The sequence below is a fragment of the Limosilactobacillus reuteri genome (assembly GCF_034259105.1).
GTDB lineage: Bacteria > Bacillota > Bacilli > Lactobacillales > Lactobacillaceae > Limosilactobacillus > Limosilactobacillus reuteri_G.
Genome location: NZ_CP139478.1, coordinates 327,501 through 558,186, shown reverse-complemented (window position 1 = coordinate 558,186; position 230,686 = coordinate 327,501). Strand labels below are relative to the sequence as shown.

At 38.7% G+C, this 230,686-nt stretch carries 216 protein-coding genes, 9 tRNA genes, 2 rRNA genes, 2 other RNA genes, 7 pseudogenes and 3 other annotated features (2 of these 239 only partly in view); of the genes and pseudogenes, 54 read left to right on the top strand and 182 right to left on the bottom strand.

Annotated features, from left to right (window positions below):
- Positions 1 to 566 carry the 5' portion of a peptide chain release factor 1 gene (gene prfA / locus SH603_RS03620; protein ID WP_321534226.1) on the bottom strand. Its footprint begins 517 nt before the window's first position, so only the first 566 of its 1,083 coding nucleotides appear in the window; the start codon lies at positions 564 to 566; its stop codon lies off the left edge, out of view.
- A 21-nt stretch (positions 567 to 587) separates the two neighbouring features.
- Positions 588 to 1,163, bottom strand: coding sequence for a thymidine kinase (locus SH603_RS03615; protein WP_003667548.1), 576 nt, complete (start codon positions 1,161 to 1,163; stop codon positions 588 to 590).
- Positions 1,164 to 1,392: 229 nt separating this feature from the next.
- On the opposite strand from SH603_RS03615, the gene SH603_RS03610 reads away from it, so the two are divergent.
- Positions 1,393 to 2,730 carry a Mur ligase family protein gene (locus SH603_RS03610; RefSeq protein ID WP_019253951.1) on the top strand — a complete coding sequence of 446 codons (1,338 nt, stop codon included), beginning with the start codon at positions 1,393 to 1,395 and terminating at the stop codon, positions 2,728 to 2,730.
- On the top strand, positions 2,730 to 3,437 hold the full coding sequence (locus SH603_RS03605) for a type 1 glutamine amidotransferase (RefSeq protein ID WP_169471641.1): 708 nt from the start codon (positions 2,730 to 2,732) through the stop codon (positions 3,435 to 3,437). Before SH603_RS03610 ends, SH603_RS03605 begins: the two co-directional genes overlap by 1 nt.
- Before the next feature lie 382 nt (positions 3,438 to 3,819).
- Here SH603_RS03605 and SH603_RS03600 read toward each other — a convergent pair whose 3' ends face one another.
- The 5 genes from SH603_RS03600 to SH603_RS03580 form a co-directional block, all read right to left on the bottom strand.
- Positions 3,820 to 5,226 carry an amino acid permease gene (locus SH603_RS03600; protein ID WP_169477909.1) on the bottom strand — a complete coding sequence of 469 codons (1,407 nt, stop codon included), beginning with the start codon at positions 5,224 to 5,226 and terminating at the stop codon, positions 3,820 to 3,822.
- A gap of 48 nt (positions 5,227 to 5,274) precedes the next feature.
- Entirely contained in the window at positions 5,275 to 6,696 is a 1,422-nt protein-coding gene (locus tag SH603_RS03595; protein WP_153701147.1) for a basic amino acid/polyamine antiporter, read from the bottom strand.
- 20 nt (positions 6,697 to 6,716) lie between these two features.
- Positions 6,717 to 7,178: an arginine repressor gene (locus SH603_RS03590; protein ID WP_169472696.1), complete on the bottom strand. Its 462-nt coding sequence runs from the start codon at positions 7,176 to 7,178 to the stop codon at positions 6,717 to 6,719.
- Between the two features lie 110 nt (positions 7,179 to 7,288).
- Positions 7,289 to 8,521 carry an arginine deiminase gene (gene arcA, locus SH603_RS03585; protein ID WP_321534102.1) on the bottom strand — a complete coding sequence of 411 codons (1,233 nt, stop codon included), beginning with the start codon at positions 8,519 to 8,521 and terminating at the stop codon, positions 7,289 to 7,291.
- A 206-nt stretch (positions 8,522 to 8,727) separates the two neighbouring features.
- A complete protein-coding gene (locus SH603_RS03580; RefSeq protein WP_321534101.1) occupies positions 8,728 to 9,741 on the bottom strand; it encodes a serine hydrolase domain-containing protein in 1,014 nt (337 codons plus the stop codon).
- 193 nt (positions 9,742 to 9,934) lie between these two features.
- On the opposite strand from SH603_RS03580, the gene SH603_RS03575 reads away from it, so the two are divergent.
- Positions 9,935 to 10,534 (top strand): hypothetical protein, encoded by a 600-nt coding sequence (locus tag SH603_RS03575; protein WP_169472698.1) that lies wholly within the window; start codon positions 9,935 to 9,937, stop codon positions 10,532 to 10,534.
- Between the two features lie 168 nt (positions 10,535 to 10,702).
- Positions 10,703 to 11,671, top strand: a complete 969-nt coding sequence (locus SH603_RS03570; protein ID WP_003668074.1) for an IS30 family transposase — start codon at positions 10,703 to 10,705, stop codon at positions 11,669 to 11,671.
- Between the two features lie 20 nt (positions 11,672 to 11,691).
- On the opposite strand, the gene SH603_RS03565 is transcribed toward SH603_RS03570, so the two are convergent.
- The 5 genes from SH603_RS03565 to SH603_RS03545 all read right to left on the bottom strand — a co-directional run bounded on the left by SH603_RS03565 (position 11,692) and on the right by SH603_RS03545 (position 18,661).
- Positions 11,692 to 13,071: a mucin-binding protein gene (locus SH603_RS03565; RefSeq protein WP_321534225.1), complete on the bottom strand. Its 1,380-nt coding sequence runs from the start codon at positions 13,069 to 13,071 to the stop codon at positions 11,692 to 11,694.
- Positions 13,072 to 13,281: 210 nt separating this feature from the next.
- Positions 13,282 to 14,808: a hypothetical protein gene (locus tag SH603_RS03560; RefSeq protein ID WP_321534100.1), complete on the bottom strand. Its 1,527-nt coding sequence runs from the start codon at positions 14,806 to 14,808 to the stop codon at positions 13,282 to 13,284.
- 272 nt (positions 14,809 to 15,080) lie between these two features.
- A complete protein-coding gene (locus SH603_RS03555) occupies positions 15,081 to 15,941 on the bottom strand; it encodes a hypothetical protein (RefSeq protein ID WP_321534099.1) in 861 nt (286 codons plus the stop codon).
- Between the two features lie 220 nt (positions 15,942 to 16,161).
- Complete coding sequence (locus SH603_RS03550; protein WP_321534098.1) at positions 16,162 to 17,250, bottom strand: tyrosine-type recombinase/integrase; 1,089 nt, start codon at positions 17,248 to 17,250, stop codon at positions 16,162 to 16,164.
- Between the two features lie 805 nt (positions 17,251 to 18,055).
- Positions 18,056 to 18,661 (bottom strand): helix-turn-helix transcriptional regulator, encoded by a 606-nt coding sequence (locus tag SH603_RS03545; protein ID WP_321534097.1) that lies wholly within the window; start codon positions 18,659 to 18,661, stop codon positions 18,056 to 18,058.
- A gap of 149 nt (positions 18,662 to 18,810) precedes the next feature.
- Here SH603_RS03545 and SH603_RS03540 point away from each other — a divergent pair, with 149 nt between their 5' ends.
- The 12 genes from SH603_RS03540 to SH603_RS03485 all read left to right on the top strand — a co-directional run bounded on the left by SH603_RS03540 (position 18,811) and on the right by SH603_RS03485 (position 24,594).
- The gene (locus SH603_RS03540) at positions 18,811 to 19,050 is read left to right on the top strand and encodes a helix-turn-helix transcriptional regulator (protein WP_321534096.1); all 240 of its coding nucleotides are present in this window, start codon (positions 18,811 to 18,813) and stop codon (positions 19,048 to 19,050) included.
- Between the two features lie 133 nt (positions 19,051 to 19,183).
- Positions 19,184 to 19,438, top strand: a complete 255-nt coding sequence (locus SH603_RS03535; protein WP_321534224.1) for an antA/AntB antirepressor family protein — start codon at positions 19,184 to 19,186, stop codon at positions 19,436 to 19,438.
- A gap of 71 nt (positions 19,439 to 19,509) precedes the next feature.
- Positions 19,510 to 20,130: a Rha family transcriptional regulator gene (locus SH603_RS03530; RefSeq protein ID WP_321534095.1), complete on the top strand. Its 621-nt coding sequence runs from the start codon at positions 19,510 to 19,512 to the stop codon at positions 20,128 to 20,130.
- Positions 20,131 to 20,147: 17 nt separating this feature from the next.
- Positions 20,148 to 20,423 carry a helix-turn-helix domain-containing protein gene (locus tag SH603_RS03525; protein WP_321534094.1) on the top strand — a complete coding sequence of 92 codons (276 nt, stop codon included), beginning with the start codon at positions 20,148 to 20,150 and terminating at the stop codon, positions 20,421 to 20,423.
- Between the two features lie 44 nt (positions 20,424 to 20,467).
- Positions 20,468 to 20,605, top strand: coding sequence for a hypothetical protein (locus tag SH603_RS03520; protein ID WP_321534093.1), 138 nt, complete (start codon positions 20,468 to 20,470; stop codon positions 20,603 to 20,605).
- 13 nt (positions 20,606 to 20,618) lie between these two features.
- Positions 20,619 to 20,930, top strand: a complete 312-nt coding sequence (locus SH603_RS03515; RefSeq protein WP_321534092.1) for a hypothetical protein — start codon at positions 20,619 to 20,621, stop codon at positions 20,928 to 20,930.
- 167 nt (positions 20,931 to 21,097) lie between these two features.
- Positions 21,098 to 21,307, top strand: coding sequence for a hypothetical protein (locus SH603_RS03510; protein ID WP_321534091.1), 210 nt, complete (start codon positions 21,098 to 21,100; stop codon positions 21,305 to 21,307).
- The gene (locus tag SH603_RS03505) at positions 21,298 to 21,768 is read left to right on the top strand and encodes a hypothetical protein (RefSeq protein ID WP_321534090.1); all 471 of its coding nucleotides are present in this window, start codon (positions 21,298 to 21,300) and stop codon (positions 21,766 to 21,768) included. Before SH603_RS03510 ends, SH603_RS03505 begins: the two co-directional genes overlap by 10 nt.
- Positions 21,768 to 22,760 (top strand): hypothetical protein, encoded by a 993-nt coding sequence (locus SH603_RS03500; protein WP_321534089.1) that lies wholly within the window; start codon positions 21,768 to 21,770, stop codon positions 22,758 to 22,760. Before SH603_RS03505 ends, SH603_RS03500 begins: the two co-directional genes overlap by 1 nt.
- Positions 22,761 to 22,780: 20 nt before the next feature.
- The gene (locus SH603_RS03495; RefSeq protein ID WP_321534088.1) at positions 22,781 to 23,164 is read left to right on the top strand and encodes a hypothetical protein; all 384 of its coding nucleotides are present in this window, start codon (positions 22,781 to 22,783) and stop codon (positions 23,162 to 23,164) included.
- Positions 23,165 to 23,202: 38 nt separating this feature from the next.
- Positions 23,203 to 23,604, top strand: a complete 402-nt coding sequence (locus tag SH603_RS03490; RefSeq protein WP_321534087.1) for a hypothetical protein — start codon at positions 23,203 to 23,205, stop codon at positions 23,602 to 23,604.
- A 624-nt stretch (positions 23,605 to 24,228) separates the two neighbouring features.
- The gene (locus SH603_RS03485) at positions 24,229 to 24,594 is read left to right on the top strand and encodes a hypothetical protein (protein ID WP_321534086.1); all 366 of its coding nucleotides are present in this window, start codon (positions 24,229 to 24,231) and stop codon (positions 24,592 to 24,594) included.
- 539 nt (positions 24,595 to 25,133) lie between these two features.
- Here the strand turns inward: SH603_RS03485 and SH603_RS03480 are convergent.
- Positions 25,134 to 27,957, bottom strand: a pseudogene (locus tag SH603_RS03480) (class I SAM-dependent DNA methyltransferase).
- A 483-nt stretch (positions 27,958 to 28,440) separates the two neighbouring features.
- On the opposite strand from SH603_RS03480, the gene SH603_RS03470 reads away from it, so the two are divergent.
- Positions 28,441 to 28,620, top strand: a complete 180-nt coding sequence (locus SH603_RS03470; RefSeq protein WP_086142238.1) for a hypothetical protein — start codon at positions 28,441 to 28,443, stop codon at positions 28,618 to 28,620.
- 803 nt (positions 28,621 to 29,423) lie between these two features.
- Here SH603_RS03470 and SH603_RS03465 read toward each other — a convergent pair.
- From SH603_RS03465 to SH603_RS03430, 8 genes are all read right to left on the bottom strand, one after another.
- Positions 29,424 to 29,496 (bottom strand) — tRNA-Glu (locus SH603_RS03465).
- Positions 29,497 to 29,558: 62 nt separating this feature from the next.
- Complete coding sequence (locus SH603_RS03460) at positions 29,559 to 29,951, bottom strand: cation:proton antiporter (protein ID WP_225436738.1); 393 nt, start codon at positions 29,949 to 29,951, stop codon at positions 29,559 to 29,561.
- Positions 29,952 to 30,036: 85 nt separating this feature from the next.
- Positions 30,037 to 30,366, bottom strand: coding sequence for a hypothetical protein (locus SH603_RS03455; protein ID WP_321534084.1), 330 nt, complete (start codon positions 30,364 to 30,366; stop codon positions 30,037 to 30,039).
- 91 nt (positions 30,367 to 30,457) lie between these two features.
- Positions 30,458 to 30,530 (bottom strand) — tRNA-Gln (locus SH603_RS03450).
- Positions 30,531 to 30,594: 64 nt separating this feature from the next.
- Positions 30,595 to 31,071, bottom strand: coding sequence for a DUF7679 family protein (locus tag SH603_RS03445; protein WP_169471638.1), 477 nt, complete (start codon positions 31,069 to 31,071; stop codon positions 30,595 to 30,597).
- A gap of 118 nt (positions 31,072 to 31,189) precedes the next feature.
- The gene (locus SH603_RS03440; RefSeq protein WP_169472702.1) at positions 31,190 to 33,127 is read right to left on the bottom strand and encodes a copper-translocating P-type ATPase; all 1,938 of its coding nucleotides are present in this window, start codon (positions 33,125 to 33,127) and stop codon (positions 31,190 to 31,192) included.
- On the bottom strand, positions 33,127 to 33,414 hold the full coding sequence (locus tag SH603_RS03435) for a cupredoxin domain-containing protein (protein ID WP_169472703.1): 288 nt from the start codon (positions 33,412 to 33,414) through the stop codon (positions 33,127 to 33,129). Before SH603_RS03435 ends, SH603_RS03440 begins: the two co-directional genes overlap by 1 nt.
- Positions 33,414 to 33,791, bottom strand: a complete 378-nt coding sequence (locus tag SH603_RS03430; RefSeq protein WP_113896707.1) for a cupredoxin domain-containing protein — start codon at positions 33,789 to 33,791, stop codon at positions 33,414 to 33,416. Before SH603_RS03430 ends, SH603_RS03435 begins: the two co-directional genes overlap by 1 nt.
- A gap of 266 nt (positions 33,792 to 34,057) precedes the next feature.
- Here SH603_RS03430 and SH603_RS03425 point away from each other — a divergent pair, with 266 nt between their 5' ends.
- Together SH603_RS03425 and SH603_RS03420 are read left to right on the top strand one after the other, a co-directional pair.
- Positions 34,058 to 34,639, top strand: coding sequence for a matrixin family metalloprotease (locus tag SH603_RS03425; RefSeq protein ID WP_169472705.1), 582 nt, complete (start codon positions 34,058 to 34,060; stop codon positions 34,637 to 34,639).
- 83 nt (positions 34,640 to 34,722) lie between these two features.
- On the top strand, positions 34,723 to 35,625 hold the full coding sequence (locus SH603_RS03420) for a DMT family transporter (RefSeq protein ID WP_169471634.1): 903 nt from the start codon (positions 34,723 to 34,725) through the stop codon (positions 35,623 to 35,625).
- A gap of 56 nt (positions 35,626 to 35,681) precedes the next feature.
- On the opposite strand, the gene arcC is transcribed toward SH603_RS03420, so the two are convergent.
- On the bottom strand, positions 35,682 to 36,614 hold the full coding sequence (gene arcC / locus SH603_RS03415) for a carbamate kinase (protein WP_169472706.1): 933 nt from the start codon (positions 36,612 to 36,614) through the stop codon (positions 35,682 to 35,684).
- Between the two features lie 16 nt (positions 36,615 to 36,630).
- Positions 36,631 to 37,638, bottom strand: coding sequence for an ornithine carbamoyltransferase (argF, locus tag SH603_RS03410; RefSeq protein WP_003670402.1), 1,008 nt, complete (start codon positions 37,636 to 37,638; stop codon positions 36,631 to 36,633).
- 253 nt (positions 37,639 to 37,891) lie between these two features.
- Between argF and SH603_RS03405 the strand changes: the two genes are divergently transcribed.
- Together SH603_RS03405 and SH603_RS03400 are read left to right on the top strand one after the other, a co-directional pair.
- Positions 37,892 to 38,731: a DNA-binding domain-containing protein gene (locus tag SH603_RS03405; protein ID WP_169471632.1), complete on the top strand. Its 840-nt coding sequence runs from the start codon at positions 37,892 to 37,894 to the stop codon at positions 38,729 to 38,731.
- A gap of 283 nt (positions 38,732 to 39,014) precedes the next feature.
- Complete coding sequence (locus SH603_RS03400) at positions 39,015 to 39,263, top strand: hypothetical protein (RefSeq protein ID WP_169472707.1); 249 nt, start codon at positions 39,015 to 39,017, stop codon at positions 39,261 to 39,263.
- On the opposite strand, the gene SH603_RS03395 is transcribed toward SH603_RS03400, so the two are convergent.
- The 4 genes from SH603_RS03395 to SH603_RS03380 form a co-directional block, all read right to left on the bottom strand.
- Entirely contained in the window at positions 39,260 to 40,225 is a 966-nt protein-coding gene (locus tag SH603_RS03395) for an IS30 family transposase (RefSeq protein WP_321534083.1), read from the bottom strand. The two genes, SH603_RS03400 and SH603_RS03395, sit on opposite strands and share 4 nt — an antisense overlap.
- Positions 40,226 to 40,594: 369 nt before the next feature.
- Positions 40,595 to 40,801: a hypothetical protein gene (locus SH603_RS03390; RefSeq protein ID WP_035151787.1), complete on the bottom strand. Its 207-nt coding sequence runs from the start codon at positions 40,799 to 40,801 to the stop codon at positions 40,595 to 40,597.
- 45 nt (positions 40,802 to 40,846) lie between these two features.
- The gene (locus SH603_RS03385; protein WP_321533738.1) at positions 40,847 to 41,977 is read right to left on the bottom strand and encodes an IS30 family transposase; all 1,131 of its coding nucleotides are present in this window, start codon (positions 41,975 to 41,977) and stop codon (positions 40,847 to 40,849) included.
- A 191-nt stretch (positions 41,978 to 42,168) separates the two neighbouring features.
- On the bottom strand, positions 42,169 to 43,527 hold the full coding sequence (locus SH603_RS03380; RefSeq protein ID WP_169473752.1) for a glucose-6-phosphate isomerase: 1,359 nt from the start codon (positions 43,525 to 43,527) through the stop codon (positions 42,169 to 42,171).
- Positions 43,528 to 43,707: 180 nt separating this feature from the next.
- Here SH603_RS03380 and SH603_RS03375 point away from each other — a divergent pair, with 180 nt between their 5' ends.
- Positions 43,708 to 44,322, top strand: a complete 615-nt coding sequence (locus SH603_RS03375; protein ID WP_169473754.1) for a sugar O-acetyltransferase — start codon at positions 43,708 to 43,710, stop codon at positions 44,320 to 44,322.
- Between the two features lie 73 nt (positions 44,323 to 44,395).
- Here the strand turns inward: SH603_RS03375 and SH603_RS03370 are convergent, their stop codons facing one another.
- The 19 genes from SH603_RS03370 to murB form a co-directional block, all read right to left on the bottom strand.
- Positions 44,396 to 45,256: a GRP family sugar transporter gene (locus SH603_RS03370; protein ID WP_065532681.1), complete on the bottom strand. Its 861-nt coding sequence runs from the start codon at positions 45,254 to 45,256 to the stop codon at positions 44,396 to 44,398.
- A gap of 169 nt (positions 45,257 to 45,425) precedes the next feature.
- Positions 45,426 to 46,913 carry a sensor histidine kinase gene (locus SH603_RS03365; protein ID WP_153702197.1) on the bottom strand — a complete coding sequence of 496 codons (1,488 nt, stop codon included), beginning with the start codon at positions 46,911 to 46,913 and terminating at the stop codon, positions 45,426 to 45,428.
- Positions 46,913 to 47,632, bottom strand: coding sequence for a response regulator transcription factor (locus tag SH603_RS03360; RefSeq protein WP_169472995.1), 720 nt, complete (start codon positions 47,630 to 47,632; stop codon positions 46,913 to 46,915). Before SH603_RS03360 ends, SH603_RS03365 begins: the two co-directional genes overlap by 1 nt.
- A gap of 144 nt (positions 47,633 to 47,776) precedes the next feature.
- Positions 47,777 to 48,150, bottom strand: a transfer-messenger RNA (tmRNA) gene (gene ssrA / locus SH603_RS03355).
- 74 nt (positions 48,151 to 48,224) lie between these two features.
- Positions 48,225 to 49,556, bottom strand: coding sequence for an ISL3 family transposase (locus SH603_RS03350; protein ID WP_321534082.1), 1,332 nt, complete (start codon positions 49,554 to 49,556; stop codon positions 48,225 to 48,227).
- A gap of 188 nt (positions 49,557 to 49,744) precedes the next feature.
- Complete coding sequence (locus SH603_RS03345) at positions 49,745 to 50,353, bottom strand: LysM peptidoglycan-binding domain-containing protein (RefSeq protein ID WP_153702195.1); 609 nt, start codon at positions 50,351 to 50,353, stop codon at positions 49,745 to 49,747.
- A 322-nt stretch (positions 50,354 to 50,675) separates the two neighbouring features.
- Positions 50,676 to 51,482 (bottom strand): Cof-type HAD-IIB family hydrolase, encoded by an 807-nt coding sequence (locus SH603_RS03340; protein WP_169473664.1) that lies wholly within the window; start codon positions 51,480 to 51,482, stop codon positions 50,676 to 50,678.
- Between the two features lie 4 nt (positions 51,483 to 51,486).
- Complete coding sequence (locus tag SH603_RS03335; RefSeq protein WP_321534081.1) at positions 51,487 to 51,942, bottom strand: MarR family winged helix-turn-helix transcriptional regulator; 456 nt, start codon at positions 51,940 to 51,942, stop codon at positions 51,487 to 51,489.
- Positions 51,943 to 51,952: 10 nt separating this feature from the next.
- Positions 51,953 to 53,818 carry an acyltransferase family protein gene (locus tag SH603_RS03330; protein WP_169477392.1) on the bottom strand — a complete coding sequence of 622 codons (1,866 nt, stop codon included), beginning with the start codon at positions 53,816 to 53,818 and terminating at the stop codon, positions 51,953 to 51,955.
- A 61-nt stretch (positions 53,819 to 53,879) separates the two neighbouring features.
- On the bottom strand, positions 53,880 to 54,191 hold the full coding sequence (locus tag SH603_RS03325) for a hypothetical protein (RefSeq protein WP_019253915.1): 312 nt from the start codon (positions 54,189 to 54,191) through the stop codon (positions 53,880 to 53,882).
- 260 nt (positions 54,192 to 54,451) lie between these two features.
- Positions 54,452 to 56,272 carry a glutamine--fructose-6-phosphate transaminase (isomerizing) gene (glmS, locus tag SH603_RS03320; protein ID WP_321534080.1) on the bottom strand — a complete coding sequence of 607 codons (1,821 nt, stop codon included), beginning with the start codon at positions 56,270 to 56,272 and terminating at the stop codon, positions 54,452 to 54,454.
- 209 nt (positions 56,273 to 56,481) lie between these two features.
- A complete protein-coding gene (gene glmM, locus SH603_RS03315) occupies positions 56,482 to 57,837 on the bottom strand; it encodes a phosphoglucosamine mutase (RefSeq protein WP_321534079.1) in 1,356 nt (451 codons plus the stop codon).
- Between the two features lie 27 nt (positions 57,838 to 57,864).
- Positions 57,865 to 58,761 (bottom strand): YbbR-like domain-containing protein, encoded by an 897-nt coding sequence (locus tag SH603_RS03310; RefSeq protein ID WP_169473628.1) that lies wholly within the window; start codon positions 58,759 to 58,761, stop codon positions 57,865 to 57,867.
- Positions 58,745 to 59,596 (bottom strand): diadenylate cyclase CdaA, encoded by an 852-nt coding sequence (gene cdaA, locus SH603_RS03305; RefSeq protein WP_003666462.1) that lies wholly within the window; start codon positions 59,594 to 59,596, stop codon positions 58,745 to 58,747. The genes SH603_RS03310 and cdaA overlap by 17 nt, the downstream gene beginning before the upstream one ends.
- Positions 59,597 to 59,875: 279 nt before the next feature.
- A complete protein-coding gene (gene fucP, locus SH603_RS03300) occupies positions 59,876 to 61,231 on the bottom strand; it encodes an L-fucose:H+ symporter permease (protein ID WP_169471098.1) in 1,356 nt (451 codons plus the stop codon).
- 19 nt (positions 61,232 to 61,250) lie between these two features.
- A complete protein-coding gene (gene rbsD, locus SH603_RS03295; protein WP_003666460.1) occupies positions 61,251 to 61,646 on the bottom strand; it encodes a D-ribose pyranase in 396 nt (131 codons plus the stop codon).
- An 11-nt stretch (positions 61,647 to 61,657) separates the two neighbouring features.
- Positions 61,658 to 62,581, bottom strand: a complete 924-nt coding sequence (gene rbsK / locus SH603_RS03290; RefSeq protein WP_321534078.1) for a ribokinase — start codon at positions 62,579 to 62,581, stop codon at positions 61,658 to 61,660.
- Positions 62,582 to 62,783: 202 nt separating this feature from the next.
- Positions 62,784 to 63,752 carry an IS30 family transposase gene (locus SH603_RS03285; protein WP_003668074.1) on the bottom strand — a complete coding sequence of 323 codons (969 nt, stop codon included), beginning with the start codon at positions 63,750 to 63,752 and terminating at the stop codon, positions 62,784 to 62,786.
- A 239-nt stretch (positions 63,753 to 63,991) separates the two neighbouring features.
- Positions 63,992 to 64,888, bottom strand: a complete 897-nt coding sequence (murB, locus tag SH603_RS03280; protein ID WP_153702189.1) for a UDP-N-acetylmuramate dehydrogenase — start codon at positions 64,886 to 64,888, stop codon at positions 63,992 to 63,994.
- Positions 64,889 to 65,012: 124 nt separating this feature from the next.
- On the opposite strand from murB, the gene SH603_RS03275 reads away from it, so the two are divergent.
- Together SH603_RS03275 and SH603_RS03270 are read left to right on the top strand one after the other, a co-directional pair.
- Positions 65,013 to 65,552 (top strand): 3'-5' exonuclease, encoded by a 540-nt coding sequence (locus tag SH603_RS03275; RefSeq protein WP_078009114.1) that lies wholly within the window; start codon positions 65,013 to 65,015, stop codon positions 65,550 to 65,552.
- A gap of 11 nt (positions 65,553 to 65,563) precedes the next feature.
- Positions 65,564 to 65,986, top strand: coding sequence for a PAS domain-containing protein (locus SH603_RS03270; RefSeq protein WP_065532669.1), 423 nt, complete (start codon positions 65,564 to 65,566; stop codon positions 65,984 to 65,986).
- A gap of 96 nt (positions 65,987 to 66,082) precedes the next feature.
- Here the strand turns inward: SH603_RS03270 and ltrA (SH603_RS03265) are convergent.
- The 5 genes and pseudogenes from ltrA (SH603_RS03265) to SH603_RS03245 form a co-directional block, all read right to left on the bottom strand.
- Positions 66,083 to 67,464, bottom strand: a pseudogene (ltrA, locus tag SH603_RS03265) (group II intron reverse transcriptase/maturase).
- 463 nt (positions 67,465 to 67,927) lie between these two features.
- On the bottom strand, positions 67,928 to 68,437 hold the full coding sequence (locus tag SH603_RS03260) for a GNAT family N-acetyltransferase (RefSeq protein ID WP_169473830.1): 510 nt from the start codon (positions 68,435 to 68,437) through the stop codon (positions 67,928 to 67,930).
- Complete coding sequence (gene tsaE, locus SH603_RS03255; protein WP_153702186.1) at positions 68,437 to 68,895, bottom strand: tRNA (adenosine(37)-N6)-threonylcarbamoyltransferase complex ATPase subunit type 1 TsaE; 459 nt, start codon at positions 68,893 to 68,895, stop codon at positions 68,437 to 68,439. The genes SH603_RS03260 and tsaE overlap by 1 nt, the downstream gene beginning before the upstream one ends.
- A 119-nt stretch (positions 68,896 to 69,014) precedes the next feature.
- Complete coding sequence (gene pta, locus SH603_RS03250) at positions 69,015 to 69,989, bottom strand: phosphate acetyltransferase (protein WP_169473502.1); 975 nt, start codon at positions 69,987 to 69,989, stop codon at positions 69,015 to 69,017.
- Between the two features lie 60 nt (positions 69,990 to 70,049).
- The gene (locus SH603_RS03245; RefSeq protein ID WP_321534077.1) at positions 70,050 to 70,739 is read right to left on the bottom strand and encodes a uracil-DNA glycosylase; all 690 of its coding nucleotides are present in this window, start codon (positions 70,737 to 70,739) and stop codon (positions 70,050 to 70,052) included.
- Between the two features lie 150 nt (positions 70,740 to 70,889).
- Here SH603_RS03245 and SH603_RS03240 point away from each other — a divergent pair, with 150 nt between their 5' ends.
- Positions 70,890 to 71,474 (top strand): LURP-one-related/scramblase family protein, encoded by a 585-nt coding sequence (locus SH603_RS03240; protein WP_169471426.1) that lies wholly within the window; start codon positions 70,890 to 70,892, stop codon positions 71,472 to 71,474.
- A 56-nt stretch (positions 71,475 to 71,530) separates the two neighbouring features.
- Here the strand turns inward: SH603_RS03240 and smpB are convergent, their stop codons facing one another.
- The 10 genes from smpB to gap all read right to left on the bottom strand — a co-directional run bounded on the left by smpB (position 71,531) and on the right by gap (position 83,701).
- Positions 71,531 to 72,004, bottom strand: a complete 474-nt coding sequence (gene smpB / locus SH603_RS03235) for an SsrA-binding protein SmpB (RefSeq protein ID WP_169471427.1) — start codon at positions 72,002 to 72,004, stop codon at positions 71,531 to 71,533.
- Between the two features lie 17 nt (positions 72,005 to 72,021).
- Positions 72,022 to 74,415 (bottom strand): ribonuclease R, encoded by a 2,394-nt coding sequence (gene rnr, locus SH603_RS03230; RefSeq protein ID WP_321534076.1) that lies wholly within the window; start codon positions 74,413 to 74,415, stop codon positions 72,022 to 72,024.
- Positions 74,402 to 75,178 (bottom strand): alpha/beta hydrolase, encoded by a 777-nt coding sequence (locus tag SH603_RS03225; RefSeq protein ID WP_169471429.1) that lies wholly within the window; start codon positions 75,176 to 75,178, stop codon positions 74,402 to 74,404. Before SH603_RS03225 ends, rnr begins: the two co-directional genes overlap by 14 nt.
- 78 nt (positions 75,179 to 75,256) lie before the next feature.
- Positions 75,257 to 75,496, bottom strand: a complete 240-nt coding sequence (gene secG / locus SH603_RS03220) for a preprotein translocase subunit SecG (protein WP_003667480.1) — start codon at positions 75,494 to 75,496, stop codon at positions 75,257 to 75,259.
- 66 nt (positions 75,497 to 75,562) lie between these two features.
- Positions 75,563 to 77,113, bottom strand: a complete 1,551-nt coding sequence (locus tag SH603_RS03215; protein ID WP_153702184.1) for a ClC family H(+)/Cl(-) exchange transporter — start codon at positions 77,111 to 77,113, stop codon at positions 75,563 to 75,565.
- A 117-nt stretch (positions 77,114 to 77,230) separates the two neighbouring features.
- Positions 77,231 to 78,613: an amino acid permease gene (locus SH603_RS03210; RefSeq protein ID WP_169472686.1), complete on the bottom strand. Its 1,383-nt coding sequence runs from the start codon at positions 78,611 to 78,613 to the stop codon at positions 77,231 to 77,233.
- Positions 78,614 to 79,112: 499 nt separating this feature from the next.
- On the bottom strand, positions 79,113 to 80,435 hold the full coding sequence (gene eno / locus SH603_RS03205; RefSeq protein ID WP_003666443.1) for a phosphopyruvate hydratase: 1,323 nt from the start codon (positions 80,433 to 80,435) through the stop codon (positions 79,113 to 79,115).
- 90 nt (positions 80,436 to 80,525) lie between these two features.
- Positions 80,526 to 81,275, bottom strand: coding sequence for a triose-phosphate isomerase (gene tpiA, locus SH603_RS03200; RefSeq protein WP_003667474.1), 750 nt, complete (start codon positions 81,273 to 81,275; stop codon positions 80,526 to 80,528).
- Between the two features lie 123 nt (positions 81,276 to 81,398).
- Positions 81,399 to 82,604: a phosphoglycerate kinase gene (locus tag SH603_RS03195; protein WP_321534075.1), complete on the bottom strand. Its 1,206-nt coding sequence runs from the start codon at positions 82,602 to 82,604 to the stop codon at positions 81,399 to 81,401.
- A gap of 89 nt (positions 82,605 to 82,693) precedes the next feature.
- Positions 82,694 to 83,701, bottom strand: coding sequence for a type I glyceraldehyde-3-phosphate dehydrogenase (gene gap, locus SH603_RS03190; RefSeq protein ID WP_003666436.1), 1,008 nt, complete (start codon positions 83,699 to 83,701; stop codon positions 82,694 to 82,696).
- Positions 83,702 to 83,969: 268 nt separating this feature from the next.
- Between gap and SH603_RS03185 the strand changes: the two genes are divergently transcribed.
- Positions 83,970 to 84,041: transfer RNA gene (locus SH603_RS03185), tRNA-Arg, on the top strand.
- Between the two features lie 161 nt (positions 84,042 to 84,202).
- Here the strand turns inward: SH603_RS03185 and clpP are convergent.
- The 7 genes from clpP to SH603_RS03150 all read right to left on the bottom strand — a co-directional run bounded on the left by clpP (position 84,203) and on the right by SH603_RS03150 (position 91,502).
- Complete coding sequence (gene clpP, locus SH603_RS03180) at positions 84,203 to 84,796, bottom strand: ATP-dependent Clp endopeptidase proteolytic subunit ClpP (protein ID WP_003666435.1); 594 nt, start codon at positions 84,794 to 84,796, stop codon at positions 84,203 to 84,205.
- Positions 84,797 to 84,990: 194 nt separating this feature from the next.
- Positions 84,991 to 86,346: an MFS transporter gene (locus SH603_RS03175; protein ID WP_169472683.1), complete on the bottom strand. Its 1,356-nt coding sequence runs from the start codon at positions 86,344 to 86,346 to the stop codon at positions 84,991 to 84,993.
- Positions 86,347 to 86,540: 194 nt separating this feature from the next.
- Positions 86,541 to 86,672 (bottom strand): hypothetical protein, encoded by a 132-nt coding sequence (locus SH603_RS03170; protein ID WP_003666430.1) that lies wholly within the window; start codon positions 86,670 to 86,672, stop codon positions 86,541 to 86,543.
- A 556-nt stretch (positions 86,673 to 87,228) separates the two neighbouring features.
- Positions 87,229 to 88,170: a DNA-binding protein WhiA gene (whiA, locus tag SH603_RS03165; RefSeq protein WP_003676247.1), complete on the bottom strand. Its 942-nt coding sequence runs from the start codon at positions 88,168 to 88,170 to the stop codon at positions 87,229 to 87,231.
- A gap of 18 nt (positions 88,171 to 88,188) precedes the next feature.
- A complete protein-coding gene (locus SH603_RS03160) occupies positions 88,189 to 89,175 on the bottom strand; it encodes a gluconeogenesis factor YvcK family protein (RefSeq protein WP_169472682.1) in 987 nt (328 codons plus the stop codon).
- A gap of 15 nt (positions 89,176 to 89,190) precedes the next feature.
- Positions 89,191 to 90,063, bottom strand: coding sequence for an RNase adapter RapZ (gene rapZ / locus SH603_RS03155; protein ID WP_321534074.1), 873 nt, complete (start codon positions 90,061 to 90,063; stop codon positions 89,191 to 89,193).
- Between the two features lie 107 nt (positions 90,064 to 90,170).
- Positions 90,171 to 91,502 (bottom strand): APC family permease, encoded by a 1,332-nt coding sequence (locus SH603_RS03150; RefSeq protein ID WP_169472681.1) that lies wholly within the window; start codon positions 91,500 to 91,502, stop codon positions 90,171 to 90,173.
- Between the two features lie 327 nt (positions 91,503 to 91,829).
- Between SH603_RS03150 and SH603_RS03145 the strand changes: the two genes are divergently transcribed.
- Entirely contained in the window at positions 91,830 to 92,795 is a 966-nt protein-coding gene (locus SH603_RS03145; protein ID WP_321534073.1) for an IS30 family transposase, read from the top strand.
- Positions 92,796 to 92,845: 50 nt separating this feature from the next.
- Here SH603_RS03145 and uvrA read toward each other — a convergent pair whose 3' ends face one another.
- The 9 genes from uvrA to trxB form a co-directional block, all read right to left on the bottom strand.
- A complete protein-coding gene (uvrA, locus tag SH603_RS03140) occupies positions 92,846 to 95,710 on the bottom strand; it encodes an excinuclease ABC subunit UvrA (RefSeq protein WP_169471699.1) in 2,865 nt (954 codons plus the stop codon).
- 15 nt (positions 95,711 to 95,725) lie between these two features.
- Positions 95,726 to 97,741: an excinuclease ABC subunit UvrB gene (uvrB, locus tag SH603_RS03135; protein WP_321534072.1), complete on the bottom strand. Its 2,016-nt coding sequence runs from the start codon at positions 97,739 to 97,741 to the stop codon at positions 95,726 to 95,728.
- A gap of 221 nt (positions 97,742 to 97,962) precedes the next feature.
- Positions 97,963 to 98,235 carry a hypothetical protein gene (locus tag SH603_RS03130; RefSeq protein ID WP_003666419.1) on the bottom strand — a complete coding sequence of 91 codons (273 nt, stop codon included), beginning with the start codon at positions 98,233 to 98,235 and terminating at the stop codon, positions 97,963 to 97,965.
- A gap of 107 nt (positions 98,236 to 98,342) precedes the next feature.
- Positions 98,343 to 98,981 (bottom strand): YfbR-like 5'-deoxynucleotidase, encoded by a 639-nt coding sequence (locus SH603_RS03125; RefSeq protein ID WP_003666416.1) that lies wholly within the window; start codon positions 98,979 to 98,981, stop codon positions 98,343 to 98,345.
- A gap of 164 nt (positions 98,982 to 99,145) precedes the next feature.
- Positions 99,146 to 100,870: a phospho-sugar mutase gene (locus SH603_RS03120; RefSeq protein WP_169472678.1), complete on the bottom strand. Its 1,725-nt coding sequence runs from the start codon at positions 100,868 to 100,870 to the stop codon at positions 99,146 to 99,148.
- A gap of 89 nt (positions 100,871 to 100,959) precedes the next feature.
- Positions 100,960 to 101,466 (bottom strand): acyl-CoA thioesterase, encoded by a 507-nt coding sequence (locus SH603_RS03115; protein WP_169472677.1) that lies wholly within the window; start codon positions 101,464 to 101,466, stop codon positions 100,960 to 100,962.
- 45 nt (positions 101,467 to 101,511) lie between these two features.
- Positions 101,512 to 102,396, bottom strand: coding sequence for an amino acid ABC transporter substrate-binding protein (locus tag SH603_RS03110; RefSeq protein ID WP_321534071.1), 885 nt, complete (start codon positions 102,394 to 102,396; stop codon positions 101,512 to 101,514).
- Between the two features lie 46 nt (positions 102,397 to 102,442).
- Positions 102,443 to 102,683: a binding site (T-box leader), on the bottom strand.
- Positions 102,655 to 103,824, bottom strand: a complete 1,170-nt coding sequence (locus SH603_RS03105) for an ArgE/DapE family deacylase (protein WP_321534070.1) — start codon at positions 103,822 to 103,824, stop codon at positions 102,655 to 102,657. (Overlaps the previous feature by 29 nt.)
- Before the next feature lie 95 nt (positions 103,825 to 103,919).
- On the bottom strand, positions 103,920 to 104,852 hold the full coding sequence (trxB, locus tag SH603_RS03100; protein WP_153702174.1) for a thioredoxin-disulfide reductase: 933 nt from the start codon (positions 104,850 to 104,852) through the stop codon (positions 103,920 to 103,922).
- Positions 104,853 to 105,111: 259 nt separating this feature from the next.
- Here trxB and SH603_RS03095 point away from each other — a divergent pair, with 259 nt between their 5' ends.
- From SH603_RS03095 to SH603_RS03085, 3 genes are read left to right on the top strand one after another with little or no spacing between them, the layout of a single operon-like run.
- On the top strand, positions 105,112 to 105,915 hold the full coding sequence (locus tag SH603_RS03095; protein ID WP_321534069.1) for a (Fe-S)-binding protein: 804 nt from the start codon (positions 105,112 to 105,114) through the stop codon (positions 105,913 to 105,915).
- A complete protein-coding gene (locus SH603_RS03090; RefSeq protein WP_321534068.1) occupies positions 105,916 to 107,403 on the top strand; it encodes a LutB/LldF family L-lactate oxidation iron-sulfur protein in 1,488 nt (495 codons plus the stop codon).
- Entirely contained in the window at positions 107,396 to 108,130 is a 735-nt protein-coding gene (locus SH603_RS03085) for a LutC/YkgG family protein (protein ID WP_169472673.1), read from the top strand. Before SH603_RS03090 ends, SH603_RS03085 begins: the two co-directional genes overlap by 8 nt.
- Positions 108,131 to 108,199: 69 nt before the next feature.
- Here SH603_RS03085 and galU read toward each other — a convergent pair whose 3' ends face one another.
- The 11 genes from galU to SH603_RS03030 form a co-directional block, all read right to left on the bottom strand.
- Positions 108,200 to 109,114, bottom strand: coding sequence for a UTP--glucose-1-phosphate uridylyltransferase GalU (gene galU, locus SH603_RS03080; protein WP_003666398.1), 915 nt, complete (start codon positions 109,112 to 109,114; stop codon positions 108,200 to 108,202).
- A gap of 64 nt (positions 109,115 to 109,178) precedes the next feature.
- Complete coding sequence (locus SH603_RS03075) at positions 109,179 to 110,195, bottom strand: NAD(P)H-dependent glycerol-3-phosphate dehydrogenase (RefSeq protein ID WP_321534067.1); 1,017 nt, start codon at positions 110,193 to 110,195, stop codon at positions 109,179 to 109,181.
- A 25-nt stretch (positions 110,196 to 110,220) separates the two neighbouring features.
- Positions 110,221 to 111,048 carry a prolipoprotein diacylglyceryl transferase gene (gene lgt / locus SH603_RS03070; protein ID WP_169472672.1) on the bottom strand — a complete coding sequence of 276 codons (828 nt, stop codon included), beginning with the start codon at positions 111,046 to 111,048 and terminating at the stop codon, positions 110,221 to 110,223.
- Positions 111,049 to 112,011: an HPr(Ser) kinase/phosphatase gene (gene hprK / locus SH603_RS03065; protein ID WP_113896742.1), complete on the bottom strand. Its 963-nt coding sequence runs from the start codon at positions 112,009 to 112,011 to the stop codon at positions 111,049 to 111,051.
- Positions 112,012 to 112,025: 14 nt separating this feature from the next.
- Complete coding sequence (locus tag SH603_RS03060; RefSeq protein ID WP_003670462.1) at positions 112,026 to 112,382, bottom strand: phage holin family protein; 357 nt, start codon at positions 112,380 to 112,382, stop codon at positions 112,026 to 112,028.
- Positions 112,382 to 112,717, bottom strand: a complete 336-nt coding sequence (locus tag SH603_RS03055; protein WP_169470978.1) for a PspC domain-containing protein — start codon at positions 112,715 to 112,717, stop codon at positions 112,382 to 112,384. Before SH603_RS03055 ends, SH603_RS03060 begins: the two co-directional genes overlap by 1 nt.
- A gap of 29 nt (positions 112,718 to 112,746) precedes the next feature.
- Positions 112,747 to 113,863, bottom strand: a protein-coding gene (prfB, locus tag SH603_RS03050) for a peptide chain release factor 2 (RefSeq protein ID WP_406565495.1) whose coding sequence is annotated in 2 segments (ribosomal slippage) — positions 112,747 to 113,790 and positions 113,792 to 113,863 — 1,116 coding nt in all. Because the reading frame shifts where the segments join, the coding sequence is not laid out codon by codon here.
- An 81-nt stretch (positions 113,864 to 113,944) separates the two neighbouring features.
- Entirely contained in the window at positions 113,945 to 116,308 is a 2,364-nt protein-coding gene (gene secA, locus SH603_RS03045) for a preprotein translocase subunit SecA (protein WP_003666386.1), read from the bottom strand.
- A 211-nt stretch (positions 116,309 to 116,519) separates the two neighbouring features.
- The gene (gene hpf / locus SH603_RS03040; RefSeq protein WP_169472670.1) at positions 116,520 to 117,068 is read right to left on the bottom strand and encodes a ribosome hibernation-promoting factor, HPF/YfiA family; all 549 of its coding nucleotides are present in this window, start codon (positions 117,066 to 117,068) and stop codon (positions 116,520 to 116,522) included.
- A 131-nt stretch (positions 117,069 to 117,199) separates the two neighbouring features.
- On the bottom strand, positions 117,200 to 117,610 hold the full coding sequence (locus SH603_RS03035; protein WP_225437484.1) for a ComF family protein: 411 nt from the start codon (positions 117,608 to 117,610) through the stop codon (positions 117,200 to 117,202).
- A 247-nt stretch (positions 117,611 to 117,857) separates the two neighbouring features.
- Entirely contained in the window at positions 117,858 to 119,192 is a 1,335-nt protein-coding gene (locus SH603_RS03030) for a DEAD/DEAH box helicase (protein WP_169478347.1), read from the bottom strand.
- A 61-nt stretch (positions 119,193 to 119,253) separates the two neighbouring features.
- Between SH603_RS03030 and SH603_RS03025 the strand changes: the two genes are divergently transcribed.
- Complete coding sequence (locus SH603_RS03025; protein WP_153702167.1) at positions 119,254 to 119,886, top strand: YigZ family protein; 633 nt, start codon at positions 119,254 to 119,256, stop codon at positions 119,884 to 119,886.
- 129 nt (positions 119,887 to 120,015) lie between these two features.
- Positions 120,016 to 120,984, top strand: coding sequence for an IS30 family transposase (locus tag SH603_RS03020; protein WP_003668074.1), 969 nt, complete (start codon positions 120,016 to 120,018; stop codon positions 120,982 to 120,984).
- Positions 120,985 to 121,007: 23 nt separating this feature from the next.
- On the opposite strand, the pseudogene SH603_RS03015 reads toward SH603_RS03020, so the two are convergent.
- The 11 genes and pseudogenes from SH603_RS03015 to SH603_RS02965 form a co-directional block, all read right to left on the bottom strand.
- Positions 121,008 to 122,393 (bottom strand): annotated as a pseudogene (locus tag SH603_RS03015) (DHA2 family efflux MFS transporter permease subunit).
- Positions 122,393 to 122,803: a MarR family winged helix-turn-helix transcriptional regulator gene (locus SH603_RS03010; RefSeq protein WP_321534066.1), complete on the bottom strand. Its 411-nt coding sequence runs from the start codon at positions 122,801 to 122,803 to the stop codon at positions 122,393 to 122,395. The pseudogene SH603_RS03015 and the gene SH603_RS03010 overlap by 1 nt, the downstream one beginning before the upstream one ends.
- A gap of 118 nt (positions 122,804 to 122,921) precedes the next feature.
- Positions 122,922 to 123,182, bottom strand: coding sequence for a hypothetical protein (locus SH603_RS03005; RefSeq protein ID WP_113896750.1), 261 nt, complete (start codon positions 123,180 to 123,182; stop codon positions 122,922 to 122,924).
- Positions 123,183 to 123,208: 26 nt separating this feature from the next.
- Positions 123,209 to 125,047: an APC family permease gene (locus SH603_RS03000; protein ID WP_169473616.1), complete on the bottom strand. Its 1,839-nt coding sequence runs from the start codon at positions 125,045 to 125,047 to the stop codon at positions 123,209 to 123,211.
- Positions 125,048 to 125,131: 84 nt separating this feature from the next.
- The gene (locus SH603_RS02995) at positions 125,132 to 126,742 is read right to left on the bottom strand and encodes an APC family permease (RefSeq protein WP_169473618.1); all 1,611 of its coding nucleotides are present in this window, start codon (positions 126,740 to 126,742) and stop codon (positions 125,132 to 125,134) included.
- Positions 126,743 to 126,823: 81 nt separating this feature from the next.
- Positions 126,824 to 127,171 (bottom strand): YbaK/EbsC family protein, encoded by a 348-nt coding sequence (locus SH603_RS02990; RefSeq protein ID WP_318639603.1) that lies wholly within the window; start codon positions 127,169 to 127,171, stop codon positions 126,824 to 126,826.
- Positions 127,172 to 127,182: 11 nt separating this feature from the next.
- Entirely contained in the window at positions 127,183 to 128,148 is a 966-nt protein-coding gene (locus SH603_RS02985) for an IS30 family transposase (RefSeq protein WP_321534065.1), read from the bottom strand.
- A 57-nt stretch (positions 128,149 to 128,205) separates the two neighbouring features.
- Positions 128,206 to 128,388 carry a hypothetical protein gene (locus SH603_RS02980; RefSeq protein ID WP_419182121.1) on the bottom strand — a complete coding sequence of 61 codons (183 nt, stop codon included), beginning with the start codon at positions 128,386 to 128,388 and terminating at the stop codon, positions 128,206 to 128,208.
- A 93-nt stretch (positions 128,389 to 128,481) separates the two neighbouring features.
- The gene (gene groL, locus SH603_RS02975) at positions 128,482 to 130,110 is read right to left on the bottom strand and encodes a chaperonin GroEL (protein WP_169472723.1); all 1,629 of its coding nucleotides are present in this window, start codon (positions 130,108 to 130,110) and stop codon (positions 128,482 to 128,484) included.
- A 91-nt stretch (positions 130,111 to 130,201) separates the two neighbouring features.
- Positions 130,202 to 130,486, bottom strand: a complete 285-nt coding sequence (gene groES / locus SH603_RS02970) for a co-chaperone GroES (protein ID WP_169471523.1) — start codon at positions 130,484 to 130,486, stop codon at positions 130,202 to 130,204.
- A gap of 233 nt (positions 130,487 to 130,719) precedes the next feature.
- Positions 130,720 to 131,364 (bottom strand): redox-sensing transcriptional repressor Rex, encoded by a 645-nt coding sequence (locus tag SH603_RS02965; protein ID WP_003666366.1) that lies wholly within the window; start codon positions 131,362 to 131,364, stop codon positions 130,720 to 130,722.
- Positions 131,365 to 131,604: 240 nt separating this feature from the next.
- Here SH603_RS02965 and SH603_RS02960 point away from each other — a divergent pair, with 240 nt between their 5' ends.
- Positions 131,605 to 133,542: an ABC-F family ATP-binding cassette domain-containing protein gene (locus tag SH603_RS02960; RefSeq protein WP_169472722.1), complete on the top strand. Its 1,938-nt coding sequence runs from the start codon at positions 131,605 to 131,607 to the stop codon at positions 133,540 to 133,542.
- A 30-nt stretch (positions 133,543 to 133,572) separates the two neighbouring features.
- On the opposite strand, the gene SH603_RS02955 is transcribed toward SH603_RS02960, so the two are convergent.
- Genes SH603_RS02955 through SH603_RS02945 form a run of 3 tightly spaced genes read right to left on the bottom strand, consistent with a single transcriptional unit; the run spans position 133,573 to position 136,529 of the window.
- Complete coding sequence (locus SH603_RS02955; RefSeq protein WP_169471338.1) at positions 133,573 to 134,538, bottom strand: ketopantoate reductase family protein; 966 nt, start codon at positions 134,536 to 134,538, stop codon at positions 133,573 to 133,575.
- A gap of 13 nt (positions 134,539 to 134,551) precedes the next feature.
- Positions 134,552 to 135,730, bottom strand: coding sequence for a pyridoxal phosphate-dependent aminotransferase (locus SH603_RS02950; protein ID WP_321534064.1), 1,179 nt, complete (start codon positions 135,728 to 135,730; stop codon positions 134,552 to 134,554).
- 13 nt (positions 135,731 to 135,743) lie between these two features.
- Complete coding sequence (locus SH603_RS02945; protein WP_321534063.1) at positions 135,744 to 136,529, bottom strand: carbon-nitrogen family hydrolase; 786 nt, start codon at positions 136,527 to 136,529, stop codon at positions 135,744 to 135,746.
- A gap of 38 nt (positions 136,530 to 136,567) precedes the next feature.
- Positions 136,568 to 136,811, bottom strand: a binding site (T-box leader).
- Between the two features lie 309 nt (positions 136,812 to 137,120).
- Here SH603_RS02945 and proB point away from each other — a divergent pair.
- The 3 genes and pseudogenes from proB (at position 137,121) to proC (ending at position 139,956) form a co-directional block, all read left to right on the top strand.
- Positions 137,121 to 137,909, top strand: a pseudogene (proB, locus tag SH603_RS02940) (glutamate 5-kinase).
- An 11-nt stretch (positions 137,910 to 137,920) separates the two neighbouring features.
- A pseudogene (locus SH603_RS02935) lies at positions 137,921 to 139,165 on the top strand (glutamate-5-semialdehyde dehydrogenase).
- Between the two features lie 17 nt (positions 139,166 to 139,182).
- On the top strand, positions 139,183 to 139,956 hold the full coding sequence (proC, locus tag SH603_RS02930) for a pyrroline-5-carboxylate reductase (protein ID WP_321534062.1): 774 nt from the start codon (positions 139,183 to 139,185) through the stop codon (positions 139,954 to 139,956).
- Positions 139,957 to 140,069: 113 nt separating this feature from the next.
- On the opposite strand, the gene tsaD is transcribed toward proC, so the two are convergent.
- From tsaD to SH603_RS02830, 20 genes are all read right to left on the bottom strand, one after another.
- Positions 140,070 to 141,101 carry a tRNA (adenosine(37)-N6)-threonylcarbamoyltransferase complex transferase subunit TsaD gene (gene tsaD / locus SH603_RS02925; RefSeq protein WP_321534061.1) on the bottom strand — a complete coding sequence of 344 codons (1,032 nt, stop codon included), beginning with the start codon at positions 141,099 to 141,101 and terminating at the stop codon, positions 140,070 to 140,072.
- 18 nt (positions 141,102 to 141,119) lie between these two features.
- Positions 141,120 to 141,674: a ribosomal protein S18-alanine N-acetyltransferase gene (rimI, locus tag SH603_RS02920; protein ID WP_321534060.1), complete on the bottom strand. Its 555-nt coding sequence runs from the start codon at positions 141,672 to 141,674 to the stop codon at positions 141,120 to 141,122.
- Positions 141,658 to 142,383, bottom strand: coding sequence for a tRNA (adenosine(37)-N6)-threonylcarbamoyltransferase complex dimerization subunit type 1 TsaB (tsaB, locus tag SH603_RS02915; protein ID WP_321534059.1), 726 nt, complete (start codon positions 142,381 to 142,383; stop codon positions 141,658 to 141,660). The genes rimI and tsaB overlap by 17 nt, the downstream gene beginning before the upstream one ends.
- Before the next feature lie 145 nt (positions 142,384 to 142,528).
- On the bottom strand, positions 142,529 to 143,524 hold the full coding sequence (galE, locus tag SH603_RS02910; RefSeq protein ID WP_003670504.1) for a UDP-glucose 4-epimerase GalE: 996 nt from the start codon (positions 143,522 to 143,524) through the stop codon (positions 142,529 to 142,531).
- Between the two features lie 110 nt (positions 143,525 to 143,634).
- Positions 143,635 to 144,606 (bottom strand): Ppx/GppA family phosphatase, encoded by a 972-nt coding sequence (locus tag SH603_RS02905; protein WP_169472715.1) that lies wholly within the window; start codon positions 144,604 to 144,606, stop codon positions 143,635 to 143,637.
- A gap of 3 nt (positions 144,607 to 144,609) precedes the next feature.
- A complete protein-coding gene (locus tag SH603_RS02900) occupies positions 144,610 to 146,853 on the bottom strand; it encodes an RNA degradosome polyphosphate kinase (protein WP_321534058.1) in 2,244 nt (747 codons plus the stop codon).
- A gap of 1 nt (position 146,854) precedes the next feature.
- A complete protein-coding gene (locus SH603_RS02895) occupies positions 146,855 to 148,369 on the bottom strand; it encodes an exopolyphosphatase (protein ID WP_169472713.1) in 1,515 nt (504 codons plus the stop codon).
- 165 nt (positions 148,370 to 148,534) lie between these two features.
- Positions 148,535 to 149,296, bottom strand: a complete 762-nt coding sequence (locus SH603_RS02890; RefSeq protein WP_169471628.1) for an acyl-[acyl-carrier-protein] thioesterase — start codon at positions 149,294 to 149,296, stop codon at positions 148,535 to 148,537.
- A 9-nt stretch (positions 149,297 to 149,305) separates the two neighbouring features.
- A complete protein-coding gene (rsmI, locus tag SH603_RS02885; protein WP_169471627.1) occupies positions 149,306 to 150,172 on the bottom strand; it encodes a 16S rRNA (cytidine(1402)-2'-O)-methyltransferase in 867 nt (288 codons plus the stop codon).
- Positions 150,173 to 150,180: 8 nt separating this feature from the next.
- Positions 150,181 to 150,531, bottom strand: coding sequence for a DNA replication initiation control protein YabA (locus SH603_RS02880; protein WP_003676322.1), 351 nt, complete (start codon positions 150,529 to 150,531; stop codon positions 150,181 to 150,183).
- Between the two features lie 10 nt (positions 150,532 to 150,541).
- A complete protein-coding gene (gene holB / locus SH603_RS02875; protein WP_321534057.1) occupies positions 150,542 to 151,555 on the bottom strand; it encodes a DNA polymerase III subunit delta' in 1,014 nt (337 codons plus the stop codon).
- Between the two features lie 14 nt (positions 151,556 to 151,569).
- On the bottom strand, positions 151,570 to 151,893 hold the full coding sequence (locus SH603_RS02870) for a cyclic-di-AMP receptor (RefSeq protein WP_003666336.1): 324 nt from the start codon (positions 151,891 to 151,893) through the stop codon (positions 151,570 to 151,572).
- Positions 151,894 to 151,912: 19 nt separating this feature from the next.
- A complete protein-coding gene (gene tmk / locus SH603_RS02865; protein ID WP_169471625.1) occupies positions 151,913 to 152,554 on the bottom strand; it encodes a dTMP kinase in 642 nt (213 codons plus the stop codon).
- Positions 152,555 to 152,563: 9 nt separating this feature from the next.
- On the bottom strand, positions 152,564 to 152,812 hold the full coding sequence (locus SH603_RS02860) for a YaaL family protein (protein ID WP_003667379.1): 249 nt from the start codon (positions 152,810 to 152,812) through the stop codon (positions 152,564 to 152,566).
- A 4-nt stretch (positions 152,813 to 152,816) separates the two neighbouring features.
- The gene (gene recR, locus SH603_RS02855) at positions 152,817 to 153,419 is read right to left on the bottom strand and encodes a recombination mediator RecR (protein ID WP_003666331.1); all 603 of its coding nucleotides are present in this window, start codon (positions 153,417 to 153,419) and stop codon (positions 152,817 to 152,819) included.
- Positions 153,420 to 153,422: 3 nt separating this feature from the next.
- A complete protein-coding gene (locus SH603_RS02850) occupies positions 153,423 to 153,731 on the bottom strand; it encodes a YbaB/EbfC family nucleoid-associated protein (RefSeq protein WP_225436741.1) in 309 nt (102 codons plus the stop codon).
- A 20-nt stretch (positions 153,732 to 153,751) separates the two neighbouring features.
- Complete coding sequence (gene dnaX / locus SH603_RS02845; RefSeq protein ID WP_169472712.1) at positions 153,752 to 155,608, bottom strand: DNA polymerase III subunit gamma/tau; 1,857 nt, start codon at positions 155,606 to 155,608, stop codon at positions 153,752 to 153,754.
- 138 nt (positions 155,609 to 155,746) lie between these two features.
- Positions 155,747 to 155,844, bottom strand: an RNA gene (gene ffs / locus SH603_RS02840) — signal recognition particle sRNA small type.
- A gap of 35 nt (positions 155,845 to 155,879) precedes the next feature.
- Positions 155,880 to 156,392 (bottom strand): tRNA adenosine(34) deaminase TadA, encoded by a 513-nt coding sequence (tadA, locus tag SH603_RS02835; protein ID WP_153702364.1) that lies wholly within the window; start codon positions 156,390 to 156,392, stop codon positions 155,880 to 155,882.
- A 110-nt stretch (positions 156,393 to 156,502) separates the two neighbouring features.
- On the bottom strand, positions 156,503 to 157,633 hold the full coding sequence (locus tag SH603_RS02830; RefSeq protein ID WP_013923736.1) for an IS30 family transposase: 1,131 nt from the start codon (positions 157,631 to 157,633) through the stop codon (positions 156,503 to 156,505).
- Positions 157,634 to 157,941: 308 nt separating this feature from the next.
- On the opposite strand from SH603_RS02830, the gene nrdH reads away from it, so the two are divergent.
- The 4 genes from nrdH to SH603_RS02810 all read left to right on the top strand — a co-directional run bounded on the left by nrdH (position 157,942) and on the right by SH603_RS02810 (position 162,678).
- Positions 157,942 to 158,163: a glutaredoxin-like protein NrdH gene (gene nrdH / locus SH603_RS02825; protein ID WP_003666324.1), complete on the top strand. Its 222-nt coding sequence runs from the start codon at positions 157,942 to 157,944 to the stop codon at positions 158,161 to 158,163.
- Between the two features lie 99 nt (positions 158,164 to 158,262).
- Positions 158,263 to 160,434 (top strand): class 1b ribonucleoside-diphosphate reductase subunit alpha, encoded by a 2,172-nt coding sequence (gene nrdE / locus SH603_RS02820; RefSeq protein ID WP_169471621.1) that lies wholly within the window; start codon positions 158,263 to 158,265, stop codon positions 160,432 to 160,434.
- A gap of 115 nt (positions 160,435 to 160,549) precedes the next feature.
- Positions 160,550 to 161,569 (top strand): class 1b ribonucleoside-diphosphate reductase subunit beta, encoded by a 1,020-nt coding sequence (nrdF, locus tag SH603_RS02815; protein ID WP_003670529.1) that lies wholly within the window; start codon positions 160,550 to 160,552, stop codon positions 161,567 to 161,569.
- Between the two features lie 140 nt (positions 161,570 to 161,709).
- Positions 161,710 to 162,678, top strand: coding sequence for an IS30 family transposase (locus SH603_RS02810; RefSeq protein ID WP_321534056.1), 969 nt, complete (start codon positions 161,710 to 161,712; stop codon positions 162,676 to 162,678).
- Positions 162,679 to 162,799: 121 nt separating this feature from the next.
- On the opposite strand, the gene SH603_RS02805 is transcribed toward SH603_RS02810, so the two are convergent.
- The gene (locus SH603_RS02805; protein WP_321533655.1) at positions 162,800 to 164,086 is read right to left on the bottom strand and encodes an ISL3 family transposase; all 1,287 of its coding nucleotides are present in this window, start codon (positions 164,084 to 164,086) and stop codon (positions 162,800 to 162,802) included.
- 453 nt (positions 164,087 to 164,539) lie between these two features.
- Here SH603_RS02805 and adhE point away from each other — a divergent pair, with 453 nt between their 5' ends.
- Positions 164,540 to 167,176 carry a bifunctional acetaldehyde-CoA/alcohol dehydrogenase gene (adhE, locus tag SH603_RS02800; protein WP_169472710.1) on the top strand — a complete coding sequence of 879 codons (2,637 nt, stop codon included), beginning with the start codon at positions 164,540 to 164,542 and terminating at the stop codon, positions 167,174 to 167,176.
- Positions 167,177 to 167,274: 98 nt separating this feature from the next.
- Here adhE and SH603_RS02795 read toward each other — a convergent pair whose 3' ends face one another.
- From SH603_RS02795 to SH603_RS02785, 3 genes are read right to left on the bottom strand one after another with little or no spacing between them, the layout of a single operon-like run.
- A complete protein-coding gene (locus SH603_RS02795; RefSeq protein ID WP_169471370.1) occupies positions 167,275 to 168,030 on the bottom strand; it encodes a DUF4097 family beta strand repeat-containing protein in 756 nt (251 codons plus the stop codon).
- Positions 168,031 to 168,642, bottom strand: coding sequence for a DUF1700 domain-containing protein (locus SH603_RS02790; protein ID WP_321534055.1), 612 nt, complete (start codon positions 168,640 to 168,642; stop codon positions 168,031 to 168,033). It lies immediately after the preceding gene.
- On the bottom strand, positions 168,635 to 168,967 hold the full coding sequence (locus tag SH603_RS02785) for a PadR family transcriptional regulator (protein ID WP_003670537.1): 333 nt from the start codon (positions 168,965 to 168,967) through the stop codon (positions 168,635 to 168,637). Before SH603_RS02785 ends, SH603_RS02790 begins: the two co-directional genes overlap by 8 nt.
- Before the next feature lie 189 nt (positions 168,968 to 169,156).
- Here SH603_RS02785 and mscL point away from each other — a divergent pair, with 189 nt between their 5' ends.
- The 4 genes from mscL to SH603_RS02765 all read left to right on the top strand — a co-directional run bounded on the left by mscL (position 169,157) and on the right by SH603_RS02765 (position 170,992).
- Positions 169,157 to 169,528, top strand: coding sequence for a large-conductance mechanosensitive channel protein MscL (gene mscL / locus SH603_RS02780; protein ID WP_169471287.1), 372 nt, complete (start codon positions 169,157 to 169,159; stop codon positions 169,526 to 169,528).
- 133 nt (positions 169,529 to 169,661) lie between these two features.
- A complete protein-coding gene (locus SH603_RS02775) occupies positions 169,662 to 169,892 on the top strand; it encodes a hypothetical protein (RefSeq protein ID WP_113896775.1) in 231 nt (76 codons plus the stop codon).
- A gap of 128 nt (positions 169,893 to 170,020) precedes the next feature.
- Positions 170,021 to 170,305: a hypothetical protein gene (locus tag SH603_RS02770; protein WP_035154984.1), complete on the top strand. Its 285-nt coding sequence runs from the start codon at positions 170,021 to 170,023 to the stop codon at positions 170,303 to 170,305.
- Positions 170,306 to 170,539: 234 nt separating this feature from the next.
- Complete coding sequence (locus tag SH603_RS02765) at positions 170,540 to 170,992, top strand: transposase family protein (protein WP_321534054.1); 453 nt, start codon at positions 170,540 to 170,542, stop codon at positions 170,990 to 170,992.
- Here the strand turns inward: SH603_RS02765 and istB are convergent.
- The 4 genes from istB to SH603_RS02745 form a co-directional block, all read right to left on the bottom strand.
- Positions 170,989 to 171,615, bottom strand: coding sequence for an IS21-like element helper ATPase IstB (gene istB, locus SH603_RS02760; RefSeq protein WP_321534222.1), 627 nt, complete (start codon positions 171,613 to 171,615; stop codon positions 170,989 to 170,991). The genes SH603_RS02765 and istB overlap by 4 nt on opposite strands.
- Before the next feature lie 51 nt (positions 171,616 to 171,666).
- Positions 171,667 to 172,797, bottom strand: a complete 1,131-nt coding sequence (locus tag SH603_RS02755) for an IS30 family transposase (protein ID WP_013923736.1) — start codon at positions 172,795 to 172,797, stop codon at positions 171,667 to 171,669.
- Between the two features lie 134 nt (positions 172,798 to 172,931).
- Positions 172,932 to 173,855 (bottom strand): IS30 family transposase, encoded by a 924-nt coding sequence (locus SH603_RS02750; RefSeq protein ID WP_321533978.1) that lies wholly within the window; start codon positions 173,853 to 173,855, stop codon positions 172,932 to 172,934.
- A gap of 226 nt (positions 173,856 to 174,081) precedes the next feature.
- Positions 174,082 to 174,315, bottom strand: a complete 234-nt coding sequence (locus tag SH603_RS02745; protein ID WP_191994653.1) for a hypothetical protein — start codon at positions 174,313 to 174,315, stop codon at positions 174,082 to 174,084.
- 318 nt (positions 174,316 to 174,633) lie between these two features.
- Here SH603_RS02745 and SH603_RS02740 point away from each other — a divergent pair, with 318 nt between their 5' ends.
- Entirely contained in the window at positions 174,634 to 175,233 is a 600-nt protein-coding gene (locus tag SH603_RS02740; protein WP_010011392.1) for a helix-turn-helix domain-containing protein, read from the top strand.
- On the top strand, positions 175,170 to 176,078 hold the full coding sequence (locus SH603_RS02735; RefSeq protein ID WP_321534221.1) for an IS3 family transposase: 909 nt from the start codon (positions 175,170 to 175,172) through the stop codon (positions 176,076 to 176,078). The genes SH603_RS02740 and SH603_RS02735 overlap by 64 nt, the downstream gene beginning before the upstream one ends.
- Positions 176,079 to 176,088: 10 nt before the next feature.
- On the opposite strand, the gene istA is transcribed toward SH603_RS02735, so the two are convergent.
- Together istA and SH603_RS02725 are read right to left on the bottom strand one after the other, a co-directional pair.
- Positions 176,089 to 177,072, bottom strand: a complete 984-nt coding sequence (istA, locus tag SH603_RS02730) for an IS21 family transposase (protein ID WP_321534220.1) — start codon at positions 177,070 to 177,072, stop codon at positions 176,089 to 176,091.
- A 23-nt stretch (positions 177,073 to 177,095) separates the two neighbouring features.
- A complete protein-coding gene (locus tag SH603_RS02725) occupies positions 177,096 to 178,064 on the bottom strand; it encodes an IS30 family transposase (protein WP_321533967.1) in 969 nt (322 codons plus the stop codon).
- 312 nt (positions 178,065 to 178,376) lie between these two features.
- Here SH603_RS02725 and SH603_RS02720 point away from each other — a divergent pair.
- A pseudogene (locus SH603_RS02720) lies at positions 178,377 to 179,312 on the top strand (ISL3 family transposase); the annotation flags it as partial.
- 68 nt (positions 179,313 to 179,380) lie between these two features.
- On the opposite strand, the gene ltrA (SH603_RS02715) reads toward SH603_RS02720, so the two are convergent.
- From ltrA (SH603_RS02715) to SH603_RS02630, 18 genes and pseudogenes are all read right to left on the bottom strand, one after another.
- Positions 179,381 to 180,763, bottom strand: a complete 1,383-nt coding sequence (gene ltrA, locus SH603_RS02715) for a group II intron reverse transcriptase/maturase (RefSeq protein WP_321533904.1) — start codon at positions 180,761 to 180,763, stop codon at positions 179,381 to 179,383.
- A 609-nt stretch (positions 180,764 to 181,372) separates the two neighbouring features.
- On the bottom strand, positions 181,373 to 181,738 hold the full coding sequence (rplL, locus tag SH603_RS02710) for a 50S ribosomal protein L7/L12 (protein WP_003666310.1): 366 nt from the start codon (positions 181,736 to 181,738) through the stop codon (positions 181,373 to 181,375).
- A gap of 62 nt (positions 181,739 to 181,800) precedes the next feature.
- Positions 181,801 to 182,301, bottom strand: coding sequence for a 50S ribosomal protein L10 (gene rplJ, locus SH603_RS02705; protein ID WP_003666309.1), 501 nt, complete (start codon positions 182,299 to 182,301; stop codon positions 181,801 to 181,803).
- Between the two features lie 32 nt (positions 182,302 to 182,333).
- Positions 182,334 to 182,452, bottom strand: a sequence feature (ribosomal protein L10 leader region).
- Positions 182,453 to 182,498: 46 nt separating this feature from the next.
- On the bottom strand, positions 182,499 to 183,620 hold the full coding sequence (wecB, locus tag SH603_RS02700; protein WP_169472766.1) for a non-hydrolyzing UDP-N-acetylglucosamine 2-epimerase: 1,122 nt from the start codon (positions 183,618 to 183,620) through the stop codon (positions 182,499 to 182,501).
- A 16-nt stretch (positions 183,621 to 183,636) separates the two neighbouring features.
- Positions 183,637 to 184,938, bottom strand: a complete 1,302-nt coding sequence (locus SH603_RS02695; RefSeq protein WP_321534053.1) for a glycosyltransferase — start codon at positions 184,936 to 184,938, stop codon at positions 183,637 to 183,639.
- A 6-nt stretch (positions 184,939 to 184,944) separates the two neighbouring features.
- Entirely contained in the window at positions 184,945 to 185,079 is a 135-nt protein-coding gene (locus SH603_RS02690) for a hypothetical protein (protein ID WP_321534052.1), read from the bottom strand.
- Positions 185,080 to 185,410: 331 nt separating this feature from the next.
- Positions 185,411 to 186,604, bottom strand: a complete 1,194-nt coding sequence (locus SH603_RS02685; protein ID WP_003667350.1) for a PLP-dependent aminotransferase family protein — start codon at positions 186,602 to 186,604, stop codon at positions 185,411 to 185,413.
- A 177-nt stretch (positions 186,605 to 186,781) separates the two neighbouring features.
- Positions 186,782 to 187,474, bottom strand: a complete 693-nt coding sequence (gene rplA, locus SH603_RS02680; protein WP_169472764.1) for a 50S ribosomal protein L1 — start codon at positions 187,472 to 187,474, stop codon at positions 186,782 to 186,784.
- Between the two features lie 91 nt (positions 187,475 to 187,565).
- The gene (rplK, locus tag SH603_RS02675) at positions 187,566 to 187,991 is read right to left on the bottom strand and encodes a 50S ribosomal protein L11 (RefSeq protein ID WP_003666299.1); all 426 of its coding nucleotides are present in this window, start codon (positions 187,989 to 187,991) and stop codon (positions 187,566 to 187,568) included.
- A gap of 139 nt (positions 187,992 to 188,130) precedes the next feature.
- Positions 188,131 to 188,673 carry a transcription termination/antitermination protein NusG gene (nusG, locus tag SH603_RS02670; protein WP_003666296.1) on the bottom strand — a complete coding sequence of 181 codons (543 nt, stop codon included), beginning with the start codon at positions 188,671 to 188,673 and terminating at the stop codon, positions 188,131 to 188,133.
- 117 nt (positions 188,674 to 188,790) lie between these two features.
- A complete protein-coding gene (gene secE / locus SH603_RS02665) occupies positions 188,791 to 188,967 on the bottom strand; it encodes a preprotein translocase subunit SecE (RefSeq protein ID WP_003666294.1) in 177 nt (58 codons plus the stop codon).
- Positions 188,968 to 188,978: 11 nt separating this feature from the next.
- A pseudogene (gene rpmG / locus SH603_RS02660) lies at positions 188,979 to 189,122 on the bottom strand (50S ribosomal protein L33); the annotation flags it as partial.
- A 72-nt stretch (positions 189,123 to 189,194) separates the two neighbouring features.
- The gene (rlmB, locus tag SH603_RS02655; protein ID WP_169472763.1) at positions 189,195 to 189,944 is read right to left on the bottom strand and encodes a 23S rRNA (guanosine(2251)-2'-O)-methyltransferase RlmB; all 750 of its coding nucleotides are present in this window, start codon (positions 189,942 to 189,944) and stop codon (positions 189,195 to 189,197) included.
- The gene (locus tag SH603_RS02650; RefSeq protein WP_020842889.1) at positions 189,934 to 190,347 is read right to left on the bottom strand and encodes a Mini-ribonuclease 3; all 414 of its coding nucleotides are present in this window, start codon (positions 190,345 to 190,347) and stop codon (positions 189,934 to 189,936) included. The genes rlmB and SH603_RS02650 overlap by 11 nt, the downstream gene beginning before the upstream one ends.
- 11 nt (positions 190,348 to 190,358) lie before the next feature.
- Positions 190,359 to 191,771 carry a cysteine--tRNA ligase gene (gene cysS, locus SH603_RS02645; protein WP_169472762.1) on the bottom strand — a complete coding sequence of 471 codons (1,413 nt, stop codon included), beginning with the start codon at positions 191,769 to 191,771 and terminating at the stop codon, positions 190,359 to 190,361.
- A gap of 362 nt (positions 191,772 to 192,133) precedes the next feature.
- Positions 192,134 to 193,285: a PIN/TRAM domain-containing protein gene (locus tag SH603_RS02640; protein ID WP_153702415.1), complete on the bottom strand. Its 1,152-nt coding sequence runs from the start codon at positions 193,283 to 193,285 to the stop codon at positions 192,134 to 192,136.
- Positions 193,286 to 193,303: 18 nt separating this feature from the next.
- Positions 193,304 to 194,677 carry a DNA repair protein RadA gene (radA, locus tag SH603_RS02635; RefSeq protein ID WP_169472761.1) on the bottom strand — a complete coding sequence of 458 codons (1,374 nt, stop codon included), beginning with the start codon at positions 194,675 to 194,677 and terminating at the stop codon, positions 193,304 to 193,306.
- A 25-nt stretch (positions 194,678 to 194,702) separates the two neighbouring features.
- A complete protein-coding gene (locus SH603_RS02630) occupies positions 194,703 to 195,239 on the bottom strand; it encodes a dUTP diphosphatase (protein WP_169471807.1) in 537 nt (178 codons plus the stop codon).
- 138 nt (positions 195,240 to 195,377) lie between these two features.
- Between SH603_RS02630 and SH603_RS02625 the strand changes: the two genes are divergently transcribed.
- From SH603_RS02625 to SH603_RS02615, 3 genes are read left to right on the top strand one after another with little or no spacing between them, the layout of a single operon-like run.
- The gene (locus SH603_RS02625; RefSeq protein WP_003666282.1) at positions 195,378 to 195,674 is read left to right on the top strand and encodes a GNAT family N-acetyltransferase; all 297 of its coding nucleotides are present in this window, start codon (positions 195,378 to 195,380) and stop codon (positions 195,672 to 195,674) included.
- Positions 195,675 to 195,685: 11 nt separating this feature from the next.
- A complete protein-coding gene (rpiA, locus tag SH603_RS02620; protein WP_003666281.1) occupies positions 195,686 to 196,369 on the top strand; it encodes a ribose-5-phosphate isomerase RpiA in 684 nt (227 codons plus the stop codon).
- A gap of 28 nt (positions 196,370 to 196,397) precedes the next feature.
- Complete coding sequence (locus tag SH603_RS02615; protein ID WP_169472760.1) at positions 196,398 to 197,738, top strand: aminopeptidase C; 1,341 nt, start codon at positions 196,398 to 196,400, stop codon at positions 197,736 to 197,738.
- A gap of 107 nt (positions 197,739 to 197,845) precedes the next feature.
- On the opposite strand, the gene SH603_RS02610 is transcribed toward SH603_RS02615, so the two are convergent.
- The 6 genes from SH603_RS02610 to SH603_RS02585 form a co-directional block, all read right to left on the bottom strand.
- Positions 197,846 to 198,637 carry a transporter substrate-binding domain-containing protein gene (locus tag SH603_RS02610; protein ID WP_169471805.1) on the bottom strand — a complete coding sequence of 264 codons (792 nt, stop codon included), beginning with the start codon at positions 198,635 to 198,637 and terminating at the stop codon, positions 197,846 to 197,848.
- A gap of 15 nt (positions 198,638 to 198,652) precedes the next feature.
- Positions 198,653 to 199,402 carry an amino acid ABC transporter ATP-binding protein gene (locus tag SH603_RS02605; protein WP_153702420.1) on the bottom strand — a complete coding sequence of 250 codons (750 nt, stop codon included), beginning with the start codon at positions 199,400 to 199,402 and terminating at the stop codon, positions 198,653 to 198,655.
- Positions 199,403 to 199,407: 5 nt separating this feature from the next.
- Complete coding sequence (locus SH603_RS02600; protein WP_003667322.1) at positions 199,408 to 200,109, bottom strand: amino acid ABC transporter permease; 702 nt, start codon at positions 200,107 to 200,109, stop codon at positions 199,408 to 199,410.
- Positions 200,110 to 200,135: 26 nt separating this feature from the next.
- Positions 200,136 to 201,278, bottom strand: a complete 1,143-nt coding sequence (locus tag SH603_RS02595; RefSeq protein WP_169477380.1) for a trans-sulfuration enzyme family protein — start codon at positions 201,276 to 201,278, stop codon at positions 200,136 to 200,138.
- 277 nt (positions 201,279 to 201,555) lie between these two features.
- A complete protein-coding gene (locus tag SH603_RS02590) occupies positions 201,556 to 202,422 on the bottom strand; it encodes an alpha/beta hydrolase (RefSeq protein ID WP_134988548.1) in 867 nt (288 codons plus the stop codon).
- Positions 202,397 to 203,146: a 2,3-bisphosphoglycerate-dependent phosphoglycerate mutase gene (locus SH603_RS02585; protein ID WP_003667318.1), complete on the bottom strand. Its 750-nt coding sequence runs from the start codon at positions 203,144 to 203,146 to the stop codon at positions 202,397 to 202,399. The genes SH603_RS02590 and SH603_RS02585 overlap by 26 nt, the downstream gene beginning before the upstream one ends.
- 130 nt (positions 203,147 to 203,276) lie before the next feature.
- Between SH603_RS02585 and SH603_RS02580 the strand changes: the two genes are divergently transcribed.
- Positions 203,277 to 205,046 (top strand): 6-pyruvoyl-tetrahydropterin synthase-related protein, encoded by a 1,770-nt coding sequence (locus SH603_RS02580; protein WP_169471802.1) that lies wholly within the window; start codon positions 203,277 to 203,279, stop codon positions 205,044 to 205,046.
- Positions 205,047 to 205,128: 82 nt separating this feature from the next.
- Here the strand turns inward: SH603_RS02580 and SH603_RS02575 are convergent, their stop codons facing one another.
- The 20 genes from SH603_RS02575 to SH603_RS02480 all read right to left on the bottom strand — a co-directional run bounded on the left by SH603_RS02575 (position 205,129) and on the right by SH603_RS02480 (position 225,513).
- Positions 205,129 to 206,088, bottom strand: a complete 960-nt coding sequence (locus SH603_RS02575) for a beta-galactosidase small subunit (protein WP_169471801.1) — start codon at positions 206,086 to 206,088, stop codon at positions 205,129 to 205,131.
- Entirely contained in the window at positions 206,072 to 207,958 is a 1,887-nt protein-coding gene (locus tag SH603_RS02570) for a glycoside hydrolase family 2 TIM barrel-domain containing protein (protein WP_321534050.1), read from the bottom strand. The genes SH603_RS02575 and SH603_RS02570 overlap by 17 nt, the downstream gene beginning before the upstream one ends.
- Before the next feature lie 158 nt (positions 207,959 to 208,116).
- Positions 208,117 to 208,202, bottom strand: a tRNA-Leu gene (locus SH603_RS02565).
- A 57-nt stretch (positions 208,203 to 208,259) separates the two neighbouring features.
- Positions 208,260 to 208,712, bottom strand: a complete 453-nt coding sequence (locus tag SH603_RS02560; RefSeq protein ID WP_169471799.1) for a SprT family protein — start codon at positions 208,710 to 208,712, stop codon at positions 208,260 to 208,262.
- Complete coding sequence (locus SH603_RS02555) at positions 208,705 to 210,882, bottom strand: Tex family protein (protein WP_321534049.1); 2,178 nt, start codon at positions 210,880 to 210,882, stop codon at positions 208,705 to 208,707. The genes SH603_RS02560 and SH603_RS02555 overlap by 8 nt, the downstream gene beginning before the upstream one ends.
- Positions 210,883 to 210,947: 65 nt before the next feature.
- A complete protein-coding gene (nadE, locus tag SH603_RS02550; RefSeq protein ID WP_169471797.1) occupies positions 210,948 to 211,775 on the bottom strand; it encodes an ammonia-dependent NAD(+) synthetase in 828 nt (275 codons plus the stop codon).
- Between the two features lie 12 nt (positions 211,776 to 211,787).
- Entirely contained in the window at positions 211,788 to 213,254 is a 1,467-nt protein-coding gene (locus SH603_RS02545; RefSeq protein WP_321534048.1) for a nicotinate phosphoribosyltransferase, read from the bottom strand.
- A 61-nt stretch (positions 213,255 to 213,315) separates the two neighbouring features.
- Positions 213,316 to 214,017, bottom strand: coding sequence for a GntR family transcriptional regulator (locus SH603_RS02540; RefSeq protein ID WP_321534047.1), 702 nt, complete (start codon positions 214,015 to 214,017; stop codon positions 213,316 to 213,318).
- 130 nt (positions 214,018 to 214,147) lie between these two features.
- A complete protein-coding gene (locus SH603_RS02535; RefSeq protein ID WP_321533637.1) occupies positions 214,148 to 215,479 on the bottom strand; it encodes an ISL3 family transposase in 1,332 nt (443 codons plus the stop codon).
- A 194-nt stretch (positions 215,480 to 215,673) separates the two neighbouring features.
- Complete coding sequence (locus tag SH603_RS02530) at positions 215,674 to 216,393, bottom strand: aspartate/glutamate racemase family protein (protein ID WP_003670574.1); 720 nt, start codon at positions 216,391 to 216,393, stop codon at positions 215,674 to 215,676.
- 32 nt (positions 216,394 to 216,425) lie between these two features.
- On the bottom strand, positions 216,426 to 218,075 hold the full coding sequence (locus SH603_RS02525) for a TrkA C-terminal domain-containing protein (protein ID WP_078009713.1): 1,650 nt from the start codon (positions 218,073 to 218,075) through the stop codon (positions 216,426 to 216,428).
- A 90-nt stretch (positions 218,076 to 218,165) separates the two neighbouring features.
- Positions 218,166 to 219,566, bottom strand: coding sequence for an MFS transporter (locus tag SH603_RS02520; protein ID WP_169473414.1), 1,401 nt, complete (start codon positions 219,564 to 219,566; stop codon positions 218,166 to 218,168).
- 102 nt (positions 219,567 to 219,668) lie between these two features.
- Positions 219,669 to 220,580, bottom strand: a complete 912-nt coding sequence (locus SH603_RS02515; protein ID WP_169471270.1) for an IS3 family transposase — start codon at positions 220,578 to 220,580, stop codon at positions 219,669 to 219,671.
- On the bottom strand, positions 220,517 to 221,230 hold the full coding sequence (locus tag SH603_RS02510) for a helix-turn-helix domain-containing protein (protein ID WP_169472742.1): 714 nt from the start codon (positions 221,228 to 221,230) through the stop codon (positions 220,517 to 220,519). Before SH603_RS02510 ends, SH603_RS02515 begins: the two co-directional genes overlap by 64 nt.
- Positions 221,231 to 221,359: 129 nt before the next feature.
- Positions 221,360 to 222,004 carry a hypothetical protein gene (locus SH603_RS02505; protein ID WP_169471477.1) on the bottom strand — a complete coding sequence of 215 codons (645 nt, stop codon included), beginning with the start codon at positions 222,002 to 222,004 and terminating at the stop codon, positions 221,360 to 221,362.
- A 93-nt stretch (positions 222,005 to 222,097) separates the two neighbouring features.
- Positions 222,098 to 222,169: transfer RNA gene (locus SH603_RS02500), tRNA-Gln, on the bottom strand.
- Between the two features lie 10 nt (positions 222,170 to 222,179).
- Positions 222,180 to 222,262, bottom strand: a tRNA-Tyr gene (locus SH603_RS02495).
- A gap of 100 nt (positions 222,263 to 222,362) precedes the next feature.
- Entirely contained in the window at positions 222,363 to 223,193 is an 831-nt protein-coding gene (locus SH603_RS02490) for a metallophosphoesterase (RefSeq protein ID WP_321534046.1), read from the bottom strand.
- Between the two features lie 56 nt (positions 223,194 to 223,249).
- Positions 223,250 to 224,749: a peptide MFS transporter gene (locus SH603_RS02485; protein WP_321534045.1), complete on the bottom strand. Its 1,500-nt coding sequence runs from the start codon at positions 224,747 to 224,749 to the stop codon at positions 223,250 to 223,252.
- 212 nt (positions 224,750 to 224,961) lie between these two features.
- Complete coding sequence (locus SH603_RS02480) at positions 224,962 to 225,513, bottom strand: lipocalin/fatty acid-binding family protein (RefSeq protein WP_321534044.1); 552 nt, start codon at positions 225,511 to 225,513, stop codon at positions 224,962 to 224,964.
- A gap of 323 nt (positions 225,514 to 225,836) precedes the next feature.
- On the opposite strand from SH603_RS02480, the gene SH603_RS02475 reads away from it, so the two are divergent.
- A complete protein-coding gene (locus SH603_RS02475) occupies positions 225,837 to 226,802 on the top strand; it encodes an IS30 family transposase (protein WP_321534043.1) in 966 nt (321 codons plus the stop codon).
- Positions 226,803 to 226,980: 178 nt separating this feature from the next.
- Here the strand turns inward: SH603_RS02475 and ltrA (SH603_RS02470) are convergent, their stop codons facing one another.
- Positions 226,981 to 228,363: a group II intron reverse transcriptase/maturase gene (ltrA, locus tag SH603_RS02470; RefSeq protein WP_321533904.1), complete on the bottom strand. Its 1,383-nt coding sequence runs from the start codon at positions 228,361 to 228,363 to the stop codon at positions 226,981 to 226,983.
- Positions 228,364 to 228,847: 484 nt separating this feature from the next.
- Positions 228,848 to 228,920, bottom strand: a tRNA-Asn gene (locus SH603_RS02465).
- A gap of 229 nt (positions 228,921 to 229,149) precedes the next feature.
- On the opposite strand from SH603_RS02465, the gene SH603_RS02460 reads away from it, so the two are divergent.
- Positions 229,150 to 229,482, top strand: coding sequence for a helix-turn-helix domain-containing protein (locus SH603_RS02460; protein WP_169471263.1), 333 nt, complete (start codon positions 229,150 to 229,152; stop codon positions 229,480 to 229,482).
- Positions 229,483 to 229,814: 332 nt separating this feature from the next.
- Here the strand turns inward: SH603_RS02460 and SH603_RS02455 are convergent.
- The 4 genes from SH603_RS02455 to SH603_RS02440 all read right to left on the bottom strand — a co-directional run.
- Positions 229,815 to 229,887, bottom strand: a tRNA-Thr gene (locus SH603_RS02455).
- Positions 229,888 to 229,933: 46 nt separating this feature from the next.
- Positions 229,934 to 230,006, bottom strand: a tRNA-Asn gene (locus SH603_RS02450).
- A gap of 5 nt (positions 230,007 to 230,011) precedes the next feature.
- Positions 230,012 to 230,128, bottom strand: a 5S ribosomal RNA gene (gene rrf / locus SH603_RS02445).
- A gap of 79 nt (positions 230,129 to 230,207) precedes the next feature.
- Positions 230,208 to 230,686, bottom strand: a 23S ribosomal RNA gene (locus SH603_RS02440); it runs 2,444 nt beyond the window's last position.

Genomic DNA, 230,686 nt, shown 5'->3' with positions numbered 1-230,686 from the left:
ACCCGTTGAACACGATGCGCACCGTTTTCAAATTTAAGCTTGGAATAAACTTTATCCCCAGTAATCATTAAGGCAATTTCCTTAAAGCCACCGACTTCAGTTTCATTTCGATCCACAACTTCTACTTTCCAGCCTTGCTTTTCAGCATAGCGAAGGTACATATTATAAAGGTCAGCAGCAAAGAGGCTTGCTTCGTCTCCTCCAGCAGCTCCACGGATTTCCATGATAATATTTTTATCATCATTAGGGTCTTTCGGAATTAGTAGGACTTCAAGCTCTTTTTCTAACTGTGCTTGTTCTTCTCGTGCTTCTGCTAGCTCTTTCTTAGTCAAGGCAGTTAAGTCATCATCATTCGTTTCACGTAATAGTTCTTCATCATCACTAATCGTTTGGGTGACTTTTTTATATTGATTATATTTTTCAACCGTTTCACGTAAGCTTCCTTCTTCTTTTGAAAGCTTCATAAAACGTTGCGAGTCGGCAATCACTTCTGGATCACTGATCAATTCATTTAGTTCATCATAACGATCAGCAACCGCTTGAAGCTTATCGAAAATTTCTTCCATTTCCATTCTTGGTTATTCCTCCTATTGTTTTAATTGGGGATGAAAATAGTGCTTCCGGCATACTGGGTAATATGATTCATTTCCCCCTATCTGGACTTGTTCTCCCTCATATACTGGCTTACCATTATGAATCCGTAAATTCATCGTAGCTTTGTGAGGACAGAACCAACAAATTGTTTTCATCTCTTCAATTTTGTCAGCATAAATCAGTAAATATTTTGAACCCTCAAATAATTCATTTCGAAAGTCATTCTTTAGTCCAAAAGCCATTACCGGAATATTTAGCTCATCAACAATTTTGATTAATTGTAAGACATGCTCTTTCTTTAAAAACTGTGCTTCATCGATCAATACACAATATATCTTACGGTCCATCTTATTAACGTAATCGTAAATATTGGTGTCATCCATAATTGGTTTTACCTTACGCTCTAAGCCAATTCGACTAGCAATGATCCCTCGACCAGAACGGTCATCAACGCCGCTCGTCATTAAGACAACCGGCTTCCCTTGTTCTTCATAGTTATGAGCAACCTTCAAAATATCGATTGACTTACCAGAATTCATCGCGCCATATTTAAAGAATAGTTGTGCCACTACAATTGCCCCTTTTTGTTTGCATAGTACTCTTCATTATATCCAAAAATTTGTGTCATTTAAATACTTCCACATTAGGAAAGAGTTTTTTACATTGAATAACTTTAATCTTATAATAATTTCAGTTTAATAACTTTCTTTTTGTTATCGTAAAGTTTAGAATTAAACGGTAATTTTAATCATCACTATTGTATCACTTACAATTGACACGAAAGGAATACATATATTCATGACAGTTCGAAGTTCATTTGCTGAATTTGCCGGGCGGTCAAGCTATTGGTTCCTCCATACTTTTATGAACGGAGGAAGTTCCCTTCCAGGAAAATTAACCTTAAAGCTTGATCCAAATATTCTCCAAGCCTTTAGCAAAAAGTACGACCTTGTTATTGTAACAGGGACCAATGGAAAAACATTAACCACCGCATTAAGCGTACGAGTTTTACGAGAAAAGTATGACCAGGTTCTTACTAATCCGACTGGTTCCAACATGGAGCAAGGAATCGTAACCACCTTTATTACGGCTCCCCGTCCAAAGAAAAAAGGGCTGGCCGTCCTCGAAGTCGATGAAGCAAATGTAGTTAAAGTATGTAAATACATCACCCCAATTGCCTTTGTCTTCACCAACATTTTCCGTGATCAAATGGATCGTTATGGTGAAATTTACACCACTTATAACAAGATCTTAAAGGGGGTTAAATTAGCACCAAAAGCAACCATCATTGCTAATGGGGATGAGCAACTCTTTAACAGCAGGGACTTGCCTAATCCAATCATCTATTATGGCTTCAACCACGAAGAAAAAGAACCCTTTAACGCCCCAGCTAATACTGATGGTCTCCTCTGTCCTAAATGTCAACACATTCTAAAGTATCGAATGCGGACTTATGCAGGTTTAGGAAACTACTTCTGTCCAAATTGTGGTTTCCATCGACCAGAATTAACGTACGCTGTTACCAAAATTGATAAGCTTACTCCAACGCATTCAACTTTTGAAATTGATGGGCAAAAATACACCATCGGAATTGGTGGTTTATATAACATCTATAATGCTCTTGCTGCTTACTCTCTTGGCCGTTTTCTCGGAGTGAGCCAAGCACAAATTAAAGATGCTTTTGAATCAGATGAACGAGTATTTGGTCGCCAAGAAGTTATTAATATCGACGGAAAACAGGTTACTTTGATCTTAGTTAAAAATCCAGTTGGCCTTAATCAGGTTTTAGATATGATTGAGACGGATGACAAGCCATTTAGTTTTGCTTTCTTGCTAAACGCTAACTACGCTGATGGAATTGACACTAGCTGGATCTGGGACGGTGACTTTGAAAAACTTACCCAACATCAAATTCCGCAATACATGACGGGGGGAGAACGCTATAAAGATATTACCACCAGATTAACAATGGCTGGAGTAAAAGATATGTGGCATGAACCAGACCTTACCCAGGTAATTGATAAGATCAAGGAAATGCCGACTGAACATGTCTATATTCTAGCAACCTATACAGCCGTTCTACAATTGCGGAAACAACTAGCAGAAAAAGGCTATATTAAAGGAGGAATGGACTAATGGCAAAATATCACTTACACCTCGCCCACCTCTACGGCGATTTATTAAATACTTACAGTGATGTCGGTAATATTATTGCCCTTCAATACTACGCTAAGCAGATGGATGCCGATATTGATGTCAAAGTCATTAGTATCGACAACGACTTTAATCCGCAAGATTTTGACTTAGCTCTTTTTGGAGGTGGTCAAGATTACGAACAACTTGTCGTTTCCAAAGATCTTCCAAACAAAAAAGCGGGGATTGACAAGTTTATTAATGACGGAAAGCCGCTGCTTGCTATTTGTGGAGGTTATCAACTTCTCGGCCACTATTATATCGGTGCTGATGGCGAAAAGATTCCGGGACTAGGTATCCTTGATCACTATACTTTAAGTCAAGATAATCATCGGTTCATTGGAGATATTACCATCAAAAATGAAGAAAGCAATCAAGAGTACCATGGTTTTGAAAATCACAACGGTCGCACATTCTTAGGGAAAGATGAGCGTCCGCTTGGTAAAGTAATTTCTGGTAATGGAAATAACGGTGAAGATCATACCGAGGGAGCAATCTATAAAAATACTTATTGCTCTTATTTCCACGGTCCCATTCTTACAAGAAATGGTGAGATTGCTAAAAAGATTCTTTTAGCAGCTCTTGAGCATAAATACCCCGATGCCGACTTAAACAGTCAAAAAGCCCTAAAAATTAAACCCACATTTTAATTAAGGTGACAAACAGTGAATCAAACCATAACATTTGTATTTACCATTATTTTTTTACTGGAAAGTTTTTGGGAAGTCCGTCTTTTCTCCCAACTACAAGCACTAGCCATCCAAAATCCAACTAGAATCCCACCACGCTTTGCCAAAGTTATCCGTCTGGAGCGTCGTTGGAACTGGATATCTTGGATCCTAATCATCTTACTATTTCTTACTTCATCGAATTTCACGATTTTATGGGTAAGCCTAATCACATTGATTGAAACCTATGTCGTCTGGCGAATGGATAACATGAAAAGTAAGATGACTAGCGAAGATTAGAATACAAAAAGGGATGAGATTGAAGGAAAATAAAAATTCCTTCTAACCTCATCCCTTTTATATTTTAAAAATTAATCTTTCCAGTAATAATCAGCATAAGCGCAATCACAGCTGCTAAGGCGATAATTGTTGCCAACCACTTTTCTTTCTTGCTCATCTTATTAGGAGCCCCGGCAAATAACGGTATTCCTAGGGCAAAAATAATCGCACTTGCAAATACATATTCAAGTCCCGAAGCAACTAACATATAGACGGAATAAATGGAAGCTAACGTGGCAATAATCTTAAAGCCAAGGCTCATTTTTTCGCTAATTGCTAACTTCAACCCATATAACGCAGAAAGCAAATAAGCAACTAGTGTCATTGTCGCAGCCAAAGTATAGGCAATTGTGTAGGCCATTTGAAGTTGCGGAAGCAGTAAAACGAGTAAACATACTTGCATAATAATTGTATATACAATTAATGCAAAACCAGGAACACCATGGCGGTTAACAAGTTTAAATGCTCGCGGCATATCCCGATCATAGCTGGTTACGTATGCAATTTCTGGTCCAATCATAAACCAACTCAATAATGCCCCTAATAGAGAAATCAGTAAGCCAATTTTAATAATAAGGCTTCCCACTATTCCTAATGCTGTATGACTAAGCGCTGCTGCCAGTGGAACTGAAGTCTGGCTAAGTTCTTTAGCAGGTAGAATCCCCATTGGAATAATAGAGATTGAAATATAGAGGACCAATACAATTACAAAGCTAATAATCGTTGCTAATCCCACATCACGTGGCTGTTTTGCCCGACGTGACATTGAAACAGCTGCTTCAATCCCAACAAAGCACCACACAATAGTACTCATCGCACCACTAATCTGGTCCTTAAATGGGACATGCGTTTGATTAACGGCAAGAATGCTTGTCCAATCAGGAACATTAAAAATATGCGGCTGGAATGCAAAGACACCAACAATAACAACTAATAAAAGCGGTAAGATCTTAATAATCGTAATGACGGCATTAAGGATACTTGCCTCACGAACACCAAACCATGTAATCGCAGTGTATCCCCACAGAATAATCGAACCTCCGATAAAACACATTAACGGCGAAAGTTGATGCGTCCCGAGCATACTATTTAAGGTCTTAAAGAAAAGCGAGATAAAGGCAATGTTGCCAAAGACTGCTCCCATCCAATATCCCCAAAAGGAATTAAAACCAATATAGTTGCCAAAGCCTTCCTTTGCATAAGTATAAATTCCACCGTTCATCTCCGGCTTAATAACAGAAAGCTTATAAAAGACTAATACTAACATCAAAATTCCGAAGCCACCAATTAGCCAGGCAATTAATGCGGCCATTGGATTTGCTTTCAAAATTAAATCGGTCGGACTATTAAAAATCCCACCACCAATAATCGTTCCTACAATTAAGGTGATTAAGAGGAAGAGATTTAATTTCTTTTCCTTCACCTTAATCACCTCACTTATAAATATTCTTAAAACGTGGAATAATTATACATTATTTACCTAGCCAATAGCAATAGTTCCATTAGCAACAAGCCAAATTGCAACGATACTTAAGATTAAGATCAACGCCATTGTCCACTTTTCAGCAGTTGTAACTTTACGATCATTTTCTTTACATGCTAAGTAGTAAATGTAAAATCCAGGAATAAAACTAATTGAAACTAGTAATACTTCTTGCCATCCAGCAAGGAACATACATGCGAACATGAATGCAGCAGAGAGCAAACCAATTGTAAATTGTCCCCATTCTTGGTGTGCAGAACTGTATTTCATTTGGTAAAGTCCAACAAATAAGTATGAGAATAAAATTGCTGCACTACATAAGGAATATGCGAATTCATAGGCTTTATCAGTGAAAAGTAATGAGAACAAGAAGATTGTTTGCAATACCGCTGTTATCATCAAGGAAGCAGTTGGTGCTTTTTTAGCATTAACCTTTCCCCAGATTTTTGGCATTGCCTTATCATCAGCAACTAACATTGTTGTTTCAGCTGGAAGCATTGTCCAAGAAAGCCAGGAAACAATTGTTGAAATAATCAAACCAACATTAATCAAAATTGAACCCCAACTACCAACTGTTGCTTGAAGAACATGACCGATAGCTGGTTGACCCATTCCAGCTAATTCTGCCCGAGTTAATGCACCATAAGGCAAAATTGAAATTAATACATAGATAACCACTAAGAGGCCAAAACTAATAAGAGAAGCTTCACGAGCGGCTGTAAGCGACTTAGCCCGACTTGCCATAACAGAAGCACCTTCAACACCGATAAATACCCAAATTAATGTCATTAGGGTACCTTTCATTTGTTCCCAGACAGAACCAGTTGCGGTACCGCGAGAAGCATTATTAGCAACTCGTCCCCAGAAATCTGCTGTAAACATTCCGGCCTTGAAGCAAACAACCATCATAATAATAAAGATAACTAATGGTAAGACCTTGCAGATTGTTCCAATCATGTTAACAAAAGAAGCACTTTCAACACCATTGTTAACTAAGATTGTCAATAGCCAACAGAAGATGATGGCAATAATAATCGATGGTAAATTTTGACCACCTTTAAATGTTGGAAAGAACGTTCCGATTGAGCTCATCAACATGGTGGCAAAAGCAATGTTTCCAAGCCATGCGGATAACCAGTAAGACCATCCAGAAATAAATTCACCTAATGGCCCGAAACCGGCACCAGCATATGAGAAAATCCCTGAAGTAAGATCTGGTCGCTTTTCAGATAAATTGTTTAGCGAGAGAACCAGCATTAAAAAGCCAATTCCAACAAAGATCCAGGCCAATAGTGCAGGACCTGGCGCTGCCGCCGCCGCTACATCACTAGTAATACCAAATATTCCAGTACCGATACATGAACTTACAATTAAAGCGATCAATTCGCCTCTACCGATACCTTTCTTTTGTTCATCCATAAATATCCCTCCTATGCAGTTTATGAATGCATGTGTTGAATGATTAAATCATAAACCATTTTAGCATCATCATTATCTTTACTAATGATAATCAAGGTGTCGTTTCCAGCAAGTGTACCCACAACTTCCGGAATATCAAGTTCATCAAACATTCCAGCCAAAATCGTCGCATAACTAGAATTTAGTGCAGTTTTGATCACGTTCATAAATTGAACAGTTTCAATTGTCCGCACATTATCATGAATTCCTTGATATAATCGTTCAAAATTATATTCGGGTGTCACATGAAGTTGAACATAATGGGTATGACCATCGCCATCATTTGCTTTAACGATATTCAACGCATGAATATCTCTTGAAATTGTTGCTTGTGTCGTCTCAAAACCCGCCTCAGTTAACAACTTAAGCAATTCTTCTTGCGTTTCAATTTTACGATCATTAACCACTTGTTCAATATATTTTCTTCTTGCCTTTCGATCCATTCGTGTTCCCTTCTTATCATGTTGATTACACTAAAATGATACAAGAAAAAGCAGCAAAATTATACCCTTTCTAGATTACTCAGATAAATTTGCTGCTTTTACTATCTTATTTATTTCTTGAGATCTTCACGAACAATTGGACATGACATGCACCGTGGACCACCACGACCCCGTGATAGTTCGCTTGAACGGACCTCGTGAACGAGAATACCATGTTTACGCAGCAAATCGTTTGAGACATAGTTCCGATCGTAAGTTACAACTACACCAGGGGCAATTGCTAGCGTGTTAGAACCGTCATTCCACTGTTCACGTGGAGCAATAATTGGATCGCCACCACCAGTAGGAATCAAATCAATTTCCGGCTTATCAAGTGCCTTCTTCAAAATTTCTTTAAAATTTGTTTCATGAGTAATTGAAATTTCACCATTGTTACCTGGGTGCATAATGTATGCATCAACATGTCCACCATCACGTAAAATTGCTGGATGAACTGTAAATTGATCATAGTTAATCATTGTAAATACAGTATCAAGGTGCATCATTGCGTGATTGTGAGGAATATGAATTGCAATTACTGTATCATAATCGGACTTTTCGAAGAGACTTTCAGCTAATTCTGTAATAGCCTTAGCAGATGTTCGTTGAGAAATACCAATTGCTAATACATGATCACTGAGAACTAATTCGTCTCCACCTTCAATCCGGCCTTCAGGGTAACGGTTCCGCCATACCTCAACACCTTTGTCAGCAAAACGCTTATTATGCTTAATGATGTACTCAGTAAAGAGAGATTCACGTTGACGAGCCTTAAATGTCATATGGTTAATGGTAATTCCATCCCCGATACATGCTTGTTGGTCACGAGTAAAGTATGCATTTGGCATTGGATCCATATAGAATGGGTAATCCTTGTCTTCTGCTAATTCTGCAAGAGAAGCATACTTAGTTTTAATCTCATCTTTACGTACACCGGCAATAATCTTATTAACCATGTCCTTAGTACTGAAACTAAGCAAGAATTCCTTTAAGCCGTCATGGATTGCTCCAGCAGCATAACCAGATTCAGCAATGATCTTTTCAAGGAATTCATCTTTGATATTATCATCTGCTAGTGCGTCTGTTAATAAATCTTCAAGATACAATACCTCAGCGCCGTTATCGCGTAATGTTTGGGCGAAAAGGTCATGTTCTTCTTGAGCGATCGGTAAGTATGGAATGTCATCTACGAGCATCCGGTGAAGAATTTCAGGATAAACATTTTCAATTTCCTTACCTGGTCGATGCAACATAACTGTCTTAAGCTTTCCAATTTCTGATGTAACGTGAATTGGACTTTGCATACAATATCACTCCTTTTTGAAGTATCACTTGACTACAACTACATCATATTAGTTTATGTAAACGTTGTCAAAAGCCATCAAATCAATATTTAGTGAATTATATAAAAAGAAGTTATTAATATAAATTATCAACAGTTTTTATACATTTTTCACCCATAAAGCGCATATTCTGTGAAAGCGGTTATTCAATTAATTGCATATAAATTTCACAAAGTTTTTTCTTTTAAATATATTGCCAAAAGTTGGTCACGAGCATCTAAAAATTCTTGATTTTTGGCACTTGGATGAACACGATTGGTTAATACAATAAAACCTTGGTCATTTTGCCGGTCTAACACCATCCAGGTTCCTGTAAATCCAGTGTGGCTAATCATAAGGTGGCCATCTTTAGCATGAAATAATTTCCAGCCCAGCGAACGACTATGTGGACCAGAAATTCGTGTTTGGTCTGTAAAAAGAAGCTTAGTTGTTTCAGAAGTAAGAAGGCCATTTAAATTATTTTCAATAAGCGCATGACTAAAAATCTCTAAATCTTTTAATGATGCAAAGAGACCAGCACATCCACAATTTTCTCCCAAAATATACCCTTTAGGATCGTGAGTTTCTCCTCTAATTAAGCCCCGTTTTTCTTGTACTTCTGTTGGGACACAGTTAGCTGGTTGAGGCCTAAATGTCGCAGTTGGCATTTTTAATGGTTTAAGAACCTGTTCTGCAATAACCTTTTGAACTGGTTGATTATAAATTCGTTCGATAATCCATCCTAAATATAAATAGTTTACATCCGCATATTTGATTTGACGATTCAAACTATCCTCCACATTCATTTTCGTCAAAAAAGCCTTCTTTAGCTCAACGGCATCCAACTCATTACGATGTGGAATATAACCAGCAATCCCCGAAGTATGGGTAAGAAGATTGCGAATAGTTGGTCGGTCATCATTAAATTTTGGCAAAAACTTCTTTATCGGATCATCTAAAGCCAATGCTCCTTTTTGAATAAGCATGGCAATAACTGGAACTGTTCCTATTACTTTTGTTAATGAAGCAACATCATAGAGCATGCCGGGTTTTAATCTTTCAGTTTCAGGGTACACTTGAGCCATCCCTGTTACTTCCTTAATTGTATGTTGACGGTCAAAAATCAAATAGCTAACTCCTGGAACAACTCCTTCTTTAACCATTTGGTGTAATTTAGTAATTGTTAAATCGTATTTATTCATCGTTTTAATTCACTTCCTCAATAGAGTTTATTTTAACGTAAATCAGACAAAGGAAAAATATCCAAAAATTTATTAAACAAAATCAATCAATTGTGACAAATAAGTCAAAAATGTTACAAAACAATTTCAAAAGGCGGTATAATATAGGTGTAATGATTTTATAAAAATAAGAGAGATTGAGGGGGTCATTAAAATGATGAAGATGACAAATAAAGTTTTAGCAAGTTCATTAGTAATTTTAGCAGCCCTTGGACTAGCTGGGTGTACCAATAGCGCAGCAGCTCCAACAAAGACATCTACTTCTGCGACAAAAGTAAGTCAACAAACAAGCAAAAAGGCGGCCTCCTCCACTAGTAGCAAAAAGGCAAAGGAGCAACCCTCTACATCTACACCTACTAGCGTACAGTCCACTTCTTCAATAAATACAAGCTCAACAAGTGCAAGTTCAAAGGCCACAATAACTAACAGTTCAGCAAAATCAACTAATCAAACGGTAAAAGCTCCTAGTTCATCAGTAACTAGTAATCCTAGCAGCCAATCAGCAACTACTACTTCCTCATCACAAAATGATCAACAAGTCCTAACGAGTTTTGTCAAGACAAGTGGCATTCAACAAGATGGCAATCATTATTACATGACTAAGAATAATCAAAACAATAATTATCAAATTGAAGTTCGCAATAACCAAGGCGGCGATCCAAATGTAGCTCATCTTACTGGTACCTATCAATATGACCCCGCTACAAACCAAATCCATGAAATGAACCCAATCACCGGCAATTATGACAATTAATTTTTTAACTTAAAAAGGAGTACAGAAGGAATTTACCATCAGCGGTTTATTCCTTCTGTACTCCTTTATTAATTTCATTTCGTCGTTTGTAAAATTAAGTTAGAAAAAGTAAAAAGCCATTTGTGATAGACTTTTGAATATCCCTAATCAAAAGAAAGGCAATCACAAATGACCTATAAACATCTTACCACACGTGAATTAACTCTCATAGCTGATTTTTGGTATCAAGGTACTAAAGCTTATCGGGCTGCTAAATTACTTCAGCGTAGTCAAGAAACCATCTATCGTGTTTATCGTTTCCTCAACGACGGTAAAACCATCGACCAATATCTTCAGACTTATCAGCGACATAAGCGTCGTTGTGGTCGGAAGCAGACCCAACTGCCAACTATCGAAGTTAACTATATCCATGCGCAAATCAAGGCAGGTTGGACTCCTGATACTATTATTGGTCGTCATGAACACCCAATTAGCTGCAGTATGCGCACCCTTTATCGCATGTTTGCCCGCAATCAGTATGGCTTTTCCGTTAAACAGCTACCGATGAAAGGAAAACGCCATCCCAATGGCTATGTGGAACATCGTGGTAAAGCTGGCCAATTAGGACGCAGTATCTATCAACGATATCGTGATTTTCCGCATTACCAACATGAATTTGGGCACTTTGAAGCTGATACAGTTCAAGGTAAAGCTCACCGCGGAGCGGTAATGACGCTAGTAGAGCGACAATCCAAAGTAATGATTGTCCTTAATATTCATCATAAAACAGACGAAGCAGTGAATTGTCAGCTTGATCAATGGCTCGCTAAACTGCCACGTCACTTTGTTAAATCAATTACTTTTGATAACGGGAAAGAATTTGCTGGATGGCGAGAAATAGCCAATAAGTATGATCTTCACACCTATTTTGCGGAAGTCGGTGCTCCCAATCAACGAGGGTTAAACGAAAATAATAACGGCCTCTTGCGTCGTGATGGTCTTAGTAAAAAGCTAGATTTTCGCGATTTACCAGACGAACTAGTCACTCAGCTAATGCATCGTCGCAACAATATCCCACGAAAATCTCTTAATTATCGTACACCATTAGAAGTATTCTTGAGTCATGTCACAGAAGAACAACTTTCACCTTTTTTCTAATTTAAATTGACATTTCAGGTTTATTTAAAATAGCCTTTAAATGCAGCAAAGATTCCCTTTTTATTTTCAGTTTTATCATCATCGTTATCGTTCGACTTAATTTGTTCGATTGTTGATTCTGCCCCACTATTGCCATGAGGGGTTACTGCTACTAATTTCTTTAAGGTAATAGTATAGGTCTGTTCCCCGGCCGTAAAATGATGATCAGCAGAGAAACTATTTTCATCAAGCACATATCCCTCATCTTCAAATGACTTAATTTGAGGAGTTGGATCGTAGTTAAATTCTTCACCGGTTACCCCAGTAAGTTCCTCAGATGTTAATTCTGCACCAGCTTGGTCAATAAATTTAACCAGAATTTTAGCTGGTTGTGGAGTGTAACTGATCTTTTCATTTCGATCGCTCGCATTTTCATCAACCTGTTCAGCTGGAATAGTAGGTGCATCATACCCCGCGATTGGTGCTGGAATATATTCAGGAATCATTGCTTTGCTCCACTCTTGCCAAATGTCACTACCAAGCACTTCATCATGAACGTCAAAATGAGTAGCAATTGCTTCCTGAGTTACAACTTGTTGTGTTTTATCAGGCATTGTAATCTGAATAGTTCGTGTTACGTGATGTTCCTTCTTTAGGGGAGTAGTTTGGTGAGTGAGGTAAACATAATATTGTTGTTCTGGACTACCAGCAAAGTACTTACCCTTTAATGCCCCTTTGTCAGCCTTAAACAATTCATACCCGTCATCTTCAAAATTCCATAATTCATTACTATATGTTTGTCCTTCTGTAACATTTAATCTTTGGGTCCGATTATCAATAATCCGCCCAGAAGAAGGCTTGACAATTGGTAATCGATTATCAGGGACATCAACATAAAAGACGGTAATTTGTTGTGTCTGTAAATCTTGCTTACTAATAATAACTTTATATTCTTTTTCTTGATCACTGTCTTCAGCCATTAAGCGAGCATTTTGCGGCAATTCATTATCAACAATCACGTATCCTTCATCAGCAAGACGGTCTGTTTCAACTGTTGGCTTATGACTAATCAAGTCGCCAGCAAGTCCAGAAACTATTTGTTCATCAATTACATCCCCAGTTTCATCAACATATTTAATCTTGACACTAACTTGCTTTGGATGGTAGATAACATTAATATTGCTATCTTTTGACGTTAATGAAATTGGTTCAGCGTCAACGTTCTTACCCGTGTATCCAGGAACATGGGGCGCGGTAACTGCGGGAAGAGTAGCTTTACTCCAATCACTCCATGTTTTTTCATTAGTCGTTTTATCAGTAATTCCAAAACGCTGAATTTTTCCAGCTTGCTTAATGATCTGCTTGGATCCATCTGGCATATTAAAAGTAATTGTCCGTGTTACTTGATGATCTTCATCGATTTTTTCAATTTTATGAATAAGGTAAACATAATAATCTTTAGTTGGTTGTCCACCGACATAGGTCCCTAATTTAGCACCTTGGTCATATTCATAAATCTCAAAGCCATTTTCTTCACCCCAGAGTTCATTATGATAATCTTCATCACCTTGACCGGTAAAAGTTTGGGTTTGATTTTCGAGAATCTTTCCGTCACTTGGTTGTAAATCATCTTAAGTTTTATCGGGGATATTAACCAAGTCAACATAGTAAACATTAATTGTCTGTTTATTTTCAACCATCTTTACCTTTGTCGGTGCAGTGATTAACATATCATTGTCCTCACTCCCATTAAGGAAATAACCAATAATGACATTATAATCACCAGGGGTTGCATCGACTAATTCAGAATCATCCACAATAAATGTTTGCTCAGGACTAACCAGAAGTTCCTCATTCGTTGAGGAGAGGCCACAAACTTTTTCAATCCCGCCAAATGAATTCCAATCATCTTTTGCCTCTGCCTTAAGCGTAAATGATTTAGTAATAAGAAGTTGATGAATGACAACATAAGGAATGAAGTCAAAACTTTCAAAATCAAGATAAGTAGGTTGAACCATAAAGGCAGAGGCCTCCATTAACTTTCTCCCTGTCTTATCTACATCGACTGAAAATCCTTTTTCTTGAATCGCACTTTGAATAGCGGCCAGCTTAAAGAAGTATTGACCGCCTTGCCACATTACATTATCTTCATCAATCTCAAATGAAACTTCATCGTTAAAGTTACTGATTGCATATGGTACTTCACCCAAAGTTGGCATCATTGCTTGAACATCTTCTGGAAATACCGCATCACCGTCTTCAGTTTTGCTGAGTGCCATGAATGGGATATTTTGATAGACATCATGAGCGAAAACAGGCGTGCTTAAGCGGAAGTTTAATTGTGACGTTGTGTGCTTATTAACTGTTAAATCGTAAAAGGCATATTCATTTAAATTAAATTGCTCTTGAGTATTAATATTTTCTAAATTTGTAATCTTAAAAGGAAATTCAACACGGTAAGAACTGTTTGGCAATAAAGAACCAAATACCATAACCGCTGTTACTTTTTCCCAACTAAAATCATCACGCTGCTTAAGAGTATCAATCGTCGAATACTCTCCTTCGTGTCCTTGGTAACTATAGGTAATATCAAATCCAGGAATTACATTCCCCTTTTCGTCCTTATATTCAAGACCGTCAAATTCATTAATCCGGGCCCCATCAAGTACAATTTGTGCCGTTCCTTGCTTCCCTTCAAAGGTAGGCAGCGTATAGACAACTTCAACTGATTTGGTAGTTTCTGTATTATTTTTCAAATGACCATATCCACTAAAATCAGTAGCTGCGCGATAATTAACTAATGATGCCGTTTCACTCATTGAATTACGACTTACAAGCGAACGATCTTTATCCTGACTATCACTATTAGTTGCCTGTAAGTAAGTCCCATGCATTAAGCCACCTAAATCATCAATTAGTTGATATTCACCTAATGCTGGATTATTTTTTATTACCGGTTCTTGGTCGCTCAATTTTTGTTGTTGAGCCACAAAATTTGGCGCTGCTTTAAGCATTTTTTCCAATAATGGCGTTCTACTGAGTGAAGCAACGCTTGAAGCAGATTTCCCTCCTAATTTTACTTGTCCGCCAACAGTTTCAATCGGGGCAAGCTCAACACCAAGTACCTCATTTTTTTTGATCTCATCTGTATCAAGCATCTTTTTTCTCCCCCCCTTAAAGACTTTTATAATTCGATAACTATTATTCAGTATTGAGTATAATATACTTCATTCTTATTACAATACTGATAAATTATTTAGGACTATATTTTTAATATTTTTCGCTTTTCATCCTTGATATATCAACAATTTCTGCCGTTAATGATAATAAAAAAAGAACAAAAGAATAATTTTTCATATGAAAAATTATCTTTTGTTCTTTTAAAAATAGTTCATTCTTTTATCATTAGATATTTGATTATAAATAGAAATTAATATTGCGGACTATCGCCATCGTTTTCTTGACTATAGGCAGGAGTACTTGGTTCTTGTGCAGGAGCAGTCGGCGTACTATTATTAGAAGTCCTATTTCCACCGCCATTGCCACTATATCGTGGACGAGAAGTATTGTAGTTTCTTGAGCTTCCTCCATTATTCGATGAAGCTGCTGTCGTGCTGCTTGAACTTTCGCTGTTACTTTGCACCGTTGAAGTAGTCGAGCTTGAAGACGAGGAAACTGTACTACTACTTGCTGAGGAAGCGACTGAAGAAGAACTAGAACTTACTGAACTGCTACTTGATGAACTTTCTTGGGTATTATCATTGTCCTTAACTTTTAACTGCTTGGTTACCTTTTGATCACCGCGTTCTGCAATAATATCATAAGTGCCAGCTACATCAAATGTATAAGTATGGTTAACTAATGATTCGCCCTTACTTGCTTTAAACGTCTTAACAATCTCTTTACTCTTATGTCCCCGGATTGTCAAAGTAGTTTGTGGAGAAACCTTAAACTTAACTTTTGCTTCTCCATTATTATTTAAAGTAACTTTCCGATCAAACTGAACTGAGACCTTTCCCAAATTATCACTGTCGGAAGTAGCATATTCAACATTTTCGGTCTTATCAGTTTGAGCTGGCTTTGCTTCTTGGCGATGTGAATGAATGCTACCAAAAACTATTCCCCCAACACAAATTACCAAGACAGCGACCAATGTCCAGTTAAAAAAGACACGGCCCCCACTTACGAAATTATTACCGTTGCGGTTTTTCCGTAACTGAGAAAAATATTGAGCAGCTAAAATAATAATCGCAATAACTGCTAATACTATCATTAAATTCATTACTCGCATAATTAACTCACCAAATCCATCCTATTCTTTTTCTATTTACACAAATCCATCATAGCATCAATTAAACCTTTTCTTAACGCTTTTACTAAATTTGTAATATAAATAAAAAAGTCTGTTACTAAATGAGTAACAGACTCAATCATATTCACCCGCACGAGGATACTAACCCCTTGATGTATCAGCGTCTGCACTCTGTTTTTCCGCCATTTTTCCGCAACTCTTATAATTCCGCCAATTTATCAATGATTAAGGTGTCATTTTTAGCCTTGTACTCATCAATCAAATAAGAATAAGTATTTAAGGTTACGGTAATATTTGAATGTCCTAGCCGTTTACTAATAGCGTATATATCAACGCCTTTACTCAGCAAAAAGGCTACATGAACGTGGCGTAACGAATGAAAGTGAAAACCTTGCTTATTGATGTTACTATCATTCATAATAGAGTGTAAACACTTATTCAATGCGTTACTTGTAGGGATTGTTCCTAATACGTTTTGAAAGACCATAATACTATTATTAGCTTTTAAGTCTTCTAATCTTTTGAGCAATTGTCGATTTACCTTCACAACTCGCTTGCTTGATTCTGTTTTAGTGGATTTAAAAGCTTTTTCTTTTTCATCCCACGACTTAGAAATGCTAATTGTCGAATGTAGAAAGTCAATATCATTCCACGTAAGCGCCTGTATTTCACTCTTACGCATTCCAGTATAAATTGCCGTGAGTATCATGTAACGGCTTGTATTATACCTTTCTAGCTTAGATATTACATTCTTTTTTAGCGTTTGAAGCTCACTAGTTGTTAGGTAATCAACTTTTCTCTCCAAAGTTTTATTATATGTGATATTAACATTATGCGTAAAGTCCTTATTGATAATATCATCATCAATTGCATAGCCAACGCATGACCTAATAGCACCATTTAACTTACTAACTGATTTATAAGCGTGATTGCTACCGTACCAATTAATAAACTCTTGATAGTCTGAGCGCTTAATTTCTCGTAGTTTCGTATCAGCGAAATACTCGTTAATAAACTTTTTCATTATGCGGTATTGGTTTTGAGCGCTTGCACTTTGAGCTTTGCTACTCTTATATAGGTCAAACCACCGCTTAAAGTAATCAAATAAGGTTACATCTCTTAAATCTAAGTTAGCCTTGTTTAATTCACGTTCTAACTCATCCCCTGCTTGTAATGCTTCACGTTTCAGCTTGAAAAAGCCTGCTGATTTTTGGTGACGTTTTCCGTCCTTGTCCTTAAACTCTGCTATTCCGTAATAGCCCTTTTTTGCTTTCTTTGCATAACTCATAAAATTACCTCATTTCGCACAGCTTGCCAGCATGGAATATTGGAGGTATGTATTTGAGTTTTCGTGGCGCAATTTTGCACTGTCAAAAGGGGGGATGAACTGAGCCGACTTTTCGGCTGAGTGATATCCACTCCGCAATTTTGCTGAGCGTAATTTTGCGCTGAGTAAAGATGTGCGCAATTATGCGCAGATGTACTTACCCCAAAATTGAGGTGAGTAAGATGTGTCCAATTTTGGACGGATGCAATCAGCCGAGTTTTCGACCAATCGAACATAGGCTCAATTCTTAGCAGATGTCCCCAAAACTGGGGAAATATAGCAGTGGCGCTATTAGTGTGTATATTGGTTTTGCAGGATAGAACCTTACAAAACCTAACATTAAATCGCTATATATTAGCTTCAACAACTATTAGAGATGTTATGAATTGCGTTTAATTTTTAACGCTTTTAACATCCCCAGTAACGGGGCGAACTCGGTCAATTTGATTGACCAACTTTGAAGTGGGATTAACTCACTTTGAAACACCATCCCCCCTACCCGTTAGCCTAAAATAACTCGGATTTTCAAACAAGTGCATTGTTCTATGTGATGCGCTCATTTTGGTTCTCACGGGGGCGGGGGATGTTTCTAAATCAATCTAGTGGATACATAAACTATATTCAGCTATCTAATCAGCTAAGGAAGCACGTTACACAGTATTTCTATAACAATATTTGAGATGGTATCGAATATAGTAATAATAAAGTTTCTCATAGTGTCTATCCTAGTAGCTTTTAATGTCAATTGCACTTGGATGTAGGAACACTAATCTTCATCTAATTTATTACCCTGTTCATCCGCTTTAAAAGCGTTGATAAAATCTAGTAATGTTTGTTGAAGTTGCTGTTCATTTATGCCACCCGTAATAAAAAGGACAAGGCAAACTAAAAAAGTATTAAGTTCCTCAACGCTGTTTTGATAAGTTGGCTTGTCTTTTATGGACGCATAGGCGCTTACTAACATTTTTAAATCCGCACTAGATAACACAACGGGCAAATCATTTTTGACAAAATTTTGATCAGCTTCTTTTTTATTTTCGATACTTTCAATGGTTAATTCGCCGATTTTTAAGTTTTTTCCTGATTTAATATTCATCCCTTTTTCAAGGGCGTTTTTTAGTTGAACTGCATTTTTAAATTCGTAAGTATTTTTGTTATTGCTGACACCCTGTATATAAGAAACAGGCACATCAAAGAAATCAGCTAATTTTATCCATGTTTCTAATTTAGGCTCACGTATTCCTTTCTCGTAGTGAGCTATCGCTCTATCAGAAAGCCCTACTGCTTCCCCAACCTCTTTTTGAGTTTTATGTTGTTCTAATCTCAACTGCTTAATACGATTTTGATTAGACAAAACCTCTTTATTGCCCACTTAATCACCTCCCTAGTTTTCAACAATTATAATACTACTTTACACTTGACACTACAATATGTACGGTGTATTTTAATTATAAGCGAACAAATTGGACGCTTTTATTTTTGACTATCAACCGTACATTTTGGAGAGAAAGGATGAAATAAATGTATTTATCAGAAAAACAAGTAACAGCTATCAAACGCAAACGTGGAGAACTTAATTTATCCACCGTAGCGCTTGGACGTGAACTCGGTTTAAGTCGATGGACGCTAGACAACATCTTCAAGCGTAACCATCGTAAGGTAACGCCAGCAACTTATAAGAAGTTGAGCGATTGGCTCATTGACGAGTACGCAACGCAAGACTTGAAAGATAGCCAAGCAGTAGCAACACAAGACAAATAGAGGTGACAAGCAATGACAGAAATTACTAAGCAAATGGCAACAGCACCACGTGAAGAACGAGAAACGATTATTTCTTACGACCGTCAGACAGAGACGGTTCAGTGCATGGGTTAATCAGAATTTCAAAGATTTTATTGAAGGTGAAGACTTTACGAGTGTACCCGGAGGTACGACCGTTCCAAACGGTGGTAATGGCGCACTTCGCCAAGTTGATGACTACGCCGTCACACTAGATATGGCCAAACAGCTTTGCATGATGAGCCATACAGAACTAGGCAAGAAAGTACGCCTTACGGAAAAACAAAAAGAAAGGCGGAAACAAGTATTACAGAATGCCCTTATTTCTCACAGAGCTAGTTCACGATCGAAGAAAACAGGCATCAACTAATTAATTCGATAAATTATCCACATCAATAAAAGAACTCTCAAAAACACAGTACAAGTAAGGGGATGGATTGAATGAACAATTTAGTTTTCATGCACGGTCTAAATGAAGAACCATATACCACAGATAAAATCATTGCTGAATGTAGTAATAATAATCTTCATTCTGTAAAAGTGATTATCTATAACCACAAAGAGGACTTAGAAGACTTTGGAGTTTTGTCATTTGAAATGACTAAACCTCTTAAAGGCTCAAAAGGGGGACGACCACAAAAGACCTACCACCTAAACGAACAACAAGCAACGCTCTTAATTACCTACCTAGATAACACACCAGAGGTTAATCAATTCAAGAAAAACCTTGTTCATGAGTTTTACCGTATGAGAAAAGAGCTTAATCAACGACAGATTAACCGAGCTATTGAAAAGCCACAGCGTAAATCATTAACGGATGCAATAAAAGAATGGCCACAAGCTCCTGATTACATTTATATCAATATGACCCGTCTTTTATTGAAGCGTGCTACCGGTCTAACAGCACAGCAAATTAAGAAACAAAGACACGTCAAAGTTGCGTTAGATGGTCTAACGCTCAAAGAACAAGAACGATATAAGCAACTAGAGAATATCGCTATTGGCCTTGTTGGCCTCAATAAGACATGGGACGAAGTAAAAGGCGTTTTGCTATTGGCTTAATGATTGGAGTTAATTACATGGAAAGTTTACAAGTGCAGTTGCCAAATGATTTACAAGAAGCAACCAAAGCAATGATTGGGGAGGCACTCAGTGAAGCTATTAAAGATGTGCAAAACAAAAACAGCTTCCCGCCTTATCTAAACAAGGGAGAAGCTAGCGCCTATTGTGGCGTATCACGGGGTGTCTTTAATTCATGGATTAAGAAGTACGACATCCCCGCTATCCAGATCGATGGCGTAAGTCGTTTCAGACGAGAAGCCTTAGACGAGTTTTTAATCCAGCACGAAAAATAAATAATATCAGCTTGCCAGCGTGGATATTGGAGGAATTAAACATCATGAAGTTATTATCAACGATTGATAAACACATATTAAGCTACTGGGACACAGCACCAAGCGAACGGCTATGGGCTTACCTTGCTACCTTGCCCGTTGTACTTGTAGCAATGAATTTAATCGCTCAGTTAATCAAGTAAAGGAATGAAGCTAATGGAACAACTAGACCAAGAGGAAAAGAAGATTTTACAGCTATTACCTAAAGGGATTGCGCAACCTAAACCGCTTAAAGAATTAGTTAAGCTGTCGGGGTTAAAAGAACGTGAAGTGCGTGGAATTATCTATCGCTTAATCGTGCTTCACCATGTACCAATTGGAGCGCAGTACAACCGCCCAAACGGCTATTACATCATTACCAATAATGATGAGCGCCAACAAGCCTTAGCACCGCTTACCTCACAAATAACGATGATGAGCAAAAGAGCAGAAATAATCAGCAATGCAGAATTAGAAAGTGAAGAATAATGTTTCGACAAAATAAAAAAGCCGTCAACGCTGGATAATTACCACACCAAACAGCGCTAACAGGCTTCACAGTAAGCACAACGGGAATAACCCCCGTTGCTTGCTTATTCTAACATAACAACACATGAAAGCGGGGAAACATCCCCAACAAATGGAGGAATAAGACAATGAATAACGATAATTATAAATTTATTTTGGCGGATGACCACAAGGGAAATAAGGCGCTCGTAGTAATTAAAGGCAATTTTACTAGTGAGTTAGTTAATCAAGCAAAAGTGGTAGACGACAGCCGTTTTATTAAGACCGCTCAACAGCTTCAAAAGATTATTGACTCATCAAGCATTATTGAAAAGGACAGTGATACAGAATGCAACTAGTTACTCTTACCGCACCAGACGGACACCGTGAACGTTGGGACATGAAAACTACTTACCTCGCCCTGCTATCGTGGTATTCATATCTTAAAGACACCGAGAACAGCAAAGAACCAACGGAACTCGCCACCCGTATTAGTAAGTTCGTTGGGGATGATATTAAGCAAGTTCACACCTTTTTAGTTTACTTAGATGGCTTCAATGGTGACTTATATTCTAAGTTGTCCTTGCTAACGAACAACGATGATAAAAACACCACTCGCCTTTATTTCATTATGAAGTCAATTAACAATCATGACTATTTATCACACAACAAAAAGAAAGAGCGGGAACGTGAAAAGATTATTGATCGTATCGAACAAGTAACGAGCAACGATGAAAATACACTTAAACGGCTCATTAGATTAACAAAGTTATTTGTTGATGGTCAATTAAGCTATAAGGATATGGAGGTATGTAAGTAATGGCAGAAAGAAGAATGATTAGTAGAAAAATAGCTGAGGATGATCGCTTTGTAGATATGCACCCAGTAAGTAAATTATTGTATTTCTATCTAGTCCTAAACGCTGATGATGATGGCTTTGTCGGTAGCGTCAAAATGATTAACTTTCTAACTAATGCAGACCAGAGCAACTATGACGAGTTGCTCAAAAATAACTTGATACTAGAACCAACTAAAAATGGTGTCTATGTTATTACTGATTGGTACGCCCAAAATAAAATTGAACCCAAAATCTATAAAGCGACTGAGTATCTTTCTGTTAGAGCTTTGCTTTTTATTAAAACAAATTTTGCTTACACCACTAACCCAGATGAAAAAGACATCATTTCCCCTGTTGATTATTGGGTAAAACAAGGACGAGATAAAAAGACCCCTCCAGAAATCCAAGCACAGCAATACTTAGAGCAGTTCCAAGAAACTTCTAAGAAAGTTCCAAGAAGTGTCGAGGAAACTTCCAAGAAAGTTCTTGCACAGAATAGATTAGATAAGAATAGAGTAGATAAGAGTAGACTAGAACAGAATAGACCAGACCAGACAAAAAAAGAAAAGATAAATATAGATAAAGACAACAGCACTTCTACTTCCTCTATATATAATAATGCTACTACAGAGAATAAAGGCAACAGTGGAGAAAAAGGTGGAGTAGATAATAGAGTTAATAATCAATTAGATACTAACAACAACCAAGATAACATTAACAGTCTATTCAACTACTTAAACGGTATATCACCTACTGACATCCCCAAAGACAATAAAAGGCTCGCTGATGTTTTTGATATGTTAATCCATAACGGCTATGAAATTGAGGACATCCAATTAGGAGTTGATAACATTATGAACGTTGCTAATCAAATGCCACAATATCAAGATAAACAATCATTAGCCAAGCTATTAATACAGCACCTACCCGAATACACCAAGCAAACATTGGAACAATCTTCTAGTAATGATTAAGACACAGAGATGATGCATTCATGAACCTAACAGAATTTGAGAGAAACCTTTCTAACTTTAGCGCTGGATATGAAACCTATACTAAATTGATGAGTGATATTAAACGATTAGACAACATAATCCAAGCCAACGAAAAGCAATTAAACAATAGCTTAATCAAGATACCATTTACCCACTTGTATTTTGTTGATGGTCTAGGTATTTTCAAACATCAAACGCCTACCCTAATCAAGCAAAACAGGCAATTAATAATTAAATACAATCGAAAGCTAATAAAAGCCAAGAAACTTTCTAGTTCGCTTCATAAGCAATTAAAGACCATTAGAAGCGATTATCTAAGAAGCAATAGTGAGGAAAGCGAAGTAAAAGATAAATTAGTCAATAAATATTTGAAGCGGTTTTGACAGATTGGACACCCTTAAAAAGAAAGGACAGATAAACAATGAATTTTAATATCAAATACCCGCCGTTAGTTGAGCAAGCCTACAGTCATTTTCTTTCTATTGGCTTGCATCCTAACAAGGACAAACTCTATAAAATGCTAGTTAATGAGGGGATGATTGATGAGCTAGGCAATCCCACTCAACGAGCAATTAACGAGGGCTTAGTAGAAGTAGCTGGGAACAATCCAATTGAACGTTTTAAGGCTGAAAATCCTCTTGTGGCTCATATTCCAGATGAACATTTCAAGGTACAAGGTAATCAAGTACTCATGGACTGTTACGCTGTAAAAGTGACAGCTACTACAATACTAAATGACCCTACTACAACACAGGAGCAGAAAGAAAACGCTCAAAGTCTATTGGATAAAGTGAACAGCCTAGACCATAACGAATGGCATTAATTAATAAGCATTTTTAGCCTTATCGGCCTCCTTAAAAAAGTATGACCTACGAAAAATAACATCCCCTCTTTGCCGTTAATACAGCGATATAGAGGGGATATTGTCATTTACTCGGAGGAAAAGGAAACAAAAAGCGTGCAATGCTTTACTAGCCCAAATACTGATATATCAATAGCTCAACTGTAATTTCTCATTATCAATTGCACGGAAAAGCGAAAGATATTGGATTAGCAGAGAGGTTATGCGTCAACACCCGTTTATTTTCCAGAGAGCTACATCGTGACCGTTGCTATTTATCGTTAACTACTTTTTAGGGTAAATCATCATCTTTCAGTTAAAGCTTCTTAAAACGCCTTACAGTACACGAGAATACTATCTAAATTTGGTGACTTAAAATTCAGCTATCAAAAATTGGCAGCCTAAAATCTGACCGCCAAAATATCACTCGTAGGATCATAGCAATAAATATACTAATCAGATTTAGAATAGTGTTTATTTTTAATTTAAGGGCAGTTTTAAAAGCGATAATTAGTTTTAAATACAATTTATCCTTTACAAGCTAAAGCGGCTCAGACGGCTTTAAAACGAAAAATAGAGCATATAGAAAAATGGAGTTGATTCTAAATGAGTTGGTATCGTGGTAGATATGTTACAAGTAGACACACCCTAGCCCAGTGGATGACTGACAGCAAGAAAGATTATCATTTCAGAGTTAGAAATAAAGACAAAGCAGACCCAACAGTTGTTAGTTTTGTATTCTCTGATAACATCCAAAAGGATCGACGCTTATACAGCACTAGTAAGACTATCTATAATCACTACTTAGATTATTGCTATCAGCAGGACTTAACACCGCTAAGCAATCGCCAATTTAAGCACAACATGGAATTGTTAGGCTTTGTTTATCAAAAGCACCACCGCTTTTATGTTGGTTATTACGGTAACAAGGTAACGACTGCATACAAAAACATTGGAATTGTTAAACAATAAATGTTCCATAGGGTGTCCAATTTATTAAAGCCTCTTAAACGCTGATATAACAGCAAGCTAATATGTTTTTATTGCCCAATATTGTACATTGGTGGGGATGTTTGTAGTTATAAGAACGTTAACAAAACCTAACCTTTTTTATTGATTCGTAGTTAAAGCACTAATTAAACTAAATTGGAGTTGGTAACATGATTTTATTCTTTGATAGCACCTACTGGATTTATGAGTTATTGGCAGTAATCGCAGTAATTATCATTGCTTTACTGGTTATTAAGCGCAGACACTAGAAACTTACAAAACTACACTCGTTAGCTAATTCGTAGTTAATTGTTATTACTTATGAGTGATTAGCTGTAATCGTTGATATAATCACATTTAACGTCAAAACAAGAAGCAAGAAAGAGCAATAAAAGCCCCTCTTTTGTTATCAAAATAGGACATACTAAAAAGCCCCCGTTCTCTTTCAACGGGGGTTAGTTTATTGATACTTTGGGAACGCACATTAACTTTTTTTCACGATAAATTCCAACAATTATTTTTTATTCATGATTCCGTTTGTCCTTTCTTGTTAATTCTTCATACATTTTGAAAAGATGTTGCACAATTTCTGATTCACTAGCAGATTGCTTTAACCCGTACACTTTCAATACGGCTTTATCATTAGCTTCATGCGCTTTTCGCAATTCAATTGGCATTGTTAACGGGTCATACAAATCTGCTAATGAACTATCCGGATAAAGATTTCGAGCATCAAGGATTGCTTGTGCTGTTTTTGAAATCTTTTTCTTTTGCTTATCATTAACGTTAGGCCAAGGAAAGTTATTATAGACAACACCCGCTGAATATCTGTAATCACTTTTCAATCTACCACACACAGTTTTGATCCAGTCCATATGAACTAGTGAATTTAGTAGGCCAAATTCATATAGGTCAGTGTTAGGAACTATTAATAATGCGTCAGATGCTATATTACTATTGCTCATAAATCCTATTGGAATATACTTTCTTCGTTGTGAGCTAACTCGTGGAACAACAAGAAAATTACCTTTTGGCATATTTTCAACGTGAAAACGTGTTGGATGATCAGCAAGTTTCCTGGTTCCTGCGCTTTTACTTGACAGCCTAAAATCTTTAACACTTTCAATAACTTTCATTACAGAAGGCATTTTCCTTAATTGGCTTGGTTTTGCATCCCCTAACCACAAGCAATATCTTGGTTTTCTGTTAATAAATTCACGTGCTCCCCAAAATTTTTTAAAATATTCTTTTGAAGAAGGCTCGTTTTTTACAAAATCATTCTTTTCAGCTTCTTCAAAAAGATAATTACCACCATCAACTGGTTTGTTCCCAATGCCCATTATTGGGTGATTGATATCCAAAGGTGTAGTTCTTTTGGATATTAAAATGTTACTGGCATCAACAAGATACGGATTAATATTATTAGCTCTTTGTATCTTATTTCTATCATAAATAACGTTCTCTTTGATCTTACGTTGACCAAATCCAATAATTACTACATGAACATGCGCTTTATTTTTCGCCTCGTTATTCCAGACGAAAGTTTTATATGCAAAATTAATAGCCACTTTGTATTTTTGTAGAAGTGTTTCCCAGATAATTGATACTTGTTCCCCTTGAGTTATTGAGTTTGTAGAAACAAATGCGACCTGAATGGTTGTGTCTTGTATATATTGTGCTGCTTTAAAATACCATCCTGCAACGTAATCAATATTACCAACGCCCTTTAAAGTTACCTCAATTTCTTGCAGGTCTTGCTTTTGGCCTTTATTTTTCATTCTTGCACCTACAAACGGTGGATTCCCCATAATATAGTCCAATTCATATGGTTTCACTATATCTTCCCAATTCATACGTAGGGCATTACCCTCATAGATTGAGTCATTGCTATCTAGCGGTAAGAAGTCTTTATTGGCAAATGTAATATCTTTCGTTTGTTCCCACATTTGACTTTCGGCAATCCACATTGCTGTTCTGGCAACTGAAACAGCAAAATCATTGATTTCAATTCCGTAGAAATTCTGGATTTTAACTTTTGGATCGCTATCGTCTGTAATTGCTAACGTTCCTTGATCACCAGTAATAATCCGTAAACATTCATTTTCCATCTTTCTCAATGACAAATAAGTTTCAGTGAGAAAATTACCAGAGCCACAAGCTGGATCGAAAAATTTTAGTTTACCTAGTTTTACCCTAAATTCACGAGCTTTAATTACTCGTTGATTGTTATTTCCCATATTCTGGATTTTATCAAATTCATCATGTAAATCATTTAGAAACAATGGATCTATCACTTTATGAATGTTTTCGATACTGGTATAGTGCATCCCCCCAGAGCGTCTTGTTTCAGGGTTTAACGTACTTTCAAATACTGAACCAAATATTGTGGGGCTGATTCCCGACCAATCGAACCCTGCACCCGCTTCTTCAACAATCAACCTTTTTAATTCATCAGTAAACTGGGGGATGATTACATTTTCATCGGAGAACATCCCACCATTCACATAGGCAAATTGGTTAAATTCATCGTCAAGGTATGGATCACGTTCACTCTCTGGTTGATCTAGCACCTTAAACAAAGCTGACAGGTCTCGGCGTATATCACGGGGTTCTCTTCGCTCAATAAAAGCTTGAAAAATATTATCTTTACCAAACAGGTTGCTATCATCTGCATAAAGCAAAAAAACCAAACGGACGATTAACATGTTTAAACTTCGCTGGATTTCTGGACTATTAACGTCAACGCCCCGTCCTTCCGCATAGGCGTTAGTTAATTCATGGTATATTTTTGCCACTAGGTTACCGGCATCAACTGAGAGTTTCTTTTCGTCAATTACCTTTTGCTGACTGGCATTAACAATAAATTCTAGTAATTTTACTTTTTGCGGTAAATCACTAAGTTTTATTACTGTCGGTGTCGCCAACGGCTTTTCCATATCATGAATATCAATCTCGTTGAAATTAGAAACTAATATCCAACGAGGTTGCTCACTGTTGGGTAAGAAATTAGCATAGCGCTTGGCTTGCTCAAATGGCGTGAGGTCGCCACTCCCCCCCCCCAGATTGTTTCAGTGGTTTGGTAAGGTCTTTAATCTTTTTACCTTTCATTTCGATCATGACTTTAGTTGATGGAATATAGCCATCTATTCGCCTAGTAGTGACCTTGCCACCTGCTTTTACTTGAACGTCTTTCTCATACGTAATGTAGTTATAATAATCATTAATTCCATATACTCGCTGTAATAAATCGTTCCAAAAAGTTTGCCGATCCGCATCTTCACGTCCCTTGTTAGAAGATGACCAAGTTTTAACAAACTCACGAGCATTTTGTTGTCTAGTTGCCATACATACAAAATCCTTTCTGAAGTGATGATTTTATTATCTCGCCTGCAAATAATGATTTAAAGGATATATTTATAATACATACTAAAAAAGCCCGTTGTCTTTATCATCAGCAACGAGCGGAGCAGTTTAACTAGCAGTATTATAACAAAAAGACGCTCTGCTGTGAGAGCGCCCCTTGTACAAAGATTTTAAAACACATTCATTATATCATATGATTTTATTTACCCCTCAAAGGGTATGAATAAAATGTTTGTATTTGTAGTTGTTATTGCAATCAGCCTACTAAAAAAGCATTAATAGCTACTAACTACTAATGCTTTAAAGTAAACCTGTCTAGCAAGAAAATGTCGGGCGTTAGGTTCTTACCCAGCCTAGCGCCTTTTTACATAAACAATTATAACGTGTGTATATAACTATACAAGTTATAACTTTACACTATAAGACGCTATATTACACTATTTGCAATTTAAGGGGATGGTTTTCATGGTTACACAAGCACAAATGCGAGCTACAAGACGATACAAGAAACGACACCCAGAGAAAAACAAACTATATCAATATCGCTCAAATGCTAAAACGTTTATTAAACACTATGCAGATAAAGACGACCTAGACAAATTAATATCACTAGCACAAGAGCAAAAAGCCAAGTTAACTAACTAAAGGACGACCTAGATAACTAGACCGCCCTTTTATTTTGTGCCACTCAATAATCTAATATTATCACTTTGGATATACTGAATGTTAGTAAATGTAAGTATTAAAAAATACTTAGTCCCGTTGAGATTGATGGTATTAAAAAAGAGTAGCCCTCACAAGCTACTCTTGGTATTGTTGAAAAATTAACAACTTTACTTTTCGCGCCCCATAGGTATTTTAGCATATTATCTTGTATGTAAAATTAGTGTGTATCCCCTTAAAAAGTATGCGTACAAAGCAGATGAAAGGATGCAGCCAAAGAAAACCTTGATGTGCTACTAGGCTGTGTTAAAGAGCGACAACAAGAATTAGATAACTAAGGGAACCACTAGTTTAGCAGTTATCTTTTTGTGTCCGGACAATTAATACACCCTAAAGAGAAACACCCCCGCCCCTATCTTTGAACAAAAAAGAGCGCACACATTTCCGTATTTTTATTTGCGAGGGCTGTTTTGAAACTTTTTAGGTAGGGGGGGCTATTTTAATTGGCTGTTGATATATAAGCAATTACATTAACTAGAATAATTAAATCATCCCCGTTTTAGACAAAAAATATTGTTGGGGATGTTTAATTCTAAAAAATTCTGACAGCAAAAATAAAAAGACTACTAGATTAGTAGTCCACCATGCTGACAAGTTGAATTATTTTTCCGCAACTTTTCCGCAGAATTGATTAAAAATAACGTTTTATAGTGTAAACCTAAAATCAAGAATGCTGATTTATCAATGATTTAGACGCTATATTAGATTAATTTAAAATAAAAAAATCACCCGCACGGGGATCGAACCCGTAACTCCGCCTTGAGAGGGCGACGTCTTAACCAATTTGACCAGCGGGCAATAACGTACAAATAAAAGTATACGTTAATTTTAATTTTTCGTCAACTTAAAATCAAATTAATTTAATATTCATTTTCAGTGTCAAGTAAAATTGACTCAGTTGCAGTAGTATCAGTTGGTGTACTTAAAGCGCCCATCAGAAATGCCAGGGCTAGCGGAATTCCCAAAAGCGATACACTAAAACCCGCAAATACCGTTCCGACAATTACTAAAAGAACAGCCGTTTCAAGGATTTGTCGTAATCTTTTTCCAATCAGATTAATTCTCGTTGATTGCCCCTCAAAATAAATCAGTGGAGCTACTATATACATAAATATTTCTGTGTGGAAGGGAGGAATCCGACCATTCAAAAAAGGAACTAAGCCAATAATTAAGCCGACGAAAATACTAATATAATTAATTGAGAAGTGCGGAAAGAAGCTGGAAATAATACTACTTAAAACTGCCGCTACCATTAAAACAATCGTTGCAACCAGTACTACAAAACTCTCCCTTTATAGCAAATAAGCTGTGACACCTTTTGTCGCAGCTTAAATCGCGTTATTCAAATGATAATTCTAATAAATATACTTTCTTTTCTGGAATAAGACAGCTCGTCGCCCAAACATCATGGTAATTTTTCTTCGTTCCATTGGTCATTGAAAAATAACTATCAAGAAGGTCGCCATTCTTTGCCACAAAATCATTTGACAAACGATTGACCATAAAACGATCAACAGGAAAATAAAATGAAGCATCGGCTATCTTTAAGGAGTCATCAAAAAGAATCAGAACCGTATTAGTAAAACGTGGCCTAATGCTTTTGATTAACTCTGGATGATGCTTTAGTTTTGTTAAAACATAATAAATTGAATCAGAATTACTAGCCATATTCGTCCCCTCACTTGACTGTAATTATAACAAATAACTTTCTTATCAACAAAAGACCTGCTAGATTAGCTAGCAGGCCTTTTGTCAGAAGTTGGGCATACTGGTCTCGAACCAGTAAATTATGGATTCAGAGTCCACTGCCTTACCAGTTTGGCGAATGCCCAATAAAATAAACTTACAACGATATATACTATACATGGAAGTTGCTTAATAGTCAACTCTTTTTTATCATTTCTCTTCAGCACGTAATTGTTGGTGTTGACGGGCACAACGCCATTTTGTAATCAAATCGATAACCGGATGTTTTTTAGAGTTACACCAATAATCAACATCGGCCCAAATTTGTTTTTGCGTCCACTTGTCATAATCATGATGTAAGAAATTATAGTTTTTTAAAGCTGACTGTTTTTTCCAGATAGTTGCCATTATAAATTGGCTTCGTGTCCGTTGCATAGTTTTTTTAACCTGTGCCGGATCAACTGCTTCTACCCCTATTACTTTTGCCGTTCCAATTGGCGGAATGGGCTGACCACTTGGCAAGTATGGCGCTAAGGGAACATTTATTAATGCATCAAGAATCACCTCTTGCCAATCTTCTCGTGTCTCATAACGATGCATTAACCCCGGCTCAACATCATTAGCAATTAAATAATCACATGTTTTTCCCCAGCTTATTTGAGTGTGAACCAAAAATGCTGTTGCCATTTTAAATACTCCTCCATTACTTTTATTAATATTTTACCGCAAAATCCTTTTACTTTGTGCAAAATATAACAAAAAAAAGAAGCTAAGAATTATATTCCTTAACTCCTTACTATCCGATTTACGCTTGAACAACATTCTCTCCTGCAATCTTAGTTTTATTTAATAGCAAAGAAGAACTAACAACAGAAACAGAACTAAAGGCCATTGCCAAGCCGGCAAGTTCAGGACTAAGAGTAAAGCCCATAAATGCAAATAGCCCTGCAGCAATTGGAATACCAATGACATTATAAATGAGCGCCCAGAAGAGATTTAATTTAATCCGGTTAAAGGTCTTCTTAGAAATATCAAGTGCCCGCACAACTCCTCGTAAATCATTTTGAACGAGGACAATTCCACCAGAGTCAATTGCAATATCAGTTCCGGATCCCATCGCAATTCCAACATCAGCTGTCGATAACGCAGGGGCATCATTAATTCCATCACCAACAAAGGCGACTTTTTTACCCTTGTCCTGAAGTTCCTTGATTTGTTGAGCTTTGTCATTCGGCATTACTTCAGCGATCACCTTATCGATACCAACTTCATCAGCGATTGCTTGAGCTACTCGCTTATTATCACCAGTTAACATCACGGTCATTAATCCATGCGCTTTTAGCTCCTTAATTGCATCTTTTGAACTCGGCTTCGGAACATCTTGAATAGCAACTAAGCCGATTATTTCCCCATCAAGGCCCACATAAACAACTGTTTTAGCTTCATTCTGTAACTTTGCAGCACGTGATGCCATTTCCCGGGAAATATTTACATCAACCAGAAGCCGACTGCTACCAACAAATGCTACTTGACCATTGTAATTTGCGCGTACACCCTTACCTTCAATTGCTTCAAATTTCTCTACCTTTACTGGTGAGATCTCTTTATCTTTCGCTTTTTGAAGGATCGCTGATGCTAACGGGTGCTCAGATGATTCCTCAAGACTAGCAGCTATTGTTAATACTTTTTTTGCATCGCCAACAATATCGGTTACAACTGGTTTGCCGACCGTAATTGTCCCCGTTTTATCGAACACAACAGTATCAATATTGCTTACTTCTTGAAGAACTTCACCATTCTTAATAAGAACACCCATCTTGGCACTTCTTGCAGTTCCAACCATTAATGCCGTTGGGGTTGCTAAACCTAATGCACACGGACAAGCAATCACAATTACTGAAACAGCAAATAATAATGCTTGAACAAATGTTGCACCAACAAAGGAATACCAAATCATAAAGGTTAGAATGGCAATTATCATTACTGCCGGAACAAAAATATTTGAAATTTTATCCGTTAAGTTCTGAATAGGAGCATGACTGGTTTGCGCTTTTTTTACTAGGTCAACAATTTGGGCGAGCATCGTATCGGATCCAACCTTTGTGGCTTTAAAAGTAATCGTCCCATTATTATTAATTGTTGAACCAACAACAGTATCGCCAACTTTTTTCATTACTGGCATACTTTCACCAGTAACCATCGACTCATCCAAGGAAGTTACCCCTTCTAGAATCGTTCCATCTACGGGTACCTTTTCACCAGGCTTGACCCGAATAAGGTCACCAACTTGGACTTGATCGAGTGGTACTTTGACAAATTTACCATCTTTTAAGACTTCAGCATCTTTTGCTTGAAGGCCCATCAACTTACCAAGAGCATTGGAAGCATTGTTATGCATCTTCTCTTCCATCGCATCCCCCAGTAAAACAAAGACAGTAACAAAAGCAGCACTTTCAAAGTAAACCGCCCTATCAGTTATCATTGCAAAAATACTATAAAAATAAGCGACAGCTGTTCCTGTGGCGACCAGAGTATTCATATTTGCACTATGTTTTTTAAATGCAACGATCGCACTTTTCCAATATGGAAATGCTGAAATTGCCATAATAATAGTGGTAGTAATTAATGCTATCCAATTATAGGCAGGCATCATCCAGTGAAAAGGCATCGCAAACATTTGTATTAACATCGGGATTGATAATACAAATGAAATCCAAAATCGCTGAATGTTTGTAAGCTTCATTACTTTACAACAACCTTTTCATGAAACATATCCATTCCACAAGCGTAGTTATAAGTTCCCGGCTTATCAGTTGGAATATCAATAGTAACTTCTTTTTTACCGTCTAACTTCTCATCAATCCCAAGTTCCTTAAATACGACTTCATTCATGCATCCCATGTTATCAGAGGGGATAAATTTTAATTGCGCTGGCTTTCCTTGTTTAAAAGTAACCGTTTCTGGTTTGTAACCATGATTTTCTGCATTAACAACAACTTTTTTAGTTTGATCTTTTGAAAAAATACTCATTATTTAACAATCACCTTTCCATGAAACATATCCATCCCACAAGCAAAGTTAAAAGTCTGTGCTTTATCTGTTGGAATATTAATCGTCGTAATCTTTTGCTTTGTTAAATCCTTATTAACTCCTAGCTGTTCAAACACCACATGGGATAAACAAGCCGTCGAGTCATGCATATCAAAGTTAACTTGAGCCGGAATTCCCTTTTTCAAGATAACAGTTGATGGAGAATAACCACCATTAACCACAATTGTTGCAGTTTGTTCATCATTAACAATAGTTGATTTTCCCGCTGACTCTGTATGTTTTCCAAAGAACCACCAAATAATAAATGCAATTAAAATCAGTGCAATAACTATAGCGGCAATTCTCAATATTTCCACCCTCTTTTAGTTTACAACTGTAATCATATTATAGGTACAGCATACTATTAAAGTTTACAATTGTCAACAATAAAGAAAAAATATTAAATAATGGACGTTTTACTCTTTTTTAATTAGAATTTGAATACTGGGGGGTGTGACTGATTAAGAAGTCTAATTTCTTATTAACCTTATTTTATTTATTACTCTTTGGCGGAATCATTTGGTTTTATCAAAATAATTCTACCTTTCAAGAACAATTTAATATTGGCATTCATAATGCACAAGTGCTTACTCAATCGTGGTTACACCGAATAACTGGTAAAGAAGTTGCAACTCCAACTAAACAAAACGCTGACCAGCAAACCGGGACTCAAGATACACCTGCTGATGCACGCTGGGAACAAAACTCTGCAACGATCTATATTAATATCAGTAATCCAGTATTAAAGAATGCAACAGAAACCGCAATTGCCCAATGGAATAACACGAAAGCATTCACATTTAAAATCGTTAATAATAAGAATGCAAATATTAGCATTTCCGCTGTTAATGATCCAAATAACGGGGCAGCGGGGCTTACCAATACAAGCATGAATTCCGCAACTGGATATTATCTGCACGCAACAGTAGAGCTAAATTCTTATTACCTATTAAATCCTGCCTTTGGCTACTCACAAGAACGAATCGTAAATACTGCTGAGCATGAATTAGGGCATGCAATTGGTCTACAGCACACGAACAAGATTTCTGTGATGCAGCCAGCTGGATCATATTATCCCATTCAATCACGAGATATACAGGCTGTAAAGGCTTTATATTCACGAACTCCACAACCAATCATCGCTGAAGATAATTCCAACAGATAGTCATAATTAAAAGGTCGAGCTCACTTTTCATAGAATTGGTATGGTAAAATAAAATAGCAAATCTAATTGGAAAGAGTATTTTTATGTCAAATAAAAAAGTTTTAGGTACGGCGATGATTATTACTGCCTGTACCTTTTGGGGTATTTCAGGGCTTTTTGCGAAGGCCCTTTTTAATGTTAGTAGTTCGATTACATCGATGTGGTTAACGCAGGTTCGAATGGTTTCAGCTGGAATTATTTTAGTCTTATTAAGCCAAATTCGTGGGGAGCATCCCTTTCAAATTTTTAAGGACCTTCACGCTGCATGGATTATCTTTGCATATGGTGTTTTTGGGTTAGTTCCGGTTCAATATGCTTATTTTATGGCTGTCCAATATGGGAATGCTTCGATCGCAACCATCCTTCAATTTATCGGGCCCTTTTTTATCATTGCTTATCAAGCTGTGTTTCGACACCTGCCACCGCGACGAATTGAAATTATTAGTGCAATTATCGCCTTTTTAGGTGTTTTTATTATCGCAACTCATGGTCAATTTAACCATTTAGCAATGACGCTTAGTGTTCTAATATGGGGATTAATTTCTGCAATTGGTGTTGCAACAAATACCTTAATTCCACAAAACATGCTTCGCGAAGGTCGAGTTCCCTCATTAATTATTACGGGGTGGGGGCTATTATTTGCGGGATTAACCTTAATGCTTATTCACCCTAGTCAACCACATATTCCTAACGTTCCCTCAGTTTGGTTATATGTGTTAGGCATTCTAGTAATTGGGACCTTAATTCCCTTCCAATTAGCTAATAATTCATTAAAATATATCGATGCAACTACATTTAGTTTAATGGATGCATTTGAACCTTTATCAGCAACAATTGGTTCAGTCCTGATTTTTCATTTACAAATGACGGGAGCAGACATTCTTGGATCGATTTTAGTTATCGTTGCAGTACTTGCGATTAATATTCGTATTCCACAGAAAAATTAAAGAGTAACTAAAAAAAAGAAGGTGGTCAGGATTTTATTTTCCTAACTATCTTCTTTTTAGTTATCACGAATAACTGTCCCGACTTTACCGGCAAGAGCATCATCAAGACCATCTAATGAAGTAATTAATGCTTCTCGTTCTGGATGACCTTCAACAAATGAAAGACATGCTTCAATCTTAGGTAGCATACTACCAGCAGCAAACTGTCCTTCCTTCATGTATTTCTGAGCTTCTGCAACGTTTAACGTCTTAAGGGCTTTTTCATCTGGCTTTCCATAGTTAACATAAACATGATCAACGGCAGTTAAAATAATCAACTTATCGGCATCGATCTTGTCGGCTAGCAAGGCACTGGAACGGTCCTTATCAATAACCGCTGGAACTCCTTCAAGTCCTTTATCAGTGATGATTACAGGTACACCACCACCACCACCGGCAATAACAAGCTTGTCAGCGTCAATCAATGTTTTGATGCTATCAAGTTCCATAATCTTCATCGGTAGTGGAGAAGGAACAACTTGACGGTATCCACGTCCCGCATCTTCTTTAAAAGTGTAGCCCTTTTCTTTGGCAATTTCATCAGCTTGTTCTTTAGTATAGAAGTCACCAACTGGCTTTGATGGATTTTTAAAAGCAGGATCATTAGGGTCAACCGCAATTTGCGTTACAATCGTTGCCACACTCTTATTCATCCAACAACGGTGTAATTCATTTTCTAAACTTTGTTGCAAATGGTAGCCAATATAACCTTGACTCATTGCACCACATTCTGGGAAAGGAAAAGCAGCAGTTTTACCGTGTTCAGCAGCAAAATTCATCCCTAAATTAATGGCACCCACTTGTGGACCATTACCGTGACTAATAACTACTTGATTTCCTGCAGCAATTAGCCCAATTAATGAGGAAGCAGTATTCTTTACTAACTTTAATTGTTCTTCAGGTGATTTGCCTAATGCATTTCCCCCTAAAGCAACGACTACTTTAGCCATGGCAAATGCCTCCTAATTAGTTTTGTTCACCCAAAGTTGCAACCATTACAGCCTTGATAGTGTGCATCCGGTTTTCGGCTTCACGGAAGACAACTGAATGTTCACTTTCAAATACTTCGTCAGTAACTTCCATTTCCTTTAAGCCAAACTTCTTTTCAATTTCCTTACCAACTTCAGTGTCGAGGTTGTGGAATGCAGGAAGACAGTGTTCAAAGAGAACATTAGGGTTTTCAGTAGCCTTCATAACATCCATTGTTACTTGGTAAGGCTTAAGAAGGTTGATCCGCTTTTCCCACATATCATCAGATTCACCCATTGATACCCAAACATCAGCATAGATTACGTCCATACCTTTGACACCTTCTTTGATGTCATTAGTAACAACAATCTTAGCACCAGTCTTGGCAGCAATTTCATTAGCCTTATCTAGAGTTTCCTTAGTTGGTTCCAATTCCTTAGGAGTAACAACGTGGTATTCCATCCCCATTACAGCGGCACCAAGCATTAATGCATTTGAAACATTGTCTTGACCGTCACCTACAAAGGCAAACTTGATGTCCTTGTAAGGCTTCTTCAATACTTCGTGAGCGGTTAAGAAGTCAGCAAGTACTTGTGTTGGGTGGTCTTCGTCAGTTAAACCATTCCAAACTGGTACACCAGAGTACTTAGCTAAAATTTCAACATTGCGTTGTGAGAATCCACGGTATTCGATACCATCAAACATTCCACCAAGAACTCGTGCAGTATCCTTAACAGATTCCTTGTGACCGATGTGTGAACCTGATGGGCCAAGGTAAGTTACATGAGCACCTTCATCCTTAGCACCAACTTCAAAAGAACAACGAGTACGAGTAGAACTCTTTTCAAAAATTAAAGCAATGTTCTTACCTTCAAGATTCTTGCCTTCATAACCAGCATATTTTGCCTTCTTTAAATCTTCAGCAAGATCAAGCATGTATTCCATTTCGCGAGTGTTAAAATCTGCAAGAGTTAAGAAACTACGATTACGTAAATTAAAAGCCATTTTTATTTCCTCCTAAGGTCTTAATACAAGTACTATAATAGGCTAAAGTTTCATAATGCTTCAAAAAGACTCCATAAATAACAGAAAAAAATTCAGCGTTTTTTTGCAACAATCTCTTTATTCACAATGATGTAAGCGGAAACAGTTACACATTTGTAAAACAGCAACTCTATTGTCTATTATCTTCACAAAGAGTAAAATTAAATAGTGTTTCAAAATACTTCAAATAACATCAAGAAATCGGTGAAAATACATGAATTTTTATATTTTAGATAATGATAGTAAAATTATTCATTTATTATCCAATATTATTGAAAATGATTTCAACAATACTGTCGTCGGAACAACTTCTAACCCGCAACAGGCCTATGATGATGCAATGCGCCTAGGCATTGACATCATGTTTATTGATTATGCAATGCCAGCAATGGATGGAGTTCAACTTATTCAAAAAATTCAGGACAGTCATCATTATCCACACTTCATTATGACTGCTCAAGCAATTCTGCCTTCTGTCAAAACAAGTGCATATCAACATGGGATTGATTTTTTTATTGAAAAGCCACTAAACATTGCAGAAGTTAAGTCAGTTATTAAACTAGCAGCGCAAAACATTAATATGTCTAACCGTCTTCTTCAAGTTTTGGACCTTGTAAGTGGTGCTGCGACGAATAATAATACAGTTACGATTAGCGGGAAAAACAAGAAAAAAGAAAATGCTCAGTCCATCTTACGTTTTCTCGGTATTACAGCTGGAAATGGCGCTCCTGCAATTAACAAACTTATTAATACGATGATTGAACGGGAAATTAGTTTTGATGAGGTTAATTTTGAAGAATTTTTCCAATGTGATGAACATGGTAAAAAAATAATTTTCCAACGGATTCGACGCGATATAAAAACTGGTCTTAATAATCTTGCACATATGTGTATGGATTATCCAGAAAACGACATTATTTTGGAATATGCGAATAACTTATATGAATATAAAAATATCCACAATGAAATTTCATTTCTCAAAGGAGAGCGTACTAATGGTGGGCAAGTGTCACTAAAACACTTCTTTAATGGATTGATTCAAGAAATAAATTAACAGTAAAATAACGGAGAAAATGACCTTAAGACGGTTGTTTTTTCCGTTATTTACATTATCTAAGTTCTTTTAAAATTAATCGATCAATTGCAATCGTTGTTCCATAAAGTCAATCTTGCGGATCTTGGTCGCTGTAGCCAAGATGAGGCGGATGGAGATCATAGCCATAGCTTTTGTTGCGCAACAATCTTGCCATTCTTCTCTTCACAATTTACAACCATCGATTATAACTTAAATTATGTTATACTAACAATAATATTAATAATAAGAAGGGATAACCATTATGATTGCATATAAAAATTGTACCCCTAACGAACTTGACTACACAGTTGGGAAGGGCGGGAAAACAATAATTAGTGTTAATGGTAAGAATATTATTCTCACTTTTGAAGATATTCCCGTCGAAAACCCTAAATACATGGATATTAAAATACTTTCTGTTCCTAAACATGTAATGGCTTCAATCATAATTAATGCCTATCTTAAAGATGATACCGATAATTTAGATACCCGAAATGTCAATTTAAGTTAGAAAGAAAATAGTTGCTCATCAGTGACGTAAGACATGAATACTTCATATGGAGTTCGATAGCCTAGTGATTTACGGGGCAGGTTATTTCGCTTACTCATCAGTTGGGTTACCAATTCATCAGGAAGATTGCGGAAATCTAGCTGTTTCGTTAAGCCATCCCGGCGTAAAAGACCGTTGTTGTTTTCGTTCAGCCCTCGTTGATTGGGAGCACCAACCTCGGCAAAGTAAGTGTGAAGGTCAAATTGATTGGCAATCTCGCGCCAGCCGGCGAATTCTTTTCCGTTGTCAAAGGTAATCGATTTGAAGAAGTGCCGCGGGAATTTCCGAAGCCACTGACTTAAGTGTTGGTTAATCGCATCAGCCGTCTTTTCGTGCACATTGAGTACAATTTCGACCTTCGATTGGCGTTCGGTCAGGGTCATTACCGCCCCTTGGTGCTTTTTGCCTTGGACGGTATCAGCTTCAAGGTGCCCAAATTCAGTGGCATAGTGCGGAAAGTCCTTGGCACGCTCGTGAATACTTTGCCCCAATTGGCCAGCCTTCCCGCGGCGCTCGACATAGCCATTCGGGTGCCGCTTACCTCGCATCGGCAAGGAACGGACATCGAAGCCGAACTGGCTACGTTCAAACATCCGGTAAAGAGTTCGCAGGTTACAACTAATTGGGCGCTCAGCGCGCCCAATAATGGTATCAGGCGTCCACCCCTGGGCAATTTTGTCGTTGATATAAGTGAGTTCAGCCAGTGACAACTGAGTACGTTTTCGGCCACAACGTTGCTTATTGCGCATATAGTGATCTTGATAATCGGCAATTGAGGCACCGGTTTCCAGGTAACGATAAACGCGATAAACGGTTTCGGCACAACGGTTAATCATTTGGGCCACTCGGTACGCTTTAAGCTTTTGCGCGAAAGAATGGGCGATGATTGTCAGCTCGTTTGTGGTAAGATGGGTGTAAGTCATTTGTGGTTTCCTTTCTTTTATTTAGGGGTATTCAAAAGTCTACCACAAATGGCTTTTCTATTTTTCTAACTTAATTTTACAAACGGCGATATAAATAAAAAGGTTAAAGAGAAATTAGCAAACTGTATTAATACAGCTGTAAGAAATCGTTTTGGTCTTATTTAATAGGAAGGAGAGGCTGGGAAAATAATCCAACCTCTTTACTATTTTAAAGTGTAAACTGCCAAAACGCAGTAGATGGCTGGATTACGAACGTTGATAAATCAACATCCATAATGCCCCAATAGGCTAGCTTCACGTCGTAGCCATCCTTGCACGAGTGGGACTAAAAACTCGAAGCATGTTTATAGTCCCACTCCTTTTATTAAATTATTTTAAATGTAGGAGTTTAAATTCTAAATAACACCACAAGATAATTAATAAAATACTATAAGCGGCAGAAAGCCATACTACATATTTTAAGAACGCCAAGATATGAAAAACAGTTAATATTTGCAGACAAATTGTTAAAACAATCCATACTACTAAATGGTCTTTTACCCGATCCCGATGTTCAATTAATTCTTCTTTTTTCATAAAATACTCCAGACCTAAATTTCAAGAATAAGTTAGCCACTGGACTCAAATAAATAATACTGACCAATTGATTATTGGTTGATGGAGCTGTGATATCTCTTGGTAGAAGGCCTTACGATAGATATCCATTGACGAATGTCCATTAAACATAGCTCGTGGATAGTGATTCATCCAATCATTAGTCGCTATGATCTGAGCACTACTATAGTTATTTATAGCTTCACCTTTGGTAATCTCCTTGCGGAGAAACCGGTTATTGATCTCATTGGATCCACGTTCCCAAGGGGAATACGGATCAGCATAGAAAACATGATCGTGAACTTGTGTTAACTCACTAAATTCTGAACCGTTGTCAGAGGTTATTGTCTTAAAGATGCGATAGTAAGCATCTGTGCCCATTTTCTGGCGTAAATTTATAAAGAACTGATTTACTGCATGCGCAGTTTTACCAGCAATTTTACTCGTGATATTAACTCGTGAAAGGCGATCAGTCATTACTAGTACAACACTGTCATTACCGTTTTTCTGTCCCTGAACTGTATCTAGTTCCCAATGGCCAATTTCGGACCGTTGGTCCGCAGTTTGAGGTCGTTGAGCAATATTAGGCCCTAAGCACCTTTTAGCTTGCGGATGAGTTCGATGATGCTTACGTTTAGGTTTTTCAAAGAGGTCTAAATTGGACGTACGAAGCACACCCTCATTAATCCATTGATATAAAGTTACAACCGACTTTGGGATCAGGGTGCCATCATTCATTAAATCTCGAGCCTTATAAATAACCGCTTGTGGGGAGTAATGGTGGTCGTCAAACTCACCAAGCATTAGCTGATCAGCTAATCGTAAAAATTGCTTTGAAGAATAATATAAGCGACGACGACCAGAATGGCGGTGATGTTCAAAATATGTGGCCTGACCAGCTTCATAACTATAGATGTAGTAAGAATATTCGTAAATCTTACCATTAGATTTTTGACGACGAAGTTGGCGGACCGTACCACGGTTGAGCTCGTTATTAATTGTTTGATGATTAACTCCTAATTGGCGACCAATTGCGCGATTGGAAAGTCCTTGCGACTTTAAAGTCGCAATCATCACACGTTCTTCTTTAGTAAGATGAGCATTCTTTTTATGAGTAGTCAATAAACTAGTAGACATGGTATCATTTAAGTGCGTCATTTGACGGACATCCTTTCATATAGGTTTGGTTCACTTAATATGATACCTGATGTCACGCCGAATGGCGTTTTTTATTTACCACCAACTGGGTGGCTAACTTCATTCTATAATCCACCAAAATACTCCAGATAAAAGGAGAGAATAGCTATGTCGTAACAGCTATTCCCCTTCTTGATTATATTTAATTTATCCTAATCGTTCTTATCCATTTTAGCTCGTAATTCTTTACCAATTTCTTCATATCCTGGCTTACCAAGCAATCCAAACATGTTAGTCTTATAAGCTTCAACACCTGGTTGGTTAAATGGATTAATACCGTTTAAGTAACCTGAAATTCCCATCGCAACCTCAAAGAAGTAAATAAGGTAACCTAAAGTGTATTCGTCTTCTTGTGGGATATGAACAGTCATCACTGGTACTCCACCATCGGTATGAGCAGCAACCACCGCTTCATAAGCCTTGGTGTTAACGTAATCCATTGTCTTACCTTCCAAGTAGCCTAAGCCATCAAGATTATCTGGTTCTGTTGGAATTTCCATGTCATAATTTGGCTTATCAAGCTTAATAACGGTTTCCATTAAGAAACGGCGACCTTCTTGGATGTATTGACCAAGTGAGTGAAGGTCGGTTGTGAAGTTAGCTGAAGAAGGATATATTCCCTTTTGATCTTTTCCTTCTGATTCCCCAGCTAATTGTTTCCACCATTCCGCAAACATCCGCATGTTAGGCTCGTAGTTTTCGAGTAATTCTGTTTCATAGCCCTTACGATAAAGAATGTTCCGGTAAGCAGCGTATTGGTAGGCTTCGTTCTTGGTTAGATCAGGATCAACGTAATCCTTTTCTGCTCGTGCAGCCCCTTCCATCAGCTTATCAATGTCCGCACCAGAAGCAGCGATTGGCAAAAGACCTACCGCAGAAAGAACTGAATAACGTCCTCCAACCCCATCAGGAATAACAAAGGTTTCATAGCCATGAGCATCTGCTTCAGTCTTTAAGGCACCCTTAGCCTTATCAGTAGTAGCATAAATCCGCTTATTAGCTTCATTTTCACCATACTTCTTAATTAAAAGGTCCTTAAAGATTCGGAAGGCAATTGATGGTTCAGTGGTTGTTCCTGACTTTGAAACAACATTGATTGAAAAGTCTTTGTCACCAATTAATTGAATCAAGTCATGAACATAGGTTGAACTCAAGGAGTTACCAGCAAAGACTACCAATGGAGCTTTCCGGTCTTTTGCCTTTTGAGCTTGATAGAAAGTATTGTGTAAGAAGTCAATTGCCATTTGGGCACCAAGGTAAGAACCACCAATTCCAATAACAACTAAAACATCTGAATCACGTTGAATCTTATCAGCAGCCTTCTTAATACGGGCAAATTCTTCTTTATCATATTCGGTTGGTAAATGGAGCCAATCACGGAAATCGGCGCCAGCACCAGTCCCATTCCGTAATTCATCATTAGCGGCGTTAACCATTGCTTGCATTTCACCAAGTTCGTTTTCATGAACAAATTGCTTTAATGCGCTACTGTCAAATTTAATGTGTGTCATTCCAATAGCTTCTTTCTATTTTTATTTTTTAGACATTTAAATGATAGCGAATAATGAAGTCGGTTTCAATCAGAACTAGCAATTTTTTCTCATTAATGAAAATTGACAATTTAAGGTTAATTAGGCATACTGGGAATATGCAGTGTATCCGCTTACATAAATTGAAGGGAATAATTATTCATGGATAAAAATACTGAAAATATGTTAGCTGGGAAGCCTTATCGTCCTGGAACACCGGAATTAGATAAGTTTTCTCACCTTGCTCATCGTCTTTGTCGTGACTATAACTTAACAACTGATGAAGATACTGTTGAACGAGGAATGATTATTGATCGCCTATTTTCTCAGCATGATGATGGAATATATCTTCAAGGACCTATTCATATTGATTACGGTCGTTTTACCAAAATAGGTAAGAATTTCTATGCTAATTTTAACTTTACCATTTTAGATACATGTCCTATTACTATTGGAGATAACGTAATGTGCGGTCCAAATGTCTCAATCATTACAGCCATGCATCCCCTCATGTATCAGCAGCGTAATATTCGGCAGCAAGCTGACGGTCGGTTCGATGACGTTGAATATGGCAAACCAGTTACAATTGGTGATAACTGTTGGCTTGCAAGCAATGTAACAGTTTGTCCAGGCGTAACAATCGGCAATGATTGCGTTATCGGAGCAGGTACTGTCGTTACTAAAGACATTCCTGATAACTCCCTTGTCCTTGGAGTTCCAGGCAAAGTGATTCGCCCTATTACCGATAAAGATCGCTTGGAAAATTTTCCTTATTAAATAATAATTTCGATATTAAAAGACCTTCATCAAAATCCAATGAAGGTCTTTTTAAATTTAGTTTTAATATAATTTAAGCAAAAATAGTTAAAATACTTCCGGCCACAATAAAGATGATTCCGGCAATTGTAAATGACATTTCCCGCCGAGTCTTGTGTTCATGAAGAACTAAGATACCACCAATTGTTGCAATGATAACGTTCATTTGTGTGAAGACAAAGGCCGTATTAATTCCTAATGCCCGTCCAGCAAAGATATAAGCTAGGGCCGCAATTCCCCAAGAAATACCACCCCAGATATTGAGATATTGTTCCTTTTGCTTGAAGGAATCAATATTTCCTGAACAAATAGCATAAATAATAGATCCAAGTAAAATACCAAGCATTTCTGGAAGGAAAATTCCTAAAGAACTATCATTAGCAACCATTGGCATCTTTGGGAATGCTGAGTAAACCCAGTAACCAATAGAAGTAATTAATAGAAAAAGGAAATTCTGGACAGTAACTTTCTTTCCGCTGCTCTGATCAGTAACAGAGGTCATCAAAGCACCAACAATAACAATTGCTAAGGCGATGAAACCAATAGTAAGGGCACGTGCTCCACGCCATTCTCCAAAGATAATAACCCCAATCAAAGAGTTACCAACTAATTGAAGTACTGTTGATAGGGGAATCGTGTTTGAAACACCCATCCGCTTAAATGAAACGAATTGTCCAATCTGACCAATTGTCCACAAAGCACCACACAGTACTGAGAACCAGAATCCGGTCGTTGTAACCGTTGGATGACCAATAATGAATGCAACCAATCCAACAATCGTAGCACCAGCACCAATACCAAACATTTGGTTAATCGTTGAACCACCGATTTTACCAGTGATCAGTGGCATAATCCCCCACCCAATCGCAGGGATTAAAGCAAGTAAGTAGTTCATAAAAAAATTCTCTCCTATCAATCCATAATATTATTACGAGATATAAGTGTATCATAAGGTAAACGCTTCCACAAGCGCTTTCTTTAAATTTTTTTGGATTATAAAAATTGGTCTATAAAAAAGAAACGCTTTATTATCAGTGTTAAAGCGTTTCACTCAAATCATTGGCTTACTTTTTATCTTTATTATTTGTAAGTTGAATGTTATGAGGAGCATATTCACGATCAGGGAAAAAGATTGTAAATGTTGTCCCCTTACCATACTGACTTTTTACGGCAATTTTTCCTCCATGAAGGAGAACTAACTGCCGCACAATCGCAAGCCCTAAGCCGGATTCCCCGTACTTAGTATTCATCCGTGAACGATCAGCCTTATAGTATCGTTCCCAGATATTTTCAAGTTGTTCAGGGGTCATCCCAATCCCATTATCTTGAACTTCAAATTGGCTTCCCTTTTCCACACGTTTTCCACGAATGTCAATAATTCCGTTATCAGTGAATTGGATTGCGTTTTGAATGATATTGAACATAATCTGTACAAACCGATCATAGTCTGCATATACCCGTAAATTCTTTTCTACATCCAAGTGCAGAGTATCCTTTTTCTCTTTGGCTTTTTTTGCTAACTGCTCTCGTAAATTTTCGAGTACTGCCGATGCATCAAATACTTTTCGTTCCATCGCAATTTGGTTAGTGCGAATCTTTTCATAATCCAAATTATCATTAACCAAGCGAATTAAACGGCGAGTATCGTTCTGCATTAATTGAATACTATGCTTTTTGTCCTCTTCTGGAATCGCATCATACTGTAACCCTTCAAGAATGCCATTAATAGTTGTTAATGGCGTCCGCATTTCATGGGCTGCATTGGCCATAAATTGGCGTCTCCGCTCCTCTTGCCGGCGAATTTCTTGTTGCGATTCACGTAGCGAAGCGGTCATTTGGTTAAAACTCCGACCAAGGTCTGCCACTTCATCACGCCCATTATCATCCACTTCAACATTGTAATTTCCTTGGGCAATTTGATGAGTAGCCATCCGTAATCGATCAATTCGTTTGTTAATTGACCGTGCCAAGAAGTAGCTAACTGCAAGCGTTACAAGACTAGCAGTCAGTAACGCCATTATTAAGTTAATCTTTATTTGATGCATATTTTGCTCAATCGTCGATACAAAGGTTGCAATTGAAACTACCGCAATCATCTTCCCTTTATAAAAATATGGTCGTGAAACTTCGGTCATTCGTGGAGAAGCCCCCTTCGATACTCGTGAATTAATTTTAGGAGTAATTAGTTTAGTACAAACGGTTTCTCCCTTTTTTAATTTTTTCCAATCACTTTTACTCATACTCGGAGCAAAGCCGTTACTGGCAAAGATTTTCCGGTGAGTTGTATCATAGATTGCAAAGTGAACATTTTGACGTGTTAAAAGATTGGCATTGCTATTTAATGATTCTGTAGCAAACCCTTCAAAACTTTGGGTTGCCATATTGTAACGAATAGAATCCTGAATTAAACTATCAGAATAACTTTTCAATTGTTGCCACGTATTGTGATACATAGTGTTGTTAGTCACATTGATAAACGAAATACTAACAATCATCATTAGCGTCAAAATAATCGCAAAAAATGAAAGCATCAACCGATACATTAATTTCATTAGTTGTTACCCTCATCATCAAACTTATAACCGACCCCCCATACAGTCTTAATCACTTGAGGTCCAATATTTTCTAGCTTCTGCCGTAACTTTTTAATATGGGCATCAACGGTTCGTTCATCACCGTAATATTCATAATCCCATACTAACTGTAAAAGTTGTGAACGGGTGAATACTTGACGTGGTTTCGAGGCAAGTGTCTTTAATAAGTCAAATTCTTTAGGTGTTAAATCACCAACAGGCTCTCCGTATAAGAATACTTCCCTTGTCTTAGTATTCATCTTAAAGTTCTTTGTTTGAATATCAAATGTATCGTCACTATCAGTTTCTTGAACATCCTCAAGCTTGTTTAAATGTGTTCGCCGATAAAGAGCTTTGATCCGTGCAATCAAAGTAATCGTACTAAACGGCTTGGTTATGTAATCATCCGCACCAATTTCGAGTCCTAATACCTGATCACTTTCAGTATCACGAGCTGTTAGCATAATTAAAGGAACTGTTGGTGATACCCGTCGAATGTCAGCTGCGACCTGCATTCCGTCCTTTTTAGGAAGATTAAGGTCTAATAAAATAATGTCCCATTTATGAGGATCCGCATTAAACTTTTCTTCTGCTTCAACACCATCATAAGCAAATTCATATTGCCATTTTTCTTTTTTGAAAAACATTGCCATCATTTCACAGACAGAATGGTTATCCTCAATCATTAATATTTCCATTTAATTCATTCCTTTATATTTTATCTGAACTCTATTTACTAATTTTTACATGGGAATAACTTCTTATGAAACTCCACTAATTATCCTAATATTCTTAGCATTAAAAAAGACTGCCATAAACCAACGGCAGTCCTTATAGGCATATAGTGGAGATGACGGGAGTCGAACCCGTGTCCAAGCATATCGCCATTTCAATCTCTACGTTCATATCTCAACTATTTAGATTTCACTAACCAAAACGCCGTTGATCAGGGCAACCATGGTTAGCTAGCTTGATTAATCTCTTCTTATTACTTCAAACGGGAGCAATAAGCGTAGTCCACTAAGTATAAAACCCATTGCCGCATCATGGACGAACCCGGAATGGATCTACGCGCGCTACTTGTTAGGCAGCGTATGCGTAAGAGTTTGAATTATTGTTTGCAGTTATAATTTAAAACTGAGCGTTTTTACGAAGACGCAACCTTCGAAACGCAATTGAAACTCGACCTATACCTGTCGAATCCATAAACATCCCCATAAGAGGTATACCTATTATACCACATTTGGGCTCTTCGTCAAGAAGTACTGATGAGAAAATAAAATAATTTTACTAAGCAGCTTGTGCCTGGACTTTGGCATGAGCTGTTTGTTTATTTCTCCAGTTTATTGCAATGTAGGTATTTGGTAATGCAAGGAGGATTCTAATTCGGAAATTAAAGAAATTACGAAAGCCATAAGCAGTTCGTTTAATAACTTTAATTTTATTGTTAGTTCCTTCAACGGGACCATTTGTATAGGTATCATATTTAAAACTATTGTAAATTTCTTGTTTATGTCTGCGAAGAGTACGCTGAACTTTTTGCAGTGCTTGGGGAAGCTGCGTCCATTTAATCGCGAGTAAGTTTTTTAATTCTTTCTTGCTACGATGAGCAATCACCAGAATTAAGTTTTGATAGTATTCATAAGCCCTTTTTAGTTCATTATCAAAGCTTAGAAGACGATGAATGACTTCCACATCGGTTAATTGAGCGTAACTAAAGTTACGCCTTGACCAATAATTATCATATTTAAGCTCATTAGCAGGCGTTAGGAGTAATTTCCAAAAGTGCTTAAGTGCACGCCATTTATGAGTGCCAGCACCGGCACGATTCATTACTTGGATCCTAATTTTGTTAAATGCACGATATGCTTGAGCAACAATATGAAAATGATCAGCGATAATTAAAGCGTGGGGGAAAAGCTCATGAATCAAATGGCGGTAAGGAGTGTACAAGTCAACCGTTACTGTTTGAACTGCTAAGCGTGCTGAACGGTCATATCGAAGAAAGTATTTTCGCAGATAGCTATTTTTACGTGACAAGATAATATCAAGCGTCCGCTTATTTTCAATATTCATTAGAATCATACTCATTCCGCTGGGGGCAAAGCGACCAGACTTAAAATCATCAAAGGCAATATGGCGAGGTAACCAATGATAGTTAGGCTTAAAAAACTGATCAAGATTTGTAATGACTCGTCTAATTGTCCAGTCAGAGACATTTAATTCTTTGGCTAAATCACTTTGTGATTCGTTTTTTGTTAGAAGCATCATTGCCCGTTGTTTTATCGCTAAAGAGATATGATTACGATAATGAATATCTTCAACGGCTGCTAATTTAGTAACTACTTCAGGACAAGAAGAAGAAGCTTTACAGATATATTTTTGCTTTTTAATCGACCAGATTGTTGGCTTAAAGTGAAGCTCTGGTCCCAAGCAATTAACTGTTTTATAGCCATTTTTACACATTAAGTGTCCACATTTTGGGCAACGTATGGGGTAAGTTTGAATAAGATGGACAATGATTTGATTAGGTTGATCTTCAATTGGGTTATCAAAATTCTTTTCATCTAGTTTGAGGTAAGGATCTTTAATTCCTAAGATAGTTTTGATAGAATTGTTCATGAAAGATGGTCCTTTCTTAGCGAAGACGGGGTCCAACCATCTTTCGCTTTTTTATTTTAAATTTTAAACAAATAAAGCCCTGATGTTAAATCCATCAGTACTTAAAATTGTAAAGCCCACATTTGTACAAAAAAGCGAGACTATGAAGATCAGCTTCTTAGTCTCGCTTTTGCTTTTTAGTTTAAATTTTAGTACCAGCCGTTAGCTTGCCAGTGAGCCTGAGCATTTTGCCATGAACCGTAACGACTTGCAACGTATTGGTCAGCAACCCGTTCTTGGTTAGCTGCTGAGTAGTCACCATTAAGGTATGATGCTGATAATTGGTACTTACCAATGTATTGACCGTTAGTAGCACCGTAGTTACCACCAGATTCACGAGCGGCAATCCAAGCCTTAGCAGCAGCTTCTGAACCTGAAGCATTTGAAGTATAGCTTTGGCTAGCTTGACTTTGAGCTTGTGCTTGTGCAGCTTGTTGTTGAGTAGCTTGAGTATTGTTGTCAGCTACATTTGCATTAGCTGCGTTTTGAGCGTTGTATTCTTGAATTTCACCATCGCTCTTGATGATTAACTTTTGACCAACGTAAATCTTATTAATATCTTGAATATTGTTCTTCTTAGCAAGATCGTTGACCATACTGTTGTCTTTTGCGAATTTGTAAGAAATACCTGAAAGTGTGTCACCACTTTGTACGGTGTAGATAGTGTCGGCATTAGCAGCAGTAGCCGTTGCACTAACACCTAAGGCCACTGCACCAAGAGTAGCAGATACTTTAGCAAAGTTTTTCTTAGAAATCATAAATTAAACAACCATCCTTTATTATTTAGCAAATTATCTTTTCCGTTTCAACACCCTATATATTACACTCTTAATATTACTAAGCTGTAACAGCACCATTTCTATTTACTACTCTTCGTTGGTTTTTTGTAACATTTTGTAATATAAGCTGTCAATTAATATGATTATAAAATTTGCAATCCCTTGTGTTAGTTAGCTTTTAGGGAGCCATAACTTTTATCGAAAATTCATTAAATAATAAATAAAAAAGAGTATTTTTTTAGCAAAAAATTCATATTTGCGCCAAAAACACTCTTTATTTTACTTTTTATAACAATCTTTATTACAAAAGTGTTGCAAAATAACGTTCACAATACCTTGCAACCCCATCATTATCATTTGTATCTGTGATTGCTGTCGCCACTGCCTTAACGTTAGGAAGACCATTTTCCATTACAATTCCTTGAGCCGCGGCTTCGATCATTTCAAGATCATTATCAGCATCCCCAAATGTCATTAAATTACTAAAATCATCACCAAAATGATCCAGTAAGGCCTTCAATCCAACCGCCTTATTTAATTTTTTAGGTAAGAATTCCATTATCATTGGTTGGGATTGAACTGCGTGATACTGTGCTTTAAGCTCAGCTGGAAGTTCTTTTATAATAGAGGATAATTTTTCAGGTGTAATCGCCATTACAGCTTTACTATAAGTTATTTCAGGCACATCACTCATTGGTAAAGCCCGAAATTCAATATTTTTTAAAACTGTCCGATAAATGGACCCAGGATAATCGTTTAGTTCATATACCCGTTCAAAATCTAGAATATTGAGCGGAATCTTTTTACTCTTAACATAAGAAAACAGCGGCATTAAATCACTCTTTTTCATTCCCCATTCAAAAAGATGTTCGCGCGATCCATTATTAATAACTAACCCACCATTAAATGTAATTGTATAATCTTCTGGATCAGTTAAACCAAGCTGTTCAATATATGGCCAAATTGCATTGATAGGCCGGCCCGTACAAAGCACTACCTTAATTCCCTGTTGGTGTAATCGCTTTAAGACACGTTCATTACGTTGACTAATTTCTTTATTACTGTTTAAAAGCGTATTATCGAGGTCTAACGCAACCATCTTAATCATTCTCTTATTCCTTCTTTCGGATTTCCCCCTGAATTATTTGTTGATTAAAGTCTTCAAAAAGTGTTAAAAACTGATCAGCACGATCTTCACCATAAATTTGAACCCAATTAGCAAACCGGTGATTAATCCTCTGCCAAATCTCACTTTCGACATCCTTACCTTTTTTAGTTGCAACTAAGAACATTCGCCGTCGATCGGCTGGATCAGCTTTTTGTTCAACATATTTTTGCTGAAAAAGGACTTTTAATTGGTGAGAGACAGCACTCCTTGTTACTTGCCGCTGCTCGGCGATATCCATTAGCTTGATATTAGGATGGTTAATGATTTTTCGTAAAATCAAAAATTGTTCAAAAGATAAATTATATTCACTCGCCGGTTCAGAAATAAAGCTTTCGATGCCCTTTAGTCCCGTTAAGTAAATATTGATAGCTTTGTCTAATAATTGATCTTCATGTGTCATTACTAACCTCCTACTTTTTTGTCAAGATCGTCTTTGCAATTAACCGTGCAAAATGATCATTTCCGCTTGGTCCCATATGCACATTGTCACTCGCAAACCAGTCAGCATGTCCTTGACTTGCTTTATTCCAATCGACCACATGGATATTCTTATGCTTCTTGGCTAAATCTTTAATTTCGTTATTAACTGTTTGCTGCCATGGCTTTGTTGGGACATGGGCAGTTACCCAATAGATTTGGTGTCCAGAGCCAATTGCACTTAAAATATCATCCAACGTATCTTGAGTCATCGGGCCGTTTGTTCCCAAATTTAAGACAACAATCTTATTTAAATGCCCATCTGCCTTTAATTGTTTGATAACATCAGGAGCCGCAGAGCCTTGACGCCCAACTTGTGCATCAACATAAGCATTTGGCATTAACTTCTGAATACTATCTGCGGCATCTGCCATCACCGAATCACCGATGGCCGTTACCTTTAACTTCTGTGCTGCTTTTATTTGTGCCGGGGTTAAATCATACTGTTTCTGAAGCTTAGAAGTATTACCACTAGCTTCTGCAACATTATCACCCTTTGCAATCTTCTTATTGTGTTCTTCAGCAGCCTGATGATTTTGCTCTATCCGTTGCTGAACCGCTGTTTTCTTTGGTACACGGTTTGGCTGGCAAAAACCGATAAATGAAATAACAACAACCAATGCACTTACCATCATTTTAGTCCCACTTTGCCAACTAAAATGATGCGTTTCTAACACGCGCTGCAGATCAGCCGGTAATTTTGACCACTGATACTGAGCAAATGGTCGTTCAATTAACCGGTAAGAAACTTCACTTACTACTAAAATAATAATAATTTCCACGAATGCATTGAGAAGTGGATGATTGCCGACATTGATCAATCGTTCATAAAAGACCATAACGGGATATTGATAAACATAAATCCCATAAGAACGCTGCCCAACCCAATGAAAAACCGGATTTGTAAACCACTTGTTCATCCCCGCACCTGGATGAATGATAGTAGCCATTAATATCATTCCAATAAAACTATAGAGAAACATTCCCCCGCGGTAGGTAAAGGTGGACTGCCCATTCAATGAGAAAAAGCCAACAATGGTCAATACTGTTGCAATAATTCCTATAATATTAAGTAAACGGCGACTATTTGCCTGTAAATTAGGCCGAAGTCGATTTAATGGCCAGGCAAGACCTAACCATGAGCCAAGTAAAAGTGAAAAGGCCCGTGTATCAGTTCCATAATAAACCCGATTGATATTTGCTGGGTCATAAAGAACAGCCATTTCTATTGCTGACAATACAGCTAATATGAAAACTACTCGTCGTACATTCTGTAGCTTTTTAAAAACCACAAACAATAACGTAATAATTAGGGGCCACAAAAGGTAAAATTGCGCTTCAACCCCTAATGTCCAAAGATGGGTAAAAGGTGAAACACCACCAAACTGATCAAAGTAGGACTGCCCATGACTAATTTCCCACCAATTATATATCCAAGTTAAATTAGTAACAATTACTGCCCGAATGTTATGGAGTAGCTCTCGTGCAAATAATGTAATATACGCTGTTGTTAAAATTAACATCGCAATTAATGTCGGATATAGTCTCCGAAATCTCTTTAGATAAAAATGCCCTAAATTAATATGGCCACCATATTTAAGCTGCCGACTAAATTGATAGGTTACAAAATATCCAGAGACTAACAGAAAAAGTGGCACTCCTAAATAACCACCCATCAAAACATTGGGCAATAGGTGGTAAATAATAACTCCTAAGACAGCTAATGTTCGTAAGCCGTCAATTCCTGTAACAAAATAGTGCGACTTCATCCCCTGTGATGGATTAAAATTTGGCTTCATTGCTTAACCTCCACATTTTTATATCCATTTTTAGTACTACCAAATAACTCAGCTTCCTGATTTACCCAATATGATTTTCTTTTAAGATCGTTTGCACAACCTCTTCAATCTCTGAGGGACGCTTCCATTCTTCCCAATGATCCATTGCTTCAGTTTGCATCTTATAGTGAGTATTTATAAAGTGCTCATACTTAATAACATTTTTAGAATGAGGAATATTTAATTCTAAAATACGAACCTCTTTAATAAAATTCCGTTCAGCCGCTAATTCTGCACGACCATTTTGAACCATATTACCAATTTCATAATATTTTGAGCCGTCATTACGGGTAATTTCTTCAATTAACGTTAACGTTTCGTGTTGTTCTTCCACGTTGTTCTTCCCCTTTCAACCCTTATCATTATAGCGAGTTTAAATAAAAAAATCACCGTCTAAAAGACGATGATCGGCATAAGAGAGAAAGAGAATTGATTAGAAGGTAATTACTTTATACCTTGCAACTATTATGATAGCGCTTCCATAAATGTAAGTCAACCCTTTTATTAAACAAATTTAAATAAAATATCAAATTACTTTAAAAATAAAAAGAAGTTAGGAAACAAACTAAAGCGTTTCTAACTTCCTTTATAATTTTATTGAACTGTAACAGACTTTGCGAGGTTACGTGGTTTATCAACATCAAGTCCCTTACCAAGACTAGTGTAGTAAGCCAATAATTGAGCCGGAATTACACTAAGAAGTGGCGTCAACACTTCATCGACATCGGGAAGAACGAATGTATCGTCTTCTTTTGCAAGGTGCCGTGAAACAATTGTAATTGCATTTGCCCCACGAGCTTGCGTTTCTTCAAGGTTACTCCGTGTTAAACCAGCAGTCCGATCTTGGGTAATGATCCCAATCACTGGAGTCTGGTCTTCAATTAAAGCAATTGTTCCATGCTTTAATTCACCAGATGCAAAACCTTCCGCTTGAACATATGAAATTTCCTTTAACTTCAAAGCAGCTTCAAGTGAAACTGACCAATCCATTCCCCGGCCAATGTAGAAAGCATTTGGTGACTTAGAGAGGTAGCGGGAAGCAATTTCTTCTACTTTCTTCTTACTGTCAGTGATTGATTGCATACCATTAGCAACTAATCCTAATTGGTGCTTAACATCAAAGTCTTTAGCTGCTTGCTTATCCATGTAGACACCCAATGCTTGAGCAAGAATAGCTTCGACAGCAATTTGGGCAGTGTAAGCCTTTGTTGAAGCAACGGCAATTTCTGGACCAGCGTAAAGTAATTCAGTGTAAGTTGCTTCACGAGAAAGCGTTGACTTATCAACATTAGTAATTGTTAAGCTTGGCCAGTTATGCTTATTAACATTAACAAGTACTTCCCGACTATCAGCCGTTTCCCCACTTTGACTTAAGAAGATAAAGAACGGCTTCTTAGAAAGAAGTGGTTGTTCGTAAGCAAATTCTGATGAAATATGAACAGATGTAGGAATTCCGCAAAGTTTTTCAAAAATGCGCGCACCTACTAAGCCAGCATGATAACTTGTACCGGCACCAACGATGTAAAGATGGTCAGCATTTGCCATATCTTTTAACATCTCTTCATTAATTTGTGCTACATCATTGTCACCAAAGTATTCTTGAACTAACTTCCGCATAACAGCTGGTTGCTCATCAATTTCCTTTAACATGTAGTATGGGTAGGCACCTTTATCTGCAGCATTAGCATCCATATCAACCTTAAATGTTGGCCGGTCAATCTCATTACCATCAAAGTCTTTAACAGTAATGTGATCTGGCTTAACGATTACCAACTCGTGGTCACCGATTTCCATAAAGGTATTAGTTTCTTTAATCATTGACATTGCATCAGAACCAACCATGTTGTAACCATCAGCAATCCCAACTAATAATGGACTCTTGTTTTTAGCAACAAATAATGTATCTGGCTGTTCTTTATCCATCAATACAAATGCATATGAAGAATCAGGGCTGATTAAACGAAGAACCTTAAGGAGGGCTGCTTCTGTTGACATTCCAGATTCAACAACAAATTTATCAACTAATTGAACAATTACTTCTGTATCAGTTTGACTAACAAATTTAACGTCAGATAAGTATTCTTTCTTTAAGTCAGCATAATTTTCAATTACACCGTTGTGAACTAAGTAGAACCGTTCGTCTTGAGAGTATTGAGGGTGAGCATTGGCTTCGTTTGGTTCACCATGAGTAGCCCACCGGGTATGACCAATACCGGCTAAACCATGAACTTCTTCCCCAAGGGCCGCTTCTAGATTAGCAATCCGACCTGGCCGCTTTACAAGGTAATCATGTCCTTGCTGATCATTAACATAAACTCCTGCAGAGTCATATCCACGATATTCAAGACGCTTTAATCCATCAATTAGAATTGACAAACTCTTGTCAGTTCCTGTAACTCCAACAATTCCACACATAATTAAATTCCATCCTTTAAATAAAATTGGTATAGATAACTAGTGATTATCACTAAATCTAATCAACTGTATTGTATAGTACAGTTTTTAGATTATCTTGTCAATTATTTTATTAGATTGGTCTATATGATTTAAAATTTATTAAAAGATTAAAAAGCGAGGCTAGAAGAATAAATTTTCTTCCAACCTCGTTTTTTTCACTCTTCAAGTTATTCTACTTCTAATTCCGCGCGGGCAACATCACCGATCCGTTCAACGTATTCATGAACTAATTCTGGCGTAGCTGCTTCAGCCATAATGCGTAAAAGAGGTTCAGTTCCACTAGGACGAACAAGAACTCTTCCATCCCCGTTCATTTCTTTTTCGACTTGCGCAATAATTTCCTTTAATTTTTGATTCTCCATTGCAGTAGTTTTATCTGCTACCTTAATATTCAATAACTCTTGTGGATAAGTTGTTACATCATTTGCCAATTCAGCGAGTGTCTTCCCAGAGTCTTTAACTACAGACAAGAGTTGCAGTGCGGTAAGCATTCCATCCCCAGTCGTATTGTGATCTAAGAAAATAATATGTCCTGATTGTTCACCACCAAGGTTATAACCATTTTTCAACATTTCTTCAACAACATAACGGTCACCAACCTTAGTCTTAACACTCTTTAAGTTGTGTGCTTCTAAGGCTTTGTACATTCCTAGATTACTCATCACAGTTGTAACCACTGTATCTTTCTTAAGTAATCCTTTCTTATCCATGTACTTACCACAGATATACATGATCTTATCACCGTCAACAATATTTCCCTCATTATCAACAGCAATACAACGGTCACCATCCCCATCAAATGCTACTCCAAGATCAGCATCATTTTCCACAACTGCTTTTTGGAGGCTCTCTGGATGAGTTGATCCACAATTTAGGTTAGTATTTAAGCCATCTGGTTGATCATTAATTGGAATAAAGTCAACATTCATATCAGCAAAAAGATTAGAGATGAAGCCACTTGTTGCACCATTAGCAGCATCAACTACCACTTTTAACCCTTCAAGATCATTTGAAACAGTTTGTTCCAAGAAAGAAGTATATTTTAATGCTCCCTCATGATAATCAGCAACTGTTCCTAAGCCTGCATCAGATGGTCGTGGCAACGTATCTTCTTCAGCATCTAGTAATTGTTCAATTTCATATTCCAATTCATCGGATAATTTAAATCCATTAGCCCCAAAATATTTGATTCCGTTACATTTAATCGGATTGTGACTAGCAGTAATCATTACTCCCGCATCAGCTTCTTGTGCCCGAACAAGGTAAGCAACCCCGGGAGTAGTTACTACGCCTAGTCGTAAAACTTCAATCCCAACAGACAACAATCCAGCGATCAACGCATTTTCTAGCATTTCACCAGAAATTCGTGTATCACGAGCAACTAATACTTGAGGTTGTTTCCGTTCTGAATGCCGAGTAAGGACATATCCACCTGCGCGACCAACACGGAACGCCAATTCTGGACTTAAATCTTGATTTGCAACCCCACGAACTCCATCAGTTCCAAAATATTTTAACTTCATTTCACTTCTCCTCTATGTATATCTTTATTATTGATTCTGACTACTTGAACTTGAATCTTCATTACTTATGCTACTTGAAGATTGGAATGTTTCAGATGAAGAATCTGAAGAGTCATTTCGCGAAGATGTTCTTGAACTGCTCTTTGTTTCTTCACTCTCTTCACTACTACTACTTGATGAACTATCACTCGAACTGCTGCTCTGTGAGCCCGCAGAAATAGGAATTGAAACATTAGTAGTAGTTGGTGAAATCACAACATTAAGTGTTTGACCATTCCGATCAATTGCTTGTAGCGTTACCTGTCGTACAATATTATCCTTTGCATCATGTGGAATTGCTACAAAAGCAATAATTCGATTTACTTTATTAACTTCATCACGTGAACCAGTAACTTGGACAGTTTGAATATCACTATGTGGACGTCCAAGCTTATAGCCATTGTCCAAATCTCTAGTACTCAAACGAATAGTTACTTTCATTGTAATCATCTTGCGTGGTTGAATATTAACATTAATATATTGTGGCTCAATTTTAGAAGTTAATTCTGAATTTAACCCACTCGTTTTTAACTTTACTCGGTGTTTACCAGGAGTCAAGTCAGACAAATCCGCATACACCTTAAAATTTTGAGTATTAGAGGTGGTTGTAACCAATGCAGAAGGACCAGTTACCTTAACCTTAACATATTGAGGATACCCGCTGACAATATACTTATTATTATCAATTGTTACATCAAGGGGCATTCGAAGGGTAACGGATTTATTCGACATTAAAGCACTACTCTGGTTATTATTCCGAGTATTTTGACGAAGGAAGCCGCTTTTGCTCCCATTTACATACATGAATAGAAAGAGTGCTAGGATTAACGAAATAATTCTCAAAAACCATTTCCGGCGAAAGAAGCCTTTAGTGTCCTTGCCCATGACGGCCACCTCCTTTACGTTGAAACTTAGCATAAAGTTCTGTTACCAAGTTTTCGTGTTGAGGCTCATGCGTATACAACTGAGCACGTAAGAACTTTAGGTATTCATCTCGCGACATGTTTCGAATTAATTCATTATCTTTCGTAATTGAAACTTCGCCGGTTTCTTCTGAAATAACAATTGTCAATGCATCTGTCACTTCACTAATTCCAACAGCAGCCCGATGTCGTGTCCCTAATTCTTTAGGAATCAATTTACTATCAGACAAAGGAAGATAAGCAGCCGCTACTGCAATCCGATTATTTTTTATAATCACTGCTCCATCATGCAAGGGCGTATTAGGAATAAAAGTATTAATAAGTAATGCCCCTGAAATATCAGCATCGAGTGGAATACCGGTTTCAATATACTCTTCTAGACCTGTCTTCATTTGAATACTCATTAAAGCACCAATTCTTCGCTTTGACATGTACTGAATCGCTTGGTCTAATTGCTTAATCATATCTTCTTCTTTCTCATTTGCTGTTTGATTATGAGTAAAGAAAGTTCCTCGACCAAGGTGTTCCAGTCCGCGCCGAATCTCTGGCTGGAAGATAATAACAATTGCAATAACACCCCAGTTGATAATCTGGTCCATCACCCACGAAACAGTACTTAAACCAACATACCAACTAACAATCTTAACCAAAATAATGATCAAAATACCGCGAAATAGCTGGACAGCTCTTGTACCACGAATCAACATTAATAACTCGTAGATTAAAAACCAAATTACTAAGATATCAATTAAGTGAATCAGATTCTGCCATGTTAGAAGCGAAATTATAAATTGCATCGCATTCACCATCCTCTAAATCACGTTCATATTATATCATTTCATTTCGTATTTAGCCTAATCTAGAAAAAATTACTTTAAAGTTTTGGAAATAAATAAGGAGCTGTGACATAAGTTAGGTCACTTCCATAAAATACGAACAGCGCAGTACAACAATGGCCTTCAGTGTCCGGCAAAGTTGAACGCTGAAGGCCTATTGTTGCTTGCGGGGGCTCGAAAACGAAGTCACGAGTGCCTTCTGTCTCGCTCCCTTATTATTAAATTATTTCCTGGGAAATTTTAGTGTTCTTGAACTTCATTTGGATGAGCCTTTTCCCAACGGTGCTCAGTCCAGAAGTAAATAGTGATAAGTGCGAAACAAATTGCTGGGACAATGAATGATAATTGCATTGAACCAGTTAAATCTGATACCCGTCCTTGAATTGTTGGAACAATTGCCCCACCAATTAAGGACATAACGATAAATGCACCACCAGTTTCGGTGTACTTCTTTTCATGAATTTGATCAAGGGTATGAGCATAGATCGTTGGCCATTCTGGTCCAAAGAAGAAACTAGTTGCGATTGCCGCAATTACCGCTGTGATGTTAGGAACAGTAAAGGTAATTACTAATGAAATTGTTCCAAGTAATGAGAACCAAGTTAATACCTTAGTAATTGAGTAACGGTCAAGGAACCAGTTTGCAACTAACTTACCAAAGAACCAAGCAATGTAACTGTAAATCATGAAAGTTGAAGCTGCTGCATCAGAAATATGAGAATCGAGACGCAATGCTAACCGAATAGTAAATGACCATACAGTCGTTTGCATACCGGCATAAACAAACTGACAGAGAACCCCTTTCATGTACCGCTTATTGTGGAATAAGTAGTTGAAAGTTTCACCAAGTGATGGTTGATCTTCCTTAGTTTCAGAGCCAGTTGAGAAGGCCTTAGCGCGAGGCATCTTAGTAACTGCTAAAACAATAAAGATAATGATTAAAACAATCAAGATGTACTTATAAGGTTGCAAAGTTAATTGAAGCAAGTGTTCATTGTAGGCTTCCGCTTCAGATTTTGACATCTTAGCAACCTTGTCGGCAATATTTCCACCTTCACCAAAAATAAGGTACTTACCAAGAACGATTCCCATGATATCACCAAGAGGAATCAAAACATTAGCAACGTTTAACCGTTTGTTAGCAGTTTCTTTTGGTCCAAACATCGTTGCATATGTATCACAACTAGTTTCAAGAAAACTCAAACCAATAGCAATAGCAAAAATAGCAACTAAAAACATACTATAAGTAGCAACATGTGAAGCTGGGAAAAACATTCCACAACCAATAATATAAAATAATAGCCCAATAAGAATTGCTAACTTATATGATGTCTTCTTAATAAGAATTGAAGCTGGAATTGCCATTAAGAAATAACCACCGTAAAAGGCACTTTGAACAAAGGCAGTTGCAGTATCATTTAAGGTGAAAACCGTCTTAAATTGTGTAATCAAAATATCATTAAGACTGGCCGCTGCTCCCCATAACGGGAAGATTAAACATAAAATAACAAATTGGAACATTGGTGTCCGACTTAAATAACCGTCTGAAAGTTGAACCCAACTTTGTCCATTCTCTTTTTTTACTTCATTTTCCATAAAAAACTAACCCCTAATATTAAAATGTTACGCCTGATTCAAGGATAATGTTTGAGTATGGCGTCATTTCCCCTGTCCGAATAAAGGCATGCGTCTTGGCAAGACTCTTCTTAAGCTCACTATGAGGCATAAATGCAACCTCAACATCTGGTAATGCCTTCTTAATATTTTCAAGTTGTTCTGGATTTTGATCCTTGATTTCTTCAGCTAAGTAAATCTTTTGGACCTTCATTTCCTTAAGAACGTTATTCAACACGTCCATAAAGCTTGGCAATTCCTTATCAACAGCCAAATCAATCTTCTTAGTACCAAATGGAACTGGCATTCCTGCATCCCCAATTGATAGCCAATCCATGTGTCCCATATTAGCTACGACAGCTGAAACTTCTGAATTAATAATCCCTGTTTTCTTCATGATAATGCTCCTTAATTTTCTGCTAAGGCTTCTAGAACTGCATCATGATTTGGAATAGAAGGCATTGCTCCCATTTGTTGAACAGTTAAACTAGATGCTCGTTGTGCGTAGACAAGGGCCTTATCAACATTTGACAAGTCCTTTTCTAATTGTGAACTCAATGCCCCAAGGAATGTATCACCAGCTGCAGTAGTATCAACTGCCTTAACCTTAAATGCTGGAACAAGTCCATGGGCTGTAGGTGTAGAGTAAAATACTCCTTTTGAGCCTAAAGTAATTAAAAGGTGTTTAACTCCCCGTTCACGGAAGTAATCAGCACTCTTTAACATTGATTCTTCATCAGTAATTTCAATACCTGTTAATAAGGCGCATTCACTTTCATTGGGAGTGATAACATCTGTATATTTTAATAATTCTAGTAAAATCTCATGAGCTGGTGCTGGATTTAAAAGAGTAGTAGCACCGTGTTTTTTAGCTTGCTTAAATGCATCTAAAGCAACTTCTTGTGGTGTTTCAAATTGACTAATTAAAAAGTCAGCATCTTCTAAAACATCATCAATGCCGTTAAGAACATCAGTGGTCATTGCTTGGTTGGCACCGCCATATACCATAATGTCATTTTGACCATTAGCATCTAAAGTAATCGCAGCACTACCAGTACCGTGTAACTCATCAGTCATGATGTGGCGTGTATCAATATGATCATCAGCCAATGATTCAAGCATGTAAGCTCCTTCTTTATCAGAACCAACTGCCCCAATAAAGGCCGTTTTGGCACCAGAGCGGGCTGCTGCAACTGCTTGATTGGCACCCTTACCACCAGGAGCAGAACTCTTACTTACTGCTGAAATGGTTTCACCAGGTTGAGGGAAGCGATCAACGTGATAAGTAGTATCAACGTTAATACTTCCTAAAACAACTACATTATTGCTCATAAATATACTCCTTACTTTGTGAATTTTTTCAAGGATGAGACTTAAATATCCTATCATATTTTGAAAGTGATTACAAAGTCGTTTTTATCAGTCAGTGAATCGGTATACTTCAAAACCCTTTGAAATCGCTTTTTATCTATAAAAATAATTTTTCAATGAGCAATTTGTGAGATTTTTTCATAACCTGAAATGTCAATTTAAATTAGAAAAAAGGTGAAAGTTGTTCTTCTGTGACATGACTCAAGAATACTTCTAATGGTGTACGATAATTAAGAGATTTTCGTGGGATATTGTTGCGACGATGCATTAGCTGAGTGACTAGTTCGTCTGGTAAATCGCGAAAATCTAGCTTTTTACTAAGACCATCACGACGCAAGAGGCCGTTATTATTTTCGTTTAACCCTCGTTGATTGGGAGCACCGACTTCCGCAAAATAGGTGTGAAGATCATACTTATTGGCTATTTCTCGCCATCCAGCAAATTCTTTCCCGTTATCAAAAGTAATTGATTTAACAAAGTGACGTGGCAGTTTAGCGAGCCATTGATCAAGCTGACAATTCACTGCTTCGTCTGTTTTATGATGAATATTAAGGACAATCATTACTTTGGATTGTCGCTCTACTAGCGTCATTACCGCTCCGCGGTGAGCTTTACCTTGAACTGTATCAGCTTCAAAGTGCCCAAATTCATGTTGGTAATGCGGAAAATCACGATATCGTTGATAGATACTGCGTCCTAATTGGCCAGCTTTACCACGATGTTCCACATAGCCATTGGGATGGCGTTTTCCTTTCATCGGTAGCTGTTTAACGGAAAAGCCATACTGATTGCGGGCAAACATGCGATAAAGGGTGCGCATACTGCAGCTAATTGGGTGTTCATGACGACCAATAATAGTATCAGGAGTCCAACCTGCCTTGATTTGCGCATGGATATAGTTAACTTCGATAGTTGGCAGTTGGGTCTGCTTCCGACCACAACGACGCTTATGTCGCTGATAAGTCTGAAGATATTGGTCGATGGTTTTACCGTCGTTGAGGAAACGATAAACACGATAGATGGTTTCTTGACTACGCTGAAGTAATTTAGCAGCCCGATAAGCTTTAGTACCTTGATACCAAAAATCAGCTATGAGAGTTAATTCACGTGTGGTAAGATGTTTATAGGTCATTTGTGATTGCCTTTCTTTTGATTAGGGATATTCAAAAGTCTATCACAAATGGCTTTTTACTTTTTCTAACTTAATTTTACAAACGACGTAATTAATAAATAATAAGATTAATCAAATTTCTTTTTCCTTTTTAACGGCACCTAACTATTAAGTTAAATTCATTCATTACTTCACTATCTTTAAAATAATAAAAGTGCAAGTTTATTAATAAACTTTTAATAAATTTGCACTTTATAATATTAATCTTGCCGACCGATAATCCGTACTTCGGTTTCAAGATCAACACCAAATTTTTCTTTAACTGTCTTTTGGACATGATGGATAACATTTACGTAGTCTGCTGCGGTTCCATGGTCAATATTAACGATAAAGCCAGCATGCTTAGTCGAAACTTGCGCCCCACCTGAAGTATAACCTTGCAATCCAGCATCATGAATCAACTTTCCGGCATAATATCCTTCTGGCCGCTTAAAGACACTTCCACAAGATGGGAGGTCTAATGGCTGCTTAGCTTCTCGCCGTTCATTCAGGTCATCCATCCTTGCTTTGATATCATCATACTTACCCGGTTCCAAAGCAAACGTAGCATCTAACACGACGCCATTATTATCTTGAATACTGCTATGCCGATAACCAAAGTCCAATTCTTCATTAGTAAGGTGTTTGATTGTTCCATCGGGAAGCATTACGGTAGCCTCGGAAACAACATTTTTAGTTTCACCACCATATGCACCGGCATTCATGAAGACAGCCCCACCAATACTGCCCGGAATACCAGCAGCAAATTCTAATCCAGTAAGTTCACTATCACGAGCTGCCTCGGTTGTTGCAATATAAGATGCTCCTGCCTGTGCAGTTACCTTATTATTATGAACTTCAATTTTATTAAGCCGCGTAAGAATAATTGTTAAATCATCTATACCGCCATCGCCAACAATCAAATTACTGGCGTTTCCTAAAACCGTTAAGCCCATTTCATGCTCACGAACATAATCAACCAATTCTTTTACCTGGTCAATCGTTTCGGGAAAAGCCAACCAGTCAGCTGGACCTCCTGTTTTAGTGTAGGTGTAATTCATTAATGGTTCATCTTGTTTAATTTCAATATCAGGAAATTCGTTCATCAAATTAGCCATTCTCTATTTCTTCCTTTTTTATATTTACTTTCAAGAGCTATTGTATCATTTTTCAAAAGTAAAAGTTTTGAAAAATGATTAGTTGATTGTAAAATAAAATTATCGACTTTTGCAAGGAGGATGTATGATGAATTTTATAGCAATGGACTTTGAGACTGCTAATGGCAAGCGTTACAGTGCATGTTCACTTGCACTCACAATCGTTCGGAATGGACAAATTGCCGACGAATTTTACACCCTAATTAATCCTCATACTAAATTCTTTTGGCGTAATACTCAGATCCACGGTATTCATGAGCGTGACGTCCAAAATGCTCCTGATTTTCCAGAAGTATGGGAACATATCAACCAATTCTACACTCCTGATAAACTGGTTATTGCCCATAATAATCGGTTTGATAATAGTGTTTTAAAGAATACGTTAGAACATTACGATATCGAAGTCCCCGCCTACCAGACACTCGATACTGTTGCTTCAAGCCGCCAGTTGATTCCAGGACTAACAAATTATAAACTTAATACTGTTTGTGACGCGTTAAATATCGACCTTCATCACCACCATAATGCTCTTGATGATGCTCAGGCTTGCGCTAACATTCTGCTTTATCAAAGCAAGCATTTTACCCCGCAACAAATTCAACCCTTTATTAATTTAATCGGCTAAAGGAGAGAATCATGACAGATATTAATCTTAAAGGTGGAAAACTAAGTATTGAACAACTTAATACTATTTTTGAAACCATCCCCGTAGAATTCGATTTCATTGATGAAAATGATATCATTCGCTGGTCATCAGCTAATCGACATCGTTTATTCAAGCGAACTGATGCAGATCTAGGTAAACATGTGCTTGAGGTTCATCCCGGGCATAGTCAAAATCATGTTAAACAAGTACTTCATGATATGCATAGCGGAGACCGCGATTCAATTAGCATTATGATCAAACATCATGGTCAACCTATAAATATTGCCTTCTACGCCTTACGTGATGATCAAAATAAATACCTCGGATGTGTAGAGGTAACGCAAGACGTTAGTAAACAGCAAACAAAGGGATCCTTTTGGCGAAATATTATGCAAGTACTACATAAAAAATAAATCTAGTATACAATCGAGTAGGAGATAATTGATTAGTTCAATTATCGACCTCTCACACCACCGTACGTACGGTTCCGTATACGGCGGTTCGACAACTTAATCACATTGAATTGACTGGAGCGTCTTGGACATATTCATAAGTCCGAGTTGTTCCAGTTTTCTATTAGTTAGAGAATAGCTCAAGGTCTTACTATGTGCAGTTCGCCAGTAGCCCTTTCGGGTACTAGCGAAGACATATGCATCACGCTGGGACAGCCCCAACTTCTGTAAGTTAGTTACCTTAGTTTTAAACTTTTTCCATTGCTTCCAAATATACTGCCTTATTCGGACCCTCAACCACTTGTCAAGGCGTTGAATAAAGTTAGTTAGTTTCCCAATTGAGTAGTACTGAAGCCACCCACGCATTTTTCGATGAATTTCTTCAAACATTCTTGTCAGAGATATTCCACGATTACGTTTAGTTAATAACTTCAGTGCTTTCTTTACTCGTTGTTGCGATTGCTTAGCTGGACGGGCGTAGGCCCCATTGTGGTCTACACCTAACGAAAAGCCAAGAAACTTCAACCGTAGCGGGCTACCGACTTTGGTTTTATCTGGGTTCACTTTAACTTTCAAGCGCTTTTCTAGAAACTGGGTAATGCTTCGCATTACTCGTTCTCCGGCTCGTTGACTTTTAACATAGATGTTACAATCATCCGCATAGCGCACAAAGTGGTGACCACGTCTAGTCAACTCTTCGTCCAACTCATTTAGATAGATGTTCGCCAGTAGTGGTGACAATGGCCCTCCTTGTGGGGTTCCTTTTTCACTCTTAGCGAAAAGCCCATGGTCTAAGACTCCGCTAGTTAGAAACTTACGAATGAGTCTTAGTGTCCATGGGTCATCAATATATTGTTGGAGATACTAATCATCAAGTCATGATTAACGTTATCAAAATAGGCTTTTAGGTCTAAGTCGACAACTCTTCGATAACCTTGATTATAAAGATCTACTACTTTTGAAATAGCGTCATGGGCCCCACGGTGGGGACGGAAGCCAAAGCTATTATCAGAGAAAATACGCTCAAAGATAGGCGTAAGAATTTGGGCTACAGCTTGTTGAACCATTCGGTCCACCACCGTTGGTATTCCAAGTCTTCTTACTCCACCATTAGGCTTCGGAATTTCTACCCGTTTGACTGGAGCTGGTTTATACTTGCCCTCACGCAAACTAGCGATCAGTTCCGTCTTATTTTCTCTGAGATATGGCAGAAGGTCATTGACTGTCATATCGTCAACGCCTGCTGCTCCTTTATTTCTCTTAACTCGCAAATAAGCCTGATTAAGGTTATTGCGATCCAAGACCAGGTCTTGGATAGTGACACTCATACCTTTACCTTCACCATAACCGGTACTACGCGCCCTTGTGTACTTTCGGTTTTCCAAGCCTATCCTCGACAAGCGGTCAGCTTGTTGTTCTGTTTTCTGCGATTGTCGCACCTGATTACACCTCCGATATAAGTTACAAGTTATTGTCGTTCAGTCCTTCATCTGATTATTCAAATTACTATGACCTCGGCTGACTTCTGGCTTACTCAACACTGCATCACTGCACCGCTTGTTTCTGTGGAAATTAAACTTATTCCTCTTGTCGGAAACGTGTAGGCCAGATCTCCCCGGGTAAGAATATTAGCTTTCGTACCATGTCATCGTTAGCTTTACTGAGACTAACTTCGAGTAGTATTGGACTTCAACTTGTCTAGCAGCCTTATCCAGTTAATTCCAGCCTTATAGCTACTTCTTGTTCATCGATGCAGTACTTTGCCTTAGACTTCCTTCAGATTCCACCTCACGGTGGACACCCTTGTCCTCAGCTCATGGTTCCGACTACTACGGCCCATAGCGGACTTTCACCACCTAGCTAATACCCATGCCGGGCGCACAAGAAAGAGGAAATAATGGCTTACCTTTCCATTGTTTCCTCTTTTTTATTATCGTATTGCATTTGCAAAACATTACGACCCTGCTCAACCGTTTTTCCTGTTGCAACAAAGTGTAATTGTTGATAAAGCTTAATCGCCGGAATATTATCCTCAAAAACTGTCAGGACCAAATTTTCTAAACTACTATAAGTGTTAAACCAATATTCTGCTTCATCGACTAATAAGCGACCGATTCCGTTTCGCCAATACTTTTTCCGTACCACTACTCCTAGTTCACCAGTTGTCGGTTGATGATCTAATACCATTACAGTAACCATCCCCACAATCTCTTCGCCAAGCATCGCAAGTAAAATAACACAATCATCAAACTGATTTATTAAATCGATATTTTTTGCTTCTGCCTTTTCACTAATCTCATTTAGATGGGGAACTAATACCGCGTCACTTTCAGTTGCAGCTGCCCGTAAAAATTGCAAAACAGCCCCGGCATCCTCACTCGTTGCTAGCTTTATCGAAATGTCATCTGCCATTATTCCACCACGCTTTTTACAATTTGTTCAAAATGCTGTCCATGGGGTTCAAATTCCAGAATACGGGTATTATCATCATCTGTTCGCTTAAAGTGAATAGCTAAAAAGTCAGCTGGCAGTTCATCTTCAACAAATTCAGCCCATTCAACAACTGAAACTCCATCACCATCAAAGTATTCTTCAAGTCCGAGGTCTTCTGCTCCCCCATTTTCTAAGCGATATGCATCCATATGATATAAGGGGAGACGGCCATCTTGGTATTCATGAATAATTGTAAAAGTAGGACTTTTAATGATATCAGGAATTTCTAACCCTGCAGCCAATCCCTTGGTAAAAGTAGTCTTGCCTGCTCCTAAATCACCGTCTAAGACTAGCACATCCCCGGCAACTAATTGCTGACCAATTTTCTTTCCAAGAACAATTGTTGCGTCACGATTCGTTAACGTTAAGCTCTCCATAGTACTCTCTCCAAGTTTAAAATACTAGCCTTATTGTACCCATCTCATGTTTAAAAAGCAAAGGAAGTGGGACTAAACTCGCTTGCGAGTTTCTAGTCCCACTCCTTTTTCATCAATATTTACAATGCTTGTGCTGCGGTAATCATTGCAACCTTATAAGCATCATCCTCACTGCATCCCCGTGAAAGGTCTGCAATCGGTGCGTTAAGTCCTTGAAGAATAGGACCAACTGCTGTAAAACCACCAAATCGTTGCGCAATCTTGTAACCAATATTACCTGCTTCTAGACTTGGAAAAATAAAGACATTGGCATGACCAGCAACTTTTGAATCAGGGGCTTTAAGTTCACCTACTGATGGGACAACAGCGGCATCAAATTGTAGTTCACCATCAGCTGGTAAATCAGGATCTAATTCATGAACTAGCTTAGCGGCATCCGCAACCTTGGTAACCATCTCGCCCTTAGCAGAACCCTTAGTTGAAAAACTAAGAAGCGCAACCTTAGGATCAATTTCAAATAAGCGAGCTGTTTCTGCACTTTGAATTGCCACTTCAGCCATTGTTGGAGCATCCAATTCAATATTAATTGCACAATCAGCAAAGATGTAACGTTGATCGCCTTTAATCATAAGGAAAGCTCCACTAATTCGATGGGCACCAGGCTTAGTCTTAATGATTTGTAATGCAGGCCGAACAGTTGCCCCAGTCGAATGAACAGCACCAGAAACCATTCCATCAGCCTTTCCCATGTAAACAAGCATCGTTCCAAAGTAACTCACATCTTCAAGCATCTTTTGAATTTCTTCAGGAGCATTCTTCCCTTTACGCCGTTCCATTAATGAGTCAAACATTGCTTGCTTATCGTCTTCTGGATAAGTTGCTGGATCGATAATTTGAAGGCCAGCAAGATCAAAACCATTTTTACTTGCAACTTCTTTAATCGCTTCTTCATCACCAAGTAAAATTGGCTCTACTAAATTATCTTTCTTTAAGCGGACAGCAGCTCCTAAAATCCGCTTATCTTCACCTTCAGGGAAAACAATTGTCTTGTTTTGTCCCTTAATCTTTGCAGCAATCTCATCAAATAATTCCATAATGCAAGTACCTCCTTATGGTCACTAAACATTTTAAGGTTGTGACTAACAATCACATCTTTAACGATAATTTAGTTCGGCAGGCAGTTGCCAATCAATTGGCTGTTCTCCCATTGCCTGAAGTGCTTCGTTTGTTTTAGAAAATGGTCGAGACCCAAAGAATCCACGGTTAGCAGATAATGGACTCGGGTGAGCTGATTCAAGAACGATATTTGTCTTCGTATTAATTAACTGTTTCTTATTTCGAGCAGCTCGTCCCCACAAGATGAACACAACTGGTTTAGGACGTTCAGATAAAGCATGAATCGCCGCATCTGTTAATTGCTCCCAGCCATGTCCACGGTGAGAATATGCTTGCCCTGCTCGTACTGTCAAAACCGAATTTAACAACAGGACACCTTGATCAGCCCATTTCTTCAAATAGCCGTGATTTACCGGTGTACAACCTAAATCACTTTGCAATTCTTTGTAAATATTCTGTAATGAAGGCGGGACCGGTACCCCAGGCAGTACTGAAAAACTACACCCATGAGCTTGGTTTGGTCCATGATAAGGATCTTGACCAAGAATAACAACTTTAACCTTACTAAAAGGAGTCCATTCAAATGCTTCAAAAATATGATGCATTTCTGGATAGATCGTTTGATGGGTATATTCTTCTTTTAGGAAATTATGCAATTGCGCATAATACGCACTTTCAAACTGGGGCTTTAAAACTTCCCACCAGTCGTTATGAATTAATTGTTTCACGATTATAAGCACCTCGTCTATTATTTTAGCATAATTAAACATCATCATGGGATAAATTGGAAGCGTTTTTTAACTTAGAAGTTTCTTCACCAAATTTGCTAAGAAGCTGGTAAAATAAAAGGTAGATTATCAAAGAATGGTGGTGGCAAAGTGCGACAATTATATATTCGCGATCGTTCAAGTGATTTACATGGAACGACCGTCATTCGCGATAAGAATGGTAAATCGTGCTATCTTCTTGTCGGTAAGTGGGGAATGAGGTACGATGCCCTATCATTATATGCAATTGATGGAGCCTTATTAGCTGAAGCAAAGCAATTAACTCTTGGACTGTTACCCAAATTCGCATTATATGTTAATCGACAACGCGTTGGAACAATTGGGAAAGGTCTTGGGTTTGTTCAACAGGTTATTTATATACGCGGTATTAACTGGATCGTTGTTGGTTCACCATTGACAAGCCGTTATCGTGTTTTTTCCGGTAGTCACTTAGTTTTTTCAATTCAACCTGTTAAACTATCAAGCGGATATTGTCATGAATTAAAGATAAATAAAAAAGATGATGAACCGTTAGCAATTCTAATCGCTAGTATTCTCAACCATTGGGCTCGACGAAGTGAACAAGAACCTTTATTAGCACGATTAATGAAGCGTTCCCCTAATCTTAATACCAGCATGTCATTTTCAATTAGCAATCAGTTAAACTTAAACTGTAAAGGACATAGAAACAAATAGATTTTAAAGTGAAAAGCCTAGGTGAAAATTTGTGATTTTCATCTAGGCTTTTCGTTTTAATAATGTTTCATAATTCGTTCAATTTCACGGTTTTGTTCACGACGCTTAATTGCTTCACGTTTATCGTACTGGTGTTTACCTTTGGCTAGTCCTAATAAAACTTTTGCATAGCCGTGTTTAATATACATTTTCAAGGGAATAAGTGTAACTCCCTTATCCTGTAAGGCTCCTACAAGCTTATTGATTTCCTTTTTGTGCAATAGCAACTTGCGATTTCTTAATGGATCTTGATTGAAATAAGTCCCATTATCATACTCACTAATATGCACATTCATTAACCAAGCTTCACCGTTACGAACTTGGGCAAATCCATCTTTCAAATTAACCCGGTGAGCACGAACAGATTTTATCTCCGTCCCCGTTAAAACTAATCCTGCTTCAACGGTATCCGTGACAAAATAATCGTGACGTGCTTTTTTATTTTGCGCAATTAAATTGTCATTATTTTCTTGATGGGATTTTTTTGCCATAATATCCCTCCCCGCTCTTAATGGTGGCGACGAACGCCTTCATGATCACGTGAATTATTGTGGTGACGAGTTTGTCCCCGATTTATTTGACGATTATTTTGATGTCCGTTTTCTTGATGAGTGCGACGCCATTTTCCTTGAGTATTACGGTAATGGTTACCATTATTATTCTCATGACGGGAATTATTATTGGTACGTCCCTTGCGACCACGATACTCATCATTACGTGGAACCCGAATCTTTGTCTTTGGTGCCTCTTCAGGGTTAACAATTTCAAAGTCAACTTCACGAAGATCTTTATCTGCTCGAACTAACTTAACCTTAATTGGTTGCCCCATTTGGAAAATTCGATGAGAGTTTCGTCCGATTAGCGCCATGTGTTTTTCTGAATATTCATAATAATCATCCTTCATGACGCTAATATGAACTAACCCATCAACTGTATTTGGCAATTCGACGAACAAACCAAACTTCATTACTGAACTTACGACAGCATCAAAGGTTTCACCAACATGATCTTCCATGTATTCGGCTTTCTTCATACTGTCAACATCACGTTCTGTATCAATTCCCCGTCGTTCGGTAACGGAAGTATGTTCAGCAATTTCAGGAAGCTTGTCATGCCAATGATCCTTAGCTGATTCGTTTTTACCATGTTCTTCATACCACTTAATCAAGCGGTGAACTGTATCATCAGGGTATCGCCGAATTGGTGAAGTAAAGTGAGTGTAGTATTTAGCGCCTAAGCCAAAGTGACCTAGTTCTTCATCCAAGTATTTAGCTTGTTGCATACTACGTAACATCATCACTTGGACCATTTGTTCTTCAGGAGTACCAGCCACATCTTTTAATACTTTTTGAAGCATCCCTGGTTTAACATTTTTAATATCACCATGAACATCAATCCCAAACACAGCCAAAAAGTCCACAAATGACTTAATCCGGTCACTATCTGGTGTTTCGTGGATCCGATAAAGGAATGGAACACGTTCTTTGAAGTAGTGTTCAGCAACTGTTTCATTAGCAGCTAACATAAAGGATTCAATCATCCGTTCAGAAAGTCCCCGATTCCGTAGTTGAATATCAGTTGGGTGCCCCTTTTCATCCACAATAATCTTTGCTTCAGGAGCTTCAAAGTCAATAGCACCACGTTTTTTCCGATTTTTAAGCAATAATTTGTGAATCTCACCCATTGTCTCAAACATTGGAACGAGGTCTTCATATTGTTTCATCGTTTTAGCATCATGCGACTCCAAAATCTTATTAACTGCTTTATAAGTCATTCGGGCATGTGATTTCATAACACTTTGGAAGATTCGGTGATTAACGATCTTTCCTTGTTCATCAATCTCCATTTCACAACTCATGGCAAGACGCTCTTCACCCGGATTTAAGGAACAAATACCGTTAGAAAGCCGCTTAGGAAGCATTGGAACTACCCGATCAGTTAGATAAACAGATGTACCACGCTTAAATGCTTCTTGATCAAGCGGTGTACCTGGTTTTACATAGTGAGTAACATCAGCAATATGGACTCCAAGGTGGTAATGTCCATTATCCATCTTCCATGCTACCACTGCATCATCCAAGTCTTTTGATTCAATCGCATCAATGGTAACAAGTGGTTGGTCAGTAATATCTACCCGTCCCTTTTTTTCTTCTGGGAGAACATGAAGCGGAATCTTATTAGCTTGGTCCATCACTTCTTTAGGGAATTCATGAGGAACATCGTGAGCATAAATTACTGACATAATATCAATGCCCGGTTCATCTTTATCACCAATCACTTCAGTAACGGCACCCGTCATTACTTCTGGTGCTTCATCACTAGGATAAGTCTCAACAGTAGCTGTTACTACTTGGCCGTCAAGCGGTTTTAATCCCTTGTCCGTTACATAGAAATGATACTGCGATAATTTCTTATCTTTAAGCAAAATTTCGCCAATGTAATCATCACCAACAGTCTCTTGCTTGAATTCACCAACTACATTTTCATATTTATGTTCAACAATCCGGGTTACTTGACCTTCTGGACCCTGATCACTACCTGCTTTTGCTGGTCGTAATATTTTAACTTCTACTTGATCTCCATTTAATGCATGCAAAGTATGATCAGGATTAATATACATATCTGGAAGATCCGGGTCATAGTCTACAAAACCAAAGCCCTTATCGTTACCATGGAAAGTCCCAATAAGTGGTTGTTGTTTAATAACTGCCTCGAATTCGCCACGATCAGTTACTTGAACTTTTTTCTCTCGTTCCAATTGAGCAAGAGATTGAACAATCGGTGTAAAGTGCTCAGCATCATCCATTCCTAATTGGTGAGCAAGTTTTTCTGCTGAGTAACTCACACCTGCATTATCTGTTAAATGTGTTAATATTTTTTCTTTTAAATTATTTGTTGTCATTAGAAGACACCTCGAATAAATTTTGTAAATATTTTTCTACATCGGCAAATAATTGACGATGAGCGGTATTAACTGTTAATAAGTGAGTAGCGGTTGGGTAGTAATGATAATCAACTGCAACCCCATTTGCTTGTAATCTTGCTTTTAATTGCAGGCCAGATACTGGATCAATCATTTCATCCGCGCCTCCCTGTGCAATAAAGAAAGGTTGATGAATCTGATCTAATTGGTCACAAATTTGATGCGCCATTGTTTGAATTTGTGCTAGTTGTTTAGGGAGTTGCTCAGTCAATTTAGCAACCTTTTCCTTAGTGATTAAGGGGTTAATTTTTTGTTGACGATAATACTTTGCCGCAATTTTAGGAAAGTATTTCGGAACATTTGATTGTCCCCAGGTGGTAATTGGGGATGCAAAAACACCACCACCTAATAATTGCGGATCATTCTCAAGAGCCCTGGTGGCAAGTAAACCACCGAGCGATAAACCAAAAATTGCAATTTGATCAATTCCAGCATCGCGTAAACGAAAGATTGCCATCCGGGTATCATCCCACCAATCATCTGGACCATTGCTTTCTAGTACTTTTCGTGGATCACCGCCATGCCCACTCAAAAGCGGTGCGAAGACTGTATATCCTTGCCAATTGAGTTGACGTCCTAACATTCGAACATCATTCGTATTTCCTGTATATGCATGAAGCAAAATAACTCCACGACGTCCACTATGGGGAAAGAAAAAAGACTCACCAGTATACGTTATCACTACATCATCCCCTACACTCCAACCGTAGCGTCAAAAAAGCCTCCTGGAATCACAATAATTTCAGGAGGCACTTTAAATTTAATGTGACGAAACGTAAATCATCGCTAATGCCAGAATAAAGAAGAGTGCTCCACAAATTGTTGTAACAATCTGCATAACAGCTTCAAATCCCCGCGCTTTACGACGTGAGAATAAGTCACCCGCACCACCTGTCAAAGCTGACATTGCATCATTATCGTTTTTTGCTGGTTGCATCATTACACACGCAATTAATACAACGCAATCAATTAAGAATAAAGTCATTAATGTGTTATACAAGGATTTTTCCTCCTAATACTTTCACGCTTTTATCCTAATTATCATATCATATTTATTGTTCTATTGCTATCCTTGTGCATAATGCGCGGCTCGACTTATCTCATGGTAAGCTTGTCTGGTAGTCGCTGAATTAGCACGTAAAATTAATGTATCGCCCGCTTGCAGCTTTGTTTGGCCATTCGGAATAATTTTTTCTTCTCCCCGATAAATAACCATCACAATACAATCAGTTGGCCATGGAAAATCTTTTATTTTACAACCATCTAACCGTGCTCCAGCATAAATGGTAATCGACATCGTAACATCCTCTTTATGGCGTGCTGGTTGCGGATTGTTTCCAATAAAAGCATTAAACATCGCTGTATATACTGGTTCGCCATGTAACGCATCTACAACGAGATAGGCTACCACGGCTACTAAGGCTAATGGCATTAAATGTGCAAGTGAGCCAACCATTTCAGTAATTAATAAAATAGCAGTAAATGGCGCCTTGCTAATACATGCAAAGTAGCCTGCCATTCCATAGATAATAAAATTCGGTAAATATCGAACTGGCATTAATCCCAAGCGAACCATTAACGCACAATAAACCGCGCCCAAAATAGCACCAAGAGTTAAAATTGGCAAGAATATCCCACCTGGTAATTGCGAACCATAACTAATCATTGAAAATACAAAGCGAAGGACAAAAAGCCCCACAAAAAGCGCTAAAGAAAATGGTAAGGAACGCAAAATAATAATTAATTTATTTCCTCCGCCCAGTGTGATTGGAAAATACCAGGCAATGGGAATAACCAGCAAAAACGGAATAATTGGGTAGGCGATCGGGGACAGTTTAGGAATCCGTGCCATCCAACCATTCAAATGCAAAATAACAACTTGGTAAAGGCGCCCTAAAATACCTAATAAAATACCAAGTGCGATCAAGTGCCAATAAAGATTATTAGGAAGCATATGATTATAGGGAACATTCAAAACCGGCCGTAAGCCAAAGAACTGCATTGAAACCATATTTGAACAAAGCGAACTCACAAATGTTGCCAACCAAATTACCGGTGAAAAATTATGATACACTTCTTCCAAAATAAAGATCGTCGCAGCGATTGGCGCATTGAAGGCTGCAGATAGCCCTGCCGCGGCCCCACTTGCAATCCCTATTTGACGATTAAGTTGTCCTACTTTGGCTTTTTCCTCTACTCCTTGCCCAATAGTTGCCCCAAGTTGAATTGATGGTCCTTCACGTCCGAGGTATAATCCGGATCCAATAGCGAAAATCCCGCCAAGAAATTTCCGCCATAACACTGGCCACCATTTTTCATCAAACTGATTAGTCAATTGTCCTTCAACCTGCGGAATCCCTGAACCTTTTATATCAGGATAGGATTGAGCTAACCATCCTAACAATAATGCTAAAATAATTGATCCAATCGTCCATGGTATTAGCCATAATGGATGAGAATGAAAATATACAAAACTTGCTGTTACTAATTGTAAAAAGTGTTGAATTATAAGCCTAAATACACTAACTACTAAACCAGTCAATATTCCAATAATGATCGCCCGAATTAGTTGATTGAACTGATTATAGCGATGAAATGCCTCTTTTCTACTCTCCATTGTTCTTCTCCAATTTATTAAAAGTCTACATGCAATTGTACTACATGAGCTTAGTGAGACGAAATTAATTTAAAAAGAAATAAGAAGACAGGGATTTTTCCTAGCTTCTTATTTATCTTATGCTTTTTCATTTTTAAAACCATGCCGAACAAGGTATACTGCGACTGCTAGAATCAACACTGCAGCACCAACAATAACCGAAACTCGTGTGTCAGGATTAATAAACATAAAGATGACAATCACAATCAGCATGATAAATGCAAAGTAATTCGAAAATGGATATAGCGGTAATTTAAATGGGTGATCAACCACTAAGTCTTTATTATTACGACGGAACCGTAATTCTGCTAGTAAAATTACAAACCATGGAATCATTCCAGGTAAAACAGAAGAACTGAAGACAACCACGAACATATCAGCAGTTGAGTGGTTATAAGTTGCCGAAATCATATCAATAATAAAGCCAATCAAAATACCACTGGAAATACCAAGGATAGCAGCATCGGGAACGATCCGTTTTGAAAGACGACCAAAAATCTTAGGAGCATCACCCTCATGCGATAACTTAAACAGCATCCGACTTGAACTATAAATACCTGAATTGGCACCTGATAAAGCAGCGGTTAAAACCACAAAGTTAATAATTGAGGCTGCAGCTGTAATTCCGACCTTAGCAAAAGTAGATACAAATGGTGATCCAACACTGCTTAATTCATTCCAAGGATAAATTGTTACAATTACAAAAATTGCACCAACATAGAAAATCAAAATCCGGAATAAAACAGACTTAACAGATTTGACAATTGCTTTTTGCGGATTTGCTACTTCACCGGCAGAAATTCCTAGCAATTCAATTCCCTCATAAGATCCAACAATAATTGACATTGAGAAGAAGAAACCACTCCAGCCACCAGTGAAGAATCCACCATGAGACCAAAGATTGCTGAAACCAGTTGGATGACCGCCATTACCAAATCCAAAGAAGATAATCATAAATCCAAGTAAAATCATAAAGATAATAGTAATAACTTTGATCATCGCAAACCAAAATTCAAGGGATCCATATGCCTTTGCACTTGCTAAATTAGCGAGGACCAGGAAAATAATAATAACAACTCCGGCTACCCAAGTATGAAGGTGGGGCCACCAATATTTAAGATATTCAGTCGCAGCTACTACTTCGGACATCCCGACAACAATATATTCAAACACGTTAGCCCATTTAGCAAGATATCCAGCTACTGGATGAACATATTCAGTTGCATAATCTGCAAAAGAACCTGTTCCAGGATTAATGTAAATCATCTCTCCTAATGCTCTCATAACAATATATAAAATTAAGCCAACAAACGCATATGCGAGGATAACAGATGGCCCTGTCCACTTGATTGTAGATGTTGATCCCATAAACAGTCCAACACCAATCGCTCCACCAAGGGAAATCATTTCCATCTGACCAGCAGTCATCGAACGATTAAGTTCTGGTGCCGATTTTTTCATTTGTATCAGTATCCTTTCATTGTATTTAACTCTTAAAGATTATATTATATTTCATACTAAATTCCAACGCTTCTTTCTCATTATTTTTTAATATAAATGATGTAATCGTTTTTAAGCTTAATTAAATAATTTGTAACTAAAAAGGGAATGGGACTAAGCTCACTTGCAAGTTTTTAGTCCTATTCCCGCAAGGATAGACAGGGATTCTGAGCGTTAATAAATCAACGTTCATAATCCAGCCAGCTACTGCGTTTTGGCAATTTACACTTTAAAATAACAAAGAGATTGGGGAATAACCTCCTCGACAAGGCGGTTGGCTAAGCTAGGACGATGATTAGCACGGCACGAGCTGATTATCGTTCGTACTTAAACTCGAGCCTTGTGGCAACGCGAAGCTAGTTCCACATTATCTTACTATTGTTCATAAAAGCAGTTGAGGCTGAGAGAAAACAAAAGTTTTCTCTCAGCCTCTTTTTTGCTTTTTAACTAATGCTTAAAATTAACGATTTTCGATGTCTTGACGAGCTTGTTGACTCAAGTTGTAGAATGAGTGAATACCCTTGTATTGAGCAACATCACCAAGTTGATCTTCAATCCGCATTAATTGGTTGTACTTAGCAAGACGGTCAGTCCGGCTCATAGAACCAGTCTTGATTTGTCCAGCGTTTGTAGCAACAACCAAGTCAGCGATAGTAGTGTCTTCAGTTTCACCAGAACGGTGTGAAACGATGGCAGTGTAACCAGCTTCCTTAGCCATTTCGATAGCTTCAACAGTTTCAGTTAAAGTACCAATTTGGTTAAGCTTGATTAAGATTGAGTTAGCAGCACCCATTTGGATACCCTTCTTCAAGTAATCGGTGTTAGTTACAAAGAAGTCATCACCAACAAGTTGAACCTTCTTGCCTAACTTATCAGTAATAGTTACCCAGTCATCCCAGTTGTTTTCATCAATTGGGTCTTCAACAGATACTACTGGATACTTTTCAATAATACCGGATAAGTAGTTAATCCATTCTTCAGTGGTGTATTCTTCACCAGTTGACCAACGAAGCTTGTACTTCTTGTCTTCGTCGTTCCATAATTCTGAAGCGGCAACGTCAAAGGCAATGGCAATGTCCTTACCTGGCTTGTAACCAGCATCTTCAATAGCCTTGATTAAGTATTCGAATGGTTCTTCGTTGTTAGCAAAGTCAGGAGCAAATCCACCTTCGTCACCAACAGAGGTTACTTTACCAGCAGCTTCCAATTCCTTCTTCAAGGCGTGGAAAGTTTCAGAACCCCAACGAATAGCTTCACGTACAGTTGGTGCACCAACTGGCATAATCATGAATTCTTGGAAGTCAACCTTGTTATCTGAGTGAGCACCACCGTTAATAACGTTCATCATTGGTGTTGGCAATACATGAGCGTTGAAACCACCAAGGTAGTTGTAAAGAGGTACTTGTAATTCGTCAGCAGCAGCCCGAGCAGCAGCTAATGAAACAGCTAAAATAGCGTTAGCACCTAACTTACCCTTGTTTGGAGTACCGTCTAACTTAATCATTGCCTTATCGATAGCGATTTGGTCAGTAACTTCCATCCCTACGATTTCCTTAGCAATAATGTTGTTTACGTTTGAAACAGCCTTTAAAACACCCTTGCCGCCAAAACGGTTCTTGTCGCCGTCACGTAATTCAACAGCTTCGTGTTCACCAGTTGAAGCACCTGAAGGAACGATACCGCGGCCTACACCACCGGCTTCTGTGTAAACTTCTGCTTCAACTGTTGGGTTACCACGTGAATCAAGGACTTCACGTGCATAAATATCTGTAATGAGTGACATTTGATGAATCTCTCCTCTGTCATTTATTTGGAAAGCAATTCCACTTAACATTGTATTATTTTACACAATTAAAAACAAGCATTTAACCGCCTAATGGTGAACTAATTGTAAAAATGTTTCTGGATTTAAGCTCGCCGCTCCGACTAAAACACCATCAATATCATTTTTTGCCATTAGTGCATTGATATTAGAAGTTGTCACACTTCCTCCATAGAGAATTCGAACATTATTTGCAACTTCATCGCCATACATATCACTAATTGTCTGGCGAATAAGGTAACAACCTTCCGCCGCTTGTTCTGGATCAGCACTCTCGCCTGTTCCAATCGCCCAACTTGGTTCATAAGCAACCGTAACATGACAAATTTCGTCATTGGTCAATCCATGAAGGTCAGCGAGAATTCGACTCACCACCCAATGAACTTTCTTTCCAGCAACTCGTCGACGCATGGTATCATCACAACAAACAATCGGACATAACCCATTTACTAATGCTGCCTTCACTTTTTTATTAATTAATTCATCAGTCTCATTAAAGTAAGTTCGGCGTTCAGAATGGCCTAAAATCACATGATGGATTCCTGCCTGGTATAAAGCATATGGACTTGTTTCACCAGTATAGGCTCCCTCATTCTTATAGTAGCAGTTTTCTGCCATTATTTTTAACGGGGATTCTTCAGCCGCTTTAACCATTGGTACTAAACAAAGAGTAGGAGCAGCAATTGCTGTTTCAAGTTGGTCGGCAGGCGGAAGCTGATTTTTTACTTTTTCGATAAAAGAGACAGCTTCTTGTACATCCTTATGCATTTTCCAATTACCAGCAATAATCGGTACTCTCATTATTGACCCCCCCCCCCTATCTACTATTTTATTGTTAATACCAAGATACGGTAAGAGGCTGAGAAAAGCAAAAGTTTTTTCAGCCTCTTATATAAGATTTATAACATAGTAGTTAAACATTAATTATTTGTCAGAAATTGCGGCAATTCCAGGCAATTCGTTACCTTCAAGGTAAGTTAATGATGCACCACCACCAGTTGAAATGTGAGTAAGCTTATCAGCAACACCCAATTCCTTAACAGCGGCAGTTGAGTCTCCACCACCAACAATTGTTGTAGCATCTGTTAATGTACCAAGGAATTTACCAATTTCAAGCGTACCCTTAGCAAAGTTTGGCATTTCAAACACACCCATTGGTCCATTCCAAACAACAGTCTTGGCATCTTTTAATACGTTCTTGAACTCTTCAACAGACTTAGGACCGATATCAAGAGCCATCCAACCGTCGTCAATATCACCTTCAACAACCTTTGTATCAGCATCATTGTTGAACTTATCAGCTACTACATTATCAATTGGCAATACAAGCTTGTCGCCAGCTTTATCTAAGATTTGCTTAGCAACGTCAATCTTGTCTTTTTCAACAAGTGAGTTACCAACTTTGATTCCCTTAGCAGCGTAGAATGTATAAGCCATTCCACCACCGATAATAATCTTGTCTGCTTTGTCAAGAAGGTTATCAATAACACCAATCTTATCAGAAACCTTTGCACCACCAAGGATGGCAACAAATGGACGTTCAGGATTATCTACTGCGTCACCTAAGAACTTGATTTCCTTTTCCATCAAGTAACCAGCTGCTGCTTTGCCTGGCATGTTAATAGCAATACCGACATTAGAAGCATGCTTACGGTGAGCTGTACCAAAAGCATCATTTACAAATACATCACCAAGAGAAGCCCAGTACTTACCTAATTCAGGATCATTACCAGATTCACGCTTTACATATTCGCCATCCTTAACATCTTCGTAACGGGTGTTTTGAACAAGTAAAACATCACCATTCTTCATGTTATCGATAGCATCTTCTAATTGCTTACCTTCAGTAACTGGAACAAATGTTACTGGCTTGTTTAGTAAGTTAGAAAGACGTTCTGCAACTGGACGAAGTGAAAGTCCAGGCTTGTCTTCTTCTTTTTTAATTCGGCCAAGGTGTGAGAATAAGATTGCCCGACCACCATGGTCAATAACATATTTAATTGTTGGTAAAGCCGCAACAATTCGATTGTCGTCACCAACAACACCGTCTTTAATTGGAACATTAAAGTCAACACGCATTAATACTTTCTTGCCTTCTAAAGGAAGGTCTTCAACAGTTAATTTAGCCATTGTATTATGTCTCCTCTTCTCTTGATAAAAAAAGCGGGCGGAGTAGTCCTCCTCCCACCTTAATCAAATTAGTTTAATTTTACTTCAAATTAAAGAGTAGCAAAGTGAAGTAAAGTCCGGATCATGTTGCTAGTGAAACCGTATTCGTTGTCATACCAAGCAACAGTCTTAACTAATTGTGAACCATCGTCACCCTCCATAATTTCAGTTTGGGAAGGATCGAATACTGAACCGTATGTTGAACCGATAATATCAGTTGAAACAATTTCATCTTCAGTGTAACCGAATGCTGGGTTAGTAGCCTTCTTCATAGCATCGTTGATTTGGTCAACAGTAACCTTCTTGTCTAAGATTGAAACAAGTTCAGTTAATGAACCATCAACAACACCAACACGTTGTGCGTGACCTGAAAGCTTACCGTTTAATTCAGGAATAACTAAACCAATAGCCTTAGCAGCACCACTTGAGTGAGGAATAGTGTTTACACTTGCAGTACGGTTGTTACGCATCTTCTTACCACGAGGGCCATCAAGAATAGCTTGAGTAGAAGTAAATGCGTGGATAGTAGTCATAGTACCAACCTTAACACCAAATTCGTCATTTAAAACCTTAGCCATTGGTGCCAAGCAGCTAGTAGTACATGAACCAGCTGATACGATAATGTCATCCTTAGTCAAAGTATCAAGGTTAACACCAGGAACAACAGTTGGGATGTTACCAGCAGGTGCTGAAATCAATACACGCTTTGCACCAGCGTCAATGTGTGCTTGTGACTTTTCAGCAGAAGTGTAGAAACCAGTACATTCAAGAACAAAGTCAACACCATCGTTCTTTACCCAAGGAATGTTACGAGCATCGCGTTCAGCGTATACAGGGTATTCCTTACCATCAACAACAATACCAGTATCAGTAGATGTAACTTCACCTGGGAACTTACCATGAGTTGAGTCATACTTAAGTAAGTAAGCCAACATAGAAGGAGTAGTCAAATCGTTGATTGCAACAACTTCAATATCATTTGTGTTAAGTTCGTGAATCCGACGAAATGCTAAACGACCAATACGGCCAAAACCGTTAATACCAATTTTTACAGTCATACTGCAAATTCCTCCTTTAGGAAAAAACATAATTAGTGTACTTGCTTAGTTTATCACATTACATCAGCATCGCAACTCTCAACCATTGTAAGTGACGCAGTGGTAAGGTCTAAGCAATAGTACAACTCCTACGATACTTATGATACCATCTTCAAAAAAATTGTCTATTCAATCACAACATTTTTCTGATGTAAGCGTTATTTTAATTAAATTTTTCAAATAATGCTTGCAATTCCTTTTTGTTTAAGATAACATAATATTTGTTGACGCGCCCTTAGTGTAATGGATCGCACGTGAGATTCCGGTTCTCGAGATCCGAGTTCGACTCTCGGGGGGCGCATTTTTTATGCGGCTGTTGAAATTTTTCAACAGCCTTTTTTCGTTTCTAAGATATCCCATTGCCACAAAGATGTTAATTTCCCCTCACCTTTTTGACAATTCAAAAAAGATCTCCATCATTCGAAATTGATCGAATAATTGGAGATCTTTTTATTTATAACTTTACTTTAATTTTGAATTATTTTCCATTACACCATCAAGTAAGCCGTAATCTACTGCTTCTTGTGCTGTCAAGTAATGATCACGTTCAGTATCAGCCTGGATCTTTTCGATAGGTTGACCAGAATTCTTAGCAAGGATACCGTTAAGCATCTTCCGTGTTTTCAAAATTTCAGTAGCAGCAATTTCGATTTCAGTCTGTTGACCTTGAGCTCCACCAGATGGTTGGTGAATCAAAACTTGTGAGTGTGGTAATCCAAAACGCTTACCCTTAGCACCAGATGATACTAATACACTGGCCATAGAAGCAGCCATTCCAATTACAATAGTTTGAACATCAGCCTTAATAAAGTTCATAGTGTCATAAATTGCCATTCCTGAGGTAACAACCCCACCAGGTGAATTGATGTATAAGTAAATATCTTTAGTTGAATCTTGCGCATCAAGGAATAAAAGTTGCGCAACAATTGAATTTGCCATTTCGTCTTCAATTGGACCAGAGAGCATAATAATACGGTCCTTCAGAAGCCGTGAGTAGATGTCATAAGCACGTTCACCACGAGATGATTGCTCAATGACAGTAGGTACTAAATTCATGATATGGCCTCCTTAATAAATTAGCACTCGTTAGTCTTATATGCTAACGGATAATAATACTATACTCGATTGGTCAAAAAAGGTCAAATGTTTTAACTATTATTTAACATTTTTTCGCAAAATATTTTTAACTATCATAAATTAAACCAAAAAACAAGGCTAAAAATTCTTTAAGACCTTGTTTTAGTGAAAATTTAATTCTTTTTGTCAGAATCGGCAATCTTTTCAGCACGACGCTCAGCAATAAAAATATAAACTAATAAGATAAATGCTAACGCTGAAGCAGTATATAAAACCATATTACTTGCAAGCCAGCCATATTTAGCTACCAAAATACCAATTAAAGCAGTTGCTAAAGTTTCACCAAAAATGTATTGGAAAAAGCCCATAAATCCAGTTGATGAACCTACTGCAAATTTAGGAACTGCTTCATTAACCATTAATCCAACCAATGTTAATGGGGCGTAAATTAAAGTTCCCATAATAAAAAGAACACTTACGATCAAAATGTGACTGGTACTAAAGAAATACGTTGTCAAGCAAATAAATAAACCAATTACACATAAAATACAAACAATAGCTCGACGTCCCTTTAATGCATCGGAAATCGCTCCCATAATAATTACTCCAGGGACCGCCGCAAGTTCAAAAATACCCACTAACCATTTTGCAAAATTAGTCGTAAAGCCCTTTGATTCTACAAGATAGCTTGGAATCCAACTCATTATCCCGTAGCGAACTAAGTACAAGGACATTGATGTTAGAGTAATGGCCCATACAACTTTATTCGTCAAAATATATTTAACAAAAATTTGTGGTAAAGTCAGACTCGTCTCTTCTGAATCAGACTCAGTTCCGTTTTCTAAAACAACTTCATCCCCAGTATATTCAGAAATACTTGGCAACCCAACACTAACAGGTCTATCAGCACCAACTAATAATACAAAGGCCGCAATAATCAACGAAACCACTGATGATGTATAAAAGACAGCAGAAATAGAACCAGAAAACATGAACGTTGCTAATTGTACAACGGCAACACAAGCAAAGGCTCCAGCATTATGTGTGGAAGACCAAATCGAGTAAATTGCTCCCCGGTGTTTCTTTCCCCACCATAATTGAACAGAACGTTGACATGCCGCTGCTCCCATCCCTTGAGCAATCGACATAATTAACATTAGAAGCATCATCATATATAGGCTACGAGTAGAGCCTAAGCCAAAGTTAAGCAGTGCAGAAATAACCAATCCAGTTGCTAAATAACGGTTAGTATTACTTTTATCACTTAATGCTCCCATAAATAATTTTGAAATCCCATAACCAATTCCAAAACACGAAAGCACCATTCCGATATCAGCCGTGGTAAAACCATACTGCTTCATAATTTCATTTTGTTCGGTTGTGAAAATTAAACGAATAATATAATAGCCAATGTAACCGATACAAATTGCAAGCAATACTCCTAACTGATGCCAACGATACGAACTTTCAACCTTATCAGCAGGAACCTTTTTCTTCGCCACTGGAGCTGGTTTTAAAAACTCAAGCATACTATCACCTCTTTTATAAATGACACCTTATGTAAGCGCTTACTTATATTTTAACATACAAAATATCGCATTAGTGTATAAAACATTAAAACGTTACTTTTAAAAGAGTCATCTTATTAATTGATGTTTTAGTTTTTTCTTTTTATTAAAAAATAAAAGCTATGCACTGAATTGCATAGCTTTTATAGACTGAATTACTTTTCTTCAGCTGGCTTTTCCTTAGCCCACTTACGAATAGCTTCGATCTTCTTTTCTTTTAATGCTCGCTTGTACTTTGAAGCGATTGGGCGACGGCCTTGTACGCCGTATGGGTGTGCTTTACGCATGTTACTTTGCCTCCTTTAATATTAAACGTAAATTAATTAACGTTCCAATTATACCGGTCATTGTTTTAAAAAGCAAGTCTCCCTTAATCCAAAACAACTATCCCGTGAATGCCGTTTCCAAAATTTAACAATTTATCTAACTTTGATAAACGATTATCTTTGCTATTACATTAGTAATTCTAGCAATTGAACTATACCAATTTTTAAAAAACTTATATAAATACCGTTATTGTAATAGTTGACTTTTAGACCAATTATAGTATGATACAAGATGTAGACGAAAGAGAACAAAGGTGTAAGGTCAAGGAGGATGTTACAATGTCAGCAAATAAATTAAACGTTTTTAACGTTACCGCCAACTGGAATGAATTAGATCAAGAATGTGCAGCAACCGAATTAGCGCTAATTAGCGAAAGTATAAACAATAAATAAATTTCACTTAAAGAAAGTAAATTAAGGCAGGAAGAAAGCTTGTTTTTCTCCCTGCCTTAACTGTTTTCACGAACAATAATCTAATCACCGTTCTATTCTTAGTCCAAAGAGGTCACCCGCAAAGTTATTGTTTAACCTGTGATGCACGCAACTCATCAGCATAAGCATTTAATTTACGTAAGCGATGATTAACACCAGACTTGGAAATTGGACCACCAGGAACTAATTCTCCTAATTCCTTTAGACTAACTTCTTGATGGGCTAGGCGTGTTTCTGCAATTTCACGCAATTTATCAGGTAAGCTGCTAAGCCCTACTCGCGAATCAATAAATTCAATATTTTCGATTTGGCGCGTTGACGCATTCGCAATCTTATTCAGGTTAGCATTTTCACAATTTACTAATCGGTTAACTGAATTCCGCATATCTCGGACAATTCGAATATTCTCAAATTGAAGCATTGAGTTAGTTGCACCAATTAATGACATAAAATTAGCAATTTTTTCGGCTTCTTTTAAGTAAACGATAAAGCCACTACGGCGTGCGGTTGTCTGGGCATTTAGACCAAACTTATTCATCATCTGAGCAATAATCTCATTATGTTCCTCATAAAGGGAGTATATCTCCAAGTGGTAGCGAGAAGTTTCAGGATTGTTTACTGATCCCCCCGCTAAAAAGGCACCTCTTAGATATGAACGAACCATCCATTCATCCTTGAGCAATTCTACGGGTACTTGTTCTTTGATTTGATAATTTTGTAAGATACCAAGATCATCTAAGACATGTTGTGCGTGATAGCGTAAGCGAACTATATATTGGTTATTCTTTTTTAATTTCATTTTACGACGAACCACGATTTCACTTTCTACCCCGTAAAATTGTTTTAACAGTGAATAGATTCGCCGTGCAATTGCTGGGTTTTCAGTCTGAACGTTCAGTACCAACTGGTGGTCAGCAATGCCAATCGATCCGTTCATCCGAATAAGGGCCATCAATTCCGCCTTTGCATTATCCCGATGAACAGTGATCCCCGTTAATTCTTTCTTTACTTCGCTTGCATATGACATCTAGCATCAGTCTCCTAACTACTCGTGAACCTGGTGAATTCGATTCATTAATTCTGCTACAACTTTATCGCGATCATGGAAGGCACCATTGTCTTTTAGCCGCAGAAAATTCGAACTAATTACGCGACAATGCTGTGCTCGTAGCCCTTGGAAATCATGCTTAACTGGTTGAGAAATTTCATTCCATTCTTGAAAATCAAGGTAATTTTCGGGAACTGGTTGAATATTGACTAAGACCGTATTGATAAAATTCTTCCCAAGGTGATGATTTAATACCCGCACATGATCAGCATCTGTAAAGTTATCCGTTTCACCCTTTTGCGTCATAATATTGCAAATATAGATAACTTCAGCCTTACTTTTGCAAACGGCCTGCCCTACTTCAGAAATCATCAAGTTTGGCAGGATGCTAGTAAATAAACTTCCAGGACCAAGAACGATTTGATCTGCATTCTTTATTGCTGTTATAACCTCTGATACAGGACGAGCGGGATGACCGTCATTATCTTTAGAAGGTGTTACCCAGACTCGTTTAATTTGCTTATGGGCAGCCGTTATTTCCGATTCACCACTTAACTTTGTCCCATCTGTAAATTCAGCATTTAAGGTCAACGGCTCATTGGCAACAGGATAAATATGTCCATTAATCTTCATCATTTCTGACAACTCTTGAACAGCGGTAAAAATGCCACCCTTCATTTCAGACAAAGCAGAGATAATTAAATTACCAATCGCGTGACCAGCAAAGAACTGATCACTGCTCCTAAATCGGTATTGGAAAATATCAAGTTCGAGATCAGGCAATTCTGATAACGCAACTAAAACATTTCTAATATCACCAGGTGGTACCACATTAATATAATTTCGTAAAATTCCTGAAGAACCACCATCATCAGCTACTGTTACGACTGCCGTAACATCAACGTTTTGATCTCGTAATCCGCGAAGGACAACTGGTAAACCAGTCCCCCCACCAATTACTACAATCTTTGGTTTATGCAACATAATTAAAACTCCTCTTTACTTTGCCTTCTCAATATCGCGATGGTAAGTATTTACTTTATATCCTTTTTCTTTTAAATCAGCGGATAATTTATTAGCAATAGTTACTGACCGATGTTGACCACCCGTACACCCAATTGCAATTGTCAAACTGCTCTTTCCTTCCTTAATGTAACCCGGAAGAGCAATCTCTAAGAGCGACCGTAAATGCTGGTAAAATTCCTTAGCCAGCGAACTCTGCATAACATAATTTTGAACAGCTGGATCATTTCCCGTTAAGTGCCTTAGTTCTGGAATATAGAATGGATTAGGGAGGAAACGAACATCTATTACGATATCCGCATCAAGTGGCAACCCATATTTAAAACCAAACGACATTACTTCAACATAAAAGTCATTACCTTCACCATGTCCGAATAATTTATTAAGCCTTAACTTTAGATTTTGTGGTGTCACATTAGTGGTATCAATTACTATATCTGCTTGACTCTTAAGATCAGTTGAAAGCTTCCGTTCTAATTCCACCCCATCAAGTATTCGACCTTGTGGAGATAAGGGGTGAGAACGTCTTGTTTCCTTATAACGTGAAATTAACGTGACGTCATTAGCATCTAAGAAGAGTAGTTTCACATCTAAATCAGCCCGTTTTTTCAGTTTTTCAAAGTTTGGTAAAACCTCATCGTAAAATCCGCGTGAACGCATATCCATTACCATGGCGATTTTATCAAACTCTCCCGAATCTTCTATCACATCAACAAAACGTTCTGCCAATCCAGGAAGCATGTTATCAATTACGAAATATCCTAAATCTTCTAAGCTATGAACGGCAACGGTTTTCCCCGCACCACTCATCCCTGTAATAATTACTACTTTTAATTTTTTATCTACCATCACTAGTTCCTCTTTTCGCATACAGCTACCCAACTATTCTATCACATCAAGCCGGGTGTGTCTTATTTAAGCAACAAAAAAGGCCAAGTCAAACTTAGCCTTAAATATTAATGCATCCGTCGTTGATCCATTCGTTTAACAATATATAAGATTGGTAATCCTACAATGACGATTCCAATAAAAAGAATTACACCAGCTGGATCATTCATAACTTCACTTACTAGGACAAAGATTCCACCAGCAATCGCAATAATTGGCACTAAGGGGTAAAGCGGTGTGCTGAATGGGCGTGGTCCCTTATTTCTATGTCTTAAAATGAAGATCCCAAAGAATGCTAAAAGATAGAAACAATAAACAGTAAACACACACAAATCTGATAAGTGATCAGGGTCAAAGAAGAACATCATAATCGTTGCAAGAATGATAATAAACATCGTTGCGACTACTGGTGACTTACCCTTTGGCGTGATATATGCGAGATAGCGTGAGAATGGCAAATCATGACGGCGCGCCATTGCGTATACAATCCGGGGGAAAGTAATCATTTTTCCGTTTAAAGTCCCCATCATCGAAATAATAATTCCGGCTGACAGCAGCTTCCCTCCAATTGCACCAAAGGCTTTCACAGCTAAGTATGCAGTTGCATTTTCGCCTAGCCGATGAATAGTGTTAACTGGAAGGAACTTAAGAATCCCAACAGTAATTAAAGTATAAATAATAAGAACAGCAGTAATTCCTAAAATAATAGCTCGTGGCAATAATTTTTGGGGATTTTTCATTTCTCCCCCAAGGTTTGCAATTAAAATCCAACCATCATAACCAAACAAGGTTGCTAAAACTGCTACCCCAAAACCACCAGTTGATTGGTGAATTTCGGTAACTGTTTGACCAAAAGCATCTTGATGCCCCCAGAACAAACCAAAGATAATAATTGCTGCAATTGGAATCATTTTTCCAGCAGTCGTGATAATCGAAAAAATTGCGCCAACCTTATTTTCAAAAAGGTTCATTACTCCAATGGCAATCACCGTAATCACTGCTAAAGGTATCCGCCACTGGGTTCCTAAACCAAAGAAATTTGCCATTAAAATACTCATAAATCCGGCAACCGAAGCAATAATTGCTGGCCCATAAACAATTACTTGCATCCACCCGGCTAAAAATCCTAAAAGGCGGCCATACAAGTTTTCAATATAGACATATAGTCCCCCGGTATATGGCATCTGGGCACCAATTTCCGCCACTGTTAATCCACCAGTTAAAGTAATAATTCCTCCAAATACCCAGGCTGCAATTGCAAGAGTAGATGTACCAGCACTATCAAGAACAGATCCTTGTTTAAAGAATATTCCCGATCCAATAATTGTCCCAATAACAATCGAAATAGCGGACCAGAATCCAAGCGACCTTTTTAATTCATCTATTGGCTGTTGATTCATCATCATTCCTCCATTCTTAATATTAGGCAAAATAAAAACCCGGGATATCACCTATTAATGCAATTTGGTCACGCCAAATGATTAATAGAGAACCCGAGTCTGTATAAACCTATTGATTGGGTACACCAAAATCACTCAGCCTTAATAGAGTTAGAGGCTGAGGAGGAAGAAAACTGTTGATTTTGATTATAAAAAATAACATTTCTTTTCCCTCGTTTCGTGTACTTTGATTTTTATTACGCCGTTTGTAAAATTAAGTTAGAAAAATAGAAAAGCCATTTGTGGTAGACTTTTAAATACCCCTAAACAAAAGAAAGGAAACCACAAATGACTTACACCCATCTTACCACAAACGAGCTGACAATCATCGCCCATTCTTTCGTGCAAAAGCTTAAAGCGTACCGAGTGGCCCAAATGATCAAACGTTGCGCCGAAACCGTTTATCGCGTTTATCGTTACCTGGAAACCGGTGCCTCAATTGCTGATTATCAAGATCACTATATGCGCAATAAGCAACGTTGTGGCCGAAAACGTACTCAGTTGTCACTGGCTGAACTCACTTATATCAACGACAAAATTGCCCAGGGGTGGACGCCTGATACCATTATTGGGCGCGCTGAGCGCCCAATTAGTTGTAACCGGCGAACTCTTTACCGGATGTTTGAACGTGGCCAGTTCGGCTTCGATGTCCGTTCCTTGCCGATGCGAGGTAAGCGGCACCCGAATGGCTATGTCGAGCGCCGTGGGAAGGCTGGCCAATTGGGGCGAAGTATTCACGAGCGTGCCAAGGACTTTCCGCACTATGCCACTGAATTTGGGCACCTTGAAGCTGATACCGTCCAAGGCAAAAAGCACCAAGGGGCGGTAATGACCCTGACCGAACGCCAATCGAAGGTCGAAATTGTACTCAATGTGCACGAAAAGACGGCTGATGCGATTAACCAACACTTAAGTCAGTGGCTTCGGAAATTCCCGCGGCACTTCTTCAAATCGATTACCTTTGACAACGGAAAAGAATTCGCCGGCTGGCGCGAGATTGCCAATCAATTTGACCTTCACACTTACTTTGCCGAGGTTGGTGCTCCCAATCAACGAGGGCTGAACGAAAACAACAACGGTCTTTTACGCCGGGATGGCTTAACGAAACAGCTAGATTTCCACAATCTTCCTGATGAATTGGTAACCCAACTGATGAGTAAGCGAAATAACCTGCCCCGTAAATCACTAGGCTATCGAACTCCATATGAAGTATTCATGTCTTACGTCACTGATGAGCAACTATTTTCTTTCTAACTTAAATTGACATTTCGGGTTAGAATACCATTAGAAGAATTAGATTGCAACTACTTTTTTTGCTTAGCTTCTCGTTCTTCTGCCCACTTTTGATCACGTTCGAGCATCTCTTTTAAATATTTACCAGTGTAGCTTCCCTTTACTTCCGCTACTTGCTCTGGCGTTCCGGTGGCGACAACATTACCTCCACCAGCTCCTCCTTCAGGGCCAAGATCAATTAACCAGTCCGCTGATTTTACAACATCTAAATCATGCTCAATTACTAAAACAGTATTTCCCGCATCGACTAACCGCTGCAGGACAGCTAATAAACGTTTAATATCATCCATGTGCAATCCAGTAGTTGGCTCATCTAAAATATAGAAGCTCTTACCGTGAGACTGACGGTGAAGTTCAGCTGCTAATTTCATTCGTTGAGCTTCCCCACCCGAAAGAGTAGTTGCTGGTTGGCCAAGGTGAACATAGCCAAGCCCAACATCTTCAATGGTTTGCAATTTACGTTTAATTTTAGGGATTGCGCTAAAGAAGTCTAGGGCTTCCGAAACAGTCATGTTAAGAACCTCAGCAATATTCTTACCCTTGTATTCAACTTCAAGTGTTTCAGAATTATAACGTGTTCCATGACAAACTTCACATGGCACATAAACATCTGGCAAGAAGTTCATCTCAATTTTAATAATTCCGTCCCCACGGCAGGCTTCACAGCGCCCACCCTTAACGTTAAAGCTAAAACGCCCCTTAGTATAACCACGCATTTTAGCTTGGTTGGTTTGGGCAAATAATTCACGGATGTCATCAAAGACTCCCGTATAAGTTGCAGGGTTGCTTCGTGGAGTACGACCAATTGGCGATTGATCAATATTAATAACTTTTTCAATATTTTCGACCCCGCTAATCGACTTGTACTTACCAGGCTTTGCTGAATTGTTATTCAGTTTTTGTGCCAAGACCCTTTTGAGGATCATATTAACAAGAGTTGACTTTCCTGAACCAGAAACCCCCGTTATGCAAATGAACTCACCAAGCGGAAAATCAACTGTAATATCCTTTAAATTATTTTCCGCAGCTCCTGTAATAGTAATTTTCTTACCGTTACCTACTCTGCGCTCTTGGGGAACCGGAATAAATTTCTTTCCTGATAAGTATTGGCCAGTTAACGACTTCCGCGATCGCATAACTTGCTTAGGAGTTCCGGCAGCCATCACTTGGCCTCCATTTTCACCAGCTCCAGGGCCAATATCGACAATGTAATCGGCCGCGCGCATTGTATCTTCATCATGTTCTACGACAATCAGCGTATTGCCGAGATCGCGCATGGCCTTTAACGATTCAATCAGACGATCATTATCTCGCTGATGAAGTCCAATTGACGGCTCATCAAGAACATACATTACTCCTGATAAATTAGAACCAATTTGGGTTGCTAACCGAATCCGCTGAGCTTCTCCTCCTGAAAGAGTTCGGGCTGAACGACTTAAAGTTAGGTATTCAACACCAACATTTTTCATAAAGGTTAATCGATCAATGATTTCTTTTAAAATCGGCTTAGCAATTTCATTTTTTTGTGCAGAAAGTTTGATGTTCTTGAAAAATTCAAGGGAATCACTAATTGATAAAGCGGAAATTTCACCGATATTTCGCCCATCAATCTTTACTGCTAAGGCCCGCTGGTTTAGCCGATAACCATGACAAACCGGACACGGAAGCTCAGTCATATATTTTCTCATTTGTTCTCTTGTAAAATCTGAGTTAGTCTCCCGGTAGCGTCGGCTAATATTATTGATAACACCTTCAAATGGCACATCGACATCCCGAATGCCCCCAAAGTCATTCTCATAATGGAAGTGGAATGGTGTTTCACCATTACCGTACAAAATCTGTTGTTGCTGCTTTTTAGACAACTTATTGAACGGCGTATCCATATCAATGCCAACCGACTTGCAGAATTGTTCTAACATTTGGGGATAGTATTGCGATGAGATTGGATTCCAGGGAACAATCGCGCCTTCTTTTAAGGTCTTTGTTTGGTCAGGAACTACTAAATCAATATCTACTTCGAGCTTCAATCCTAACCCTTCACATTCTGGGCAAGCACCAGTAGGAGCATTAAAGGAGAATAGCCGTGGCTCTAATTCACCAACTGTAAAGCCACAAATGGGACAGGCATATTGTTCAGAAAATGGAATTGGGTCTCCTCCAATCACATCAGCAATTGCATAACCATCGCTTAAGCGGAGAGCTGATTCAAAGGAGTCAAATAGCCGCGACCTAATTCCCTCTTTGATTATGATTCGATCAATCACGACATTAACTGTATGTTTTTTATTTTTATCTAGTTCAGGGACTGAATCAAGGTCATAAGTTTCGCCATCTACTTGAACCCGGACAAATCCTTCACGCTTAATTGTCTCAAAGACTTTCTTTTGTGTTCCCTTTTTATCGCGAATAACTGGTGAAAGAATTTGCAGGCGTGTCCGTTCAGGCAACTCTAGTACCCGATCTACCATTTGTTCTGGTGACTGACTAGTAATTGGAATATTATCGTTCGGACAAATTGGTGTACCAACCCGTGCCCATAGCAAGCGGAGAAAATCGTTAATTTCAGTCACAGTTCCGACCGTTGAACGCGGATTATGGGATGTTGTTTTTTGGTCAATTGAAATTGCCGGAGATAATCCGTCAATTGAATCTACATCTGGCTTATCCATCTGGCCTAAAAATTGCCGCGCATAAGCCGATAAACTTTCCACATAGCGTCGTTGTCCCTCTGCGTATAATGTATCAAAAGCTAAAGAACTCTTTCCAGAACCCGACAGACCAGTTACAACGACTAACTTGTTTTTCGGAATAGTAATATCAATATTTTTTAGGTTATGAGCCCGTGCCCCATGAATTATGATCTTATCATTTGCCACGAAATAATCCCTCCTCTATTTTTTTGCTTTTGTCTTTAATTCCATTATCGTATCACGAAGCGTAGCAGCTTGTTCAAAGTCAAGGTGCTTAGCAGCAGAACGCATTTGCTCTGTTAATTCATCAAGCATCTTTGCTTGGGCCTCTTTATCCAGCTTTGCAAAATCTTTGTCAGTAAATTCAGCACTATTATCTGTTTCAGTTTCACCCGCTGCTTTCTTAGTAACAGTAATTGCTTCTTGAATTGGCTTGATGATTGTGTGCGGTGTAATATGATGTTCTTCATTGTATTTCATCTGAATCGTCCGCCGCCGCTTTGTTTCATCCATTGCCTTTTGCATCGAGTCAGTGACGGTATCAGCATACATAATTACTGCCCCATTTTCATTCCGGGCCGCCCGACCAATCGTCTGAATAAGGGAACGTTCATTACGTAAAAAGCCTTCTTTATCGGCGTCAAGAATGGCGACCAAGGATACTTCTGGAACATCCAGCCCCTCCCGCAAGAGGTTAATTCCAACAAGAACATCAAATTTGCCAAGACGGAGATCACGAATGATTTGCGTCCGTTCAAGAGTCTTAATATCACTATGAAGGTATTTGACCTTTAACCCCATATCTTTTAGATAATCAGTAAGGTCTTCAGACATCTTCTTCGTCAGGGTCGTAACAAAAACACGTTCATTTTTCTCAATACGTTTGTTAATTTCACCAACTAGGTCGTCAATCTGTCCCATTACCGGGCGAACTTCAACTGTTGGGTCAAGTAACCCAGTCGGTCGAATAATTTGCTGAGCAACGTGGTCTGTCTGTTCCATTTCATATGGGCCAGGGGTTGCAGACATGTATACAACTTGATTAACATGTTTTTCAAATTCTGGTAGTTTTAATGGTCGATTGTCAAGAGCACTCGGTAAGCGGAACCCATAATCAATTAACATTTGTTTCCGCGCCCGGTCCCCGTTATACATACCCCGTACTTGCGGCATGGTTTGGTGGGACTCATCAACAACTAATAAGGAATCTTTAGGGAAGAAATCCAATAAAGTATAAGGTGGTTCACCGGGCTTTCGACCATCCATATAACGCGAATAATTCTCAATTCCATTGGTGTAGCCCATCTCACGCATCATTTCAATATCATAAGTTGTCCGTTGCTGAATCCGCTCTGCTTCAAGAAGCTTTCCCTCGTCAGTAAATTTCTTTACCTGTTTCTTCATATCAGCCTCAATTTGTGGCAATGCCCGATCCATGACTTCTTCATTAGTCATAAAGTGAGTCGCCGGGAAGATAGAAACATGGTCCCGGTCACCAATCACTTCGCCTGTCAGCACATCAACTTCACGAATCCGGTCAATTTCATCCCCGAAGAATTCAATCCGCAATGCCCGTTCATCACGCGACGCCGGAAAGATTTCAACTACATCACCACGAACGCGGAAACGTCCCCGTTGAAAATCAATATCATTGCGATCAAATTGAATATTAACCAGTTCAGTCAACAATCGATCACGTTCAATTTCTTGACCAACACGCAAAGAAAGGACGCTATTTTGGTATTCACGAGGATCTCCTAATCCAAAAATACTAGAAACAGAGGCAACGACAATTACATCATTTCTTTCCAGCAAGGAAGTGGTGGCAGAGTGCCGCAGCTTATCAATCTCATCATTAATTGACGCGTCTTTTTCAATATAAGTATCACTTGATGGAACATATGCTTCCGGTTGATAGTATTCATAGTAGGAAACAAAATATTCAACCGCATTATGAGGGAAAAATTTTTTCATTTCACCATAGAGTTGCCCAGCTAAGGTCTTGTTATGGGAAAGAATCAAAGTTGGCTTATTGACATTGGCAATCACATTTGAGATCGTAAATGTTTTTCCTGTTCCCGTTGCCCCTAATAAGATTTGAGCTTTTTCACCATCTTCAATCCCCTTTGTCAATTGATTAATTGCTTGGGGCTGGTCGCCGGTTGGCTTGTACTCTGACACTAGTTCAAATTTTTTATCTGGTTGCCGGTAAATCAAAAGAATTTCCTCCCTTACGTCGCAGTTAAATAAAATAAAGTGGAATCGCAACTTCATAAATTACCGCATCCCACTTATCACTAACTATTTATTATTTACTGTTATTAGTTTATCACCCAAACATGTATTCGTCTATAAATTTACAGTAAAAAAGTGAGTAGAAAATAATCTCTCCAAACAAGACCATTTTCACTCACTTCTTAAAATATTTTATTTGTCATTTAGCTATGCCGAAAGTAACCAAAGTAAAATTGTAAGCCCGCGGCAACAACATTAATCCAATTCAAACAAATAAACCATGGAACAAGATTAGCATTATCAAAATGGGTTACTCCATAAAATACGGAAAAACCACCAATAATCGCAATAAGATTAAGCCAAGCACAGAGGCGTCGCATTACAATGTCTCTTGGTCGACTCAATTCCCAGATAATATCAACGATTAACCATAATACTAAAATTGCAAATGTTCCTGCAAATAAACTTGGTGTCATCCTTGCCGCCTCCCATTTACCTTATTAGTTTTTCACCTTCTACTTCTATTATAAGAAAGCGTTTGCAAAAATCAACTATTTGATAAAAGGAAGCCTAAAATCACAAATTATTGTTGAATAATTTGTGTAGTAATAATCGCTAATTGGTTTTTCGCATTACCATCTGCATTATCTTTTAATAATTCTGGCAAAATCTTCTTAAGGAAATACTGGACACTGGCCATATCACGAAAATCCATAATTGCCGTCAAGCTCGACTTATAAATATCCATATAAACTGGTTCAGGATTACCCTTTTGAATCTCACCAAATGATTCATACATAAGATCAATCTTATCAGCAACTGCGAGGATTTTACCTTCTAAAGTATCATCTTTCCCTTCCGCAAATCGTCGTTCATAAGCAGCCCGGAACTCAGCCGGAATTTCAGATTGAATAAAGTTTTCTGTTAATGATTTATCAACCCGTGCCAGCATTGAGCGCAATTCAGGGGTAGCATACTTTACCGGCGTTTTGATGTCACCAATAAAGCGCTCTGTATAGTCATGATTTAGAGCTTTTTCATATAGAGAACGCCAATCAATTTCATTCCCGGCTTGTTCTTCAATATCACCAAGCATTTGTGCTGCTTGCGTTACTTTAAATGAATGGGCAGCCACATTGTGTTCCTCAAATTTAAAATATCCTGGAGCACGGTTAATCATTTCGAGGTCACTTAAACTTTTCAGATATTCATGCATTCCCATGATGAATTCCTCCCAAAAAATAATTAATTTGTACAATCATACAATTTTTTGGCGAAATTTCAAGAAAGGTGAGGAAAAATTTAATCTTATTGACATCCCCGATATCGTATATAAAAACAGAGACTGTTGAAAAAAGCAAAGTTTTTTCAACAGTCTCTCAGTTATTATTCAGCAAACTCTTGTAAAGCCTTTTCGAAATCAGCTAATTTTTCATTTGCCTTATCTAAGGTATCAGCACTTGTACCAATGTAGAACTTAAGCTTTGGTTCAGTTCCCGATGGACGAATAGCAATCCAAGTATCATCATCAAGAGTGTAACGCAATACATTTGATTCTGGGATCCCTAATTCACTTACTTTGCCATCAGCTGTAGTTTTGGTCCCATTAGCGAAGTCTTCAGTAACTACTACTTGATGACCGGCAAAATGAGTTGGGGCTTCTTCTCTGAACTTCTTCATTAAAGCCTTAATCTTAGCTGGGCCATCAACACCAGCATAAGTATTAGCAATTGTCATTTCGCGGAAGTAGCCGTACTTCTTAAATAATTCTTGTAAGCCATCGTAAAGAGTCATGTTACGACTACGGTAATAAGCGGCAACCTCAGCAAGTAACGTTAAGGATTGGATAGCATCCTTGTCACGAACAAATGGCTTAATAAGGTAACCATAACTTTCTTCAAAACCAAACATAAAGGTATGATCAGCTTTTCCAGTCTCATATTGATGAATTTGGTCAGCGATCCACTTGAAACCAGTTAAAACATTGATCATCTCAACGTCGTAACTTTCTGCGATCTTAGCAGCAAAGTTAGTAGAAACAATTGATTTTACCGCAGCAGCATTCTTTGGTAAGGTTCCCGCTTGTTTATGCGCTTCGAGAATGTAGGCAAGCATGATAGAAGCAATTTGATTACCAGTTAGCAATTGATATTCACCATCTGGTTGACGAACTGCACATCCAAGCCGGTCAGCATCAGGGTCCGTGGCGATCAACACATCTGCACCAACCTTTTTACCAAGGGCAATGGATCGAACAAATGCTTCTGGGAATTCTGGATTAGGATGTTCCAAACCAGGGAAGTCACCATTTGGTTGTGCTTCAGTTGGTTCCATTTCATAATTTGTAAAACCAGCTTGACGCAATGCCCGTTCACCAAGCATTCGGCCAGTTCCGCATAATGGGGTAAAGACAAACTTCATATCTTTACCGTATTCCTTAGCTAATTCAGGGTTAACAGTTACGCCTTTAGCATTAGCAAGGTATGCAGCATCGACATCTTCACCCATGATTGTTTCCAAACCATTGTCAAGTATTTCTTGTTCATCAGCTAAAGCAATGTCAAAAATATCATCAATCTTACGGATGTAACCTGTCATCATGTCAGATTCTTTAGGTGGCATCTGTCCGCCATCTTCACCGTAAATCTTGTAACCATTGTATTCCTTAGGGTTATGACTAGCGGTAATCATGATTCCCGCATAAGTCCCCATGTGACGAACTGCAAATGACAATTCAGGTGTTGGGCGTAAATTATCATAGATGTAAACCTTAATCCCATGAGCGCCTAATACACGAGCAGCATCATGAGCAAACTTACGGGAGTTGTGACGAGAATCGTAACCAATAGCGACTCCTCGTTTTTTAATATCGTCACCCAATGAATCCATTAAAGTTGCCAAACCTTCAGTTGCTTGACGGACGGTGTAAACATTCATCCGGTTAATTCCAGGTCCCATCAGTCCCCGCATTCCTGCAGTTCCGAATGACAGTGGACCGTAAAAGGCATCTTCAATTTCTTTATCGTCGCTCATTGCAGCTAATTCCTGCTTTAAGTCTGGTTCAAGATCTGTTCGTTCTTGCCAAACCTTATAAGTATCTTTCCAGCTCACAATAATGTCTCCTTTATGTCATACTCTACTTTTTAGTATACCGCATAAAATGCTATCTGTCGCTTTTTACTTAAAATTTTACTAAAGTTTTACCACGGCTTGGAAATTGAAATATGAGGCTGAAATTCTTGCTGTTTTTGCCGCTGGATTTGGCGTTGCTTAACACGTTGAGAATATGTTGCCATTAATGTCTTTTGCTCTTCCGTTTCTGGAATTAACTTATTAAATGCCGTTTGTTTTTCAGAATCAAGAATTACAAAAGTCATAAAACAATAAAAGCCGAGGAAACGTTCACCGGTCATCAAGTGCTCGCCAATTACTTTTGTAAACACTTCAATTGATCGCTTCCCAAAGCCGGTAACGTATGCTTCCATACACATTGAATCTTGAAGGTCAAATGGTCGCAGAAATTGGATCTCATCCATTGACACTGTTGCAACTGTTGTCCGAGCTACTCGCATTGCTGCTACCGAGGCTTGACCATCAATCAATTCCAAGATTCGTCCCCCGTATACTGTCCCGTGTTCGTTTAAATCTGAATTACGAATCCGATGAATTGACACCGCCAATGTATCATTACATTTGATTGCACCCATTAAAAACCCTCCTTAGTTCTTGTTATATTAAATTTTAGCAAATCATTAACGATTATTGTTAGATTTTTGAAATTCAGTAACTGGTCCTAAATAATTGCTATCAATCCCTAACCATTTTTTATTAATCCGTCGTAAGGTATCATCTTTTTGAAGAACCCCAAGAGCGTAGTTAATTTTATTAATAAGCGTCCGGTCTCCCTTCCTCATCCCAATCGCAACCCGGTCGGCAGGATATTTTGTTGCTGGAATCAATTTATAATTATTGCTATTAGCGATGTGGGTAGCGTAATAGCCTGCATAGACAGTGCCGGCAAGTACTCCTTGTGTACGGCCTGCTTGCAGATCCATGAAAGCACTCGAGTTATCTTGATAAAGAATTGGCTTTTGTCCTTTAACTAGTTTCTTCAATACTTGGGGATATTTGTCAAAATCTGTTTGGGCGGTTGAGCTTTCTTGAATACCCAATGTCTTTCCCTTCATATCCACGAAATTTTTAATTTTACTATCTTTCCGCACCACTAATGATTGGCCAGATAACTCATAAACTCTGCTAAATGCAATTCGTTTTTGTCGTGAAGGAGTAGCTGTATAACCGTTCCAAATACAATCAATTGTGCCATTTTTTAATTCGGTTTCCTTCATTGACCAATCAATTGACTGAAAATCAGCTTTTAATCCTAAAACTTTCGCAACTGCGCGCGATAAATCAACATCATAACCAACCAATTGATCGTTCTTTTTTCGAAAATCCATTGGAACAAAGGTATCATCAACCCCGATAAGTAATGTTCCCCGCTTCTTTATTCTTTCCCACGTATCTGTGTGGTTCGCCCGGTAATTCTCATTTTGAATCTTAAAGCCACTTGCAAAAACAATTAAAGGTAAAAGCAATATTAAAACTAATCCGAAATTAATTATCTTTTTCTTCATACTTATCTTCTCCTTTATCAAAAAACGCCCCTTGAAGAATATATCTTCAAAGGACGTATTTAGTATGCGTGGTGCCACCTTTTTTCACAGCTACCTCACAGCAACTGCCTCATTAAGTTCAGTCATTTGCGACGAAACTCTTTGTGATAACGGGTGACTCCCGGATTCTTCTTTCAGTCAAAAAATCTTTACTCCCAGGTGTGATTCATTAGCATAAAAGCTCCTTTTCCATCAGCCGGAGTCTCTGTACGGTCATGCTTAACTACTAGCCTGTTCATCGTCTTTAGTATTATTCAAATATTGTTTAGCAATTTCAACATAAGCTTGCTGAGCCGTTAAATAATCATCAAGCGCAATACATTCATCAATTTGGTGTGATAACTTTTCAATCCCTGGTCCGTATTCAATTATTGGAAAGTTGTGATTGTCTAAAACATAGCGGGATGCATCCGTTGCCCCATGAGAAATCACTACATCCGGTTGCCTGCCGCTAACCTTTTTAATTGCCGCTTGAGCAAGGGCAATGAAGCGATCTTGCTTATTTGTAACCACTGGCATAAAACTGGCAACAACTTTTAATTTCAATTGAATTTTAGGTTCCTTGTTTAACTCATCAATAATATCCTGTAATCTTTTTTGCGTCTCCACATTATCACATTCTGGAATTGTGCGAACATTTCCTTTTAAGTATGCAAAATCAGGAATTGAGTTTAACTGGTCACCACCATGAAAGACAGTCACGCTATGAATTAATTTTCCTAGGGTGGGACTTACTGTTGCATCGTCAAACGCCCGTGATTCTTTATTGATAAATTTCACTAGATTCATAACAGCATTTGCCCCTAATTCTGGCTGCAAACTATGAGCCAATTTTCCATAAGACTCAACAATATAATCAAAAGAGCCACAGTGAGCATATTCAATTTGGCCAGTAGTTGCTTCCCCAATTACCATTGCATCAACATCATGAACGTACCCTTTATCAGTCATTTCAAGAGAACCTTGACCACCAACTTCTTCATCAACAGTGGCAATCAAGCGAACCTTTCCATGTTTTGGCAAACCTGCTTCTTTAAGCTCAATTAAAGCACCCACCATGGCTGCCAACCCGGACTTCATATCAACTGCACCCCGACCATAGATTTTACCGTTTACTAATTGGCCAGCGAATGGCGGGTATGTCCATTTTTGCGGATCACTTGGATCAACAGTATCCAAGTGTCCAGCTAGGGCGAGTACCGGCCCCTTATCATTACCAATCTCTGCAATTAAATTGGTTCGATTTGGTGCAAAGGAAACTAGTTTGCAAGAAATATGATGAGCTTCTAAGACCCTTTTAATATAATTAGCTTCGTCTTCTTCATTACCATTTACAGTATTTATCTGGATCAACTTCTGTAATAGCTTTACCTTTTCATCATTTTCCAACGGTAATCGCCCTCCTTTTTTTAATTATTTTTTAATCAAAACTATAACACTAAACAAAAAAAGATGCTAGAGCTTTTCTCTAACATCCTTTTTTATTAAGCCATCGATTTAATGTATTGGTAAACTTGCTGTCCAGCAATTGCACCATCACCAACAGCGGTTGCAACCTGTCGTAATGGTGTTTCACGAACGTCTCCAATGGCAAAAATCCCTGGTACTGCTGTCCGCATTCGTTCATCAGTCTTTACCCAGCCTTGATCATCTAGAATATCTAAATTCTTAAAAGGAGCGGTCATTGGGAAATTGCCAACATAAATGAAGACACCATCTGCAGCCATTTCACCATCTTCACCAGTTTTATTATTATGAGTTTTAACACCTGTTACTTTAATATCATCCCCAACAATTTCAGTCACACTAGTGTTGTAAATAAACTCAATTTTATCATTATTCATCGCTTCTGCTTGAATAATCGGTTCAGCCCGGAGCTCATCACGACGAACAAGTACTGTTACTTTGGAAGCTAATTGCGTTAAGTAAACTCCCTCTTCAACGGCTGCATCACCACCACCAACGACGATAAGATGCTTTTCCTTAAAGAAGGCTCCATCACAAACTGCACAGTATGAAACACCGCGGCCACCAAATTCTTCCTCTCCAGGGACATTGAGGTGCCGCTGATCAGACCCAGTCGCAATTACAACCGCCTTTGCAGTATATGTTTCATCCATGTCAGTAGTAATCTTCTTTAAGTCACCATCAAGTTCTACTTTGGTTACTGTTCCATAAGCATATTCTGCGCCAAATTGAGTTGCACCTTCATACATCTGTTGGGCAAGTTCAGGACCTTTAACACTCTTAAATCCTGTATAATTTTCAATTTCAGCAGTATTATTCAAGTTTCCGCCATAAATTCCACGATCAAGCATCAAGACAGATAGGTTTGCACGTGATGCATACATTGCTGCGGTCATTCCACCTGGACCGGCACCAATAATTACAACATCATATTGCTTACTTTCAGCCATTTCTCTCTTCCTCCTCGAACAATTTTTACTATCCATATCATACCGACTTTGAATCTTTTTGTCTATCATTTTGCTTACTTTTTATCAGTGGTATTCCTTATCAAACTATAACTAATATTATGATTTTATATATTTTTTTGAAGCAAGTAAATCGTTTTCAACCCCAATATTATCACATTTGAGTTATACTTATTATGAAAAGCAATTATATTTTTCAATTTTTAAGGAGGCGAAGTGCATCCAACTAATGCATGCATGTATGAAAGTCTGTATTTTTTCTACTTGTATAGTTGACCTGCTTTATCCAGATGTTGGAAAGGCAACGGTTGAACTTCTCCAACGTTTTGGCTGCGAAACATTTTTCCCTGATAAACAAATCTGCTGCGGGCAACCAACCTATAATAGCGGTTATGATCGCGAAACAATCGCTACATTTAAAAATCAGCTCGATGCCCTTTTAAGTATTGACGCCGATTATATTGTTGGGTCTTCCGGATCATGCGTTGCCATGCTTCATGAATACAAGAACATTTTCAAAGATGATCCAGAGTATTCGAAGAAAGCACAAATTCTTTATGATAAATCTTTTGAACTAACGCAATTTATTTACCGGGTTCTCGGTATTCTTGATTGCGGTGCAGAACTAGATGATACAGCAACCTTTCACCGTTCTTGCCACATGACTCGTCTTCTTGGTGAACGCACGGCACCAATCGTTCTTCTTGAACACGTCAAGGGACTCGAACTCATCCCCCTTCATAACATTCAATTATGTTGTGGCTTTGGTGGAACCTTTTCTGCTAAAGAACCCCTTCTCTCTGAAGCGATGGTCGATGATAAAGCAAATAATGTTTTGAAGACGAAAACACATATTCTTATTGCTTGTGAGCAAACATGTTTAATGAATATTGGTGGACGAATTAACCGTCGCCGTGATGGCTCTCACATTACGATTATGCACATTGCTGAGGTCCTTAACCATAACGTTGACACTAGCCGGATCACTTATGTCAAAGATACGGATCATGTAATGGTACCAGCAAACGGAAACGGGGTGTTTTAGATGGGAATAGCCACAAGCGATAAGCCTTTTACTGAACGAATCAAGGACGCGGAAGCCGATAAATTTATGCGGGCATCTGTTGCTAAAGCACAAGACGCTCAATTCCAAAAACGGACAGAAGCGCGCCGCCAGTTAGGTCATTGGGAAGGTTGGCGTGATCTCTCTGCCGAAATTCGTCAACATGTTATTAAGCACCTTCCAGACTACTTGGAAGAATTCAGTGACAATGTTCAAAAAAATGGTGGTCATGTTTTCTTTGCCAAGAATGGTGACGAAGCAAGTGCCTTTATTAAACAATTAGCAATCAAAAAACAAGCTAATCACGTTGTTAAATCAAAGTCAATGATCACTACAGAAATCGGCCTTGATAAAGAACTATTGACTATCCCTGGCCTTTCATTAATGGAAACTGATTTAGCCGAGTTTATTTTAGAGGAAGATAACTGGGATGAACCAACTCATATTGTTTTCCCCACACTGCATAAAAACCGCAACCAAATTCAAAAAATTTTTGAAAAACTCGGTTATGATGGTGATAACGACCCTGAACACATGGCGAGATTTGTCCGCCACTATCTCCGCAATTACTTTATGCAAGCTGATTTTGGCATTACTGGCTGTAATTTTGCGATTGCTGATAACGGGATGATTAACCTGGTCACAAACGAAGGAAACGCTGATATAAGTATGGCGATTCCCCAAACTCAAGTTGTAGTCATGGGAATGGAGCGTATTGTGCCAAGCTTGAAAGAAGCCGAAGTCCTTGACAATGTTTTATGTCGAAGCGCGGTGGGACAAAAATTAACTAGTTACTGTACTTTTTCGAAGGGTAAGGAAGCCGATGAAGCTGATGGACCAGATGACTTCTATGTTGTCATTGTTGATAATGGTCGTTCTAAGATGCTGAATTCTGATTTTGAACCAATGCTCCAATGTATCCGTTGTGGTTCTTGCTTAAATGTCTGCCCCGTTTACCGGCAAGTCGGTGGAAAGGGCTATGGATCGATTTATCCAGGACCAATGGGTGAAGTTCTTTCCCCAATTTTAGGCGGTTACCAAGAATTCAAGGAATTGCCATATGCATGTAGTCTATGTGCTGCTTGTACGGAAACTTGTCCTGTTAAAATTCCCCTTCATGAGTTAATTCGTCATCACCGTTATGTAGAAATGGATGAACTTCATTTAGATCATAGTCCTTCCAATGCCCTTCTAAAGGCAGTTGGTAAAGGGACCAGCTCCCCTACGCTTTTTAATGACGCAATGCGATTTGCTCATATTGCCCTTGAGCCATTTGGCAAGAAGACAACTCCTGAAGACATTAAGAACCTTTATCCAGATGGTAAAATTAACCACCTTCCCGCAATCGCTCCTAAACTAGCTCATGGCTGGGTAGACGTTCGTGATCTCGCTGTTCCGCCGAAGTATCATCAAAATTTCCGTCATTGGTACCACCATTACGAAGAAGAGGAGGAACAGGGAAATGACTGATTACTTACAAGAAGCAAACACCGCTAAGAATCAAGAAGACTTCTTAAATCGAATTGCAAAGGCTGCCAACCGCCCACGTCATACGCTTACTGAGGACCCATTTGTCCCCGTTAATGACCTTCCAGAAACTACCCTCGCTGGAAAAAGTCAGGATGAACTTCTTGAACTCGCGCGCAAAAATAGTGAAGAAGTTCATGTTGATTTCCATGTTGTTAAATCAGCCGATCTTGGCCACACTCTCAATGATTTTATCCAAGAAAAAGAGATAAAAAGTTTAATGCTCCCCTCCTTTGATGAAGAGAAATGGCAAGATTATTCATTGGGGAAATGGCAGGATAATTTACGAGTAGATCCTATTTACTATTGGGAGCCAGAATTTGGACGGCAAAACATTGTAAATGCAAATAACAGTGATGGGGCAATTGGTTTTGCGGACTTTCTATTAGCTGAGTCAGGGACCGTAACAGTTGCGACCTACCCACAACAAGGACGGATGTTTCATTTTCTTCCAACCCATTACCTAGCTATTGTGCCGAAAAGCAAAATTCTACCACGTTCACGGCAAGCAATGGATTATTATCAAAAAGCAATTCAGGATGGTAGTTTACAAACATCAAACATCAACTTTATTACCGGCCCATCCAATTCTGGTGATATTGAAATGGTGCTAATTGTTGGTGTTCACGGTCCACTTGATATGGAATACGTAGTTGTTGAAGATATGTAAAAAATAAACCTTCAAGATCTCGATAGCGAATCTTTAAGGTTTATTTTTGTTAAAAGGCTAATGCTAGTCTTACTTCTTAGAATTATTTTGCTTATCTTCAGCAGCAAGCTTTGCGCCTAATTCCTTAATGTATTCACGCAATTCTTCTTTAACTTGTGGGTGTTCCAAACCATATTCAATGTTTGTCTTAACCCAGCCAAACTTATTACCAACATCGTAACGGTCACCCTTGTATTCACGAGCGAATACCCGTTGAGTTTGGTTCAAAGTATCAATTGCATCAGTTAATTGGATTTCGCCGCCCTTACCTGGCTTAGTCTTTGCCAATACGTCAAAGATTTCTGGAGTAAAGACATACCGACCAATAATTGCTAAATCACTTGGTGCATCTTTAGGAGCTGGCTTTTCAACGAAGCTAGTTACGTTATAGAGACCTGGCGTAACTTCCTTGCTAGGGTTAATTACACCATACTTTGCAGTATCTTCATGTGGAACCCGCATAACTGCAAGAGTAGATGCGCCAGTTTGGTTATAACTTTCAATCAATTGCTTTGTTAAAGCTTCATTCTTGTTGTTAATGTTATTAAGGTCATCACCAAGCATAACAACAAATGGTTCATCCCCGATAAAATCACGAGCAGTTAAAACAGCGTCCCCTAAACCACGAGGATGTGATTGACGAATGAAGTAAATATTAACATCGGTTGTTTCCTCAACCATCTTCAACATCTCATCCTTGTGCTTTGAACGGAGATTATCTTCCAACTCTGGATTAGAGTCAAAATGGTCTTCGATAGACCGCTTATTCTTTCCATCAACAACAACAATATCTTCAATTCCTGATTTGCGCGCTTCTTCAACGATAAATTGAATTGTTGGCTTGTCAACAATTGGTAACATTTCCTTTGCCAATGCCTTGGTTGCAGGAAGAAAACGAGTTCCTAAACCGGCAGCAGGAATAATGGCTTTTCTAACACGTTTCATACTTATAAAACCCTTTCCATGTTTCAATTTTTCTCAATATCCATCCTCTAGCATTTTACCATATTTATTCGTTTTCTGAAGTAAGATCTCGGTCCATTAATTGAGAAATTGCAGTTTTAATATCTTCGCCTTCATACAAAACACGGTAAAGAGCTTCGGTAATTGGCATCTGTACTTGCCGTTTACGACTTAATTCATAAGCGGCTTTGGTAGTATAGACCCCTTCGATAACCATTCCCATATTGTCAATTACATCTTGAAGCTTTTTTCCTTGTCCCAATTGATAGCCTGCACGCCAGTTTCGAGAATTTTTACTGGTAGCAGTAACAACAAGGTCACCCACACCAGAAAGGCCAATAAAAGTCATTGGGTTGGCCCCAAAAGCAACTCCCAGACGATGAATTTCTGCAAGCCCACGAGTAATCAAAGCTGCCCGCGCATTATCATGGTAGCCAAGTCCTTGGATAGCTCCAGCACCAATTGCAATAATATTCTTTAAGGCTGCTCCAAATTCCGCACCAATCACATCGTCATTAGTATAAACACGGAAATAAGAATTACTAAATAGTTTCTGTGCCTTTTTAGCACTGGCCAGATCCTCACAAGCAGCGGTTACAGCTGTCATATCTTTAATTGCCACATCTTCAGCATGACTTGGACCTGATAAAACAACAATTGCCTGACGATTTTCAGGAGAAATATCTTCGCTAAGCATTTCTGATGGCCGCTTATATGTATTTTGTTCTAGACCTTTTGTTGCGTGAATAATTAACGGTTTTTGATGTAATTCTGTCAAAATTGCATTTAATTGTTTAGCAACTTCACGAAGACCCTTTGTTGGAATTACAATCAGTATCACACCGGCACCCTTAACAGCTTCTTTCATATCCGTTGTTGCTGTTAAGTTAGTAGAATAAACAAAATCTTTCATATAGCGAGGATTTGTATGTTCAGTATTTAATTGCTTAACTTGTTCCTCATTACGAGACCATAATGTTACATCGTGGCCATTTTCTGTAAGCATGTTTGCTAAAACACTGCCCCATGAACCAGCACCTAAAACAGCAATTTTTTCTGCCATAATTTTTTCTCCTTCTCCAATTCAATTAATTTTTGTTTATTCCGTTATAATACCACGGAATATTCTTATGACGTCGAATTATTAGTATTACTAATGCACTGACAAAAAACACTATCGAAAGTAATTGTGAAATGCGGATATTTCCGAGCATTAAACTATCGGTCCGCATTCCTTCAATAAAGAAGCGTCCAAATGCATACCACATTACATAGGTTAAGAAAATTTCACCACGACGAAATAGATGTTTGCGATGGCGAAGTAACATTAATAATGCAAAGCCAGTTAAATCCCATAATGACTCGTATAAGAACGTTGGAATTCGATAGTGACCACCGATATACATTTGGTTTATTATCCAATTCGGAATATGCTGAGCCATTAAATGCGCTCGTGTCGTAATATCACCAAATGCCTCTTGATTCATAAAGTTACCCCATCGGCCAATTCCTTGAGCCATGATAAGGATGGGAGCAATGATGTCCATCATCAGCCAACTAGATAAATGGCGGTAATGACAAAAGACAAGTAAAACAATAAAGCCTCCTAAAATCGCTCCATATATTGCAATTCCACCATCCCAGATAGCAATAATCTCACTTGGATGCTGGGAATAGTAGCTCCACTGAAATACTACATAGTAAATTCGTGCGCAAATTATCGCAATCGGGAGCGCCCATAGAAGATAATCATAAAAATCATCTTCAGGAATTCCCTCTCGCTTTCCTTCGCGAACGGCTAACAAAAGAGCCAAAACTACCCCACTAGCAATAATGACGCCATACCAGTGGATAGTAAATGGACCACCTTGGAAGGCAATTGGGTTTAAGGCGGCTTTTATTCCTGGATTAATCATCTAGTTTGCCGACCCCTTGTTATTTTTACTATCACGTTCTGAATTTTGCTTAATCAACTGGTTAAGGTTTCGATCAAATGTTTCGGTCGCATCATAGCCCATTGTCTCAGCCCGATAATTCATTGCAGCTGATTCAATAATAATTGCTAAATTACGACCAGTTTTAACCGGCACAGAGACTTTTGGCACAATGACGCCTTGAATTGTTTGAGTATCTCCACGGTCACCAAGACGATCAAACTGTACATTCGGAGTCCACGTTTCAAGGTGAACAATTAAACTGATTTGATCAGAAGGCATAATTGCCCCTGTTCCATAGAGCGTAGAGACATCAATGATTCCAATTCCACGAATTTCCATTAAGTGTTTTAAAATTTGGGGAGCAGTTCCTACCAAGGTTTGTTCGTCACGGGCGTAAACTTCTACCCGATCATCAGCAATCAGTCGGTGCCCACGACGCACAAGTTCCAACGCGGTTTCACTCTTACCAACTCCTGAATCACCAGTAATGAGCACTCCAACCCCGCTTATATCAACTAATACACCGTGGAGAGATTTTCGTGGTGCCAAACGTTCAAGCAAGTAAGAGGTCATGTTACTTAATATTTGAGAAGAGGTTAAATGTGTTCCTAAAATTGGAATTTTCGCATCTTCAGCCGCCTTCTTTAGCTCCTTAGGAATTGGCAGATTAGTTGAGATAACAAAACATGGTGTTTGTGGCATACACATTTTTGTCATGTACTCCTCACGTTGCTCATGAGTTAAGTCTTTAGCAAATGAGGTTTCGGTGATTCCTAACAGTTGAATCCGTACTGCTGGATAATGTTTGAAATACCCCGCGAATTCAAGAGCTGGCCGTGAAATATCACTGGTTGTTATCTTACGTTGGAGGTAATCTTCTCCTTGTAAGACTTTTAACCGGACCTTATCAACTAATTCTTGCACCGTTACATTGTTTGGCATTTTTCTCCACTCCTTTACAATCTATCCTCGTGACTGGTGATAACTGCATTGAAAATTGCCATAATAATCGCAATCAACATTGCAGAACCAAATGACGAAAAATGAAAGTTTGCCGACCCGACAAGCATCGATGTTAGTTGTAGCATAATTCCATTAATTACAACACTAAAAAGGCCCAGGGTCAAAATATTAATCGGCAACGATAAAATTACTAAAATTGGCTTAATAGCAACGTTCAAAATTGCTAAAACAAAACTTGCCAATGGTGCAATCCAAGCACTTGTGATATAAAACATCCCTGTTCCGGCAAATAAACCAGCAAGGGCAATAAAAAGGATTGTATCAATCAATACTCGTTTCCAAAATTCCATCATGATCTTCCATTTCTTTTAGTGTCTTTTTCCTCGACATTCGTTAAAGTCCGCCGAGAACGTTGGTGAGGCTGTTGAGATGTTTTTTGTGATTCACTGAAGGACTTTAAAAATCCTAGTAAATCGGGATTTCGCGGATCAGCAGGCATTATTATTATCAAAATAATATAGATAATAATGCCTGGAACAAAACCGGTAAAAATAGTCAGTAAGACATATAAAATACGTAAAATATTTGGCTGAATCTTAAAGTACTGGCCAATTCCGCCAAATACACCAGCTATCATTCGATCTGATCCTGAGCGAGTTAATCTTTTATGTTGACTTTCGCGCACTTTACTCACTTCCTTCCAAACTAAATAACTTATTGAGGATTCTTTTGACTAAGTTTCCACTGGAGGAAAGCATCAATAAATGGATCAAGATCCCCGTCCATTACAGCTTGCCCATTATGGGTTTCATAACCCGTTCGATTATCCTTGACTAGGGTATATGGGTGAAAAACATATGAACGAATTTGAGAACCCCAACCGATATCAAGTTGTTCGCCCTCAATTTCTGCCCGTTTTTTAGCTTTCTTTTCTTCTTCCAGTTCATACAACTTTGATTTTAACATATTCATTGCAGTCACTCGGTTTTGGAGTTGGGATCGTTCAGCTTGAGAAGAGGTTACAATCCCGGTTGGAATATGCGTAATCCGAACAGCAGATTCTGTTTTGTTAATATGTTGACCACCAGCACCACTAGACCGGAAAGTATCAACTCGTAAATCTGATGGATCAATATCAACTTCAACACTATCATCTAGCTCTGGCATTACATCAACCGAAGCAAATGATGTATGACGCCGACCAGCCGCATCAAATGGGGAAATACGAACAAGTCGATGGACTCCCTTTTCACTACAAAGATAACCAAACGCATTATGCCCTTTAATCAGCAGCGTAACACTCTTGATACCAGCTTCATCACCGGCTTCATAACTTGCTGTTTCAACAGAGAAGCCATGCTGTTCACCCCAACGCACATACATCCGCAGAAGCATTTCACCCCAATCTTGGGCTTCAGTGCCGCCCGCTCCGGGATGAATTTCTAAGATAGCATTTTTAGCGTCATATTCCCCATCAAGAAGCTGGGTCAACCGATACTGTTCTAAGGCCTTTTGTGTATTTGTAAATAATGCTTCGAAATCTTTTTGTAAATCATCGTCCGGTTCGACCGCGAGTAATTCAAGCGACGTTTCAAGATCGCTAATCTGATCACTTAAATTCACAAAAGTATCCCGTTTTTCTTTTAAAATATTATTTTCCGCAATGACCTTCTGTGCCTGCTCATTATCATTCCAAAAGTCTGGTTGAGCCATCTCTTGTTCAATTTCTGCAATGCGCTCATCTAGTGCATCTAAGTCAAAGAGACCTCCCGAAGTGCGTAACTTCTTTTTGCATTGATTCTACTTGTTTTTTTGCTTCATTTAATTCCACAATCGAACCTCCGTTATACAACAATACGGCAGCGGTACCGCCATGGGTTACCTTACTGCCGTACCTAGTAGTAATTAACAATTAACGTGTTACATTTTGCCGAATTTCTGACTTCATGAAGAGTCGAGTAGTTTCATACTCAATATCAGCAATCATTTGTTCAAACATGTGATAACCAGCAGTTTGATATTCAACCAATGGATTTAATTGTCCATATCCACGTAATCCAACTGACTGCCGGAATTGATCCATGATATCAATGTGATCAGTCCAGTGTGAGTCAACCACCCGCAAAATAACAACCTTTTCAAATTCAAGCATTTGTGCTGGATCATAAAGTTGTTTTTGCTTTTCCTTATAAACTCCCTGGGCAAATGTCATCAAGTAATCTACCATTTCTTGAGGTGATTTACCTTCTAGATCCTTAACTGTGATGGTATCAGGCTTGATTAAAACTTCTTCTGCAAAGTCAACAATTCCTTGTAAATCCCAATCCTTCTTGTCACCAAGAGTATGTTGATCAACTTCACGCTGGATTGTCCGTCTAAACATTGGCATAAGAACCCACTTCAGCGACTTATCTTCAGTGATAATTTGTTGTCGCTCTTTATAAATGATTTCACGCTGTTCACGCATAACATCATCATATTGAAGAACGTTCTTTCGTGAATCGTAGTTGTTACCTTCAACCCGCTTTTGAGCTGATTCAACCTGGTGAGTTAAGAAACGACTTTTAATGACGGCATCTTCATCATTAACTTTCATCCGTTCCAAGAAGGCCTTGATCCGGTCCCCACCAAATCGCTTCATCAAGTCATCTTCAAGCGACAGGTAGAATTGTGATAGACCAGGATCACCTTGCCGTCCAGAACGTCCACGAAGCTGATTATCAATCCGCCGTGATTCATGTCGTTCAGTACCAATAACTGCAAGTCCGCCAATTTCACGAACGCCAGGGCCTAACTTAATATCTGTTCCCCGTCCCGCCATGTTGGTAGCGATAGTTACTGCACCTTTTTGACCGGCATTTTTAACAATTTCCGCTTCCTTAGCGTGATTTTTAGCGTTTAAAACAACATGTGGAATGTTCTCTTTATCAAGAAGTTGAGACAGGTATTCAGAAGTTTCAACGGCAACCGTCCCAACTAAGATAGGTTGGCCTTTGGCATGAAGTTTCTTAATCCGATCGACAACAGCTGCAAACTTACTTTGTAATGTTGGGTAAAGCAAGTCAGGCTCATCTTTTCGCTGAACTGGACGGTTAGTTGGAATAGTAATAGTTTCCATGTTGTAAATTTCACGGAATTCTTCTTGTTCAGTTTTAGCGGTACCAGTCATCCCCGCCAGTTTGTTATACATCCGGAATAAGTTCTGGTATGTAATGTTAGCCATTGTCTTGTTTTCTTCTTGAATTTCTACGCCTTCTTTGGCTTCAATAGCTTGGTGAAGGCCATCAGAGAAACGGCGTCCTTCCATTACACGTCCAGTAAAGGAATCAACAATTAACACTTCACCATCTTGAACCACATAATCCTTATCCAAAAGCATGATGTAGTTAGCACGCAACGCCTGATCCAAGTGGTGGGTCAGCGCAGTATTTTCCGGATCATATAAATTCTTTAAGTTAAAGTATTTTTCAGCCTTTTTAATTCCTTCATCAGTTAACGAGACCGTCTTTGATTCAAGATCGATCTTGTAATCAACATCTTTCTTTAACTGCTTAACAAACCGATCAGTCTGTTTGTACAACTTAGAAGTTCCCGTTCCTGGGCCTGAAATGATTAATGGCGTCCGCGCTTCATCAATTAAAATTGAATCCACTTCATCAACTAAAGCATAGTTTAAACCACGTTGAACTTGGTCTTCTTTGTAAACAGCCATGTTGTCACGAAGGTAATCAAATCCAATTTCACTATTGGTGGAATACATAATGTCAGCTTTATATGCTTCTCGTTTTTGATCAGGGCTCATTTCTGAGTTGTTAATACCAACAGAACATCCAAGCCAATTATAAAGCTGTCCCATTTCGGTAGCATCACGCTTTGACAAGTATTCATTAACAGTAATAACATGAACACCTTTTCCCGAGATCGCGTTAAGGTAAACCGGCATTGTGGCAGTTAATGTCTTACCTTCACCAGTCCGCATTTCCGCAATATTACCTTCGTGGAGAACAATTCCCCCCATGATTTGGACATGGAATGGGTAAAGTCCTAGGACCCGCTTAGCACCTTCACGAGAAACTGCGAATGCTTCTGGTAACATATGATCCAAGGATTCACCTTTTTTATAACGTTCCCGGAATTCATCAGTTTTGGCCTGAAGTTGTTCATCAGTCAGTTCAGACATCTGTTTAGCATAACTCTCGACTTTATTTGCTATTTTGTTAATTCGCCGTAATTCACGACGATCGCTTTCAATCCATTTTTTTAGAATATTGGCCATAAAAGCGTCCTTCCTACTTTCTGGCTTAAGTCCAAAATCAATAAAAAAGTACTACTCAAGCCAATTATATTTTTTACTCTAACCATAATATTTTACCACGTTCATAGTATAAATAAAAATTATTAGTATGGATATTACTAAGTGGCTATAAATTATAAGACATAAAAAGCGCCAATGATTTCTCATCCGCGCTCTTCATATTTGGCATTGACTATTCAGCTTCAATCAAGCCATAACGACCATCATTACGACGGTAAACAATGCTTGTACCATTAGTTTCAGCATCTTGGAAGATAAAGAAATTGTGTCCAAGCATATCCATTTGAAGGACAGCTTCTTCAGGATCCATTGGCTTTAATGAAACTTGCTTTGTCCGTACAATCTTTAATTCATCATCCTGTTCAGCTGATTCATCATTATCAGATGAGATGAATTCAAAGTTCTTTAAGCCCTTTTCACGTGACTTACGGTTAACCTTCGTCTTGTACTTCCGGATTTGCCGTTCGAGCTTATCTGTAACTAAGTCAATACTTCCGTACATATCATTAGAAGTTTCTTCTGCCCGTAACGTTAAGTATGGAAGTGGAATTGTTACTTCAACCTTGTACGTCCGGTTTGGATAAACTTTTAAGTTCACGTGGGCAGTAGCTTCAACGCTATCTTCAAAGAACTTTTGAAGCTTACTGATTCGTTTTACAACATAATCACGAATTGACTCAGTAACTTCGACATTTTCACCACGAATATTGAACCTTAACATTGTACTTCTCTCCTTTCAGCCAAGCAATTGCTTGATCTGATATCAGAAGGACCACTCTTCTCATATCCTATTTTTATTATAGATTAGTTTGTGTTAATTAACAAATTTTATTAATACATTTTAAGAAGAATTTAACGTGCTAGTGAAACGCTACCAATCTCTTTACAGCCAGCTTGCTTAAAAAGGTTTGCCGCATGATACAGTGTCCTTCCTGTAGTGTAAACATCATCAACTAAAAGAACCTTTTTATTAATTACTTTTTCTGGTGCATCAAGTATGAATGGCTGTTTAGTTGCAAGTCGCTCTTCCTTTGTCTTGCTTGATTGTGCCACTTTTGAACTTATCTTAGTTTGTAAGATCAATTGGTAAGGCACTTCGCGTAATAGACCAATAACCTGATTAAAGCCACGCGTTTGCATCGTTGTCGACGTTACTGGAATCGGGACAATTAAATCTGCTTTCTGTTCATTAACCACTTTGCTAAGTTCACGCTGAAATACCACTCGTAAACGGTAATCGCCATTAAATTTATAACGTTGCATATATTCTTTCATCGCCTCGTTATACCGATATAATCCTCGATGAGGCAAGTACCAACCATAAAGTTTCTTCCAAGCCTGACAGTCTGCACATAAGGAACTATTTTTACCAGTATTGTTTCTACCACATCCTGCGCATCCGTGATCATTCCAGCGTACAAAACTTTCCTTACATTTAGTGCAGACTACTGGCGTGATAATTTCGCGAAAACTAAAAATATCTTGCAAAGTCAGCTGGAAAGATATCCTTTTATTGCACAAAAGACACTCCATCTATCAACCTTTGACCTTTCCGGTTCAAGTACTTCACCTGAGAAACAGCTTGATTAACTTGTCGACAATTACAATTGATCCAAAAAATAACCCGCCCAGTTGGTCGACTTTGCGCGCGCCCAGCCCGGCCAGCAATTTGCACTAATGCTGATGAAGAAAAGACTGGATCATCGGCACCCAAAACATAGACATCAATTTCTGGAAAAGTAACTCCCCGTTCAAGAATAGAAGTCGTAACTAAAAAGTCGTAATCACCATTACGCATTTTTTGGACTTTTTCTAATCGTTCTGGGTCACTTGCATGAACAGTAGCAAAGCGGAAAGTTGTAAAAGAATGCCGTAATGCAGCTTCAACCAATGCTAAATCTGCAATATGAGGAATAAATAGCAAAAAGCGATGGCCTTCCCTTAGCGTTTCCTGCAACTGTTGAATAACTTGCGGGGGTAATTGCTGGCGTTCTAAACGTCGCCGCCATCCAAAAGCTAGTCTAACTTTTATTTGCGGAAGTAAATGCCCATGATAACGAAGAGGTAAATAATTAACAACTAATCGTTTACTTTTAATTTCTCTCAGCAAAGCATCACCTGGGGTCGCAGTTAAGTAAAGACACCCTCCGTTCTCTTTTATTGCTTGCTTAGTCGCATATAATAACGAAGCATTAGCAGCATACGGAAAGGCATCTACTTCATCAATAATTAAATTATCAAAAGCATGATAGAAACGAAGCAATTGATGAGTTGTGCAAATAGTCAGTTGGGCATAATGATAAGGTAACTCTTGTCGACCATGCAAAAGAGCAATATCACAATTAGCAAAGGCAGCTTTTAAACGGGGAAATAATTCTAAACAAACATCTACTCGTGGAGAAGCTATTCCAATTCTCTCACCACGTTCAATAGCTGCCGCAATACCTGCAAACATCATCTCAGTCTTTCCAGCCCCTGTCACTGCCCACAATAATTGCTGGACATGATCAGCCATTCCCCGGGAAATTTTTTCTGAAGCTTGTTGCTGAAGAGGCGATAATTTCCCTTTCCAGGTTAATACGGGTTCGGTAACCGTAAATTGATTCGGCTCTGGAACATGATAAAATTTATTTAACGTTGAAACACGTCCAAGATTAATGCAATGTGGACAATAGAACTCACCTCGTGGCAAAGCACCCAACGATTTTTCTGTGACATGATTGCAGCGATAGCACCTAATATTAGCAGCATCAATCCTGATCGTTGGCAGTTCTTGAATTTTCGCTTGTATCACCTCATGACGCGGAACTAACACGCGCCGTCCATAATAATTGTCTAGATCCATTACCCACCTCCTACTTTATATATACGTAAATTAATCAAAATCGCACGAAGGAAGTTTAAAAATGACAGAACCATATTTAACAATTGCTAAAAACACCACTTATGAGCAAACAATTAAAAAGTCACGATTTATTTGCTCCATTGCCCGTGTCTCCTCAGAAGAAGAAGCTCAACAGTTTATTGCCAGCATTCAAACTGCCAATAAAAAAGCTACTCATAATTGCTTTGCATACATGATTGGTGACAATGACCAGATTCAGCGAGAAAGTGATAATGGCGAGCCGAGTGGAACAGCGGGAATTCCAATCCTTGAATCACTTAAACTTGCAAAAATTCACGATGTCGTAGCGGTGGTCACCCGTTATTTTGGCGGGATTAAACTAGGCGCAGGTGGCCTCATCCGGGCATACAGCAATACAACTACTGAAGCAATCCACCAAGCTGGTCTCGTTCAACGAATCAAGCAAGCAATTCTAAAAATCACTGTTACCTATGCCCTTCACGATCCTCTTCTTTACTACCTCAAGGAGAACAATCTTGAGGTTGCCGGTGAGGAGTACGGGGTTAATGTTGAAACAAGTATTTACGTAAACGAAACAGACTTAGAAGATGTCAAAGAGAAGCTCATTAATCGTTTTAACGACCAGCTTCAAATAACTGAAGGCGATCAGCGATTTAACGAAATTCCATATTAAAAAATTCAGGTTAGAATTTTCTAGCCTGAATTTTTTAATATCGTCGTTTGTAAAATTAAGTTAGAAAAAGTAAAAAGCCATTTGTGATAGACTTTTGAATATCCCTAATCAAAAGAAAGGCAATCACAAATGACCTATAAACATCTTACCACACGTGAATTAACTCTCATAGCTGATTTTTGGTATCAAGGTACTAAAGCTTATCGGGCTGCTAAATTACTTCAGCGTAGTCAAGAAACCATCTATCGTGTTTATCGTTTCCTCAACGACGGTAAAACCATCGACCAATATCTTCAGACTTATCAGCGACATAAGCGTCGTTGTGGTCGGAAGCAGACCCAACTGCCAACTATCGAAGTTAACTATATCCATGCGCAAATCAAGGCAGGTTGGACTCCTGATACTATTATTGGTCGTCATGAACACCCAATTAGCTGCAGTATGCGCACCCTTTATCGCATGTTTGCCCGCAATCAGTATGGCTTTTCCGTTAAACAGCTACCGATGAAAGGAAAACGCCATCCCAATGGCTATGTGGAACATCGTGGTAAAGCTGGCCAATTAGGACGCAGTATCTATCAACGATATCGTGATTTTCCGCATTACCAACATGAATTTGGGCACTTTGAAGCTGATACAGTTCAAGGTAAAGCTCACCGCGGAGCGGTAATGACGCTAGTAGAGCGACAATCCAAAGTAATGATTGTCCTTAATATTCATCATAAAACAGACGAAGCAGTGAATTGCCAGCTTGATCAATGGCTCGCTAAACTGCCACGTCACTTTGTTAAATCAATTACTTTTGATAACGGGAAAGAATTTGCTGGATGGCGAGAAATAGCCAATAAGTATGATCTTCACACCTATTTTGCGGAAGTCGGTGCTCCCAATCAACGAGGGTTAAACGAAAATAATAACGGCCTCTTGCGTCGTGATGGTCTTAGTAAAAAGCTAGATTTTCGCGATTTACCAGACGAACTAGTCACTCAGCTAATGCATCGTCGCAACAATATCCCACGAAAATCTCTTAATTATCGTACACCATTAGAAGTATTCTTGAGTCATGTCACAGAAGAACAACTTTCACCTTTTTTCTAATTTAAATTGACATTTCAGGTATTTTATTTTTTCACACTTCGATAGTAACTTATCCAAATTATAATACAAAAAATCGTTAACATGCCAAAAGCTTCTTGAGTACCAATTGCCGTAGAGATACGTCTAGTCGTGTGGAGATGACTCTGACTGGTTGCAACAATCATCGCTACTAATGAGGTCCCAATTGCCCCTGCAAATTGCTGCAAAGTATTAAGGATTGCATTTCCTTGCGATTGCTTTTCTTTACCAATAACGGTTAGTGCACTGGTCATTACGCAACCCATGCACATCCCCCATTCCACCCATATAGAGAATATAAACAAGCGCAATAAATGTATTTGTTAAATGCTGCCCATAGATTGTAAAAGCAATAAGCGCAATTAGACATAATGAAGTACCAATCAAAATAGGCTTGCGAGCGCTAAACTTATCTAAAATGCGTCCCCCTAATGGAGCAAATATCGCACCTATAAACCCAGCCGGGAGGACGATCAAGCCAGCTGTCATTGCACTATTATCATTTACTAATTGAATATAGTTTGGTAAAAGGAACGCAAACCCCAAAGAAATAAGTTGAGTTAAAAAGAAGCCAAGAACATGCCCAGAAAATTTTTTATTTCTAAATAATCGTAATTGTAAAATTGGTTCTTTTAGGGTTAATGAACGACAAGTAAAAAGTCCCATTCCTAAGACCCCGATTAACAATGCACCACCAACTGAAAAGGTCATGAATACTTGACTTTCCAGGTTACTAAATCCTGTTACAAAACCACAGAACATGAATACAATCATTAACATACTAAAAATATCAATTTGTTGTTTTTTAATCGGTGATTTTTGGGTAATTCCCCATTCACCAAGCACAAACGAAATAATTAAAAGTGGAATCAATAAATAAAACACCCACCGCCAGTTAAGCTTGCTGGCAATGATTCCACCAAAAGTAGGACCAATTGCTGGGGCAACTCCAGTAATAAGGTTACCAACTCCCATCATGAAGCCAATTTTGTTTGTCGGAACTTGCTCCATAATGATATTAAACATCAATGGTAATGCAATTCCAGTCCCTATCCCCTGAATTGCACGACCAACTAAAAGCAACCAAAATGACGGAGCCAGCGCATCAATAATTATTCCACCAATAAAAAATAAGCTTGCAACTGTAAAAAGTGTCTTTGTTCGGTAAGAGCTTTTTAAAATTGCCGATAGGGGAACAATGATTGCAACCAGGAGCAAATAAATGGAAGTCATCCATTGAACCTGATTAGTAGTAATGGAAAATTCACGCATTAGGATCGGAAAAGTTACATTCATTGAAGTTTCAACTATTACTCCACAAAATGACATTAATCCAGTTGCCACGATCGCTGCAATAACCTTGCGGAAATTTTTTCAGTATTCGTATTCATCATTTCTCCTTTATCATCGTTGATAAGAATCGTTTTATTTTCGAAATGTCCTGTTCACTAAAATTTGCTTTTAATTTCTCTTCGTATTGTGTAATATACGCACTTACATCTGAAGATAATTTTTGACCTTCTGCAGTAAGAGTAACGATTCTTTGACGACGATCTTCTAGTGACGGATAACGCTCAATCAAATTTTTCTTTGCCATTCGTTGAAGCAATACAGTAGTGGTTGATCTCTTTATTCCAAATTCATTTTCAATCTGGTGTTGATCACAACTATTTCCCGGGAAATGCGTTAAAAAATCAATAATTGACATTTGCGTCCCTGTCAATCCATATTGCTGCGCGAATGCATTCATTTCTTGATTCATTGCATTGTTAGCTTGTTTTACTAAACGACCTATTAGCAATTTTTATCTCTCCTTTTTGTTAGTCGACTAACAAAAAAATAATATGCTTTGGATTATTAGTCAATATAAAAAGAGACTAGGCTTATGTCACCTAATCTCTTCAATAAGCTTTATTTAATTATCCTAAAATCATTTCAGCAATATCAAGAACGATGATAATCCCTAAAATACTGCTTAAAAGCAATAAAATTTTTCTCGTATGCTGATCTTTTGATTGCAGTTTTTCCCAATTCATTCCTGCATACGCAATTAAGATCAAAGCACAGCCAATGATACCGTATATTCCAGAATGAAAGCCACGATTATCAATGGTATAACTTGCTGCCATAAATAGGCCAATTGCAAACAAAAGTCCCCATAATAGTTGCTTTTTATTCATTAAATCAATACTTTCTCTCTAATAAACTATTCTTGAAGGTGGTAGTTATAACTAGCAACAATAATGTTCTCTCGGGAATTCAATAATGCCCGTAAACGAACACTGGTCTGATTATGCAAGGCCAATTGCCATGGATGCTTAGGAATAAATTGAGGAACAAGAACAGTCGTCGAATAATTTCTTGCTTCTGCCCGCTTGGCAATCACATCAACGAAACGTAACGTTGGTTTTGCGATTGAACGGTACGAAGAGTGAATATCAACAAAACGGACATCTGGATATTCAGCTTTAAATTCATTTGCTGTTTTATGCTCTTTGCCTGGATTTTCATCAAACGAAACATGCATGGCAATAACATAATCGCCAATCGACCGAGCGTAATTAATTGCACCACGAGTTACCCGGGTTACATTACCAACTAAAACAATCACCGTTGCACCATCGTAATCATGTAATTGAACTTTCGTCTTTTCAGCAACCCGCAACTGAGCAGCTACTTTTACATAGTGTCGGTGAATCGAATGGAACATCCATAAAAGCAGCGGCATGATAATTAAGTATGGCCAAACATTTGCAAAGTGTTGCCAGAACAAACAAATAACAAGAACAAATGAAATCAAGGCCCCCACTAGGTTAATAAAGGCTTTCCCTAACCAGAAGCCTTCCCGTTCTCTAAACCAGTGAATAATCATCCCAGACTGCGATAAAGTAAATGGAACAAACACCCCTACTGCATAAAGCGGAATTAACATATTAGTCTGACCATGGAAGATCAAGATCAAAATAATTGCTCCAATCGCCAAGGAAATGATTCCGTTAGAGTAACCTAACCGATCACCACGATCCATGAACGCGTGCGGCATATATTTATCTTTGGCCATATTAAAGGCAAGAATTGGAAAGGCTGAGAAACCAGTATTAGCAGCGACCGCTAAAATCATTGCAGTTGAAAGTTGCAACAGGTAAAAACCTAGCCCATGTCCACCAAAGATTTGTGCAGCCATTTGGGAAAGAATTGTTGTCCGTGAATTAGGAACTACCCCCAGATAAAAGCTAAAGAAGATAACGGCAATAAAGAAGAACGCTAAAATAGCACTCATAATTGCCAAAGTAGTCGAGGCGTTCTTTTCCTTAGGCTTATTAAAGTTAGGAACAGCATTACTTACAGCTTCCACCCCTGTTAAGGATGACGAACCAGCCGAGAATGCCCGAATAAGCAAAACAAATGACATTCCCGATACCGGTGTTCCATAATCGACAATTGCCCGGTAATGAATATGACCAGTGGCAATATTATAGCCACCCCACACTACCATCACAATCATCATAATAACAAAGAAATATACCGGAATTGTGAGGAAGTTTGCACTTTCACTCATTCCCCGTAAATTCATAAACATGATTAACAGGACAATAACGATCCCGATTGGAATTGAAAATTTATATAAAGCAGGGACCGCTGAAGTAATCGCTTCAACTCCAGATGTCGTTGAAACGGCCACCGTTAACATGTAGTCAACTAGTAATGATCCTCCAGCAAATAATCCCCCATCACTCCCCCAATTCCGTGTGACAACGACATAAGCACCACCACCACTAGGATAGGCATGAATGATTTGTTGGTATGATAACGTGATAGCTAACAAAAGGACCAACACAACTGCCGCAATCGGAATTGAATACCAGATTGCTGCTGCGGATAAAGTTACTAGAACAGTTGTAATTTGCTCTGGTCCATATGCTACTGACGATATTGCGTCAGAAGAAAGCATGGCTAATGCTTTAAATTTAGTTAAGTGTGTTTGCCCTTCATCAAGGGTTTTTAACGGTTTCCCGATTAAAACACGTTTCAAATAGCGCCACATACTATTTCTCCTTTGATTTTTACACTTTTTAAGTAGGTGACAATACTACAATTTATTCTTTAATTTTGCAACCTACAAATATATCTATTGATCTTTTTCTGGCATCTTTACCTTGGCATTAACCTTTTCTGCCGCAGGATCGATTTTTTTCATCCGGCTAGCCACAGCCCACCGGTAAAATCCTAGCGAGCAGATGATAATAACAACAAAATCCCATGGGTACTTCAACCAGTCCTTGCCGCCAAATCCTTCACTCCCAATGTAAGAAACTATTGAGATAAAAACAAGATAAGCCAGCATCCAATAACTATTGCGTAAGTCACGTAGCCCTGATGCGTGACGATACTTAACTTCATAATAAAGATAGATTGGTAAGCCTAATAAGATAACCCCAATTACCTGAACAGTTGTTGGCCACATTGTCCAATAAATTGAAAGGCTCGTCAAGACAAATGCAAATGGCGCTAACCAGGACATAAAATGTGGATGAAACGGCCGCTTTAAATTAGCATCCATTTTGCGAAGCGATATTACAGTAACTGGCCCGGTAAGATAAGCAATTAAAGTTGAACCGGTAATTACAGTGGCTAACAAACTCCAATTTCTGAAGAGACTAACCATTACCACCGCTAAAATTAGATCCACAACCATTGCAAACCGCGGAATCATGTAGTGCCGTTCTAGCCGTCCTAACCATTGGGGCAAATGTCCGGTATGAGTCATTGCTGCCAATGCTCGTGAGGCAGTCGCCACAAACGCAACCCCTGTTCCAAACGGTGAAACAAAAGCATCCATATATAGTAAAATTGCAAGCCAATTCATCCCCAACAAGATCGCAATATCAGCAAATGGAGAGGTATAGTTAATCCCATGCCATCCTTTTTGCGCTAATAAATTCGGATCAATTGCTCCAATAAAAGCAACTTGTAACATGACATAGATCACAGCGGTAATAATCATTGAAATCAATACGCCTCGCACGATATTTTTATGAGGATTAATCATTTCTCCTCCCATGTTGATTACCGTTTGAAAGGCATCATAAGACATAATAATTCCAGAAATAGCAGCTGCTTCGAAGATTGAACGACTACCATATGGCATAAAAGTAGTTACGCTATGACCAAAATTACTAGGATGAAAACCCGCCGCAATAAGCATCACAATTGTTAATGTTGGTAATAAAATCTTAAAAATTGATATTAAATTAGTAAAGCGAGTCATCAATTTTACCGACCAGAAATTGATCAAAGTAAAAACTAGCATAAAGCCAAATACAACTAACAATCCAGGAGTCGTAATATTACCGTTCTTCATAAAGTGGTGGGTCCAATTTGCCCATGCCCACGGCCACGAACTCATATATTGAACTGAGGCTACTGCTTCCATTGGGACTAACGTGATTAATGAAATCCAATTTGCCCATGCAGCAATAAAGCCTAAAAACGGACCATGGCTATACTGAGCATAACGACTCATTCCCCCGCTTTCTGGAAACATTGCCCCTAATTCAACATAAGTAAGGGCAATGCTAATAATGATTATTGCTCCTAAGATCCATGACAAAATAGCAGCTGGTCCGGCAACCTTTGCAGCAGTTCCGGCACCAAACAACCACCCTGAACCAATTAAGGAATTTAAGGCAAGCATTACACCAGAAAATAGCGTTATCTTCTGGAACTTCATTTTTTCCATTTCTTAGTTCCTTTCAGTTATAGTTTGGTTAAAAATCAATACTAATTTACTTTACCACAATTTAAGATTTTTAGATTAACTTTATAGTTGAACTGTCTTAACTGGATTACCATTCAGCTTTATTATTTGAAGCAAATCTTTTGTTCTCAAAATCACCGTGGCCGTATTAATGTTTGGGTGACACCCTATTAACTCCTCGTTCTTAAAGATATCAGCATCAATAATAAAGGTAACCTGATGTTGTTTATCATTAAACAAGTTAAAGGGTGAAACAGCCCCACTTGTTATTCCTAACTTCATAGCTAATTCTTCTGGGCGGGCAAATGAAAACCGACTAGTCGATAGATTCTCTTTCAATTTTTTCATATTGAGACGCTTATTTTCTAAGATTGTAGCTAAATAATAGCCAGCTTTATTTTTTCCCGAAATGTCAATTTAAGTTAGAAAGAAAATAGTTGCTCATCAGTGACGTAAGACATGAATACTTCATATGGAGTTCGATAGCCTAGTGATTTACGGGGCAGGTTATTTCGCTTACTCATCAGTTGGGTTACCAATTCATCAGGAAGATTGCGGAAATCTAGCTGTTTCGTTAAGCCATCCCGGCGTAAAAGACCGTTGTTGTTTTCGTTCAGCCCTCGTTGATTGGGAGCACCAACCTCGGCAAAGTAAGTGTGAAGGTCAAATTGATTGGCAATCTCGCGCCAGCCGGCGAATTCTTTTCCGTTGTCAAAGGTAATCGATTTGAAGAAGTGCCGCGGGAATTTCCGAAGCCACTGACTTAAGTGTTGGTTAATCGCATCAGCCGTCTTTTCGTGCACATTGAGTACAATTTCGACCTTCGATTGGCGTTCGGTCAGGGTCATTACCGCCCCTTGGTGCTTTTTGCCTTGGACGGTATCAGCTTCAAGGTGCCCAAATTCAGTGGCATAGTGCGGAAAGTCCTTGGCACGCTCGTGAATACTTTGCCCCAATTGGCCAGCCTTCCCGCGGCGCTCGACATAGCCATTCGGGTGCCGCTTACCTCGCATCGGCAAGGAACGGACATCGAAGCCGAACTGGCTACGTTCAAACATCCGGTAAAGAGTTCGCCGGTTACAACTAATTGGGCGCTCAGCGCGCCCAATAATGGTATCAGGCGTCCACCCCTGGGCAATTTTGTCGTTGATATAAGTGAGTTCAGCCAGTGACAACTGAGTACGTTTTCGGCCACAACGTTGCTTATTGCGCATATAGTGATCTTGATAATCAGCAATTGAGGCACCGGTTTCCAGGTAACGATAAACGCGATAAACGGTTTCGGCGCAACCGTTGATCATTTGGGCCACTCGGTACGCTTTAAGCTTTTGCACGAAAGAATGGGCGATGATTGTCAGCTCGTTTGTGGTAAGATGGGTGTAAGTCATTTGTGGTTTCCTTTCTTTTGTTTAGGGGTATTCAAAAGTCTACCACAAATGGCTTTTCTATTTTTCTAACTTAATTTTACAAACAACGTTTAGAAAAAGGTTTTTCGTGCGAGCAAATTGATATACTTGAACATACTTGTCTGCTTGTTCCGCTGTATAGGCTGGGGGATGAGTAACAATTTGATAGTTTATTTTTTCGTTGTCTAAATATTTATAGACACTGGTCGCATTTTTCGTCATTGATTTTCCTCCAATAAAAAAAAGATCCCAACATTTGAAAAAACAAACATCGGAATCTTTTCTGCCCACAAATTAAATTTTAGTCAGATGGTATTACATCATACCGCCCATGCCGCCTTGTGGAGCAGCAGCAGCTTGATTATTAGCATTTGGATCTGGCTTATCAGCAACAACCGCTTCAGTAGTAAGAAGCAATGCTGATACGGAAGCAGCGTTTTGAAGAGCAGAACGGGTAACCATTGTTGGGTCAACAATACCAGCCTTAATCATATCTTCAAACTTGCCATCTGCAGCGTTGTAACCAATACCTTCTTTTTCGTTCTTTAATTCATTAACAATAACAGATCCTTCAACACCAGCATTTTCAGCAATTTGACGAACTGGTGCTTCAAGGGCAGCCTTAACAATATTGATACCAGTTAATTCATCACCATCGGCTTCAATCTTGTCAAGAGCAGGAATTACGTTAATTAAAGCAGTTCCACCACCAGGAACAAATCCTTCTTGAACAGCAGCACGAGTAGCGTTCAAGGCATCTTCAATCCGGTACTTCTTTTCCTTCAATTCAGTTTCAGTTGCGGCACCAACCTTAACAACGGCAACCCCACCTGAAAGCTTTGCAAGACGTTCTTGAAGCTTTTCCTTGTCGAAGTCGGAAGTTGACTTAGCAATTTCTTGCTTAATTTGGTCAACACGTTCTTGGATAGCTTCCTTTGAACCAGCACCATCAACGATAGTAGTAGCATCCTTTGTAACTGTAACCTTGTTTGCTTGACCTAATTGATCAACAGTAGCATCCTTAAGACTCATCCCAAGGTCGTCAGAAATAACAGTACCGCCAGTCAAAACAGCAATATCTTGAAGTTGAGCCTTACGACGGTCACCGAAGCCAGGAGCCTTAACAGAAACAACATTAAAGGTACCACGAATCTTGTTCAATACAAGAGTTGGTAATGCTTCACCAGTAATGTCATCAGCAATGATCAAGAGAGCACGGCCTTCTTGAACAACTGATTGAAGCAATGGCAAAATGTCTTGGATATTACTAATCTTCTTGTCAGTAATCAAAATATATGGGTTGTCAAGGTCTGCTTCCATCTTGTCGTTATCAGTTACCATGTATTGTGACATATAACCACGATCAAAGCTCATTCCTTCAACAACATCAACACTAGTGTCAACACCACGAGAATCTTCGATAGTAATTACACCATCATGGCCAACCTTTTCCATTGCATCAGCAATTAACTTACCAACTTCTGGATTAGCAGCTGAAATAGAAGCGATTTGTTCGATATCATCCTTGGTCTTTACATCGTGTGACATCTTCTTCAAAGCTTCAACAGCAACTTCGGTAGCCTTGTCAATACCACGACGAATACCAACTGGGTTTGCACCAGAGGTAACGTTCTTCATACCAGCATTAACAATTGCTTGGGTTAAAACAGTAGCGGTTGTAGTACCATCACCGGCAATATCGTTAGTCTTTGAAGCAACTTCGGATACTAACTTTGCACCCATATTTTCAAATTGGTTTTCAAGTTCAATGCTCTTAGCAATAGTTACACCATCATTAGTAATAGTTGGTGTGCCGTAGCTTTGTTCCAAAACAACATTCCGTCCCTTTGGACCCATCGTTGTCTTAACAGTATCAGCTAATTTATCAACACCACTGAGCATAGCGCTCCGTGCATCTTCAGAAAACTTAATTTCTTTTGCCATTTATGTCACCTCAAAATTAAATTCATTATTTAAAAGAGACGGTGAAGGAATTTTATTCTTTCTGTCTCCTGCTCTTAATTCGCTTATTTAACTATTCAACGATTGCTACTAAGTCTTTAGCGTGAACAACTAAGAACTTTTCACCGTTGTATTCTACTTCGTTGCCTGCGTACTTATCAAATAATACGCGGTCACCTTCCTTAACAGCTGGAGTAAGCTTTTGTCCGTTTTCTAGAGTACGACCTTCTCCAACGGCAATAACCTTTCCAGTAGTTGGCTTTTCCTTCACATTGGAAGCAAGGACAATTCCACCAACTGTCTTTTCTTCTTCAGTTTCAGCTTTTAGAACAACGCGATCTCCTAATGGTTTTAACACGTTAATCCCTCCATCTTGTTAATAAATTTTATTTTTAGCACTCAAACTCTTTAAGTGCTAACTACATATTTAAATATAACATGTTCTCTTTAAAATGCAACAAAAACACTTTGACTTTTTTTGACCATTTTTAAAACTTAAGAGAGCATACCTACAGTCAATGACTTTTATTAATAATTTAGTAAACAAAAAACATTGGTTGAACGCTTTCATCAAACCAATGCTCTCCAAATTTATTCAATTGAATCTTCAGTATAATTTTTAATGAAGTAAATTAATGTTTGAAGTTCGTTTGTTAAGTCAATATTTTGAACTTGAACATTTTTAGGCACAGATAAACGAACAGGAGTAAAGTTAAGAATTCCCTTCACACCAGCTTCAACTAATTGGTCCGCAACATGTTGGGCCTTAATTCCAGGAACAGTTAGAATAACAACATCAATCTGTTGCTCTTTTAACTGCTTTACCATATCCTCGGATGGGTAAATTGGAATACCGCTTTTGACTGTATTGGCATATTCTGGCTTAGTATCAAATGCCGCACTGATCCGTAAATTGGTATCTTGATGGAAATTAAAGTTTAACAAGGCACTTCCCAAACTACCAACCCCGACTAAGGCAACACTAACTAATGAGTCTTGGTGCAAGATTCCTTTAAAAAACTTTAATAAACTTTCAACGTCATAACCGTATCCCCGCTTACCTAATTCACCAAAATATGAAAAGTCACGACGAATCGTTGCCGAATCAACTTGCACAGCCTCCGAAAGTTCAGTTGATGATACCCGTTGCTTGTTTGCGTCTTTCAATACATTTAAATAACGGAAATATATTGGCAACCGTTTCGCAGTCGCGCGTGGAATCTTTTTATTAGCCATTCTACTTTTGTTCCTCCTAAAATAAGCCCTTCTCAACCTAGTTTGCCAACTAATTACTAAGTTTTTGACAAGGATAATGTTACTAATTTTTACTTTGTGAAATTTAAGTCTGAGTATATTCTAGCAATTAAACCATTTTTTGTGAACTAAAATACAAAAATATTTTCAACTTTTTATTTAAAATTAAAAATCTGCTAAAATAAAACCATATTAAATCAACGAATTAAATGAGGTTTCAATATGTTACTTTTACAGACAAATGACGTTGTGCGTCGATTTGGCGCGGACGTTTTATTTCACAATATGAACATGCAAATCCAAGAGCATGGCCGTACTGCACTTGTTGGGCGTAATGGTGCTGGTAAAACGACCTTGTTAAAAATGATCGCTGGCATCACCGAACCAGATGAAGGAACAATTACGAAGGTTAAAGATTTGACAATTGGTTACTTGGCCCAGGATCAAGGACTCGATAGTCAAAATAGCATTTGGACTGAACTAGATACTGTTTTTGCTCCTCTCCACAAAATTGAAACGCAAATTCATGATCTTGAACAGCAACTAGCTGACCTTGATAGTTCCGATAGCAATTATCAACAAATTCTTTCAACATACGATAATTTACAAACTGCCTTTAAGAAACAGGGTGGTTTTGAATATGAATCACGTATGCGGGGAATTTTACATGGGTTTGGCTTTGACGAAGATAGTTATGGTACGCCAATTAATTCCCTTTCAGGAGGGCAAAAAACTAAACTCGCCTTAGCAAAGATTCTTCTGCAAGCACCTGGACTTTTAATTCTAGATGAACCGACTAACCACCTCGACATGAACGTTCTTTCGTGGCTAGAAGATTATCTCAAAAGTTATCAAGGCGCATTGCTTATCGTCTCTCACGACCGTTACTTCTTAGATCGTGTCGTCAATGATGTTTATGATCTCGATAATAAAACGCTCACCCACTATACTGGTAACTACACGCAATTTGTCAAACACAAGCAAGAACGATTACAAGCAGAGTGGAAACACTATGACCAACAACAAAAAAAGATTGCCAAGTTAGAAGACTTTGTTAATCGAAATATTGTTCGCGCCTCAACAACTAAACGTGCTCAGGCGCGGCGAAAGCAATTAGAAAAAATGGAGCGGCTTGAGCGTCCAGAAACTGATGATAAATCAATCCATTTTCAATTCCATTCTGAAAAAGATAGTGGAAATGAAGTTCTTGATGTGGAGCAGGCAAAAGTTGGTTACGATGAACAGATCCTTGCTGGACCGCTTTCATTTAATGTCCGTAAGCCACAGCGTGTTGGGATTATCGGCCCAAATGGAATCGGAAAATCAACTTTACTTAAATCTATTCTCCATAAAATTCCGTTAACTAGCGGGACGATTAAACTCGGCGCTAACCTCGATATTGGTTACTATGACCAGGAACAACAGCAATTGCACCCAAATAAAACCGTTTTAGAAGAAGTATGGGATGACCATCCAGAAGTACCTGAAAAAGATATTCGCTCATTATTAGGGAGTTTCTTATTCGTTGGTGATGACGTTTACAAAGTCGTTCATGACCTATCTGGTGGTGAAAAGGCACGATTAGAGTTAACTAAACTATCATTTAAACCGATTAATTTTCTTATCCTTGATGAACCGACTAACCACTTAGATATCGATAGTCGAGAAGTGCTTGAAAACGCAATTAACGAATTTAGCGGAACTGTTCTCTTTATTTCTCACGACCGTTACTTTATTAATCAGGTTGCAACCGATATCCTAGCAATGGAACATGATGGAATTAAACATTATGAAGGCAATTATGATGACTACCTAATTGCCAAGGAAAAAGAAAGTTCACCCAAAGCTACTTCATCTAATGCCAGCACTATTGCTAAAGCACCGGCTGGTAAACAATCTTATCAGCAAAGCAAAGAACAGCAGCGTGCCCGCCGAAAAATTCAGCGGCAAGTCGATGAACTAGAACAACAGATGGCGGAATTAGAAGAAAAGCAAACCGCAATTCAAGAACAAATGAGCCAACCAGAAATCGCTACGGATATTGGAAAGTTAACCGATCTCCAAAAAGAACTTGATGAATTATCAGCTGAATCCGAAAAGGTCGAACTTGCATGGACAGAAGCAGCAGAAAAACTGGAAGAATTTGATCAAGAAAACTAAAAGAAGAAGCGGACCTTTCCGCTTCTTCTTTTAGTTTTGTCGGAATTTGCGCGTATTCTCTGCAAGGTGAACTAAATTACGTAAGAAGTCATGAGTAGATGCTTCATAGTTATATTTCTTACCCAAGTCGTAAATGTATCCATTAATGTAGTCGACTTCTGTTGGTCGATTCTTACTCATATCTTGGTACATCGATGGATAATGAAGCGGGTTGGTGACTTCACTAACATACTTAATCGTTTGCCACTCCTCCTCACGAGTACTTAAGAGCTGAATACCAGCCCGTTCGGCAACATCAAATGCTTCATTAATTAACTGTTTACCAAGCTTCTCTGCACCATCATAATCAATAAATTGTCCCATTTGAATCTCAAAAAGCGTGCAGATCGTATTAATAACAGAATTGAAGACTACTTTTGTTAGGAGGGTACCATAAAAATTATCATTAAGATGGGGATTAATATTCGCCGTGGTAAAGTCCTCAACAATTTGTTTTACTCGCTCATCAGGTTCGCCGACTTGGGGAGCTAAGTTGATCGAACCAGCACTAGGTTTACCAATAAAGTCCACATCCCCCGCCTTATTAAGAACCGTACCGATTAAACAGGTACCGGCTACGACATGTTCTTTAGGAAAATAGTGGTTAATTTTTTCAATATGTCCCATGCCATTCATTCCCGAAAAGACATATTGATGGTCAGGATGGAAGAAATGAGCACTGCGTTGTAACAAGTCACTGAGCGTCATCTGCTTGGCAAAAACGATAAACACATCTGGATCACCATCATATTCTTCTGGCGAGTAAATATTAATTGGTACAAGGTGACGATTTTCATGGTCCCGAGAAACGTAAACCCCACCCTGTTGTTTAATGGTTTCAACTTGGGGAGCCCAGTTATCAACAAAATCAACCTTAGCGCCTGCCAGTTCTTGAAGCAATACGCCAAATCGTAGCCCCATTGCCCCTGCTCCTAAAACCGTATATTTCAAAGCCATAATCTTTTCCTCCTTAATTAAATAAATTCAGTTTAGCAATCCGCTCAACGGCTTCCGTTAATCGTGCTGGTTCAATCAAAAGGCCAATCCGCACATAACCTTCACCGTGTTTGCCAAAGCCATTGCCGGGTGCTACTGCCACGCCAGCTTTGTCTAATAATAAATCTGCAAAGCTTTCACTGGTATAACCCTTTGGAACTGGCATCCAAGCATAGAAAGTACCCTGGGGAGTAAATGCATGCCAGCCAATTTTTTCGGCTGCATTAATAAAGGCATTCCGTCTTTCTTCATAACGACCAACGATTTCTGTAATTGCCTCATCACGCTGCGGTAGCGTCAAGGCATCAATAGCAGCTTCCTGTAAGGCGGGAAAAAGACTAACAAATAAATGGTCTTGAATTAGGTTTAAGGCTTCAATAATGTCTGCATTACCAACCGCAAATGCGATTCGCCAGCCTGCCATGTTGAACGTCTTAGAAAAGGTATAAAATTCAATCCCCACATCTTTAGCGCCTGGTGTTTCCATAAAGCTAACTGGAGCTTGACCGTCAAAGCCAATTGCGCCATAGGCAAAGTCACTAATAATGCCCACCTGGTACTTTTTGGCCCACGCAACTAATTTTCGATAAAACTCGGGAGTAGCTACAGCCCCTGTTGGATTATTAGGATAGTTAAGATAGAAGAATTTAGCACGTTGCGCCACCTCTTCAGGAATTGCCTCTAAGTCTGGCAAGAAGTCATTTTCTGCTAATAATGGCACTGTTTCAAAATTAACTTCTCCTAATGCCGCTCCTGATAAGTAATCTGGATAGCCTGGATCAGGAAGCAGAAAAGTGTCGCCGGGATTCATCAATGCCCATGGCAATTCTACAAGCCCAATCTTGGAACCACCCAAAATTGCAACTTCTTTTTCCGGATCAAAATCAGCTCCATATTTTTCTTGGTAAAAATTTGCTGCCGCTTCCTTAAACGCTGGTAACCCCCGAAATAGTGAATACTTATGAGTTTGCGGATCCGCTACCCATTTTTGCGTGCTCTTAACAATATAATCTGGCGTTGGCTTATCGGGATTCCCTTGACCAAGATTAATAACATCGACCCCTTCACTTATTTTTTTATTAACCTTGGCAACTAAATTGGCAAAAAATTGTTTCGGTAAAGTGTCTAATAATTTTGATTGTGCAAAATTCATCTTTTCCATCCCCTTAATGATAAAGACTTGGTCGGCGATCCTTAAACACCGGAATCGGCCCCCGAACCTGTGCTAACTGCGCTAAGTCAATTTTCGCATAACTTACTTGTTCAACTTCTCCTGCATCATGGATAATCTGCCCAAGCGGATCTATTACTAACGAATGACCATTAAAGCTATTCTCTAAATCCGTCCCAACACGATTGACCGCGACTACAAAGGCTTGATTTTCAATTGCCCGTGACTGAAGCATTATTTTCCATTGTTTAATCCGTTTGCTTGGCCATTCTGCCGAAAAATATAAGATATCAGTTCCATAACGAGCGACTGTTCTAATCCATTCAGGGAATCGCAAATCATAACAAATAAAACTTGCACTCGGAACCCCGGCTAATTCAAAGTGATTTTCTTTTTGCCCGGCTTTTAGATATCGGTCTTCATTCATTAGTCCAAATAAATGCACCTTCTCGTAACTGCTAATTAGATTTTCCTTTTGATCATAAACATAGGTTGTATTGAAAAAAGATTGTCCACATCTCACCGCTACTGAACCACCGACAATGTTAATTTGATTTTCTAACGCTAACTCACTAAGAAATTTTTGTGTCTTTTGACCGTTTTCATCTGCCAAGTCTGATAATTGATCTAAGGCATAGCCAGTATTCCACATCTCCGGCAAGACAACGATATCTGCATGGTGACTAGCAGCTTCTTCAATTGCTTGTTTAGCTTTTTGATAATTTTCGGCAGGATTTCCTAATTGAATATCAAGTTGAGCTAATGCAATTTTGCGTTTCATCACTTTCACCTCCATAAAAAATACCCGTCCTTAACTTAAATAAGGACGAGTATTTTCGTGGTGCCACCTTAATTTACTATCCACTCACATGAATAGCCTCAGGAAGTTCATAATAAACTTCGATACTTGATAACGGATATCAGCCGACAAGTGCTTAGTTTTTTCCTCACACTTGTTGTATTTTTTAAGACCATCTTCAAAGCAATTTGTAATTTTCTTCCACCACCCGAAAACTCTCTTAATACTACATTGCTTTTACTCTTCTTAAACGACTAATATTTAATTGTTGCCCGTATTCTAATTTATTTTTAATTATTTGTCAATTCATTTTTTATCGAATCTCAAAAATAATTAGTCTTGACAAAAGCTTAGTCTTCCAATTAAAATTTTAATTGTAGATAAAAGTAGGTCAGTTCAGGAACGATAGCCATCGACTGCAAGCTATCGCCAGTACCGAAGCCCTGCTACAACTTTAATATATTCTAATAATAAAATAATTTAAAAGTGTAAAGTGCGTCTTTAAACGAGAATGGTACCGCCATAATTGGTGTCTCGGTTAAGGGCGCTTTTTGTTTTCTGAAAGGATTTTCTATGACTCATAAAATACAAAAAGTAGTTGTTAAGATTGGTACGAGTAGCCTTGTTCTTCCTAATGGAAAAATTAATTTACGAACAATCGACTAACTCTCATTTGTCCTTGCGACATTAAACAATCAAGGATACCAACTTATTCTTGTTTCCTCGGGAGCAATTGGCGTTGGTCTTGCAAGTTTGGGATTAACAGATCGTCCCGCCGAAATAGCACAACAGCAAACCTTAGCATCTATCGGTCAGGCTGCTTTAATGCGAATCTATTCGCAACGATTTTTAGACTATCAAACGCACGTCGCCCAACTTCTCCTTACCCGTGATGTGCTCACTTATCCTATCAGTCGCCAGCATACGCTTAATACAATTAATGCTTTACTTCAGCAAAATGTGATTCCAATCGTTAACGAAAATGACCCCGTGTCAGTTGATGAGCTTGATCATTACACTACTTTCAGTGACAATGATGAACTCTCTTCCCAGGTAGCTATTGCCATTGATGCTGACGAGTTAATCATTCTTTCGGATATCGATGCCCTTTATGACAAAGATCCGCATAAATTTTCTGACGCACAAATCATTAAAGAAGTTCCATTCCTAACGCCGGAAATAGAGAACGTCGCAAGCGGTAGCAGCACTAGGTTTGGAACAGGAGGAATGGTAACTAAATTACGGGCAGCTGCCACAATGATGCAAGCAGGTAAACAAATGATTCTATGCAATGGTCGTGACCCTAAAATTCTTTTTGATATTTTTGATGGTCATACTATTGGTACTCATTTTGGAAAATAGGAGTGATGATAATGAACCAAGATTTAATTACAATTGGAAAAAGAGCCCAAATCGCTGCAAACAAACTAGCTTTAATGAACACTGCCACCAAAAATAAGGCATTGCTTCAATTGGCAGATGATTTAATCAAAAATAAAAACTAAATTATCGCTGCCAACCAACAAGACTTGGCCGCCGCTACCCAGATGCCAACTAAATTTACGGATCGTTTAATGGTCAATTCCCAACGTATCGCGGACATGGCTAATGGTCTCCGAACAATCGCCGACTTGAACGATCCCACTTCCCAAATCGATAAGGGATGGATTACCAAAGATGGGTTGCAAATCCTTCAACGGCGCGTACCATTAGGGGTAATTGGCATTATCTTTGAAGCACGACCAAACGTAACTGTAGACGCGACCGGCCTCACATTCAAGAGTGGCAATGCAGTTATTCTACGGGGCGGAAAAGAAGCGATCCAGACTAATACTGCCTTAGTAAAAATTCTTCGCGAATCATTACAAAGTCAACATTTACCGGTCGATGCGGTTCAGCTTATTACCGACACTAGTCATGCGATTGCTGATGAAATGATGAATCTCACTGACTACATTGATGTCTTGATTCCACGAGGCGGCTGGGCCCTTATTCAGCGGGTTGTAACAACAGCTACGGTTCCAGTTATCGAAACTGGTGCGGGTAATTGCCACATTTATATTGATAAGGATGCTGACCTAACAATGGCGACCAATATTACTGTAAATGCAAAAGTACAACGGCCTTCTGTATGCAATGCCGCTGAAAAATTACTTATCCACCGCGATATTGCCGCTGAATTTCTTCCTGTTATTGCCAAAGCTTTAATGGAACATGGCGTCCAATTACGCGGTGATGAAATGGCGTGCCAATTAGTATCAACTATCCGTCCCGTTACTGAGGAAGACTGGGAGACAGAATATAATGATTTAATTATGGCCGCAAAAATTGTTGATTCCCTTGATGATGCAATTAACCATATTAATCACCACAGTACTCACCATTCAGAATCAATTATTACAAACAACATTACCCGGGGACGCTGCTTCCAACAAGCCATTAATTCTGCCTGTGTTTATGTTAATGCCTCTACGCGGTTTACTGATGGGGGAGAATTTGGCTTTGGCGCTGAAATTGGTATCAGTACCCAAAAACTCCACGCCCGGGGACCAATGGGATTACAACAATTAACAACAATCAAATATGAAATTACCGGTAATGGGCAAGTTCGGAAATAATTTAGGAGGTTTTTTAGATGAAAATTACAATTATTGGTGTCGGAAATATGGGAAGCGCAATTATGAAGGGATTAAGTCGTACGCAAAATTTTACCCTCAGTGCGATGAACCCTGTTAATTCACGTGTTACAAGCTTTGCTAAGAAGCTCGGGTTTAAACTCGTTAATACAAACAGTGAAGTAGTTAACCTTACACCCGATATCGTAATTTTGACCACCCCGGCCCCTATTACAACCGTAGTCGCTAAAGAATTAGCCGTCCTTAACGATCACACTATTTTTATCTCTGCCGCTGCTGGAATTACTCACGAAGACTTAGCCAAAGTGCTTCCGAATAAAGAAATTATTAATATTATTCCCAACACACCAGTTGAAGTTAATGCCGGCACAATTGGTCTTGCCTTGCCAACCGGAATTTCTGCTGAAGCAATTTCAAAAGTAATGACTGTTTTAGATAGTCTTGGTGATGTCATCGAAGTTCCAGAACGACAACTAGATATAATTGGTGTTATCGGCGGCTGTGGCCCTGCATTTGTTGATGTGATGATGGACGCAATGAGCGATGCCGCCGTCAAGCATGGCCTCGATCGTCAAACTGCATATGAAGTTATTGCTAGTATGATAAAAGGTACGGGGAAACTAGCCTATGATAGCAAGCTTGCTCCAGCATTATTACGTGATCAAGTAACATCACCAGCAGGTACAACAATCAAAGGCGTGGAAGCATTGGAGAAAAATGGTTTCCGTTACGCCATGATGGATGCCATTGACAAAGCAAATGGTGAATCATAAACGCAAAAAAAGACCGCGGTTACATCCATACAGCGCAGTACAATAATGGCCTCCAGCGTCCGGTTTTACCGAACACTGGAGGCCATCATTGCTTATGAGAGTTGTGTTTATAATTATTTATTCTGAATTCGATCAAACATCAATCCCGGTACTGCATTCAAATCTAATCCTGCACGGTCGCCATGCTTGTAGTTAACATAACCAGCAGCCCCAATCATTGCAGCATTATCACCACATAATTTCAACGGTGCTTGCAGCATCGGTACATCAGGATGAAATTTCTTCATGTCATGATCTAAACGAGCACGGAGACCATGATTTGCAGCGACTCCACCAGCTAAAATCAGTTGCTTTACTGGGTAATCATCTAACGCCCGCATTGTTTTTTCGGCAAGCACGTCAATGACACTTTGTTGGAAACTGGCTGCAAGATCATATTTATCTAATTTTTCCCCACGTTGGTCTGCATTATGAACTGTATTGATGAAGGCGCTCTTCAGCCCACTAAAGCTAAAGTCATAATTATCTTCTTTTTCCATTGCTCGTGGGAAATTAAAAGTGTCCTTACCCTTAGCCGCCCATTCATCAATCGTTTTTCCTGCCGGGTAATTGACTCCCAACACGCGACCAATTTTATCATAAGCTTCACCGGCAGCATCATCACGTGTTTCACCGATAATTTGGTATTCATGTTCAGATGGCATATAAACTAATTCCGTATGTCCACCGGAAACTAACAATGCCATTTGTGGATATTTGAATTCCCCAACATAGCGTGCAGCATAGATATGACCTGCCATGTGGTTAACCGGAATTAACGGAAGGTTATGAGCCCATGCGATGGCCTTTGCTGCTGTCACACCAATTAATAATGACCCGACTAATCCTGGACCGTATGTTACTGCAACAGCATCTAGGTCATCATAGCCTACATCCGCTTGCTCTAAAGCTTCATTTGTACACTTGGTAATTTGTTCAATATGATGTCGACTAGCTACTTCTGGTACTACTCCATCAAAACGTTGATGGCTATCGATTTGCGTTGCAACAATATTGGAAAGGATTTTAGTTCCATTTTCAATTACGGCAACACTTGTTTCATCACAGCTTGATTCAAACGCTAAGGTTAATGTGCGTTCTGTCATAATAAAATACTTTCACCTCTACCTAAGTAAGTTTGCTTGCATATCCACGGCATCTTCGTGATTATCTAAGTAATAATGTGGTTTAATATGCTGATTACGAAAGCCTAAACTTTCATATAAGCGACGAGCTGATACGTTATGCACTCGTACTTCTAAACTCAGCGAATGTAATTTTAAGTGCCGGGCATAGTTTTTGGCAGTTGAAATAAGATACGTTCCAATTCCTTTATTTTGGTAACTTGGTGTAATGCCAATATTCGTAATATGCAAATCATAATGGTACCAATCAATGGCTGTTCCCATAAAGCCAACAATCTGCTGGTCATCCTCAACAACTAAATATAGTCGATCACACGGCCGTTGGAGTTCAATGCGGAAAGCAGCATAACTCCATGGTGCTTTTCCATAGATTCTTTCTTCAATTTCTACCAAGGTTTGAATATCTTGTTCCTTTGCCATCCGGACCATGTATTGATGACCAGATATCATTACTATTCGTCGTGTAAAGTCAAGGATCGGTCGTTTAGTAGGATTGGTCGTATTGATAAACCATTCTTTAAACTTCTCGAACATAATTTTTTCTTTTTTCTCCAGGATGAAGTTTTTGCCAAGTAGCCTCTGCTTCAGTAATTCGTAAATAATGCGGAACAAAGGGGTCAATCTCTTTAACTGGTTCCTTCATTTTACCTGCAAGAGCTAATTGATAAGTTGACGGAATACTATAAGATCGTGGCAAAAGGGTCACATTAGCTGGTAATTGATCATATTTGGCTTGAATTTTATCAGTCATATGACCTACCAAAACAACTTGTTGATCTGATTTTGCAAGTTGATTAAGCAAAACATCAATCCCTAGATGTTGATCTTCTATTTTATTTACTAACTCGCCATTTTCCCACTGGTAAGCACCAGCAAATACATTTCCTCGTCGTGCATCAAAGAAAGGAACAATAATTGCTGATGATGTTGGAACTACATTACGTGCTAATACTGCTAAACTTGATACGCCAACTAAGTCAATCTTTTCTGTATCAGCCAATACTTTAGCGGTTGTAACTGCAATTCGTACTCCTGTATAAGATCCTGGTCCCTGTGCAACCACTACCCGATCAATATCTGTTGGCTGCCACTGAACTAACTCAAATAACTTACTAATTACCGGCATTAAATAAATACTATGATTGCGAACCATATTAAGGGTCGTCGTTGCCAACAATTGCTCATCTTCAACCAACGCTACGCTCATTGGGTGGTTGGATGTATCGACGGCTAGAATCTTCATCTTTTATCAATCCTTTCAATCATCTTACATCTTATCACACTGGATCCGCTTTGACTTCTCTTTTAATTTCTTTTGTTTATTTACGACAAAACAGGCCCCAGCAAAAGTTTTACTGAGAGCCTGTTTGTTATTTTAAAGCCGATTATTAGTCGCGATCATCATAACCCTTTGGATGAGTTGAATGCCACTTCCAAGCAGTTGCAATAATGTCGTGAACATCATCATACTTAGGACTCCATCCAAGAACATTACGAGCCTTATCACTAGCAGCAACTAATGAATCTGGATCTCCTGGACGGCGTGGTGCCATTTTAGCTGGAATAGGTTTACCAGTAACTTCTCGAGCTGCTTCTAGCATTTGCTTGTTAGAGAAGCCAGTGGATGAACCAAGGTTAAAGGCATTACTCTTGTTACCTTCCTTAAGGTACTTAATAGCAAGAATATGAGCATCTGCTAAATCCATAACATGGACATAGTCACGAACATTGGTACCATCTGGTGTGTTGTAGTCATCCCCAAAGATACTCAATTCATCACGCTTGCCTTGCGCAACTTGAAGAATGATTGGAACTAAGTGCGTTTCTGGACCGTGATCTTCACCGATCGTACCATCAGGGGCAGCCCCGGCAACATTAAAGTAACGAAGGGCAACAAACTTAATACCGTAAGCTTTATCAGCCCAAGCCATCATTTCTTCCATCATTAACTTACTCAAGCCATATGGGTTAATTGGGTTTTGTGGGTCCGTTTCCTTAATTGGCATGTGTTCTGGAACCCCATAAGTAGCAGCGGTTGAACTGAAGACAATATACTTAATATCATGATCATGCATTGCTTCAAGCAAAGTAATCATTCCGCCAGTATTGTTATCAAAGTACTTCAATGGCTTACTCATTGATTCAGGTACAATTGAGAAAGCAGCAAAGTGAACAACTGCAGTAATATCTTCATTGTCAAAAATCTTATCTAAGAATTGACGATCACGAATGTCACCCTCATAAAACTTAGCCTTGGGATTAATCGCATCCCGGTGACCCGTCGATAAGTTATCAGCAACTACTACATCTTCACCATTTTCAATAAGATCTTTTACCATATGGGAACCGATATATCCGGCACCACCAGCAACTAAAATTGACATCTTGTTTCCTCCTTGCTCCAACTAAAGCTTTCATAGTGATTGTAGCACAATTTTACTGTTTCTAATTAGTAAAATTTAGTAAAAAGAAGTAAAAATTTTAGCGGATAATTTTATAGCGAGGATTTTAATTGATCAAAATTAATTTGCTGCTCAAGGTACTTAAATAATAAACCTTCTCTTAATCCACTATTACTAAAGCAAATCTCATTAATTGATAATTGCCGGACAAGAGAGATAAGGGGGAGAAGTCCTCCAACAATTACATCCGCTCGCACTTTCGTAATTCCACGGATTCCTGCTCGCGTCTGGCGATCCGTTTCTAATAGCTGCCGCATAATCAAAAAGGCTTCTTCTGAACGCATTGTTAGCCCATGAACTGGTCTGACTTCATCAGGATTAAGAGCTTGTTGCCACCGATATACCTTTGCTAATGCACGGTTACATCCCCCGAGTGCCACAATTTTTGTCTCCCGCATCCGATTTAGCCATAATTGTTGAGAAAGAACTTCATCAATTTTAATCATGGCATCAAATAAATCAGCTGGATTAATTTGATCTTCAAGATGGTAGGTTTGCGAAATGCTAACTGAACCGATCGGAATACTAATCGCTTCTTCTGCTTCCCCATTATTCACCGAGATTAATTCCATACTTGCTCCTCCAGTATCAACAATTATTCCCTTATCAATTGGAAGAGTCTGATTAACACCAACATAGTCAAGATATGCTTCTCGTTCTCCACTAATTACATGAATTTCAAAGCCCGTTTCTTGCTTGAACCTTTCAAGAAATTGCAGTTGATTTTGTGCTTGACGAACCGCAGCAGTCGCCACCGCAATAATTGTCAATTTCTTATTACGGTATCGATCACAAATTGTTCGAAATTCTTTTAGGGCATCAATAGTCCGCTTTACAGGAGCTGACTTCAACATTTTTTCTGGCCCCATATTAGAAGCGAGGCGAACATATCTTTTTTCATATTGAACCGTTTCAAAGCTCCCGTTATCTTGAATTTTTGTTATTTTAAGCCGAACTGAATTTGAACCTAAATCAAGAATTGCAAGGTACTGCTCATTGCTCATAAATTACTCATCCTTTCGCTCATCTAAATGAAGATTGGGAACATGGCGAGTTAAAGTTTCAAAAACAGAAGAAAAATGTTTTTTTGCTTTCTTCTCCTTTTTCTCACGCGCATTCAATTTCATTGCTTGTTTAACAAAGTATTCTTGTGAACTGAATGGTGCGACATCACCACGATCAATCCGTTCGTAATGATCTCCTACTAACCGTCGAGCCTTGATATTATCTTTCCACATAACGTCAAAAATATGAATTGCATGAGCTTTTGTGTCTGGCTGGGTAACGGGATACAATTCTTCAACTCGTCGATTAAGATTTCTCGTCATCATATCGGCACTTGCGAGGTAGACTTCCTCATGACCATTACTCTTAAAGTAGTAGATCCGGGAGTGTTCAAGGAAACGCCCAATAATCGAATGAACCTCAATATTCCCATGCAATTCTGGCAAATCGTTCCTTAAACAGGTAATGCCTCGAATTAATAACTCAACCTTAACTCCACTAGCAGCAGCAGCGTATAGGCGGGCAATGATTTGCTTGTCAGACAAGGAATTCATCTTCATCCGAATTAACGTAGGATTACCATTTTTGGCATTTTCAATTTGCTCATCAATTTTGGCATTAATAAATGTCCGAATCCCATCAGGAGATACCCGTAATTCATTGAAATAAGCTGGCCGTGCAAATCCTGACAGCATATTAAACAGGTTTGTCATATCGATGCCCAGCTCATGGTCACAAGTAAATAATCCCATATCAGTGTAAAAATGAGCTGTTACATCATTATAGTTCCCAGTTCCTAGGTGCATATAACGCCGCAGCCCATCTTCATCGCGACGGATAACCAAAGCAACTTTACAGTGCGTTTTAAGGCCAACTAAACCGTAAATAACGTGGCACCCCATCTGTTCAAGCCGTTGTGCCCACCGAACGTTATTTTGTTCATCAAACCGCGCTTTAACTTCAACTAAAACCGTTACTTGCTTACCCTGTTGCGCGGCCATTCCGAGATACTTAATAATCGATGAATTACCAGAGACCCGATAAAGAGTCATCTTGATTGCCAAAACATCTGGATCAATGGCTGCTTGATGAATAAAGTTGACCACGGCTTGAAAATTATCATAAGGATGCTGCATTAGGTAATCCTTTTGGCGAATTGAAGAAAAAATATTATGATCCATATCTAACGCTGGGTTGAGGTATGGCTTATATGGTGGATAGCGCAAGTCATCATGACCATCAACCATCCCCGATAATTTTTTTAAGAAAGTTAAATCGACGGGACCATCTACTTCATACAGTGACCGTTCACTTACATGCAGATTATCAATTAATTGATCTTTTAACCATTCATCGATAGAAGCAGGAACTTCTAGGCGCATCACCTGTCCATGCTCTCGTTCCCGCAATTGCCGTTTGACTGCCCGGAGCAAATCAGACGTATCTTCTTCAGCCACATCTAAGTCCATATCCCGCATAACTCGATATGACGCTGTAGCTAAGATCTCGTATCCTGGAAAAAGCGCGCTCAGAAATTCAGTAATGATTTCATCAATCAAAATGAAGCTATTTTCTCCTGGTAACCGAACTAACCGCTTATAAATTTCTGGAACACGGACTGTTGCAAATTTGATATCTGCTTCTTGACGATCATCATGTGGTTCCATTTGTGGACGATGAACTTCTTGATCTCCCTCTAGAATTTCCTCTGCAACTGGTTCACTTGTTGAACGGATTTGACGCCGTAGCTGAACAGCAATATTTAAAGAATTATTGGAGATAAAAGGAAAAGGACGTGAGGCATCATCTGCCATGGGAGTCAAAACTGGCATCAGCTCATCATTAAAGTACCGACGAATAAATTCATATTGCTTCTCGTCAAGTTTGGGGACATGGAGAATATGAATATTATTTTTAGCAAGGTCCGGGATGATTTGCTGATTATAAACTTCATACCGTTGCTTAACCATCCGGTGTTCTTTTTCATTTACTGCATCCAACTGCTCTTCTGGAGTCAGACCAGACGCATCAGTAGTAGTAACATTGGCAGCAGCAAGCTTATGAAGCGATGCAACCCGCACCATAAAGAATTCATCAACATTGCTTTGAGTAATTCCCAAGAAGTTAGCACGTTCTAACAAAGGATTAGCAGTATCAGTTGCCTCTCCCAGTACTCGGCCATTAAAGTCAATCCAACTCAATTCTCGATTAACATAATTCTGCGGCTTATAAAACTCCTTATACATCTTAATGATCGCTCCTCTCAGTTAAGACCGGTTCAATTCCGTATACATCCTTAAATAGTTGTGATTTTTTACTAAAAGACCACTTTTCAAGAACAAGGTCATCATTGGCTATTGCTTTAATGATTAAGCGGCTATCTCCTACCAGCTTCAATCTAATACTTGAAATTTTTTGCAGCCGCGAATCATCTAATGCATCCACCAATCGTAAAATAGCAGCTAATTTTGCTACTGGCATCTGGATCTCATCATCGAGATGGCGGTAATGAGCTTGACTAATATCTGGAGACTCTGCACTATGATATCTTGCCACTTCAGCAATAATCCGATTATCTTTATCTGAAAGCCCAATTAGAGGATTAGCCTCCATAATATAAGCAGAGTGGCGGTAGTGTCCCCGTTGATTAATAAAATTACCAATGTCATCAATTCTACTAGCAATTTCTAATAATAATCGCTCATGCTGACCAAGACGATGAATTGGGCGCAATTGATCAAAGAGTTGGAGTGAAAAGCGCGTTACAAAATCCCGATGAGCTGAATCAACACCGTATCGTGAAGAAATATTGTCGGCAGCTGTTCTGATCATTTCATTAATTTGCCGTCTCGTTTTAGGATTATCAACCCCAATTCCATGGGAAATCCCATCCATCGTTGAAATATCAGTTACGTAAAGGCCTGCTGGTTGAATTAAGCGCACTGTTCGCGCCATTACTAAATAATTTGGTAATAATAATTCAAATTGTTGGTCATCAATCTGAATATTTTTCATTAAGCCATCTTTTACTGGCGATAAAATCTTTTGGTAATCATCATGAAATTTATTTAGGGGAACTTCCGCGATTTGCTGATCATTTGGCAAAAATAATTTATTGAGTGAGAGGGCATTTTGCACCATCATTACTGTATGCTTTTTCTTTGTCAGTTCTGGTGTTAAGTATTCTAATTTACTACTGATATAATCTTGGATAATTTCAGTTGGATTGGTAGCAGTTTTTCGGAGACGCCCCACCAACTGACTGATTTTTGCATTACCAAGATCAATATCCCATGCCCGTTCAAAGCTTCCATGGTGAAAATAAGCTAAGGTAGTCGAGCTAAGACCGATACTTAGAAGATACATATTGTGTTTACTAAGTTTTTCAAAATCTGGTAGCAAGGTTAAAAGATAACTCATCGACTGTGCCATTAGCTGGTTATTGTTTAACCATTCAATCTGTAATCCTGTCCGAACTTCTAACTGGTCGGCCACATACCTAGTTGCAACTGGGTCAAGGTCTTCTAAATCGCCATAAAATTTAACTGGTGTTGCCTGGTAGTCATTAATAATCTGCTTAAATCCTTCAATATTATTAACAATTGCAGTCATATTTTCCGAATAATTAGCAACTTTAGCGTTTCCGATATTTAGAAGGCCCGATCGAACATTATTTATCACTTTTAAAGTAGGTATCTCAATGATCCGTAAATTAACCTGATCGGGTTCGAGGTAAATAATCGCCGTTAAAGATCTTTTCACGTCAACTCACTCCTCATAATTACTACTATTCATAGAATACCATCTTCCTTTAAATGTCTCTACATTAAACCATTTAAGATCTTTTCGTCTAATATTTAGGACTAAAATAAAATAGCAACTAATTTCCTGCCTAGAAACCAGTCGCTATTATTCATTGATTAATTTTTAATACCATTCTATCTCAGCAATTGCATCAACTTGCTTATCAACGCCAATCTGGTGGTAAGTTACCGTTCCATCATTTGTTTGGAGCTTATTAACTTTGCTTTCCACAATTTCCCCATTGCGTACCTCTTGAAGATACTGCAAATTAAATCTTTTTATCTGATTCTCTCGTAAAAAATCACGGCCAAGAGGATCAAGAAGCCAATCAAAGTAACGCGCATTATTAACATGGTGATTAGCATCAAGTTCAAAATAACGAACTTGATAATTTTTCTTTATTACTGAAGCATTTTCATCTAATTTTTGAGGTCGTTTTAGGCGCGGAATCCTTTTCGCAACAGGAGCTTTAAACGGCTCAATTAAAGCAGGTGGAATGGATTGCATTCGCCGCGTCTTTAGATTCATAAACACAAAAATCGACCTAATTCGTGCATATTCAATCTGGTGTTCTTTATCCATTATCCAAAAATCACGAACAGCAAAAAAGCGGTTATAGGAAACAGCTTTTGTTCCTAAAATGACAGTTTCCCCAAAAGAAGGCTGCTTTGCGGAAAGGTGTCCTTCATAGCCGCTTACTACCCACGTACCGCCAGTAGCCTGTATTTCTTCGGTTCCCATTCCTAAAAACATACTGTGCTCATCGGATACCATGGAAATCATACTCAATACCATACTCAAGCTTGGATGACTTGTTTCATCACACTCATAATATGTTAGTAAGTGCGGCATTTCGAATGTTTGTGCTTCTTGCTTTAACTCCATACTTTTCTCCTACAATTGATGATATTGTTTATATAATTCCTGGCGTTTTATATTATTTTTCTTTGCCACCAGCTTAATCGCAGCATTAGTGGAAAGACCATTTAAAATTTCCTTATCAACCTGCTCTGTTAATGGTAATTCAATCTCATTATCCGTCTTCTCTGTGGGGTGTTCATTCCCTGCTACTAAAATAACGAATTCGCCTCGTGGTTGATGATCTTCAAACCAGGCAGTTACTTCAGCAAGTGTTCCCCGGGTAAACTCTTCATAGCGTTTAGTGAGTTCCCGTGCTAATACAACCCGCCGTTCACCGCCAAAAACTTCCGCCATCGTAGCTAAAGTCTTTTTTAAGCGGTGCGGAGCTTCATAAAAGATCATCGTTTCTTTACGCTCTTTCAATTGCTCCAGTGCCGTTACTTGCTGCTGGTGTTTACGCTCTAAAAAGCCAAAGAAGTAGAACGGCTGGGGAACTAACCCCGAAGCAATAAGAGCCGTCAATCCTGCATTAGCTCCCGGAAGCGGGATTACTGGCAACTCTTCTCTAACGGCTGCCGCTACCAATTCCTTGCCGGGGTCAGAAATCGAAGGCATCCCTGCATCGCTGCACTGGGCAATCGAATAACCAGCTTTTAACTTCTCAATTAATTCCGGAACACGTTGTTCAGTATTATGCTCATGAAAACTAATTTGACGAGTCGATATATCAAAATGGTTTAATAGTTGCTGAGTATGACGTGTATCTTCAGCAGCAATCAGATCCACTTCTTTTAAGGTTTTAATTGCACGGAAAGTCATATCATCTAAATTTCCAATTGGGGTTGGAACCAAATATAAACTTCCTGATTGGTGATCATTAAAACTACTAATTTGCTGCATACTATCTCCTATTTTGTCATTCCTTGTTCGTGTCCAAATATTGCATCTAAACAAAAAGTACAAGATTCATTAGGCTCAAGACGCTTACCATAGTACTCACTACAAACATGGAACCCCTGTTGGTAAAGTTCTTTTAAATTTTGCCGTGATCCCGATAATTGATTTTCACTATGGTGTGGCTGCTTTTCTTTAATCATCTGACGCAAATGCTTGTTTTCAATTGAAAGTTCCACATTTTCCTCAGAAATAGCAATAATTTTTGCCTGCAACTGCTCCATTTTATTAACCAAATCCTGAGTCTGGTTCATCACCTGCGCAAATTGTTCATAAAGATTATCTGAACTATATTCTTCACTCATCTTTTCGCCCCTAACTAATGCTTAAAACCTGCACAAGCCGAATCGTCAATTGTTCAACAATATTTTGAAAACTAATATTTTGTTCTAACATGTGACGAGTTTCCAACGTTAACTGACTAGCCGCTAACAATTGTTGAGAAGAGTATTTTCTAACTACTTTTCCCATTTCTCCTAAAATATTATTAAAGTGAAGACGGTTGGCTGCTGTAATTCCCGAATTTACCATTAGCGTATCACGCCAGATTAAGGTAATTAAGTCCAGAACTACTTGTTGTTTATCCCGGTCGGTAGCTACTTTTTGCAGAATTGTCTGAACATCAACAAAGCCTAACATCCCATTTAGCGTCGTATCTTGATACCACTGAATGACTCCTTCGATCGCACTCTCAAACCAATTATCTTCTTGCCATTGTTCAATCATTGCGACGGAATCTGTAATCCCAACAGCAATTTGTTGTTGAGATTGTGAAATATTATGTTCAGTTAAAACCGTTAACAATGCATCTCGTTTTAATGGTGGTAGTTCAATCACCTGTGTTCGTGATCGAATCGTTGGTAAGACAGCACTTTTATTAGTCGTTAGCATAAAGATATAAACGCCAGCCCCTGGTTCTTCGATAAACTTAAGAAGACTATTTGCTGCACCGTTTGTCATTTTATCAGCATCTTTAATAATAAAAATTTTCTTATTGCCTTCTACCGCACTCTTAGAAAACTCTGCTTTTAAGTGGCGAATCTCATCAACCTTTATTTGGCGACCTTTTGGAGCGGCATAGACAATGTCAGGATGGTTTCCAGATAAAATTCGCTGACACTCGGCACAGGTTAAATCTGGTTCATTGTCCTGGGGATGAAGACAAAACAACCGTAACGATAACCATTGGGCAATTGACATCTTTCCTGACCCACCTGGCCCAACAAACAGATAAGCATGAGCAAGTTCATTATTTAATAATATTTTTTGAAAACGAGTAATTATTGCTGGTTGTAATTTTTCTGCACATGTTTGTCCCTGTTCAGCCAACCATCTTCACCTACTTAAAATTTAATGAAGTCTTCTACTGGTAAGACAAAGACAGTTGCCCCACCAATCTTTACGTTGACAGGAAATGCCGAACCGCCTTCAACATCCATATGCATTTGCGATGTAACATATTGTTCACGTGATTCAGCATTCTTTTTAATTACTGATAATACTTCTTGAACACGGTCATCCTCAATCCCAATTAAAAATGTCGCATTTCCTTCACGAAGAAAGCCACCAGTTGTTGATAATTGAGTAACGTGAATATCAGCTTTATTAAATGCTTTTCGTAAACGATTGCTATCTTTTGATTGAACAATTGCAATAATCATTTTCATTATTAATCACCCTTTTTTATTAAAACAAATCTGAAAACCGGTCATGAATTGTTGCTTTTACGTCCTCAATCACTTTTTCCAATGGCTGGCTTGCATCAATCAACTTTATTCGTTCTGGATAATTCTGGTAGAGTTTTAAATAAGATTGACGAACAGTTCGATGAAATTCAAGCTTTTCTTCGTCTAATCGATTAACTTGATTGGAGCGATGCTCAGCAATCCGTTTTAAGCCAATTTCTGATTCAATATCAAGATAAATTGTCAACGCCGGCATTAATCCATCAATCGCAAACTGATTAATTTGCCAAATTTCTTTTTCTCCAAGGCCCCGGCCAGCTCCCTGGTAAGCAATGGAACTATCTACAAATCGATCACACAGAATAACTTTGCCTGCTTTCAGCCCCGGAATTATTTCTGAAACAATGTGTTGCCGACGAGCAGCAGCAAAAAGCAATGCTTCTGTCCGTCCATCCATATCGGTATTTTGACTATCAAACAGTACCTGGCGAATTTGCTCAGAGATCTTATTACCACCAGGTTCACGAGTATACATAACTTTTTCTGTGCCAAGCTGATCTTCCAATTCCCTTTGGATCTGTTGGATTACACTTGTCTTACCCGCGCCATCTGGTCCTTCAAATGATATAAATTTACCGTCCATTTCTCTCTCCTAGCGATCAATTACTCCATCATTTAATTTCCCGTGAACTTTAAACTTACGAGCAATTTTATATAGGTATAAAAATTTCTGTTCTTGAATCCGGGAACGATAATGAAGTTCACTATTAACGTTTGCTTCATATACTGCCCGTTCAGTTTCACGTGCATGATCCCAACTAGCCTTCGTAGAGTATACCGCTTCTAGCAGGCGTTGGTTTCGTTCACGTTCTACCTCTTTAGTCGGCCGCTTAAAAAACATTTTCTTACATCTCCGTTCGCCCTTGTACTGCTTTGAATAATGTCATCTCATCAGCATAGTCAATATCAGCGCCAACTGATAACCCATGCGCCAACCGAGTAACTTTAATTCCCGCAGGCTTAATTAGCTTAGCGAGATAACCGGCCGTCAACTCACCATCAGATGAAGCATTCGTTGCAATAATAATTTCCTTTACTTCATCATCTTTCTTTAGTCGTTTAAGTAAACTTGTAATATTAATATCTTCTGGGCCTGTTCCTGCAACTGGAGAAATAACTCCATGAAGGACATGGTATAAACCATGATATTCATGCATCCGTTCCATTGCCATAACGTCTTGTGACTGCTCAACAACTAGAATTTGCGAATGATCACGGGTCTTATCGCGACAAATTGGACAAGGGTCGTCTTCGGTAATATTGCCACAAATACTACAGTTATGAAGGTCCCTTTTAGCCGACAGGAGGGATTTAGCAAAGTTTGTTACATCATCTTCTTGCATACTCAAAGTGTAGAATGCCAGGCGAGTTGCAGTCTTTTGCCCGATTCCTGGCAATTTAGTATAGCTTTCAATTAATTTTGCTAATGGTTCTGGATATTGGATCACTTTTTACAACCCCATACCTTGCGTATATTTACCAAGCTTTTGTTGAGTAGCATCTTGAACTTGCTTCATTCCGTCTTTCACAGCAGCAATTACCAAATCTTGAAGCATATCAATATCATCTGGATCAACTGCTTCTGGCTTAATCTTTAAGTCAAGTAATTGGTTATCCCCGCTAAACGTAGCAGTCACCATATCATCCGGTGCCTTTCCAACAAATTCCTGCTTAGCAAGTTCTTCATGTTCAGCCATCATTTTCTTTTGCATTGCCTTAGCCTGCTTCATCATTTGTTGCATATTCATTCCACGCATCATAATATCATCCATCCTTTTTCTTAATTATCTTCTACTTTAACAATATCACTACCAAATAACTTCTGTGCTGTTGCTACTTGGTTATCTTCTTGAGGTGACGTTTCTTCAGTCAGTGCTTCATCTTCTGGTGGTAGCGGTGGTTCTTCCATTGGTGCCGGTGTGGCCACAGGAGTTTGCCCGCTTCCTTCAGTAGTTTGTGTCTTTTGTTTAGTAGGTTGCGGCTTTTGCTGATTCTTACCAAAACCATGATCTTTAATAAAGTCTTGCCGAATTTTTGGCCACTTATCCTTAGGTACAAAAACAACTTGCCGTTCATTCCCAGTTAAACGTTGTAAAGCACTTTCCATATTCTCTAACAACGTTGTATCATCAGCGGCTTGCTGGAATAGGAACGGATAATCAAAAGCAACAATTATTCCCACGGCACTAGCGGCAACCGGTTGTGAAACATGAAGTAAGGACCGTTGTGGCACCGACAATAGGTTCAACATATCTCCCCATAACTCACGAATATTTATTAAATCTTGACGAGTCGCATTTTCTAATACTGGGTAGATCTTATTGAGATTAACCTGCACTTTCTTTTGTTGTACTCGTGGTTGCTCATTTTGTTGGCGAGGTGATGGGCGACTAGCCCTTACCGGCGTATTCTGCAACTGCTTTACTGTTTGTTGCAATTGCTTTACTGTTTGTTGCAATTGCTGAATCTCTTGTTGTAATTTTTCAATCGTCTTAGTAGCTGCAGTATTTGTATCCGCAGAAACTGCTGGTACCGATTGAATATTCTTTTGTGGTTCGATTTGTGCAAGCTTTATTGTGAGAACTTCCAAGTATACATCTGGATGAGTCGTAAAGCGCATCTCTTCTTGGATATTATTTAGTTCATCAATCATTTGGTATAGGGTTGCTGAAGAAGCAAGTTGGCCTATTTCTTCAAAGTCTTCCTGCTTTAGTCCTGTACTTTCAACACTAATCAAGCTTGGTGATTCTTGGTACAACAGAATATCGCGAATAAAGGAAATCAAGTCCTCAATGAACCGCTGACCGTCTTTTCCTTCATCTAAAATATCCTTCATAGTATCAAGAGCAGTCGCTCCTTCATGCTTACTAATTTCCAAAAGGTACTTCTTTAATAACTGTTTAGTAACACTTCCTGTAACTAATAAAGCATCATCCAACTTTACTTCATTATCACTGAAAGAAAGCACCTGGTCAAGAATACTCAGCGCATCCCGCATTCCTCCTTCAGCGGCATTTGCAATTACCCATAATGCTTTTTCATCATAAGTAACTTCCTTTTGATCAAGGATATATTTCATTCGATTAAATGCATCTTCTGCTGAAATTCGGCGAAAATCAAATCGTTGAACTCGCGAAATAATTGTTAAAGGAATTTTATGGGGTTCCGTAGTTGCAAGAATAAAAATCACATTGGCTGGTGGTTCTTCAAGCGTTTTTAGCAATGCATTAAAAGCCCCCGTTGAAAGCATGTGAACTTCATCAATTATATAAACTTTGTAATCCGCTTGGGTAGGAGCATATTTTGCCTTATCCCGAATATCACGAATCTCTTCAACCCCATTATTAGAAGCCGCATCGATTTCAATTACATCATTTAATTGCCCGTTTGTAATTGCTTTACAAATATCACACTCATTGCATGGTTCGCCATCCTTAGAGTGATGACAATTAACCGCTTTAGCAAAAATCTTCGCTGCTGAGGTTTTACCAGTACCACGTGGACCAGCGAACAAGTATGCATGGCTTATCTGGTGAGTGATAATGGCGTTTTTTAGGGTTCTTGTAACAATCTGTTGACCGACAAGATCATCGAATCGCTGTGGTCGCCAGACACGATATAATGCCTGATAACTCATTGCCAGACTCCCTTTCTGAATTTAAAATACTATAAAATATTATACAAGGAATTAAGCATATAAAGTAGTTAAAATACATTTTAATTAAAATTTTAAAATAAAAAGACCCGCAACAAATTATTACGAGTCCGCTTAATTATCAATAAAACTTAGAGCACAAGGCATATCATACTTAGTGCTGCTTCCTTCCAGACCTGACACGGTTCGTAAGCATGCCCTTGCTCTAAGGCCTTACGGCAAATAGTATAATACACTATTTTTCTTTAAATTACTAGAGGTTAGTCTTATTTTTTCTTCGAGCCTCTTTCCGCCGACGGCGAATTTCACGGAAAAAACTTTTTAACATTTGGCTACACTCATCCCCTAAAATACCAGAATGAACATTAACTTGATGATTTAAACGTGAATCACTTAGTAAATGATATAAGCTATCAACTGCCCCTGCTTTCGGATCAGCGGCACCATAATAAACATTTTTTATCCGTGCATTGATAATGGCACCGCTACACATGATGCACGGTTCTAACGTAACATACAAGTCGCAATCTTCTAAGCGCCAACTCCCTAAATTTGTGCATGCTTCCATAATTGCAAGCATTTCTGCGTGATAGGTAACATCTTGAAACTTTTCACGCATATTATGACCACGTCCAATTACCTGTCCATCGTGGACAACAATCGCACCAATTGGTACTTCATCTAAAATTCTGGCTTGTTTTGCTTCTGCAATCGCCATCTTCATAAACTTTTGTTGTTCAGATAATGATGAATTGTTTTTTTTCATTCTTTTTCTCCAAGTACTTAAAATTACCTTGCTTTTAAGTGTATAATAATAGACCGGTTTTTCAAATTAATTTTATTACCTAAATTTCAAGAATAAGTTAGCCACTGGACTCAAATAAATAATACTGACCAATTGATTATTGGTTGATGGAGCTGTGATATCTCTTGGTAGAAGGCCTTACGATAGATATCCATTGACGAATGTCCATTAAACATAGCTCGTGGATAGTGATTCATCCAATCATTAGTCGCTATGATCTGAGCACTACTATAGTTATTTATAGCTTCACCTTTGGTAATCTCCTTGCGGAGAAACCGGTTATTGATCTCATTGGATCCACGTTCCCAAGGGGAATACGGATCAGCATAGAAAACATGATCGTGAACTTGTGTTAACTCACTAAATTCTGAACCGTTGTCAGAGGTTATTGTCTTAAAGATGCGATAGTAAGCATCTGTGCCCATTTTCTGGCGTAAATTTATAAAGAACTGATTTACTGCATGCGCAGTTTTACCAGCAATTTTACTCGTGATATTAACTCGTGAAAGGCGATCAGTCATTACTAGTACAACACTGTCATTACCGTTTTTCTGTCCCTGAACTGTATCTAGTTCCCAATGGCCAATTTCGGACCGTTGGTCCGCAGTTTGAGGTCGTTGAGCAATATTAGGCCCTAAGCACCTTTTAGCTTGCGGATGAGTTCGATGATGCTTACGTTTAGGTTTTTCAAAGAGGTCTAAATTGGACGTACGAAGCACACCCTCATTAATCCATTGATATAAAGTTACAACCGACTTTGGGATCAGGGTGCCATCATTCATTAAATCTCGAGCCTTATAAATAACCGCTTGTGGGGAGTAATGGTGGTCGTCAAACTCACCAAGCATTAGCTGATCAGCTAATCGTAAAAATTGCTTTGAAGAATAATATAAGCGACGACGACCAGAATGGCGGTGATGTTCAAGATATGTGGCCTGACCAGCTTCATAACTATAGATGTAGTAAGAATATTCGTAAATCTTACCATTAGATTTTTGACGACGAAGTTGGCGGACCGTACCACGGTTGAGCTCGTTATTAATTGTTTGATGATTAACTCCTAATTGGCGACCAATTGCGCGATTGGAAAGTCCTTGCGACTTTAAAGTCGCAATCATCACACGTTCTTCTTTAGTAAGATGAGCATTCTTTTTATGAGTAGTCAATAAACTAGTAGACATGGTATCATTTAAGTGCGTCATTTGACGGACATCCTTTCATATAGGTTTGGTTCACTTAATATGATACCTGATGTCACGCCGAATGGCGTTTTTTATTTACCACCAACTGGGTGGCTAACTTCATTCTATAATCCACCATTAATTTTATTAATCATCTGCTTAGGCATTTTATCAAAAAAAGTTTCACAGATGTCAATCGCCAGCTCAATCACTATATATTGTGTTTCACTATTTCACAAGCACGAAATATAGTGCTTTTTTAATTGATTTTTTCTAATTCACCGTTATACTAGAAAACATCGACTAATCGTTTAGGAGGCCTCGTGAAGATGGTAACTGTATTTTCAAAAAATAATTGTATCCAATGCAAGATGACAAAACGTTTCCTTGAGCAGCACAAAATTTCATTTATTGAACACAACATCGATGAACAACCAGAATACATATCGCAACTTAAGTCGGAGGGTTTTATGGCGACTCCAGTTGTAAAGCTTCCTAACGGTCAAGCTTTTTCTGGCTTTCGTCCTGATCAATTAAACCAACTTGCCTAAGTTTAAATAAACTAATATTTTGCCAGGCATCAATTCGCTATTGGTGTACTGGCTTCTTTATTGACATAATCAAATTAATTCAGAAAGTGAGTTATTAATATGGCGTTATCTGATATCGATATGACCAAAGTTAAATATTACGATTATAACAACGAAGTAAATATCCCAAAAAACGGACAAATTCAACTAGATAAAGATAAATTGGCCTTAGAAGACTTTATCAAAAATAATGTTGAGCCAAATACCAAAAGATTTTCTTCATTAAAAGAGCGTTTTCAATGGTTAGAAGAAAATGATTATATTGAAGAAACTTTTATGAATAAATATAGTGAAGCGTTCATTGAAAAGCTTTACGATTATTTAAAAGCACAAAACTTCCACTTCCATTCTTTTATGGCTGCTTACAAGTTCTATGCCCAATATGCCTTACGGACAAATGATAAAGAGTACTACCTTGAAAACTATATTGATCGGGTCGCAATGAATGCTCTTTATCTTGCTAACGGTGATGAAGAACTAGCAATGCAGCTCGCTGATGAAATCATCCATCAACGTTACCAACCCGCAACGCCAACTTTCCTTAACGTTGGGCGTAAACGCCGGGGAGAATTCGTCAGCTGCTTTGCGATTCAAACAACGGACGACATGAATACCATTGGTCGAACAATCAATTCTGCCCTCCAACTTTCTAAAATTGGTGGCGGTGTTGGAATCAATTTAAGCAACCTTCGTGAAGCTGGTGCCCCAATCAAGAAAATACAAGGTGCTGCTAGTGGAGTTGTTCCTGTAATGAAACTGTTAGAAGATAGTTTTTCCTACTCCAATCAACTTGGACAGCGTCAGGGAGCTGGAGTCGTTTACCTTAGTGTCTTCCACCCTGATATTATTGAATTCTTAGGAGCAAAAAAGGAAAACGCTGATGAAAAGATCCGCTTAAAGACCCTTTCTCTCGGAATTACGGTTCCTGATAAGTTCTATGAATTGGTAGAACAGAATGCTGATATGTACTTGTTTAGCCCCTACGATGTTGAACGAGTATATAGGAAGCCATTCTCCTATATCGATATCACAAAAGAATATGATAACTTAGTGGCAAACGATGATATTCGCAAGAAGAAAGTTAATGCCCGTGACTTAGAAGATGAAATCAGCAAACTCCAACAAGAATCAGGCTATCCTTACATTATCAACATTGATACAGAAAACCGAGATAATCCAATTAGTGGAAAAATCGTGATGAGTAATTTATGTTCAGAGATTGCTCAAGTTCAAGTACCAGCGCGAGTAAATGACGATCAATCGTATTCAGAAATGGGAATTGATATCAGTTGTAATCTTGGTTCAACCAACATTGCTAACATGATGGAAAGTCCTGACTTTGGTAAATCGATTAAGGCAATGATGCGGGGACTCACCCGAATCAGTGACGTAGAAGACCTAGATGTCGTCCCAACCATTCAAAATGGAAATCGGCTTGCCCATTCAGTTGGTTTGGGTGCAATGGGATTGCATAGCTACCTCGCTAAGCACCATATTCAATACGGAAGTCCTGTTGCGATTGAATTTACAGGCGTTTACTTTATGCTCTTAAACTATTGGTCATTGGTATCATCGAATGAAATTGCCAAAGAGCGCCAAGAAGCTTTCCATGATTTTGAAAATAGTAAATATGCGGATGGTTCCTACTTTGACAAATATGTCACTAAGGATTGGGGCCCACAATCAGATGTTGTTAAAGATCTTTTCGAAGGTATTTTTATCCCTGGAATTGAAGATTGGAAGAATTTGAAAAAAAAGGTGATGAAAGATGGCCTTTATAACCAATATCGTCTTGCTGTAGCGCCAAATGGTTCAACTTCCTACATTAATGACTCAACTGCTAGTTTGCATCCTATCATTAATCGTGTTGAAGAACGACAGGAAAAGATGATCGGTAAAATCTATTATCCTGCCCCATACCTTTCAAACGACACAATGCCTTACTATCGTTCTGCTTATGATATGGATATGCGAAAGGTCATTGACACATACGCCGCTGCACAACAGCACATTGATCAATCTCTTTCGATGACCCTCTTTATGCGGTCAACAATCCCGGCAGGCCTTTACGAATGGAAGAATGGACGAACAGATAAAATGACGACCCGTGATCTAAATATCTTACGGCACTATGCCTACAAACGCGGTATTAAGTCAATCTACTATATCCGAACATTTACTGACGATAGCGCTGAAATTGGAGCAAACCAATGTGAAAGCTGCGTTATCTAAGCCTAATCAGAATTTGATTTAAACGTTGGGCACTGGTAAACTTGATATTATGTATACAAACGGCTTTTGGTATCTCGACTTACTTAAAAGCAATGTATTTGGAGGAGCTCAATCAATGAAACTGGAAGAATTTAAACCTGTAAATCAATATAAAGCAATCAATTGGAATGAAGTTTCCGACATGATCGATAAAGCTACTTGGGAAAAGCTAACAGAACAGTTCTGGCTTGATACACGAATTCCTGTTGCCAATGATATGGATGATTGGCGTGAATTAGATGACGATCATCAATGGACTGTCGGACATGTTTTTGGTGGTTTAACCCTTCTTGATACTGTTCAATCAGAAGCAGGATTAACTGCCCTTAAAGAAGATGTTAAAACTCCTCATGAAACAGCAGTTCTTAATAACATCCAATTTATGGAATCAGTTCATGCTAAGAGTTACTCAACTATTTTCTCTACCCTTAATACCCCCGACCAAATTAAAGAAATTTTTGAATGGTCTGATACAGAAGAATACTTGCAAAACAAGGCTGTTAAAATTGCAAATATGTACCTTGATCCAAGTCAAGACCCGCTAAAAAAGAAAGTAGCCAATGTTTTCCTTGAAACTTTCTTATTCTACTCTGGTTTCTATACTCCCCTTTATTATCTTGGTCACAACAAATTAAACAATGTGGCTGAAATCATTAAGCTAATTTTACGGGACGAATCAGTTCACGGGACATACATTGGATACAAGTTCCAAGTCGGTTTACGTGATCGGACAGAAAAACAGCAACAGGATATGAAAGATTGGATGTATAATTTCCTTTACGAACTATATGATAATGAAGAAAAATATACCCATCTTCTTTATGATCAAGTTGGTTGGACAGATGATGTCTTAACCTTCATCCGTTACAACGCTAATAAGGCATTAATGAACCTTGGTCAAGATCCGCTATTCCCTGACACCGCTTCTGATGTTAACCCAGTTGTTATGAACGGAATTTCTACTTCCACTTCTAACCATGATTTTTTTAGCCAAGTCGGCAACGGATATCGCATGGGCGCTGTTGAGGCAATGAATGACAGCGATTATGACGTTAAAGATCCAAACGCGGGAAAAGATATTAATGCTCGCGACTAGTTAAAAAATATAGTCACTATTTAGTTTATTCTAAGTAGTGGCTTTTTTTATTCGTCGTTTGTAAAATTAAGTTAGAAAAAGTAAAAAGCCATTTGTGATAGACTTTTGAATATCCCTAATCAAAAGAAAGGCAATCACAAATGACCTATAAACATCTTACCACACGTGAATTAACTCTCATAGCTGATTTTTGGTATCAAGGTACTAAAGCTTATCGGGCTGCTAAATTACTTCAGCGTAGTCAAGAAACCATCTATCGTGTTTATCGTTTCCTCAACGACGGTAAAACCATCGACCAATATCTTCAGACTTATCAGCGACATAAGCGTCGTTGTGGTCGGAAGCAGACCCAACTGCCAACTATCGAAGTTAACTATATCCATGCGCAAATCAAGGCAGGTTGGACTCCTGATACTATTATTGGTCGTCATGAACACCCAATTAGCTGCAGTATGCGCACCCTTTATCGCATGTTTGCCCGCAATCAGTATGGCTTTTCCGTTAAACAGCTACCGATGAAAGGAAAACGCCATCCCAATGGCTATGTGGAACATCGTGGTAAAGCTGGCCAATTAGGACGCAGTATCTATCAACGATATCGTGATTTTCCGCATTACCAACATGAATTTGGGCACTTTGAAGCTGATACAGTTCAAGGTAAAGCTCACCGCGGAGCGGTAATGACGCTAGTAGAGCGACAATCCAAAGTAATGATTGTCCTTAATATTCATCATAAAACAGACGAAGCAGTGAATTGCCAGCTTGATCAATGGCTCGCTAAACTGCCACGTCACTTTGTTAAATCAATTACTTTTGATAACGGGAAAGAATTTGCTGGATGGCGAGAAATAGCCAATAAGTATGATCTTCACACCTATTTTGCGGAAGTCGGTGCTCCCAATCAACGAGGGTTAAACGAAAATAATAACGGCCTCTTGCGTCGTGATGGTCTTAGTAAAAAGCTAGATTTTCGCGATTTACCAGACGAACTAGTCACTCAGCTAATGCATCGTTGCAACAATATCCCACGAAAATCTCTTAATTATCGTACACCATTAGAAGTATTCTTGAGTCATGTCACAGAAGAACAACTTTCACCTTTTTTCTAATTTAAATTGACATTTCAGGATTTTAAAAAATAGGCTCTACGTCAAGTAGTGTTGATACGCAAATATGAATTTTCGCCAATTAAATTGGTCTAGTTAGAATCGTCATTCGTGGCGGTTCTTTTTAGTTAGTTTGAATTTGGTGGCCAATAATTAAATAAATCCGCGTTTTAAATGCCGTAAAGTAACGATAACCACAGGCAACTCGTTTGATAGTTTTAATTCGATTATTAATCCCTTCGGTTCGACCATTTGAGAACTTCGTCTCAAAGCCACGCTTAATTCCCTCTTTATAGCGCGCTAAAACTTGACAACGGTGGATTGTATAATGGCTGACACTGTCTGGCCGGAGTTTAAGTAATTGAAAGAAAGTTGTAAAATCACGTTGATTGTAAGCACGCTTCAAGGATTGAATAAAATTATAGGTGGCTCTTAACTCTTGGTCATACGCTAACATTAAGTCTAAGATCATAATGGAATTAACAACGCGATTAAAATAACGTCCTTCGTAATAAACTTTTGTACTTAAATTTTCCCGATCTTGAAGAAATAGCCGCCAATAACGTTTAAGGCGCCGAGCTTGTTTCTGCTCCGCAGAATCACCTTTTCGCAAACGATTGAAGACATGAATTCGCACATGATTCATCGTATCATTAAGGTGTTTGGCAATATGAAAGCGATCATAGATGATTTGAGCACAAGGAAAAACGGTTTTAACTAGTTGATCATAAGCAGCGTTCATATCCATTACCAGATATTTTACCCGGCAACGGGCAGCACGTGTAAACTGTTGATAATGCTTAAATAAACTACGTAATCGCCGATCTTCAAGGAGTTCAAATAAGCAACTCCGATCACCATCAACAGCGATGAAACTCATCTTACCTTTAGCGCTCCGCATTGATTTAAATTCATCAATACATAGTGTTTCCGGTAGATAGTTTAAATTCGGCTTGTATTGATCAGCGAGGTCCAAAAGGACCCGCTGGACCGAAGCTTCACTGATAAACAAATCATGGGCAATATCTTTAATTGTTTGAATTCGCGTTAACCGAAGAATAATTTCACGCCTTAAATCACGACTAATTGTTCGTTGCTTTTCAAAAAGATAACTAGTCGCATTAAATGTTGTATGGCAGTCAGGACATTGAAAACGTTGAGTATTAACAAGCAACATTAATGGTTGAGCCCTAAATTGTCCATATTTGTATTTAGCTTGATAAAAACCATATTTTAAGATTTGTCCACGATTAATAACGCCACAATTTGGACAAGCACGCGGGATATAAGAAAGGGTACAGGATATTTGTGCCACCCGAACGTTTTTAATTGATTTATATTTAAGCCAATGATGAGGAAAATTTAAATGAGGGTCTGTTAAATTGAGGAGAGTCCTTGTATCATTATCCATGGAGGTTACCTTCTTTACTATGTGATTTGGCGATTTCATTGTATCAGAGGGCATGCCTCTTTTTTAGTTTAAAAACAAAAAATCTAGTATTGGTATAGAAAGTGATATTTCTATATCAACACCAGATATTGTAGAGCCAAAAAATAGGCTAAATTGATTAGTTAACTTAATAACTAGCTAAGTTCCATTAATATAGTTATCTTCATAGTTAAATTTGTGAAATGTACTGCAATTATGAGTAGTTATTGAATTCAGCCATCCCTTAATCGCAAAAATAATACCAATGTTTTTTCTTGCTATACAAGTATTATAAAGACAATATTGTAAGCGAATTCGCAAAAAATAACCATTGTTTAAACATTCACAAAGGTATTTACAAAGCAAAAAAATGTAGTAATATTATACATGTTCAAATATTAACAAAGAAAAGAATTGAAAAAGGAGATTTCAATTATGCCTGCTAACAACAAAAAACAAGTTAAAAAAAACGTATTAACTGAAGAAGAAAAAAAGCAAAATGCGCAAAAATTAGTTGATGACATAATTGCCAAAAGTGAAGCAGCTTTTGAACAATTACGTTACTACTCACAAGAACAAGTTGACAAAATTTGTCAAGCCATGGCCTTAGCTGCTGAAGAACACCACATGGACTTAGCTATTGATGCAGCTGAAGAAACCGGTCGTGGGGTTGCCGAAGATAAAGCTATCAAGAACATCTACGCAAGTGAATACATTTGGAACAACATCCGTCATGATAAGACTGTCGGAATCATCGAAAACAACGATGAAAACCAAACCATCACTATTGCTGATCCTCTTGGTATTATTGCAGGTATCGTTCCAGTTACTAACCCTACTTCAACAACGATCTTCAAATCAATCATTAGTGCTAAGACACGGAATACAATCATCTTTTCTTTCCACCGTCAAGCCATGAAATCTTCCATTAAAACAGCTAAGATTTTACAAGAAGCTGCTGAAAAGGCCGGTGCACCAAAGAACATGATTCAATGGCTTCCTGAAAGTAGCCGTGAAAACACAACTGCATTGTTACAACACCCTAAGACTGCTACTATTTTAGCAACTGGTGGTCCTTCATTAGTTAAAGCTGCCTACAGTTCAGGTAACCCTGCTCTTGGTGTTGGTCCTGGTAACGGTCCAGCTTACATTGAAAAAACTGCTAATATTGAACGTTCTGTTTACGATATCGTTCTTTCCAAGACTTTTGATAACGGAATGATCTGTGCTACTGAAAACTCAGTTGTTGTTGATGAAGAAATCTACGACAAGGTAAAAGAAGAATTCCAAAAGTGGAACTGTTACTTCTTGAAGCCAAACGAAATTGATAAGTTCACTGAGGGCTTCATTGATCCTAAGCGTCACCAAGTTCGTGGACCAATTGCTGGTCGTTCAGCTAACGCCATCGCTGATATGTGTGGAATTAAAGTTCCTGAAAACACTAAGGTTATTATTGCTGAATATGAAGGTGTTGGTGACAAGTACCCACTTTCCGCTGAAAAGCTTTCACCGGTATTAACAATGTACAAGGCCACTTCACATGAAAATGCCTTTGATATTTGTGCTCAATTATTGCACTACGGTGGTGAAGGTCATACTGCTGCTATTCACACCCTTGACGATGATTTAGCAACTAAGTACGGTCTTGAAATGCGTGCTTCACGGATTATTGTTAACTCCCCATCTGGTATCGGTGGTATTGGTAACATTTACAACAACATGACCCCATCACTTACTTTAGGTACCGGTTCATACGGTGGTAACTCAATTTCTCACAACGTTACTGATTGGGACCTCTTAAACATTAAAACAATTGCAAAGCGGCGTGAAAACCGTCAATGGGTTAAGATTCCCCCAAAAGTATACTTTCAACGCAACTCACTAAAAGAATTGCAAGATATTCCAAACATTAACCGGGCATTCATCGTTACTGGTCCTGGAATGAGCAAGCGTGGTTACGTTCAACGTGTTATCGATCAATTGCGTCAACGCCAAAACAACACTGCTTTCTTAGTATTTGATGACGTTGAAGAAGATCCATCAACAAACACTGTTGAAAAAGGTGTTGCCATGATGAACGACTTCAAACCTGATACAATTATTGCTCTTGGTGGTGGTTCACCAATGGATGCTGCTAAGGCTATGTGGATGTTCTATGAGCACCCAGAAACTTCATGGTATGGGGTTATGCAAAAGTATCTTGATATTCGGAAGCGTGCTTACCAAATCAAGAAGCCTACTAAGTCTCAACTTATTGGGATTCCTACTACATCAGGTACTGGTTCAGAGGTTACTCCATTTGCGGTTATTACCGATTCAGAAACTCATGTTAAGTACCCACTTGCTGACTACGCCCTAACTCCAAACATTGCGATTGTTGACTCACAATTCGTTGAAACTGTCCCAGCAAAAACTACTGCATGGACTGGACTAGATGTTTTATGTCACGCTACTGAATCATATGTTTCTGTTATGGCAACTGATTACACTCGTGGTTGGTCACTACAAACCATCAAGGGTGTTATGGAAAACCTTCCTAAGTCAGTTCAAGGTGACAAGTTAGCTCGTCGTAAGATGCACGACTTCTCAACAATGGCCGGTATGGCATTTGGTCAAGCCTTCTTAGGAATTAACCACTCTCTTGCTCACAAGATGGGTGGAGCATTCGGTCTTCCTCACGGTTTGCTTATCGCTATTGCAATGCCACAAGTAATTCGCTTTAACGCAAAACGTCCACAAAAGCTTGCTCTCTGGCCTCACTATGAGACTTACCATGCAACTAAGGACTACGCTGACATTGCACGGTTCATTGGTTTGAAAGGCAACACTGATGAAGAATTAGCTGAAGCATATGCTAAGAAAGTTATCGAACTTGCTCACGAATGTGGTGTTAAGCTTAGTCTTAAGGACAATGGCGTTACACGTGAAGAATTTGATAAAGTAGTTGACGATCTTGCTCGCTTAGCTTACGAAGATCAATGTACTACTACTAACCCAGTTGAACCACTTGTTAGCCAACTCAAGGAATTACTTGAACGTTGCTACGATGGTACTGGCGTTGAAGAAAAATAATCCAGCGCATAATTAAAAATTAAGACTTTTCTCCTATTAAAAAGCCCCTCGACATCTAATTTCTAGATATCGAGGGGCTTTTATTAATCTTAGTTACCTTAATTCACTTCATTATCACCAGATTGCGTTATCAAGCGGAGCACATTTTCTGCATCATCATTCTGATGTAAGGGTTCTTCACCCTTATCTTCACCATTAAGTTCATTATCACCTGCATCAGTCTTTAGGAAGTAGCCATCAACAGTTGTGTTTGTGACCGTATTATCACCAGATTGATTATTAACAGTATATTGTCCTTGAACTGTTAAATCATGTCCTGTGAAGTTACCTGACGAGAGTTTTGTACTTCCTCCACGTAATGTAACTTGACGGTATTCAACCTCGCCTGCGCCACTGTTAACATCAATATTATCCATCTTAACTTGAGAAACTGTTAGATCACCACTCTCTAAATGAATACGACCAGCTAAGGCTTGATCATGTGGGATAGTTACAATGATTAAATCTTGGTGGGGCTGATACTCATTAAAGTTAAAGACAAGCGGAAAGCCACCAGTTTGGCGAATTGAAGCAACGTTATTATGAACAGTTACAGCCGGAGTATGCCTGCTTATGCCAGAATAAGTAATCTGATATTTTTTACCTTCACGAACTATTACATTAGCCGTCGATGCTGAGATATCAATCCGTTCAAAAGCTTTATTAGTACTTATTGTTTTAGTGTGAGAATGAAAAATTACTGGACGTTTGTTCTCAAAATAAACAGCCTTATTACCATTATTAAAGAAGCCTATTCCGAGGAGGATTACTCCTAAGATTAAAACAATTACTCCTATCTTAAATATTCTTTTCATTTACTTTTTCCTCCTTGCCTGCACTTTTGCATAAATGAACTTAGCAAAATTAGCAATCCCTTGAACAATAACTCTAATTAACCAGTAGATTAAATGCAAACAAACAAGGAATAAGCCAATGAGGGTCACTCCTAATCCAAGATAAAATAGCCCACTGAACAAGTTTGTCGTAATTAAACCAATTCCCACATAAAGAGATACAATTGCCACAGCAGCAACTCCAAAGATCAAGACAATTATTCCAGCGATTAAACCGAATGCGACTCCCCCTGCTGCCAACAATAGTGCAAATACGGCAATTCCTAGCCCAAACGTTATTGGGGAAGTAATAATTGCTACTAGCACCCACCAAAAGACGCGCCAACTAGAATGAGGCGAAGCAGGATGTCCTTCTTTGATCGATTCATTATTAGCTTTAATTGAATAATCAGCTAATATCTTATGACTTAACTGTCGTGGCGTTCCTAACCTTTCTTCAATCGCTGTTCGGGTCTCCAGCCCAGCGTCGGCAATATATTCATCATAAAATTCTAATGCATCATTTCGTTCTTCATCAGTTAATTGTCTTAAATATATTGATAAATCATTAATGTATTTTTGACGTTCATTCATCTTTATCTTCTCCCTCACCTAACCCATAAAAAATACCATCTAAACTATTTTTATAATCAGTCCATAACTTACGAATACGTTGTAAGTGTTCCTTGCCGGCTTCTGTAATTTGATAATAACGGCGATTCCGTCCCTGGTAAGGCTGATCATAAGTTATTAAATAACCGTCTTTTTTTAACCGGCGTAAAACGGGATACATTGTTGATTCGGAAATGGTAATAGCTGATTGCATTCGCTGGGTTAAGGCATACCCATAGTAATCTTTATGTTCAAGAATTGCTAAGACCATCCCATCGAGTAAGTCAGCTGTAATTTGAATCTTCATTCTATCCCTCCTTTTTAGCTGTAATATTATATATTATATAATATAATAGCTTGATATAGTATGCAATTATTATTTAAAAATAAATTAAATCTCCTTATGTCATCTCATAAAAGCCCTAAGCATATAATTCTGTTTGATATAATCATAATTGAAGTTGTTCCCCTCTAGAGCTAGAAGGAGGCCTATTTTATGTTAAAAGAATTCAAGATATTCATTGCCCGCGGTAACGTTATTGACATGGCAGTTGGGATAATTGTTGGTGCAGCTTTTACCTCAATCGTAAAATCATTAGTTAATAACCTTATTAATCCTCTCATTGGCCTATTTATTGGTCGAATTGACTTATCTAACCTTGTCTTGACAGTCGGTGACGCTCAATTTAAATACGGAAGTTTCCTAAACGCGGTCATCAATTTTCTAATTATTTCTTTCGTCGTTTTCTTAATGGTAAAAGCGATCAACACTTTCCGTAAAAAAGAAGATAAAAAAATAGAAACTCCAAGTGAAGAAGTTATGTACCTTAAAGAAATTACTGAACTTCTGAAAAAGAATAAAGAATAATAAAAATGCTGGTTAAAAGTTTTTAATCAGCATTTTTATTATTGTATAATATTTTTATTTTTATACCATATTATTGGAATTGAATTTATATACTTGTTACTATCATGGTAGGACAACAAAAGAGGTGGTAATTATGTTTAAAAAGAAAAATTGTCCTACGTCAAATAGCCAAAAAGATGCAACAAACGCATACCAAAAAGGTTATGATCAGGCAGTTAAGGATTATAAGGCACTAGAACCTTTCCGGAAGTATCCACAACACATTATTAATGTCACCAATAAGTTTATTAAAGGTAAGATGCATGCTCTTCGTGACTATGTTGACGGATATGAAGATGCTAAGCAACAACTTTCCAAAAATTAGTAAAGCATTGCCAATTATTGTAAATAACTTCAATTGCTAACCACACCGTGTAATACTTTTTTCGAATGTTGCTATTCATCAGTTCCGCGTTTATTACCGTTTACCTAGGCCCTAAGGAGGGATATCTCATGTTATTTAATGTTATTTTTTGGATCTTAGCTATTTGGTTTGTTATTAATGTTATTTGGATGTGGTTCCAACTTAATAATCAAATACTACAAAAGACTTTCGCTTGGATCAATGTTTGTGCAATTGTTATCGGTTTCTGGGTTTATTATGGTGTATCACATGATGCAAGCGCAATCAACGGTTGGTTTATTGCTATGAACTGGGTTAACATTGCGATCGCCGCTATTCAATTCTACTTTGGTTACCGCACAAGTGACGATAGTACTACTCATCCTGCAAAGTAGTACTATTGACTTTTTTGAACTTTCCTATTTTTAAGATTTTTTGCACACATCATAAAATAGCTCCTCATTATTAAATAAGTAGGGGCTATTTTCTCGTATTATAAAGGAATATCTTATGGCTTTACAATTTTAAGTACTGATGGATTTAACATCAGGGCTTTATTTGTTTAAAATTTAAAATAAAAAAGCGAAAGATGGTTGGACCCCGTCTTCGCTAAGAAAGGACCATCTTTCATGAACAATTCTATCAAAACTATCTTAGGAATTAAAGATCCTTACCTCAAACTAGATGAAAAGAATTTTGATAACCCAATTGAAGATCAACCTAATCAAATCATTGTCCATCTTATTCAAACTTACCCCATGCATTGCCCAAAATGTGGACACTTAATGTGTAAAAATGGCTATAAAACAGTTAATTGCTTGGGACCAGAGCTTCACTTTAAGCCAACAATCTGGTCGATTAAAAAGCAAAAATATATCTGTAAAGCTTCTTCTTCTTGTCTTGAAGTAGTTACTAAATTAGCAGCCGTTGAAGATATTCATTATCGTAATCATATCTCTTTAGCGATAAAACAACGGGCAATGATGCTTCTAACAAAAAACTGTATTTTGCAAGGGGAAATTGCAGAGAAATGCAATGACTTTTTACATAGTCTTGCACAGCCCACTTCTTATTTTATTTAGTTATTTGATAATGCATTTTTTAATCGATAGCTTTCTCCAGTAAAACTAACAATATGTGCATGGTGGATCAGACGATCCACTAATGCCGCTGTTGATCTCGGATCAATAAACACCTTATTCCACTGGCTAAATTCTAAGTTACTTGTAATAATAATGCTCTTAGTTTCATACCAATCACTTATAAGTTGAAATAACAATTCTGATCCGGTTTTGCTAAATGGTACATACCCCATTTCATCTAATATTATTAGTTGATATTTATGACATTTCTTTTTGAAACGTTCTATTGAGAGACTTTTCCATTCTTTTTCCAACTGATCTACTAACTCTGCTACTCGCCAAAATTTTACATTAATGCTGTTTTCGATTGCCTTAATTCCTAACGCTGTTGCTAAGTGAGTTTTACCCGTTCCAGGTGTACCAACGAAAACGGCGTTTTCGTTTTTCTCTATAAAGCTTAAATCTAGTAGTTGCTGCTTAGAATTTGGCGTCGAAAAGTTGATTTGATCATGCCAAATATAATCATTTAGTGTTTTGCGTTTAGGAAATTTTGCTTGCTTATAAAGCCTGTTGATCTTTTTTTCATATCTAACTTCTATTTCCTTTTTTAGTAAACGGCAGATTGCAAGAAATAACTTGAACCCTAAATTTCAAGAATAAGTTAGCCACTGGACTCAAATAAATAATACTGACCAATTGATTATTGGTTGATGGAGCTGTGATATCTCTTGGTAGAAGGCCTTACGATAGATATCCATTGACGAATGTCCATTAAACATAGCTCGTGGATAGTGATTCATCCAATCATTAGTCGCTATGATCTGAGCACTACTATAGTTATTTATAGCTTCACCTTTGGTAATCTCCTTGCGGAGAAACCGGTTATTGATCTCATTGGATCCACGTTCCCAAGGGGAATACGGATCAGCATAGAAAACATGATCGTGAACTTGTGTTAACTCACTAAATTCTGAACCGTTGTCAGAGGTTATTGTCTTAAAGATGCGATAGTAAGCATCTGTGCCCATTTTCTGGCGTAAATTTATAAAGAACTGATTTACTGCATGCGCAGTTTTACCAGCAATTTTACTCGTGATATTAACTCGTGAAAGGCGATCAGTCATTACTAGTACAACACTGTCATTACCGTTTTTCTGTCCCTGAACTGTATCTAGTTCCCAATGGCCAATTTCGGACCGTTGGTCCGCAGTTTGAGGTCGTTGAGCAATATTAGGCCCTAAGCACCTTTTAGCTTGCGGATGAGTTCGATGATGCTTACGTTTAGGTTTTTCAAAGAGGTCTAAATTGGACGTACGAAGCACACCCTCATTAATCCATTGATATAAAGTTACAACCGACTTTGGGATCAGGGTGCCATCATTCATTAAATCTCGAGCCTTATAAATAACCGCTTGTGGGGAGTAATGGTGGTCGTCAAACTCACCAAGCATTAGCTGATCAGCTAATCGTAAAAATTGCTTTGAAGAATAATATAAGCGACGACGACCAGAATGGCGGTGATGTTCAAGATATGTGGCCTGACCAGCTTCATAACTATAGATGTAGTAAGAATATTCGTAAATCTTACCATTAGATTTTTGACGACGAAGTTGGCGGACCGTACCACGGTTGAGCTCGTTATTAATTGTTTGATGATTAACTCCTAATTGGCGACCAATTGCGCGATTGGAAAGTCCTTGCGACTTTAAAGTCGCAATCATCACACGTTCTTCTTTAGTAAGATGAGCATTCTTTTTATGAGTAGTCAATAAACTAGTAGACATGGTATCATTTAAGTGCGTCATTTGACGGACATCCTTTCATATAGGTTTGGTTCACTTAATATGATACCTGATGTCACGCCGAATGGCGTTTTTTATTTACCACCAACTGGGTGGCTAACTTCATTCTATAATCCACCGAAATAACTTGAACAAAGTTAGTGACGCAGATTACGCAAAAAGATCTCAATTGGTGTGCGCCAGTTTAAACATTTGAGTGGCCTGGAGTTCAAATACCAGTTAATTTGAATTAACTCATCATCAGTGATTTCCTCAATCGGTTGACCTTTGGGGATAAAGCGTCGTAGTACTCGGTTGCGATTCTCATTACTGCCCCGTTCATGTGGAGAATAAGCATGCGCAAAGTAGAGGGGAATCCTGGCCTGCTCTTCAATTAGCTTGTAGTTAGCGAATTCTTTCCCATGGTCAACAGTAAGGGTCTTGAGATTATCTTCTAACTGGTTAGCTAATTCTAAAATGGCCTTGGTCATTGAGGTACTATCTCGTCCCTGAAGCCGTTTAACGATGGTAAGACGACTCTTACGCTCGACAAACGTAGCTATTGCTTGACCTTTACGCTTTCCAGATAAAACTGTATCTGCTTCAAAGTGACCTGAGGTATGACGGTCAATAACTTCAGCGGGACGATCTTCAATGGAACGTCCATGGCTAAAAGTCCCACGGGTTTCTATGGCTCGTCGGCGGCGAATTCCATGGTCAGGTAAATCAGCCACGCCAATATCCAATACTCCTTGATCAATCCAGTTGTAGATGGTCTTGTAGGCGATTCTAACTACATGAGCCACTTGTTCAATCGACCATTTTTGGATCTTAATCTTTTCTTCAATTAATCGCTTGAGGTTAGTCGTTAAGATGGTTTTACGCCCACGATGACTAAGTTTAGCTTCATGATCAGCTTGAACTTTAACTGCGTGATATTCACCAGTCAAACGATGAACCTCATTAAAGATCGTGGTTTTACTGAAGCCAAGGTAATCAGCGATGTATTTAAGGGAGCGGTTTTCATAACGAAGAGTTTCGATGACAACACGGTCTTCAAATGATAAAATAGTGGTGCCCATAAAGGTCCTTCTTTCTAATGGAATGTTGTGGTGACACCATTAAAGACCTTTATGGGTTTTTATGTCCACTAATATGTTCAACTTAAATTTTACAATCTACCAAACTTAAAAGCCACGCTGATTTATCATCTTCAGGGAATTGATTTAGTCTTGCTATATTTGCCATATTTGATAGTCGTAACTCTTTACATACTTTGACTAGTTCTTGATTATTCAACTAAATGGCCTACTTTCTGTCTTTTGCTAGTTGGTCATAACTTTTCATATCAACACTGAGTTCTTTAGCTGTTGGTGATATTCCAACTAGTTCATAAAATCGCTCATTAATTTCTTTCATTGGATGAGTACTTAACAGTGTTATTAGTTCATCAATTCGATTTGTTTGTAATCTCCAGTCCTCTATTGAAAGATAATAAGCAATCCGTTTAGGTAGATATTTCCAATATCTAGAGTAGACCATTGAACGTGGTTTCCTCTTCCACGTAATGAAAACACTTGACCATTCAATAGCACGTTTATTCGTTAAATAAGGGCGTCGCCCTTTACTAACAACTTCACCGTTTAGATCGTAAATTGTATAGTTCGATGCAGTAAGAACGCAAGTTCGTACAATACCCCTTAGGGTTGACACTTTAAATAATAAAAGTGTGAATCCTAGGGGGTGTTTTGCATTGTAAGTTATTCAACTATTGAAAAGCTTAAATTACTTCATGATTATCAGAAATCGGATTATGGTTTAACGGTGTACTCCGATTACCATGGTGTCCGACCAGCAAACATGAGTAAGTGGATTAAGCAATTCCTACTCGCTGGATTGGCGGGATTAATTAGACCTAAGCATAATCAGAAGTACTCATTAGAGACTAAGTTAACTGCTGTAAAAGCTTATCTTTCTGGCAAGTATACTAATCAAGCAATTCTCCAGCAGTATCAAATTAGAAATATTTCTCAACTACATCAATGGGTTATCAGTTACAATAATGACAAACTCCGAGTTAATCAGACAACGAGAAAGCGAGTCAGAAAAATGGGACGAAAAGTAACCTTTGATGAAAAGAGGCAGATTGTCCGATGGACAATTGAACATAACAATAACTATAAAGCGGCTGCAGAGAAGTATGATATTAGTTACCAACGAGTTTATTCTTGGGTACGGAAGTACCGAGTAAATAGCGACTGGGAAGTACTAAAAGATAACCGTGGGCGTAATAAAGGAAAAGAGCCCACTAATGAACTAGAAAGACTAAGGAAACGAGTTCGTGAGCTAGAAGCTCGTGACCGTGAACGGGAGCTGCAAATCGCTTTTGCAAAAAAATTAGTCGAAATACGCAATCGGGAGGTGAAACGACCGGACGATATCAAGCGATTCAAGAAATGAACAATGAAGGTTATTCTATTAGTGAATTGACCAAGGTCGCTGGAATTACTAGACAGGCTTACTACAAATGGCTGAAACATGAACCGACTAAATATGAGATTGAAGAATCGGAGATTCTCCAATTGATTAAACAGTTAGAAAATGAACACAAGCAAAGCGTTGGCTATGACAAAATGACTAGGTTAATCAAGTTAAGTCATCAGATTCCTTATACCGTCAATAAGAAACGAGTCATTCGCATTATGAAAGACCATAGTATCAAAGCTGACTATCGTCAGCCAACCCATAAACGTATTCAAGCCCAGCAAACTTATGAAGCTGAAAATATTCTTAACCGACAATTTGACCAAACCGCAGCTAACCAAGTTTGGGTTACGGATACGACGGAACTAAATTACGGAATCCGGCTTAATAAAGTTCGTCTACATGTAGTATTAGATTTATATGGTCAATATCCAGTAAGCTGGTTAATTACACCTACAGAAACCGCTGAAGGAGTAGTTCAAGTGTTCGAGCAAGCACGGATGAAGGAAGGAACACTAGCTCCGTTAATTCATACTGATCGTGGTGCGGCGTATACTTCCAAAGCATTTAATCAGTATTTAGTAGTTAATGATGCCCAACACAGTTATTCAGCACCAGGGACACCGGCTGACAATGCCGTAATAGAAAATTGGTGGGCAGATTTTAAGGCTATTTGGATCGCACACCTGCCTAAAGCACAAACATTATTAGAACTAGAAGGACAAGTTAGAGAAGGAATTACCTATTTCACTGAAAAATTTATCTCAGCGAAGAGAAATGACCTTACTGCAGCGGAATACCGTTTTGGCAAGGCCAACTAATTTTTATTATTTAATGTGTAAACTTGACAGGGCACAGTACCGTTAATGAAAGCATCGTTTTAGCCATTGGAATATGGATCTTAGTTTTATCAATTATTACTTCGTTATATCTATTTGGACTAACTTCAAGCTGCTTAAAAACTGGATAATCTATATCCGGCATTTTCAAAAGCGATTCTTGTTCTTCTTGCCATAAGTCACTAATCTTTTGATTCTTTTCATAATGTATTCGTTGTGAATCGTCTCTTAATTTATCCGCTAATCGTTGGTTCAGATTTTTAAAACTGATTAGCCTTGGGCTGGTTGAAAAGAAGTTGTACCTAACATAACCAACTTTATTTTCAACGCTTCCTTTCTCATATCCACTTCGTGGATTACATGTTTGAACCTTAAATCCATAATGCAAAGCAAATGACTGAAATTCCTTTGTCAAACGAGCTTTTTCATATCTAGTTTTGCTACTTACAACCGCAGTAGACATATTATCAATTCGTATAACAGTAGGGACTCCATTGATTTGCTGCAAAATCTGTTTAATCCCTTCTAATAAACATTCCTGATTTTCTGCCGGTAATGCAATACTAAAGGCACGATTACTGAAAGGAAAGGTCATTACTAGTACTTTAATATCTACAAAAGATCCATCTTTTTCTACTTCCATTGTTCCAAAGTCTAATTGTGCCTCACCCGCAGGATTTTCTAATCTTTCGTATCCTAAATCTTTTACTTCTCCTTTATCAGTATGTGTAGCCTTCCATTCTTGTACAAAATTGCAAACAGTTCGATAAGATCCTGGAAATCCTAATTTAACTAGGTCATTAAAGAACTGCTTATTTGTACGGCGTTTCTTTTTTGGCAGCTTAAAATCTTCAGTTAGCCAAAGGTCAACGATATCTCCCCATTTTTCCTCATACATCATGCCTGATCTTTTATGAAGATTTATCTTAGGAACAAAGTCTTTATCTGCATATTTCTTTGCCGTTCGCCAATTAATATTTCCTGAAATGTCAATTTAAATTAGAAAAAAGGTGAAAGTTGTTCTTCTGTGACATGACTCAAGAATACTTCTAATGGTGTACGATAATTAAGAGATTTTCGTGGGATATTGTTGCGACGATGCATTAGCTGAGTGACTAGTTCGTCTGGTAAATCGCGAAAATCTAGCTTTTTACTAAGACCATCACGACGCAAGAGGCCGTTATTATTTTCGTTTAACCCTCGTTGATTGGGAGCACCGACTTCCGCAAAATAGGTGTGAAGATCATACTTATTGGCTATTTCTCGCCATCCAGCAAATTCTTTCCCGTTATCAAAAGTAATTGATTTAACAAAGTGACGTGGCAGTTTAGCGAGCCATTGATCAAGCTGACAATTCACTGCTTCGTCTGTTTTATGATGAATATTAAGGACAATCATTACTTTGGATTGTCGCTCTACTAGCGTCATTACCGCTCCGCGGTGAGCTTTACCTTGAACTGTATCAGCTTCAAAGTGCCCAAATTCATGTTGGTAATGCGGAAAATCACGATATCGTTGATAGATACTGCATCCTAATTGGCCAGCTTTACCACGATGTTCCACATAGCCATTGGGATGGCGTTTTCCTTTCATCGGTAGCTGTTTAACGGAAAAGCCATACTGATTGCGGGCAAACATGCGATAAAGGGTGCGCATACTGCAGCTAATTGGGTGTTCATGACGACCAATAATAGTATCAGGAGTCCAACCTGCCTTGATTTGCGCATGGATATAGTTAACTTCGATAGTTGGCAGTTGGGTCTGCTTCCGACCACAACGACGCTTATGTCGCTGATAAGTCTGAAGATATTGGTCGATGGTTTTACCGTCGTTGAGGAAACGATAAACACGATAGATGGTTTCTTGACTACGCTGAAGTAATTTAGCAGTCCGATAAGCTTTAGTACCTTGATACCAAAAATCAGCTATGAGAGTTAATTCACGTGTGGTAAGATGTTTATAGGTCATTTGTGATTGCCTTTCTTTTGATTAGGGATATTCAAAAGTCTATCACAAATGGCTTTTTACTTTTTCTAACTTAATTTTACAAACGACGTTTAAAGACTTTCGAATAGATTCAATAGACTGATCGTGATTATTTCTTAAATTCCTGATAGTATTAATATCGGTCATTGCTAACATACCTTTCTACCTCCAAAGTTTTGATTGTCGCAAAACTAACTTTAGAGGAAAGCGGGCTGTTAGACAATGGCCTTTTTCATTACACAACTATGTACTATTACGTTGCATAATTGTGTACTTTTATTTTGCAATATACAAAACGAATCACAAAGTGATTTAGCCAAAGAATTAAATGTCTCTGACTGGACAATTAGACGAGTCATTACAAATCTTGATCAGTTTTTTAAGCCTAACTATCATTGGTTACCTCGCCATATTGCCTTTGATGATTTCAAGTCTGGTCGCTTTGCCCCCAGCGGAATGAGTATGATTCTAATGAATATTGAAAATAAGCGGACGCTTGATATTATCTTGTCACGTAAAAATAGCTATCTGCGAAAATACTTTCTTCGATATGACCGTTCAGCACGCTTAGCAGTTCAAACAGTAACGGTTGACTTGTACACTCCTTACCGCCATTTGATTCATGAGCTTTTCCCCCACGCTTTAATTATCGCTGATCATTTTCATATTGTTGCTCAAGCATATCGTGCATTTAACAAAATTAGGATCCAAGTAATGAATCGTGCCGGTGCTGGCACTCATAAATGGCGTGCACTTAAGCACTTTTGGAAATTACTCCTAACGCCTGCTAATGAGCTTAAATATGATAATTATTGGTCAAGGCGTAACTTTAGTTACGCTCAATTAACCGATGTGGAAGTCATTCATCGTCTTCTAAGCTTTGATAATGAACTAAAAAGGGCTTATGAATACTATCAAAACTTAATTCTGGTGATTGCTCATCGTAGCAAGAAAGAATTAAAAAACTTACTCGCGATTAAATGGACGCAGCTTCCCCAAGCACTGCAAAAAGTTCAGCATACTCTTCGCAGCCATAAACAAGAAATTTACAATAGTTTTAAATATGATACCTATACAAATGGTCCCGTTGAAGGAACTAACAATAAAATTAAAGTTATTAAACGAACTACTTATGGCTTTCGTAATTTCTTTAATTTCCGAATTAGAATCCTCCTTGCATTACCAAATACCTACATTGCAATAAACTGGAGAAAATCGAGTAGGAGATAATTGATTAGTTCAATTATCGACCTCTCACACCACCGTACGTACGGTTCCGTATACGGCGGTTCGACAACTTAATCACATTGAATTGACTGGAGCGTCTTGGACATATTCATAAGTCCGAGTTGTTCCAGTTTTCTATTAGTTAGAGAATAGCTCAAGGTCTTACTATGTGCAGTTCGCCAGTAGCCCTTTCGGGTACTAGCGAAGACATATGCATCATGCTGGGGCAGCCCCAACTTCTGTAAGTTAGTTACCTTAGTTTTAAACTTTTTCCATTGCTTCCAAATATACTGCCTTATTCGGACCCTCAACCACTTGTCAAGGCGTTGAATAAAGTTAGTTAGTTTCCCAATTGAGTAGTACTGAAGCCACCCACGCATTTTTCGATGAATTTCTTCAAACATTCTTGTCAGAGATATTCCACGATTACGTTTAGTTAATAACTTCAGTGCTTTCTTTACTCGTTGTTGCGATTGCTTAGCTGGACGGGCGTAGGCCCCATTGTGGTCTACACCCAACGAAAAGCCAAGAAACTTCAACCGTAGCGGGCTACCGACTTTGGTTTTATCTGGGTTCACTTTAACTTTCAAGCGCTTTTCTAGAAACTGGGTAATGCTTCGCATTACTCGTTCTCCGGCTCGTTGACTTTTAACATAGATGTTACAATCATCCGCATAGCGCACAAAGTGGTGACCACGTCTAGTCAACTCTTCGTCCAACTCATTTAGATAGATGTTCGCCAGTAGTGGTGACAATGGCCCTCCTTGTGGGGTTCCTTTTTCACTCTTAGCGAAAAGCCCATGGTCTAAGACTCCGCTAGTTAGAAACTTACGAATGAGTCTTAGTGTCCATGGGTCATCAATATATTGTTGGAGATACTTAATCATCAAGTCATGATTAACGTTATCAAAATAGGCTTTTAGGTCTAAGTCGACAACTCTTCGATAACCTTGATTATAAAGATCTACTACTTTTGAAATAGCGTCATGGGCCCCACGGTGGGGACGGAAGCCAAAGCTATTATCAGAGAAAATACGCTCAAAGATAGGCGTAAGAATTTGGGCTACAGCTTGTTGAACCATTCGGTCCACCACCGTTGGTATTCCAAGTCTTCTTACTCCACCATTAGGCTTCGGAATTTCTACCCGTTTGACTGGAGCTGGTTTATACTTACCCTCACGCAAACTAGCGATCAGTTCCGTCTTATTTTCTCTGAGATATGGCAGAAGGTCATTGACTGTCATATCGTCAACGCCTGCTGCTCCTTTATTTCTCTTAACTCGCAAATAAGCCTGATTAAGGTTATTGCGATCCAAGACCAGGTCTTGGATAGTGACACTCATACCTTTACCTTCACCATAACCGGTACTACGCGCCCTTGTGTACTTTCGGTTTTCCAAACCTATCCTCGACAAGCGGTCAGCTTGTTGTTCTGTTTTCTGCGATTGTCGCACCTGATTACACCTCCGATATAAGTTACAAGTTATTGTCGTTCAGTCCTTCATCTGATTATTCAAACTACTATGACCTCGGCTGACTTCTGGCTTACTCAACACTGCATCACTGCACCGCTTGTTTCTGTGGAAATTAAACTTATTCCTCTTGTCGGAAACGTGTAGGCCAGATCTCCCCGGGTAAGAATATTAGCTTTCGTACCATGTCATCGTTAACTTTACTGAGACCAACTTCGAGTAGTATTGGACTTCAACTTGTCTAGCAGCCTTATCCAGTTAATTCCAGCCTTATAGCTACTTCTTGTTCATCGATGCAGTACTTTGCCTTAGACTTCCTTCAGATTCCACCTCACGGTGGACACCCTTGTCCTCAGCTCATGGTTCCGACTACTACGGCCCATAGCGGACTTTCACCACCTAGCTAATACCCATGCCGGGCGCACTAAACAAACAGCTCATGCCAAAGTCCAGGCACAAGCTGCTTAGTAAAATTATTTTATTTTCTCATCAGTACTTCTTGACGAAGAGCCTATCTTATATGGGATCCCAAACAAAAAAGAGTTACGAAAAATTGCTTCTCGTAACTCTTTTTTATTTAATAATTTAAGACTACTTAAGGGTAACAGTAGCACCAGCGGCTTCAAGTTTTTCCTTGATGTCGTTAGCTTCGTCTTCCTTAACGTCTTCCTTGATAGCTGATGGAGCGCCATCAACAAGGTCCTTAGCGTCCTTAAGACCAAGACCAGTAATGTCTTTAACAGCCTTAATAACCTTAACCTTAGCTGAACCTGGTTCAGTTAATTCTACAGTGAAGCTGTCCTTAGCAGCAGCGTCGCCACCAGCAGCACCTGCAACTGCAACTGGAGCAGCAGCAGAAACGTCGAATTCTTCTTCGATAGCCTTAACTAAGTCGTTAAGGTCAGAGATTGATGCTTCCTTTAATGAAGCAATGATAGCATCCTTATCAAAAGCCATGTTTATTTCCTCCAATATTTAGGTAATTAATTTTAATTTTATATTGTATTGATATACGGCAATTATGCGGCTTCGTCTTCCTTGTCGGCAATAGCCTTGACTGCGCGAGCAATCTTCCGCATTGGATCTTGCAATGCAGATGCAAGCATTGACAACAGTTCTTCGCGACCTGGCATATTTGCGTATTCGTTGATTTCGTCAAGAGTCTTAACACTCTTTTCGATGAAACCACCCTTGATTTCAAGAGCGTCGTGGTCATCAGCGAACTTCTTCAAGATCTTAGCTGGAGCAATTGGGTCTTCGTCAGAGAAGGCAACAGCAGTTGGTCCAACAAAAGTAGAACGAAGATCTTCGTAGTCAGTACCTTCAACAGCACGATCAAGAATCTTGTTCTTGATAACTGACATTTGGATACCAGCATCACGAAGTTGCTTACGTAAGTCAGTAACTTCCGCAACAGTTAAACCACGGTAATCTACAACGATAGCACTTTGAGCTGCGTTAAGCATATCAGTAGTTTGCTTAACGATTTCAGCTTTCTTAGCAATAGCTGCTTCACTCATGAATTTTCACCTCCTGCAATGTTTTTTTGATCGGATTTATAAAAAAATCCCTATGACCGCAGACATAGAGAAGGAACTTTCATTTCTTCCTCGGCAGGCATTTGATTAAGGCTTTCGCCACCTGAGTCTTAGGCAGAGTCATATTTAATCAACTGTTACAGTTTAACATATTCTCTGAAGTTCTGTAAAGGGACTTTTTATAATTCTTTTTGAGTTGCTACCCATTTAGCAATAGCATCTACAATTCGTTCGCTTGCATGCCCATCCCCATAAGGATTCTGTGCCTCACTCATCTTATTATATTCTTCAGGACTATTTAATAGTGACGATAACTCTTTCGTTACATTATTAAATTGCGTACCGATTAACTTAAGAGTTCCAGCAGTTACTCCTTCCGGCCGCTCTGTAGTATCACGCAAAACTAGAACTGGTTTATGAAGTGCTGGTGCTTCCTCTTGAACCCCACCCGAATCACTCATCACAAGTAAAGACTTACTCATAATATTATGAAAATCAACAACATCTAATGGGGAAATCAAATGAAAATGATTATCGTTTCCAAAAATTTTATTAGCAACCGCTTGAACTTTAGGATTCAGATGAACCGGATAAATAACGTCAATATCATTCCGTTGATCCACAATCTCTTGAATCGCCTTAAAGGTTTCTTCCATCGGTTTACCCCAATTTTCTTGCCTATGCATGGTAAGTAAAATAACCTTCTTGTCGGGATCAATTTCGTCTAATACTTGGTGATGATACGAATGGTCAATTGTATACCGCAAAGCATCGATGGCAGTATTTCCCGTCACTATAATCCCATGCTGATGATTTCCCATTTTGAGATTGTTAGCACTTGTTTGAGTGGGAGCAAAATATAAATCAGCAAGATCATCAATCATTTGCCGGTTCATCTCTTCTGGATAAGGCGAATATTTATTCCATGTTCGCAAACCAGCTTCGACATGACCAATAGCAACCCGATTATAAAAGGCAACCAAAGCTGATGCGTAGGCTGAACTAGTATCGCCATGAACTAGCACAATATCTGGTTGCTCTTTTTGAATAATCGGTTCAAGCTTTGTCATCGTTTCAATTGTAATTTCCGTTAATGTTTGTCCAGGACGCATTATTTTCAAATCATAATCAGGGGTTATTTTAAAAACAGCTAAAACCTGTTGAAGCATTTCAGCATGCTGACCGGTTGAAACAACTACTGATGAAAAGCGATCATCTTGCTCCAAGGCCTTGACTACTGGGCCCATTTTGATTCCCTCTGGACGAGTTCCAAATACCGTCATTACTTTAATTTTCTTCATCATATCTCCCCGCTACTTAAGAAACATTTTTCCCATGCTCCGTTTTTATCCACGAATTTTGGTGAAAACTCCACCGCCAATAAGCCATTATAATACTAAAAAATAAGATAACATACATATAGGAAATTCCAAGCGGTAATAAGGCTAATTGATGCTTTTTTAAAGGTGGTTCATGGTAGTGGGCTAAGTCACGATAGTAAAATATCCCAAATATTATTCCCCAAAATAACGAAAAAACTACCAAGCCAGCCATCACTAATGAAAAGGTCATAAGAGTCAAGTGACCATAAAGATTATGCCAGTGAGTAAGGGTAATCGTCGTTAAAATGATAATCGCAACATCCGCCAGAAAATTGAGCCATGGTTGAAGCAGGAAATAATATATGCCAAGTTTCTGTGTCCTGCTTAAAACTCGGCTTTTAATAATTTGAGGAAGATACTTAAGACAATTTAAATCGCCTTGCACCCACCGGCTTCGTTGTCGAACAAATCTTTTAGGGGACGTTAACGCTTCCTGGTAAACATATGTATCTGTCATATAATCAACATGCAATTTTTTCAGCATCATTTTTATCGTTAGTTCGTAATCATCTAAGAGCGCATTGCCCCATGGATGTGGGCCAATTTTATCAATAATTGGTGCAAGCCGGAAGAACTGGCCATTTCCACTCAAACCAACTGTTTTAGTATACATTCGCATGATCTGGGCCATATGATTAATACTAAAAAGCTCAATATCTTGTAAAATCTGCAGCCAATTTTTAAAATGCGGATACATTTTAACTCGCATCTGAGTAATATTCGTCCTTGGCGAGGAAAAATAGGCATTTAATCGTTGCAGAGCATTATCAGCTAATTGAGCATCCGCATCCACTACGCCAATAATAACCTTTTTAAAGGGAACTTGCTGACGGATAGTGATCTGACAAATATAATCTAGGGCAAAATTTAATACATCCCCCTTGCCTGTATGAGCATTAGGGAGATGCCGTCGCAAGAGGTGGACCCGTGAGTTAGCAATCTGCTTGATCTTACTAACTGAATCGTCACTACTAGCATCGTCTACTACCACTATTTCAAATTGCTTAAATCGCAACAAACATTTGATTGTTCGTTGAATAACTGCTGCTTCATTAAAACATGGAACAATAACATAATATTGTAAATTACGGTCAATTTTAGCTGGTTGCTGATTTCCTGCAAAGTGATAAAAGCCCCGAGGATACGAAATCATCCGAAATAGCAGACTAATCAATGAATAAACCAAAAATATAAACAGCGCGATCCCCCAAATAAGCGTAAAAATTATGATTAGCATCGAGAATTATCCCTTTTTCATATTTTGGTGATAAATCAGCCAAAATAAAAAACTAACTGCAAAGGATATTACAAACATTATTATTAAAGTAAAGATAACGGTTACTGCCATTTCTGTATTATTGAAATCTATCATTGACATTATCAAAAACTCCTCTTCCCTTAAAAATTTTTGATAATGCTTATTACTATCCCAATTAGATAGCCAGAAACCCGAATATTTAAAACTTTTTAGCAATTAATATAATTATAATCACAATTAACTCAAAGTACAGAGGGAGTTTATTAACGCAGTGGATTGAGAATAAAAAACAGGAATGCATACAGATTACGTCAACAGCGCATTATAATAGGCCTCCAGCGCCCGGTAAAGCCGAACGTTGGAGGCCTATTATTGCTTACGGAAGTTCTTCTGTCTTGCTCCCATCATCATTTAATTTTATTAGGATTGTATTTATTAATGGCTGAAATAATTACTTATTAACTGCAGCTGTTAAAGCCGCTCCTAAACGTTTCAAACCAACTTCAATTTGGTCTTCTTTCATATTTGAATAGTTCAAACGGAAAGCACCAGGTTGAACTTCACCAGCAAAGAACGGATCACCTGGAACAAAGGCTACATCATGTTCAAGACATTCCTTAAATAACTCTACTGTATCATCAACACCAGGAACTTCTACCCACAAGAACATGCCACCTTCAGGATCCGTATATTTAACCCCTTCTGGGAAATACTTTTTAATTCCCTCAAGCATCAAATCTTTACGTTTGCCGTATAAAGCACTAATTTCTTTAACGTGGGCATCCACATCGTTATCAGCAAAGAATTGTGCAACCGCGAATTGAGCTAAGTTATCTGTATGGAGGTCAGCTGATTGCTTAAGAACCGTTAATTTATTAACTACAGCTTTATCAGCAACCAACCATCCTAAACGAAATCCTGGGGCTAACGTCTTTGAAAATGTACTCATGTAAAAGACATGGCCTGATTTATCAAATGACTTAACTGCTGGTACATGTTGGCCAGCAAAACGAATTTCACCATATGGATTATCTTCTAGTACATATACATCGTATTTTTCTGCTAATTCAGCTAACTGCTTTCGTCGTTCTTCAGTCATTGTTCGTCCAGTTGGATTTTGGAAGTTTGGCACAGTATAGATGAGCTTAGTATTTGGATTAGCCTTTAGTGCTTCTTCTAAAGCATCCATCTTCATCCCATCTTCATCCATCTCAACACTAGCAAAATTAGCACCGTAAGAACGAAAAACATCTAAAGCACACAGGTACGTTGGTTGTTCAACTAATACAGTATCACCCGGGTCAACAAAAGCCTTGCCCACTAAATCTAAGGCTTGTTCTGATCCCGTTGTTACTAAAACATTGTCTAATTCGGAATCCACATTTTCTTTTTCCTTTACATGTTGTTGGATAACCTCACGTAAAGCTGTGACTCCCTTCGCAGCTCCGTACTGCATCGCTTCTTGACCGTGTTCTTCAAAAACCTTATCAACAGCTGCTTTCATTTCTTTAACAGGAAACAATTCGGGTGCCGGCAATCCCCCAGCAAATGAAATAATCTTAGGATCCGCTGCTGCTTGTAAAATTGCACCAACCGCATCCGTACCATCCGCTGGAACACGCTTTGAATATTTAAATTGTGTCATTGTCGTCACTCCTTAGTTAGTTTTAAACTTAAACGATAAAATCTAATTGTTTTTTAATCATTTTATCATTGGTTAATAATATAGCACAAGGAATCCCTATTGTGAAGTAAAAATTAAGATAAAAAAAGACTTTGAGCAAAAAAGTCTCAAAGTCTCGTTAATTTTAATTAATTCAAATTAAAATGTAGTTAAATCAAGCGTAACACTTGGTCCAAATGTTGAAGAAATGGAAGCGTGCTTGATGTATGTTCCACGTACTGAAGCTGGACGAGCCTTAGCCACAATATCTTCTAAAGTAGCCAAGTTTTCAACTAACTTGTCAGTATCAAATGAAACTTTACCGAATGGTACAGCAACGTTACCATCACGGTCAGTCCGGTAAGTTACTTGACCAGCTTTGGCATCAGAAACAGCCTTAGCTACGTCCATTGTAACAGTACCAGTCTTAGGGTTTGGCATTAAGCCCTTAGGTCCAAGGACACGTCCTAAACGACCTACCTTAGGCATCATGTCTGGTGTTGCGATTGCAACATCAAAGTCAAGCCAACCGTCTTGAATCTTTTCTACTAAATCATCGTCGCCAACAAAGTCAGCACCAGCTTTCTGAGCAGCCTTAGCATTTTCACCATTAGCGAAAACAATAACTGTTTGATCCTTACCAGTACCGTTTGGTAAAACAACAGCACCACGTAATTGTTGGTCAGCTTGCTTTGTATCAACGTTTAAGTTAAATGCTACTTCGATAGTAGAGTCGAAGTTAGCGTAGGCAATATCTTTTACTAATTGGACAGCGTCTTTAACAGCGTATTCTTTCTTGCTATCAACTTTCTTGAGCGCATCTTGGTACTTCTTACCACGTTTTTTAGCCATCTTGTGTTTTCCTCCTTGCAAATGTGGTCTAACGGAGTTATACCTCCCACGTGGGTGCACTATTTTCATAGCGCATCCCGACTGCTAGTAATTAGTCTTCAACAGTGAAGCCCATGCTACGAGCAGTACCTTCAATCATGCGCATAGCTGCTTCTACGTCAGCTGCGTTTAGATCTTGCATCTTAGTTTCAGCGATTTCCTTAACTTGGTCCTTCGTTACTGAAGCAACCTTGTTTGTGTTAGGTTCACCGGAACCATGTTCAACACCAGCGGCCTTCTTTAGTAAGACAGCAGCAGGTGGCGTCTTAGTAATGAAGTCGAATGAACGGTCCTCATATACAGTAATTACAACTGGGATCAACATACCCTTTTGGTCTGCAGTCCGTGCGTTGAATTCCTTAGTGAAGCCCATAATGTTAATACCTGCTTGTCCAAGTGCAGGACCTACTGGTGGAGCTGGTGTAGCGGCACCGGCAGGAATTTGCAACTTGACAATGTTAGCTACTTTCTTTGCCACGAGACAAAACCTCCTTAGTCCGTGTTGTGGTCATGATGAGGCAGTAAGTTTTACCTCTCCCACAGTATGTTAATAGCATACTTAGAAAACATACCACAATTCTAAACCTATTTCAACAATTTTCAAAATATTAAACTAACTAAAATGTATCGATCTGATCAAAGCCTAATTCAGCAGCAGTTTCACGGCCGAACATTTCAACGGTCGCCTTAATCTTTTGCTTTTCGTGATCAACTTCTACAACTTTGGCAGTCATATTTGCAAAGGATCCTGCAATAACTTTTACAGTATCGCCTTCCTTAACATCAATGTCACTAACAGTTGTTTCAGTTCCCATCCGTTTCATAATCCGATCAACTTCTTCAGGAAGCAATGGGGTTGGCTTGGAACCACCACCGTGAGATCCTAAGAAACCAGTTACGCCGGGAGTATTACGAGCAATGTACCAAGCCTGATCAGTCATTACCATTTCAACTAAAACATAGCCTGGGAATGTCTTTTCAATTGTTTCTTTTGCTTGACCGTCCTTAACCTGGCGAACTTCTTCTTCAGGAACAACTACGCGAAAAATGTAGTCTTCCATTCCCATTGATTGAGCCCGTGATTCCAAGTTGCTCTTAACCCGGTTTTCGTAACCAGAGTAGGTATGGAGCACATACCAACGTTTTTCATGTGATTCCACGATGAATCCTCCTATCATAATTCAAATCATTTTTTCAGTAAAATAAAAAACTTCGTAATAGCTACGAAGTTCCCTTAGATTTAGTATAACAAACTAATTTCTATTTGACTACTAATGTTAAACAAAGAGTTTCATCATTAATTGAATTAACCAATCAAACAGAGCAAAGAATAGTACGAAGAACAGAGTCAATGAAACAACAATAGTCGTATCACGACGATTCTCTTTAGCTGTTGGCCATACAACTAGCTTCATTTCGTGGTTAACACTCTTAATAAATCGAATTAAGTGCATATTTTCCTCCACTATCTGCTTTCACGATGAATAGTATACTCACCGCAATGTTTACAGAACTTACGTAATTCTAATCGTTCTTGTCGTTGAGGGTTAGCGGTAATCGTATAATTACGCGCACCGCACTTTGTACATTCCAATGCTACTTTTTTCTGGGGACATACTTATCACCTCCACACAGTACTTAGGTTAGCACGAATCAAGGTTTAAAAGCAATAAAATCAAAATTATTTTAAAGGATGACGAGAGTTAAAGCCTTGGTAGATCAACAAACTTGCCGCCACACTCGCATTTAAACTTTGAACATGCCCAACCATTGGAATTGTTAGCATTTCATCACAAGTTTTCTTTAGCAAGGATGAAATTCCTTTACCTTCATTGCCGATAACCAAAGCGACGGCACCATGCACATCCCATGTTCGGTAATCTTTTCCTTTCATATCAGTACCAAATAGCCAAACGCCTCGTTCCTGCAATTCTTTCGCGGTTTGAACCAGGTTTGTTACTCGGGCAACTGGGACGTGTTCAATTGCTCCCGTAGATGTTTTGGCAACTACTGAAGTTAATCCTACTGCTCGCCGGCGTGGAATAATAATACCATGAACACCAGCGGCATCAGCAGTTCGCATGATTGAACCTAAATTATGCGGATCCTCTAGTTCATCAAGAATAAGGAAAAATGGATCTTCGTCATGCTTAGCTGCGTTATCAAAGAGGTCATCAATAGTTGCATATTGGTATGCTGCTACAGCTAACACAACCCCTTGGTGATTTTGTCGGTCGGTCATCAAGTCCAATTTATTCTTAGGAACATTCGATACTACTAAGTGGCGTTCCTTCGCTAATTTAACAATCTGGGAAATAGCATCGGCCTTTAACCCCGACTGAATAAAAACCTTATTAATCTCTTGGTCAGATTTTAGTGCCATCACAGCCGGATGCCGACCAATAATAAAATCTGTATTCTCATTTTTCATGCGCTGTTCGCCCCGCTTCTACTTGTTTAATACACCATTGCGCCAATTCGGCCAACCGCTCTTCTTTTCCAGCTAATTTAAGGTAACCCATCACCGCTTCAAATCCGGTGGAAATCCGATAAGTCATGACTGACGTATTTTTAGCATGGGTATGACTGTTAGCATTTCGGCCACGTTTGAAATACGACCATTCCTCATCTGACAATAACTCGTCTTCCTTCATCAAGTCAATGAGAGCTGCCTGTGCTTTTGCTGAAACATAGTGGGTAGCAATATGCTGCAATTTCGTTGGTTTGCTAATTCCTTTGGTTAAAAGATGCTGACGAATGTAAACCTCATAAGCCGCATCCCCTAAATAAGCCAAAGCAATTCCATTAAGTTGTCGATAGTCTGCTTGTACCATAAGGATCCTTTCTATTCCTTTTTGTAACGCGTTCCTTGAGGAGTATCTTCAAGAATAATCCCTTGTTTTTTAAGGTTGTCTCGAATTTCATCACTTCGCGCAAAATCTTTATTCTTCCGTGCTATATTTCGCTCTTCAATCAATTGCTTAATCTTTTCATCATTAATTTGATTGTCACTTGCTTCAAGCTTAACGCCAAAAATACTCATCAATTCAACAAGCTTTTTTTTGATTGCTTGAATGGCACCTAAGCTAACATTATCTTGCTGAGCATAAACATTTGCATATTTAACTAATTCGTAGACTGTGGCAATCCCGTTTTGAACATTGATGTCATCATCCATTGCTGTAATAAATTGGTGATGGAATTGCTCAAGCCGATCAGTGACTTCTTGAACATCTCCCTCATCGGCATCTTGTTCACGATAAGTCAAGTTATCAAAGGCTGTTTGAATATGATTAAGATTATTTTGCGCATCATTTAAGTTTGCCTGACTATATTGAATTGGACGCCGGTATTGCGTAGTTGCCATAAAGAAACGTAAAACCTGAGGATCTACTTCCTTGATAATTTCATGAACAGTAATGAAATTATGGAGAGACTTACTCATCTTCTCGTTGTCTTTTCCAATTGTTACAAAACCATTGTGCATCCAGTAACGAACAAATTTTTGGCCCGTTTCTGCTTCACTTTGGGCAATCTCATTTTCATGGTGAGGAAATTCAAGGTCTTGTCCCCCCGCATGAATATCAATTGTCTTTCCCAAGTATTTAGTAGACATTACTGAACATTCGATATGCCATCCTGGACGCCCTTTTCCCCATGGTGAATCCCAACTAATTTCGCCGGGCTTAGCTGCTTTCCATAAAGCAAAATCAAGCGGATCTTCCTTCTTATTAACCTCATCCGCACTAACATGTTCACTTGCCCCAACTTCAAGGTCATCAAGTGATTGCCCAGAAAGCTGGCCATAGTGGTTAAACTTTCGTGCCCGATAATAAACATCCCCATCTTTAGGGTAGGCATATCCTTTCTCTATTAATCCTTGCACGAATTTAATGATCTCCGTAATATTTTCTGTTGCCCGGGGATGAAGAGTAGCTGGTTCAATATTAATCGCTGCGGTATCTTCCATAAAAGCATTGATATACTTCTCCGCTAATTGTGGAACGGTAATCCCTTGCTCGGCCGCCGCCTTAATCATCTTATCGTCAACGTCCGTAAAGTTTGAAACGTAATTTACTTTATATCCCTTAAATTCAAGATAACGCCGGACTGTATCAAAGGCAATCGCACTGCGCGCATTTCCAATATGAATGTAATTATAAACCGTCGGACCACAGACATACATGTTAACAACGCCTGGATGCAATGGCTTAAATTCTTCTTTTTTTCTTGTTAACGTATTGTAAATTGTTAGCATGTCTATCCGCTCCTTAAAAATCATTAATAAAGAATTAATTTGTACAGTTAATCTTACCACATTCCGTATTAGAATAGCATTTCTGATGATATTAATTTGTATCCAAAAAATTATTTACCATTTGGTCATACTTTCTTCACATTCTACTGTTATTATATATAGCGTAGTAAAGATGAACTTTACTACATCAATGAAACCTATTACTCCTCCCAATAGTAACCGAAAAAAATATTTTCTTTTTTACGAAATCTCCCCCAAGATTATCGTAATACTCCCTAAGAAGCAGCTTTTTCCCGAGCTGCTTCTTTTTTGTTTAAAAAAATAGCTGGAAGTAAGAAAACTCTCTTCGCAGCCATTCTTTATTATTTTTTCTTGTCTTTATTATTCCGATTTTCTTTATGGTCTGTATGCTCGTCAATTCCTCGTTGTGAATGGAGCGGACGGGCAAAGATCATTCGACCAGCGTCTGTCTGAAGCGCACTGGTTACTTCAACTTCAATTTGTTTATCCATGAAGTAACGACCATCTTCAACAACCACCATCGTTCCATCATCAAGATAAGCAACACCCTGTTGTCGTTCAGTTCCTTTTTTCACAACAACAACCGTCATCGTTTCGCCCGGGATAACTCGTGGCCGCAATGATTTCGCCAAGTTATTAATATTCAATACTTGAACGTTTTGGAATTGAATTACTTTATTAAGGTTATAATCATTTGTCACAATTACCCCATCGACTTTTTTAGCGAGGGCAATTAATTTACTATCAACCTCTGGAATATCTTCAAAGTCCCCATCATACATTTCGATTGGGACAATTTTCTCATTCCGTAACTTATTTAAAATATCAAGGCCACGGCGTCCGCGAACACGCTTAATACTTTCGCCAGAATCAGCGATATATTGCAATTCATATAAAACAAAGTTAGGAACCAGTAATGTCCCTTCCAAAAAACCTGTTTTGACCAAATCATAAATACGCCCATCAATCAAAATATTCGTATCTAAGATTTTATAATGATGGTAATTATCATCCTGACGTTCAATTACATTCCCACCATCGTTTTTACTACTTTTGGCATGGGTAAATGCTTTGCGCCAATCATCTAACCGCGTCGTACCAATTCGAAAACCAAAATAACTAAAGACAATCATCAAGAGGATCGGCAAAATATTATTAATTACCGGAATCCTCGTTCTCCACAATGGAATCGAAATAAGAATTGCTAAAACTAAGCCAATAATCGTTAATAAGGTCCCAAAGAAAAGGTATACGGGACTACGCTTAGTTAGTTCTTTTTCGATTCGCTGGATCAACTTTTCAGTGCCGCTAACCAATGGGAGTGATAATAACCAGAAAATAAGTGCACCAATAATAATGTCGATAAATACTAATAATGCCGGGTTAAGGGCGATGTTCAAAATCCCCCATAATAATGGCAAATAGTAAAATCCCACTGCCGCGCCAACTAGAATATAAATGAGAGTAATCATTCTACGCCGCATTTGCTTCATCCTTTCAATTATTTATTTTTACCCTAACGCTAAATATAACGCTTCTTTCAGGGTTGAGACACCTATTACTTGAATATTAGTTGACGGTTTCCAACCCTTTAAATTATTTTTGGGAATAAAGATCCGTTTAAAGCCAAGTTTTTCTGCTTCAGCAACCCGCTGTTCAATGCGATTTACACGGCGAATTTCCCCAGTTAAACCTACTTCACCGACAAATGCGTCAGTTGGTTGGGTACCTTTATCCCGGTAACTAGAGGCAATGCTTACCGCAATTGCTAAATCAATCGCTGGCTCATCTAATTTAACGCCCCCAGCTGCTTTTAAGTAAGCATCTTGATTTTGAAGCATTAGGTTAGCACGTTTCTCTAATACTGCCATTATCAATGATACTCGGTTTCGACTCAAACCGGTAGCAGTTCGCTGTGCATTCCCATAAACGGTCGGTGTTACCAGCGCCTGAATTTCAACTAAAATTGGGCGCGTTCCTTCTAATGAAACAACGACTGCTGAACCGGTTGCATCATGTAATCGTTCCTCTAAAAAGATTTCTGATGGATTTTTTACTTCCGTCAGCCCATTTGTATGCATTTCAAAAATACCAAGCTCGTTAGTTGAACCAAATCGATTTTTCACTGATCGCAAAATACGATATGTATGGTGCAGGTCTCCTTCAAAATACAAGACTGTATCAACCATATGCTCTAAGATCTTTGGACCAGCAATTGCACCGCCCTTTGTCACATGTCCAACGACAAAAATCGTAATGTTATTACTTTTAGCAATTTGCATTAACTGGGCGGTAACTTCACGAATTTGCGATACACTACCAATTGCTGAACTTACATCCGTTGCCTGCATCGTTTGTACCGAGTCAATCACGACATACTCTGGCTTGAGGTCACGAATAGTATCCCGAATACTATCCATATTCGTTTCTGGATACACATAAAAGTCATCTCCAGCAACCTTCAACCGTTCTGCCCGCATTTTAATCTGTGTCCCACTTTCTTCTCCAGACACATATAAAACCCGGTGATGCTCATCGCTTAATTGTCCAGAAACTTGTAAAAGGAGGGTGGATTTCCCGATTCCGGGATCCCCACCAATTAGAATTAGTGATCCTGGAACGATTCCCCCACCTAAAACGCGATTTAACTCATTCAATTTTGTTTTAACGCGGGGAGTCTCTGTACTATTAATCTCATTAATTTTCTGTGGTTTGGCAACTAAGCCGGTTAAGGTGGTGGTTGCTTTTTTTGTTGGTGCAGAACTAGCTTCTACCTGTTCTTCTACTAAAGTATTCCACTCACCACAATTTGGACACCGGCCTAAGTAGCGTGGTGAGTTGTAACCACAGTTTTGGCAAACATATTGTGTTCGAACTTTTGCCATCGCTTTAATTCCTCTCTAAGTTTATTTATTCTTTTGTTGAACCGAAGCCGCCAGTCCGTTTAGCGGTTGGTTGCTCTTCACTATCAGCAGTTAAATAAGGCATAAAAATCCCCTGACCGATCCGTTCTCCCTTTTTTATATGATAATCTCGTAACCCGTAGTTAATAAGCTGGAAGAAAATTTCCCCTTCATTACTATCATTATCATAATAGTCTGCATCCACAATGCCAATTCCATTTGGTAAAATCAGGCGCCGTTTAAAAGGACCACTTGACCGATTAGCTAATAAGAGAAATTCATCAGGTTGCATGTAGACTTTGATGCCAGTTGGTACTAAGTATGGCTTTAAGCAGGAATCAGCAGCCTTAAACTCTTTATCAGTTAGCTTTTTTTGTTGATGAATTTGCCAAAGCGCCTTTAAGAAATTGCCTTTCCAAATTGATGGCAGAACAAAATCTTCCGATGCCTCAAAATCATATCCGGCCGCCCGCGTTGTTTGGCGTTGGGGTAAATGTATATCTTGGTCTTTCTTACTAGAAACAATCTTAAATCCACGTTTCATTATGTTCACCTCATAGTGTTTTATTCTTAATAATTCCAGTATACTATTATATGCTAGATAATAAGTTAATGGTATCGCTTTGATAACTTGACTTTTAAAAGCAGTTTATCGAAAATTATTATGAAAGGATGTGTTTATATGCAGTATCGAGTTGATGGTCAGCGTATCATTGCTTTTGACGATCAAGAACCTTTAGTTGGCGAGATCAGTTTTCCAAAAGTCCCAGATACAAATGATCACGTTGTCGTTGAACGAGTTTTTGTGCAACCAACTTACCGTGGACAAGGAATTGCAGCTGAACTAGTGCGTCAATTTGTGGATTATGCAACAAAAGAACAATACACTGTCAAGCTCATGTGCCCATATGCGGTAGCGCAATTCAAACTACATCCAGAATATCAGCAACTATTGCCAGTTGCAGATCGCTTTAATTAGGAGGAATATTAATGGATCAAAATGCATTAAAAGAACAAACAGGTAAGGAATCAGTTAAGTACATTAAATCTGGGATGATTGTCGGTCTCGGAACTGGCTCAACTGTTAAATATATGGTTGATGAACTTGGTAAGCAAGTCCAAGAAGGTAAGATTAAAGACATTATCGGTGTAACAACCTCAAATCGAACTGCTAAGCAAGCACGCGACCTCGGAATTACAATTAAAGATATTGATGACGTTGACCACATCGATTTAACTATTGACGGGGCCGATGAAATCAGTGATGACTTCCAAGGAATCAAGGGTGGCGGTGGTGCCCTCCTTTGGGAAAAGATCGTTGCCAATGCTTCAAATAAGGTAATGTGGATTGTCGACGAAAGCAAACTCGTCCACAAACTTGGCGCTTTCCCTCTTCCCGTTGAAGTAATTCCATTCGGTTCTCAACATGTCTTTGACCGTCTTGAAAAGAAAGGCTACAAGCCAACTTGGCGGATGGATGGAGATAAAAAGTTCCGTACCGATGAAAATAACTATATCATTGACCTTCACCTTGGCGAAATTGATGATCCTAAAGCCTTAGCCGACGAATTGATCCATATGGTTGGAATTGTCGAAACCGGTTTATTCTTAAATCGAGTTAACGACGTAATTGTTGGTACTCCAGAAGGTCCAAAGGTATTGCACGCTCGTTAATTCAATCTATTCAAAGGAGATATTGCAAATGAGCTTTTCAATTAATAAAGAAGACATCGCTAGTTTTCATAAAAACTACCGTCATCACCCTAACAGCAGTGTCTTAGAAAATACTGTTACAAAAAACGGGGTACGGAATGCAAGCTTTAATTGGCATTCAATTGCTGATAATACTCCTCATTTCTCCATTGACCTCAAGACGGGGGATGTTGCTGATCAAAAACAATCCGGTCGTTGTTGGATGTTTGCGGCACTGAACACAATGCGTCATGATATGCAGCAAAAATTTAACTTACCTGATAATTTTGAGCTTTCACAGGCTTACCAGTTCTTCTGGGATAAGTTTGAAAAATCCAATTACTTCTACCAAAACGTAATTAAGACTGCTAAAAAGCCTACCGACAGCCGAAAAGTTTCATGGTTAATGAACGAGCCACAAAATGATGGTGGTCAATGGGACATGCTTTGCGCCCTTATCAGTAAGTACGGGGTTATGCCAAAAGCCGCAATGCCCGAATCATTTAACTCTTCTAACTCACGGGGAATTGATGAAGTCTTAAACAACAAGCTTCGTCACGATGCCGTTATTTTGCGGAAGATGATTAACGAAGATCACGCAAATGAAGAAGCGATCGATGAAACACGCCGGAAGATGTTGAATGAAAATTACCGGATGCTTGCTTACACGTTTGGTGAACCAGTTAGTCACTTTGACTTCGAATATCGGACAAAGAAGGATAACGAATTCCACCGCGATACTAACCTTACCCCTCAAGAATTCTTTAAGAAGTATATTGGCTGGAACCTCGATGACTATATCTCAATCATCCAAGCACCAACTGCTGATAAGAAGTACCACCAAACTTACACCATCGATATGCTTGGTAATGTCGTTGGCGGCCGTGAAATCAAGCACTTAAACCTGCCAATGGATGAATTCAAACAACTCGCGATTGAACAATTAAAGAATGGCGAAAGTGTTTGGTTTGGTTCAGATGTTATTAAATATTCAGAAACTAAACTTGGGATTATGGCCCTTAACACCTATGACTACGACAAACTATTTGACGTTGATCTTGAAATGACCAAAGCTGAAGCACTTGATTATGGTGAAAGCATGATGGATCACGCAATGGTTATCACTGGTGTTGACCTTGTTGATGGTAAGCCAACCAAGTGGAAAGTTGAAAACTCATGGGGTAATAAGGTCGGCCATAAAGGTTACTTTGTTATGAGTGATGATTGGATGGACAAATACTGCTACCAAGTCGTTGTTAATAAGAAGTACCTTAGCGAAGATCTTAAACGTGATTACGCTAAGAGCCCTGTTGTTCTTAAGCCTTGGGATCCAATGGGAACTTTAGCATAATAATTTAACATTAATTTGTGAAAAAGCTGTGATAAATATATTTTATTTATAGCTTTCAAAAAAGATCTCTAACACTGTAACACACAGACGTTGGAGATCTTTTTTAATTATTCAGTAATATCTGCACCGAAGTACTTTTCAGATAACTTCTTGACTGTTCCATCTTGTTGAAGTTCCTTCAGCGCCTTGTTGTAAGAAGATTGAATAGCAGTATCTTTCTTGTTAAAAAGTGCTGAAATTTTGGCTGGATCTTGTTCGCTAGAAACGTCAATCATCTTGAGACCCTTAGTACTATTATTCTTACTGTAAGCGTACCATGCTTCACGCGAGTTAACTGTTCCGGCAGCCCGCCCCTGCTTGATCATATCTAAGGAGCTAGCAAAATCGCCATTTGGTGTAAGGCTGCCTTTATATTTTTTAACCACATTCGCATTATTAGTTCCTGTACCAGCAATAATCTTCTTGCCTTTAATATCCTTCAAGCTCTTAATATTACTATCAGCAGGAACAATTAATGCAAACCGTGACTTGATATATGGGGTAGAGAAATTATACTGCTTGGCCCGTTCAGGTGTCTGTGTAATGTTGTTCATTACTACGTCAAACTTGCCTGAACCAAGGCCGGCAATTAGCGAATCCCATTTAGTTGGTACAAAGTTAGCTTTTAAGCCCATCTTTTTAGCAACTGCTTTACCAAGGTCTACTTCAAAACCAGTTAATTTGTTATTTTTACGATAAGAGTACGGGGAGTAAGTTCCCTCAAGGCCAATTGTCAATTCTCCCTTATGAACTAATTCTGAATTAACGGCTGATGAAGCAGCAGAAATGCTTGTAATTCCCGCGGAGGTGCCGACTGTTAAGGCTGCAATTGTTAATAGTGCTTTCTTCCAAAATTTCATTATTCTAAACTTCCTTTATTTTAAATTTTCCATTGTCATTGAGGCGATAAAGTTTTTAATTCGTTTGTTTGGATTATCGGGAGCAAAAAACTCGTCTGGTGTACCATCATATAAAATTTCGCCGTTTTCCACAAAAATAATCTTATCTGCAACATGTTTCGCAAAGACCATGTTATGGGTAACAATTACCATTGATTGTTTTTCTTCAGCTAATTGCAATAGAACCTTCAACACACTAAGTTCTAATTCTGGATCAAGGGCAGAAGTCGGTTCATCAAGTAAGATATACTTTGGTGACATTGCCAAAGCCCGGGCAATCGCCACCCGCTGTGCCTGGCCGCCAGATAATTCATTCGGATAGGCTTCTCCGTAATCTGCTAAGCCCACTTTAGCAAGTAAATTATGTGCATTTGCAATTGCTTCCTTTTTCGGCTGTTTCAAAACCTGTGTTGGTCCTTCAATAATGTTACCAAGGACAGTTTTATTAGGGAAAAGATTGTAGTCTTGGAAAACCATCCCTGTTTCTTGACGAATTGCCAACTTATCTTTATTGCTTACTTTTTGACTAAAATCCAAATGATGATCATCAAAATCGTATTGGCCGCTCTCTGGCATTACTAATAAGTTAAGCGAGCGGAGAATTGTTGATTTACCAGATCCAGATGGACCAACCATTACTGTTGTTTTACCTGCAGGAAACTCTAACGTGGTATTTTTCAAAACATTTTTATTACCAAAACTTTTATTGATATTTGTTAATTTCATTTTTCTCACCTATTATTTGCATTTACTTGACGGTCTACTACCCGCTCAAGATACCCTTGGAAATAGGATAAAACTGTCGTAAAGACCGCGTAGACCATTGCTACTAAAGTATACATAAGTAATGGTTGATAGTTTTCGGCCGCAATTTGTTGACTGACGGCAAACATTTCCATAATTGTAATTGAAGCAGCTAATGACGTGTCCTTTACCAAACTTATAAAACTGTTTGATAAGGGCGGTAAAGCTACTCTTAAAGCTTGTGGTAAAATAATTCGCCACAAGATTTGCAATCGCGTCATTCCGATTGCTGCACCTGCTTCCCATTGCCCAGTTGGAACAGAACTGATTGCTGCCCGAATTGTTTCGGAAGCATAAGCCCCAGTGTTTAATGAAAACGTAATAATGCCGGCTGTAAATGGTTCTAATTTTATTCCGTGCGGCAGGACTCCCTTAATTCTCAGATATGGCAGTCCAAAGAATACAATAAATAATTGAACCAGCAGCGGTGTTGACCGAAAAAGCCAGACATAAAAACTAGCAATCCATTTAAGAATCATGAATGCGCCACGTTGACGAGAGAGACGAATTAAAGCTGTTACTAGTGCAATAATCAGTCCAAAGAAAAATGAAATAATTGCTAACGGAATCGTATATTTAAATCCCGCTGCTAAGAGTTGTGGTAAAGATGTCTTGATAATTTCCCACATAAGTCACAGTTTCCCTTCTTCTATAATTAGTCTAATTTTTTAAGTGCTTGTTGCAAGTCAGCAATAATATCTTCAGGGTCCTCGATTCCCACTGAAAGACGAATCAACTCATCTTTAATTCCGTTTTCTAATCGTATTTCCCGAGGAATAGATCCATGGGTCATGACAGCTGGAACTTCAATCAAACTTTCAATTCCCCCTAAGCTTTCAGCAAGATCAATCAATTGTAGACTTTCAACAAACTTCTTCGCATCTAAACCATCCTTAAGTTCAAAGGAGATCATTGCTCCAAAGTTACGCATTTGCTTAGCCGCAACCTCATGACCAAGGAAATCTTTTAAGCCTGGATAATAAATTTTTCCAATATGTTCATCGTTTTGAAGGAAATTAATAACTTCATTCGCATTTTCTTGGTGAACTCGCATCCGCGCACCGAGAGTTTTCATCCCCCGTTGTAATAGCCAACTATCATCAGGGCCAAGTGTACTACCGATTGAGTTTTGCAGGAATGCTAATTGTTCAGCAATCTCATCATCGTTAGTAACTGCTAATCCGGCAACAACATCACTATGACCGCCTAAATATTTGGTTGCGGAGTGAACAACAATATCTGCCCCGAGGGTTAATGGTTGTTGGTTATAAGGAGTGGCAAAGGTATTATCAACAATTGTCTTTATTCCATGCCTCTTTGCGATGTCAGCAATTGCTTTAATATCAGCGATTTGTAAGAGCGGATTAGTTGGCGTTTCAAAGTAAACTGCAACGGTATTATCTTGAATTGCATTTTCTACTGCTTCAAGGTCTTGCATGTCAACAACAGTAAATTCAAGGCCAAAGCGTTTTAATACCTTGTTGATTAACCGGAATGTTCCCCCATATACATCACTACCAACTACAAAATGATCACCTTGAGAGAATAAAGAAAAAGTAGCATGAATAGCAGCAGATCCAGAAGCAAATGCAAAGCCAGCTGTTCCATGTTCAAGCTCTGCAATTAATTTTTCAAGAGATGCACGTGTTGGGTTTCCTGTCCGAGAATATTCCCATTTAGGTTCACCGCCAAGAACGTGTTGATGGAATGTTGATGAGCGGTAGACCGGTGTTGAAACAGCACCAGTTGTTGGATCTTCACTATTACCCCCATGAATTAATTGTGTGTTGAATTTCATAATATCTATCTCCTTTAGAATGCAAAAACGAATACAAAAAAGGCGCAAACTCAAGAGCTTCTCACTTGAATTTGCGCCTTATGCATTTATTCCCGATTACGTTAGCAGTTACTCAACTAAAAGTAAGCACGCCGAACTGTGGGTCGCATAAGACGCGATCCACAACAACAAACAGTAGCGTTAATTAATTGTTTGTTAAACATGACGTGTTCCTCCTAACTTAGTATGTCAAAATCATAACTTATAAAAAATAAGTTGTCAATATAATTCCTAAAATTTATTTAAATTGATCGTCAAGAAACTTCTGCACAATATTGTAAATTGTTGGACTCCAGAAATCTCGTTCATGGTTCGCACCCTTAACCCGGTACGCTTCAACAGAATTTCCATTATCCTTCAACCGCATATACATTTTTTCCATTTGTTCATATGGAACAACTTTATCAGCATCGCCATGGAATAATAAGAATGGCGGATAGTTTTGTCCATCTTTGACTTGGTATAAGGGACTCATTTGCTTTTCAATCTCTGGCCACTTTGATACATCCGACCCTAATAAGCAATATTGCAGTAGCTTATTTCCCGGAACGTTAGCATCATACTCAAACGTCTTTTCCACGTCCATTGGGGCAAAACAACTAACCACAGCATCTACTGCATCCGATTCATCTTGATAAAGGTCAACCTTGTAGCGCGGATCATCACCCGTTAAGCCAACTAGCATTGCCGCATTGGCCCCAGAGGAAGTTCCCCAAATTGCAACCTGTTGCGGATCAATTGCATATTTTTGCGCATTGGCCCGTAAGAAACGAATGGCAGTCTTAACATCTTGCAAAAAGGCAGGAAATGGGTGACCATCAATTGAACTACGGTGTTGAACAGTCGCTACAATATAACCGGCTCGAACAAATTGAACCAGTTGTGGGATTTCTTCTCCCATTTTTGGTGTTCGCCACGAGCTTCCTTGAACAAAAACAATCAATGGCCGTGGTTCAGTTTGATATTGTTTAGGGAAACGTTGCGTCCACGGTGCTAAGATCGACATATGTAATGCCTCCCCATCCATTGCACCATAAACAATATTTTCAATCAAGCGTACTTGACCGCTTAACGTTGGGTTATTTGCTAATTCGTGTATTGTCATCAATTTCACCATCCATTGTTATAAAAGTCTTTTTAATGACATTAAGATGATCATCAAAACGATATAAAATAGGCTTGCCATTTGGAACTTCCACTTTATCAATATCATCATCAGAAATACCATCTAAATATTTAATTAGGGCCCGCAAAGAACTACCATGGGCAACAATTAACTGATTATGTCCGTCAATTAAACGAGGCGCAATATGGTCTTGCCAATATGGGAGAAGTCGTTGGAGCGTCATTTCTAAACTCTCACTAAGCGGAATCTTAACTCCTAAGCGATCATAGCGGCGATCATGCTGACGTTCTTTTAATTGTGGTGGTAAATCTTTAAAACCACGCCGCCATTTATGAAGCTGTTCTGCACCAATCTCTTTCTTCACTTCATCTTTGTTCCGGCCACTCAATGCTCCATAATGACGTTCGTTTAGTCGCCACGTTTTATGAACAGGAATATATAACTGATTAATTTCTTCTAGGATAATATTAGTCGTCATGATTGCCCGTTCCATGTAAGACGTGTATGCATCACTAAATTGGATACCCAGTCTCAGCAATTCCTTGCCAACTAATTCACCCTGTTCAATTCCTTTAGGAGTCAACGGAACATCAGTCCAGCCAGTAAAAATATTATCACGGTTAGCTTGACTTTGCCCATGACGTACAATTACTAATTCTGCCATTTTTTCACTCCCCTTTGCCACTATCTTATAATAGCGCATTTTACTAGTGCTTAACAATTAAACTAGCTGCAGAAGGTTATTTTACAGTCGACTTTTCTGCCGTATAATTATTAAGGTAAGTATTTGAGGAAAGGGAAAATTAAACTGATTTGGTTTAATTCTCAATTTTATGAAATCTAAAATTGCTAATCTAATTAACTGGGGGCTACCATACTGTGCCATCGCTGCAATGGCCTATTTAATCATGTTCCCCCAGTTTGTATCACATGGAGTTATTTTAGGGACGGACTCTATTTTTCACTTTAACCGTTTTTACGATGCAGCTAAGCAGATTCAACAGCTCAATTTTAGCTATTTTCAAAGTAATTATAGTTTTCAACAAAGTGGCCGCATCATCAATGCCGTTTATGGTCCCCTCTTTGCATATTTAAATGGGGTTATTCTTGGCGTAGTAGGAACTTGGTATCAATATCAGATCGTCACTACCTTTATCGTCTATCTATTAGGTGGAATCGGCATGTATCAACTTGGCATCCGTGTTCATAGTAAACGGACATTTGCAATTATCTGTGCCCTAATCTATATGAACATTGGGTGGCTTCCACGATGGGAATTAGCACAGAATATGAATGCATGGGGAGCTGCCCTGGCTCCTTATATGGTAATTTACGGCGTACGCATGATTCAGGATCACCAACGACCAGTTAACTGGCTACAATTGATGACCCTGATGACGATTATCATTCAGATCCATATGCTAAGTTCTTTATTTTTTGTGATTACACTAACACCGTTCTTTATTATTGGGTTAATTATAACGACTAACCGTAAGAAAATGTGGATCGAAACGCTGAAGGCAGTCGGCGGAACTATTATTTTAACGGCTAATGTTTGGGGAGCCTTATTAATGCTTAACCTCCATAATAATATTGCCCATCCTGCCGATTTTAGCCTCGCAGATAACGTATTATTGCCTTCAATGTTTAGCAGTACGCGCGATTATCTAATCTACGCAATGTGGCTTCTCTTTATCCTTCAACTCATCTACGTATTATTCACCTTCAAAAAATCACTTACTAATACAGTCCTGACGTTACTTGGTTCTTTGGTCCTCTTACTTAGTTCTTCCCTTACTCCTTGGTCCTTTTTCCAAGGTGTGATCCCCGCACTTGGTCACACTTTGCAGTTTCCTAACCGGTTGACAATTATTGCCTTTCCTCTCTTACTCGCAGGAGTCGGGATCAGCGCTACAACCCTTGATAAAAAAGCGCAAGAGATTGACTTACGAAATCAATTAATCACCGGCATCCTCTTACTAATGGTTTTTCTGGTCTTTACTCCTACAACAATTGATGTTTATAAACGCGCAGCACGCTATGACTCAGAAATTGTTCTTAATAGTTTTAGCGCGATTACCCGCGTAAGTGAAAATAAGGCCGCACTGCGACATTCCGTCCATGACCTTTATCCTGGTCAATTGTTAACGATGGTTGAGAAGAGAAGTCCTGACTATTTACCGATTCCTAAGAAGTACATGAATCAAAAATATGTTCGTTCTTACGCTTACGAAGGGCAAATCATTAATGAAGCCCATAAATATACTCATACTGTCTTACCGCATGGAGGATTGCAATTATCATGGGAAGCAGGAAAAGCGGAAAAAGTTCGGTTACCAATTATTACGTATCACGAATCACAATTAACGGTTAATGGTCATCTACTTCGCCACTATCAGCGATCCTCGGTTGGTGCTCCATATATTCAGCAACGTAAAGGGAAAAATACTGTTACCCTCTACTTTAAGCAAGCAAAATGGTTCACCGCTTTATTAGTGATCTCATTAGTTGGTCTTAGTATTCTTGCAATTTATGGTCTTTATTATTTCTGTACTCACGTTAAGAAATACTTCCAAGAGATTGCAGCTGGACAAGTTAGTTAAAACAACAAAGCCTCTATCGCGCGGTAAAACCGAACGTTAGAGGCTTTGTTTTAATTTTTTATGAACATAGCGGCATGGAATCTTATTTTGCATTCAATACAAACGAAAACTCAACATCACGGTCGGCAGGAATATGATACTGTTCTTCAACATCTGCACCCCAGCTATCAATACCTCCAACACCTCGAACGGCCCCCGCAACAACGAGAACAGTTCGTCGTGCGAGTGGCAGCTCTTCGATGTGTGTTGTATTTTCTAATTCCTCTGCTGTATATGGTAAACAACTGAAGGCAAATGGTTGCTCGTCCTGCTTAATAGTTAAGCTAAATGGTTCACGAGAATGATCAGCATTATTTTGGGTGGAATCGCGGGTAATTGTTAATGCATGAGTATCCATGTGCATTCCATTTTCCTGGGGAACTAAATACTTAGTAACTGGTAAACCGTCAACATGGAAGGTACCCTCAGTCGCTCCTGCCATCCGGTCGGGGTAAGTTTCACCGGATAATCCTTGATAGTCAAAGCCGGTAGCAACTGTTGGCATGATAAAACGCATTCCTACTACTGGTAGACCAGGTAAGTCTTCATGGCCGTAATAGTGCATTGTCACTTTAATCTCACCTTGTCCGTTAACCTCATAAGTTACAGTGACTTGCGTAGCCGGGACAGTTAGCGTCTCAAAAGTATACTTAATTTTGACATTCTCAGCAGATACCGGATCACTAAATTCATTGGTTATCGGCGCAATAGGTAATTCAGCAAAGTGTTGATTATCAACAGTCAGGTCAATCCCAACACACTTATGGAAAGTATCCGCTGCTAACCACTGAGCAGATCGAATATTAAAGCCACTTCCTCGGTCATTATCAGTAGTTGCCCGCCAAAATGTCGGCATTGGTTCACGATATAGCCATTCTTTACCATTTAGTTTAAGCGATTCTAGTCCACCACGCTCATAGCTAAAGATATAATGAAAGCCATCACCACTAAGTCCTAATGTCGCATCCCCATATATCACGCGTAATTTATTTGTGTAAGCCATAGTAGTATCTTACCTCCTGCATTGCTGGCTTTGGTGTCCGATCAGCAAACATCAAGCCATCTCCTGAGAATTCGTAATCTGAGTGACGATCGTCGAAATCACCACCATAGCGCATCACTTCTTGCCCACTTATCGGATCCTTAACAAGGAGGGCTTGGTCAATAAAGTCCCAAATGAAGCCGCCAAAGTATTGTGGGTATTTATCAAGTAAGGAAATGTACGAACCCATTCCACCATCAGAATTTCCCATATCATGCATGTACTCACATTCCATAAATGGCTTGTCTGGATTGTTCTTCAAGTACTCCTCAACTTCTTTAGGTGGTAAGTACATCCAGCTTTCAACGTCTGAGATCCGATCACGGTATTCGGGAGTATGACAAACACCTTCATAATGAACAAGCCGACTGTCATCGTGCTTCTTATAGAATTCATTCATTTTGACAATATTATCGCCTGCATATGATTCATTACCTAAAGACCAGAATAAAATCGACGGGTGGTTCTTAAATGTTTCATAGTTAGTCCGTGCCCGATCTACTACTACGTCACGCCATTGAGGAACTGAACCAGGGACGTTATATGATGGTTCAATTGCTCCCATCTTCTGCCAAGTAGCATGGGATTCCAGATTATTTTCGGCCATCATGTAAATTCCGTTATCATCACAAAGGTAATACCACGGAATTTGATCTGGATAGTGACACGTCCGGACGGCATTAATATTATTTTCCTTAAAGGTGTGAATATCACTCGTCATATCATCTATCGTGATCGCGCGGCCACGTTTAGCATTCCATTCGTGACGGTTAACACCATTGATAATTAGCCGTTTACCATTCAATAGGACAACATGATCTTTATTAATTTCAATTCGCCGAAAACCAAAACGATATGGAACGAGTTCGACCAAATTACCTTCGTCATCACGAATTTCAATCAACAATTGATAGAGGTAAGGATCATGGTTATCCCATAAGTGAACATTTTCTAAAAATTGATCCTGAACTTTTACCGTGGAGTCAACAGGGTGTGTTTCATTGACGAGCGTATTACCATCGTTGTCGATAACCCGCACATTAACGTTCCCGGTCTTTTCACCGTGAAGTTGAAGGTCAACATTAAAAATACCGTCCTGATAATTATCAGTAACAATTGGCCGAATATTAAGGTCTTCAACATGAACAAGTGGTTGGGCTAATAGGTTTACACTCCGGAAGATACCAGAAAAACGGAACATATCTTGATTCTCAATCCACGAGGCGGTACTATGCTTGAAAACTTCCACGGCTAAAACATTACCTTCATCTTGAATGTAAGGAGTCAGGTCAAATTCAGATGGGGTAAAACTGTCTTCAGCGTAACCAATAAAGTGACCATTAAGCCAAACATACATGGCACGCTCAACACCATCAAAACGAATGCGGATCTGCTTTCCCCGTAAAGAAGGTTCAAGGTCAAAATGTTTTAAGTATTCGCCAACAGTATTGTCATCCCCATCGCTAAACGATCCTTCTTGCGCATCATCAGGACTAAGGGCATATGCAGGACGACGGTAAATCTTACCTTCCCATGGAATCAAAGTGTTAATGTAATTATTTTGGGCATAATTATTTAGTTCAATCTCACTAGGAACTTCGATTGTTCCAAAGCTGCTGCTATCGTAATCTGTCTTATAAAAATCTTCTTCGCGTTCACGCGGGTTTTCAGCAAAGTTAAATTGCCATTGTCCATCCAAGTTTTGCGCAAAACGACTATTATTATGCCGCCATTCATCATAGTTACCGTAATAATAATGGTCACTATGAGCTGGTAATTGATTAACTCGGAATGTTTCCGGTTCATCAAGCCATTTGATATCTGCATCCATTGATAAATCCCTCCTCGTTACTATCTACAACATCTAAAGTATAGCGCTTTCATGATTGAGATAGCAAGAGGAGAGGTAAAATTTACGTAAATTTTATTAAACAGAAATTTTAAACAAAAAAGGCACTGAGCAAATATTGCTCAGTGCCTTTTAAGTAGTGCGGCCGAGAGGACTTGAACCTCCACGGTCATAATCGACCATAAGATCCTTAATCTTACGCGTCTGCCAGTTCCGCCACGGCCGCATATCAACCAACGAATATTATTATAGCAAGATACCTATTCGTTGGCAACAACTTTTTTCAATTTTTTAAAATAAATTTGTGACCACATCGTCGGCAAATATATCTTTGGGTATTGAAACGCCGTTGTCGCGCGATTTCAACACCACAACCAGTACATATATAATGCCATTTTTTCTTGGAATTTACCTTTCTTTTACTAGTTGGTGGCGCATATCTTGCTCCCCCCACCTGTGTTAATAAGGTCTTAAATTCTCTACTACGATGGTGATAATCCATCCCGAGCAGATGTAAATGATAATGGCACAATTCATGAAGGACCACTTGGCGTAGATTATGAAGATCAAACTCAGTATACATTAACGGATTGATATCAATATGATGGTCACTTAAATGATAACGTCCACCAGTTGTTTTTAACCGCTTATTAAAAAATACCTTGTGCGTAAATTCCCGCCCAAAGTATTCTTTCGACCACTGTTCGGTCAATTGTTGTAATTCAGCATTAGTCATTTGTGACTGTCTCCGGTTCAAGCATCGTTAATTGAATCCGCTGACGCTTCAAGTCGACATCATCAATCCACACGTCCACAATATCACCAACGGCTACCATTGCCCGCGGATCACGAATGAACTGCTTACTCATCTTTGAAACATGAACTAACCCATCATGTTTGACACCGATATCAACAAAGGCTCCAAAGTCGACAACGTTCCGGACAGTTCCTTGAAGTTTCATCCCCGGCTTAAGGTCTTCAATCGTCATTACATCATGGCGTAATAATGGCGTAGGCATTGAATCACGCAGGTCACGGCCTGGCTTTTGCAAGGAAGAAATAATATCAGTAACGGTTTCAGTCCCGACTTGATCATCCGTAAACTGCTTAACATCAATTTTCTTTAACTTATCATCAGCACTTGGCGTTCCCAACTCGTCAACATTAATCCCTGCCGCTTGAATAATCTTTTCCGCCACCTGGTAACTTTCTGGGTGAACATCGGTGTTATCTAATGGATTTTCGCCACCAATAATCCGTAAGAAACCAACAGATTGTTGATAAGCTTTAGGTCCTAACCGTGGCACTTTCTTTAACTGTGTCCGGTTTGTGTAACGTCCATTTTCATCTCGATAGGTAACGATATTTTTAGCAATTGTTTTATTAAGCCCGGAAATCCGCGTCAACAATTGGTAACTAGCTGTATTGAGGTTAACTCCAACCCGGTTTACCGCCCGTTCAACAATCGTTTCCAGTTCCCCACTCAATTCTTTCTTCGGCAAATCATGCTGGTATTGTCCAACCCCAACCGCTTGAGGATCAATCTTGACTAATTCGGCAAGTGGATCTTGCAAACGACGACCGATACTAATTGCACTTCGCTGTTCAACATGCAAGTCAGGAAATTCATCACGCGCCTCCTTACTTGCAGAGTAAACAGAGGCACCAGCTTCATTTACGATGACATAATAGATTGGCCGTTTGATCTTTTTAAGAGCTTCCGCAACAAATTGTTCTGATTCCCGGCTAGCTGTCCCGTTACCGATCGCAATCATTTCAACATGATACTTCTCTAGCAAATCAATAAATTCGCCTTCCGCTGCGGTTCGTTGCTTTTCTGGCGCTGGCTTATGCGGATAAATAACCGCTTTGGTTAAGAACTTCCCATTTTCATCAAGAATCGCCAATTTACAGCCTGTGCGGTAGGCAGGATCGAAGCCCAAGACAACTTTTCCCTTGATTGGTGCTTGCATCAATAAATGATAGAGATTTTCACCAAAGACCTTAATCGCTTGTTCATCAGCGCCCTCTGTTAATTGTCGCCGCAATTCCCGTTCAATTGCTGGACCCAAGAAACGCTTGTAAGCATCCTTGTAAGCTTCCTCAATAAAGGCAGTCGCAGCATTTTTCTTGCTAGTTTTAATCAAACGGAAACGAAGGTAATTCATCACTGGTTCTTCATCTAAAGTGATTTTGACGTTAATAATCCCTTCTTTTTCTCCGCGGTTAAAAGCCAAGATCTGATAAGAATTTAATTTTTGAACTGGACTCGTAAATTCATAGTACTGCTTGTAAGTCCCCAGCTCATCTTTTTCTTCCCCACCACGTTTTACACTTGTCTCTAATTGCCCATGTTGAGCAGTATAATTTCGCAACCAGCTTCGTACCGTGGCCATTTCACTAATTGCTTCAGCCAGAATTTCGTGTGCTCCTGTTAATGCACTCTCAGCATCAGGAACATCCTCATTAATAAATTCTTGCGCCTTCGCACTTAAATCATCATCGGGATAAGATAGCAGCCAATTTGCTAACGGTGCTAAGCCATGTTTACGAGCTTGTTGGGCCTTTGTCTGCCGCTTTTGCTTATATGGCAAGTAAAGGTCTTCTACTTCTTGCAATTCGGTCGCACTGTTAATTTGCTTTTCGAGCGCCGGGGTTAACTTCCCAAGCTCTTTAATTTTATTGATAACTGTTGCTTGACGTTCCCGCAATGTTGTTACCCGGTGATATTCATCCCGGATCGCTTGCAATTGAACTTCATCAAGCGTACCCGTCATTTCTTTACGGTAACGGGCAATGAAAGGAATTGTATTTCCTTCATCCATTAATCCGAGGGCCGCTTTAATTTGCTGAGGGCGAATATCCGGTAATTGTTTACTAACAAGTTGAAGTGTTTCCTCTTCCATTATCATTCTCCTTAAAACTAGTAAAGAGACTGAGTTGATTCCCAGTCTCTCATTTTATTATCAATTTACTTCCACCAAGTATCATATGGAGCAATCGGCAAGTGACGCTTATGTTGAGTTCGCCGGTACCAGCCTTCAATTTTTTCAGCAGCTGCTGGCGAAACTTCACGACCTTCTAAGTAGTCGTCGATTTCATCATAGCGAACACCAAGCGCTTCTTCATCAGGACGCATTGGTTTGTCTTCTTCCAAGTCTGCCGTTGGCGTTTTATCATAAAGCTTAGCTGGTGCTCCTAAGTATTGTAATAAGGCCTTTCCTTGTCGCTTGTCCAATCCAGAAAGTGGCGTAATATCTGCACCGCCATCCCCAAACTTAGTATAAAACCCAGTTACTGCTTCAGCGGCGTGGTCTGTTCCCACTACGGCTCCTTTATTTTCTCCACCAATAGCATATTGGACAATCATTCGTTCCCGGGCTTTAATGTTTCCCTTATTAAAATCGCTAATTGGCGTACCGGCTTCGTTTAAGGATGCTACCATCATATCAGTAGCCGCTTTAATATTAACCCGCATTATTTTATCAGGCTTAATAAAGTCATTAATCGCAAACATTGCATCTGATTCATCAGCTTGCTCACCATATGGCAACCGGACTGCGATAAATTGGTATTCATTGTCGCCAGTCTCTTCCCGCAGCTTTTCGACTGCCAATTGTGAAAGCCGCCCCGCCAAACTTGAATCTTGACCGCCAGAAATTCCTAATACCAGGGTCTTCATCTTAGTGGTTTGGAGAAAATCACAGATGAACTGAACACGTTTAGTTACTTCTGCTTGGGGATCAATTTGCGAGTTAACGCCTAATGCATTAATTATTTCTTCTTGATACTTTCGCACTACAGATTACCTCTACTTATTCAATGATTTAACATATTCATGAACTTGGTGAATTAATTTAAGTTTATTATCATAGCATTTCTGTGATAAATCGACTGGGTATACTTCTGGGTTTAAATCGCGTTTATATTCATCCCATAAAGCATTTAAGCTATCGAAACGGTGTTGACGACTCTCCTCTAAGGTCGGTTCATCATAAACACACTTACCATCTTGCCAGATTGGCTTTAGCATTGGCCGGGCAATAAAATCTTCCACGTCTTTTTGCTGGAGTGGGAAGTTAGGATTGAACATATTGAGTGACTTTTCATTACGAGGATCCTCATCAACTAATGTAATATAATCCCCTTCACTCTTGCCGTCTCCACGATCGTTAATCCGCCATACTTGTTTTTTGCCGGGAGTTGACATTTTACCAACATTATTAGAGATCTTAATCGTATCAACAAGTTGGCCATCTTCATCTTCAATAGCGACTAATTTGTATACGGCCCCTAAAGTTGGTTGGTCATAGGCAGTAATTAGCTTAGTCCCGATTCCCCATGTATCAATCTTCGCCCCTTGCATTTGCAAGTTTTGAATTGTCTTTTCATCTAAGCCATTAGATGCGATGATTTTTGCGTCTGGGAAACCAGCATCATCCAACATTTTGCGTACTTTTTTAGATAGGTAGGCCATATCACCACTGTCAATGCGGACACCGATAAAGTTAATTTTATCACCAAATTCCTTAGCAACCTTAATTGCGTTAGGAACCCCACTCTTTAAGGTATCAAAAGTATCCACAAGAAAGACACAATTATGATGAGTTTCTGCATATGCTTTAAATGCGTCATAATCATTCATGTATACCTGCACAAGAGCATGGGCATGGGTTCCTGAAATCGGGATACCAAATAATTTACCTGCACGGACATTACTTGTTGCATCGAAGCCACCAATATATGCTGCTCGCGTTCCCCACAAAGCTGCATCCAATTCCTGTGCCCGGCGTGAGCCAAATTCCATTACAGTTTGGTTACCAACAATTGACTTAATCCGTGAAGCCTTTGTCGCAATCATAATCTGATAATTAAGAATATTTAAGATTGCCGTTTCAATCAATTGGCCCTCAATAATCGGCGCATCAACTTGAATAATAGGCTCATGGTTAAATACCAGATCTCCTTCTTCAAAGCTGTTGATTGAACCCGTAAATTTAAAGTTACGTAAATATTCTAGAAAGTCATCATCAAATTGATTCGTAGACTTTAAGTATTCAATGTCGCTATCAGTAAAATGTAATTGTTTTACATAGCGAATAATGTGATCTAACCCGGCAAAAACAGCGTACCCATTATTAAATGGCATTTTACGGAAGAAGGCATCAAAGACAGCACGGCGGTTACCCATTCCTTTTTTCCAGTAGGTCTGCATCATACTCAATTCATACGCATCAGTATGCAGGGTAAGGCTATCATCCGGATAATCAAATTTCATTAGTATAATTCCTCTCAAAAGTAATATCGTTAATCAGTATTGTAACATGGATTTGTCTTGATTACTTTTCAAAGACAAATTCAAACCGTGATCCAACATATTGAGTGTGGACATATTCAAAAGGACGACCATCTTGCAAGTAAGATAGTTGGGTCATTCGCAAGAGAGCATCTCCACGTTTAATCTGCAAGTAATTAGCAATCTTTTCCGTCGCCTTCGTTGCTGAAATATGCTGGGTTGCATGACCAGGATAGAGGTTCGCCTTTTTTTCTAGCGTCCGATAAAAAGACGTGGTAATTTCTTCTTTGCTAAATTTTTGAACGAGGTTAGCAGGAACAGTTGCGATTTCATAACAAATTGGCATATCATTTCCATAACGAACCCGTTCCATTCGTAAAACCTGTTCATCTGGGGCTAACTTTAGCTTTTCAACCTCTGTTTGCGAAGGGATCGTCAAGTGGTAAGAAATTGTCTTACTAGCAGCTTTCTTCCCTGTCGCGTGCATTAATTCAGTAAAGCTCGTTATTCCTGACATCTTTTCTTGGACTTTGCGATTAGCGACAAAAGTTCCAGAGCCAACTCTTCGTTCAAGAATTCCTTCATCAACTAATGCTTGAATTGCTTGCCGCAAAGTCATTCGACTGACGCCAAAATCATTAGCGAGTTCGCGTTCAGCGGGAATTTTATCGCCAACTTTCCACTCACCATCTTCAATGTTTTGTCTTAACTGATTATGAATTTGAATATAAACAGGTGAACTCATTTTCTTTCCTCCTTACGCCATTGTTTGCTAAACATTGCGCATATGTATATTTTACACCATTCCCAAAAATCTAGACCAATTTCTTAGGCTCTTCGTCAAGAAGTACTGATGAGAAAATAAAATAATTTTACTAAGCAGCTTGTGCCTGGACTTTGGCATGAGCTGTTTGTTTATTTCTCCAGTTTATTGCAATGTAGGTATTTGGTAATGCAAGGAGGATTCTAATTCGGAAATTAAAGAAATTACGAAAGCCATAAGCAGTTCGTTTAATAACTTTAATTTTATTGTTAGTTCCTTCAACGGGACCATTTGTATAGGTATCATATTTAAAACTATTGTAAATTTCTTGTTTATAGCTGCGAAGAGTATGCTGAACTTTTTGCAGTGCTTGGGGAAGCTGCGTCCATTTAATCGCGAGTAAGTTTTTTAATTCTTTCTTGCTACGATGAGCAATCACCAGAATTAAGTTTTGATAGTATTCATAAGCCCTTTTTAGTTCATTATCAAAGCTTAGAAGACGATGAATGACTTCCACATCGGTTAATTGAGCGTAACTAAAGTTACGCCTTGACCAATAATTATCATATTTAAGCTCATTAGCAGGCGTTAGGAGTAATTTCCAAAAGTGCTTAAGTGCACGCCATTTATGAGTGCCAGCACCGGCACGATTCATTACTTGGATCCTAATTTTGTTAAATGCACGATATGCTTGAGCAACAATATGAAAATGATCAGCGATAATTAAAGCGTGGGGGAAAAGCTCATGAATCAAATGGCGGTAAGGAGTGTACAAGTCAACCGTTACTGTTTGAACTGCTAAGCGTGCTGAACGGTCATATCGAAGAAAGTATTTTCGCAGATAGCTATTTTTACGTGACAAGATAATATCAAGCGTCCGCTTATTTTCAATATTCATTAGAATCATACTCATTCCGCTGGGGGCAAAGCGACCAGACTTGAAATCATCAAAGGCAATATGGCGAGGTAACCAATGATAGTTAGGCTTAAAAAACTGATCAAGATTTGTAATGACTCGTCTAATTGTCCAGTCAGAGACATTTAATTCTTTGGCTAAATCACTTTGTGATTCGTTTTTTGTTAGAAGCATCATTGCCCGTTGTTTTATCGCTAAAGAGATATGATTACGATAATGAATATCTTCAACGGCTGCTAATTTAGTAACTACTTCAGGGCAAGAAGAAGAAGCTTTACAGATATATTTTTGCTTTTTAATCGACCAGATTGTTGGCTTAAAGTGAAGCTCTGGTCCCAAGCAATTAACTGTTCTATAGCCATTTTTACACATTAAGTGTCCACATTTTGGGCAATGCATGGGGTAAGTTTGAATAAGATGGACAATGATTTGATTAGGTTGATCTTCAATTGGGTTATCAAAATTCTTTTCATCTAGTTTGAGGTAAGGATCTTTAATTCCTAAGATAGTTTTGATAGAATTGTTCATGAAAGACGGTCCTTTCTTAGCGAAGACGGGGTCCAACCATCTTTCGCTTTTTTATTTTAAATTTTAAACAAATAAAGCCCTGATGTTAAATTCATCAGTACTTAAAATTGTAGAGCCATTTCTTAAAATATCGGCAAAAAATTAATAAAAATTAGAGACCGTTGGAATTATTACCTTTCTCCGGTCTCTAATTTTTAATTTTTATTATTTTGTCGTAATTTCAATGCTCGTTCAAGGGAGCGATCAACAATAATTGATTGTGAATCGGCAACAGGGTACTTAGTTTCAGGATCCATCTCTTCTGCAAAAGATAATTCAGTACAACCCAAAACTACTACATCTGCTCCTTGTTCTTCAATCATTTTCCGTACTAGCTCATGATACTTCTTGCCATCGGAATGACCAGCCTCTTTGATATCATGGTAAATCAGGTCTTCTGTCATATCGGCAATCTCAGGAGTTGGCTTGATAAGTTCGTACCCAGCCTTCTCAATATAAGGATCATATAGGTTAGCTGCCAAAGTTCCCTTAGTGGCTAATAGGCCAACCCGCTTTGCATCCGGCTTAATCTTCTTGATCTCGTTAACCGTTTCTTGCAGCATATTGAGAATTGGAATCTCCGTTGCTGCCTGTAACTTATCAAAAGAGTAATGGGCTGTATTACAAATTAAAACAAAGAATGCAGGATTCAAAAGACTTTGCTGTTTAATATCTTCAATCAGGGCCTCATTAGGATCTGGTTGACTATGATCGAGAATCCATGTAGTACGATCAGGAACGGTTGCATGGTTAACAACTAAATAGTTTAAGTAATCTTGATCACGATGAATTGGCGTTCTTTTATCTAACAGACGTACATAACTCTCTGTTGCCAGCGTCCCCATTCCACCTAAAATTGTAAAAAATTGTTGCATTATAATTTTGCACGCCCTTTCTAAGCGATAAATTATGATAGTAGCGCCACAAAAATCGGCCCTAGTAATGTAATTCCAATATTACCAACTACAAACGCCGGAGTAAAGGCAGCCGCATAATATGCGCCACCTTCCGGCCCTGCTTTTTGCGAAATCTCATTCATTGCCGCTGCAATCGTTCCTGAACCAGTCAACGCACCAATTAAAGCAAGAGGTTCCATCTTCAATATATAGCGTCCAAAGAACAGCGTTAGCAAATGTGGCATTATTGAAATCATCGCCCCAATAAATAAGACCCCGATCCCTAACGACTTAATTGCACTTGTAAATGCTTGAGCTGATTGTAAACCAACTGTCCCCACAAAAAGCGTTAGTCCAAAACTCTGAAGAAAGCTAGTTACCGTTACAGGGATTGATTTACGGTCACGGTGACGCTCAATCCATGAACTCAGGATTAGTCCCATAATTAAAGCCGCCGTTCCATTCCCTAGTTGCAACGGAATACTATTTAATTTTAGCCCGATAATTCCTAAAAGGGAAGCACAACCGATTCCTAAAGAGAATAAAGAATAATTCATCGCTGTATCTGCAGCTTTCCAGCGTCCCATCTTTTTTAAGATTGCTTTGGTTCGTGATGTATTCCCAGTCAATGAAATCACATCCCCTGGTCGCAACTGGTTAATCAATTGTTGGTTTCCACTGATTGGGTCTTGAATGTTCACAAAAACCCCATGTTGCCGTAGAAGGGCTAATTCACCCGGTTTAAAGTTTTTTCCCAGAACAAAAGCTCGTTCACGCGGCGCATTGGTTGGCGTCAATACTTCTGTTAATCCTGGTACTCGCATCAACCGATCGAAATGAACAGCGTAACCAATAACAGTTAGCAAGTCGCCAGCCTGCAATTGATATTCAAGGTGGTCAGTCATTTTGCCATCATGAAAAGCAGCTAACCCAATAATCCGGTAATTAGACCGTCGATTAAATTCCTCAAGCGTTTTGCCGACAAGCGGTGAATCATTTGCAATGCGATATGTTCGTCGCCACGTTGGGTTCGGGTTTTTAGCATGAAAGTGATAATGTTCAGCCATTTTAGGACCCTGTTCAGCAATTGAAATCCCCAAAATTTTAGGTGCTAGGTCACGTAAAAAGATAATTACCCCTAATGTCCCAAAAACATATGTTAAAGCATAGGCAACTGGGAGTTGAGCCTCATAAGTTGCCCTAACACTTTGACTGACTGGCAATGACCCAATCGTTTGCAACGAACTGGCAACGGTAGCTGACTGGGTGAGGGCTCCTGAAATAACCCCGGCAGCGATCCCTGGTCCAATCTTAAAGGCGGAAAAAAGACTCCACCCAACTAAGAATGCAACAACCATCCAGAAAATACTAGCGATTAAAATTCGAATCCCAAATAGTTTCAAACTAACTAATAACTGAGGCCCGATCCGATAACCAACAGAGAACATGAAGGCGCCAAAGAAAATCGTTCCCAACATTTCATCCCGGGGAAAACTCCCAATTTGCCCCACGATTAAGGTCACAATTAACGTTCCCACCGTTGCTCCAATATTAAATTTACCCGCAATTTTATAGTTGCCAATCAAAAAGCCAATTGCAAGACAAATAAACAGCGTAAAAACCTGATTGCTCACCATAAAGTGAACGATAGAATGTATCATTTTAACTTATAGTCACTTTCTTTAAAAACCTGTAATAACTTGTATTAATCAAGCCACATTATTACATTCTTGTCAGGCTAATTCAACCACTTATTGAGAAATACTTTCCTTCTTTTGTTGCATGCGATAGTTAGTAACCATTGTTAATAAAGTAATGATTGCCAAAACGCCCAATAAGATAAAGTCAAATCGTCCTCCAGCATATGTACGTCCCATCAGTGAACCGCTGTTGCCCATTTGGAATAAAGCAATTGTGGAGGCAAGAAGACTAGTTCCCAGTGAGCCGGCAAATTGTTGGACCATATTAAAAATTGAGTTTACATCAGGGGCATTTTGCGGTTGAACCAACATTGAAGCATTGGAAATTGTATTAGAAAAAGCAAAGTTAAACCCAATTCGCAAAATAACAAAGAAGATCGTTATTAGTAATGGCGTTAAATGACGTTGGAAAATACTGAAGCAACTTGTCCCAATAACCAAAAGAATCCCCCCGGAAATAACTGGCATAGCAAAACCATAACGATCAGCCAAAGTTCCAGCAAATGGCGAGATAAAAGCACCGATTAATGACCCGGGAAATAAAATAAGACCCGCGACAATTGCCGAAGAGTGCAAAACATATTGAACGTAAATAGGAATAACAAGCGAAATTCCAATATTAATAAACTGTAAATTAAAATAAGTGACAGTTGATAGCCGCAATGGGAAAACCTTAAACACCTTTAAGTCAAACAATTCTGATTTACCATGATTATTGATATAGATAAAGGTGCTAAAGAAAATAATTGCTACCAATAATAAAAGCCAAAACTGCTTGCCAAATCCTTGTTTCCCAATTGAAGAAACTGCACTAATTATACTAATAAGGGCAATTGCCAGTGTAATCAAGCTTCCATAACTAAATGCTTTATCATTTCCAAGCGGTTTATTACGAATAAAAAGTTGACCACATACAAGACTAATCAAAACAATTGGTAGTAAAATCCAAAAGATCATCCGCCATGACAGCATTTCTGAAACGACCCCACCATATGTTGGTCCCAGTGCTGGTGCAAACGAAATAACCATTGCAGCCATTCCGGTCATCATGCCAATTCTTTCACGCGGAATCTCCGTAAAAATTAAATGGAACATGATTGGGGTTGCTAACCCAGTTGCCATTGCTTGAATCAATCTCCCCGTTAACAAAATAGGAAAATTACCAGTCAAAGCACACATCAAGTCACCAATAATGAAAAATGATACTGCAAATAAGTGCAACCAACGCGCTTGATATTGGCGTAATAGATAGGCAGTTGTCCCCATCGTAATTGTTACCATCAATAAATAGCCAGTTGTAATCCACTGAATAACATCGAGTGATACATTAAACTGAGCAGATAGTTCTGGATATGTGACGTTCATCGATGTTTCATTCAAAATTCCGATAAACGTTAGTAATGCAAGGGAACCAATTGCGAGATAAATCCGTGAATAGTTTTTTTCTGCCATTGCTTTCCGCTTCCTCCTTTAAATCAAAATAAAAAGAGCCACGGTGATAAAAACTCCAGGCACTATGTCCCGTCAAGTATACAGATCAAATAGATAAAAATTTTAGGCAGCTTGATTGCGGAATTGTTCCGCGGTCAAGCCGTTTTTGCTTGTGTAAGCGCGTTTGGTATTAAAGTATTCAATGGCTCCTTTGACGAGCTGTTCTAGCTCTGCTAGCGTCTTAGGACGATTATGTTTGTTAATCCAGATTAGCTTGAAGTCATTCCACCAACGCTCTATGGGGGAGTTTTCCCAAGGATGACCGGGGTGTGACATACTATGAATACAATTTTTAGAGGCTAAGTAGTCGTTGAACATACTTGAGCAGTAAGCTGATCCGCGGTCAGTATGGATCATTGGTTGCGCATCAGGTTCAACCGTAAAAGCACGATTAAAGGTTTCAATTACTGCTGATGAAGTTTCTGTGTCTGAAATATTGTAGCTTAAAGCGTAACGACCATATAAATCTAAAATAACGTGTACTCGTACTTTATGAAGTGTGTGTTCGCCGTAGGCAACTTCCGTTGTGTCGGTAACCCACACTTCATTTTTAGTTTCACGGTCGAATTGTCCCTGCAATAAGTTGTCATTGATGTATTCTTCATGGCGTTGAATTCGATTGCGCTTCTTCTTCCTAATATTTGCTCTAATTCCATGCTTACGCATGCAATTAGTTATTCGTTTTAATCCAGCGGTAAAGCTTAAACGGTTTTCAAAGCTTAACTGTGTAGTCATCGCTAAATATCCCAGCGTCCAATTATGTTCTTCTTCTAACTCTACAATCGCTTCAAGTAACTCTGCTTGCTCATTATGATATCGACTTGGCTTTCGATTGAGCCATTTGTAATAACCATCTCGCGAAGAATCAGCTATTTTACACAACTGGCTAATTGACCATCCATTTTCTTGATTTAGTTCTTTGATGGCTTGGTACCGGAGTCCTTTTCCACCTCCCGATTGCGTATTTCTGTTAATTTTTTTGCGAACGCAATCTCCATCTCTTGCTTTTCTAGCTGAGCCCTTAATAAGTGATTTTCTGCCTTGAGTCGGTCAACTTCCGTCCACTTCTCTTCTGGCTTAGCTTTGCCTCGGCGATCACGAAGTGATTCTGGGTCATTACCGCTTTTGCGATACTTTTGATACCAGCCATAAACTTGTTGGTAACTAATATGGTACTTTTCAACTGCCCAATTGTAGTTCACATCATGCTTAATCAACTCTTCAATGATAGTAAGTCGTTCTTCAAAGTCAGTCTTTCGTCCACTCATTTTTGAATCTCGCTTTCTTGGCGTATAGGCCTTTAAGTTAGATTCATTATACCGGATAATCCATTGTTCTAGTTGCCTTTGAGATCGTAAACCGTGTTTTATCGCAAATAAATCTAATGCCTCATCTGTTTGTTGATATTGTTCAACCAATGAGTTTTTAAATTCTTTAGAGTAGCTTTGATTATGATGACTTGTTTGAAGTCCTGGCATTCCCTGATACTTGTATAGAAGACTCCACCGCCTGATAGTTTTTTGGCTAATCTTGTACTTAGTTATTACCTTATGGATTCCATTTCGTAAAACTTCATTGAGGATTAAGAGTTTTTCCTCTGCTGAGTATTTAGATTTTCTTCCCATAGAAAAAGCCCTCCGAGTATAAGATGAATTTTCTATTTCATCTGTATACTCAGAGGGCATTATAGCCCCACCACAGCTCTACAATAACGATTTAATTCTACCAAGGAAGCAGAACGAAAGTCAACGTTATTATTTTTCTGCTAGTTTCTTTAACCAGTCTTTCGTTTTTTCGTCTAGTTCAGGGGCAATTTCAAACTTAAATGGCGCCAGTAACAACCGTACTTTATCCCATTCAATCGTTTGATCATGATAGATCGTTGTTAGCATCATTGTCACCATCTGATCTTTTTTATGTGGATCAACTCCCGGCTGATTAATAAACGTAATTGCAGTAATCTTTCTGGCCAATAATTTTGCAATTAACGTCTCCATTTCCTGGGTTGTGACTGGGTGCTTAATTCGTAGACGTTTTTCTAATGGGACTGCAGGAAGTTCTTTTTGTAAAAACTTTTGAAGCAAATCCCACTCTCCCAGAATTTCTGGATAGAATTGCCAAGGTACCCGGACATTAAGACTCACTAGTAAATTGGGAATGATCGCCTGTAAATCCCCATCATTTTCTTGTAAAGAATCACAAATTTCAATCAAGAACCGTTGAGCAGTTTCTCGAGCCCCAGATTGAACCCTCTTCTTAGCTGTTAAAGCAAAGCGAACCACTAGGAAATCTGTTAACTGTTCATCATCAATGGTCGCACCAGTCGCATTGCGTTTCACTTTAAAATCATTTATTTGTTTAGTTCGCATGCTTTTTGCAAAATGACCTTGTTTAGGCATTGGCTGTCATTCCTTTTTTCATATAGCTTAATAAAATTTTGAACTAGAAAAGGCTAAGAAAAACAGATGTTTTTCTTAGCCTTTCAATAACAGTTGGGCTAGCTGGATTCGAACCAGCGCATGACGGTACCAAAAACCGTTGCCTTACCGCTTGGCTATAGCCCAATAATAAAGATGGAGGAGGGTGGATTCGAACCGCCGAACCCGAAGGAACGGTTTTACAGACCGTCGCGTTTAACCAGACTTCGCTACTCCTCCAAGAAGTTGCTTGATTAAATATTTCGTATCAATCAACGTTTATTATAATACCTAATTTCCAACCTCATTGCAAGTGTTTTTTCTTATTTTTTTGAAAAAACTAGATTTTTTTAGTATAAAGGCAGCTAATCCATTGATCTAATAGGCTCTTCCCCTTCCAGTTCTCACTATTTTTGTGTCTTACGCCAACTGCTTGATTACGGTATTCAATATTTCCAACAGTAATTAATGATTGAGCATAATGAAGATGCCCATAGAAAACTGCTTTTACTTCCGGGAATTTAGCGAGTAATGCTCCTAAGTGTCTACTACCCAACATTGCTGTCGTCATCTCCCACATCCGCTGCCGCCGTGCTGACTCAATAATTGGATGCGGGAGAGCTTCTCTAATCGGTGCGAAGTGGGTCATAAAGATAACCTGTTTTTGTTGATTGCGAGCCTGTTTTAGGTTTTCTTCAACTTGGTGTAAAACAATCGCCATTCGTTCTGGATCATTCATTGGCTGCATAATTGGACGATCCACCCAATATGCCCGCTTCCATTTTGCGACCCCTTTTACATTACTTTCATACGTTGAAAACGAATAATCATACCAACCATTGTTACCGATAATCCGCCAGTTTGTTTGGGGAATATCGATAAATCGGTTATGAAAATATAGATCATCATCCAAATTTTCTAATTGCTCATAAGTGACCCCTTTTAACATATCGTGGTTACCGGCAAGATAATGGACCTTTGTGATAGGCAATTGCAATTGTAGTTCCGCAAAATATACGCTGGTTTGCGCAAAATCATTAAAGGAATCCCCCACAAAAAAGTAATGATCAATTTCTTGACGGGTTAAATAATGCGCCTGTTGAGTAATAATTTCTGCAACATCAGCATGATTTAAATCTAAATGAAGGTCACTGCTTACTGCGATTTTCATAACTCACCTCATAAAAAAAGAGACCAAGAATTATTCTCGATCTCTTAATATAATTTTTAGTCTACACCATCCATTAAGCCATGAATCTTCTTAACGAATAAGCAAAGGATCAATCCGAAGACGATACTTACTGCCCCGATAATTAAGAAGTATGGAACTTCTGTAGCTAATGAGTAGTACTTAACAACCTGGGCGTTAACCGCTTGTCCAGCAGCATCCGCCAAGAACCACATACTCATCATTTGAGACTTAAATGCTTTTGGTGCAAGTTTAGTAGTTACTGAAAGACCAATTGGTGAAATTAACATTTCGGCGATTTCAACAATGAACCATGAACCAACTAACCAGAATGGGCTAACCCGTCCAGCGGTTGTACCGTGAATCATTGCTGGAAGTGCCATCCAAACATATGAAAGACCTGCAATTACTAACCCAGCAGCAAACTTACCAGGAGCACTTGGTTGTTTTTTCCAGTGATCCCAAAGTGCAACGAAAAATGGTGTTAGGATCATAATGAATAATGGGTTCAATGTCTGGAAGTTAGCAGCAGCAAAGTGCCAGCCACCAATGTGTAAAATAGTCCGTTGTTCAGCGAAGAGGGCTAAAACAACTGAACCTGATTCTTCAATTGCCCAGAAGATAGCAGCAGCAATGAAAAGTGGAATGTAAGCAACAACCCGTGACTTTTCATCTTTTGTAACCTTCTTGGAATTCAACATCATTACAAAGTAGTAGATTGGTAAAGCAATAGCAATAACTGTAATGATTGTAATGATATTATTGATGTTTAATTGACCCATTGCAGCAAGCAATCCAAGAATGATCACTAATGCAATAACACCAACAATTGACCAAATAATTACTGGACGTAAACTTTCCTTATCGATCGGATCATCAGGATACAAGCTATCTTTTGAAAGATACTTCCGACCGTCAACTACATATTGTACTAACCCAAAGAACATTCCGATAGCAGCTAGTGAGAAACCAGCGTGGAAGTTCATTTCACCATGGAAAAGGTTTAGGCCAAAACCATTAGCAGCCCAAGGGACAGCCCAAGGAGCAACAGCGGCCCCTAAGTTAATCCCAAAGACAAATATACTAAAACCAGAGTCTCGACGACGATCTTCGGGACTGTATAAGCCCCCAACCATTTCTGAAACATTTGGCTTCAATAACCCGGTACCAATAACAATCAAAGCGATTGATACATAAAGTGCTGACACACCAAATGGCAATGACAGAGCGATATGTCCAAACATAATAAGGACACCACCGATGAAGACCGTTCGCCGTGATCCCCATACACGGTCAGATAACCATCCCCCGACAACACTGGCCAGGTAAACTAATGAACCATAAATTGACATAATTGATGCTGCGGTAGCTTGGTCCATACCCAAACCACCCTTGGTAACAGCGTAGTACATATAGAATAGAAGGATAGCCCGCATTCCGTAGTAACTAAACCGTTCCCACATTTCAGTGAAGAACAATGTCGACAATCCACGCGGTTGTCCAAAGAAGGAGGTATCCAAATTCTTTTGTTTACTCATACAATTCCTCCAAATAATTTCACTTTTCAATTAGCACAATGTTAATTGAATACGTATTCTAAACATTAAAAAACTTTAACAATAAAATTCAGAATAGTACTATTATAAACGTGTTTCAAAACATCGTCAATTGAAAAATAAGTTTTTGATGAGAACGCAAACGCATGTATGAGCTATAATTGTTTATTTTATTAAGTTTGTCGCTAAGATTATTAATTAGATGACGTATCACCATCAATAACCGGACGTGGGTAAACTTTTCCATTTCGAACGATGGCATATTCAGTTCCGTTATCGTCAACAAAGGCCCACCCTTCATCTGGCTCAGATAGGTCAGTCGTAGCCTTCAAATTATCAATCTTGCTGGTGTCTTTGTGGTGTTCACTCGCCCACTTTTTAAGTGTTGCGCGGGCATGAGTCGATGATTCCTTAGAATGAGTATCCTTAGTTGTAGAACTGTTAGTTTTCGCATGTTGTTCTTTTAAGAAATTATCAACGTCAAAGTCCCCATGAACTCGTTTAAATGACTGATTAGGCCATTCATCGTTACCTACAAGGCTCAAATTATCTTCATTTAGCCGCGCATCAATTGGCGTATCATAATTACTATCGTTTAAGTTAATGATGTAATTATTTTTTTCCTTTTTCCAGGTCAATTGATCATGAATATCAGCCTGCGTCGGATTTGCCATTACATATGTTCCAGTTCCATCTGAATTAAGGGTAATAGCAGCTCCATCGGCATCATCACGATACGAACCCACAATATGTGACTCCTCTTTTTTTGCTGATGAGACTTGGGCACTACTGCTCCTGCTACTGTTAGAACTCGTACTAGAACTACTACAGCCACTTGTACATAGCCCAATTGCTGCTCGTTGCAACAAGGATCGCTTTACTAAATCGCATTATAAATACCTCCATTCTCCTAAACTACATATGAAACTAGTTACAGTTTTAGTATATTCTCATGTTAAAACTTCTACAATTTTTTTGATACGCCGTTTGTAAAATTAAGTTAGAAAAATAGAAAAGCCATTTGTGGTAGACTTTTGAATACCCCTAAACAAAAGAAAGGAAACCACAAATGACTTACACCCATCTTACCACAAACGAGCTGACAATCATCGCCCATTCTTTCGTGCAAAAGCTTAAAGCGTACCGAGTGGCCCAAATGATCAACCGTTGCGCCGAAACCGTTTATCGCGTTTATCGTTACCTGGAAACCGGTGCCTCAATTGCTGATTATCAAGATCACTATATGCGCAATAAGCAACGTTGTGGCCGAAAACTTACTCAGTTGTCACTGGCTGAACTCACTTATATCAACGACAAAATTGCCCAGTGGTGGACGCCTGATACCATTATTGGGCGCGCTGAGCGCCCAATTAGTTGTAACCGGCGAACTCTTTACCGGATGTTTGAACGTGGCCAGTTCGGCTTCGATGTCCGTTCCTTGCCGATGCGAGGTAAGCGGCACCCGAATGGCTATGTCGAGCGCCGTGGGAAGGCTGGCCAATTGGGGCGAAGTATTCACGAGCGTGCCAAGGACTTTCCGCACTATGCCACTGAATTTGGGCACCTTGAAGCTGATACCGTCCAAGGCAAAAAGCACCAAGGGGCGGTAATGACCCTGACCGAACGCCAATCGAAGGTCGAAATTGTACTCAATGTGCACGAAAAGACGGCTGATGCGATTAACCAACACTTAAGTCAGTGGCTTCGGAAATTCCCGCGGCACTTCTTCAAATCGATTACCTTTGACAACGGAAAAGAATTCGCCGGCTGGCGCGAGATTGCCAATCAATTTGACCTTCACACTTACTTTGCCGAAGTTGGTGCTCCCAATCAACGAGGGCTGAACGAAAACAACAACGGTCTTTTACGCCGGGATGGCTTAACGAAACAGCTAGATTTCCGCAATCTTCCTGATGAATTGGTAACCCAACTGATGAGTAAGCGAAATAACCTGCCCCGTAAATCACTAGGCTATCGAACTCCATATGAAGTATTCATGTCTTACGTCACTGATGAGCAACTATTTTCTTTCTAACTTAAATTGACATTTCGGGATATAAAAACTAATAATCTATCGTTGAAAACTGGAGATATGCAATTTAGACTATTAAAAAGATATTTAGAAGGCAATCGAGTAGGAGATAATTGATTAGTTCAATTATCGACCTCTCACACCACCGTACGTACGGTTCCGTATACGGCGGTTCGACAACTTAATCACATTGAATTGACTGGAGCGTCTTGGACATATTCATAAGTCCGAGTTGTTCCAGTTTTCTATTAGTTAGAGAATAGCTCAAGGTCTTACTATGTGCAGTTCGCCAGTAGCCCTTTCGGGTACTAGCGAAGACATATGCATCATGCTGGGGCAGCCCCAACTTCTGTAAGTTAGTTACCTTAGTTTTAAACTTTTTCCATTGCTTCCAAATATACTGCCTTATTCGGACCCTCAACCACTTGTCAAGGCGTTGAATAAAGTTAGTTAGTTTCCCAATTGAGTAGTACTGAAGCCACCCACGCATTTTTCGATGAATTTCTTCAAACATTCTTGTCAGAGATATTCCACGATTACGTTTAGTTAATAACTTCAGTGCTTTCTTTACTCGTTGTTGCGATTGTTTAGCTGGACGGGCGTAGGCCCCATTGTGGTCTACACCCAACGAAAAGCCAAGAAACTTCAACCGTAGCGGGCTACCGACTTTGGTTTTATCTGGGTTCACTTTAACTTTCAAGCGCTTTTCTAGAAACTGGGTAATGCTTCGCATTACTCGTTCTCCGGCTCGTTGACTTTTAACATAGATGTTACAATCATCCGCATAGCGCACAAAGTGGTGACCACGTCTAGTCAACTCTTCGTCCAACTCATTTAGATAGATGTTCGCCAGTAGTGGTGACAATGGCCCTCCTTGTGGGGTTCCTTTTTCACTCTTAGCGAAAAGCCCATGGTCTAAGACTCCGCTAGTTAGAAACTTACGAATGAGTCTTAGTGTCCATGGGTCATCAATATATTGTTGGAGATACTTAATCATCAAGTCATGATTAACGTTATCAAAATAGGCTTTTAGGTCTAAGTCGACAACTCTTCGATAACCTTGATTATAAAGATCTACTACTTTTGAAATAGCGTCATGGGCCCCACGGTGGGGACGGAAGCCAAAGCTATTATCAGAGAAAATACGCTCAAAGATAGGCGTAAGAATTTGGGCTACAGCTTGTTGAACCATTCGGTCCACCACCGTTGGTATTCCAAGTCTTCTTACTCCACCATTAGGCTTCGGAATTTCTACCCGTTTGACTGGAGCTGGTTTATACTTGCCCTCACGCAAACTAGCGATCAGTTCCGTCTTATTTTCTCTGAGATATGGCAGAAGGTCATTGACTGTCATATCGTCAACGCCTGCTGCTCCTTTATTTCTCTTAACTCGCAAATAAGCCTGATTAAGGTTATTGCGATCCAAGACCAGGTCTTGGATAGTGACACTCATACCTTTACCTTCACCATAACCGGTACTACGCGCCCTTGTGTACTTTCGGTTTTCCAAACCTATCCTCGACAAGCGGTCAGCTTGTTGTTCTGTTTTCTGCGATTGTCGCACCTGATTACACCTCCGATATAAGTTACAAGTTATTGTCGTTCAGTCCTTCATCTGATTATTCAAACTACTATGACCTCGGCTGACTTCTGGCTTACTCAACACTGCATCACTGCACCGCTTGTTTCTGTGGAAATTAAACTTATTCCTCTTGTCGGAAACGTGTAGGCCAGATCTCCCCGGGTAAGAATATTAGCTTTCGTACCATGTCATCGTTAGCTTTACTGAGACCAACTTCGAGTAGTATTGGACTTCAACTTGTCTAGCAGCCTTATCCAGTTAATTTCAGCCTTATAGCTACTTCTTGTTCATCGATGCAGTACTTTGCCTTAGACTTCCTTCAGATTCCACCTCACGGTGGACACCCTTGTCCTCAGCTCATGGTTCCGACTACTACGGCCCATAGCGGACTTTCACCACCTAGCTAATACCCATGCCGGGCGCACTAAAAAAAAGATGCTAGCCAAACAGCTAACATCTTTATCGACTCCGGCAGTCAGACTCGAACTGACGACAACCTGATTAACAGTCAGGTGCTCTACCAACTGAGCTATGCCGGAATAACTCAATGGATATAATTATATATTATCTCGTTATACCCGTCAAGTTAATTTAAAATTTGTCTAGAAATATTTTCAGGTATGAGTTTGTTAAGGATGGTGATTCAAACGATGTTAGTTCGACTACTCGGTTAAACTTATCACCAATTCTTGATACTTCAACCAGTATATTAATAAGTGAAAGTACGAAAAGAGAATCATAATTAACTAAAAGGAATTTAAAGACAATATGAATAACTTAAGTCAAAACATTGTTAATCATCGTCATGTATTGCATTTAACACAAGAAAAACTGGCTGAAAAAGCTAAAATAAGTGTTAATTTCTTATCAAAACTTGAACGTGGAGCAAGCCGTACTGTATCTGCAGAAACACTTCAACATCTAGCAAATGCTCTTAAAATCAGTATGGAAGAGCTACTAAACGGTATCGATGGAGAACACTCTTATACTAAAGGTCCGTACGAAATTCAGTTAGATGAAATATTAGCCAGTTACTCACAGACGCAACGCGAAGAAATTTGTAAAGGAATCATCACAATATTAAATGCCAGAATCGAATAAATCGATATTAAACATCTTCTCGGTGAGTTAATACTCATACCGGATACAAAAAAGCCTCCCTATTTTAAGGGAGGTTCTTATTAATTATTATCCACATAAAACACAATTTAAAACCAAACTGTTGATATATCAACGGTCAGAACCTTCTCTAATTTCTAAATAAACACAAAATGTGTGTGTTTTATTTTTGTGTGGTTAAAATTGTGTTTAGGATAATAATTCATAAAATTTCGGAACAATTCACTTAACTTCTTAAGCATACAAAAAAGCCTACATAATAAGCTTTATCGACTTACTCTGTAGACTTCTAATTGGTTATGAACTCTTTATAATGCCAACTAGAGGAGTCGAACCTCCGACCTTCTCTTTACGAGGGAGATGCTCTACCAGCTGAGCTAAGTTGGCAAAAAAAAGATGTTAACTAACCGAAGGCAGTCAACATCTTCATCGACTCCGGCAGTCAGACTCGAACTGACGACAACCTGATTAACAGTCAGGTGCTCTACCAACTGAGCTATGCCGGAATAACGCGTGGCAACGTCCTATCCTCGCAGGGAGCGATCCCCCAACTACTTTCGGCGTGTTGAAGCTTAACTTCTGTGTTCGGCATGGGTACAGGTGTATCCTTCAAGCCATCATCACCACACTCTTTGTCCCTTCGGACGAGAGCTTGTGCTCTCAAAACTAAATCCTATCTATTCTCTTCCAATAAACCTTACCGCTCCTTGGTTAAGTCCTCGACCGATTAGTAATGGTCCGCTCCATGCCTCACGGCACTTCCACTTCCATCCTATCTACCTCATCATCTCTGAGGGGTCTTACTTTCCCGAAGGAAATGGGAAATCTCATCTCGAGGCGAGTTTCACACTTAGATGCTTTCAGCGTTTATCTCGTCCATACATAGCTACCCAGCGGTGCTCCTGGCGGAACAACTGGTACACCAGCGGTATGTCCATCCCGGTCCTCTCGTACTAAGGACAGGTCCTCTCAAATTTCCTACGCCCGCGACGGATAGGGACCGAACTGTCTCACGACGTTCTGAACCCAGCTCGCGTACCGCTTTAATGGGCGAACAGCCCAACCCTTGGGACCGACTACAGCCCCAGGATGCGATGAGCCGACATCGAGGTGCCAAACCTCCCCGTCGATGTGGACTCTTGGGGGAGATAAGCCTGTTATCCCCAGGGTAGCTTTTATCCGTTGA

Excerpts from the sequence above, each read along its gene's own strand:
- SH603_RS03610 (WP_019253951.1), top strand. The coding sequence starts at position 1,393 with ATGACAGTTCGAAGTTCATTTGCTGAATTTGCCGGGCGGTCAAGCTAT.
- SH603_RS03605 (WP_169471641.1), top strand. The coding sequence starts at position 2,730 with ATGGCAAAATATCACTTACACCTCGCCCACCTCTACGGCGATTTATTA.
- SH603_RS03595 (WP_153701147.1), bottom strand. The coding sequence starts at position 6,696 with ATGGATGAACAAAAGAAAGGTATCGGTAGAGGCGAATTGATCGCTTTA.
- SH603_RS03590 (WP_169472696.1), bottom strand. The coding sequence starts at position 7,178 with ATGGATCGAAAGGCAAGAAGAAAATATATTGAACAAGTGGTTAATGAT.
- arcA (WP_321534102.1), bottom strand. The coding sequence starts at position 8,521 with ATGCAAAGTCCAATTCACGTTACATCAGAAATTGGAAAGCTTAAGACA.
- SH603_RS03580 (WP_321534101.1), bottom strand. The coding sequence starts at position 9,741 with ATGAATAAATACGATTTAACAATTACTAAATTACACCAAATGGTTAAA.
- SH603_RS03575 (WP_169472698.1), top strand. The coding sequence starts at position 9,935 with ATGATGAAGATGACAAATAAAGTTTTAGCAAGTTCATTAGTAATTTTA.
- SH603_RS03570 (WP_003668074.1), top strand. The coding sequence starts at position 10,703 with ATGACCTATAAACATCTTACCACACGTGAATTAACTCTCATAGCTGAT.
- SH603_RS03560 (WP_321534100.1), bottom strand. The coding sequence starts at position 14,808 with ATGCTTGATACAGATGAGATCAAAAAAAATGAGGTACTTGGTGTTGAG.
- SH603_RS03555 (WP_321534099.1), bottom strand. The coding sequence starts at position 15,941 with ATGCGAGTAATGAATTTAATGATAGTATTAGCAGTTATTGCGATTATT.
- SH603_RS03550 (WP_321534098.1), bottom strand. The coding sequence starts at position 17,250 with ATGAGTTATGCAAAGAAAGCAAAAAAGGGCTATTACGGAATAGCAGAG.
- SH603_RS03540 (WP_321534096.1), top strand. The coding sequence starts at position 18,811 with ATGTATTTATCAGAAAAACAAGTAACAGCTATCAAACGCAAACGTGGA.
- SH603_RS03530 (WP_321534095.1), top strand. The coding sequence starts at position 19,510 with ATGAACAATTTAGTTTTCATGCACGGTCTAAATGAAGAACCATATACC.
- SH603_RS03525 (WP_321534094.1), top strand. The coding sequence starts at position 20,148 with ATGGAAAGTTTACAAGTGCAGTTGCCAAATGATTTACAAGAAGCAACC.
- SH603_RS03520 (WP_321534093.1), top strand. The coding sequence starts at position 20,468 with ATGAAGTTATTATCAACGATTGATAAACACATATTAAGCTACTGGGAC.
- SH603_RS03515 (WP_321534092.1), top strand. The coding sequence starts at position 20,619 with ATGGAACAACTAGACCAAGAGGAAAAGAAGATTTTACAGCTATTACCT.
- SH603_RS03510 (WP_321534091.1), top strand. The coding sequence starts at position 21,098 with ATGAATAACGATAATTATAAATTTATTTTGGCGGATGACCACAAGGGA.
- SH603_RS03505 (WP_321534090.1), top strand. The coding sequence starts at position 21,298 with ATGCAACTAGTTACTCTTACCGCACCAGACGGACACCGTGAACGTTGG.
- SH603_RS03500 (WP_321534089.1), top strand. The coding sequence starts at position 21,768 with ATGGCAGAAAGAAGAATGATTAGTAGAAAAATAGCTGAGGATGATCGC.
- SH603_RS03495 (WP_321534088.1), top strand. The coding sequence starts at position 22,781 with ATGAACCTAACAGAATTTGAGAGAAACCTTTCTAACTTTAGCGCTGGA.
- SH603_RS03490 (WP_321534087.1), top strand. The coding sequence starts at position 23,203 with ATGAATTTTAATATCAAATACCCGCCGTTAGTTGAGCAAGCCTACAGT.
- SH603_RS03485 (WP_321534086.1), top strand. The coding sequence starts at position 24,229 with ATGAGTTGGTATCGTGGTAGATATGTTACAAGTAGACACACCCTAGCC.
- SH603_RS03470 (WP_086142238.1), top strand. The coding sequence starts at position 28,441 with ATGGTTACACAAGCACAAATGCGAGCTACAAGACGATACAAGAAACGA.
- SH603_RS03460 (WP_225436738.1), bottom strand. The coding sequence starts at position 29,951 with ATGGTAGCGGCAGTTTTAAGTAGTATTATTTCCAGCTTCTTTCCGCAC.
- SH603_RS03455 (WP_321534084.1), bottom strand. The coding sequence starts at position 30,366 with ATGGCTAGTAATTCTGATTCAATTTATTATGTTTTAACAAAACTAAAG.
- SH603_RS03445 (WP_169471638.1), bottom strand. The coding sequence starts at position 31,071 with ATGGCAACAGCATTTTTGGTTCACACTCAAATAAGCTGGGGAAAAACA.
- SH603_RS03440 (WP_169472702.1), bottom strand. The coding sequence starts at position 33,127 with ATGAAGCTTACAAACATTCAGCGATTTTGGATTTCATTTGTATTATCA.
- SH603_RS03435 (WP_169472703.1), bottom strand. The coding sequence starts at position 33,414 with ATGAGTATTTTTTCAAAAGATCAAACTAAAAAAGTTGTTGTTAATGCA.
- SH603_RS03420 (WP_169471634.1), top strand. The coding sequence starts at position 34,723 with ATGTCAAATAAAAAAGTTTTAGGTACGGCGATGATTATTACTGCCTGT.
- arcC (WP_169472706.1), bottom strand. The coding sequence starts at position 36,614 with ATGGCTAAAGTAGTCGTTGCTTTAGGGGGAAATGCATTAGGCAAATCA.
- argF (WP_003670402.1), bottom strand. The coding sequence starts at position 37,638 with ATGGCTTTTAATTTACGTAATCGTAGTTTCTTAACTCTTGCAGATTTT.
- SH603_RS03405 (WP_169471632.1), top strand. The coding sequence starts at position 37,892 with ATGAATTTTTATATTTTAGATAATGATAGTAAAATTATTCATTTATTA.
- SH603_RS03400 (WP_169472707.1), top strand. The coding sequence starts at position 39,015 with ATGATTGCATATAAAAATTGTACCCCTAACGAACTTGACTACACAGTT.
- SH603_RS03395 (WP_321534083.1), bottom strand. The coding sequence starts at position 40,225 with ATGACTTACACCCATCTTACCACAAACGAGCTGACAATCATCGCCCAT.
- SH603_RS03390 (WP_035151787.1), bottom strand. The coding sequence starts at position 40,801 with ATGAAAAAAGAAGAATTAATTGAACATCGGGATCGGGTAAAAGACCAT.
- SH603_RS03385 (WP_321533738.1), bottom strand. The coding sequence starts at position 41,977 with ATGACGCACTTAAATGATACCATGTCTACTAGTTTATTGACTACTCAT.
- SH603_RS03380 (WP_169473752.1), bottom strand. The coding sequence starts at position 43,527 with ATGACACACATTAAATTTGACAGTAGCGCATTAAAGCAATTTGTTCAT.
- SH603_RS03375 (WP_169473754.1), top strand. The coding sequence starts at position 43,708 with ATGGATAAAAATACTGAAAATATGTTAGCTGGGAAGCCTTATCGTCCT.
- SH603_RS03370 (WP_065532681.1), bottom strand. The coding sequence starts at position 45,256 with ATGAACTACTTACTTGCTTTAATCCCTGCGATTGGGTGGGGGATTATG.
- SH603_RS03365 (WP_153702197.1), bottom strand. The coding sequence starts at position 46,913 with ATGAAATTAATGTATCGGTTGATGCTTTCATTTTTTGCGATTATTTTG.
- SH603_RS03360 (WP_169472995.1), bottom strand. The coding sequence starts at position 47,632 with ATGGAAATATTAATGATTGAGGATAACCATTCTGTCTGTGAAATGATG.
- SH603_RS03350 (WP_321534082.1), bottom strand. The coding sequence starts at position 49,556 with ATGAACAATTCTATCAAAACTATCTTAGGAATTAAAGATCCTTACCTC.
- SH603_RS03345 (WP_153702195.1), bottom strand. The coding sequence starts at position 50,353 with ATGATTTCTAAGAAAAACTTTGCTAAAGTATCTGCTACTCTTGGTGCA.
- SH603_RS03340 (WP_169473664.1), bottom strand. The coding sequence starts at position 51,482 with ATGATTAAGATGGTTGCGTTAGACCTCGATAATACGCTTTTAAACAGT.
- SH603_RS03335 (WP_321534081.1), bottom strand. The coding sequence starts at position 51,942 with ATGACACATGAAGATCAATTATTAGACAAAGCTATCAATATTTACTTA.
- SH603_RS03330 (WP_169477392.1), bottom strand. The coding sequence starts at position 53,818 with ATGAAGCCAAATTTTAATCCATCACAGGGGATGAAGTCGCACTATTTT.
- glmS (WP_321534080.1), bottom strand. The coding sequence starts at position 56,272 with ATGTGTGGAATTGTTGGAGTTACAGGAACTGACAAGAGTTTGTCAATT.
- glmM (WP_321534079.1), bottom strand. The coding sequence starts at position 57,837 with ATGAAGTTAAAATATTTTGGAACTGATGGAGTTCGTGGGGTTGCAAAT.
- SH603_RS03310 (WP_169473628.1), bottom strand. The coding sequence starts at position 58,761 with ATGGGCAAGGACACTAAAGGCTTCTTTCGCCGGAAATGGTTTTTGAGA.
- cdaA (WP_003666462.1), bottom strand. The coding sequence starts at position 59,596 with ATGCAATTTATAATTTCGCTTCTAACATGGCAGAATCTGATTCACTTA.
- fucP (WP_169471098.1), bottom strand. The coding sequence starts at position 61,231 with ATGGAAAATGAAGTAAAAAAAGAGAATGGACAAAGTTGGGTTCAACTT.
- rbsD (WP_003666460.1), bottom strand. The coding sequence starts at position 61,646 with ATGAAGAAAACAGGGATTATTAATTCAGAAGTTTCAGCTGTCGTAGCT.
- rbsK (WP_321534078.1), bottom strand. The coding sequence starts at position 62,581 with ATGAGCAATAATGTAGTTGTTTTAGGAAGTATTAACGTTGATACTACT.
- SH603_RS03285 (WP_003668074.1), bottom strand. The coding sequence starts at position 63,752 with ATGACCTATAAACATCTTACCACACGTGAATTAACTCTCATAGCTGAT.
- murB (WP_153702189.1), bottom strand. The coding sequence starts at position 64,888 with ATGGCTAATTTGATGAACGAATTTCCTGATATTGAAATTAAACAAGAT.
- SH603_RS03275 (WP_078009114.1), top strand. The coding sequence starts at position 65,013 with ATGATGAATTTTATAGCAATGGACTTTGAGACTGCTAATGGCAAGCGT.
- SH603_RS03270 (WP_065532669.1), top strand. The coding sequence starts at position 65,564 with ATGACAGATATTAATCTTAAAGGTGGAAAACTAAGTATTGAACAACTT.
- SH603_RS03260 (WP_169473830.1), bottom strand. The coding sequence starts at position 68,437 with ATGGCAGATGACATTTCGATAAAGCTAGCAACGAGTGAGGATGCCGGG.
- tsaE (WP_153702186.1), bottom strand. The coding sequence starts at position 68,895 with ATGGAGAGCTTAACGTTAACGAATCGTGACGCAACAATTGTTCTTGGA.
- pta (WP_169473502.1), bottom strand. The coding sequence starts at position 69,989 with ATGGAATTATTTGATGAGATTGCTGCAAAGATTAAGGGACAAAACAAG.
- smpB (WP_169471427.1), bottom strand. The coding sequence starts at position 72,004 with ATGGCAAAAAAATCCCATCAAGAAAATAATGACAATTTAATTGCGCAA.
- rnr (WP_321534076.1), bottom strand. The coding sequence starts at position 74,415 with ATGACAACAAATAATTTAAAAGAAAAAATATTAACACATTTAACAGAT.
- SH603_RS03215 (WP_153702184.1), bottom strand. The coding sequence starts at position 77,113 with ATGGAGAGTAGAAAAGAGGCATTTCATCGCTATAATCAGTTCAATCAA.
- SH603_RS03210 (WP_169472686.1), bottom strand. The coding sequence starts at position 78,613 with ATGAAAAAATCGGCACCAGAACTTAATCGTTCGATGACTGCTGGTCAG.
- eno (WP_003666443.1), bottom strand. The coding sequence starts at position 80,435 with ATGTCACTCATTACAGATATTTATGCACGTGAAGTCCTTGATTCACGT.
- tpiA (WP_003667474.1), bottom strand. The coding sequence starts at position 81,275 with ATGAGAGTACCGATTATTGCTGGTAATTGGAAAATGCATAAGGATGTA.
- SH603_RS03195 (WP_321534075.1), bottom strand. The coding sequence starts at position 82,604 with ATGGCTAAATTAACTGTTGAAGACCTTCCTTTAGAAGGCAAGAAAGTA.
- gap (WP_003666436.1), bottom strand. The coding sequence starts at position 83,701 with ATGACTGTAAAAATTGGTATTAACGGTTTTGGCCGTATTGGTCGTTTA.
- clpP (WP_003666435.1), bottom strand. The coding sequence starts at position 84,796 with ATGAATTTAGTACCTACTGTCATTGAGCAATCATCTCGTGGTGAACGT.
- SH603_RS03175 (WP_169472683.1), bottom strand. The coding sequence starts at position 86,346 with ATGCTTGAGTTTTTAAAACCAGCTCCAGTGGCGAAGAAAAAGGTTCCT.
- SH603_RS03170 (WP_003666430.1), bottom strand. The coding sequence starts at position 86,672 with ATGCGTAAAGCACACCCATACGGCGTACAAGGCCGTCGCCCAATCGCT.
- whiA (WP_003676247.1), bottom strand. The coding sequence starts at position 88,170 with ATGTCATATGCAAGCGAAGTAAAGAAAGAATTAACGGGGATCACTGTT.
- SH603_RS03160 (WP_169472682.1), bottom strand. The coding sequence starts at position 89,175 with ATGTTGCATAAACCAAAGATTGTAGTAATTGGTGGGGGGACTGGTTTA.
- rapZ (WP_321534074.1), bottom strand. The coding sequence starts at position 90,063 with ATGGTAGATAAAAAATTAAAAGTAGTAATTATTACAGGGATGAGTGGT.
- SH603_RS03150 (WP_169472681.1), bottom strand. The coding sequence starts at position 91,502 with ATGAATCAACAGCCAATAGATGAATTAAAAAGGTCGCTTGGATTCTGG.
- SH603_RS03145 (WP_321534073.1), top strand. The coding sequence starts at position 91,830 with ATGACTTACACCCATCTTACCACAAACGAGCTGACAATCATCGCCCAT.
- SH603_RS03130 (WP_003666419.1), bottom strand. The coding sequence starts at position 98,235 with ATGACACCAAGTTTATTTGCAGGAACATTTGCAATTTTAGTATTATGG.
- SH603_RS03125 (WP_003666416.1), bottom strand. The coding sequence starts at position 98,981 with ATGGGAATGCATGAATATCTGAAAAGTTTAAGTGACCTCGAAATGATT.
- SH603_RS03115 (WP_169472677.1), bottom strand. The coding sequence starts at position 101,466 with ATGGGTGCAATCAAATGTAATGATACATTGGCGGTGTCAATTCATCGG.
- SH603_RS03110 (WP_321534071.1), bottom strand. The coding sequence starts at position 102,396 with ATGAAGAAAAAGATAATTAATTTCGGATTAGTTTTAATATTGCTTTTA.
- trxB (WP_153702174.1), bottom strand. The coding sequence starts at position 104,852 with ATGGCTGAAAGTAAGCAATATGATGTTGTAATTATTGGTGCCGGTCCA.
- SH603_RS03095 (WP_321534069.1), top strand. The coding sequence starts at position 105,112 with ATGAAAGTCTGTATTTTTTCTACTTGTATAGTTGACCTGCTTTATCCA.
- SH603_RS03090 (WP_321534068.1), top strand. The coding sequence starts at position 105,916 with ATGGGAATAGCCACAAGCGATAAGCCTTTTACTGAACGAATCAAGGAC.
- SH603_RS03085 (WP_169472673.1), top strand. The coding sequence starts at position 107,396 with ATGACTGATTACTTACAAGAAGCAAACACCGCTAAGAATCAAGAAGAC.
- galU (WP_003666398.1), bottom strand. The coding sequence starts at position 109,114 with ATGAAACGTGTTAGAAAAGCCATTATTCCTGCTGCCGGTTTAGGAACT.
- SH603_RS03075 (WP_321534067.1), bottom strand. The coding sequence starts at position 110,195 with ATGGCAGAAAAAATTGCTGTTTTAGGTGCTGGTTCATGGGGCAGTGTT.
- lgt (WP_169472672.1), bottom strand. The coding sequence starts at position 111,048 with ATGATTAATCCAGGAATAAAAGCCGCCTTAAACCCAATTGCCTTCCAA.
- hprK (WP_113896742.1), bottom strand. The coding sequence starts at position 112,011 with ATGCCAAACAATGTAACGGTGCAAGAATTAGTTGATAAGGTCCGGTTA.
- SH603_RS03060 (WP_003670462.1), bottom strand. The coding sequence starts at position 112,382 with ATGGAATTTTGGAAACGAGTATTGATTGATACAATCCTTTTTATTGCC.
- secA (WP_003666386.1), bottom strand. The coding sequence starts at position 116,308 with ATGGCCAATATTCTAAAAAAATGGATTGAAAGCGATCGTCGTGAATTA.
- hpf (WP_169472670.1), bottom strand. The coding sequence starts at position 117,068 with ATGTTAAGGTTCAATATTCGTGGTGAAAATGTCGAAGTTACTGAGTCA.
- SH603_RS03035 (WP_225437484.1), bottom strand. The coding sequence starts at position 117,610 with ATGCAACGTTATAAATTTAATGGCGATTACCGTTTACGAGTGGTATTT.
- SH603_RS03030 (WP_169478347.1), bottom strand. The coding sequence starts at position 119,192 with ATGGATCTAGACAATTATTATGGACGGCGCGTGTTAGTTCCGCGTCAT.
- SH603_RS03025 (WP_153702167.1), top strand. The coding sequence starts at position 119,254 with ATGACAGAACCATATTTAACAATTGCTAAAAACACCACTTATGAGCAA.
- SH603_RS03020 (WP_003668074.1), top strand. The coding sequence starts at position 120,016 with ATGACCTATAAACATCTTACCACACGTGAATTAACTCTCATAGCTGAT.
- SH603_RS03005 (WP_113896750.1), bottom strand. The coding sequence starts at position 123,182 with ATGAATAAAAAGCAACTATTATGGGGACTTTTGTTTGCAATTGGCCTA.
- SH603_RS03000 (WP_169473616.1), bottom strand. The coding sequence starts at position 125,047 with ATGTGGCGCTATTTGAAACGTGTTTTAATCGGGAAACCGTTAAAAACC.
- SH603_RS02995 (WP_169473618.1), bottom strand. The coding sequence starts at position 126,742 with ATGGAAAAAATGAAGTTCCAGAAGATAACGCTATTTTCTGGTGTAATG.
- SH603_RS02985 (WP_321534065.1), bottom strand. The coding sequence starts at position 128,148 with ATGACTTACACCCATCTTACCACAAACGAGCTGACAATCATCGCCCAT.
- SH603_RS02980 (WP_419182121.1), bottom strand. The coding sequence starts at position 128,388 with ATGACGAAAAATGCGACCAGTGTCTATAAATATTTAGACAACGAAAAA.
- groL (WP_169472723.1), bottom strand. The coding sequence starts at position 130,110 with ATGGCAAAAGAAATTAAGTTTTCTGAAGATGCACGGAGCGCTATGCTC.
- SH603_RS02965 (WP_003666366.1), bottom strand. The coding sequence starts at position 131,364 with ATGGCTAATAAAAAGATTCCACGCGCGACTGCGAAACGGTTGCCAATA.
- SH603_RS02960 (WP_169472722.1), top strand. The coding sequence starts at position 131,605 with ATGTTACTTTTACAGACAAATGACGTTGTGCGTCGATTTGGCGCGGAC.
- SH603_RS02955 (WP_169471338.1), bottom strand. The coding sequence starts at position 134,538 with ATGGCTTTGAAATATACGGTTTTAGGAGCAGGGGCAATGGGGCTACGA.
- SH603_RS02950 (WP_321534064.1), bottom strand. The coding sequence starts at position 135,730 with ATGAATTTTGCACAATCAAAATTATTAGACACTTTACCGAAACAATTT.
- SH603_RS02945 (WP_321534063.1), bottom strand. The coding sequence starts at position 136,529 with ATGAAACGCAAAATTGCATTAGCTCAACTTGATATTCAATTAGGAAAT.
- proC (WP_321534062.1), top strand. The coding sequence starts at position 139,183 with ATGAAAATTACAATTATTGGTGTCGGAAATATGGGAAGCGCAATTATG.
- tsaD (WP_321534061.1), bottom strand. The coding sequence starts at position 141,101 with ATGACAGAACGCACATTAACCTTAGCGTTTGAATCAAGCTGTGATGAA.
- rimI (WP_321534060.1), bottom strand. The coding sequence starts at position 141,674 with ATGTTCGAGAAGTTTAAAGAATGGTTTATCAATACGACCAATCCTACT.
- tsaB (WP_321534059.1), bottom strand. The coding sequence starts at position 142,383 with ATGAAGATTCTAGCCGTCGATACATCCAACCACCCAATGAGCGTAGCG.
- galE (WP_003670504.1), bottom strand. The coding sequence starts at position 143,524 with ATGTCAATTTTAGTTGCTGGTGGTGCCGGATATATCGGTTCCCATATG.
- SH603_RS02905 (WP_169472715.1), bottom strand. The coding sequence starts at position 144,606 with ATGAGCAATGAGCAGTACCTTGCAATTCTTGATTTAGGTTCAAATTCA.
- SH603_RS02900 (WP_321534058.1), bottom strand. The coding sequence starts at position 146,853 with ATGTATAAGGAGTTTTATAAGCCGCAGAATTATGTTAATCGAGAATTG.
- SH603_RS02890 (WP_169471628.1), bottom strand. The coding sequence starts at position 149,296 with ATGGAGTTAAAGCAAGAAGCACAAACATTCGAAATGCCGCACTTACTA.
- rsmI (WP_169471627.1), bottom strand. The coding sequence starts at position 150,172 with ATGCAGCAAATTAGTAGTTTTAATGATCACCAATCAGGAAGTTTATAT.
- SH603_RS02880 (WP_003676322.1), bottom strand. The coding sequence starts at position 150,531 with ATGAGTGAAGAATATAGTTCAGATAATCTTTATGAACAATTTGCGCAG.
- SH603_RS02870 (WP_003666336.1), bottom strand. The coding sequence starts at position 151,893 with ATGAAAATGATTATTGCAATTGTTCAATCAAAAGATAGCAATCGTTTA.
- tmk (WP_169471625.1), bottom strand. The coding sequence starts at position 152,554 with ATGGACGGTAAATTTATATCATTTGAAGGACCAGATGGCGCGGGTAAG.
- SH603_RS02860 (WP_003667379.1), bottom strand. The coding sequence starts at position 152,812 with ATGTTTTTTAAGCGGCCGACTAAAGAGGTAGAACGTGAACGAAACCAA.
- SH603_RS02850 (WP_225436741.1), bottom strand. The coding sequence starts at position 153,731 with ATGATGCGTGGAATGAATATGCAACAAATGATGAAGCAGGCTAAGGCA.
- dnaX (WP_169472712.1), bottom strand. The coding sequence starts at position 155,608 with ATGAGTTATCAGGCATTATATCGTGTCTGGCGACCACAGCGATTCGAT.
- tadA (WP_153702364.1), bottom strand. The coding sequence starts at position 156,392 with ATGAAAAAAAACAATTCATCATTATCTGAACAACAAAAGTTTATGAAG.
- SH603_RS02830 (WP_013923736.1), bottom strand. The coding sequence starts at position 157,633 with ATGACGCACTTAAATGATACCATGTCTACTAGTTTATTGACTACTCAT.
- nrdH (WP_003666324.1), top strand. The coding sequence starts at position 157,942 with ATGGTAACTGTATTTTCAAAAAATAATTGTATCCAATGCAAGATGACA.
- nrdE (WP_169471621.1), top strand. The coding sequence starts at position 158,263 with ATGGCGTTATCTGATATCGATATGACCAAAGTTAAATATTACGATTAT.
- nrdF (WP_003670529.1), top strand. The coding sequence starts at position 160,550 with ATGAAACTGGAAGAATTTAAACCTGTAAATCAATATAAAGCAATCAAT.
- SH603_RS02810 (WP_321534056.1), top strand. The coding sequence starts at position 161,710 with ATGACCTATAAACATCTTACCACACGTGAATTAACTCTCATAGCTGAT.
- SH603_RS02805 (WP_321533655.1), bottom strand. The coding sequence starts at position 164,086 with ATGGATAATGATACAAGGACTCTCCTCAATTTAACAGACCCTCATTTA.
- adhE (WP_169472710.1), top strand. The coding sequence starts at position 164,540 with ATGCCTGCTAACAACAAAAAACAAGTTAAAAAAAACGTATTAACTGAA.
- SH603_RS02795 (WP_169471370.1), bottom strand. The coding sequence starts at position 168,030 with ATGAAAAGAATATTTAAGATAGGAGTAATTGTTTTAATCTTAGGAGTA.
- SH603_RS02790 (WP_321534055.1), bottom strand. The coding sequence starts at position 168,642 with ATGAATGAACGTCAAAAATACATTAATGATTTATCAATATATTTAAGA.
- SH603_RS02785 (WP_003670537.1), bottom strand. The coding sequence starts at position 168,967 with ATGAAGATTCAAATTACAGCTGACTTACTCGATGGGATGGTCTTAGCA.
- mscL (WP_169471287.1), top strand. The coding sequence starts at position 169,157 with ATGTTAAAAGAATTCAAGATATTCATTGCCCGCGGTAACGTTATTGAC.
- SH603_RS02775 (WP_113896775.1), top strand. The coding sequence starts at position 169,662 with ATGTTTAAAAAGAAAAATTGTCCTACGTCAAATAGCCAAAAAGATGCA.
- SH603_RS02770 (WP_035154984.1), top strand. The coding sequence starts at position 170,021 with ATGTTATTTAATGTTATTTTTTGGATCTTAGCTATTTGGTTTGTTATT.
- SH603_RS02765 (WP_321534054.1), top strand. The coding sequence starts at position 170,540 with ATGAACAATTCTATCAAAACTATCTTAGGAATTAAAGATCCTTACCTC.
- SH603_RS02755 (WP_013923736.1), bottom strand. The coding sequence starts at position 172,797 with ATGACGCACTTAAATGATACCATGTCTACTAGTTTATTGACTACTCAT.
- SH603_RS02750 (WP_321533978.1), bottom strand. The coding sequence starts at position 173,855 with ATGGGCACCACTATTTTATCATTTGAAGACCGTGTTGTCATCGAAACT.
- SH603_RS02745 (WP_191994653.1), bottom strand. The coding sequence starts at position 174,315 with ATGGTCTACTCTAGATATTGGAAATATCTACCTAAACGGATTGCTTAT.
- SH603_RS02740 (WP_010011392.1), top strand. The coding sequence starts at position 174,634 with ATGAGTAAGTGGATTAAGCAATTCCTACTCGCTGGATTGGCGGGATTA.
- SH603_RS02725 (WP_321533967.1), bottom strand. The coding sequence starts at position 178,064 with ATGACCTATAAACATCTTACCACACGTGAATTAACTCTCATAGCTGAT.
- rplL (WP_003666310.1), bottom strand. The coding sequence starts at position 181,738 with ATGGCTTTTGATAAGGATGCTATCATTGCTTCATTAAAGGAAGCATCA.
- rplJ (WP_003666309.1), bottom strand. The coding sequence starts at position 182,301 with ATGAGTGAAGCAGCTATTGCTAAGAAAGCTGAAATCGTTAAGCAAACT.
- wecB (WP_169472766.1), bottom strand. The coding sequence starts at position 183,620 with ATGAAGAAAATTAAAGTAATGACGGTATTTGGAACTCGTCCAGAGGGA.
- SH603_RS02695 (WP_321534053.1), bottom strand. The coding sequence starts at position 184,938 with ATGCTAATCATAATTTTTACGCTTATTTGGGGGATCGCGCTGTTTATA.
- SH603_RS02690 (WP_321534052.1), bottom strand. The coding sequence starts at position 185,079 with ATGTCAATGATAGATTTCAATAATACAGAAATGGCAGTAACCGTTATC.
- SH603_RS02685 (WP_003667350.1), bottom strand. The coding sequence starts at position 186,604 with ATGACACAATTTAAATATTCAAAGCGTGTTCCAGCGGATGGTACGGAT.
- rplA (WP_169472764.1), bottom strand. The coding sequence starts at position 187,474 with ATGGCTAAAAAACGTGGTAAGAAGTACCAAGATGCGCTCAAGAAAGTT.
- secE (WP_003666294.1), bottom strand. The coding sequence starts at position 188,967 with ATGCACTTAATTCGATTTATTAAGAGTGTTAACCACGAAATGAAGCTA.
- rlmB (WP_169472763.1), bottom strand. The coding sequence starts at position 189,944 with ATGAAAAATGAGAATACAGATTTTATTATTGGTCGGCATCCGGCTGTG.
- SH603_RS02650 (WP_020842889.1), bottom strand. The coding sequence starts at position 190,347 with ATGGTACAAGCAGACTATCGACAACTTAATGGAATTGCTTTGGCTTAT.
- cysS (WP_169472762.1), bottom strand. The coding sequence starts at position 191,771 with ATGCTAACAATTTACAATACGTTAACAAGAAAAAAAGAAGAATTTAAG.
- SH603_RS02640 (WP_153702415.1), bottom strand. The coding sequence starts at position 193,285 with ATGAAGCAAATGCGGCGTAGAATGATTACTCTCATTTATATTCTAGTT.
- radA (WP_169472761.1), bottom strand. The coding sequence starts at position 194,677 with ATGGCAAAAGTTCGAACACAATATGTTTGCCAAAACTGTGGTTACAAC.
- SH603_RS02630 (WP_169471807.1), bottom strand. The coding sequence starts at position 195,239 with ATGAAACGTGGATTTAAGATTGTTTCTAGTAAGAAAGACCAAGATATA.
- SH603_RS02625 (WP_003666282.1), top strand. The coding sequence starts at position 195,378 with ATGCAGTATCGAGTTGATGGTCAGCGTATCATTGCTTTTGACGATCAA.
- rpiA (WP_003666281.1), top strand. The coding sequence starts at position 195,686 with ATGGATCAAAATGCATTAAAAGAACAAACAGGTAAGGAATCAGTTAAG.
- SH603_RS02615 (WP_169472760.1), top strand. The coding sequence starts at position 196,398 with ATGAGCTTTTCAATTAATAAAGAAGACATCGCTAGTTTTCATAAAAAC.
- SH603_RS02610 (WP_169471805.1), bottom strand. The coding sequence starts at position 198,637 with ATGAAATTTTGGAAGAAAGCACTATTAACAATTGCAGCCTTAACAGTC.
- SH603_RS02605 (WP_153702420.1), bottom strand. The coding sequence starts at position 199,402 with ATGAAATTAACAAATATCAATAAAAGTTTTGGTAATAAAAATGTTTTG.
- SH603_RS02600 (WP_003667322.1), bottom strand. The coding sequence starts at position 200,109 with ATGTGGGAAATTATCAAGACATCTTTACCACAACTCTTAGCAGCGGGA.
- SH603_RS02595 (WP_169477380.1), bottom strand. The coding sequence starts at position 201,278 with ATGAAATTCAACACACAATTAATTCATGGGGGTAATAGTGAAGATCCA.
- SH603_RS02590 (WP_134988548.1), bottom strand. The coding sequence starts at position 202,422 with ATGACAATACACGAATTAGCAAATAACCCAACGTTAAGCGGTCAAGTA.
- SH603_RS02585 (WP_003667318.1), bottom strand. The coding sequence starts at position 203,146 with ATGCGCTATTATAAGATAGTGGCAAAGGGGAGTGAAAAAATGGCAGAA.
- SH603_RS02580 (WP_169471802.1), top strand. The coding sequence starts at position 203,277 with ATGAAATCTAAAATTGCTAATCTAATTAACTGGGGGCTACCATACTGT.
- SH603_RS02575 (WP_169471801.1), bottom strand. The coding sequence starts at position 206,088 with ATGGCTTACACAAATAAATTACGCGTGATATATGGGGATGCGACATTA.
- SH603_RS02570 (WP_321534050.1), bottom strand. The coding sequence starts at position 207,958 with ATGGATGCAGATATCAAATGGCTTGATGAACCGGAAACATTCCGAGTT.
- SH603_RS02560 (WP_169471799.1), bottom strand. The coding sequence starts at position 208,712 with ATGACTAATGCTGAATTACAACAATTGACCGAACAGTGGTCGAAAGAA.
- SH603_RS02555 (WP_321534049.1), bottom strand. The coding sequence starts at position 210,882 with ATGGAAGAGGAAACACTTCAACTTGTTAGTAAACAATTACCGGATATT.
- SH603_RS02545 (WP_321534048.1), bottom strand. The coding sequence starts at position 213,254 with ATGAAATTTGATTATCCGGATGATAGCCTTACCCTGCATACTGATGCG.
- SH603_RS02540 (WP_321534047.1), bottom strand. The coding sequence starts at position 214,017 with ATGAGTTCACCTGTTTATATTCAAATTCATAATCAGTTAAGACAAAAC.
- SH603_RS02535 (WP_321533637.1), bottom strand. The coding sequence starts at position 215,479 with ATGAACAATTCTATCAAAACTATCTTAGGAATTAAAGATCCTTACCTC.
- SH603_RS02530 (WP_003670574.1), bottom strand. The coding sequence starts at position 216,393 with ATGCAACAATTTTTTACAATTTTAGGTGGAATGGGGACGCTGGCAACA.
- SH603_RS02525 (WP_078009713.1), bottom strand. The coding sequence starts at position 218,075 with ATGATACATTCTATCGTTCACTTTATGGTGAGCAATCAGGTTTTTACG.
- SH603_RS02520 (WP_169473414.1), bottom strand. The coding sequence starts at position 219,566 with ATGGCAGAAAAAAACTATTCACGGATTTATCTCGCAATTGGTTCCCTT.
- SH603_RS02510 (WP_169472742.1), bottom strand. The coding sequence starts at position 221,230 with ATGGGAAGAAAATCTAAATACTCAGCAGAGGAAAAACTCTTAATCCTC.
- SH603_RS02505 (WP_169471477.1), bottom strand. The coding sequence starts at position 222,004 with ATGCCTAAACAAGGTCATTTTGCAAAAAGCATGCGAACTAAACAAATA.
- SH603_RS02490 (WP_321534046.1), bottom strand. The coding sequence starts at position 223,193 with ATGAAAATCGCAGTAAGCAGTGACCTTCATTTAGATTTAAATCATGCT.
- SH603_RS02485 (WP_321534045.1), bottom strand. The coding sequence starts at position 224,749 with ATGAGTAAACAAAAGAATTTGGATACCTCCTTCTTTGGACAACCGCGT.
- SH603_RS02475 (WP_321534043.1), top strand. The coding sequence starts at position 225,837 with ATGACTTACACCCATCTTACCACAAACGAGCTGACAATCATCGCCCAT.
- SH603_RS02460 (WP_169471263.1), top strand. The coding sequence starts at position 229,150 with ATGAATAACTTAAGTCAAAACATTGTTAATCATCGTCATGTATTGCAT.